The 230,686-nt window shown below is 70.8% G+C and carries 194 protein-coding genes and 16 pseudogenes (2 of these 210 cut by a window edge); 125 read left to right on the top strand and 85 right to left on the bottom strand.

The window, feature by feature from the left end; genetic code table 11:
- From sepH to OG272_RS36255, 3 genes are all read right to left on the bottom strand, one after another.
- Window positions 1–301 carry the start of a septation protein SepH gene (gene sepH / locus OG272_RS36245; protein WP_326576249.1) on the bottom strand. It extends 725 nt beyond the left edge of the window, so the window shows 301 of its 1,026 coding nt (coding positions 1–301); it begins with the start codon at window positions 299–301; the stop codon falls past the left edge of the window.
- A gap of 412 nt (window positions 302–713) precedes the next feature.
- Window positions 714–2,033, bottom strand: coding sequence for a D-arabinono-1,4-lactone oxidase (locus OG272_RS36250; protein WP_326576247.1), 1,320 nt, complete (start codon window positions 2,031–2,033; stop codon window positions 714–716).
- Window positions 1,993–3,234: an MFS transporter gene (locus tag OG272_RS36255; RefSeq protein ID WP_326576245.1), complete on the bottom strand. Its 1,242-nt coding sequence runs from the start codon at window positions 3,232–3,234 to the stop codon at window positions 1,993–1,995. Before OG272_RS36255 ends, OG272_RS36250 begins: the two co-directional genes overlap by 41 nt.
- A gap of 149 nt (window positions 3,235–3,383) precedes the next feature.
- Between OG272_RS36255 and OG272_RS36260 the strand changes: the two genes are divergently transcribed.
- Window positions 3,384–4,511 carry a ferrochelatase gene (locus OG272_RS36260; RefSeq protein WP_326576243.1) on the top strand — a complete coding sequence of 376 codons (1,128 nt, stop codon included), beginning with the start codon at window positions 3,384–3,386 and terminating at the stop codon, window positions 4,509–4,511.
- An 8-nt stretch (window positions 4,512–4,519) separates the two neighbouring features.
- Window positions 4,520–5,338 (top strand): inositol monophosphatase family protein, encoded by an 819-nt coding sequence (locus tag OG272_RS36265; protein ID WP_326576241.1) that lies wholly within the window; start codon window positions 4,520–4,522, stop codon window positions 5,336–5,338.
- 84 nt (window positions 5,339–5,422) lie between these two features.
- On the opposite strand, the gene OG272_RS36270 is transcribed toward OG272_RS36265, so the two are convergent.
- The gene (locus OG272_RS36270) at window positions 5,423–5,596 is read right to left on the bottom strand and encodes a hypothetical protein (protein ID WP_192829560.1); all 174 of its coding nucleotides are present in this window, start codon (window positions 5,594–5,596) and stop codon (window positions 5,423–5,425) included.
- Window positions 5,597–6,012: 416 nt separating this feature from the next.
- On the opposite strand from OG272_RS36270, the gene OG272_RS36275 reads away from it, so the two are divergent.
- From OG272_RS36275 to OG272_RS36290, 4 genes are all read left to right on the top strand, one after another.
- Window positions 6,013–6,666 carry a response regulator transcription factor gene (locus OG272_RS36275; protein WP_009340866.1) on the top strand — a complete coding sequence of 218 codons (654 nt, stop codon included), beginning with the start codon at window positions 6,013–6,015 and terminating at the stop codon, window positions 6,664–6,666.
- Window positions 6,667–6,672: 6 nt separating this feature from the next.
- Window positions 6,673–7,935 carry a HAMP domain-containing sensor histidine kinase gene (locus tag OG272_RS36280; protein ID WP_326576232.1) on the top strand — a complete coding sequence of 421 codons (1,263 nt, stop codon included), beginning with the start codon at window positions 6,673–6,675 and terminating at the stop codon, window positions 7,933–7,935.
- Between the two features lie 405 nt (window positions 7,936–8,340).
- A complete protein-coding gene (locus tag OG272_RS36285) occupies window positions 8,341–8,637 on the top strand; it encodes a DUF4193 domain-containing protein (protein ID WP_005481602.1) in 297 nt (98 codons plus the stop codon).
- A gap of 13 nt (window positions 8,638–8,650) precedes the next feature.
- Window positions 8,651–9,601 (top strand): hypothetical protein, encoded by a 951-nt coding sequence (locus OG272_RS36290; RefSeq protein WP_405895510.1) that lies wholly within the window; start codon window positions 8,651–8,653, stop codon window positions 9,599–9,601.
- Window positions 9,602–9,852: 251 nt separating this feature from the next.
- Here OG272_RS36290 and OG272_RS36295 read toward each other — a convergent pair whose 3' ends face one another.
- Window positions 9,853–10,314: a DUF3093 domain-containing protein gene (locus OG272_RS36295; RefSeq protein WP_326576140.1), complete on the bottom strand. Its 462-nt coding sequence runs from the start codon at window positions 10,312–10,314 to the stop codon at window positions 9,853–9,855.
- Window positions 10,315–10,427: 113 nt separating this feature from the next.
- Here OG272_RS36295 and OG272_RS36300 point away from each other — a divergent pair, with 113 nt between their 5' ends.
- The 7 genes from OG272_RS36300 (at window position 10,428) to OG272_RS36330 (ending at window position 17,210) form a co-directional block, all read left to right on the top strand.
- A complete protein-coding gene (locus tag OG272_RS36300; RefSeq protein ID WP_326576138.1) occupies window positions 10,428–11,012 on the top strand; it encodes a PaaI family thioesterase in 585 nt (194 codons plus the stop codon).
- The gene (gene dut, locus OG272_RS36305; protein WP_326576136.1) at window positions 11,009–11,539 is read left to right on the top strand and encodes a dUTP diphosphatase; all 531 of its coding nucleotides are present in this window, start codon (window positions 11,009–11,011) and stop codon (window positions 11,537–11,539) included. The genes OG272_RS36300 and dut overlap by 4 nt, the downstream gene beginning before the upstream one ends.
- Window position 11,540: 1 nt before the next feature.
- The gene (locus OG272_RS36310) at window positions 11,541–12,320 is read left to right on the top strand and encodes a DUF3710 domain-containing protein (RefSeq protein WP_326576134.1); all 780 of its coding nucleotides are present in this window, start codon (window positions 11,541–11,543) and stop codon (window positions 12,318–12,320) included.
- Between the two features lie 226 nt (window positions 12,321–12,546).
- Window positions 12,547–15,303: a sensor histidine kinase KdpD gene (locus tag OG272_RS36315; protein WP_327727511.1), complete on the top strand. Its 2,757-nt coding sequence runs from the start codon at window positions 12,547–12,549 to the stop codon at window positions 15,301–15,303.
- A complete protein-coding gene (locus OG272_RS36320; protein ID WP_327727510.1) occupies window positions 15,300–15,983 on the top strand; it encodes a response regulator in 684 nt (227 codons plus the stop codon). The genes OG272_RS36315 and OG272_RS36320 overlap by 4 nt, the downstream gene beginning before the upstream one ends.
- A 57-nt stretch (window positions 15,984–16,040) precedes the next feature.
- Window positions 16,041–16,439: an OB-fold nucleic acid binding domain-containing protein gene (locus OG272_RS36325; protein ID WP_326576128.1), complete on the top strand. Its 399-nt coding sequence runs from the start codon at window positions 16,041–16,043 to the stop codon at window positions 16,437–16,439.
- 3 nt (window positions 16,440–16,442) lie between these two features.
- Entirely contained in the window at window positions 16,443–17,210 is a 768-nt protein-coding gene (locus tag OG272_RS36330) for a DUF3159 domain-containing protein (RefSeq protein ID WP_326576126.1), read from the top strand.
- A gap of 65 nt (window positions 17,211–17,275) precedes the next feature.
- Here the strand turns inward: OG272_RS36330 and OG272_RS36335 are convergent, their stop codons facing one another.
- Both OG272_RS36335 and OG272_RS36340 read right to left on the bottom strand, forming a co-directional pair.
- Entirely contained in the window at window positions 17,276–17,953 is a 678-nt protein-coding gene (locus OG272_RS36335) for a TrkA family potassium uptake protein (protein WP_326576124.1), read from the bottom strand.
- Window positions 17,953–18,624: a TrkA family potassium uptake protein gene (locus OG272_RS36340; RefSeq protein WP_086796765.1), complete on the bottom strand. Its 672-nt coding sequence runs from the start codon at window positions 18,622–18,624 to the stop codon at window positions 17,953–17,955. The genes OG272_RS36335 and OG272_RS36340 overlap by 1 nt, the downstream gene beginning before the upstream one ends.
- 412 nt (window positions 18,625–19,036) lie before the next feature.
- Between OG272_RS36340 and OG272_RS36345 the strand changes: the two genes are divergently transcribed.
- Together OG272_RS36345 and OG272_RS36350 are read left to right on the top strand one after the other, a co-directional pair.
- Window positions 19,037–21,112: an APC family permease gene (locus tag OG272_RS36345; protein ID WP_326576120.1), complete on the top strand. Its 2,076-nt coding sequence runs from the start codon at window positions 19,037–19,039 to the stop codon at window positions 21,110–21,112.
- Between the two features lie 91 nt (window positions 21,113–21,203).
- Window positions 21,204–22,532 (top strand): class I SAM-dependent RNA methyltransferase, encoded by a 1,329-nt coding sequence (locus tag OG272_RS36350; RefSeq protein ID WP_327727509.1) that lies wholly within the window; start codon window positions 21,204–21,206, stop codon window positions 22,530–22,532.
- A 576-nt stretch (window positions 22,533–23,108) separates the two neighbouring features.
- Here the strand turns inward: OG272_RS36350 and OG272_RS36355 are convergent.
- On the bottom strand, window positions 23,109–24,338 hold the full coding sequence (locus OG272_RS36355) for an NAD(P)/FAD-dependent oxidoreductase (protein ID WP_327727508.1): 1,230 nt from the start codon (window positions 24,336–24,338) through the stop codon (window positions 23,109–23,111).
- 414 nt (window positions 24,339–24,752) lie between these two features.
- Between OG272_RS36355 and OG272_RS36360 the strand changes: the two genes are divergently transcribed.
- Together OG272_RS36360 and OG272_RS36365 are read left to right on the top strand one after the other, a co-directional pair.
- Window positions 24,753–25,310 (top strand): ABC transporter ATP-binding protein, encoded by a 558-nt coding sequence (locus OG272_RS36360; protein WP_327732103.1) that lies wholly within the window; start codon window positions 24,753–24,755, stop codon window positions 25,308–25,310.
- Window positions 25,307–26,098, top strand: coding sequence for a hypothetical protein (locus tag OG272_RS36365; protein WP_327727507.1), 792 nt, complete (start codon window positions 25,307–25,309; stop codon window positions 26,096–26,098). Before OG272_RS36360 ends, OG272_RS36365 begins: the two co-directional genes overlap by 4 nt.
- Window positions 26,099–26,404: 306 nt before the next feature.
- Here the strand turns inward: OG272_RS36365 and OG272_RS36370 are convergent, their stop codons facing one another.
- Both OG272_RS36370 and OG272_RS36375 read right to left on the bottom strand, forming a co-directional pair.
- Window positions 26,405–26,986 (bottom strand): hypothetical protein, encoded by a 582-nt coding sequence (locus OG272_RS36370; protein ID WP_327727506.1) that lies wholly within the window; start codon window positions 26,984–26,986, stop codon window positions 26,405–26,407.
- Between the two features lie 368 nt (window positions 26,987–27,354).
- The gene (locus OG272_RS36375) at window positions 27,355–29,580 is read right to left on the bottom strand and encodes a haloacid dehalogenase-like hydrolase (protein WP_328224169.1); all 2,226 of its coding nucleotides are present in this window, start codon (window positions 29,578–29,580) and stop codon (window positions 27,355–27,357) included.
- A gap of 708 nt (window positions 29,581–30,288) precedes the next feature.
- Here OG272_RS36375 and OG272_RS36380 point away from each other — a divergent pair.
- Window positions 30,289–30,879 carry an isochorismatase family protein gene (locus OG272_RS36380; RefSeq protein ID WP_327727504.1) on the top strand — a complete coding sequence of 197 codons (591 nt, stop codon included), beginning with the start codon at window positions 30,289–30,291 and terminating at the stop codon, window positions 30,877–30,879.
- 585 nt (window positions 30,880–31,464) lie between these two features.
- Here the strand turns inward: OG272_RS36380 and OG272_RS36385 are convergent.
- Both OG272_RS36385 and OG272_RS36390 read right to left on the bottom strand, forming a co-directional pair.
- Window positions 31,465–32,709: pseudogene (locus OG272_RS36385) on the bottom strand (IS110 family transposase).
- 719 nt (window positions 32,710–33,428) lie between these two features.
- Window positions 33,429–33,833: a DUF302 domain-containing protein gene (locus OG272_RS36390; RefSeq protein ID WP_326576104.1), complete on the bottom strand. Its 405-nt coding sequence runs from the start codon at window positions 33,831–33,833 to the stop codon at window positions 33,429–33,431.
- A 180-nt stretch (window positions 33,834–34,013) separates the two neighbouring features.
- On the opposite strand from OG272_RS36390, the gene OG272_RS36395 reads away from it, so the two are divergent.
- From OG272_RS36395 to OG272_RS36405, 3 genes are all read left to right on the top strand, one after another.
- A complete protein-coding gene (locus OG272_RS36395) occupies window positions 34,014–35,381 on the top strand; it encodes an MBL fold metallo-hydrolase (RefSeq protein ID WP_327727503.1) in 1,368 nt (455 codons plus the stop codon).
- Between the two features lie 71 nt (window positions 35,382–35,452).
- Window positions 35,453–35,842 (top strand): rhodanese-like domain-containing protein, encoded by a 390-nt coding sequence (locus tag OG272_RS36400; protein ID WP_327727502.1) that lies wholly within the window; start codon window positions 35,453–35,455, stop codon window positions 35,840–35,842.
- Window positions 35,839–36,585 carry a sulfite exporter TauE/SafE family protein gene (locus OG272_RS36405; protein WP_327727501.1) on the top strand — a complete coding sequence of 249 codons (747 nt, stop codon included), beginning with the start codon at window positions 35,839–35,841 and terminating at the stop codon, window positions 36,583–36,585. The genes OG272_RS36400 and OG272_RS36405 overlap by 4 nt, the downstream gene beginning before the upstream one ends.
- Window positions 36,586–36,606: 21 nt before the next feature.
- On the opposite strand, the gene OG272_RS36410 is transcribed toward OG272_RS36405, so the two are convergent.
- Window positions 36,607–36,894, bottom strand: coding sequence for a metal-sensitive transcriptional regulator (locus tag OG272_RS36410; protein ID WP_266522632.1), 288 nt, complete (start codon window positions 36,892–36,894; stop codon window positions 36,607–36,609).
- A gap of 84 nt (window positions 36,895–36,978) precedes the next feature.
- Between OG272_RS36410 and OG272_RS36415 the strand changes: the two genes are divergently transcribed.
- On the top strand, window positions 36,979–37,566 hold the full coding sequence (locus OG272_RS36415) for a rhodanese-like domain-containing protein (RefSeq protein WP_327727500.1): 588 nt from the start codon (window positions 36,979–36,981) through the stop codon (window positions 37,564–37,566).
- 48 nt (window positions 37,567–37,614) lie between these two features.
- On the opposite strand, the gene trxA is transcribed toward OG272_RS36415, so the two are convergent.
- The 3 genes from trxA to OG272_RS36430 are packed head-to-tail and all read right to left on the bottom strand — an operon-like array spanning window position 37,615 to window position 40,179.
- Entirely contained in the window at window positions 37,615–37,986 is a 372-nt protein-coding gene (trxA, locus tag OG272_RS36420; protein WP_405895511.1) for a thioredoxin, read from the bottom strand.
- Between the two features lie 49 nt (window positions 37,987–38,035).
- Window positions 38,036–39,730 carry an aminotransferase class V-fold PLP-dependent enzyme gene (locus OG272_RS36425; RefSeq protein WP_327727498.1) on the bottom strand — a complete coding sequence of 565 codons (1,695 nt, stop codon included), beginning with the start codon at window positions 39,728–39,730 and terminating at the stop codon, window positions 38,036–38,038.
- Complete coding sequence (locus OG272_RS36430; RefSeq protein WP_327727497.1) at window positions 39,727–40,179, bottom strand: OsmC family protein; 453 nt, start codon at window positions 40,177–40,179, stop codon at window positions 39,727–39,729. The genes OG272_RS36425 and OG272_RS36430 overlap by 4 nt, the downstream gene beginning before the upstream one ends.
- Window positions 40,180–40,456: 277 nt before the next feature.
- Here OG272_RS36430 and OG272_RS36435 point away from each other — a divergent pair, with 277 nt between their 5' ends.
- The 5 genes and pseudogenes from OG272_RS36435 (at window position 40,457) to OG272_RS36455 (ending at window position 43,131) form a co-directional block, all read left to right on the top strand.
- On the top strand, window positions 40,457–41,698 hold the full coding sequence (locus OG272_RS36435; protein ID WP_405895512.1) for an NAD(P)/FAD-dependent oxidoreductase: 1,242 nt from the start codon (window positions 40,457–40,459) through the stop codon (window positions 41,696–41,698).
- A 16-nt stretch (window positions 41,699–41,714) separates the two neighbouring features.
- On the top strand, window positions 41,715–42,032 hold the full coding sequence (locus OG272_RS36440; protein WP_327727495.1) for a TusE/DsrC/DsvC family sulfur relay protein: 318 nt from the start codon (window positions 41,715–41,717) through the stop codon (window positions 42,030–42,032).
- Between the two features lie 40 nt (window positions 42,033–42,072).
- Window positions 42,073–42,546 (top strand): DsrE/DsrF/DrsH-like family protein, encoded by a 474-nt coding sequence (locus tag OG272_RS36445; protein WP_327727494.1) that lies wholly within the window; start codon window positions 42,073–42,075, stop codon window positions 42,544–42,546.
- 97 nt (window positions 42,547–42,643) lie between these two features.
- A pseudogene (locus OG272_RS36450) lies at window positions 42,644–42,892 on the top strand (PIG-L deacetylase family protein); the annotation flags it as partial.
- Between the two features lie 98 nt (window positions 42,893–42,990).
- Entirely contained in the window at window positions 42,991–43,131 is a 141-nt protein-coding gene (locus OG272_RS36455) for a hypothetical protein (protein WP_327727492.1), read from the top strand.
- A 17-nt stretch (window positions 43,132–43,148) separates the two neighbouring features.
- Here the strand turns inward: OG272_RS36455 and OG272_RS36460 are convergent, their stop codons facing one another.
- Window positions 43,149–43,442: a hypothetical protein gene (locus OG272_RS36460; protein ID WP_327727491.1), complete on the bottom strand. Its 294-nt coding sequence runs from the start codon at window positions 43,440–43,442 to the stop codon at window positions 43,149–43,151.
- 217 nt (window positions 43,443–43,659) lie between these two features.
- Here OG272_RS36460 and OG272_RS36465 point away from each other — a divergent pair.
- A pseudogene (locus OG272_RS36465) lies at window positions 43,660–43,971 on the top strand (redoxin domain-containing protein); the annotation flags it as partial.
- Between the two features lie 35 nt (window positions 43,972–44,006).
- Here OG272_RS36465 and OG272_RS36470 read toward each other — a convergent pair.
- From OG272_RS36470 to OG272_RS36500, 7 genes and pseudogenes are all read right to left on the bottom strand, one after another.
- A pseudogene (locus OG272_RS36470) lies at window positions 44,007–44,274 on the bottom strand (metal-sensitive transcriptional regulator).
- Window positions 44,275–44,362: 88 nt separating this feature from the next.
- Window positions 44,363–45,334, bottom strand: coding sequence for a sulfite exporter TauE/SafE family protein (locus OG272_RS36475; RefSeq protein WP_405895513.1), 972 nt, complete (start codon window positions 45,332–45,334; stop codon window positions 44,363–44,365).
- Complete coding sequence (locus OG272_RS36480; RefSeq protein ID WP_327727489.1) at window positions 45,331–45,912, bottom strand: rhodanese-like domain-containing protein; 582 nt, start codon at window positions 45,910–45,912, stop codon at window positions 45,331–45,333. The genes OG272_RS36475 and OG272_RS36480 overlap by 4 nt, the downstream gene beginning before the upstream one ends.
- Window positions 45,913–46,002: 90 nt before the next feature.
- Window positions 46,003–47,460, bottom strand: coding sequence for a rhodanese-like domain-containing protein (locus tag OG272_RS36485; protein WP_405896114.1), 1,458 nt, complete (start codon window positions 47,458–47,460; stop codon window positions 46,003–46,005).
- Between the two features lie 122 nt (window positions 47,461–47,582).
- Window positions 47,583–48,851 carry an FAD-dependent oxidoreductase gene (locus OG272_RS36490; protein WP_405895514.1) on the bottom strand — a complete coding sequence of 423 codons (1,269 nt, stop codon included), beginning with the start codon at window positions 48,849–48,851 and terminating at the stop codon, window positions 47,583–47,585.
- 46 nt (window positions 48,852–48,897) lie between these two features.
- On the bottom strand, window positions 48,898–49,224 hold the full coding sequence (locus OG272_RS36495; RefSeq protein WP_326576088.1) for a rhodanese-like domain-containing protein: 327 nt from the start codon (window positions 49,222–49,224) through the stop codon (window positions 48,898–48,900).
- Between the two features lie 12 nt (window positions 49,225–49,236).
- Window positions 49,237–50,175, bottom strand: a complete 939-nt coding sequence (locus OG272_RS36500; RefSeq protein ID WP_405895515.1) for an ATP-binding protein — start codon at window positions 50,173–50,175, stop codon at window positions 49,237–49,239.
- 148 nt (window positions 50,176–50,323) lie between these two features.
- Between OG272_RS36500 and OG272_RS36505 the strand changes: the two genes are divergently transcribed.
- The 8 genes and pseudogenes from OG272_RS36505 to OG272_RS36540 form a co-directional block, all read left to right on the top strand.
- Entirely contained in the window at window positions 50,324–51,073 is a 750-nt protein-coding gene (locus tag OG272_RS36505) for an SDR family NAD(P)-dependent oxidoreductase (RefSeq protein ID WP_326576084.1), read from the top strand.
- A 304-nt stretch (window positions 51,074–51,377) separates the two neighbouring features.
- Window positions 51,378–52,217, top strand: a complete 840-nt coding sequence (locus tag OG272_RS36510; RefSeq protein WP_405895516.1) for a helix-turn-helix transcriptional regulator — start codon at window positions 51,378–51,380, stop codon at window positions 52,215–52,217.
- 262 nt (window positions 52,218–52,479) lie between these two features.
- A complete protein-coding gene (locus OG272_RS36515) occupies window positions 52,480–53,073 on the top strand; it encodes a TetR/AcrR family transcriptional regulator (RefSeq protein ID WP_405895517.1) in 594 nt (197 codons plus the stop codon).
- 105 nt (window positions 53,074–53,178) lie between these two features.
- Window positions 53,179–53,913 carry an NADPH-dependent F420 reductase gene (locus OG272_RS36520; protein WP_405895518.1) on the top strand — a complete coding sequence of 245 codons (735 nt, stop codon included), beginning with the start codon at window positions 53,179–53,181 and terminating at the stop codon, window positions 53,911–53,913.
- 275 nt (window positions 53,914–54,188) lie between these two features.
- Window positions 54,189–54,887: a nitroreductase gene (locus tag OG272_RS36525; RefSeq protein WP_405895519.1), complete on the top strand. Its 699-nt coding sequence runs from the start codon at window positions 54,189–54,191 to the stop codon at window positions 54,885–54,887.
- A gap of 122 nt (window positions 54,888–55,009) precedes the next feature.
- A complete protein-coding gene (locus tag OG272_RS36530) occupies window positions 55,010–55,177 on the top strand; it encodes a hypothetical protein (RefSeq protein ID WP_327727483.1) in 168 nt (55 codons plus the stop codon).
- A gap of 95 nt (window positions 55,178–55,272) precedes the next feature.
- Complete coding sequence (locus tag OG272_RS36535) at window positions 55,273–55,560, top strand: hypothetical protein (protein WP_327727482.1); 288 nt, start codon at window positions 55,273–55,275, stop codon at window positions 55,558–55,560.
- Window positions 55,561–55,651: 91 nt separating this feature from the next.
- Window positions 55,652–56,029: pseudogene (locus OG272_RS36540) on the top strand (aldo/keto reductase); the annotation flags it as partial.
- 463 nt (window positions 56,030–56,492) lie between these two features.
- Here OG272_RS36540 and OG272_RS36545 read toward each other — a convergent pair.
- On the bottom strand, window positions 56,493–57,059 hold the full coding sequence (locus OG272_RS36545; RefSeq protein ID WP_327727480.1) for a TetR family transcriptional regulator: 567 nt from the start codon (window positions 57,057–57,059) through the stop codon (window positions 56,493–56,495).
- Window positions 57,060–57,631: 572 nt separating this feature from the next.
- Here OG272_RS36545 and OG272_RS36550 point away from each other — a divergent pair.
- Window positions 57,632–58,117: a hypothetical protein gene (locus OG272_RS36550; protein ID WP_405895520.1), complete on the top strand. Its 486-nt coding sequence runs from the start codon at window positions 57,632–57,634 to the stop codon at window positions 58,115–58,117.
- Here the strand turns inward: OG272_RS36550 and OG272_RS36555 are convergent.
- Entirely contained in the window at window positions 58,110–59,315 is a 1,206-nt protein-coding gene (locus OG272_RS36555; protein ID WP_405895521.1) for an IS110 family transposase, read from the bottom strand. The genes OG272_RS36550 and OG272_RS36555 overlap by 8 nt on opposite strands.
- 431 nt (window positions 59,316–59,746) lie before the next feature.
- Between OG272_RS36555 and OG272_RS36560 the strand changes: the two genes are divergently transcribed.
- The 4 genes and pseudogenes from OG272_RS36560 to OG272_RS36575 all read left to right on the top strand — a co-directional run bounded on the left by OG272_RS36560 (window position 59,747) and on the right by OG272_RS36575 (window position 63,807).
- Entirely contained in the window at window positions 59,747–60,538 is a 792-nt protein-coding gene (locus OG272_RS36560) for an SDR family oxidoreductase (RefSeq protein ID WP_326576070.1), read from the top strand.
- Between the two features lie 256 nt (window positions 60,539–60,794).
- A pseudogene (locus OG272_RS36565) lies at window positions 60,795–61,855 on the top strand (alkene reductase).
- 350 nt (window positions 61,856–62,205) lie between these two features.
- Window positions 62,206–62,631 carry an ester cyclase gene (locus OG272_RS36570; RefSeq protein WP_326576067.1) on the top strand — a complete coding sequence of 142 codons (426 nt, stop codon included), beginning with the start codon at window positions 62,206–62,208 and terminating at the stop codon, window positions 62,629–62,631.
- A 114-nt stretch (window positions 62,632–62,745) separates the two neighbouring features.
- The gene (locus OG272_RS36575; RefSeq protein ID WP_405895522.1) at window positions 62,746–63,807 is read left to right on the top strand and encodes an IS630 family transposase; all 1,062 of its coding nucleotides are present in this window, start codon (window positions 62,746–62,748) and stop codon (window positions 63,805–63,807) included.
- 294 nt (window positions 63,808–64,101) lie between these two features.
- On the opposite strand, the gene OG272_RS36580 is transcribed toward OG272_RS36575, so the two are convergent.
- The 6 genes and pseudogenes from OG272_RS36580 to OG272_RS36605 form a co-directional block, all read right to left on the bottom strand.
- Complete coding sequence (locus OG272_RS36580) at window positions 64,102–64,815, bottom strand: AAA family ATPase (protein WP_326576062.1); 714 nt, start codon at window positions 64,813–64,815, stop codon at window positions 64,102–64,104.
- 291 nt (window positions 64,816–65,106) lie between these two features.
- Window positions 65,107–65,847, bottom strand: coding sequence for an alpha/beta fold hydrolase (locus OG272_RS36585; RefSeq protein WP_405895523.1), 741 nt, complete (start codon window positions 65,845–65,847; stop codon window positions 65,107–65,109).
- Window positions 65,848–66,117: 270 nt separating this feature from the next.
- Window positions 66,118–67,680 (bottom strand): long-chain-fatty-acid--CoA ligase, encoded by a 1,563-nt coding sequence (locus OG272_RS36590; protein ID WP_405895524.1) that lies wholly within the window; start codon window positions 67,678–67,680, stop codon window positions 66,118–66,120.
- A 49-nt stretch (window positions 67,681–67,729) separates the two neighbouring features.
- The gene (locus OG272_RS36595) at window positions 67,730–68,587 is read right to left on the bottom strand and encodes an SDR family NAD(P)-dependent oxidoreductase (protein ID WP_327727474.1); all 858 of its coding nucleotides are present in this window, start codon (window positions 68,585–68,587) and stop codon (window positions 67,730–67,732) included.
- On the bottom strand, window positions 68,580–69,428 hold the full coding sequence (locus tag OG272_RS36600; RefSeq protein ID WP_328224178.1) for an alpha/beta hydrolase: 849 nt from the start codon (window positions 69,426–69,428) through the stop codon (window positions 68,580–68,582). The genes OG272_RS36595 and OG272_RS36600 overlap by 8 nt, the downstream gene beginning before the upstream one ends.
- A gap of 167 nt (window positions 69,429–69,595) precedes the next feature.
- Window positions 69,596–69,778 (bottom strand): annotated as a pseudogene (locus OG272_RS36605) (gluconate kinase); the annotation flags it as partial.
- Between the two features lie 259 nt (window positions 69,779–70,037).
- Here OG272_RS36605 and OG272_RS36610 point away from each other — a divergent pair.
- The 5 genes from OG272_RS36610 (at window position 70,038) to OG272_RS36630 (ending at window position 74,628) form a co-directional block, all read left to right on the top strand.
- Complete coding sequence (locus tag OG272_RS36610) at window positions 70,038–70,856, top strand: universal stress protein (protein ID WP_326576047.1); 819 nt, start codon at window positions 70,038–70,040, stop codon at window positions 70,854–70,856.
- Window positions 70,857–71,015: 159 nt separating this feature from the next.
- Window positions 71,016–71,630 (top strand): hypothetical protein, encoded by a 615-nt coding sequence (locus OG272_RS36615; RefSeq protein ID WP_326576045.1) that lies wholly within the window; start codon window positions 71,016–71,018, stop codon window positions 71,628–71,630.
- A 45-nt stretch (window positions 71,631–71,675) separates the two neighbouring features.
- The gene (locus OG272_RS36620; protein WP_405895525.1) at window positions 71,676–73,088 is read left to right on the top strand and encodes a nicotinate phosphoribosyltransferase; all 1,413 of its coding nucleotides are present in this window, start codon (window positions 71,676–71,678) and stop codon (window positions 73,086–73,088) included.
- Entirely contained in the window at window positions 73,088–73,396 is a 309-nt protein-coding gene (locus tag OG272_RS36625; protein ID WP_326576041.1) for a DUF1876 domain-containing protein, read from the top strand. The genes OG272_RS36620 and OG272_RS36625 overlap by 1 nt, the downstream gene beginning before the upstream one ends.
- A gap of 302 nt (window positions 73,397–73,698) precedes the next feature.
- Entirely contained in the window at window positions 73,699–74,628 is a 930-nt protein-coding gene (locus OG272_RS36630; protein ID WP_326576039.1) for a pyridoxamine 5'-phosphate oxidase family protein, read from the top strand.
- Window positions 74,629–74,691: 63 nt separating this feature from the next.
- Here the strand turns inward: OG272_RS36630 and OG272_RS36635 are convergent, their stop codons facing one another.
- Together OG272_RS36635 and OG272_RS36640 are read right to left on the bottom strand one after the other, a co-directional pair.
- On the bottom strand, window positions 74,692–75,369 hold the full coding sequence (locus tag OG272_RS36635; RefSeq protein WP_327727472.1) for a CBS domain-containing protein: 678 nt from the start codon (window positions 75,367–75,369) through the stop codon (window positions 74,692–74,694).
- 22 nt (window positions 75,370–75,391) lie between these two features.
- Window positions 75,392–75,820: a cyclic nucleotide-binding domain-containing protein gene (locus OG272_RS36640; protein ID WP_327732099.1), complete on the bottom strand. Its 429-nt coding sequence runs from the start codon at window positions 75,818–75,820 to the stop codon at window positions 75,392–75,394.
- Between the two features lie 291 nt (window positions 75,821–76,111).
- On the opposite strand from OG272_RS36640, the gene OG272_RS36645 reads away from it, so the two are divergent.
- Both OG272_RS36645 and OG272_RS36650 read left to right on the top strand, forming a co-directional pair.
- On the top strand, window positions 76,112–76,987 hold the full coding sequence (locus OG272_RS36645) for a universal stress protein (RefSeq protein WP_405895526.1): 876 nt from the start codon (window positions 76,112–76,114) through the stop codon (window positions 76,985–76,987).
- A gap of 211 nt (window positions 76,988–77,198) precedes the next feature.
- Window positions 77,199–79,892, top strand: coding sequence for a GNAT family N-acetyltransferase (locus OG272_RS36650; RefSeq protein ID WP_328224180.1), 2,694 nt, complete (start codon window positions 77,199–77,201; stop codon window positions 79,890–79,892).
- A gap of 232 nt (window positions 79,893–80,124) precedes the next feature.
- On the opposite strand, the gene OG272_RS36655 is transcribed toward OG272_RS36650, so the two are convergent.
- Window positions 80,125–80,790: a DUF4389 domain-containing protein gene (locus tag OG272_RS36655; RefSeq protein ID WP_326576031.1), complete on the bottom strand. Its 666-nt coding sequence runs from the start codon at window positions 80,788–80,790 to the stop codon at window positions 80,125–80,127.
- Between the two features lie 373 nt (window positions 80,791–81,163).
- On the opposite strand from OG272_RS36655, the gene OG272_RS36660 reads away from it, so the two are divergent.
- Entirely contained in the window at window positions 81,164–82,234 is a 1,071-nt protein-coding gene (locus OG272_RS36660) for a zinc-dependent alcohol dehydrogenase family protein (RefSeq protein ID WP_405895527.1), read from the top strand.
- A gap of 128 nt (window positions 82,235–82,362) precedes the next feature.
- Here OG272_RS36660 and OG272_RS36665 read toward each other — a convergent pair whose 3' ends face one another.
- Genes OG272_RS36665 through OG272_RS36675 form a run of 3 tightly spaced genes read right to left on the bottom strand, consistent with a single transcriptional unit; the run spans window position 82,363 to window position 86,494 of the window.
- A complete protein-coding gene (locus OG272_RS36665; RefSeq protein ID WP_327727468.1) occupies window positions 82,363–83,019 on the bottom strand; it encodes a TrkA family potassium uptake protein in 657 nt (218 codons plus the stop codon).
- Window positions 83,016–83,675, bottom strand: coding sequence for a TrkA family potassium uptake protein (locus OG272_RS36670; RefSeq protein WP_326576026.1), 660 nt, complete (start codon window positions 83,673–83,675; stop codon window positions 83,016–83,018). Before OG272_RS36670 ends, OG272_RS36665 begins: the two co-directional genes overlap by 4 nt.
- On the bottom strand, window positions 83,672–86,494 hold the full coding sequence (locus OG272_RS36675; RefSeq protein ID WP_405895528.1) for a cation-translocating P-type ATPase: 2,823 nt from the start codon (window positions 86,492–86,494) through the stop codon (window positions 83,672–83,674). The genes OG272_RS36670 and OG272_RS36675 overlap by 4 nt, the downstream gene beginning before the upstream one ends.
- A gap of 536 nt (window positions 86,495–87,030) precedes the next feature.
- Here OG272_RS36675 and OG272_RS36680 point away from each other — a divergent pair.
- The 3 genes from OG272_RS36680 to OG272_RS36690 all read left to right on the top strand — a co-directional run bounded on the left by OG272_RS36680 (window position 87,031) and on the right by OG272_RS36690 (window position 91,546).
- Window positions 87,031–87,780 carry an SDR family oxidoreductase gene (locus tag OG272_RS36680; RefSeq protein WP_326585582.1) on the top strand — a complete coding sequence of 250 codons (750 nt, stop codon included), beginning with the start codon at window positions 87,031–87,033 and terminating at the stop codon, window positions 87,778–87,780.
- 195 nt (window positions 87,781–87,975) lie between these two features.
- Complete coding sequence (locus OG272_RS36685) at window positions 87,976–88,845, top strand: universal stress protein (protein ID WP_405895529.1); 870 nt, start codon at window positions 87,976–87,978, stop codon at window positions 88,843–88,845.
- A gap of 76 nt (window positions 88,846–88,921) precedes the next feature.
- Entirely contained in the window at window positions 88,922–91,546 is a 2,625-nt protein-coding gene (locus OG272_RS36690; protein ID WP_405895530.1) for a cation-translocating P-type ATPase, read from the top strand.
- Between the two features lie 721 nt (window positions 91,547–92,267).
- Here the strand turns inward: OG272_RS36690 and OG272_RS36695 are convergent.
- A complete protein-coding gene (locus OG272_RS36695) occupies window positions 92,268–93,590 on the bottom strand; it encodes a hypothetical protein (RefSeq protein ID WP_405895531.1) in 1,323 nt (440 codons plus the stop codon).
- Window positions 93,591–93,705: 115 nt separating this feature from the next.
- Here OG272_RS36695 and OG272_RS36700 point away from each other — a divergent pair, with 115 nt between their 5' ends.
- Both OG272_RS36700 and OG272_RS36705 read left to right on the top strand, forming a co-directional pair.
- Window positions 93,706–94,995: a molybdopterin-dependent oxidoreductase gene (locus OG272_RS36700; protein WP_326576015.1), complete on the top strand. Its 1,290-nt coding sequence runs from the start codon at window positions 93,706–93,708 to the stop codon at window positions 94,993–94,995.
- Entirely contained in the window at window positions 94,995–95,558 is a 564-nt protein-coding gene (locus OG272_RS36705) for a hypothetical protein (RefSeq protein WP_405895532.1), read from the top strand. Before OG272_RS36700 ends, OG272_RS36705 begins: the two co-directional genes overlap by 1 nt.
- A gap of 318 nt (window positions 95,559–95,876) precedes the next feature.
- On the opposite strand, the gene OG272_RS36710 is transcribed toward OG272_RS36705, so the two are convergent.
- Complete coding sequence (locus OG272_RS36710) at window positions 95,877–96,494, bottom strand: DUF2064 domain-containing protein (RefSeq protein WP_405895533.1); 618 nt, start codon at window positions 96,492–96,494, stop codon at window positions 95,877–95,879.
- Window positions 96,491–97,207, bottom strand: a complete 717-nt coding sequence (locus OG272_RS36715; RefSeq protein WP_327727459.1) for a glycosyltransferase family 2 protein — start codon at window positions 97,205–97,207, stop codon at window positions 96,491–96,493. Before OG272_RS36715 ends, OG272_RS36710 begins: the two co-directional genes overlap by 4 nt.
- Window positions 97,208–97,336: 129 nt before the next feature.
- Here OG272_RS36715 and OG272_RS36720 point away from each other — a divergent pair.
- Window positions 97,337–97,562 (top strand): annotated as a pseudogene (locus OG272_RS36720) (two-component sensor histidine kinase); the annotation flags it as partial.
- A 14-nt stretch (window positions 97,563–97,576) separates the two neighbouring features.
- Here OG272_RS36720 and OG272_RS36725 read toward each other — a convergent pair.
- Entirely contained in the window at window positions 97,577–98,578 is a 1,002-nt protein-coding gene (locus tag OG272_RS36725) for an NAD-dependent epimerase/dehydratase family protein (protein WP_327727458.1), read from the bottom strand.
- A 529-nt stretch (window positions 98,579–99,107) separates the two neighbouring features.
- Between OG272_RS36725 and OG272_RS36730 the strand changes: the two genes are divergently transcribed.
- Together OG272_RS36730 and OG272_RS36735 are read left to right on the top strand one after the other, a co-directional pair.
- The gene (locus OG272_RS36730) at window positions 99,108–100,544 is read left to right on the top strand and encodes a carboxylesterase family protein (RefSeq protein WP_327727457.1); all 1,437 of its coding nucleotides are present in this window, start codon (window positions 99,108–99,110) and stop codon (window positions 100,542–100,544) included.
- Window positions 100,545–100,671: 127 nt separating this feature from the next.
- Window positions 100,672–101,694, top strand: coding sequence for an alcohol dehydrogenase catalytic domain-containing protein (locus OG272_RS36735; protein WP_327727456.1), 1,023 nt, complete (start codon window positions 100,672–100,674; stop codon window positions 101,692–101,694).
- Window positions 101,695–101,716: 22 nt separating this feature from the next.
- Here the strand turns inward: OG272_RS36735 and OG272_RS36740 are convergent.
- A pseudogene (locus OG272_RS36740) lies at window positions 101,717–101,845 on the bottom strand (AraC family transcriptional regulator); the annotation flags it as partial.
- A 193-nt stretch (window positions 101,846–102,038) separates the two neighbouring features.
- Here OG272_RS36740 and OG272_RS36745 point away from each other — a divergent pair.
- The 3 genes and pseudogenes from OG272_RS36745 (at window position 102,039) to OG272_RS36755 (ending at window position 103,419) form a co-directional block, all read left to right on the top strand.
- Window positions 102,039–102,398, top strand: coding sequence for a cyclophilin-like fold protein (locus OG272_RS36745; protein ID WP_327727455.1), 360 nt, complete (start codon window positions 102,039–102,041; stop codon window positions 102,396–102,398).
- Window positions 102,399–102,470: 72 nt separating this feature from the next.
- A pseudogene (locus tag OG272_RS36750) lies at window positions 102,471–102,680 on the top strand (NAD(P)H-binding protein); the annotation flags it as partial.
- A gap of 178 nt (window positions 102,681–102,858) precedes the next feature.
- Window positions 102,859–103,419, top strand: coding sequence for a TetR/AcrR family transcriptional regulator (locus tag OG272_RS36755; RefSeq protein ID WP_327727454.1), 561 nt, complete (start codon window positions 102,859–102,861; stop codon window positions 103,417–103,419).
- A 295-nt stretch (window positions 103,420–103,714) separates the two neighbouring features.
- Here the strand turns inward: OG272_RS36755 and OG272_RS36760 are convergent, their stop codons facing one another.
- Window positions 103,715–104,563: an AraC family transcriptional regulator gene (locus OG272_RS36760; RefSeq protein WP_327727453.1), complete on the bottom strand. Its 849-nt coding sequence runs from the start codon at window positions 104,561–104,563 to the stop codon at window positions 103,715–103,717.
- A gap of 234 nt (window positions 104,564–104,797) precedes the next feature.
- Between OG272_RS36760 and OG272_RS36765 the strand changes: the two genes are divergently transcribed.
- The 11 genes and pseudogenes from OG272_RS36765 to OG272_RS36815 form a co-directional block, all read left to right on the top strand.
- Window positions 104,798–105,193, top strand: coding sequence for an MmcQ/YjbR family DNA-binding protein (locus tag OG272_RS36765; RefSeq protein WP_327727452.1), 396 nt, complete (start codon window positions 104,798–104,800; stop codon window positions 105,191–105,193).
- Window positions 105,190–105,558: an MmcQ/YjbR family DNA-binding protein gene (locus tag OG272_RS36770; protein WP_327727451.1), complete on the top strand. Its 369-nt coding sequence runs from the start codon at window positions 105,190–105,192 to the stop codon at window positions 105,556–105,558. The genes OG272_RS36765 and OG272_RS36770 overlap by 4 nt, the downstream gene beginning before the upstream one ends.
- Window positions 105,559–105,696: 138 nt before the next feature.
- Entirely contained in the window at window positions 105,697–106,458 is a 762-nt protein-coding gene (locus OG272_RS36775; RefSeq protein ID WP_327727450.1) for an SDR family oxidoreductase, read from the top strand.
- Between the two features lie 40 nt (window positions 106,459–106,498).
- A complete protein-coding gene (locus OG272_RS36780; protein WP_327727449.1) occupies window positions 106,499–107,191 on the top strand; it encodes a TetR/AcrR family transcriptional regulator in 693 nt (230 codons plus the stop codon).
- A 344-nt stretch (window positions 107,192–107,535) separates the two neighbouring features.
- Window positions 107,536–107,922: pseudogene (locus tag OG272_RS36785) on the top strand (FAD binding domain-containing protein); the annotation flags it as partial.
- 321 nt (window positions 107,923–108,243) lie between these two features.
- A complete protein-coding gene (locus OG272_RS36790; RefSeq protein ID WP_327727448.1) occupies window positions 108,244–108,804 on the top strand; it encodes a DM13 domain-containing protein in 561 nt (186 codons plus the stop codon).
- Window positions 108,805–108,820: 16 nt separating this feature from the next.
- Window positions 108,821–109,020, top strand: a pseudogene (locus OG272_RS36795) (flavodoxin family protein); the annotation flags it as partial.
- A gap of 162 nt (window positions 109,021–109,182) precedes the next feature.
- A complete protein-coding gene (locus OG272_RS36800) occupies window positions 109,183–109,698 on the top strand; it encodes a hypothetical protein (RefSeq protein WP_327727447.1) in 516 nt (171 codons plus the stop codon).
- A 117-nt stretch (window positions 109,699–109,815) separates the two neighbouring features.
- Window positions 109,816–111,249 (top strand): SPFH domain-containing protein, encoded by a 1,434-nt coding sequence (locus OG272_RS36805; RefSeq protein WP_326575998.1) that lies wholly within the window; start codon window positions 109,816–109,818, stop codon window positions 111,247–111,249.
- Between the two features lie 374 nt (window positions 111,250–111,623).
- The gene (locus OG272_RS36810; protein ID WP_326575996.1) at window positions 111,624–112,694 is read left to right on the top strand and encodes a helix-turn-helix domain-containing protein; all 1,071 of its coding nucleotides are present in this window, start codon (window positions 111,624–111,626) and stop codon (window positions 112,692–112,694) included.
- Window positions 112,695–112,896: 202 nt separating this feature from the next.
- Window positions 112,897–113,142, top strand: a pseudogene (locus tag OG272_RS36815) (STAS domain-containing protein); the annotation flags it as partial.
- Window positions 113,143–113,265: 123 nt separating this feature from the next.
- Here the strand turns inward: OG272_RS36815 and OG272_RS36820 are convergent.
- From OG272_RS36820 to OG272_RS36835, 4 genes and pseudogenes are all read right to left on the bottom strand, one after another.
- Entirely contained in the window at window positions 113,266–113,799 is a 534-nt protein-coding gene (locus OG272_RS36820; protein ID WP_326575994.1) for a TerD family protein, read from the bottom strand.
- Between the two features lie 204 nt (window positions 113,800–114,003).
- Window positions 114,004–114,732, bottom strand: a complete 729-nt coding sequence (locus OG272_RS36825; protein WP_327727445.1) for a spermidine synthase — start codon at window positions 114,730–114,732, stop codon at window positions 114,004–114,006.
- A 114-nt stretch (window positions 114,733–114,846) separates the two neighbouring features.
- The gene (locus OG272_RS36830; RefSeq protein WP_327727444.1) at window positions 114,847–116,532 is read right to left on the bottom strand and encodes a ribonuclease J; all 1,686 of its coding nucleotides are present in this window, start codon (window positions 116,530–116,532) and stop codon (window positions 114,847–114,849) included.
- Between the two features lie 235 nt (window positions 116,533–116,767).
- Window positions 116,768–117,049 (bottom strand): annotated as a pseudogene (locus OG272_RS36835) (transcriptional regulator); the annotation flags it as partial.
- Here OG272_RS36835 and OG272_RS36840 point away from each other — a divergent pair.
- The 5 genes and pseudogenes from OG272_RS36840 to OG272_RS36860 form a co-directional block, all read left to right on the top strand.
- Window positions 117,050–117,238, top strand: a pseudogene (locus OG272_RS36840) (SDR family oxidoreductase); the annotation flags it as partial. It abuts the pseudogene before it with no gap.
- A gap of 26 nt (window positions 117,239–117,264) precedes the next feature.
- Window positions 117,265–117,624 carry a cupin domain-containing protein gene (locus OG272_RS36845; protein ID WP_327727443.1) on the top strand — a complete coding sequence of 120 codons (360 nt, stop codon included), beginning with the start codon at window positions 117,265–117,267 and terminating at the stop codon, window positions 117,622–117,624.
- A 320-nt stretch (window positions 117,625–117,944) separates the two neighbouring features.
- Window positions 117,945–118,634, top strand: coding sequence for an NAD(P)-binding domain-containing protein (locus tag OG272_RS36850; protein WP_326575986.1), 690 nt, complete (start codon window positions 117,945–117,947; stop codon window positions 118,632–118,634).
- Window positions 118,635–119,015: 381 nt separating this feature from the next.
- Window positions 119,016–120,194, top strand: coding sequence for an MFS transporter (locus OG272_RS36855; protein ID WP_405895534.1), 1,179 nt, complete (start codon window positions 119,016–119,018; stop codon window positions 120,192–120,194).
- 146 nt (window positions 120,195–120,340) lie between these two features.
- A complete protein-coding gene (locus tag OG272_RS36860; protein ID WP_327727440.1) occupies window positions 120,341–120,937 on the top strand; it encodes a TetR/AcrR family transcriptional regulator in 597 nt (198 codons plus the stop codon).
- A 156-nt stretch (window positions 120,938–121,093) separates the two neighbouring features.
- On the opposite strand, the gene OG272_RS36865 is transcribed toward OG272_RS36860, so the two are convergent.
- A complete protein-coding gene (locus OG272_RS36865; RefSeq protein ID WP_405895535.1) occupies window positions 121,094–121,825 on the bottom strand; it encodes an SDR family NAD(P)-dependent oxidoreductase in 732 nt (243 codons plus the stop codon).
- A 145-nt stretch (window positions 121,826–121,970) separates the two neighbouring features.
- Between OG272_RS36865 and OG272_RS36870 the strand changes: the two genes are divergently transcribed.
- Window positions 121,971–122,741 carry a TSUP family transporter gene (locus tag OG272_RS36870; RefSeq protein ID WP_326575978.1) on the top strand — a complete coding sequence of 257 codons (771 nt, stop codon included), beginning with the start codon at window positions 121,971–121,973 and terminating at the stop codon, window positions 122,739–122,741.
- 129 nt (window positions 122,742–122,870) lie between these two features.
- Here OG272_RS36870 and OG272_RS36875 read toward each other — a convergent pair whose 3' ends face one another.
- From OG272_RS36875 to OG272_RS36895, 5 genes are all read right to left on the bottom strand, one after another.
- A complete protein-coding gene (locus OG272_RS36875) occupies window positions 122,871–123,338 on the bottom strand; it encodes a hypothetical protein (RefSeq protein ID WP_405895536.1) in 468 nt (155 codons plus the stop codon).
- The gene (locus OG272_RS36880; RefSeq protein WP_326575974.1) at window positions 123,322–123,822 is read right to left on the bottom strand and encodes an RNA polymerase sigma factor; all 501 of its coding nucleotides are present in this window, start codon (window positions 123,820–123,822) and stop codon (window positions 123,322–123,324) included. The genes OG272_RS36875 and OG272_RS36880 overlap by 17 nt, the downstream gene beginning before the upstream one ends.
- Window positions 123,823–123,974: 152 nt before the next feature.
- Window positions 123,975–124,595, bottom strand: coding sequence for a class F sortase (locus OG272_RS36885; RefSeq protein WP_405895537.1), 621 nt, complete (start codon window positions 124,593–124,595; stop codon window positions 123,975–123,977).
- The gene (locus tag OG272_RS36890) at window positions 124,592–124,975 is read right to left on the bottom strand and encodes a sortase-dependent protein (protein ID WP_327727437.1); all 384 of its coding nucleotides are present in this window, start codon (window positions 124,973–124,975) and stop codon (window positions 124,592–124,594) included. Before OG272_RS36890 ends, OG272_RS36885 begins: the two co-directional genes overlap by 4 nt.
- Window positions 124,976–125,610: 635 nt before the next feature.
- The gene (locus OG272_RS36895) at window positions 125,611–129,846 is read right to left on the bottom strand and encodes a molybdopterin-dependent oxidoreductase (protein ID WP_405895538.1); all 4,236 of its coding nucleotides are present in this window, start codon (window positions 129,844–129,846) and stop codon (window positions 125,611–125,613) included.
- A gap of 348 nt (window positions 129,847–130,194) precedes the next feature.
- Here OG272_RS36895 and OG272_RS36900 point away from each other — a divergent pair, with 348 nt between their 5' ends.
- From OG272_RS36900 to OG272_RS36915, 4 genes are all read left to right on the top strand, one after another.
- Window positions 130,195–130,584: a cell division protein SepF gene (locus tag OG272_RS36900; protein ID WP_326585580.1), complete on the top strand. Its 390-nt coding sequence runs from the start codon at window positions 130,195–130,197 to the stop codon at window positions 130,582–130,584.
- An 814-nt stretch (window positions 130,585–131,398) separates the two neighbouring features.
- A complete protein-coding gene (locus tag OG272_RS36905; RefSeq protein WP_327727435.1) occupies window positions 131,399–132,574 on the top strand; it encodes an ATP-binding protein in 1,176 nt (391 codons plus the stop codon).
- Entirely contained in the window at window positions 132,561–132,911 is a 351-nt protein-coding gene (locus OG272_RS36910; protein ID WP_327727434.1) for a nucleotide pyrophosphohydrolase, read from the top strand. Before OG272_RS36905 ends, OG272_RS36910 begins: the two co-directional genes overlap by 14 nt.
- 192 nt (window positions 132,912–133,103) lie before the next feature.
- Window positions 133,104–133,580 carry a DUF6099 family protein gene (locus tag OG272_RS36915; RefSeq protein WP_326575966.1) on the top strand — a complete coding sequence of 159 codons (477 nt, stop codon included), beginning with the start codon at window positions 133,104–133,106 and terminating at the stop codon, window positions 133,578–133,580.
- A gap of 176 nt (window positions 133,581–133,756) precedes the next feature.
- On the opposite strand, the gene OG272_RS36920 is transcribed toward OG272_RS36915, so the two are convergent.
- Window positions 133,757–133,924, bottom strand: coding sequence for a hypothetical protein (locus tag OG272_RS36920; protein ID WP_327727433.1), 168 nt, complete (start codon window positions 133,922–133,924; stop codon window positions 133,757–133,759).
- Between the two features lie 238 nt (window positions 133,925–134,162).
- Between OG272_RS36920 and OG272_RS36925 the strand changes: the two genes are divergently transcribed.
- The 13 genes from OG272_RS36925 (at window position 134,163) to uppS (ending at window position 154,156) form a co-directional block, all read left to right on the top strand.
- Entirely contained in the window at window positions 134,163–135,086 is a 924-nt protein-coding gene (locus OG272_RS36925) for an LLM class F420-dependent oxidoreductase (protein ID WP_326575962.1), read from the top strand.
- A gap of 243 nt (window positions 135,087–135,329) precedes the next feature.
- A complete protein-coding gene (locus OG272_RS36930) occupies window positions 135,330–136,703 on the top strand; it encodes an amidohydrolase (protein WP_326575960.1) in 1,374 nt (457 codons plus the stop codon).
- Window positions 136,693–137,751, top strand: a complete 1,059-nt coding sequence (locus OG272_RS36935) for a LacI family DNA-binding transcriptional regulator (RefSeq protein ID WP_326575958.1) — start codon at window positions 136,693–136,695, stop codon at window positions 137,749–137,751. The genes OG272_RS36930 and OG272_RS36935 overlap by 11 nt, the downstream gene beginning before the upstream one ends.
- A 121-nt stretch (window positions 137,752–137,872) precedes the next feature.
- Complete coding sequence (locus OG272_RS36940) at window positions 137,873–138,622, top strand: glutamine amidotransferase (protein ID WP_326575955.1); 750 nt, start codon at window positions 137,873–137,875, stop codon at window positions 138,620–138,622.
- Window positions 138,619–139,362: a purine-nucleoside phosphorylase gene (deoD, locus tag OG272_RS36945; RefSeq protein ID WP_327727432.1), complete on the top strand. Its 744-nt coding sequence runs from the start codon at window positions 138,619–138,621 to the stop codon at window positions 139,360–139,362. The genes OG272_RS36940 and deoD overlap by 4 nt, the downstream gene beginning before the upstream one ends.
- A 136-nt stretch (window positions 139,363–139,498) precedes the next feature.
- Window positions 139,499–140,596 carry a BMP family ABC transporter substrate-binding protein gene (locus tag OG272_RS36950; protein WP_326575950.1) on the top strand — a complete coding sequence of 366 codons (1,098 nt, stop codon included), beginning with the start codon at window positions 139,499–139,501 and terminating at the stop codon, window positions 140,594–140,596.
- A gap of 27 nt (window positions 140,597–140,623) precedes the next feature.
- Window positions 140,624–142,696: an ATP-binding cassette domain-containing protein gene (locus OG272_RS36955; RefSeq protein ID WP_405895539.1), complete on the top strand. Its 2,073-nt coding sequence runs from the start codon at window positions 140,624–140,626 to the stop codon at window positions 142,694–142,696.
- Window positions 142,693–143,859, top strand: a complete 1,167-nt coding sequence (locus tag OG272_RS36960; RefSeq protein WP_326575946.1) for an ABC transporter permease — start codon at window positions 142,693–142,695, stop codon at window positions 143,857–143,859. The genes OG272_RS36955 and OG272_RS36960 overlap by 4 nt, the downstream gene beginning before the upstream one ends.
- Window positions 143,856–144,791, top strand: a complete 936-nt coding sequence (locus OG272_RS36965) for an ABC transporter permease (RefSeq protein WP_326575944.1) — start codon at window positions 143,856–143,858, stop codon at window positions 144,789–144,791. Before OG272_RS36960 ends, OG272_RS36965 begins: the two co-directional genes overlap by 4 nt.
- 119 nt (window positions 144,792–144,910) lie before the next feature.
- Complete coding sequence (locus OG272_RS36970; RefSeq protein ID WP_405895540.1) at window positions 144,911–147,772, top strand: esterase-like activity of phytase family protein; 2,862 nt, start codon at window positions 144,911–144,913, stop codon at window positions 147,770–147,772.
- 166 nt (window positions 147,773–147,938) lie between these two features.
- On the top strand, window positions 147,939–149,420 hold the full coding sequence (locus tag OG272_RS36975; protein WP_327727429.1) for a 3' terminal RNA ribose 2'-O-methyltransferase Hen1: 1,482 nt from the start codon (window positions 147,939–147,941) through the stop codon (window positions 149,418–149,420).
- Window positions 149,417–151,993, top strand: coding sequence for a polynucleotide kinase-phosphatase (locus OG272_RS36980; protein ID WP_328224197.1), 2,577 nt, complete (start codon window positions 149,417–149,419; stop codon window positions 151,991–151,993). The genes OG272_RS36975 and OG272_RS36980 overlap by 4 nt, the downstream gene beginning before the upstream one ends.
- A 300-nt stretch (window positions 151,994–152,293) precedes the next feature.
- Complete coding sequence (uppS, locus tag OG272_RS36985) at window positions 152,294–154,156, top strand: polyprenyl diphosphate synthase (protein ID WP_328224198.1); 1,863 nt, start codon at window positions 152,294–152,296, stop codon at window positions 154,154–154,156.
- Window positions 154,157–154,329: 173 nt separating this feature from the next.
- On the opposite strand, the gene OG272_RS36990 is transcribed toward uppS, so the two are convergent.
- Window positions 154,330–155,229, bottom strand: coding sequence for a hypothetical protein (locus tag OG272_RS36990; protein WP_326575934.1), 900 nt, complete (start codon window positions 155,227–155,229; stop codon window positions 154,330–154,332).
- The gene (locus OG272_RS36995) at window positions 155,226–156,341 is read right to left on the bottom strand and encodes an SPFH domain-containing protein (protein ID WP_327727426.1); all 1,116 of its coding nucleotides are present in this window, start codon (window positions 156,339–156,341) and stop codon (window positions 155,226–155,228) included. Before OG272_RS36995 ends, OG272_RS36990 begins: the two co-directional genes overlap by 4 nt.
- Window positions 156,342–156,501: 160 nt before the next feature.
- Here OG272_RS36995 and OG272_RS37000 point away from each other — a divergent pair, with 160 nt between their 5' ends.
- Both OG272_RS37000 and argF read left to right on the top strand, forming a co-directional pair.
- Window positions 156,502–157,725, top strand: coding sequence for an arginine deiminase (locus OG272_RS37000; RefSeq protein ID WP_327727425.1), 1,224 nt, complete (start codon window positions 156,502–156,504; stop codon window positions 157,723–157,725).
- A gap of 90 nt (window positions 157,726–157,815) precedes the next feature.
- On the top strand, window positions 157,816–158,823 hold the full coding sequence (argF, locus tag OG272_RS37005) for an ornithine carbamoyltransferase (protein WP_328224199.1): 1,008 nt from the start codon (window positions 157,816–157,818) through the stop codon (window positions 158,821–158,823).
- 143 nt (window positions 158,824–158,966) lie between these two features.
- Here argF and OG272_RS37010 read toward each other — a convergent pair whose 3' ends face one another.
- Window positions 158,967–159,431 (bottom strand): ATP-binding protein, encoded by a 465-nt coding sequence (locus OG272_RS37010; RefSeq protein WP_327727423.1) that lies wholly within the window; start codon window positions 159,429–159,431, stop codon window positions 158,967–158,969.
- A gap of 322 nt (window positions 159,432–159,753) precedes the next feature.
- On the opposite strand from OG272_RS37010, the gene OG272_RS37015 reads away from it, so the two are divergent.
- Window positions 159,754–160,581 (top strand): enoyl-CoA hydratase family protein, encoded by an 828-nt coding sequence (locus OG272_RS37015; protein ID WP_405895541.1) that lies wholly within the window; start codon window positions 159,754–159,756, stop codon window positions 160,579–160,581.
- 95 nt (window positions 160,582–160,676) lie between these two features.
- Window positions 160,677–163,067 carry a bifunctional salicylyl-CoA 5-hydroxylase/oxidoreductase gene (locus OG272_RS37020; RefSeq protein WP_405895542.1) on the top strand — a complete coding sequence of 797 codons (2,391 nt, stop codon included), beginning with the start codon at window positions 160,677–160,679 and terminating at the stop codon, window positions 163,065–163,067.
- A gap of 32 nt (window positions 163,068–163,099) precedes the next feature.
- On the opposite strand, the gene OG272_RS37025 is transcribed toward OG272_RS37020, so the two are convergent.
- From OG272_RS37025 to OG272_RS37060, 8 genes and pseudogenes are all read right to left on the bottom strand, one after another.
- Window positions 163,100–164,335 (bottom strand): GTP-binding protein, encoded by a 1,236-nt coding sequence (locus tag OG272_RS37025; RefSeq protein ID WP_327727420.1) that lies wholly within the window; start codon window positions 164,333–164,335, stop codon window positions 163,100–163,102.
- Window positions 164,336–164,337: 2 nt separating this feature from the next.
- Window positions 164,338–165,239, bottom strand: a pseudogene (gene cysD / locus OG272_RS37030) (sulfate adenylyltransferase subunit CysD).
- A complete protein-coding gene (cysC, locus tag OG272_RS37035) occupies window positions 165,236–165,796 on the bottom strand; it encodes an adenylyl-sulfate kinase (protein ID WP_326575919.1) in 561 nt (186 codons plus the stop codon). Before cysC ends, cysD begins: the two are co-directional and overlap by 4 nt.
- Window positions 165,793–167,037 carry a glycosyltransferase family 4 protein gene (locus tag OG272_RS37040; RefSeq protein ID WP_327727418.1) on the bottom strand — a complete coding sequence of 415 codons (1,245 nt, stop codon included), beginning with the start codon at window positions 167,035–167,037 and terminating at the stop codon, window positions 165,793–165,795. The genes cysC and OG272_RS37040 overlap by 4 nt, the downstream gene beginning before the upstream one ends.
- Window positions 167,034–167,444, bottom strand: a complete 411-nt coding sequence (locus tag OG272_RS37045) for a hypothetical protein (RefSeq protein ID WP_326575915.1) — start codon at window positions 167,442–167,444, stop codon at window positions 167,034–167,036. The genes OG272_RS37040 and OG272_RS37045 overlap by 4 nt, the downstream gene beginning before the upstream one ends.
- Window positions 167,441–168,334, bottom strand: coding sequence for a sulfotransferase (locus tag OG272_RS37050; RefSeq protein WP_326575913.1), 894 nt, complete (start codon window positions 168,332–168,334; stop codon window positions 167,441–167,443). Before OG272_RS37050 ends, OG272_RS37045 begins: the two co-directional genes overlap by 4 nt.
- A 74-nt stretch (window positions 168,335–168,408) precedes the next feature.
- A complete protein-coding gene (locus tag OG272_RS37055) occupies window positions 168,409–169,257 on the bottom strand; it encodes a PaaX family transcriptional regulator C-terminal domain-containing protein (RefSeq protein WP_405895543.1) in 849 nt (282 codons plus the stop codon).
- 15 nt (window positions 169,258–169,272) lie between these two features.
- Window positions 169,273–170,907, bottom strand: coding sequence for an AMP-binding protein (locus OG272_RS37060; RefSeq protein ID WP_405895544.1), 1,635 nt, complete (start codon window positions 170,905–170,907; stop codon window positions 169,273–169,275).
- 145 nt (window positions 170,908–171,052) lie between these two features.
- Between OG272_RS37060 and OG272_RS37065 the strand changes: the two genes are divergently transcribed.
- Window positions 171,053–172,240 (top strand): acyl-CoA dehydrogenase family protein, encoded by a 1,188-nt coding sequence (locus tag OG272_RS37065; RefSeq protein WP_405895545.1) that lies wholly within the window; start codon window positions 171,053–171,055, stop codon window positions 172,238–172,240.
- Window positions 172,237–172,635 (top strand): RidA family protein, encoded by a 399-nt coding sequence (locus OG272_RS37070; protein ID WP_326575905.1) that lies wholly within the window; start codon window positions 172,237–172,239, stop codon window positions 172,633–172,635. Before OG272_RS37065 ends, OG272_RS37070 begins: the two co-directional genes overlap by 4 nt.
- A gap of 16 nt (window positions 172,636–172,651) precedes the next feature.
- On the opposite strand, the gene OG272_RS37075 is transcribed toward OG272_RS37070, so the two are convergent.
- A complete protein-coding gene (locus tag OG272_RS37075) occupies window positions 172,652–172,855 on the bottom strand; it encodes a DUF5999 family protein (protein WP_326575903.1) in 204 nt (67 codons plus the stop codon).
- Between the two features lie 278 nt (window positions 172,856–173,133).
- Here OG272_RS37075 and OG272_RS37080 point away from each other — a divergent pair, with 278 nt between their 5' ends.
- Window positions 173,134–173,595: a DUF6299 family protein gene (locus OG272_RS37080; RefSeq protein ID WP_405895546.1), complete on the top strand. Its 462-nt coding sequence runs from the start codon at window positions 173,134–173,136 to the stop codon at window positions 173,593–173,595.
- A 95-nt stretch (window positions 173,596–173,690) separates the two neighbouring features.
- Here OG272_RS37080 and OG272_RS37085 read toward each other — a convergent pair whose 3' ends face one another.
- The 6 genes from OG272_RS37085 to OG272_RS37110 form a co-directional block, all read right to left on the bottom strand.
- Window positions 173,691–174,503, bottom strand: a complete 813-nt coding sequence (locus tag OG272_RS37085) for a carbonic anhydrase (RefSeq protein WP_327727414.1) — start codon at window positions 174,501–174,503, stop codon at window positions 173,691–173,693.
- Between the two features lie 291 nt (window positions 174,504–174,794).
- Window positions 174,795–175,490, bottom strand: coding sequence for a class F sortase (locus OG272_RS37090; protein ID WP_327727413.1), 696 nt, complete (start codon window positions 175,488–175,490; stop codon window positions 174,795–174,797).
- Window positions 175,491–175,666: 176 nt separating this feature from the next.
- Window positions 175,667–176,137 (bottom strand): hypothetical protein, encoded by a 471-nt coding sequence (locus tag OG272_RS37095; RefSeq protein WP_326575895.1) that lies wholly within the window; start codon window positions 176,135–176,137, stop codon window positions 175,667–175,669.
- A gap of 165 nt (window positions 176,138–176,302) precedes the next feature.
- Window positions 176,303–177,283, bottom strand: a complete 981-nt coding sequence (meaB, locus tag OG272_RS37100) for a methylmalonyl Co-A mutase-associated GTPase MeaB (protein ID WP_327727412.1) — start codon at window positions 177,281–177,283, stop codon at window positions 176,303–176,305.
- Window positions 177,280–179,454: a methylmalonyl-CoA mutase gene (gene scpA / locus OG272_RS37105; RefSeq protein ID WP_327727411.1), complete on the bottom strand. Its 2,175-nt coding sequence runs from the start codon at window positions 179,452–179,454 to the stop codon at window positions 177,280–177,282. The genes meaB and scpA overlap by 4 nt, the downstream gene beginning before the upstream one ends.
- Window positions 179,454–181,262 (bottom strand): methylmalonyl-CoA mutase family protein, encoded by a 1,809-nt coding sequence (locus tag OG272_RS37110; RefSeq protein ID WP_327727410.1) that lies wholly within the window; start codon window positions 181,260–181,262, stop codon window positions 179,454–179,456. The genes scpA and OG272_RS37110 overlap by 1 nt, the downstream gene beginning before the upstream one ends.
- A gap of 204 nt (window positions 181,263–181,466) precedes the next feature.
- Here OG272_RS37110 and OG272_RS37115 point away from each other — a divergent pair, with 204 nt between their 5' ends.
- Both OG272_RS37115 and OG272_RS37120 read left to right on the top strand, forming a co-directional pair.
- Window positions 181,467–181,691: a heavy-metal-associated domain-containing protein gene (locus tag OG272_RS37115; protein WP_326575887.1), complete on the top strand. Its 225-nt coding sequence runs from the start codon at window positions 181,467–181,469 to the stop codon at window positions 181,689–181,691.
- 865 nt (window positions 181,692–182,556) lie between these two features.
- The gene (locus OG272_RS37120; protein WP_327727409.1) at window positions 182,557–183,795 is read left to right on the top strand and encodes a cation:proton antiporter; all 1,239 of its coding nucleotides are present in this window, start codon (window positions 182,557–182,559) and stop codon (window positions 183,793–183,795) included.
- A gap of 349 nt (window positions 183,796–184,144) precedes the next feature.
- Here the strand turns inward: OG272_RS37120 and OG272_RS37125 are convergent, their stop codons facing one another.
- Complete coding sequence (locus tag OG272_RS37125) at window positions 184,145–184,840, bottom strand: DUF4397 domain-containing protein (RefSeq protein WP_326575885.1); 696 nt, start codon at window positions 184,838–184,840, stop codon at window positions 184,145–184,147.
- Window positions 184,841–185,469: 629 nt separating this feature from the next.
- Between OG272_RS37125 and OG272_RS37130 the strand changes: the two genes are divergently transcribed.
- Window positions 185,470–185,601, top strand: coding sequence for a hypothetical protein (locus OG272_RS37130; RefSeq protein WP_405895547.1), 132 nt, complete (start codon window positions 185,470–185,472; stop codon window positions 185,599–185,601).
- A gap of 187 nt (window positions 185,602–185,788) precedes the next feature.
- Here the strand turns inward: OG272_RS37130 and OG272_RS37135 are convergent, their stop codons facing one another.
- From OG272_RS37135 to OG272_RS37145, 3 genes are all read right to left on the bottom strand, one after another.
- A complete protein-coding gene (locus OG272_RS37135) occupies window positions 185,789–187,318 on the bottom strand; it encodes a UDP-N-acetylglucosamine 1-carboxyvinyltransferase (RefSeq protein WP_326575881.1) in 1,530 nt (509 codons plus the stop codon).
- Between the two features lie 166 nt (window positions 187,319–187,484).
- Window positions 187,485–187,682, bottom strand: coding sequence for a DUF4236 domain-containing protein (locus tag OG272_RS37140; protein ID WP_326575879.1), 198 nt, complete (start codon window positions 187,680–187,682; stop codon window positions 187,485–187,487).
- A 270-nt stretch (window positions 187,683–187,952) separates the two neighbouring features.
- Window positions 187,953–188,675, bottom strand: a complete 723-nt coding sequence (locus OG272_RS37145) for a VOC family protein (protein ID WP_405895548.1) — start codon at window positions 188,673–188,675, stop codon at window positions 187,953–187,955.
- A 376-nt stretch (window positions 188,676–189,051) separates the two neighbouring features.
- Between OG272_RS37145 and acnA the strand changes: the two genes are divergently transcribed.
- Window positions 189,052–191,769: an aconitate hydratase AcnA gene (acnA, locus tag OG272_RS37150; RefSeq protein WP_326575875.1), complete on the top strand. Its 2,718-nt coding sequence runs from the start codon at window positions 189,052–189,054 to the stop codon at window positions 191,767–191,769.
- A 99-nt stretch (window positions 191,770–191,868) separates the two neighbouring features.
- Here the strand turns inward: acnA and OG272_RS37155 are convergent, their stop codons facing one another.
- Together OG272_RS37155 and OG272_RS37160 are read right to left on the bottom strand one after the other, a co-directional pair.
- A complete protein-coding gene (locus OG272_RS37155) occupies window positions 191,869–192,870 on the bottom strand; it encodes a LuxR C-terminal-related transcriptional regulator (protein ID WP_326575872.1) in 1,002 nt (333 codons plus the stop codon).
- A 56-nt stretch (window positions 192,871–192,926) separates the two neighbouring features.
- Window positions 192,927–196,637 (bottom strand): S8 family serine peptidase, encoded by a 3,711-nt coding sequence (locus tag OG272_RS37160; protein WP_405895549.1) that lies wholly within the window; start codon window positions 196,635–196,637, stop codon window positions 192,927–192,929.
- Window positions 196,638–196,896: 259 nt separating this feature from the next.
- On the opposite strand from OG272_RS37160, the gene OG272_RS37165 reads away from it, so the two are divergent.
- The 5 genes from OG272_RS37165 (at window position 196,897) to OG272_RS37185 (ending at window position 201,805) form a co-directional block, all read left to right on the top strand.
- Window positions 196,897–197,625 (top strand): response regulator transcription factor, encoded by a 729-nt coding sequence (locus OG272_RS37165; protein WP_405895550.1) that lies wholly within the window; start codon window positions 196,897–196,899, stop codon window positions 197,623–197,625.
- On the top strand, window positions 197,622–199,136 hold the full coding sequence (locus OG272_RS37170) for an ATP-binding protein (protein ID WP_327727404.1): 1,515 nt from the start codon (window positions 197,622–197,624) through the stop codon (window positions 199,134–199,136). The genes OG272_RS37165 and OG272_RS37170 overlap by 4 nt, the downstream gene beginning before the upstream one ends.
- Before the next feature lie 42 nt (window positions 199,137–199,178).
- Window positions 199,179–199,946 carry a hypothetical protein gene (locus OG272_RS37175; protein ID WP_405895551.1) on the top strand — a complete coding sequence of 256 codons (768 nt, stop codon included), beginning with the start codon at window positions 199,179–199,181 and terminating at the stop codon, window positions 199,944–199,946.
- 46 nt (window positions 199,947–199,992) lie between these two features.
- Window positions 199,993–200,448, top strand: a complete 456-nt coding sequence (locus OG272_RS37180; RefSeq protein ID WP_327727402.1) for a hypothetical protein — start codon at window positions 199,993–199,995, stop codon at window positions 200,446–200,448.
- A gap of 283 nt (window positions 200,449–200,731) precedes the next feature.
- The gene (locus OG272_RS37185; protein ID WP_327727401.1) at window positions 200,732–201,805 is read left to right on the top strand and encodes a lytic polysaccharide monooxygenase; all 1,074 of its coding nucleotides are present in this window, start codon (window positions 200,732–200,734) and stop codon (window positions 201,803–201,805) included.
- Window positions 201,806–202,105: 300 nt separating this feature from the next.
- Here OG272_RS37185 and OG272_RS37190 read toward each other — a convergent pair whose 3' ends face one another.
- Window positions 202,106–205,903, bottom strand: coding sequence for a GH92 family glycosyl hydrolase (locus tag OG272_RS37190; protein WP_405895552.1), 3,798 nt, complete (start codon window positions 205,901–205,903; stop codon window positions 202,106–202,108).
- 472 nt (window positions 205,904–206,375) lie between these two features.
- Here OG272_RS37190 and ngcE point away from each other — a divergent pair, with 472 nt between their 5' ends.
- The 9 genes from ngcE (at window position 206,376) to OG272_RS37235 (ending at window position 218,871) form a co-directional block, all read left to right on the top strand.
- Entirely contained in the window at window positions 206,376–207,848 is a 1,473-nt protein-coding gene (gene ngcE, locus OG272_RS37195; RefSeq protein WP_405895553.1) for an N-acetylglucosamine/diacetylchitobiose ABC transporter substrate-binding protein, read from the top strand.
- 137 nt (window positions 207,849–207,985) lie between these two features.
- On the top strand, window positions 207,986–208,915 hold the full coding sequence (locus tag OG272_RS37200) for a sugar ABC transporter permease (RefSeq protein ID WP_326575856.1): 930 nt from the start codon (window positions 207,986–207,988) through the stop codon (window positions 208,913–208,915).
- 19 nt (window positions 208,916–208,934) lie between these two features.
- On the top strand, window positions 208,935–209,867 hold the full coding sequence (locus OG272_RS37205) for a carbohydrate ABC transporter permease (protein ID WP_326575854.1): 933 nt from the start codon (window positions 208,935–208,937) through the stop codon (window positions 209,865–209,867).
- 202 nt (window positions 209,868–210,069) lie between these two features.
- Entirely contained in the window at window positions 210,070–211,269 is a 1,200-nt protein-coding gene (locus tag OG272_RS37210; RefSeq protein WP_405895554.1) for an ROK family protein, read from the top strand.
- Between the two features lie 124 nt (window positions 211,270–211,393).
- Window positions 211,394–212,494 carry a sugar ABC transporter substrate-binding protein gene (locus OG272_RS37215; RefSeq protein ID WP_405895555.1) on the top strand — a complete coding sequence of 367 codons (1,101 nt, stop codon included), beginning with the start codon at window positions 211,394–211,396 and terminating at the stop codon, window positions 212,492–212,494.
- Window positions 212,495–212,807: 313 nt separating this feature from the next.
- Window positions 212,808–213,599 (top strand): ATP-binding cassette domain-containing protein, encoded by a 792-nt coding sequence (locus tag OG272_RS37220; RefSeq protein ID WP_326575848.1) that lies wholly within the window; start codon window positions 212,808–212,810, stop codon window positions 213,597–213,599.
- The gene (locus OG272_RS37225) at window positions 213,596–214,936 is read left to right on the top strand and encodes an ABC transporter permease subunit (protein WP_326575846.1); all 1,341 of its coding nucleotides are present in this window, start codon (window positions 213,596–213,598) and stop codon (window positions 214,934–214,936) included. Before OG272_RS37220 ends, OG272_RS37225 begins: the two co-directional genes overlap by 4 nt.
- A gap of 311 nt (window positions 214,937–215,247) precedes the next feature.
- Window positions 215,248–217,167, top strand: a complete 1,920-nt coding sequence (dxs, locus tag OG272_RS37230; RefSeq protein WP_326575844.1) for a 1-deoxy-D-xylulose-5-phosphate synthase — start codon at window positions 215,248–215,250, stop codon at window positions 217,165–217,167.
- 180 nt (window positions 217,168–217,347) lie between these two features.
- Complete coding sequence (locus tag OG272_RS37235; protein WP_326575842.1) at window positions 217,348–218,871, top strand: amino acid permease; 1,524 nt, start codon at window positions 217,348–217,350, stop codon at window positions 218,869–218,871.
- Between the two features lie 156 nt (window positions 218,872–219,027).
- On the opposite strand, the gene OG272_RS37240 is transcribed toward OG272_RS37235, so the two are convergent.
- Window positions 219,028–219,402 (bottom strand): NTP pyrophosphohydrolase, encoded by a 375-nt coding sequence (locus tag OG272_RS37240; protein ID WP_326575840.1) that lies wholly within the window; start codon window positions 219,400–219,402, stop codon window positions 219,028–219,030.
- 158 nt (window positions 219,403–219,560) lie between these two features.
- On the opposite strand from OG272_RS37240, the gene OG272_RS37245 reads away from it, so the two are divergent.
- The 3 genes from OG272_RS37245 (at window position 219,561) to OG272_RS37255 (ending at window position 221,623) form a co-directional block, all read left to right on the top strand.
- A complete protein-coding gene (locus OG272_RS37245) occupies window positions 219,561–220,679 on the top strand; it encodes a hypothetical protein (protein ID WP_328224208.1) in 1,119 nt (372 codons plus the stop codon).
- Window positions 220,680–220,901: 222 nt separating this feature from the next.
- Entirely contained in the window at window positions 220,902–221,459 is a 558-nt protein-coding gene (locus tag OG272_RS37250; protein ID WP_327727398.1) for a hyaluronoglucosaminidase, read from the top strand.
- Between the two features lie 11 nt (window positions 221,460–221,470).
- Window positions 221,471–221,623 (top strand): hypothetical protein, encoded by a 153-nt coding sequence (locus OG272_RS37255; protein WP_327727397.1) that lies wholly within the window; start codon window positions 221,471–221,473, stop codon window positions 221,621–221,623.
- A gap of 46 nt (window positions 221,624–221,669) precedes the next feature.
- Here the strand turns inward: OG272_RS37255 and OG272_RS37260 are convergent, their stop codons facing one another.
- Together OG272_RS37260 and OG272_RS37265 are read right to left on the bottom strand one after the other, a co-directional pair.
- On the bottom strand, window positions 221,670–223,796 hold the full coding sequence (locus tag OG272_RS37260) for a 3-hydroxyacyl-CoA dehydrogenase NAD-binding domain-containing protein (RefSeq protein ID WP_327727396.1): 2,127 nt from the start codon (window positions 223,794–223,796) through the stop codon (window positions 221,670–221,672).
- On the bottom strand, window positions 223,793–225,019 hold the full coding sequence (locus OG272_RS37265; RefSeq protein WP_326575830.1) for an acetyl-CoA C-acyltransferase: 1,227 nt from the start codon (window positions 225,017–225,019) through the stop codon (window positions 223,793–223,795). The genes OG272_RS37260 and OG272_RS37265 overlap by 4 nt, the downstream gene beginning before the upstream one ends.
- Before the next feature lie 530 nt (window positions 225,020–225,549).
- Between OG272_RS37265 and OG272_RS37270 the strand changes: the two genes are divergently transcribed.
- From OG272_RS37270 to OG272_RS37280, 3 genes are read left to right on the top strand one after another with little or no spacing between them, the layout of a single operon-like run.
- Complete coding sequence (locus OG272_RS37270; RefSeq protein ID WP_405895556.1) at window positions 225,550–226,866, top strand: ABC transporter substrate-binding protein; 1,317 nt, start codon at window positions 225,550–225,552, stop codon at window positions 226,864–226,866.
- Window positions 226,866–227,837 (top strand): carbohydrate ABC transporter permease, encoded by a 972-nt coding sequence (locus OG272_RS37275; RefSeq protein ID WP_405895557.1) that lies wholly within the window; start codon window positions 226,866–226,868, stop codon window positions 227,835–227,837. The genes OG272_RS37270 and OG272_RS37275 overlap by 1 nt, the downstream gene beginning before the upstream one ends.
- Window positions 227,834–228,691, top strand: coding sequence for a carbohydrate ABC transporter permease (locus tag OG272_RS37280; protein WP_326575824.1), 858 nt, complete (start codon window positions 227,834–227,836; stop codon window positions 228,689–228,691). The genes OG272_RS37275 and OG272_RS37280 overlap by 4 nt, the downstream gene beginning before the upstream one ends.
- 30 nt (window positions 228,692–228,721) lie before the next feature.
- Here OG272_RS37280 and OG272_RS37285 read toward each other — a convergent pair whose 3' ends face one another.
- Window positions 228,722–230,023: a ribonuclease D gene (locus tag OG272_RS37285; RefSeq protein WP_327727395.1), complete on the bottom strand. Its 1,302-nt coding sequence runs from the start codon at window positions 230,021–230,023 to the stop codon at window positions 228,722–228,724.
- A 176-nt stretch (window positions 230,024–230,199) separates the two neighbouring features.
- Window positions 230,200–230,686 carry the 3' portion of a response regulator transcription factor gene (locus OG272_RS37290; protein WP_033529424.1) on the bottom strand. It continues 173 nt past the right edge of the window, so only the last 487 of its 660 coding nucleotides appear in the window; its start codon lies beyond the right edge, outside the window; the stop codon is at window positions 230,200–230,202.

Genomic DNA, 230,686 nt, shown 5'->3' on the forward strand with positions numbered 1-230,686 from the left:
CGGCCATGAAGGCACGCTCGGCCAGTACGGGGCCCTCGAACCGGCGTACCCGGTCGACGGGGATGCCGGCGAGCTGCGCGACCTCCTCGGCCGTGGCACCCGCGCGTATCCGCGCCTGGATGTCACGGGGGCGGAGATGGCTCTCCACCTCGATCTCGATCTGACCGAGGCGGGGTCGGTCGCCGCGCACGGCGGCACGCAGCCGTTCGTCGATCGGTAGCGTGTACTCCGTGGAATCGGCAGCCTTCAGCACCAGCCGTGTGCCGTCATTGGAGACGGCCACGACACGCAGTTCGGGCATGGGGACCTCCCGGGTGGTGCCTGCCGACGTCACGTGCGTCGCTGCTTCCGCTAGTCGAGTGTGGCCTGCCCGGGTGCAGCCTGCCACAACCTTGCCGAGTTGCCCGGCGTGTCGGGCGTGAGCCCGAGGTCGCCGTTATGGCACGGTTACCTGTTCGCAACGCTAAGTGACGAACCTCATCACCCTGTGCAACGATCCCCCTCCCGGCGGTCCTCGAAGGCCCCGGACACCCTGGCGGGAGTCCGGACCCAGGGCTCGCAACAGTACTCCATTCGGGCCACTTGCGTGGATCGGCACGCCGCTCAACTTCTCATGGGAGACGTCGATCCGCCGCCGGAACAGACCTTTTCGTGACCTCGGGAGGGACGTGCTTCACGCGATCACCAGAACCGCCCGGGCGGCTAGGGCTGCCCTAGGCCCCGAGCACCCGGCGCAAGTAGTCGTTCTGGAACCGCCGTTCGGGGTCGAGCCGGTCACGCAGGGCGGTGAACTCCCCGAAGCGGGGGTAGACCTTGGCGAAGTAGTCCGTGTCCCGCGTGTGCACCTTGCCCCAGTGCGGCCGCCCCTCGTGCGCGGTGAAGATCCGCTCGGCGGCGGTGAAGTACGCCTGATAGGGCGTGCCCTTGAACATGTGCACGGCGATGTACGCGCTCTCGCGGCCGGAGGCGGTGGAGAGCGTGATGTCGTCGGCCGGCGCGGTGCGCACCTCGACGGGGAAGCTGACGCGCAGGTTCGAACGGTCGACCATCGCCTTGAGTTCACGCAGCGTGTCCGCCAGGGCCTCGCGCGGAACGGCGAACTCCATCTCCACGAAGCGCACTCGGCGCGGAGACGTGAAGACCTTGTAGGGGATGTCGGTGTAGGTCCGCGCGGACAGGGCGCGGCTGGAGATCTGCGCGATCGTCGGGATGGTGGCGGGGACCGCCTGGCCGACCCAGTTGGCCACCTGGAACACGCCGTTGGAGAGGAACTCGTCCTCGAACCAGCTGTTCAGCTGCGGTACGGGCTTCTCGGGACCCGCGCTGCGGTTGTTGCGCTTGGTGTTGGTGTTGCCGGTGTGCGGGAACCAGTAGAACTCGAAGTGCTCGTTCTCGGCGTGCAGTTCGTCGAACTCGGCCACCACCCTCTCGAACGACATCGGTTCCTCGCGCGCCGTGAGCAGGAAGATCGGCTCCACGGCGAAGGTGATCGCGGTGACGATGCCGAGGGCGCCGATGCCGACGCGGGCCGCCGCGAAGACGTCGGGGTTCTCGGTCGCGGAACAGGTGAGGATCGAGCCGTCGGCGGTGACCAGTTCGAGACCCCGGATCTGGGCGGCGATCGAGGCCGAGTCGCGGCCGGTGCCGTGGGTGCCGGTGCTCGTCGCGCCGGAGACCGTCTGCTCCATGATGTCGCCCATGTTCGTGAGCGACAGCCCCTCACGCGCGAGAGCCATGTTGAGCCTCTTGAGCGGGGTGCCGGCGGCGACCGTGACCGTCATGGCCTCACGGTCGATCTTGCGTATGCCCGTCAACAGTTGAGGGCGGATCAACACGCCGTCGGTCGCGGCGGCGGCCGTGAAGGAGTGGCCCGTGCCGACCGCCTTCACCCGGAGGTCGTCCTCGGCGGCCTGCCGTACGGCAGCGGCGAGTTCCTCCACGGTGGCAGGGGTGACCTCCCGTACGGGCCGGGCGGTGACGTTCCCCGCCCAGTTACGCCACGTGCCGCTCTTCCCGATCACTGTGGTGCTCATGGGGCCCTCCCCGCCTTGGAGCCGGCCTGCGCAGCCGGCGGTACCCGAGAAAACCGACCGCGACCGCGACGGCTCCGGACGCTGCCGGAACCACGTACCCCGCCTCCGCCCCGGCAGCGTCGATCACCCAGCCGGACACGGAGGAGCCGAGCGCCACCCCGACCGCGAGCCCGGTGCCCACCCAGGTCATGCCCTCGGTCAGTTGCGTGCGTGGTACGTGCTCTTCGATCAAGGACATCGTCGTGATCATCGTGGGTGCGATGGACAGGCCCGCGACGAAGAGCGCCACGGCCAGAAACGGCAAGTTTCCGACCAGTAGGAGGGGGATCATACTCACGGCCATGCCGCACACGCCCAGCAGCCATCGACGTTCCGGCGCCCCGGCGAAGCGCAACAACCCGAAGACGATGCCCGCCGCGCACGAACCGGCCGCGTAGAGGGCCAGGACGACGCTCGCGGCGGCCTTGTGGCCCCGCTCCTCGGCGAAGGCCACGGTGACCACGTCGACGGCCCCGAAGATCGCCCCGGTCGCCACGAAGGTGGCCACCAGGACCTGCAGTCCGGCCGAGCGCAGCGCCGAACGGCCCTTGTCGTGCCGTTCGCGCGGATGCGGCGCCGGTTCGGTGGCGCGCTGGGCTGTCAGCCAGAAGACGCCGACGGCGAGGAAGCAGGCGGCGAGCAGCGGCCCGGCCTCCGGGAACCACGCCGTGGACAGCCCGATGGAGATGATCGGCCCGAAGATGAAGCAGACCTCGTCGACGACCGACTCGAAGGAGTACGCGGTGTGCAGCTGTGGGGTGTCCCGGTACAGGGCCGCCCAGCGCGCCCGGGTCATCGCCCCGAGGCTCGGTACGCAGCCGATGCCCGCCGAGCAGACGTACAGCACCCGGTCCGGCCAGCCGTAGTGCGCGGCGAACAACAGCCCCGCCGACGCGGCCAGGGCGACGAGGGTCGCCGGGCGCAGTACCCGTCGCTGCCCGTACTGGTCCACCAGGCGCGAGATCTGCGGGCCGAGCACGGCGGCGGAGAGCGCGATGGTCGCCGAGAGCGCGCCGGCCAGGCCGTACCGGCCGGTGAGCTGGGAGATCATCGTGACCACGCCGATGCCCATCATGGACAGCGGCATCCGGCCGAGGAAGCCCGCGGCGGTGAAGCCCTTGGTGCCGGGGGCGGCGAACAGGGCGGTGTAGGGGCTGGGCACGGGGTCTCCGGTCGGCCGGTAAACGGAGGAACGAGTTCCTCGTAAGGTGCGAACTCAGTCGATACAGCTTACGGCTGAGGTCACCCTTAGTCATCCTGGGGCGTGGGCCGGGATCCCGGCTGTCGGCGCCGGGTGGCAGGATCGGAGGCATGCCACACGCGCACGACGCCACCCCCTACGACGCCCTGCTCCTGCTCTCGTTCGGCGGCCCGGAGGGCCCGGACGACGTGGTCCCGTTCCTGGAGAACGTGACGCGGGGGCGCGGCATCCCCAAGGAACGCCTCAAGGAAGTCGGGCAGCACTACTTCCTGTTCGGCGGGGTCAGCCCCATCAACGACCAGAACCGCGCCCTGCTCGACGCCCTCCGCAAGGACTTCGCCGAGCACGGCCTGGACCTGCCGGTCTACTGGGGCAACCGCAACTGGGCGCCCTACCTGACCGACACCCTGCGCGAGATGGTCGCCGACGGCCGCCGCCGCATCCTGGTCCTCGCCACCAGCGCGTACGCCTCGTACTCGGGCTGCCGCCAGTACCGCGAGAACCTCGCCGCCTCGCTCGCCGCCCTGGAGGCCGAGGGCCTGGAGCCGCCGAGGGTCGACAAGATCCGGCACTACTTCAACCATCCGGGCTTCCTGGAGCCCATGATCGACGGCGTCCTGGAGTCCCTGGCCGACCTCCCCGAGGACGTCCGCGACGGCGCGCACCTCGCCTTCTGCACGCACTCCATCCCGATCGCCTCGGCGGACACCTCCGGCCCGGCCGAGGACCACGGGGACGGCGGCGCGTACGTCGCGGAGCACCTGGACGTCGCGAAGCTCATCGCCGACGCCGTGCGCGAGCGGACCGGTGTCGAGCACCCCTGGCAGCTCGTCTACCAGTCCCGCTCCGGTGCCCCGCACATCCCGTGGCTGGAGCCGGACATCTGCGACCACCTGGAGGAGCGGCACGCGGCCGGGGTCCCGGCCGTCGTGATGGCGCCCATCGGTTTCGTCTCGGACCACATGGAGGTCCTGTACGACCTCGACACCGAGGCCATGGCCAAGGGCGAGGAGCTGGGGCTGCCGGTCCGCCGCTCGGCCACCGTGGGCGCCGACCCCCGCTTCGCCGCCGCGATCCGCGACCTCGTCCTGGAGCGCGCCGCGACCGAGCTGGGCCGGGACGTCACCCCCTGCGCCCTCGGCGCGCTCGGCGCGAGCCACCACCTGTGCCCGGTCGGCTGCTGCCCGGCCCGCGCACCGCAGCCCGCCGCCGCGGGCGCCGACAGCCCGTACGCGTGAGGAGCACCGTGACCGACCAGTCAGAGCGTCCGGACGGCCTGAGGGCCGAACTGCTGGAGATCGCCCTGGACGCCGCCCACCGGGCGGGGGCCTTCCTGCGTGACGGACGGCCCGAGGATCTCGGTGTGGCCGCCACCAAGTCCAGCGCGGTCGACGTCGTCACCGAGATGGACATCGCCTCCGAGAAGCTGATCACCGGCCTGCTGGCCGAGCGCAGGCCGCACGACGGCGTGCTCGGCGAGGAGGGTGCCAGCGTCGAGGGCACCAGCGGCGTCCAGTGGGTGATCGACCCCATCGACGGCACCGTCAACTACCTGTACGGACTTCCGAGTTGGGCCGTGTCCATCGCGGCACGGGTGGACGGCGAGACCGTCGTCGGCGTGGTCCACGCCCCGGTGCGCGGCGAGACCTTCCGCGCCGTCCTCGGCGAGGGCGCGTACCTCAACGACCGCCCCGCGCGCGTGCGGCCCGCCCCCGCCCTGGAGCTGGCCCTCGTCGGCACCGGCTTCGGCTACCGCGCCGAGCGCCGGGCCAGGCAGGCCGACGTGCTGCGCGAGCTGATCCCCCACGTCCGGGACATCCGGCGCGGTGGCTCGGCCGCGATCGACCTGTGCGACGTGGCCGTGGGCCGCCTGGACGCGTACTACGAGCGCGGCCTGAACGCCTGGGACTACGCGGCGGGCGACCTCATCGCCCGGGAGGCGGGCGCCCTGACCGGTGGCCGCCCCTCAGAGCCCCTCTCACCCGACCTGACCATCGCGGCCCCACCCGTCCTCTTCGAGGCCCTCCAGAGCCGCCTGGACGAGCTGGGTGCCTGGCACGACTGACGGTCCTGGCGGACGGCGACGAACGCAACGGGACCCCGGCCTGGATCTGCCGGGGTCCCGTTGTCGTGCGGTACGGGCTGTCGATCAGACGCTGTACGCGCCGACCTCCACACCGTGATCGGCGGCGAGGCGGCGCAGGTCGTCGAGTTCGCCCTGCTCCACCTCGACGAGGAAGTCGTCGCCCTCGTCGCGAGCCCTGGTCAGGTCGGACTCGGTCGCCCTTATGCGCTGCAGAAGTCCTGCGGTGAATGCGTCCATGCTGCGCCCCCTCGTCCTGGGTCGTGGGTCGTTGGCACGGGGGTGTGCCGTTCGGAAGGGGCGATCACGTCTCCTGTGGATGCCCAGCGCTGCCCTGGCCGGGCGGCGACGGTGCCGGACACCCACGCCCGCTCTGCGGAGAAGCGGAGCGCCGCATACCGCATGGTGGTGCGGCACAAGCAGAGCGTGATCGCGGGGTGTAAAGCCGTCCTCCCCCCGGTCTCTCGGACGGAAACCTCAACCGGACGAAAAAGTCCCGCATTCCCGGCCGACCGCCTTCGGCCTTCCTGTCCAGGGGTCGTCTTACAGCCGACTTACGGCCGAAAAAGGCAGGATGGAGGTCACACACCCACGAACACCCTGCCCGTGCGCGCCTGTGACGCGCTACGCGGGTGGACACAGGAAGGACAAGCGACGTGCGCGTACTCGTCGTCGAGGACGAGCAACTGCTCGCCGATGCGGTGGCCACCGGACTGCGCCGGGAGGCCATGGCCGTCGACGTCGTGTACGACGGTGCGGCGGCCCTGGAACGCATCGGCGTCAACGACTACGACGTGGTCGTCCTCGACCGCGACCTCCCCCTCGTCCACGGCGACGACGTCTGCCGCAAGCTCGTCGAGCTGGGCCTGCCCACGCGCGTGCTGATGCTCACCGCGTCCGGCGACGTCAGTGACCGCGTCGAGGGCCTGGAGATCGGCGCCGACGACTATCTGCCCAAGCCGTTCGCCTTCAGCGAGCTCATCGCGCGCGTACGGGCCCTCGGCCGGCGTACCAGCGTGCCGCTGCCGCCCGTTCTGGAACGCGCCGGCATCAAGCTCGACCCCAACCGCCGTGAGGTCTTCCGCGACGGCAAGGAGGTCCAGCTCGCGCCCAAGGAGTTCGCGGTCCTGGAGGTGCTGATGCGCAGCGAGGGCGCCGTCGTCTCGGCGGAGCAGCTCCTGGAGAAGGCCTGGGACGAGAACACCGACCCGTTCACCAACGTCGTGCGCGTGACGGTCATGACGCTGCGCCGCAAGCTCGGCGAACCCCCGGTCATCGTCACCGTGCCCGGCTCCGGCTACCGGATCTGATCCGCCGTGGCCACGACCCCCGCGCCGCCCCAGACGCCCCCGAAACCCACCTGGGACCCCCGGCGGGCGCAGAACCCGTTCCCGTGGCTGCGCCCGACCATCCGGATACGGCTCACGCTGCTGTACGGCGGCATGTTCCTGATCGCCGGGATCCTGTTGCTGTCGATCATCTACTTGTTGGCCGCCCAGGCCGTGAGCACCGGAAACACACCGGTGTTCAAGATCGAGGGCGGTACGAACATCAGCGTCTCCAGCAACAAGTGCCCCGCAGTGGACGCCGACACGGCCCCGACCAATCTGCAGCTGCCCGACTTCAACGCGGCGATCGCGGCCTGCATCGACGACCAGCGGCAGGTCGCCCTGGACACCCTGCTCAGCCGCTCCCTGCTGGCCCTGCTCGGGCTCGCCGTGATCGCGTTCGCCTTCGGCTACGCGATGGCGGGCCGGGTGCTCGCGCCGCTCGGCCGGATCACCCGTACCGCGCGCGCGGTGGCCGGCTCGGACCTGTCCCGCCGTATCGAGCTGGACGGTCCGGACGACGAGCTGAAGGAGCTGGCGGACACCTTCGACGAGATGCTGGAGCGGCTCCAGCGGGCCTTCTCGGCGCAGCAACGGTTCGTCGGGAACGCCTCGCACGAGCTGAGAACACCGCTCGCGATCAACCGCACGCTCCTCGAAGTGCACCTCTCCGATCCGAACGCGCCGGCCGAGCTGCAACAACTGGGCAAGACGCTGCTGGCCACCAACGAGCGCAGCGAGCAGCTCGTCGAGGGGCTGTTGCTGCTCGCCCGCAGCGACAACCAGATCGTCGAGCGCAAGCCCGTGGACCTCGCCGAGGTCGCCTCCCAGGCCATCGACCAGGTGCGCTCCGAGGCGGACGCCAGGAACGTGGAGATCCGCGGGGAGCGGGCCCCCGCGGTCGTCCAGGGCAACGGCGTCCTGCTGGAGCGGATCGCCCTGAACCTCGTCCAGAACGCCGTCCGGTACAACGTGCAGGGTGGGGGTGGTTGGGTGGAGGTCACGACGGAGCTCCAGCACGGGCAGGCGGTGCTGGTGGTCACGAACACCGGGCCCGTGGTCCCGGCGTACGAGATCGACAACCTTTTCGAGCCGTTCCGGCGGCTGCGTACGGAGCGCACGGGCAGCGACAAGGGCGTGGGCCTCGGCCTGTCGATCGTCCGGTCCGTGGCCCGCGCGCACGGCGGCCACATCGCCGCCCGACCACGTGAGGGAGGCGGACTCGTGATGCGGGTGACCCTGCCCGTCTGAGAAAATGACCCCCGGTTCCGGGACGTGTTCGCTTTGCGCGGAATTTCCTGGGCACCAGATCGAAACGGTCGTGCACGACCAATGTGTGATCGATCACATGGGCGAATTTCCAGCCATCTACCGAGCGTGATCATGTGTCCGTCGGAAAGCCGGGAAAATCCGGGTTTTCGGGGGTTGAGATCACGGGAAGTACATGCTGAGGCGCCTTTGTATGCAGCCTCTGGACCGTGTACGGTCCCGTTCGCCATCCAAGCCGATCACTCTTGAGGGGTCCGGTTGGGTGTCGATTGAGTAACAGACCTTGATGTGAGGCAAAATCTCCGCCTCAGGTCGGGCACAAGTCCGGCCTCTCACGCGTTACGTGCGCTGGAGACACCGCAGACACCCAGAGGGGGAGAGCGCGACATGGCAACGGATTACGACACCCCACGCAAGACCGACGACGACGTCGACTCGGACAGCCTGGAAGAGCTCAAGGCTCGCCGGAACGACAAGTCGACGTCCGCCGTGGACGTAGATGAGTTCGAGGCTGCAGAAGGCCTGGAACTGCCCGGGGCCGACCTCTCGAACGAGGAGCTGGCCGTCCGGGTACTGCCCAAGCAGCAGGACGAGTTCACTTGCATGAGCTGCTTCCTGGTGCACCACCGCAGCCAGCTGGCCCGCGAGAAGAACGGTCAGCCGATCTGCCGCGACTGCGACTGAGGCAGGGTCGGCCGTGACTGGCTCGACCCCTCCTTGGAAGCGCCGCTCCCGCAAGGAGGCGGACCGGGAGCCGCACGACGGCTCCGACGGCGTGCGTGACGACGAGCGGGGCTCCTCCGGCAAGGGAGCGGCCTCGCTCGAACGTGCGTCCGTCACGGCGTCGGGGGAGGCCACGGATGAGCAGGGACGCCTGCCCGTACCGGTGGAGACTCCGGCGCCGGTCGCCCGACGACGTACGGCCGTCGTCCGGGACGGACTGAAACAGGGCCTCAAGGTCGGGGCCCTCAAGAGCGGTGACCGGGCCAGAGCGGGGCTCGCGTACATCACCGAGCGGATCATCGAGATCGCCCCGCGGATCCCCGTGCGCGACCTCGCGACCCTGCGCGCCCAGTTCCCTGGACTGGGGCCCGAGCAGATCGCCGACAAGCTCGTCGCGGGGGCCGCCAACGCGACCTCCACGGTGGGCGCGGGCGTCGGGGCCGCCGCGATGCTGCCGGCGCCGCCCGCCATGCCCGCGGAACTGGCCGCCGAGATCACCGGGGTCGCCGCGGTCGAGCTGAAGCTCATCGCCGAGCTCCACGAGGTGTACGGGGCGCGGCCACCGGGAAATCTGCGACAGCGCAGCACCGCCTATCTGGACTCCTGGTCAGGTGAGCGCGGGATCGACGTGACCAAGCCGTCGACGATCAATTCGGCGCTCGGCGGGCAGCTGAAGAGGCAGTTGCGGCAGCAGATCATGAAACGCATGGTGCGGAATCTGCCGAACCTGATGCCGTTCCTGGTCGGGGCCGCGGTCGGGGCGGTCATGAACCGCCGGGACACCAAGCACCTCGCGGAGCGGATCCGTAAGGACCTGCGGCGTCATCAGGTGCCGTGGGAGGCGCTGCCGGAACTGCCGCCGCTGGAGAAGCCGGTGGATCCCCTGACGGTGGGGGAGTTGCCGAAGGAACTCGGCGGAGGCTGAGCGGGAGGTGCCGGGCGCACCTGGTTCCCGGGCAGGCGCGCCCGAGTTCGGCACCGCTCGGAATGCGCCGTCCTGGCTGATCGCCGATGCGGCGCGAGGAAAATTCTCGGCCGTAAGAGTTCGGCGGGAAAACAGCGTCGCCATCGCCGCGGAAAATCAGCGTCGCCGCCGAGCCGTTCCGCCGTCGTCGCGACGAACGGAACCTTCTCGGGCGGCCGGGCCGTCTCGCCGTCGGTGAGCGTCGCGTCGCGTCACGCCACCGTCTTCGCCGCTTCCACTGCCGCCACCAGGCGCTCCGGCTCCCTCGTCGACAGGTACACGTACGGGGTCGGGTCGGCCGGGTCGACGATCGGGATGCGCAGAGCCGTGGGGACGTAGGCGCGCAGGAGCATGAAGGCGTGCGGATTGGCCTTGTGGGTGCGCCAGGCCTGGGCCTCCTCGCGGTCCAGGATCTCCGGCTCGCCCAGGGCGCTCACCGGGATCTTCGCCTCGCCCGCGATCAGCGAGTCGCCGACGACGCGGATGCGGACCGAGCCGTAGGAGCTGGTGACGACCGCCGCGACCGCGGTGCCGCCGGCGAGGCCGCCCAGCAGGGGGAGCGTGCCGAACGGCAGCAGGATGAGGGCCATCGAGACGCCGACCAGGAAGCAGACGAGCCACCAGGTGCGGGGAGCGGTGAGGCGTTCTTCGTACGGCGAGGCGGAGAGCTGCATGGCGACAAGCTTGGCATGGGGACCCTCCGGCCCCGGAAATAGGGGCGTCCGAGGGGAAACCCTGCCCGTAGGGACGATGGCCGGACGCTGACGGACGGGTAAGGTCTGCGGCTGTGAGAGGTACTTCCGCGGCCCTGCGGCCCCCGGCGGACGCCACGGCGCCCGTACGGCATCCCGAGGCACCCGCTCCGGGTGAGTTGCTCGGCGCGCACTACGGGCAGTGTTTCGGCTGTGGTGACGAGCAGCCCCACGGGCTCCACCTGGAGGCGAGGGCCGGTGAGGGCGTCACCCTCACCGCCGAGTTCACCGTGCGGCCCGCGCACCAGGGGGCCCCGGGCCTCGCCCACGGCGGGGTCCTGGCCAGTGCTCTCGACGAGACCCTCGGCTCCCTCAACTGGCTGCTGCGCACCATCGCGGTGACCGGACGGCTTGAGACCGACTTTCTGCGCCCCGTCCCCGTCGGCACCGTGCTGCACCTGCGGGCCGAGGTGACGGCGGTGGCCGGGCGGAAGATCTTCGCGACCGCCGAGGGACGTATCGGTGACCCCGACGGCCCCTTGGCCGTCCGCGCCGACGCGCTCTTCGTCGAGGTCAAGGTCGACCACTTCATCGACCACGGCCGCGAGGCGGAGATCCAGGCGGCCATGAACGACCCGGACCAGGTCCGGCGGGCCCGTGCCTTCGAGGTGAACCCGTGAGCGGCGGCCGTACCCCTCTCGACGTCCTGATCCGGCGCGTCGACCCCGACGTGCCGCTGCCGGACTACGCGCAGCCCGGCGACGCGGGCGCCGATCTGCGCACCACGGAGAGCCGGGAACTGAAGCCCGGCGAACGGGCCGTACTTCCCACGGGAGTGTCCATCGCGCTCCCCGAGGGGTACGCGGCCTTCGTGCACCCACGGTCCGGTCTCGCCGCCCGCTGCGGCGTCGCCCTGGTGAATGCCCCGGGGACGGTTGATGCCGGGTACCGTGGGGAGATCAAGGTGATCGTGGTGAATCTCGACCCGCATGAAGCCGTGCGGTTCGAGCGCTTCGACCGGATTGCCCAACTGGTCGTCCAGCAGGTCGAGAAGGTGCGCTTCCGGGAGGTGGCGGAGCTTCCCGACTCGGCGCGGGCCGAGGGGGGCTTCGGGTCCACCGGCGGTCATGCCGCCGTGGGCGGACCATGGGTGGCAACGGGTGGGAATCGATACGCTTCGGCCGTATCCGACCGGGAAGGACAGTGACGTGTTCGGACGTCGCAAGAAGAAGGGTTCCGCTGAGGACGCGGCGGACGCGGCGAGCGAGGCCGAGCAGGTCGACGGCGTTGCCGGGGAAGCCGACGCCGAGGCGGACGAGGCCGAGCGGGAGCGCGTGCGGCTCGAGCCCGAGCCCCGGCCCGACGGGCCGTGGGACAGCTCCGAGGTGCGCGAGCCCGGCGAGGGCCGGGTGGACCTCGGCGGCATCTTCGTGCCCGGAGTCGACGGCATGGAGCTGCGGGTCGAGGTGGCCGGCGACGCGATCGTCGCGGCGACCGTCGTGCTCCGCGACAGCGCGGTCCAGCTGCAGGCCTTCGCCGCACCCAAGCGCGAGGGCATCTGGGGCGAGGTCCGTGAGGAGATCGCCTCCGGCATCACCCAGCAGGGCGGTGTCATCGACGAGGTCGAGGGTCCGCTGGGCTGGGAGCTCCGCGCGCAGGTGCCGGTGCAGCTGCCGGACGGCACGGGTGGCTTCCAGGTGGTCCGGTTCGTCGGCGTGGACGGGCCCCGCTGGTTCCTGCGCGGGGTGATCTCCGGCCGGGGCGCGGTGGAGCCGCAGACCGCCGGGCTGCTGGAGCAGATCTTCCGGGACACGGTCGTCGTCCGCGGCGAGGGCCCCATGGCTCCGCGCGACCCGATCGTCCTGAAGCTGCCGAACGACGCGCAGATGGTCCCCGAGGGGGTCCAGCAGGAGGACCAGGCCGGTTCCCGCTTCTCCGGCGGCATGGGGCAGCTCCAGCGCGGACCGGAGATCACCGAGGTCCGCTGACGCTCCCGGGGGCTGGTCGTGCAGCTCCCGCGCCCCTGACAGGGTCGCATGTACATGGGCCGTACCCCTCGGGGTGCGGCCCTTCGTCATGTTCGCTCTTTGCCCACAGGGCGCGTCAGGGTTGCGTCAAAGAGCGGCTCCGGCCCGTCTTCCGTCCCCTTCGCCGTGATGGTTGGCCGTAGGGTCGACGCTGCGTAGGCGGCGGTCACGGGAAGACAATGGGGCCATGGGACGCGGAAAGCTTCGGATCTACCTCGGTGCGGCACCGGGCGTCGGCAAGACGTACGCGATGCTGTCCGAAGCGCACCGCCGGGTCGAACGCGGCACCGACTGCGTGGTGGCCGTCGTGGAGCACCACGGCCGGCCGCGCACCGAGGTGATGCTGCACGGTCTGGAGCAGGTCCCGCGCCGGGAACTGGCCTACCGGGACGCGGTCTTCACCGAGACGGACGTGGACGCCGTCCTCGCCCGTCGGCCCCGGGTGGCCCTCGTGGACGAGCTGGCCCACACCAATGTGCCCGGCTCCCGCAACGACAAGCGCTGGCAGGACGTCGAGGAACTGCTCGCGGCCGGCATCGACGTGATCTCGACCGTCAACATCCAGCACCTGGAGTCGCTCGGTGACGTCGTCGAGTCGATAACGGGCGTACGGCAGCGGGAGACCGTCCCCGACGAGGTGGTGCGGCGGGCGGATCAGATAGAGCTGGTCGACATGTCGCCGCAGGCGCTGCGCCGGCGGATGGCGCACGGCAACGTCTACCAGCCGGACAAGGTCGACGCGGCGCTGTCGAACTACTTCCGGCCCGGCAACCTGACCGCACTGCGGGAGCTGGCACTGCTGTGGGTGGCGGACCGGGTCGACGAGTACCTCAACGCGTACCGCAGCGAGCACCAGGTCTCCAGGATCTGGGGCTCGCGGGAGCGGATCGTGGTCGGGCTGACCGGCGGGCCCGAGGGCCGGACCCTGATCCGGCGGGCCGCCCGGCTCGCCGAGAAGGGCGCGGGCGGCGAGGTCATGGCCGTCTACATCGCCCGCAGCGACGGGCTGACCTCCGCCTCGCCCAAGGAACTCGCCGTCCAGCGCACCCTCGTCGAGGATCTGGGCGGCACCTTCCACCACGTCGTCGGCGACGACGTCCCCGCCGCGCTGCTGGCCTTCGCCCGCGGGGTCAACGCCACCCAGATCGTGCTCGGCGTCTCGCGGCGCAAGAGCTGGCAGTACGTGTTCGGGCCGGGCGTCGGCGCGACCGTCGCCCGGGACTCCGGTCCCGACCTGGACGTCCACCTGATCACCCACGCCGAGGCGGGCAAGGGGCGTGGGCTGCCCGTCGCCCGGGGCGCGCGGCTGGGGCGGGCCCGGATGATCTGGGGCTGGCTGGTCGGGACGGCCGGGCCGGTGCTGCTGGCGCTGCTGCTGGCCGGCTTCGAGAGGGACCTGGGTCTCGCCAACGACATGCTGCTGTTCCTGTCGGTGACGGTGGCCGCGGCCCTGCTGGGCGGTCTGCTGCCCGCCCTGGCCGCCGCCGTGCTGGGCTCGCTGCTGCTCAACTGGTTCTTCACCCCGCCGGTGCACACCCTGACGGTCGACGACCCGACGAACATCGTCGCCATCGCGGTCTTCATAGGGGTCGCGGTGTCGGTGGCGTCCGTGGTGGACCTCGCGGCCCGGCGCACCCAACAGGCGGCCCGGCTGCGCGCCGAGTCGGAGATCCTCTCCTTCCTCGCGGGCAGCGTGCTGCGCGGGGAGACCAGCCTGGAGGCACTCCTCGAACGGGTCCGCGAGACCTTCGGGATGGAGTCGGTGGCCCTGCTGGAGCGCGAGAGCGATGTGGACCCGTGGACCTGCGCGGGCAGCGTGGGCCCCCGGCAGGTGGACCGTCCGGAGGCCGCGGACGTGGACATGCCGGTCGGCGACCACATGGCGCTCGCCCTCTCCGGGCGCGTCCTGCCCGCCGAGGACCGTCGGGTGCTGGCCGCGTTCGCCGCCCAGGCCGCCGTCGTACTGGACCGCAGGCGGCTGAAGCAGGAGGCCGACCGGGCCAAGGAGCTGGCCGAGGGCAACCGCATCCGCACCGCGCTGCTCGCCGCCGTCAGCCACGACCTGCGCACCCCGCTGGCGGGCATCAAGGCCGCCGTGTCGTCGCTGCGCTCCGACGACGTGGCCTGGTCGGAGGAGGACGAGGCCGAACTGCTCGAAGGGATCGAGGAGGGCGCCGACCGGCTCGACCACCTCGTGGGCAACCTCCTCGACATGTCCCGCCTGCAGACCGGCACGGTCACCACGCTGATCCGCGAGATCGACCTCGACGAGGTGGTGCCGATGGCCCTCGGCGGCGTCCCCGAGGGCAGCGTCGGACTGGAGATCCCCGAGAGCCTGCCCATGGTCGCCGTCGACCCCGGACTGCTGGAGCGCGCGGTCGCCAACATCGTCGAGAACGCCGTCAAGTACAGCCCGCCCGGCACGACCGGCCCGCCCGTCCTGGTCTCCGCCAGCGCCCTCGGCGGCCGTGTCGAGGTCCGGGTCACCGACCGGGGCCCCGGAGTCCCCGACGACGCCAGGGAGCGCATCTTCGAGCCCTTCCAGCGACACGGCGACGCCCCGCGCGGGGCCGGTGTGGGGCTGGGGCTCGCGGTCGCCCGAGGCTTCGCCGAGGCCATGGGCGGCACACTCGACGCCGAGGACACCCCCGGCGGAGGCCTCACCATGGTGCTCACGGTGCGCGCCGCACCGAACGGCTCAGGGCCCGCCACGGCTCCGTCGGCGGGCACGGGTCCCTCGGCGGGCACGGGTCCCACGGCGGGCGTCGTCGCGTCGGCGGGCACGGCTCCCTCGGCGGGCACGGGTCCTTCGGCGGGCACGGGCCCCTCGGCGGGTGAGGCTGCGTCGGCAGACACACACCCGTCGGCAGGCGGCGCCGCCGGGGCGGGGGGCGTGGTCCCGTCGGTCGGCACGGCCACATCGGCAGAGAGGCGAACGACATGACCCGGGTGCTCGTGGTCGACGACGAGCCGCAGATCGTGCGGGCGCTCGTGATCAACCTGAAGGCCCGCGCGTACGAGGTCGACGCGGCCCACGACGGCGCGACCGCCCTCGAACTCGCCGCCACCCGCCACCCCGACGTCGTCGTCCTCGACCTGGGGCTGCCCGACATGGACGGCGTCGAGGTGATCAGGGGCCTGCGCGGCTGGACCCGGGTCCCGATCCTCGTCCTGTCGGCCCGGCACTCCTCCGACGAGAAGGTCGAGGCCCTCGACGCGGGCGCCGACGACTACGTCACCAAGCCCTTCGGCATGGACGAGCTGCTCGCCCGGCTGCGCGCCGCCGTCCGGCGGGCCGAGCCCCTCGGGAGCGACGAGGGCGACGTGATCGTGGAGACCGACGACTTCACCGTGGACCTGGCCGCGAAGAAGGTGAACCGGGACGGCCGGGACGTCCGGCTGACCCCCACGGAGTGGCACCTCCTGGAGGTCCTCGTGCGCAACACCGGGCGCCTGGTCAGCCAGAAGCAGCTGCTCCAGGAGGTCTGGGGGCCGTCGTACGGGACGGAGACCAACTACCTCCGGGTCTACATGGCCCAGCTGCGCCGCAAGCTGGAGGGCGATCCGTCGCGGCCGAGGCACTTCGTCACCGAGGCGGGGATGGGGTACCGCTTCGAGAAGTGAGCGGAGCCCGACGTACGGGGGTGCAGGACTGTCGGCGACCCCCGGTACGCTTTTGTCATGAGTGCTGCCCCTCGTTCCGAGAAGCCGGCCGGCCGGTTCCGGCGCATGCTCGACCGGCTCTCCTCGTCCCAGCAGGACCTGGAGTCGGAGGAGCTGCGCGAGGACGCGGACACCGCCGGCTGCACGCGCATATGTGACTGCCACGACCGACAGATAGTGACGGTTACTGGTACCTTGCGCACGGTCACGCTGCGCCCCCGGGCCGGTGTCCCGGCCCTGGAGGCCGAGCTGTTCGACGGTTCGGCCGCCCTGGACGTGGTGTGGCTGGGCAGACGCTCCATCATCGGGATAGAGCCGGGGCGCAAGCTGATCGCATCCGGCCGGGTCTCCATGAGCCGGGGCCGTAGGGTGCTGTTCAATCCGAAGTACGAACTCAGACCGCTCGGACGGGAGTAGCCGGTGACGTCGCTCGACAAGCCGACGGAAGACGCCCAGCGCGGCGTCCAGGACGCCGAAGGCGGACAGGACGGCTCGCAGGACTCCAGGGCGGTGACGGAGGCCGCGCTGTTCGAGGCGTTCGGTGGCGTGCGCGGCATGGTCGAGACCGTGCTCCCGGGCCTGCTCTTCGTCTCCATCTTCACGATCAACAAGGACCTGCACTCGGCGGCCCTCGCGGCCCTCGGTGTCTCCGTCCTGCTGGTCGTGGTGCGCCTCGTCATGAAGGACACCGTCAAGCACGCCTTCAGCGGTGTCTTCGGGGTCGCCTTCGGTGTGGTCTTCGCGATGATGACCGGCAACGCCAAGGACTTCTATCTGCCGGGCATGCTGTACACGCTGGGCCTCGGGCTCGCGTACATCTTCACGACGCTGGCCGGCGTGCCGCTGATCGGTCTGATGCTCGGGCCGGTCTTCAAGGAGAACCTGTCCTGGCGGACCCGGAACCCCGGCCGCAAGAAGGCGTACTCCAAGGCGAGTTACGCCTGGGGCGCGATTCTGCTCGCCAAATGCGCGATCCTCTTCCCGCTCTACTGGTGGGCCGACACCACACAGCTGGGCTGGGTGCTCATCGCCCTGAAGATCCCGCCGTTCCTGCTGGCCGTATGGCTGACCTGGATCTTCCTCGCGAAGGCCCCCGCTCCGATCGACGTGTTCGCGGAGATGGAGGCGGAGGAGCGCGCGGAGGAGGAGCGGAAGGCCGCGGTGCGCGGTGCCGACCAGGCACCCTGAGCCGGTGACGAAGGAAGGGGCGCCCGGAAACCTCCGGGCGCCCCTTCCTCGTATCGGTCGTCGCGTCAGCTCGTCGCTTCCTCGCGGCGGACCGACAGGAGATCCTCCAGCTGTTCCTCGCGGGCCTGGGCGGCCACGAAGAGGAGCTCGTCGCCCGCCTCCAGGGAGTCGTCCGGGGTGGGGGTGAGGACCCGGGTGCCCCGGATGATGGTGACCAGGGAGGTGTCCTCCGGCCACTCGACCTCGCCGACCTGAGTGCCGGCCAGGGCCGACTCGGGCGGCAGGGTCAGCTCGACCAGGTTCGCGTCACCGTGGCTGAAGCGGAGCAGCCGGACCAGGTCGCCGACGCTGACGGCCTCCTCGACCAGGGCCGACATCAGACGAGGGGTCGACACGGCCACGTCCACGCCCCAGGACTCGTTGAAGAGCCACTCGTTCTTGGGGTTGTTGACGCGGGCGACGACGCGCGGGACGCCGTACTCCGTCTTCGCCAGCAGGGAGACGACCAGGTTGACCTTGTCGTCGCCGGTCGCGGCGATGACGACGTTGCAGCGCTGGAGCGCCGCCTCGTCCAGGGACGTGATCTCGCAGGCGTCGGCCAGCAGCCACTCCGCCTGCGGGACGCGCTCGACCGAGATGGCGGTCGGTGCCTTGTCGATGAGAAGGATCTCGTGGCCGTTCTCCAGCAGTTCGCCCGCGATCGAGCGGCCGACCGCTCCGGCTCCGGCAATGGCGACCCTCATCAGTGACCGCCCTCCTCGTCGGGGCCTTCGGCGAAGGACGCCTCGACCTTCTCCACGTCGTCCGTCCGCATCATCACGTGCACGAGGTCGCCCTCCTGCAGGACGGTCTGCGAGGTCGGCAGGATCGCCTCGCCCAGGCGGGTGAGGAAGGCGACGCGGACGCCGGTCTCCTCCTGCATCTTGCTGATCTTGTGGCCCACCCAGGCCGACGAGGCGTGCACCTCGGCGAGTTGGACGCCGCCGGTGGGGTCACGCCACAGCGGCTCGGCACCGGAGGGCAGCAGCCGGCGGAGCATCTGGTCGGCGGTCCAGCGGACCGTGGCGACCGTCGGGATGCCCAGCCGCTGGTAGACCTCGGCGCGGCGGGGGTCGTAGATCCGTGCCGCCACGTTCTCGATGCCGAACATCTCGCGGGCGACGCGGGCGGCGATGATGTTCGAGTTGTCGCCGCTGGAGACGGCGGCGAACGCGCCCGCCTCCTCGATCCCCGCCTCGCGCAGGGTGTCGCGGTCGAAGCCGATGCCGGTGACGCGACGGCCGCCGAATCCCGAGCCCAGACGACGGAAGGCCGTGGGGTCCCGGTCGATCACGGCGACCGTGTGCCCCTGTTGCTCCAGGGTCTGGGCGAGGGTGGAACCCACTCGCCCGCAGCCCATGATGACGATGTGCACGACCGTCCTTCCGGTGTCAATAGCTACTGTTCAGCCGAAACGTCGAAAACAGGGTCTCAGACCGTCGCCCAAGCTACACACGCACGGTCCACCGGGGGCACCCCCGTGCACCTTCCGGTCACATCGTGGGACCTCGTCGGCTGATCCTGCGGAAACTGATCTTCGTCAGGACGCCGAGTCCGACGAGGGAGGCGAGAGCGCCGATCAGTTCCGCGGTCGCGGCCTGCATGGAGCCTCCAGAGAGTGAGGTGGACGGGATTCGTCATATAGACGTGAGGACGCCGCCCATCAGACCGGAGGATGCGTGACGTGACGCACTTCGCAGTCGCCGCGGGACTGATTTCACCCCGGGGCCCGCCGGGATTTCACCCGGATGTGCCCAGAAGCAGTCGGGGCGCTTACGATCCTCTGCGTGTCCAAACTGACCGACGTGCCCAAACGGATCCTGATCGGGCGCGCCCTGCGCAGCGACCGGCTGGGCGAAACGCTCCTGCCGAAGCGCATCGCACTCCCCGTCTTCGCCTCCGACCCGCTCTCGTCCGTGGCGTACGCACCCGGAGAGGTGCTGCTGGTCCTCTCCATCACGGGCGTGTCGGCCTACCACTTCAGTCCCTGGATCGCCGTCGCGGTCGTCGTGCTGATGTTCACGGTGGTGGCCTCCTACCGCCAGAACGTGCACGCGTACCCGAGCGGCGGCGGCGACTACGAGGTGGCGAACACCAACCTCGGCCCCAGGGCCGGTCTCACCGTCGCCAGCGCGCTCCTCGTCGACTACGTCCTCACCGTCGCCGTGTCCATCTCCTCCGGTGTGGAGAACCTCGGCTCGGCCGTCCCCTTCTTCGTCGAGCACAAGGTGCTGTGCGCGATCGGCATCATCGTGCTGCTCACGCTGATGAACCTGCGCGGGGTGAAGGAGTCCGGGAAGCTCTTCGCGATCCCGACGTACGTCTTCGTCGTCGGCGTCTTCGTGATGATCGCCTGGGGCGCGTTCCGCGGGCTGGTCCTCGACGAGAGCATGAACGCACCCACCTCGGGCCTGGAGATCAAGGCCGAGCACGAGGGCCTCGCCGGCTTCGCGCTCGTCTTCCTGCTGCTGCGGGCCTTCTCCTCCGGCTGCGCCGCCCTCACCGGCGTCGAGGCCATCTCCAACGGTGTCCCGGCCTTCCGCAAGCCCAAGTCGAAGAACGCGGCCACCACGCTCGCCGCGATGGGCCTGCTCGCCGTCACCATGTTCTGCGGCATCATCGGCCTGGCGATGGCCACCAACGTACGGATGGCCGAGAACCCGGCGGACGACCTGCTGCGCGACGGCACCCCGGTCGGCGACTCCTACGTCCAGAACCCGGTGATCTCCCAGGTCGCCGCTGCCGTCTTCGGTGACGGCACCTTCTTCTTCGTCGTGCTGGCCGCCGCCACCGCCCTCGTGCTGTTCCTGGCCGCCAACACCGCCTACAACGGCTTCCCGTTGCTCGGCTCGATCCTCGCCCAGGACCGCTACCTCCCGCGCCAGCTGCACACCCGGGGCGACCGCCTCGCCTTCTCCAACGGCATCGTGCTCCTCGCGGGCGCCGCCGTGCTCCTGGTGTGGATCTACGGCGCCGACTCCACGCGTCTGATCCAGCTGTACATCGTCGGGGTCTTCGTCTCCTTCACGCTCAGCCAGACGGGCATGGTCCGGCACTGGAACCGCCATCTGCGCACCGAGAAGGACCAGGCCAAGCGGCGCCACATGGTCCGCTCCCGTGCGATCAACACCTTCGGCGCCTTCTTCACCGGGCTCGTCCTGATCGTCGTCCTCGTCACCAAGTTCACGCACGGCGCCTGGGTCGCCCTGCTCGGCATGGTGATCTTCTACGCGACGATGACGGCCATCCGGAAGCACTACGACCGGGTCGCCGCGGAGATCGCCGCGCCGGACGGCCCGAGCGACGACGTCGTACGGCCGTCCAGGGTCCACTCGGTGGTGCTGATCTCCAGGATCCACCGCCCCACCCTGCGGGCCCTCGCCTACGCCAAGCTGATGCGTTCCCACACCCTGGAGGCGCTCAGTGTCAACGTCGACGCGGCCGAGACCAGGGCGCTCCAGGAGGAGTGGACCCGGCGCGGCATCGACGTACCGCTGAAGGTCCTCGACTCGCCGTACCGCGAGGTCACCCGGCCGGTCATCGAGTACGTCAAGGGGCTGCGCAAGGAGTCCCCGCGCGACGCGGTGTCGGTGATCATCCCCGAGTACGTGGTCGGCCACTGGTACGAGCACCTGCTGCACAACCAGAGCGCACTCCGGCTCAAGGGCCGACTGCTCTTCACGCCGGGCGTCATGGTGACCTCGGTGCCCTACCAGCTGGAATCCTCCGAGGTCGCGAAGCGACGGGCGCGCAAGCGGCAGGAGTGGAGCGCGCCGGGGTCGGTACGGCGTGGTCCGGCGCACGAGCGACCGAAGGAGTCGTCGAAGACGTCGTCGAAGGAATCCTCGGACAGCAAGGGCTGACGCTCGTGGTCAATGGCCGGACGGCACCCACGTAGACTGGTGGGCTGTTGTCCGGCTGTTCCGCTTTCCTCTCTTCTGGAGTCACCCCACCATGCAGGCAGAACCGAAGAAATCGCTGGTGGGAGAGGAGTACGAGGTCGAGGTCGGCCCCGTCGCCCACGGCGGCCACTGCATCGCGCGCACGTCCGAGGGCCAGGTCCTCTTCGTACGGCACGCGCTGCCCGGCGAGCGGGTCGTGGCGCGGGTGACCGACGGTGAGGAGGGGGCGCGCTTCCTGCGGGCGGACGCGGTCTCGATCCTGTCGGCCTCCAAGGACCGCGTCGAGGCCCCCTGCCCCTACGCCGGTCCCGGCCGCTGCGGCGGCTGCGACTGGCAGCACGCCAAGCCGGGCGCCCAGCGACGTTTCAAGGGCGAGGTCATCGCCGAGCAGCTGGAGCGGCTCGCGGGCCTCACCCCCGAGGAGGCGGGCTGGGACGGCACGGTGATGCCGGCCGAGGGCGACAAGCTGCCGGCGGGCGAGGTCCCGGCGTGGCGTACGCGGGTGCAGTACGCGGTGGACGACTCCGGACGGGCCGGGCTGCGCAAGCACCGCTCGCACGAGGTCGAGCCGATCGACCACTGCATGATCGCGGCGCCCGGGGTGAGCGAACTGGGCATCGAGAAGCGCGACTGGACCGGGATGGCGTCGATCGACGCGATCGCGGCGACGGGTTCGCAGGACCGTCAGGTGATCCTGGAGCCCCGGCCGGGCGCGCGTCTGCCGATCGTGGAGCTGGACAAGCCGGTGTCGGTCATGCGCGTCGAGGAGAAGGACGGCGGCGTCCACCGCGTCCATGGCCGCCCCTTCGTGCGTGAGCGCGCGGACGACCGTACGTACCGTGTCGGCAGCGGCGGCTTCTGGCAGGTCCACCCCAAGGCCGCCGACACCCTCGTCAAGGCCGTCATGCAGGGCCTGCTGCCCCGCAAGGGCGACATGGCGCTCGACCTCTACTGCGGGGTGGGGCTGTTCGCGGGCGCCCTCGCCGACCGCGTCGGCGACAAGGGTGCCGTCCTCGGCATCGAGTCCGGCAAGCGCGCCGTCGAGGACGCCCGCCACAACCTCGCCGACTTCGACCGCGTCCGGATCGAACAGGGCAAGGTCGACGCGGTGCTTCCGCGTACGGGGATCACGGAGGTCGACCTGATCGTCCTGGACCCGCCCCGCGCCGGCGCCGGCCGCAAGACCGTCCAGCACATGTCGTCCCTGGGCGCCCGCCGCATCGCCTACGTGGCCTGCGACCCGGCCGCTCTGGCGCGCGATCTCGGGTACTTCAAGGACGGCGGGTACCGGGTGCGGATGCTGCGGGCGTTCGATCTGTTTCCGATGACGCATCATGTGGAGTGCGTGGCGATTCTCGAGCCCGCTGCAAAGGGGCTCTGACCTGCAGTTTTCTTGGGTTGCTCAGGCGCGTCCGGGTGCGCTCGACGTGTTTCCCGAAATATACGATGTGGAACGTGTCCTGGTGCCGGGGAGCGAGTTTGACCTGCGGCTTCGTGGGCGTCTCGCGAGGTGATGGACGCGTTCTCCTCGGTCCATGGGGGTGTCTGGGTAACCGTCCTGACGCTCATTTGACGCTGTTTCCGACGGAACGTCAGGTGGGTGAGGCTGCGCCAGCGGGTGCGTGGGAAGGGTCGTGCATCAGAGCGTCATCAACGGTACGAGGTGCCGAGTTCGCGTGAGCCCCCCGCCTACGTCTCCGAGGAGCATCCGCACTCTTTCCCGCGTCGGGGCAGCCGACCGTCTCCTCGCCGGGACGGCCCCCACCCGCTGTAGGCCATGGGCGCGATCCACCGGCCGCCTCCATGGCGGCGGCCCGTCGCCGTCAGCTGACGAGAAGGAGGCCGGCGGGTCCTGGTCGGCGGCCCAGGAGGACAGGGACTGTGTCGCCGTAGGCGCGGAGCCATCCACGCGCCCTGCGGGGGCACGCCGCTGAAGGACCGAGCTTCCGAGGCCCCGTCAGCTCGAAGCGTGCCCTCTGTGGAGTGTGTCGGTCGTGCGGTCGCCAACGCGGGGGGAGGGAAGGGGGACTCGCACCACCTCGCGCCGTAACGCGTGCGCGATGGCGCGCGCTTCGATGCCGGCTTGACGAAGGACTCCCGTGAGTGGATTGGTGTATCCGGTGAAGTACAGGCGCGCGGCTTCGGGATGGGTCTGTGCCCCTACGGCGAGGGGTTGCCCGTCCTCGTTGAGTACGCCCAGGGACCCGACCAGGTCGTGCAGGTTGGGCCGGTACCCGGTGGCGATGATGACCGTGTCGGGTCGCAGTCGGGTGCCGTCGGCCAGTAACACGTCGGGGCCGTCGAAACCCTGGACGGCCGCGACCGGCTCCACCCGACCGGACTGGACGGCGTCGACGAAGCCGTGGTCGAGTACCGGGTTGACCCCTTCGCGGGCATTGCGGGTGTAGAGGCCGGTACGGGGCTGGGGCAGGCCCCGTGAGGTCAGGTCGGGCACCGCGAGGCGTTGCGTGAGCAGGGAGGTGCGGTCGCGCCACGCGAGCGGGAGGACCTCCGTCAGCCGGCCGGCCGCATGCCATCGGGCGCTGGAGCGGGGCAGGATGTTGGGTGGGGTACGGACTGCGATCCGTACCCGTTCGGCTCCTGCCCCGGCCAGGACACTCGCGATTTCGGTACCGCTGTTGCCGGCGCCGACCACCAGGACGTCCCGCCCGCGGTAGGGAGCGGGAGAGCGGTAGCGGGCCGAGTGCAGCAGCGTGCCGGTGAAGGTTGAACGCCCGGGCCAGTGGGGGACCTTCGGGGTATGGCAGCGGCCGGTGGCCACCACGACCGCACCGGTGGGCACCGGGCCGTCGGGGGTGTGGACCAGCCACTGTGCTGCTGAACCGGGCTCGGCCCGTTCGATGCGCTCCACCGGGGTGGTCACCCGGACGTCGAGTCGGTGATGGGCGACGTAACGCTCCAGGTATCGCACGTAGTCGTCCCGGCTCACCCACGGGCCTGCTTGGCGCGGCACCGACAGGCCGGGGAGGCTCGAGGTGCCGGGAGTAGTGTGCAGGCGTAGATGGTCGTAGCGCTGCGCCCAGCTCGCTCCCACCCGGTCCGATCGTTCCAGGATCACGGTCGGCACCCCGGAGCGGCGCAGCAGCGCGGCGGCCGCCAGGCCGTGGGGGCCCGCTCCGATCACGATCGTGGGAGCGCTGAGGTCTCGTTGTGGTGTCGGGGGCATCGCCTCCTACAACGGCAGACCGCGGCTCGGGTCACGCTCGACGGGGAGGCGCAAAGCCTGTGGAGTGGTGATGTCGGCTGCACAACGGAACAGCGGGTGGCTGCCGTTACACCGGAGGTACGGACTCGTTGGACACCGGTCAGCAGCGCGCCCCCTCGCGCGGCGGATCGGTCCGCCGAGGGCCGGACCGTCCGGAACATGCGGGCCGGGCGCGGCTGAGGGGTCATGAGCCTGGCAGGCCAGGGGACATGGGCCTGCGCGGCCTTGGCCTCTGCGGCGGGCTCCGGGTCGGCTCGCTCCTCCTGTCCGATCTTTCGAGGGGTTCATGTGCAGGCAGTGACGACGCGCCACCGGTCACATCGGCCGCGGCTGCGGATCAGCGGAGTCTGCAAGGCGTACGGAGGCAGGCAGGTCCTGCGCGATGTGGATCTCGACGTGTCTGCCGGGATGCTGGTGGGGGTCGTCGGCGAGAACGGCACGGGCAAGAGCACTCTGCTGCAGATCGCCGTGGGACACCTTGCGCCCGACCGCGGAACGGTGACAAGGACCGGGGCGGTCGGGTACTGCCCACAACAGGCTGTACTGAACGATGCGTTCACCGTCGGACAGCATCTGCGGTTGTTCCAGATGGCCTACCGGCTGCCGACGCTGGCGCGCGCCGGCGAGCTGATGGAGCTGCTGGCGCTGACCGGTTGCCGGCGTCGGCAGGTCGGCGAACTCAGTGGCGGAACGCGGCAGAAGCTGAACCTCCTGATCGCTCTCATGCACGAACCGCAGTTGCTGGTCCTGGACGAGCCCTACCAGGGTTTCGACTGGGACACTCATCAGCGGTTCTGGGCCCTGGCCGCCGATCTGCGTGATCAGGGCCGGTCGATCATCGTGGTTTCGCACCTGCTGCACGACCTGCACCACTTCGACGCGATCGCTCATCTGCGCCAGGGGCGTCTGCACTACGAGGAGACCGACCGTTGAGGCTCTCCTGGACGGCATTTACCGAACTGCTGCGCTGCACTCTTCGGGGCCACCTGCGCAACCGGCTGGCCCTGGTTCTGGCGGTTGCGTTCATCCCCATCTGGATTTTCGTGGCGCGCTTGTGCACCTCCGACCAAGTGGTGCGTATCCGGCTGGACGCCATCAGCGGCCACGTCTCCGCTCCGGCCAGCCAGGTGGGCCAGGTGGCCAGCGCGCTGGGCGCCATCACCATGGTCGCCGGCTTCATCGCCTTCACCGAGACCTTCCAATCGCGGGAGGTGGACCGCCGTCTGCTGCTGGCCGGGTACCCCCGGCTGCCGATGCTGCTGGCCAAACTCGCTGCCGTCGCCCTCACCACCGCCCTGCTGGCCCTCTACACCACGATCCTGCTGTGGATCTCCCTGCCCGTACGCCACACAGCACCCCTGGCGCTGGCCCTTGTGGGTGCCGGCCTCGCCTACGGCGGCATCGGCCTTCTGCTCGGTTCTCTGGTCCGCGGCGAGCTGGAGGGCTTCTTCCTCATCATCATGCTCAGCCTGGTCGACACCGGACTGCAGAACCCCGTGTTCAACACACTCATGGATGTGGCAGGCGTGGCCGCGCTTCCTCTGTACGGCGTGAACCAGCTGGCGCTGAGCTCAGCCCTCACCCCGCACATCCCCTGGTCCCACGGCCTGCTCTCCCTCACCTGGTCCGCAGCGACCGGCGCCCTTGCGCTGCTCGTCCTCCACACGCACCGCCCTTCCCGCTCCCCGTGGTTCCGCAGGACGAGAGCCCATGCAGGGTGATCACGGTGCGGATGGTCCTGCGGGACTCTGCTTGGCCCGAGGACTGTCCAATCAGCGGTGTGAGCAGGGTTGCCGGTGGCGGCGTCGGTGTCGCTTGGGCGGACTTGGGCCAGCAGGGAGTCGCAGAAGGAGCCCAGGGAGCGGTGCCTCGACGTCGACCAGCACGGTGCCGTAGGTGCAGTCCTTGCGGATCCCTCTGCCCCCGCAGCTCGGCGCCGAGGGGCACCAGGTGCAGGGGCACTCCCTCCCCGCGGCATTGACGCCCCGCCCCGGGCGGTGTGAGCCCGGGGCGGGGCGTCGGGCTGGTCAGCCAGGAGCCTTGTGGATCTTCCAGTCGGCGACGGTGGAGTTGCTGCGGTTGTAGTAGCCGTTGGTGCACACGTCGTACTTGCCGCCCGAGGCGGTGCTGTTGTGGTTGGTCTCCAGGAAGCCTCCGTTGTCGTCGTAGGTGTTGAACAGGTGGACGGTGTCGCCGACGCGGACGCTCTGGTCGAGAGGGCTGGAGGTCTGGGCGAAGATCCGCCAGCGGCCGGTGCCTTCCGCCCGGTCCCTGTCCTGGGAGGTGGAGACGTCGTACTTGCCGCCGGCGTTCTTCTGGTCGGTGGTGGCGTGGTTGTTGGTGTCGAGGAAGCCGCCGTCGCCGCCGTAGAGGTTGCGCAGGTAGATCAGGTCACCGGTGACGACCGCGGCGCCGGCGGCCTTCCCGGCGGCGGAGAGCACCTCCCAGGTGCCCGTGCCCGTGCCACGGTTGGGGGTGTCCGTGGTGGACACCTCGTACTTGGCCCCGCTGTTGCTGGCGTGGCCGTTGGTGTCGAGGTAGCCGCCCTGCCAGTTGTTGTAGCCGTTCTGCAGATGGATCCGGTCGCCGTACTTGAGCTCGTTCGACACGCGTGTCCCTTCACCTGCTGGAGATCCTGTCCCGCCTGGGCCACCGGGGCACCCATCCCCGCTGACCGTGCCGGGCGTTCAAGCCCTCGGCACCGCCCCAGGACAGCGCGGGCCGCCGCGCGGCGGTAGGCGACGGGGAGGCAGACCCGTCATTCCACGTTGACGCGTTTATCCAGCGGGCCAGTGTCACCGCACGGGACTGCCACGCGGGGCAAAAGCGGCGGAAACGGTTCCTCTGTAACCTGGAGGCCAGGCAGAACGGCGGAAAAGGGGTACCTGTCCCTCCCTGATGGCCACCCTCAGGAGTGGACTGTCGGAGAGCCGTGTTGACGCTCTCCCTGGTGTCGGTCCAGGCCCCGTTTGCCGACTCAGGCGTAGTGGGTGAGGGCGAGGAGGACGAAGATGTCGGTGAGGACGGGGATGGTGTAGCGCAGGGGGCGGGGGGCTGCCTGGTCGGAGACGGAGGTGTAGCCGCCGTCAGGGTTTTGCCGGCTGAGCAGGTGGTGCAGGCCCGCCTGAACGGTGGGGTGGGTGCGGTGGGTGGGGGCAAGCGCGGTGAGGGTGTAGGCGGTGCTCATCGGGTCGCTGGCCTCGCCGGGGGTCCGGCCCCAGCCGCCGTCCGGGTTGGGGGTGACGAGCAGGCGCTGGTGGATGGAGTCGATGGCCGGCGCAAGGCGCCCACGATGGCCTGCGGGATTGTGCTGGTGGGCGAGGGTGAGGGCGTTCAGGGCGCGGAGCATGGCGTTGGCTTCGCTCAGGCTCCAGCTGCGTTCGAACGTGCCGTCGGGTTTCTGCGTGTCGAGGAGGTAGCGGGTTGCGCGTTCCAGCAGGTGGGCGTGGGCGAAGTGGTAGGGCTGCAGGGCGGTGATGGTGTTGGCGGTCATGGTCGGCTCGGAGGGCTGGCCAGGCCGGTAGGTGGGTACCCCGCCGTCCTCACCCAGGTGCCTGGTCAGGTTCTGCCGGGCGGCGTGAAGAGGGGCCCGGTATCGCTCGGGATCGAGGGTGTGCAGGAAGGCCAGGACGTGGGCGGTGCTGTCGGTGTCGGTCTGGACGACGTCCTGGGCGTAGGCGAAGCCGCCATTGCCGGCCTGCTGGGCTGTCAGGTAGTCGCCCATCGCGTACAGCACGTGCCGGTCGGCGCCGGCGCGGACCAGGGCGAGGCCGGCGGTGGCGGTGGAGAAGGTCTCCTCGCTGGTGATGAAGGGCATGCCGCCGTCGTCGCGGACGGCTCTGGCCAGCGCGGTGATGCCGTCGTCGATGACCCGGTGGCCGGGCGCCATCCGCTGCAGCGACAGCAGCGCGAACAGGTGCGCGAACACGTTTCCTTCGATGATCCCGCGGGCCTGGCCGCGTTCGGTCATCTTCAGCAGACGGGTGGTGAGTTCCGGGGCGACGGGGTCGGGTACGTGCAGGTGGTGGAGGGCGATCTGCCGCAGGCGGGTCCAGGTGGCCTCGTTGTGGTGCTCGAACGCGTGGGAGGGGGCGTCGACGTGGAAGGGTTCGGGTCCCACGACGGCGAGGATCGCCTCCAGGGCGAGCTTCTTTCGGTCGGAGGAGTGCTGGGCGGCGCCGGCAAAGGTCTCCTCGATCAGCCGATGCCGGTCCGCCGGCGCGATGCCGTGCAGGGTGGCGTCGATGACCGACGTGTCGAAGGCGTCGGCGGCCGTGCGGCTGCGCGACAGGTAGGTGTGCAGCCGGCTCTGCACCCCGGGCAGGGTCTTCGCCCGACGCAGCAGGGTCAGCATCAGGGCCGACTCGGTGACCCGGCTGCGGCATTCGCCCGTGACGGCTCCCTGTCCGCCCACCTGGTCCAGCAGCCGCTCGGTCAGCCGCCGGACCACACTGGCCACCGACGTCGCCGGCACTGTGGGGCGAGTCGACGGCAGATCGCGGGCCGGGCGCGGCGGGGGCACGGGCAGGGCGGCTTGGTCGCGCAGGTGAGTGAGCAGGCTGGTGCGGTCACACACGGGCCAGGAGCGGTGGCGGGCCAGCAGCCTGAGCGCGGGCGTCGGCTCGAAGACCACTGGTCGGCCGACCTGGCTCAGCGACGATACGTCCCCCAGCGAGTTGCCCACCGCCAGTGAAGCCGGCCAGTCGATGCGCTCCTCGCCCACCAGATCCTGAGCGGCCGCGTCCTTCCCGCCGCAGACCGTGGCGGCCACGCGTCCGGTGTACAGCCCGTCAGCCGTCTCGAACCGGGTGCCGCGGAAGAGGGGCACGCCCAGCTCACCGGCAAGATGGGCCACCATCTCCTGCGGGCCGCCCGAGATCAGCACCGGCACACAGCCGGTCTCCTTCAACGCCGTGATCAGCGGCCTGGTGAAGTCGAACAGCCGCTCGCGTTGCCGCTGCCACAGATCGGCCATCGCCGTCGACACCGCCCCGCACGGCACATCGGTCAGCATCGCGGCGAACAACTCATGCAACCGCGCCGCCGCCTGCACATCCTCCGCATCCGAATCCGTCTGCGCACGGCGCAGCCGCGCCAGCCGGTCCCGGGGAACGAGCCCGGCCTCGGCCAGCATTCCCGGCAGTGGGCCGGCCAGCGTGCCGGCGATCAAAGTCCCGTCCACATCCAGCACCGCGATACGCATGCCCCGAGCCTCGCGGGTCCGCCACCGCATCAACGCCGATTCCCCGGCCTGTCACCCGATGGAAGACAGCGCCGTCCGCGCTGCCCCAGAGCAGCGGCCGCTCCCAAATCGGACACCTGCCCGCACGCGTACTCCACCACCTGGGCGGTAAGCGGCGGCGAGTGGCCATGAACGGATCCTCTGGCTACGGCCACGAGGCCGCCGCCGCTTCTAGTTCGCACGACGGAGACCAGACCTGCTTCGACCGCTGCTTTCACGAGGGGCGAGGACCACTCCTGAGCGGTGATCTCGGTGCCTTCGACCGCATCCACGTAGCCGAGAGTGGCATGGACACCGACCGTACCAATGCGCAAGGCCAGGTAGTCGTTGACCGTAACGCCCAGTAAATACCGGCCAGCCAGCTCACCCCATAGGGTTCGGGTTCGGCTACCCAGGCCCCCAGCGAGCGAGCGAGCTCTGCGATTGCGGTCCAGCCGCAGTCGACTCTGCGGGCTGTCCGGCTGACGACCGCTTGGTTCCAAGGCTGGCCGATCGACCCGATGCACCGGACGGCGGACAACCGCATGGGCTGTGCCAGGTCCTCGGCCCGCAGCTGGACCCTTTCATCAAGTGGCCCCTATCGGGTGAGTGCTGGCGAGTGCTGCGTCAGCACACCGACGGAGGGAGCGACCATACGGGCAATGGGTTCTTCCGAGGGAAAGGGTCTCCGTGCGCCGTGCATTGATCATTGTTGATGTGCAGAAGGACTTCTGCGAGGGCGGCAGCATTCCGGTGAAGGGCGGCGCGGGCAGGGCCGTGGCCATCGCCGACCTGGTGCGGCGCGCCGATGGAAGGTACGCGCACGTCGTCGCCACCCGTGACCACCACATCGACCCGGGGGCCCACTTCTCCGAGCACCCGGACTTCCAGAGCTCTTTTCCCGAGCACTGCGTCGTCGGCAGCGAGGGAGGCGAGTTCCATCCGGACTTCGCGCCCGCCGTCACCTCTGGCGGCGTGGACGAGCTGTTCTACAAGGGGGCGTACTCCGCCTCGAAGAGCGGTTTCGAGGGCTCGGCCCAGGACGGCACGTCGCTGGCCGACTGGCTGCGTGCCCGCCACATCAGTGACCTTGATGTCGTCGGCATTGCTACCGACCACTGTGTGAAGGCCACCGCGCTCGACGGGGTGCGAGCGGGCTTCGCCGTCCGGGTCCTGCTCGACTACACCGCCGGCGTTGCCGCCGACACCACCAGCACCGCGATCAATGAGCTACGCCAAGCCGGTGTGGTGCTGAGCGGCAAGCCAGTCGTCCTCGCCTGAGAACCACGGCCGCCTTCGCCGCGGGGCCTGCCCGCAACAGGCGCACCGGTCCGCATAACGGTCCTGGCGTGGCTGCTGGTAGGCCCGTTGATCAACATCACCCCGGCGCGGGCGCCGCCGGCCAAGCCGAACAGAGCTGCCTGCATGGCTGGGCACCGCAGGCCCTCTTCGGTGGCAAGGGCGAGTTGGAGGGGAAGGGCGCGGCGCCCGGACGCTTCCGGGGCCGGTGCTGAGCCGTCCCGTGTCCAGGTCGGCCGGGCCATTCGGGAGAACTGCCGTGAACGAGTTGGGGCAGCCTGGCCTGTCTCCGCAGAAGGGGGGATGGGCTGTTGGCCATGACGCTCGTTTGACGCTCCGGGCGCCTGCAGGCGGTACGGCGGGCCGCGAAATGGGCTCTGACCTGCACCTTTCCGGACTCTGCTGAAGCCGACATCTTTCCGATGACCTCGCACGTGGAGTGTGTGGCGATTCTCGAACCGGCTTCAAAGGCGCTCTGACGCGTAAATAGAACCTGTTCAGGGTGGGTGTGGGCAGGGCTGGGTGCCCGGTGGTCGCGATCGGCCGCCGGGTGTCCGGCCCTGTCGGTCAGGCTGTGTTCTCCCTCGGGTTGAGGGTGACGGTGTAGCCGAGCTGGTTGAGCTGGTTGATGGCCCGGCGGGTGGCGCGTTCGGGGTCGCGTTGGGTGAAGTAGGTGCCGCCGAGTTCGTGGTAGGGGACGTTGTCGGTGAGCATGTGCCAGATCGCGGTGATGATCGAGTGCTCGACGGCGACCAGGGCCCTGAGCGGGCCGCGGCGGGCGGACAGCCGTTTGTAGCGGGCCTGCAGGTAGGTGTCCTTGGTTCTCACCGCGCCGAACGCCGCGAGGCCGAGGTCGCCTTTGAGATACGGATTGCCGGCCGCACCTTGGTCGTCTTGGTGCGGCCGGCGGACTCGTGGTGGCCGGGGCAGACCCCGGCCCAGGAGGCGAGGTGACGGGCCGAGGCGAGCCGGCTCATGTCCCCGCTGGTCTCAGCGATGATCACTTCGGCGACCGCCCGGTTGATCCCGGGGATGGTGTCGAGCAGGTCCAGGGCGCCTCGAAAGGGGGCCATCGCCTCCTCGATCCGCTTGTCCAGTTGCCCGATCATGGCGGTGAGCTGGTCGTACTGATCCAGATGCAGGCGGGCCAGGAACGCGTGATGCTCACGGAAGCGCCCGGTCAGGGCCTCGGTCAGTTCGGGGATCTTGTTGCGGAGCCTGCGCTTGGCCGGCTCCGCGAGGAGTTGCGGATCATGTTCCCCGGCGATGAGGGCTTCGAGCATGGCCCGGCCGGAGACACCCATGATGTCGGAGGCGACCGCGGAGAGTTTGATGCCGGTGTCCTCCAGCAGCTTCTCCAGTCGCTGGACCACCCGGCCGCGTTCACGGGTGGCGGTGGTCCGGGCCCGGGTCAGGTCCCGTAGTTCACGGACCGGCTCGGGCGGCACGAAGGAGGGCCTCACCCGGGCCGTGGGCGCCGAGCTGGGCCAGCCAGGCCGCGTCCGAGACGTCCGTCTTGCGTCCGGGCAGGTTCTTCACCTGCCGCGCGTTGACCAGGATCACGTTCAAGTCCTCGGCCAGCAGGTAGTAGAAGGGCTTCCAGTAGTCCGAGGTCGCCTCGATGACCACCAGCGTCACCCGCGCGGCAAGCAGGTGATCCCGCAGGGCCAGGACCGCATTCGTCGTCGACCCCCGTGTCGTGGTCTCGCTCGTGAAGGATCCCCGCCGCTTGGGACTCGGGGTGCGGGCACACGCCTTGGCGTCCTTCTTGCTGATGTCGAGGCCGGCGCAGCGTTCGTGCAGCACGTCCACGGCCTTGCTCCCTCCCTCGCCGGACAGCCGGGTGCGCCGTTCCGGGAGGACCAGGGCGAATCAGGATTCTGACGCACGTGCTGCGCAGCAACACTCCACGGTTCCCGTGGGCGGTCCCCAGCACCACGCTGACCTGCGAGCTCACCGGCATCACAGAGGCATCGGTTTCGGCCGGAACGAACCAACTCAGCGTCCCGTACCCCATCAGCCCACGTCAGGGCAGACAGAAGCACCCCCGGCGCGCGCCACGGCATTTACCACGCCCCCGGCGCGCACCCAAGGTGCGCTGAGTCGCTGACCTGCTGTTTTCCTAGTTGCTCGGGCGGGGCTTGGGTGTGCTCAACCTGTTTTCCGAAGTGCGCAAGATGAACATGGCGCGCACTCATCGGCGTCGCTGACCTGTTGTTTTGCTGAGGTTCGCTTGTGCAGAACGGTCTGAGCTGCAACTCAAGGGCTGGCGCGGGTCTCACGGGTGATGAGGCGATGCGGATCCAGAGTTCTGACGCTCGGATGACGCTCGAATATCAGAAGTCTCAACCTCGCGGACCTCTCCGGCCCGGGTCGCGTGGACCGGGGCCGTCGGCACGGGGCGAGGACTCCGGTTCCGGGGGCCTGCCGCACCTTGCCGGCGACGGGGCGTGCTGCTACCTCGTCGCACGCATGTTGGAACCGGGAGCGCGGCCCGACCGGGCCACAAAGGATGGCGCCGTGGTCCGCCGTCAGCTGTCCGCGTCGGCTGCGGTGAGGGAGGCGAGGGCGGCGTCGAGGCGTCGGGTGGCCTCCTCTGCGACCGGGCGCAGGGCATCCAGTTCGGTCAGTGCGACCATCGTGTTCGGGTTGAGGGCCTGTACGGCGGTGCGGTCTCCGTCTCGGCGGACGACGACGTTGCAGGGCAGCAGCAGGCCGATGGTGCGGTCGGTCTCCAGGGCGCGGTGGGCGAGGGGCGGATTGCAGGCGCCGAGGATGACGTAGTCCTCCATGTCGTGGTCGAGCTTGGCCTTGAGGGTGGCGGTGACGTCGATCTCGGTGAGGACGCCGAAGCCCTGCTCGGCGAGGGCCTTGCGGACGCGGCTGACTGTGGTGGCGAAGTCGGTGTCGAGGTGCACGGTGCGGTCGTAGCGCATGGCAGTGGTCCTGCTTTCGTGTCGGCTCGCGTGGCGTGGACCGGGTGTCCGGCCGTGTGCGAGGTACTCGTGAGGTGTTTCCCGGGGCTTTCCCTGCGCTCGAAAATACCCCCCGGGGTACTCGTGTTACGGTCGTAAGCATACCCCCTGGGGTAATTCTTCATTGGAAGGGAGTACCTCGTGTTCTTCGTCGACACGATCGAGGTGGCCGGGCTCGGCAACCGCAGTTACCTGGCGGGTGGCGAGCGGACGGCGGTGGCGGTCGACCCGCCCCGTGACGTGGATCAGGTGATCGCGGTGGCCGCCCGGCGCGGGGTGCGGATCTCGCACGTCGTCGAGACGCACGTCCACAACGACTACGTCACCGGCGGCCCGGAGCTGGCCCGGATCACGGGTGCGGCTTATCTCGTCCCTGCCGGGGCCAGGGTCTCCTTCGAGCGTGTACCAGTGCACGACGGCGACCGCGCGGAGATCGACTCGGACGCGGGCCTGACCCTGCGCGCCGTGGCGACCCCCGGTCACACCCCGCACCACACCTCCTATGCACTGGAGGAGAACGGCACGGCGGTCGCGGTGTTCACCGGCGGCTCGCTGCTGATCGGCACGGTGGGCCGTCCGGACCTGGTCGAACCGCGGCTGACGGAGCAGCTGGCCCGCGCCCAGCACGCCTCCGCGCACCGCCTGGCCACCGAGCTGCCCGACGACACGGCCGTGCTGCCCACGCACGGATTCGGCAGCTTCTGTTCGTCCTCCCAGGCGGAGGGCAGCGACACGACCATCGGCAAGGAGAAGGCGTCCAACGAAGCCCTCACCAGGGACATCGACACTTTCGTCGCCGACCTGCTGGCCGGCCTCGACGACATCCCCTCCTACTACACGCACATGGGCCCTGCCAATGCGGCCGGACCCGCGCCCGTCGATCTGACGCCGCCCGCCGTCGCCGACGCCGAGGAGATCGCAGCCCGGCTGGCGGCGGGGGAGTGGGTGGTGGACCTGCGCAACCGCATCGCGTTCGCCGCGGGGCATGTGTCCGGCTCGTTCAACTTCGAGGCCGAAGGCCGGCTCGCCACCTATCTCGCCTGGCTGATCCCGTGGGGCAAGCCGGTCACGCTGCTCGCCGAGTCACCCGAGCAACTCGCCACCGCCCAGCGCGAGCTGGTCCGCGTGGGCATCGACCGCCCCGCTGCCGCGGCCACCGGCGAACCCGGCGACTGGGTCCGGGAGGGGGAGGCCAAGGCTTCCTTCCCGCGCGCCACGTTCGCCGATCTCGCCGGCCGGCACCCGGCGGAGGGTGTCGTCGTCCTCGACGTCCGGCGCGGCTCGGAGCGGGCGGCGGGATACATCGAGGGCTCGGTCCACATCCCGGTCCACGCGCTGCACCGCCGCCTCGGGGAGGTTCCTGACGGTGAGGTGTGGGTGCACTGCGCGGGCGGCATGCGGGCTGCCGTCGCCGCCTCGCTGCTGGATGCCGCCGGTCGTGCCGTTGCCGCGGTGGACGACTCCTTCGACGCGGCCGAGAAGGCGGGACTCACCGTCCGGACCTCCTGACGGCATCGGACGCGCCGCAGACACCCCACCGATCTTCACCGACGACATGGAAACAGGAGCGGGACACCGACATGAGCAATCTCCGACGAGACCGGGGCGGTCCGGGTCGCGTGACCGTGCAGGAGGCGGCCGCGCGCACCGGCCACGGCGGCGCCGTCGACAGCGGCGGTGACGCCGTGCTGCTGGATGTGCGCGAGCCGTACGAGTGGCAGGCGGGGCATGCGCCGCGCGCCGCGCATCTGCCGTTGTCCGCGCCGGCCGCCGGGGCGGGGCTGCCCGCCGAGGCGCAGGCGCGGCCTCTGGTCGTGATCTGCCGCTCGGGCAACCGGTCCCGGCGGGCCGCGGAACTGCTGGTCGCCCGGGGCGCGCGGGCCGTGGACGTGATCGGGGGGATGGGGGACCGGGCGGGGGCGGGTCTGCCGGTGGTGGACGCACGCGGTGGGAACGGCACCGTCGCGTGAGCGCGGTCATACTCGCCCTGGCCGCCGGCGCGGTGATCGGCCTGGCGCTCGGCGCGCTCGGGGGCGGTGGCAGTGTGCTGGCCGTTCCCGCCCTGATCTACCTGCTCGGCTTCAGTCCGGTCGGGGCGACGACCGCGAGTCTGGTCATCGTCACGCTCACCTCGGTCACCGCGCTGGTCGCGCACGCCCGTGACGGCAGCGTCCGCTGGTGTACGGGACTGCTGTTCTCGGCAGCCGGGATCGGCCCGGCGATGCTGGGCGGTGCGCTCTCCACCCGTATCCCGGCGGCCGTACTGACGGCGGCCTTCGCCGTGGTCGCGGGAGTCGCCGCCCTGCGTATCCTGCGGTCCCGGCCGGCTGGGGACGGTGCCGTGACGGTGCGGCCGGGTCGGGTGGCGGTCGCCGGTGGCGGGCTCGGCGCGGTCACCGGTGTGCTCGGTGTCGGCGGTGGCTTCCTCGCCGTACCGGCGCTGGTGAGCGTGCTGGGCCTGCGGATGCGGAACGCGGTGGGTACCAGCCTGCTGGTCATCACCGTCAACTCGCTGGCCGCGCTGGCGACGCGCGCCGGCACGGTCGAGAGGCTGGACTGGGCGGTCGTCGGGCCGTTCGTCGGGGCCGCGATCCTCGGTGCGTGGGACGGGAAGCGGCTGGCCGCGAAGATCTCGGGACACTCGCTGCAGCGGATCTTCGCGCTGGTGCTGCTGGCGGTGGCGGCCTTCATGCTGATCGACGCGGCGCTGTGACGGCCGCCGTGGCGAGAGTTCTCATGCCAGTGACAGGAACAGCTTCTCCAGGCGGGTGCGCATCTGCTGGGCGTCCTCGCCGTTCTTGCGGCCGGATTCGATGTCGGTCATGCACTGCTGCATGCCGGTCGCGATGATCGCGAAACCGGCCCGGTCGAGCGCGCGGGAGGCCGCGGCGAGCTGCGTGACGACGTCCTCGCAGTCACGCCCCTCCTCGATCATCCGGATCACACCGGAGATCTGACCCTGCGCACGGCGCAGCCGGTTCAGCACGGACTTCAGGTCCGCACCCTCAAGCTCCAGTTCCACGACCACTCCTCAAAAAAATATACCCCTAGGGGTACTGTACGTCCCGGTTCGGGACGGCGTCGACCATTAAGGATCACATCTGTCATGACCAACACCTCCGCCCCCGTCACCCTCGCCACCGAGCAGGCCCGCACCCGGCTGCACGAACTCACCGTCATCGACGTGCGCACGCCCGCCGAGTACGCCTCCGGCCACCTGCCCGGCGCCCTGAACATTCCGCTCGACCACGTCCGCCGCGCCCTGCCGGAGATACGGCACGCCGCCGGACGCGGTGACGTCCTGGTGGTGTGCGCCTCCGGAGCCCGTTCCGAGAACGCCTGCAAGCTGCTGGCCGAGCAGGGCATCACCACGGCCACGCTCGCGGGCGGCACCGGCGCCTGGGCCGCCGAGGGGCACGACCTGCACACACCGGCCGCCTGCGACACGCGGGCCGGCTGGAGCATGGAACGCCAGGTCCGCTTCACCGCCGGCAGCCTGGTCCTGCTCGGCCTCCTGCTCGGCCTGCTCGTGCACCCGGCCCTCCAGCTCCTCTCGGCCGGCGTCGCGGGCGGCCTGGTCTTCTCCGCCCTCACGAACACCTGCGGCATGGCGGTCGTGCTCGGCAAGCTGCCGCACAACCGCCCGCGCGCGGTCGATCTCGACGCCACGCTGGCCGCTCTGCGCAGCCGCTGAACCCGCGTTCCGGGGCGCCCGTGGAGACTCCATGGGTGGCCCCGGACGTCAGTTCGCTCCCGTCGAGCCCGCGGCGGCCTTCCGGCGCACGTCCTCCATGTCGACGGCCCGGATCCTGCCGATGAGGTCTTCCAGGGACTGCGGCGGCAGCGCGCCCGGTTGTGAGTACAGGACGGTCCGGTCGCGGACGGCCATGAGTGTGGGGATGGAGGAGATCTGGAAGGCGCCCGCCAGTTCGGGCTGTGCCTCGGTGTCGACCTTGCCGAAGACGATGTCCGGGTGGCGCGCGGCCGCCTTCTCGTAGACGGGGCCGAACATCCGGCACGGTCCGCACCAGGCCGCCCAGAAGTCGATCAGCACGATCTCCGAACCGGTGACGGTTTCCTCGAAGTTGTCCTTGGTCAATTCCACGGTGGGCATGGCTTCCGGTCTCCTCTCACATACCCGGCGGGGTATTCGGGTACACGGTTCAACCGGTGCCGGTCCGGATTTGTTCCAGGCATACGGGTGGCAGCGGGAACCAGCGCATGCGCTCGAAGTCGGTCGGCAGCCCGGTGGGGCCGTCGTCGAGACGGCCGGAACGAGCGGCGAACGCCTCGCGGGCGCGGTCGAGTTGACCTGCCAGGGCCTCCTCGCCCAGCCGACGATGACGGGGTGCCGGGGCGCTGAGTCGACCGTCCGCCGCGTAGTGCACGTCGGCCAGGCGCAGCGGCGGATCGCCGGCACCGGCCTGGTGGCGCCACTGCCCGGTGTGCGGGTCGAAGCGGTAGTCGGGCAAGAGCCGGTGGCCGTGCGTGGCGATCAGGTCGACGGTGTCGATGAGGTAGTCGCGGACGGTGTCGCTGATGAAGTAGTTGAAGTTGATGCGGGTCCAACCAGGTTTGATGCCGTCGCAGCCGTGGACGACCTCGTCGAGCAAGGCGTGGGAGGTGGCCGTGTCGATGGCGAGCAGGCGGTGGCCGTAGGGGCCCGCGCAGGAGCAGCCGCCGCGGGCCTGGACGCCGAACAGGTCGTTGAGCAGGGCGACGACGAAGTTGTGGTGCAGGTTGGCATGGTCGCCGTGGCGGATGCGGAACGAGATGATGGACAGGCGGCGGGCGTGGTGGTTACCGAGGATCTCGATCCGCGGGTTGGTGTCCCAGCGCGCGAGGGCGTGCCGCCAGTGGCGCTCCTCGGCTGCCTGGATGGAGTCGGTGCCGACGGCCTGCTTGAGGGCGAAGACCAGTCCCGCGCGGATGGATTCCACGATGGCCGGGGTGCCGCCCTCCTCGCGGGCGACCGGGTCGTCCAGGTAACGGTGGCGGAGCGGGTCGACGAAAGCGACGGTTCCGCCGCCGGGCGCGGTGGGCACCTTGTTGCGGACCAGTTCACTGCGGACGACGAGGACACCCGGGGTCTGCGGGCCGCCGACGAACTTGTGCGGGGACAGGAACAGCGCGTCCTTGTGGTCCCTGGCGCCCGGAGCGCTCTCCGCCATCCGGAGCGGAATGTACGGTGCCGCGGCCGCGTAGTCCCAGAACGACAGGGCGCCGTACGCGTGCAGCAGTCCAGTGATGCGGTCGGTGTCGGTGAGGATGCCGGTGACGTTGGAGGCGGCGGAGAAGCTGCCGATGCGCAGCGGCCGGTCGGCGTACCGCCGCAAGGCTGTTTCGAGCCCGGCGAGATCGATGTGGCCGTCAGGGTCGTCGTCGATGACCACGACGTCGGCGATCGACTCACGCCAGGGCAGTTCGTTGGAGTGGTGCTCGTACGGCCCGACGAAGACCACCGGGCGCTCGGCCTCGGGCGGCTTCTCCGGGCGGCGCAGCTCCAGGATGCCGACCAGCTTGTTGACTGCCGCGGTGGAGCCCGAACCACAGAAGATCACGAGGTCGTCGTCGGTGCCGCCGACCGCGTCGCGGATGATCCGGCGGGCGTCCTCGCGCAGTCGGGTCGTCTGCAAACCGGTGCTGGAGCTCTCCGTGTGCGTGTTGCCGTAGCGGGGCAGCACCTGCTCGCGGACGAAGTCCTCGATGAAGTCCAGCGAGCGGCCGGAGGCGGTGTAGTCCGCGTAGACGATCCGCTTCGGGCCGTACGGGCCGTCCAGCACCTCGTCGTCCCCGATGAGCCCGCCCCGGATGCGCTCCAGCAGGGCCGACGCGGTCGGCGCCGGAGACGTGCTCATGGCTCCAGCTCGATCTCGATCTCGGGCGGCTGATGGAGGGTGTTGTGCACCGTGCAGTGCGAGGCCACGGCAAGCAGGGCCGCCCGGCGCTGCTCGGGCAGCCCCGGCGGCGGGATGACCACGACGCGCAGGGAGGCGACCCGGGCGGGGCGGTCGGTGGCCATGGTGAATTCCGTACGGACGCGCAGTCCTGTCCGGCTGAGGCCGTGCCGGTGGAGATAGCGGCCCGCGTAGAAGGCGACGCAAGTGGCCAGGGACGCGGCGAACAGCTCGGTGGGGGTGGGCGCGGTGTCCGTACCGCCGGCCTCGATGGGCTGGTCGACCTGGAGACGGTGCCCGCGGATGTCCACGGTGTAGGCATCCCGCTCGACGTGGGCGACCTGGAAACTGTGCACGTCCATGGACTGCGGCCGGTTCGTGCTCAGGGTGTGTGGTGTGCTGCCGGTCATGGCGGGGCCCTTCTCGCCGGTGTCGACTGCTGACGGATTCCAGTCGACCGCGCACCGTGCGACGAATCGAGAGGCCGACGGGGTGCGCCGGGGGCCGTTCGGCCCTCGTGGGAGCTGGCGTAGCGATATACCCTGCCAGGTATTTTACCAGGGGGTTCGCGGCGGGCGAGGGGGCCGCAGGGGTCGATGGAGTGGGTCGAAGACATATCCGGGTGGGTACTCGAATAGGGACCTGCGGCCCATGCCCCGCCCTCATCTCCCGCACGACAGTGGGGACATGGGCAAACACATCGTGATTCTCGGCGGTGGAACCGCCGGCACCATGACGGCCAACCGCCTGCGCCGCACGTACGACGAGGGCGAGTACCGGATCACGGTCGTCGATCAGGACGACGACCACCTCTACCAGCCGGGGTTGCTGTTCGTGCCGTTCGGGCTGGCCCAGCCGCACCACCTCGTCCGGTCCCGTCCGCGGCAGCTGAACGCCGACATCGACTACAAGATGGCGCGGATCGAGCGGGTCGACCTGGATGCGCGGACGGTGCATCTCGGCGGCGGCATCCGGCTGGGCTACGACGTCCTTGTCGTCGCCACCGGCGCGACGCTGCTGCCGGAGGAGACCGAGGGGCTGACCGGTCCCGGCTGGGGCGAGAGCGTCTTCACCTTCTACGACCTGCCCGGCGCCGTCGGCGTGCACCATGCCCTTGAGCGCTTCGACGGCGGCCGTGTCGCGATCGACGTGGCGGACCTGCCGGTCAAGTGCCCCGTGGCGCCACTTGAGTTCGCCTTCCTCGCCGACTGGTACTTCCAGCGGTGCGGTATCCGCGACAAGGTCCAACTGACCTACGCCACCCCGCTGGACGGTGCCTTCACCAAGCCGGTCGCGGCCAACGCGCTGGCCGGACTGCTGGCGGACAAGGGTATCGACCTGGTCACCGAGTTCACGCTCGGAGAGGTCGACGGCGAAGGCGGCCGACTGGTGTCGTACGACGAACGCGAGGTGCCCTTCGACCTTGCCGTGGTCGTGCCGCTGCACGGAGGCGCCGAGTACGTCGGGCGCTCCCCGGGCCTCGGTGACGAGCTGGGCTTCGTCCCCGTCGACCCCCACACCCTTCAACACCCGGATTTCTCCGAGGTGTTCGCGATCGGTGACGCGGCGGGCCTGCCCGCTTCCAAGGCCGGTTCGGTGGCCCACTTCGAGGGCGAGGTGCTGGTGCACAACATCGGCCGCTTCCTCGCCGGGCAGCCGCTGGACGCCTCTTTCGACGGGCATGCCAACTGTTTCGTCGAGACGGGCTTCCACAAGGCGCTGCTCATCGACTTCAACTACGAGACCGAGCCGCTGCCCGGCCACTTCCCGGGCCCCGTCGGCCTGCCGCTGCTGAAGGAGTCGCACGCCAGCCACCTCGGCAAGCTCGCCTTCGAGTGGCTGTACTGGCACAGCCTGCTGCCGGGCCGGGAGATGCCCGGTATCGGCTCGGCGATGCCCGAGCGTGGCAAGCGACACGTCCACACCTGAACGAAGGAGAGCAGCCATGCCCACAGTCACCTACGGCGAGAGCGCCGTCCCCGTCGACGACGAGGGCTTCTTCACCGACCCCGCGCAGTGGACCGAGCCGATGGCCGAGCAGATCGCCCGCGAGAGCGGCATCGAGGAGCTGACCGACCGGCACTGGACGGTCATCCGCTTCATGCGCGAGCAGTACGCCGCCAAGGGCACCGGCCCTACGGTCCGCGTCCTCGGCAAGACGTCCGGGGTGAGCGTCAAGGAGCTGTACCAGCTCTTCCCCAAGGGTCCCGCCAAGACCGCGGCGAAGATCGCCGGCATTCCCAAGCCGCGCGGCTGCATCTGATATCTCCGCCATCGTCCCTGCCATCGAGGAGCGTGCCGTCATGGCCGACACCGCAACGATCAAAAAGGTCTCGATCATCGTCTCCAAGGGATCCCTGGAAGGGATCTACCCGGCCCTGATCATGGCCAACGGCGCCCGCGCCGAAGGCATCGAGGCCGACCTGTTCTTCACCTTCTTCGGCCTCGACGCCATCACGAAGAAGCGCTGGGAGCACATCAAGCTGGCCACCGTCGGCAACCCCGGCCTGCACCTGCCAACCCTGCTGGGCGGCATGCCCGGTGTACCCGACCTGGTCACCCGGTACATGGAACGCAAGATGGACAAGCTCGACATCCCGCCGATCCCCGAGTTCATCGAGATGATCGCCGACACTGGCGCGGGCATTTACGCCTGCAAGGCGTCCGTGGACCTCTTCGACCTCGACAAGGACGATCTGGTCGAGCAGGTCCAGGACATCATCACGGTCGGCGAGTTCTACGAACACGCGGCCGGTGGCCAGATCATCTACACCTGAGATGGCCGGTACCGTACCCGGCCTACCGGGCGGAGTGCGGCCCCTGCTCGCGGTGGTCGCCCATCCCGACCACGAGTCGTTCGGGCTGGGCGGACTGATGGCCCTGCTGTCCGATGTCGGCGTGCCCACGGCGGTGCTCTGCTTCACCCATGGTGAGGCGTTCACCCTGCACGGCAGGCCCGGCGACCTGTGTACCGTCCGTGCGGGCGAACTCGCCTGTGCCGCACGGGAACTGGGCGTCGCGCGGGTGGAACCGGCCGGTCACCCGGACGGCGGTCTCACTGACGTCCCGCGGCATCGGCCGGCCTCGGAGACGGCCCGTCTGATCGGCGAGCGGCGCTCCAGCCACCTCCTCGTGTTCGACCCAGAGGGTGTCACCGGACACCGGGACCACCAACTGGCCACCGGGTTCGGCACGTCCTTGACCGGGCGTGATCCGGCCGAGTGCCGAGTGCCGAGTCGGTGCCGCGGGAGCGGCAGTACCGTGCCATCGCCTGTCATGCCAGCCAGTCGTCCGACAACCCGGTGCTCTGGCGCCGTCTGGAACTCCTCGGCGACCGCGAGTACCTGCGGGTCCTGGAGTGACGTGTCCGACGCCGGAGTCAGAAGGAAGGGCCGCTCTTCCGTGGCGGCCCGAGGGCCGCGGTGCCGCGCTCGGCCAGGCCGGCGTGCACGAGGAGCAGACGAGCCAGGTCGCGGGCCTCGTCGGCGGTCAGCGCCGCCCACACTCCCGGCTCGCCGCCCTGGTCCTGGCCCACGTCCAGGGTGACCCGGGTGATGGGACGGTCCGCGGGAGCGAGCCGCAGACACCGCACAGCGATCCTGCGCCCGCAGGTCGTCACAAGACATGTGTCCTCGGTCGTCTGGGCAGGTCCGTCATGTCCTGCTGTCGCCATCGGTTTCACGCTCCTTCGCCGGGTCCGGTCACCGTCCCCGGGCGCCTCTGTGACTCGTATACCCCGAGGGGTATAGGGAGCAGCGTGATGCGAGGCGGAATTGTTCCTCCCCTGCCCCCGTCCCCGCGCTGGGTGCACCCCTGCGATGCGGGGAGGGTCTCGTCGGACAACAGGCGCAAGGGCCGATGGGGGTGAACGTCAGGCCGTGCGGTCCTTCATGGTCCAGGGGCGTGAAAATACCCTGGGGAGTATCCGAACCCGTGATCGTCCGGGAGGGATCCTCCGAGACCGTCTCCGACCGGCCGACCCCGCCGAGTACACCAGTCTGCCTCTCATCGGCGACAGGGCGCCGGACTTCGAGGCCGAATCGACCCACGGCCCCGTCCGGCTCACCGACTACTCCGGCCGGTGGCTGGTGCTCTTCAGCCACCCGGCGGACTTCACGCCGGTGTGCACCGCCGGGTTCGTTGCCTTCACCGAACTCGCCGACGAGTTCGCCGCCCGCAACACCGCCCTGCTCGGCAATTCCGTGGACGTATCCCCTGAGGTATGGCGTCCGGGTGGTCAGGCGAGGGTCAGGAACAGCTTCTCCAGTTCGGCCTCGCTCAGCGCAGGGTTGTGTCCCCGTTGCCGTTCGGTCAGGCACTGGCGAATGCCGCCCGCCAATATTGAAGCCGGCCCGGTCCAGGGCGTGGGAGACCGCGGCCGGCTGGGTGACGACGTCCTTGCGGTCCCGCTCCGCCTCGATCATGGTGATGACCGCGGCCAGCTGTCCCTGGGCCTGCCGGAGCCGGTTGAGCACCTCGGCCCACGAGTCCGTTTCCTCGTTCACGAGGTTCACGACATCTCTCACGGTTTCTGTCTCGTCCGTCACCGGACACCTCCAGGGGTCGGGTTCGTCGGAGGTTCGGGAGGCGCCGCTACACGTCGTGCGGCGATGGCGCGGTGCCGCTGCTATGGACGGTGTGCTCACCTGTGGGGTGGTGGACCGCCGGTGCGTTTTCCTCGATGGACGGGGCCGATACGTCGTTCGTCAGGCTCCGTGTTCGCTCGGCGTTGCGCAGCATGTACCAGCTGAACGCGACGCCTGATGCCGCGGCCACGGAGGCCCAGGTCCACGGACTGGTCAGCAGGGTGTGGCGTAGATCGGAACTGATCTGCTGGCTCAGGACGAAGACACCCATGACGGCGACGAACCAGCCGAAGGACTTGCGCAGCGCGTCCTGTGGGATGCGCCCGGCGAGGAGACCGCCGATCACGCTGCCGACGACGGCGGTTGCCGTCACGAGGGCGGCGAACCCCCAGTCGATGTGCATGCCGGCGAGGTAACCGGCCAGCCCGGCGAAGGACTTCATGGAGATGACCAGCAGCGAGGTGCCGACGGCGACGGTCATCGGCAGCCCGCCGAGCAGTGCGAGCGCGGGGACGACCAGGAAGCCGCCGCCCGCGCCGACCAGGCCGGTGACCAGTCCCACCACGATGCCGTCCAGCAGGACGTGGAGGACGGGGAGTTCGTGGTGGACCTTCTTGGGCGCCCCGCGAAGGCCGCGGATCATGGCGACGGCGGTGGCGATCATCATGAGGGCGAATGCGAGCAGCAGGACGGTGCCGGGGATGAACGCGGCCAGTCGTCCGCCCGCGTAGGCGCCGGTCATTCCGGCCAGGCCGAACAGCAGACCGGTGCGCCAGCGGACGCGTCCGGCGCGGGCGTGCGAGACCACTCCGGCGGCGCTGGTGACGCCGACGACGAACAGCGAGGTGGCGATGGCCTCCTTGGTCTCCATTCCGGCCAGGTAGACGAGGATGGGCACGGTCAGGATGGAGCCGCCGCCGCCCAGGATGCCGAGGCTGACGCCGATGAGCAGGGACGCGGCGACGATGACGGCGATCACGACGAATCCCGCAGGGCGGCGACGACGGTGTCGAGGTCGGTGCGCGGGCCGCGGTTGTGGGGCAGCTTCGCCAGCAGCATGCCCATGGCGCAGGTGTTGGTGAGTGCGGCGACGGTCAGTCCGGCGCCGACGGCGGTGCCGATCAGGTGCAGTCCGGGCAGGAACAGGCCCGCGGTGCCGGTGATCAGCACGATGGTCCCGGCGACCAGGCGCACCTGTCGCTCCAGGTCCCAGCGTTCGGGGCCCCGGGTGAGCGGGCCCCCGGTGGTCTCCCACGCCATGACGCCGCCGTCGAGGACGCGCAGGTTGGGCAGTCCGGCTTCGGCGAGGGCCTGTTCGGCCTGGGCGGCGCGGGCGCCGGAGCGGCAGATGAGTATGACGTCCTCGTCGAGGTGGTGCAGCAGTTCGGCGCGGTGCTCGCGCAGGGTGTCGAGGGGCACGTTGTAGGAGCCGGGGATGTGGGCGGTGCGGAACTCGCCGGGCGTACGTACGTCCAGCAGGCGCGGGCCCTCCCCGTCCTGCGTCAGGTCGCGCAGGGTCGCGGGATCGAGTCGTGGTTTGTGGGCGTGGACGGCCATCGGGGGTCCTTGCTGTCTGTGAAGTGTTCTTCCTGTGAGGGGGAGCGGGCGGCGGCCGACGGTTTCGGCCGCCGCGCGGTGTGTGGTGGATCAGACGTCGGCCGACCGGGGTCCGCCCGGGGTGGGGGTGCATCCCGCTCGAGCGAAGCCGAGCGTGGGGGAGAAGCCGAGCGTGGGGGAGGGCAGGGCGAGCCAGGCGCCGTAGCCGCCGAGCAGGTCGGAGACGTCGGTGCGGCCCTGGTGGCGCAGCAGGCTGACGGCGATCGAGGAGCGGTGGCCGCCCGCGCAGTGGGCGACCAGGGGACGGCTGGCGGGGATCTCGTCGATACGGCGGGTGAGTTCGGCCAGCGGGATGTGCAGCGAGCCCTCGATGAAGCCCTCTTCGCGCTCGCCCGTGTTGCGTACGTCCAGGACCAGCGGGGGTTCGTCCCCGTCGAGCAGGCGACGCAGTTCGTCGGCGGTCAGGCGGCTGGCCTGTTCCATCTCGTCGGCCAGCGTGGGGAAGGCGCCCTCGGGCTCGCGCAGGTAGCCGCCCACCTTGTCGAAGCCGATGCGGGCCAGCCGGGTGACGACCTCCTCCTCTCGGTCCTGCGGAGCGATGACGACGACCTCCTGCTCGGGGGCGACGACCATGCCGGCCTGCTCGGCGAAGCGGCCGTCCGCGGGCACGTTGACCGAGCCGCGCAGATACCCGGGCGCGAAGTCCTGCGGCGAGCGGGCGTCGATGACGACCGCCCCCGCCGCGCGCCGCCGCATGAACTCCTCGACGGACAGCGGCCGGGGCGCGGCGGCCGCGTCGAACAGACCGTGCTCCTTGCGGTTGAGGATGGCGTCGTAGACGAAGTAGGCGGGCGCGGACGGCTGGCCCTCGGTGACCAGCTCGACGAACCTCTCCTCGCTCATGGGCCGACACGCGTAGTTGGTGGCGCGCTGCTCGCCGATGGTGGACTGGCGCTGGGTGGAGAGGTTCTTGCCGCAGGCCGATCCGGCGCCGTGGGCGGGGAAGACCCGCACGGCATCCGGGAGGTCCATCAGCTTGTGCTGGACGGTGTCGTAGAGCATCCTGCCGAGTTCGTCGGCGGTCACACCGATCGAGGCGAGCAGGTCGGGCCGGCCGACGTCGCCGATGAACAGCGCGTCACCTGTCAGGACGCCGTAGGGGACGGCGTCGCCGGCGTGCTCGTACACCAGGACGCTGATCGACTCCGGGGTGTGGCCGGGAGTTTCGAGGATCTGGAGTGTGACGTCGCCGAGGGTAATGCGTTCGCCGTCGGTCAGCTTGTGGATGGGGTATTCGGCCTCGGCACGCTGCCCGTAGCCGATCCAGGCGCCGGTGCGGTCGGCCAGCTCCAGGTGGCCGGCGAGGAAGTCGGCGTGGAAATGGGTGTTGACGACCGCCTCGACGGTGAAGCCGTGCTCGGCGGCGTCGGCGAGGTATTCGGAGACGTCGCGGCGGGGGTCGATGACGACGGCCCGGCCGGTGGTCTCGTCGGCGATCATGTAGGACGCCTGGGAGAGGCAGTCGAGGTAGTACTGGGCGAAGAACATCTTCGGGTGACCTCCGTACCGGAAGGGGTGCATACCCCAGGGGGTATACAGACGGGTCTGGTCCGCCCTTGTCGAAGGGGGGTGGTGGCCGGCCCGGGTCGGGGGATGCCCGGGCCGACCGGTCAGAGGCGGCCGGTGAGCATGCCGTGCCAGTACACCGGCGGCAGCCCGTACCGCTTGAACAGCCACATCGTGCGCCGCTCCTTGAAGGGGTCGAGCAGCGGGAAGCTGGGGGTGGGATTCAGGTCGTAGTCGAACTCGGCGAGCAGTATCCGGTCGCGGGCGGTCACCAGAGGGCAGGACGTGTAGCCGTCGTACCGGTGCGACGGGGATCGGCCGTTCATGACGTCGAGCAGGTTGGAGGCCACGACCGGGGCCTGCTTGCGCACGGCTGCGCCGGTCTTGGAGGTGGGCAGGTTCGCCACGTCGCCGAGGGCGAAGACGTTGTCGTGGTGCGGGTGTTGGAGCGTGTGCTTGTCCGCGGCGACGAAGCCCTGCGGGCTCGCGGGATCGGCGAGCGGACTCGCCTTGATCCAGTCGGGTGCGCTCTGCGGCGGTACGACGTGCAGGAGGTCGTAGCCGATGGTCTCCTTCGTGCCGTTCGCGTGGTTGGTGACTGTCACCGTGCGGTCGTCGCCGTCGACGACGGTCGCCTCGGAGCGCAGCCGCACCTCGATGCCGTACCGGGCGGCCACCTTCTCCAGGACCTGTGACCAGGCGGGCACCTTGAACATCGCCGGGTCCGGGATGACCAGGATGACGCGGATGTCGTCAAGAACCTTCTGCTTGCGCCAGTGGTCGGCGGCCAGGTAGGCGATCTTCTGCGGGGCGCCGCCGCACTTCAGGGGTGTCGCCGGGTGGGTGAAGACCGCGGTGCCCGAGCGCATCTGCCGGATCAGTTCCCAGGTGCGGGGGGCGTACTCGGGGGCGTAGTTGCTGCTCACCCGGTCGTGGCCGACCGCCTCGGCCAGGCCCGGCACGCCGTCCCAGTCGAGTTGGAGTCCGGGCGCCATGACCAGGTACTCGTAGGTGAGTGCGTCGCCGCCGGACAGGGTCACCGTGCGGGCTTCGGGGTCGACGGCCAGAGCGCGCCGGCGGATCCAGCGCACGCCGTCGGGTATGACGGACGCTTCGGGGCGGCGGGTCGTGCGCAGGAGCGCCTGGCCGCCGCCGACCAGGGTCCACAGCGGCTGGTACCAGTGGGTGTCGGACGGTTCGATCAACGTGATGTCGCTGACGCCGGCGCGGCGCAGGCGGGCCGCGACGCTGATGCCGGCGCTGCCGCCGCCGACGACGGCGACGCGGTGGCGGCCGGAGATCGGGGTGATGGGGGTCCCCCCGGGCGCGAGCGAAGCCGAGCGTTTGGGGGAGGGTGAGGGGGTGGTGGCCAAGGCGGTGCTCCTTCCCGGCTGGCCGGTGTACGGGTGTCGGACGGGGTCAGGCGGCGTGCTCGTGCGAACCGGCCGCGACCGGACGCCCGGCGCGGGCCCAGGCGGAGGTGCCGCCGGCCACGGAGTAGGCGTCGATGCCGTAGGAGTTCATCCAGTCGGAGGCACTCCTGCTGCGGTTGCCGCTGGCGCAGATCACGTACACCGGCCGGTTGGTGGGCAGTTCACCGCACCGCGCGGGCACGGTGCGCAGCGCCATCAGCCGCGCGCCCGGCACGTGTCCGGCGGCGTACTCGTCCGCTTCCCGGACGTCGACCACGAGCGCGCCGTCGGCCCAGGCCACCGCGAACGCTTCCTGTGTCACTTCACGAGCCACTTGGTTGCCTCCTCAATTACCCCCGGGGGTATCTCTCTGCCGAGAGTACGGCGGGCCGGGGGGAGCGTCAAATACCCCTAGGGGTATTTGCCCGGGAGGCAAGTCACGGCTCGACGCCAGGGCCGGGAACGAGCCGTGACCCGTGGGGCGCGACCTGGGCAGCCGGAGGGTCAAGCGCGTCCCGCCGCCTGGTCCGGAGTCCGCGGTGACCGTGCCGCCGTGGGCCGTGACCAGCTCCTTGACCACGGCCAGACCGATGCCGTTGCCGCCCGCGGAACGAGCGCGGGCCCCACGCCACGGACGGTCGAAGACATGCGGCAGCTCTACGGCGGGGATGCCCGGACCGGTGTCCGCCACCTCGACGAGCGCCTCGAAGGGCGTGGCGGAGGTGGTGACCGTGACGGTGTCGCCGGGACGGCAGTGGCGGGCGGCGTTGCTCAGCAGGTTGCCGAGGGTCTGGTGCAGCCGGTCGGCGTCCGTGCGGACCAGCAGGGCGGCGGGGCCGGGTACGGTGCGTACGGTCAGCCCCGCCGTGCGCAGCTCGGCTGCGCGCTCGGCCACGGCGGCGACGGCCAGGGCGGTCAGATCCACCTCGGCCAGGTGCAGGGACAGCCGGGCCGACTCGGCCTCCGCCGGTTCCCCGAGGTCGTCGACGATGCGGCCCAGCCGCAGGGCCTGGTCGTGCAGCGAGGCCAGGCGCTCGGCCGACGGGTCGGCGTAGCCGTCGCGCAGTTCCTCGAGCCCCGCCTGCAACGAGGTCAGGGGCGTACGCAGTTCGTGGGCGACGTCCGCGGCGAGCCGGTGGCGGGCCTGCTCGCCATGGCCGACGTCGTCGGCCATGGCGTCGAAGGCGCGGGCGAGGTCGCCCAGTTCACCGGGTGCGTCGATCCGGGCCCGTGCGCTGCGGTCCCCGGCGGCCAGCGCACGGGCGGTCGACGCGACCCGGACCACGGGAGCTGACCGGTTGTGGCGTCTGCTACGGCTCAGCCAGAGACCGCCGGTCCATGGATGAACCGTCCTCTCCCGCCCCTGCGCGGGCGCCCCTACGGTCGAGGCCGCGGGCGCTCACCGGCCCGCCGTACCGAAGGAGCAGGACCCCATGAAGATGACCGGCAACACGATCCTGATCACCGGCGGCACCTCGGGCATCGGCCTCGGTCTGGCCCTGCGGCTGCAGGAGGCCGGCAACAAGGTGATCGTCGCCGGCCGGCGCAAGGAACTCCTCGACGAGATCACGGCCGAGCACCCGGGCATCGACGCGCTCGTCCTCGATGTCGCGGACCCCGATTCGATCGCCCGGGCCCGTGAGACCGTGGCGGCGAGCCACCCGGGGCTGAACGTCCTGGTCAACAACGCTGGCATCATGCTTCAGGAGAACCTCCTCGACCCGGCCGGACTCCGGGTCGCCGAGGATCACGTCGCGACCAATCTGCTCGGCACGATCCGGATGACGTACGCCTTCCTGCCGCTGCTGGTGGGCAAGGACGACGCGGTCGTCATGAACGTCACCTCCGCGCTGGCGTTCGTGCCGTACCCGATCACCCCGACCTACAGTGCGACGAAGGCAGCGCTGCACTCGTTCTCCGAGAGCCTGCGCATCCAGCTCGCCGGTGCCGACGCCGGCGTCCAGGTGATCGAGATGGCCCCGCCTGGCGTGCGCACGACCCTGATGGGCCAGCAGGACAGCGAACAGTCCATGCCGTTGGACGACTTCCTCACCGAGGCCCTCGACCTGCTGCGCGAGAAGCCCGACGCGAAGGAGATCGTCGTCGAGCGCGCCAGGTTCATCCGCGACGCGCAGGCCACCGGCTCCTACGACGACGTCCTCGCCATGATCAGCAGCAGCTGACCGACCTGTAGTGACCGACGCGGAACGGTAGGGAAGCGTCTTCGGCTTCGCCCCGGTCGTCGCACTGGAGGCGGTCGGCTCCGTCCCGGGTGCCGACACGGGTACGCGAGCGCCCGGCCGACACGGCGGACATCGTCGTGTCGGCCGGGCCGGGCGACGAGGCCCGGGGCCCGGGGCCCGTCCAAAACGTCGGGCGCCCTCGGCGTCGGCCGTGCGCGCGGCTTCGCAGGAGTGAGAGAGGAGAGCTCAGCCATGGATCGGCGGTCTCTGGATAGCCGGGCGGGATGCGGCGAGGATGGACGGCATGGACAAGAAGGAGCTGGCGGAATTCCTGCGACATCGGCGTGAGGCGCTGCTGCCCCGCGACGTCGGGCTGGTCGAGGGGCCACGCCGGCGTACGCAGGGGCTGCGCCGCGAGGAGGTCGCTCAGCTCGCCGGCATGTCCACCGACTACTACGCCCGGCTGGAACAGCAGCGTGCTCCGCAGCCCTCCGTCCAGATCACCGCCGCTCTCGCCCGGGCACTGCGGCTGACCCTGGACGAACGCGACCATCTCTTCGTCCTCATCGGCCACAACGCCCCGGCCCGCTTCCACCGCTCCGAACATGTCAGCCCGACGCTGCTGCGGGTCCTGGACCGCCTGGACGACTCCCCGGCCCTGGTGCAGACCGACCTGCTCGACACCCTCGCGATGAACCCCGTGGCCGTCGCACTGCTCGGCGACCAGACCCGCCACACCGGTCTGGCCCGCAGCGGCTACTACCGCTGGTTCATGGACCCGGCCGAGCGCCTGATGGTTCCCGAGGAGACCCGCGAACGCCACGGCCGCGCCCAGGCGGCACGCCTGCGGGCCGCGCTGACAGCCGGCAGCGACACCCCCCGAGCCGCCCGGATCCTCGCCGAACTCCAGCAGCACAGCCCCGAGTTCGTCCGCATGTGGGAACTTCAGGAGGTCGCACAGAGCTACGACGACTGCGAGATCATCCTCCATCCCGAACTCGGCCGCATCGAGGTCGACGCCCAGGTCCTGTACACCGAGAACCGCGCCCAGACCCTGGTGGTGCTGACCGCCCGCCCCGGCACGGAGAGCCACAGCAAACTCGAACTGCTCTCCGTTATAGGGCACCAGCAGCTCACGCCCTGACGTCCTGGGTCGGGGACTGGGGACTGGGGACTGGGCCGGGGTCGGCGCGGGAGTGGCCGGACAAGGGCACTCTGGGATGGTGCAGCCCGCACGGCTTTTGCCCTGCGCTCTACGGCCGAATATGTCGGCCCCCTGCGATGTCCGGGCTCCGCGCTCAGGCCGCCCATTTGACCGGACGCTGCCTCCGTTTTACTCTCGAATACGTACGGAGGCAGCATCCGTTTTGATGCGGCCGCAGGATCGCGGCAGGCAGGAGGGTGCAATGAGCGCCGGTGAGCAGCGGGGACGCAAGCCCCGCGCGGACGTCCAGCGCAACCGCGCTGCCCTCCTGGAGACCGCGCAGCGTCACTTTCTGCAGCACGGGGTCGGCACCTCCCTCGAGGCGGTGGCCAAGGAGGCGGGCGTCGGGCCCGGCACCCTGTACCGGCACTTCCCCACCCGGGAGGCGCTGCTGGCGGCTGTGCTGCAGACGCGCTCCGAGGAACTGGTCGCCCGCCAGGCGGACATCGAGCAACTCGGCGACCCCGCCGAGGCGCTGGACCAGTGGCTGCGGGCGATGGAGGAGTACTTCAGCGCCTTCAGCGGTCTGCCCGACCCGCTCATGGCCGCGGCTCGGGCGCAGGAGCCGGACAACCCGCTCACGATTCCCTGCGACATCCTCATCACCGCCACCGATCAGTACGTGCGAGCCGCCCAGCTCGCGGGGCGCGTGCGCGCGTCGGTGCGGGGCCACGACCTGTTCCTCGCGGCCTGTTCCGTTGCCTGGATCAAGGGCACCGGTACCGAGGAGGAGCCGCTCGACCGGCTCCGCACGCTCATCGCGAGCGGCTACCGCCAGCGGGACACCCAGGCGTAATCCGCCAGGCACCCCGCCCCGCCCCCGCAACGCGAGGCGGGACCACCACACGGCCATCACATCGTGCTGCCCTCAGGGGCGGCGCAACCTCTCAAGGGATAAATCATGAAAATTACCGTCATAGGATCCGGTGCCATCGGCGGGAACCTCGCCGCCAAGCTCAGTACGGCCGGTCACGACGTCCAGGTGGCCGACGCCCGCGGCCCCGAGGCCGTCCGGGCGGAGGTGCTGGAGTCCGGGGCCCGCGCGGCGGAGCTCGCCGACGCCGTCCAGGGCCGGGACGTCATCGTCCTGGCCATCCCCTTCGGGGTGGCGGGGAAGCTGGCCGGCCTGTTCGCCTCGGTCCCCGCCGAGACGGTGGTCATCGACACCGCGAACTACTACCCGCACCTCTACGGGCACATCGAAGCCGTGGACAACGGCGAGGTCGACAGCGTGTGGAACGCGGAGCAGCTGGGGCGCCCCGTGGTCAAGGCGTGGAACGCCGCCCTGGCAGAGACCCAGCGGACCCGGGGCGTCCCGGCCGGAACGCCCGGCCGCCTCGCCATCCCCGTCGCCGGCGACTCCGCGGAGGCGCGGCGCGTGGCCATGCGGCTCGTGGACGACACCGGCTTCGATCCCTACGACGCCGGCACGCTGGCCGACTCGTGGCGCCAGCAGCCGAACAGCCCCGCCTACTGCACCGAACTGACCCTCGACGAACTGCCGGCGGCCCTGGCCGCGGCCGACCGCGTCAAGGACGCCGGCATCCGCGACAGCCTCCCAGAACGCTTCGCCGCCCTCCCGGCCACGGCCACCCTGGAGGACGTCGTAGAGATGAACCGCGCCGCCCACCGCTGAGTCACCCACCGCGGCTCTCGTGCACGCAACGGCACGAGGGCGGCAGCGCCGGCACGCCACGAACACACAGGACGAACACGAAGAGCGCGCAGTCCCCCGCGCTGCGACCCGCAGTCTCGGCACGCCGCTGCCTGCGAGCATCCGCATGCCTGCCGGTACCCGCAAGGGTGCGTCCGCACCCGGCCCTGACGTCGGCTGCCTCGTCGCACGGCCTGCCGTACCGCGCTGTGCCGCGGCCGCCGTGGCGGGACTGCGCGCCGTGGAGAGGAACCGCCTTGCCCGGCACCGCATCATCCTTCACCGACATCGCACGCTCCCGACGCTCCCCCCGGCGGTTCCTGCCCACCGCCCTGTCCCCTTCGGACATCCGCGGCGTGCTGGAAGACGCACAGACGGCCCCGTCGAACAGCAACACCCAGCCGTGGACGGTGCACGTCGTCTCGGGTGCGGCGCGGGACGCCCTGGCCAAAGAGCTGCTCCGGGCCGAGGAGGAGGGGCGGACCTCCCCGGATTTCACCGACGGCTACGGCGAGGGCCTCTACCTCGAGCGGTCGCAGGCCCTGGGCGCGAGTGTCTACCGGGCCCGGGGCGTCGAGCGCTCGGACCGGGACGGCAGGAGGGCGGCGGTCCGCGAGAACCTGGAGTTCTACGGCGCTCCCCATGCCGCGTTCCTGTTCATGCCGGCGCTAGGCGACGGGGTGCGGACGGCCGGCGACATCGGCATGTACGCGCAGAACTTCCTGCTCTCGCTGGCGGCCCGGGGGCTGGCCGGCATCCCGCAGACCGTACTCGGCGTCTACGCCGACACCGTCCGCGAGTTCCTGGGTGTCCCCGCGGAGCTCAAGCTGCTGTTCGGCATCTCCTTCGGCATGGCCGACCCGGCGGCGCCGGTGAACACGCTCCGCACGGAGCGGGTTCCGCTGCAGCGGAGCGTGGTCCTGCATGACACCTCAGGAGTCCTCGACCGGCCGTAGTTCCTCCGCCCGCAGGAACCGTCCGGCGCCTGGGCCCGGGCCGTCACACCATCGAGGACGCCCGGGCCCAGCGCCAGGCTCTGCGGGACGCCGCCGAGCGCGCCGGACGCGACCCGGACGAGGTGAAGATGCTCGCCGGCTTCATGCCGACCATCGTCCCCTCCCGCCAGGCCGCCCTTCAGCGGCGCCGCTTCCTGGACGAGGTCGTCGACCTGGACCAACGCGTCCGCTACCTCGGCGCCATGATCGGTCTCCCGCTCGGCCCCGCCCAGAGCTCGACGAGCCCCTGACCGCGGACCAGCTCGCCGACGCCATACCCAGCCCGCACGACCCGCGCTCCGCCCGCGCCCTCGAAGTGGCCCGGGAAGGCTGGACCCTGCGCGACGTGCTCGCCCACGGCGTCATCGACTACCACCCGGTGGTCGCCGGCACCGCCGCCGACGTGGCCGACCACATGCAGCAGTGGTTCGAGGCAGGGGCCTGCGACGGTTTCTCGATCGCCATCGACAGCTACCACGACGGCTTCGACTCCTTCGTCGACAAGGTCGTCCCGATCCTGCGGGAACGCGGCCTGTTCCACGACGACTACGAAGGCCCCACCCTGCGCGAGAACCTCGGCGCCCACGAGCAGTACGGCCTCGACCCGCGCCTCACGAAGCCGGCCCGGTCATGACCACCACCACGCAGCCCATCGCCGTCCAGCCGTCCAGCCGTCCGGCACCGCGACCTGTGGCGCCAACTACCCTTGCGGCTGCCCGTTCGCGGAGGGGCGCCCCGAGCACGTACCCAGGTCGATCGACGAGAGCCTGCGCCGGCTCGGCACCGACCACGTCGACCTCTACCAGCTGCACCGCGTCGACCCCACGGTCCCGGTCGAGGAGACCTGGGACGCCCTGGCGGAGACCGTCGCCGCGGGCAAGGCCCGTCACATCGGCCTGTCCGAGGCCACGTGGAACAGATCGAGCGGGCTCAGGCCGTGTATCCGGTGACCTCCGTGCCGTCCGAACTCTCCCTGTGGACGAGGGAGTGGACGGTCGACGTACTGCCGTACTGCCGTACTGCCGTACTGCCGGGAACAGGGCATCGCCTTCCTGCCGAACTCACCGCTCGGCAAGGGCTTCCTCACCGGCCGGTTCGCCACCTTCGTACGTCGTGCCCATCCCTCGGCACCAAGACTCCGAAGTACCTGACCGACAACGCCGTCGTGGCCGACATCCGCCTGAGCGCTGCCGAGCCGGCCGCTCTGCCCGTGCCGCAGGGCGACCGCTACTGACCGACGGCGAGGAGCGACTGCCGGACTGCGTCCCGAGGGATGTGGTCGGCTGACGCTCGTTTGACGCTCCAGGCGCCTGACGCATGGGAAGCAGAGGCAAAAAACCGCCACTGACCTGCTGCTTTCCTGGACCGTGCTCAGCAACTCCCTGTCCCAGGTGCGGACGCCCGGCGCGTCACATGATCGGCACGGTCCGCCCGTACTTTCGCGAATTGGGCCACTGGGGCTCCCGCATGGCGGATCCACCCGGGGGCAGGTGGCCTCCGGTGACCAACACCGCTTGACCACGTGGCCTTGGCGCCAGCCGCACAGCCCGTGTCCAGGGTTCCGGGTCAAGGCCTGTGTGGTGCGGTCAGGGCTTTGTGGGTCGACTCCATGATCTTCTCCGACAGTTCGGTGCCCGCGGTGGCCCGGGCGAGCAGGATCGCTCCGACCAGGGTGGCCACCATGGGAAGGCCGTCGTCGGCGTCGGTGGACAGCCACGCGGCGAATGCCTCGACTCCGGCCGCGTACGTTTCCCGCACCTCCCCGGCTACGGGCTCGCGAGCCATGTCCCCTGCGAATCCCGCGGTGGGACAACCGGTGCCGGGCTGGTCACGGTGCTCGGCCGACAGGTAGAAGTCGACGAGGGCGCCGCGCGCGGTGTCGTGATCGCCCTGGGCCGTATCGAACGACGCCAGGAGCAGGTCAAGGTCCCCGAAAGCGGCTTGGGCCGCCTCGGCCACCAGGGCCTCCTTGGAGGAGAACTGCTTGTAGAAGCCGCCAGTGGTCAGCCCGATGGACTTCATCAGGTCGGCGACGCTGATGCCGTTCACGCCGCGCTCCCGGAAGAGCTGGGAGGCCGCGGCGACCGCGCGCCTACGGTTCTCGAGCGCTTGTGCTTGCGAAACGCGACTCATCACTCACCCGCCCACGTTAGATAGTAAACTGCATCTATCGTATGCGAAGTGCGGGCGGGCGGCCGCAGCGCCCTCTTTCGGCACGGCCCTTTCTTGCTGTCGCGAGGCGAGGGGCTCGTGGGCCCGCACCGGAAGCGGCTTGCGGCCGTGTCACGTATCCGTTCCGGAGTGCGGCGGTTGCGAGAAGGCGCCGATGCGAATCTCGTGGAGCGCGTGCCTGGCGGTCGACGGAGTCTGTTCGGCCTCTGGGTGACAGGTGGCCCCATCCCTGGGCGCCTGATCGTATTCGCTGGCGAGCCGGGGCTGCCGAGGGGCTGTCGAGGCGAAGACCGCGCCGCTCGCCCCCAGGGCCGGAGATGATCCGGCGCTCCGGTTGGAGGCGGTCGGTCGCGTTGTGCTCGGCACGTGTGCGCCATGCGCGTCTCCGTGGAGGTGTCGTTCGCCGTACCCGCGCGTTCGTCGTGAGGGCGGTTCGCGAAACCGTCCACGGTGACCCTGCGCCCGGGGGGGCCTATGGGTTTCGTCAAGGAAATCGGGCTGCGTTGAGGATCGATGCCGGGCAGCATGGCGGGGTGTCTGATCTGTTGTGGGATGACGTCGAGTACTTCTTCGACCTTGATGAGATGGGGTCGCTGCCGGACGTGCGTGTCCCTGACGCCTCGGTGGAGGACTGGCAGGCGGTCCTCGACCTGATCAGGGCGAGTGGCTGGAAGTGCCAGTACTCCGAGGGCGAGGTTGTGATGCCGATGCCCCGGGCGGAAGCAGTGTTGTCCCGCCCGGCTGATGCCGAGTGCCCGGACCTGCGAGTTTGGCCGACAGCCGATGTGCTGGCGATCTTCCGCTTCCATGCGGCGGAGGAGATCGACTTCGACGTTGATCTGCGGGAGCTGCAGGGCCAGGAGCGACTCGATGTGTTCTGCGGCTTTCTGCGGGCGATCGGGCGACGGCTGGCCAAGCCGGTGCTGATGGATCCGGAGGGCGACTGCGGGCATCCGGTGCTCGGGTTCGATGTGGAAGCCGATCGGGTCGTTCTCTTGGCTGAACCGCCGGTCAGTTGACCACGGCCGCTGGCTGCGGTTCGTAGAAGGTGCCGTCGCGGAGCATCGCAAAGAGCACGTCGGCCCGACGGCGGGCGAGGCAGAGCAAGGCCTGGGTGTGGTGCTTGCCCTGGGCGATTTTCTTGTCGTAGTAGGCCCTCGATGCCGGGTCCGCGAGGGCGGCGAACGCGGACAGGAAGAAGGCCCGCTTCAGCTGTTTGTTGCCGCGTCGGGAAGGCTGTTCACCGCGGATGGACGATCCCGAACTCCTGGTCGCAGGAGCCAGGCCCGCGTAGGAGGCCAGGTGGGCGGCGGTGGGGAAGTTGGTGCCGTCACCGACGTCGATGAGGATGCGGGCTCCGGTCCTGACGCCGATGCCGGGCATCGAAATCAGGACCTTCGAAAGAGGGTGAGCCTCCAACAGCTCCTCGATCCTGGTGGCGAGGAGCTTGCGCTGGTCAAGGACAGTTTTCAGCTGTCCGGAGAGGCTGGGGACTATGAGTGCGGCTGCGTCGGTGCCGGGGACGACGACCGTCTGCTCGTCCAGCGCGGTGAAGACGTCGTCGACCAGACGCTCGGCCATCCGCGGGGCCTTGGCCCGTATCAGGCCGACCAGCCTGCGGCGTCCGGCCTTCCTCAACTGGGCCGGAGAGCCGAACCGTTCGAGCATCAGCAGCACGGCCGGGTGCTGGACGCGTGGGCCCAGGACCCGTTCCAGACTGGGGTGGATCTGGGTGAGCAGACCGCGGAGCCGGTTGGAAATGCGGGTGGCTTCGCCGGCCAGGTCGTCGTCGAAGCCGACGATCATCTCCAGCTCTGCGATGGTCTCGTCTTCGACGTCGATGGCGCGCAGGGTGTGCGGCATCGCGCGGGCGGCGTCCGCGATGATGAACGCGTCGCGAGCGTCGGTCTTCGCCTCGCCGGGGTAGAGGTCAGCGATCCGCCGCATCGTCAGGCCGGGCAGATAGGCGACCTTGCAGCCCGCGTCGCGGGCCACGGCGAGCGGCAGAGCTCCGATCGAGGCGGGCTGGTCGACGACCACGAGCACGGTGCCGTGCTTGGCCTGCAGCTTGGCGAAGACCTCGCGCAGTTTCGGTTCGCTGTTGGGCAGCCGCTTGTCGAACGCCTTCTTCCCGACTGGGGTCAGGGCGGTGGCGTGGTGTTCGCCTTTGCCGACGTCCAGGCCGAGGAAGACGCCGATTTCACTGATGTCGATCACGTGCACTCTCCGGTCGTACCCGTCCCGGCCTCACCTGCGGCACCAGCTGCCGGCATCCACATTACGAAGAGCCTCCCAAGTCCCAGAAGAACCGGTGGTCATGCCCCTAATCAGCGGTCTGCCAGTGCCTCCGGGCACCGGTGACACCACCCCCCAGATCATGATCAACAGGGGGGAGCAGTCATGCCGGGCCCAGAGGCCAGGAACCCCATTGCGGGGCCGAGGAAGACGGTAATGGGGGGGGGCTCCGTCCGAAGCTGATCGGCCGCCGGCCCTGTGACCCGCGTGCATGTCGAGCAGTCTCCGGCCGTGGGCGGTGACTGCCGGCGTCGGGGCCGTTGACTGGATCGCTTTAGATATCTATCGTAATCTAAAGCGAGGCCAACGCTTTGGCCCCCTGCTTCTTCGCCAGACCAGAAATGAGATCCCCCATGACCACGCAGAACAAGAGCGCCGTTGTCACCGGTGCGTCCGCCGGCCTGGGCAGCGCCTACGCGCAGCGGCTTGCCGACCGGGGCTACGACCTGATCCTGGTGGCCCGGAACGCCGCGCGGCTGGAAACGCTGGCGTCGGACATCCGCAGCCGCACGGGCCGCGCAGTGGATGTCGTCACCGCCGATCTCACCGACGCGGCGCAGATCTCCGTGGTCGAGGAGCGTCTGCGGACCGACGAGAGCATCGAGGTGCTGATCAACAATGCCGGCGGGGGGCTGTTCACCCCGCTGGCAACCTCCGACGCCGCGGCCTCCGAGGCGCTGATCAACCTCAACGTGACCTCGCTGACCAGGCTGACCACCGCGGTCCTGCCGGGCCTGACGGCCCGCGGGCGCGGCACCGTCGTGAACATCTCCTCTGCCCTGGCTCTCAACATCCTGCCCGTCAGCGCCGTCTACAGCGGCACCAAGAGCTACGTGCTGACGTTCACCCAGGCCCTGCAGCAGGAACTCGCCGAGAGCCCCGTCGTGGTGCAGGCCGTGCTGCCGGGCGCTGTCCGCACGGAGTTCTGGGACGGCTCCGGCGCCGACCTCGGGGCGTTCCCCGACGAGTGGATCATGAGCGCGGACGACGCCGTCGACGCGGCGCTCGCCGGCCTCGACGCCGGGGAGCCCGTCACCATCCCGTCCCTGCCCCAGATCAGCGACTGGGAGTCGTTCGAGAAGGCGCGTCAGACGCTCGTCCCGAACCTGTCGCAGCGCGTCCCGGCCGATCGCTACCGCGGCTGACCGCCGCTCCGACTCCGGTGCGGGAGTCCCTTTGTGGCAACCACGACCGCTGGCGCACACGACGACCGATGCGTCCTCCGGCGTGGGGGAGGACCGACACGCTCGACCTCCTCCCCTCGCCCGTACAAGCAGCCAGGTCCCGGCACTGCAACTGGCGGCGGTCATGCGCGCGACAGCCCGGTCACCGCGTACGCGGAACTCGCGGCAGCCCGCCACCCCGCAGCCCCCACTCACCCTTTATTTTGAGGAAACATCCATGTCGAACGCCCTGTGGAACCCGATCGTCGCCGGGGAGATCTCCCTGCCGCACCGGCTGGCGATGGCGCCCCTGACGCGGGACCGGTCCACACCGGAAGGCATACCCACCGAGCTGAACGCCGAGTACTACGCCCAGCGTGCCTCGCACGCCCTCATCATCACCGAGGGCACCCAGCCCAACGCCGACGGCCAGGGCTACCTGCTCACCCCCGGCATCTACTCCGAGGAACACGTCGCCGGGTGGCGCAAGGTCACCGACGCCGTGCACGAGGCCGACGGACGCATCGTCATCCAGCTCATGCACGCCGGACGGATGTCCCACCCCGACAACACCCCCACCACCGGCAGCCGGTCGCCCCCTCCCCGGTCCAGCCGGCGGGCACCATGTTCACCCCGTCCGGCCCTCAGGAGATGCCGGTACCGCGTGAGCTGTCCACCGAGGAGGTCGCCGCGACGGTCGAGGACTACCGGCGCGCCGCGGCGGCCGCCATCGCGGCCGGCGCCGACGGCGTCGAGATCCACGGCGCCAACGGCTACCTCGTGCATCAGTTCCTCGCCACCAACACCAACCGGCGCACCGACCGTTACGGCGGCTCCCTCGACAACCGCATCCGCTTCGCCGTCGAGGTCGCCACCGCCGTGGCCGAGGAGATCGGCGCCGGCCGCACCGGCTTCCGGATCTCTCCCGGCAACCCGTTCAACGACATCGCGGAGAGCGACACCCACGAGCTGTACCCGGCACTCGTGCGCGCCCTCGCCCCGCTCGACCTCGCCTACCTGCACATCGTCCACGGCGGCGACGACGAACCCCTGCACACCCTGCGCAAGTTGTGGCCGACCACCTTGGTTCTCAACCGGGCCGGCACCGACATCGCCACCCGCGCCAAGGACGTCGAAGACGGCATCGCCGACATCGTCACCGTCGGCACGATGGCACTCGCCAACCCCGACCTGGTCGAGCGCGTACGCACCGGCGCCCCCCTCAACACCCCCGACCCCGCCACCTTCTACGGCGGCGGCGAGGCCGGCTACACCGACTACCCCACCCTCACCGCCTGACAAACCCCGGCCATACCGGTCCCGGCGGGCCGGTATGCCCAGACGGCCCCATGGAGGTACCACCTGTCTGAGCACACTGCCGCTGAACATTCGCGGACTTTATGCCCGGACTGGTGATTCCCGAGTCCGAGCCGGATGCGACCCGCACCCGGGTGGAGGGCGTCCATCTCACCGCCCGGGAGCCGGAAGGCGTCACCTATCGGCGAAGTGCCGCCTGATCCGACTACCGATCATCACCGCCGAGCGCCCCTGGGCCCGGAGCCGATGGTGACCCGGGGCACCTCATGATTCGACCCGATTCCGCTGTCCATCACCAGGGCGGAGCCGCTCCGTCCACATTGGAGAAGCACATGTCTTCCTCGAACGAGACCCAGACGTCCACCACCGACTTGCATCGACTTGCCGATGAATACGTCAGGCGCGTCAACCTGCGTGACCTCGACACCCTGTTCGCCCTGTACGCGCCGGACTTCCGCAACCACGCCGCCGACGGCACCACCACCGGCGTCGAGGAGGCCCGCGCGGTGCTGGCGTCGTTCCTCGTCGCGGTCCCCGACTTCGCGGCCACGCCGGTCCGTGTCGTCGCCGAGGACGATTGGTTCGCGATCACCTTCGTCCTCACCGGCACGAACACCGGGCCCTTCAACGGCACACCCGCCACCGGCCGATCGATCAAGGTGCTGGAGGTTCGCATGTTCAAGGTGGCCGACGGGAAGCTCACCGACCACTGGGGCCTCATCGACCTGGCGACACTCTTCGCCCAGCTGCAGTCCTGAGAAAGGCATTTGTTTTAGGGATATCGAGCTGTATGCCTAGGTGTTCTGAGTCGGGAATTCTGTTCAGATGTATAGGCTTGCTCCATGGCACGGACGGGGCGGGCGTAGGCCGAGTTGACACTGTCGGACGAAGAACGGGCCGCACTCGAGGAGTGGGTGCGGCGACGTTCCACGCCGCAGGCATGGGCGTTGCGGTGTCGGATCATCCTGGCCTGCGCCGAGGGCGCCTCGAACAAGGACGTGGCTGCTCAGCTCGGTTCCACACCCCATGCGGTGGGCCGCTGGCGGGCCCGGTTCGTGCAGTACCGGATCGCCGGTCTGGGTGACATGCCGCGTCCGGGCGGCCCAAGGACCGTGACGGACGAGCAGGTTGCCGCGGTAGTCACCAAGACGCTGGAATCCACTCCGAAGAGCGCAACGCACTGGTCGACGCGGTCGATGGCGAAGGAGACGGGCCTCTCGCAGTCGTCGGTTTCACGGATCTGGCGGGCCTTCGGCCTGCAGCCGCACCGGTCGGAGACCTTCAAACTGTCGACCGATCCGTACTTCGTCGACAAGGTCCACGATGTCGTCGGCCTTTACCTGGACCCGCCCGAGCGGGCCCTGGTGTTCTGCGCCGACGAGAAGTCGCAGATCCAGGCCCTGGACCGATCCCAGCCCGTGCTGCCAATGATGCCCGGGGTTCCCGAGCGGGTGACCCACGACCACGTCCGCGCCGGCACCACCACCCTGTTCGCCGCCCTCGAGGTCGCCACCGGCAAAGTGATCGGCTCCCTGCACCGCAGACATCGGGCTGAGGAGTTCAAGAAGTTCCTCACCAAGCTCGACAAAGAGGTGCCCGCCGACCTGGATGTCCACCTCATCTGCGACAACTACGCCACCCACAAGACCCCCGCCATCAAGAAGTGGCTGCTGGCCCACCCCCGCTTCCACCTGCACTTCACACCGACCGGCTCGTCCTGGCTGAACCTCGTCGAGCGATGGTTCGCCGAACTGACCAACAAGCAGATACGGCGCGGCGTTCACAGGTCCGTCCAAGCCCTGGAGAAGGACATCCGCAACTGGATCGCCGCCTGGAACACCGACCCGAAGCCCTACGTCTGGACGAAGACCGCAGACGAGATCCTCGAACGCCTCGCCAGTTATCTGAACAGAATTCCCGACTTGGAACACTAGCTCCGTCTGGAGTGGCGGCGGCCCCGGCTGCTGCAGGTCCGCCGGAGACGCGGCCTTGGGTGTCGCTCCCGGTGCTGCCACTGGAAGCGGAGCGGGTGGAGGCGTGGGCCCGGGCCCTGATGCGGATGGACCCGGAGGGATGCGAGGCGGTGCTGGTGCCGGCGACCGGGAGGGTGCCTCGGTGGCGGGCGGGGCGCCGGGGCGGACGGCATCGCCGTACAGGCGCTCGAGCCTGGGGGCGTCGTACCCGATCACAACACCCCGCAGCGACGGACCACACCTATTGACCATTCCTCACGGTTCGACGATGTGCCGCAGATAGGCCTGCGGGTCGGCGAGATAGCGGCGCCAGTGATCCACGACGCCGAGCTCCCGCCAGGCGACCCTCCGCATACCGTGCTCACCGACCTCGATGATGTCCGCGCCCGGCAGTGCGGTCAGCAAGGGTGAGTGCGTGGCACAGATGACCTGGCCGCCCTCCTTGGCCAACCGGTCGATGTGCCCGATCAGTTCGAGGCACGAGGAGAAGGAGAGCGCTGCCTCCGGCTCGTCGAGAACATAGAGCCCGGCGTGTAGGAACTTCCCGCGGAACGCCGCGAGAAAGCCCTCACCATGGCTGACCGAGTCCGGCGAGAACCCCTCCCTGTCCAGGGCGTCCAGCGCGGTCTCGGCCCGCAGGAAGAAGCCCTTGCGGGCCGCCCAGCTGGTGGCCATACGGCGCCCGCGCCCCGAGGCGGCGTCGAATTTCATACGCTCGCCGAGGGTCGACCTGCCGCGCGGGGAGGCGTAGCGCCAGTCGTGGGAGCCGCCGTAGGAGTCCAGTCCGAACCCCTCCGCCAGCGCCTCGACCAGGGTCGACTTCCCCGAGCCGTTCTCACCGACCAGAAAGGTCACCGGTGCGGTGAACCGCAGCCCTTCGTTGAGCAGTTGTCGGACGCAGGGCACCGACCAAGGCCAGGTTTCCTCGTCGTACGAGGGGAGATGGGCATACGCGCGTTCGACAATCACGCAACCAGTGTCACCTGGACTCGGAAAGCGTACGTGCACCGTGTAGCCGGCGTCAGTACCTCGCGCTCGTTGTCGCCCGGGCTCCGATCGGTCACGCAGCCGTTCCCATGCGTTGCGAGGAGGTGCTCTCAGCGCCCAGCTGAACTCTGCACGCTCGCGGCGCCGGACCGAACGTAATCCCTTGATTTCTCACGGTCGGTTCGCACGGTCAGTAGGTGCCTCTGATCCCGTGTCAGCGCTCTGCCGCCCGAGTCGCGTGCCGACGTTTCGGTCGGCGTGCAGTTGGCGAGGTCAGTTGGCGAGGAAGTTGGACACCTCGGTGGTGAAGGCCTTGACGTGCTGGAAGAGGAAGGCGTGGCCGGCGTCGCTGTAGAGGACCAGGGTGGCCGAGTCGAGGTGCTGGACGGCGACGTAGGAGGCCAGGGCGGGGGCCATCACGTCGTGGACGCCGTTGGCGTAGAGGACGGGCTGCTTGATGGTCTCCAGGTTCGCCCGTACCTGCTCGAACGGAACCGCCATGTACTTGCCGATGGCCTCGCGTTGGCGCGTCGCCGCTGTCTCGGACACCGCGGGGCCCCCGGCGGCCAGGCGTGTCGAGACCTTGGTGAGGTGTTCGACCCCGGCGGCGCGGCCCGCGTCGGTCTCGGGGTAGAACAGGTAGAGCATGTCGTCCGCGTCGGCGTCGGGCTTGGCCATGATGCCCTGCACCTTCTCGGGCAAGGGCTGCGCCCCGGGCACCCGGCCGGGACTGCTGCCCGCCACGACCAGTCTGCGGACGAGGTCGGGCCGCCGCAGCGTCACGTGCTGGGCCACGAAACCGCCCATGGACCAGCCGAGCAGATCGGCCTGCGCCAGGCCGAGGGCCTCGATGAATTCGATGGCGCCGTCGGCGAATCCTTCGACGGAGTCGCGTGGTTCGCCGGGCGTGTAGCCGATCCCGATGTTGTCGAACAGGATCACGTCGTGGTCGGCGGCCAGGAGGTCCAGGAACTCCGGGTCCCACCAGTCGATGGTCCCGCGGAAGCCGCTCACCAAGCCGACGGTGACGATGTCGGCGATGCCGTCTTCGATGTCCTTGGCGCGGGTGGCGGTGGCGGTGGAGGCGTTGGCCCGGTTGAGGACCAGCCCGGTCGGCCACGGCTCGCGGAGGGTGTGCAGGACGTCGTCGTCGCCGTGGGCGAGGTGCGGGTAGGCACGGAGCCCGTCCTCGGAGCCGTGGACCGGCGACCGACGCGACTGGGTGGCAGCCGCGAGCGCGGGCCGTGCGCAGGGAATCCGTGGCGCCGGAGACGGCCCTGCTTTCTAGGACAGTTCGCGCTTGAGGATCTTCCCGGTGGCGGTCATGGGCAGGGCGTCGACGAACTCGACGATGCGCGGGTACTTGTAGCCCGCGAATTGCTCTTTTCCCCAGGCTGTCAGCTCGGCCTCAGTCGTCCTGTCGCCGGCCTTCCTGACGACGACGGCCTTGATCTCTTCCCCGTGACTCCGGTGCGGAACTCCGATGACGGCGACCAAGGAGACCGCGGGGTGCTCCATGAGCACCTCCTCGAGCTCGCGCGGGTAGACGTTGAACCCGCCGCGAATGATCATGTCCTTGGACCGGTCGACGATGAAGTAGAAGCCGTCGGCGTCCTTGCGAGCCAGATCTCCGGTGCGGAACCATCCCTGGTCGATGGCCTCCGAGGTGGCCTCGGGGCGCTCGTAGTAGCCCTTCATGATGTTGTAGCCCTTGATCGCGATCTCCCCGACCGCGCCGGGGTCGTCTGCCACGTCCGACCAGTCATCGTTGATGAGCTTCATCCGGACCCCGGCGATGGGCAGGCCGATCGATCCGACGCGGGGCTCCTCGCCGTACCTGGCGAACGACGCGATCGCCGCCGTCTCCGAGAGCCCGTAGCCCTCGAGGATCGTCACACCGAAACGTTCCTTGAACTCTTGATGGATCTTCGCGGGCAGCGCGGAACCACCCGACACGGCGATGCGCAGGTTGGCGGCCAGCCGGGCGACGTCGACGCTGTCGTCGAGTGCCTCGAGCAGGCCCCAGTACATGGTCGGTACGCCGCCGAAGAACGTCACGGCATGGTCGAGCATGAGATCCAGCGCCTCTCGGGCGGAGAACCTCGCCTGCAGGACGAGTGTGCTGCCGAACCCGATGGCGCCGTTCTGGATGACCATCTGGCCGAAGGCGTGGAAGAGCGGAAGGACGCACAGGTAGACGTCGGGCGTCGCAGGGTCCGACGCGAAGAGCTGGACACCGGCTCGGGCGATGTCGTACACGTTCCGGTGTCTGAGTTCCGCGCCCTTGGGCTGCCCGGTGGTACCGGACGTGTAGAGGATGACCGCGGTGTCGTCGTCGGCCCGCTCGACCGTCTCGGACGTCTCCGGCTGCCCGGCGACAGCGGCGGCATGGACCTGGTCCGGGGTGACGCCGTCCACCAACGTACCGCTGCCGATGAGGAAGAAGTGAGCGGCCCGACCGGCGGCCTGAAAGGCCGACCATGCCTCGCGCCCGATCGGGAGCTCCGGACTGCCTTCGACGGCGAAGTACGCCGTCGCTTCGCAGTCGTTGAGGTGGTAGGCGATCTCCCGCGCCTTGAGGAGCACGTTCAACGGCACGACGACCGCGCCGGCCTTGAGGATCCCGAAGTAGATCGTCGTGAACTGCGGGCTGTTCGTGCAGGACAGGGCGACCTTCTCGCCAGGGCGAACGCCGCGCTCGATCAGCAGGTTCGCCACCCGGTTCGACGCCGCGTCGAGTTCCGCGTAGGAGATCCGATCGCCACCGAAGACGATCGCCGTACGCGCGGGGTGTCCCGACGCGGTGCGGGTCAGCAGTCCGGACACGTTCCGGGTCGAACGCGTCATCAATGGCTCCTGGTCCGTGCGTAGTCGGGGCTCCGTGCCGGTCCTGACATCAGGTGGTCAGGAAGTCCTCGCCCGCACGCGCGTCGAGGTGTCCGAGGATGTTCTGGACGGTGCGATCCCGCGCCAGGCCGGAGTCCATCCCGGGTGCGATGATGCCGCGGACCTTCGAGACCACCGTCCATCTGCGCGGACGAAACACCCGCACGTCCCGGCGACACAGGCCCTCGACGATGGCTGCCGCCGCTTGCTCGGGGCTGATGCGCTTGCGCAGGAACCTCGGTTGGGTGCCGAGCAGCGCCTGGGCCACTGGATCCTCGTCGAGGCCCTGCCGGGTCATGTCCGTGTTGATCACCGCGAAGTACGCGGTCGTGACGCTGACACCATGAGCGGCGAGTTCGACCCGCAGTCCACGGCCAAGCTGCTCGACCGCTGCCTTGCTCATCGCGTACGGGATGGCGCCGGCCCCGTTGACGAAGGCGAACACCGACGAGATCAGTACGAGCCGACCACGGTTCTCGATGAGGCCCGGAAGGGCGGCACGGACCGTGTTGAGCGCACCACCGACGTTCACGTCGAAGAGTCGGTCGACCACCGAAGCCGATGACGCCCGGAGGGTCACGCCCCGCCCGAGTACACCCGCGTTCGCGATCACGATGTCCAGGCGGCCGGCGTCCCTGACGACGGTCTCGACCGCTCGGGTCATGTCGCCGAGGTCGGTCACATCGCCGACCAGGTGGGTGACCCGCTCGTCGATCGCCTCGCCCGCGGCCGGGCGGTGCAGATCGATCACGAAGACCCGGGCACCCGCGGCGGTCAGGGACCGCGCGGTCGCCGCGCCCAGGCCCCGGCCGCCGCCCGTCACGAGGGCGACCTTCCCGGCGATCGACCGGTCGGATCTCTCAGTCATCGAGGAACTCCAGAGCCTCAGGGACGAACTCCCGGTGGTGCTGGAACACGCCGCCGTGCCCGGAGTTCGGGTAGATCTTCAATCGGGCGTTCGGGATCCGGCGGGCCATGTCGGCCGAGTTGCTGCTCGCGACCATGAGGTCGTTGTCACCGTTGGCGACGAAGACCGGCTGGGTGATCACCGAGAGGTCGTCGGGTGCGTGCAGTCCGGCCGCGCGGATGGCCTTCAGCTGCGCGCGTCGAGCCTGCAGGGAGATCTTCTCGTCGCGATTCTGAGTACGTTCCTTGAGCCGGGCGAGGTAGTCCTTCGCGGCCCGCCTGCCCTCGGCGTCGCGCGGGAAGAACAGGAACGTCCTGGCGTCCTTCAGGGTGAGCGCGGACTTGACGTACGCACGGACCGCGACCTTGTTGATCTCCTTGATGCCGCCGCCTCCGCGGGGACCGGTCCCGGCCAGGATGATCCGGCGCACGAGCTCGGGTGCCTGCAGGGCGACCATCTGTGCGACTCCGCCGCCGAGCGAGAATCCGAGCAGGTCGACCTTCTCGAGTCCCCTCGCACGGATGAAGGCCACGGCGTCGCGGCCCATGTCCGCGACGTCGGGCGGCACGGATCCTCCCGACGCGCCGACCCCGCGGTTGTCGAACGCGATCACCCGGCGGCGGGCGGCGATGCCGTCGATGATCCTCGGGTCCCAGTCGTCGAGGACGGCCATCAGGTGGTGCAGGAACACCACCGGAACACCACCGGTCGGACCGAGTTCGCGGTAGGCGAACGGCACCCCGCCGACGTCGATCGTGCGCGTGGGCGTGTGGATCCACTTCATGCTCTTTGTCGTCTTCATCTGACCTCACCGGATACGGCGCGAGGACCGCGGCTCTGTAGTATTACGGTCGTTCGTCTTACGATTGTAATGTATACACGCCGGAATGGGTGGCGACAAGGGCTCTGCACCCCGGACAGTCCAGGACGCGCGGGCCGTCGTCGAGGCAGGAGAAGTCCTCCGCAGTGCGAGGCCGGCGCGTCGCGGGTCGCCTGCTCGTCCGCCTCCCGGCCGCGGGGCGCGTCCGCGTGGTGGGCGGCGAGCAGCCGGGCGACGCCGCGCAGGGCGTCGTCGATGTCCGCGCCCGCCCGTACGAGTCGGGAGAGGCGGCGCTCGTCGGGCATGCGGCGCATGACGACGACGGGCTCGGTCGCGTCCGTGGCGGTGGCCCGTCGAGTCCGACGGTTCCGACGGTTCGCGCTCCTTCCATGGCGACTGTCTCCATCTCGTAAGAAGCTGGAAGGGCGGTGAGCGTTTGCCGACGCTCGGACCACTGCCGACCCCGTCCGTCGGCGCGCCGGGCACGGCGCTTCTCCGTCGAGGAGTACCGCAGATCTCTCCGGGCGCAGGTGGCCCGCGAAACGGCGGCGCACGCACGGGCGTGAGGTCCGGCAGGAGGAGGCGTGAGCGGTGGAGGTTCCCCTGGTGGTCGGCATCGACGGGTCGGAGGCGAGCCTTGAGGCGGTGGACTGGGCCGCCGACGAGGCACTCCGGCACGAGCTGCCGCTCCATCTCCTGCACGCGGCCGCGGCGGAGCAGGCGGCGCCCGACCCGGTCGCCGTCGCCTCGGAGCGAGCGAGGAAGAGTGCCCCCGCGGTACGGCTGTCGAGCGAGGTCCTGTCCGAGGACGCGGCGTCCGCCCTGGTGGTCAGCGGGCGCAACGCCTTCGCGCTGGTACTCGGCTCCAGAGGGCTCGGGGACCTCGCCGGGCTGCTGCTGGGTTCGGTCAGCCTGGCTGTGGCCGCCCATGCCGACTGCCCGGTCATCGTGGTGCGCGGCGGGGCGGAGCACCGGAACGGCCGGTTCGGGAGGGTTGTCGTCGGCGTCGAGGACGGGGAGGGCAGTGGCACCGCCGTGCGGTTCGCGTTCCGCGAGGCCCACGCACGGCGCTGTCGGCTCGTGGCGGTGCACGCCTGGAGTGTCCCGGTCGGAAACCCCGGGCCGCCGGGCCTGTCCGGATACGCCCTCCGCGCCCTCGACCGCGCGCCTGCGCAGGTGCTGGCCGACGCACTGGGCGATTCCGCGCGGCGGTACAGGGACGTTCCGGTGAGCAGCGAGGTGGTCGAGGGCCCGGCCCGGCAGGCGCTCCTGGACGCGGCGTCCGACGCCGATCTGCTCGTCGTCGGCGCCCGCAGGCGACACGGGCACGTCGGCTTGCAGCTGGGCCTGGTCAACCACGCCGTGCTGCATCACGCCCCGTGCCCTGTCGCGGTCGTTCCGCAGATCTGACCGGCGTACGGGTCTGACCGGCGTACGTGCCGGGTGGGCCGAGTGGTCGGTCACCGGGGACCTTCGGCCCCGTGACCGGGAGGTGTCGTCGTTGGAAGGTGGTGGGCGAGGCAGAGGTGGTGGGGGGACGCACCAGCAGCGACAGCTGGAGGCCAGAGCATGAGTGCACAGGACTCGCCGCACGCATCCGACCCCCGCCGGCCGGACCACGAGCACCTGCCCAGGGGCGCGAACCCGCTGCGGCGTACGACCGACCGGATCGAAGCCTGGTGGTCCGGATTCCTGCTGCTCGTGCTCGTCCTCGGACTGCCGATGGCTTCGGTGAGCGCGGGGCTGGCGGCGTACGGGTCCGCGACGCGTGCCGTCCAGGCCCAGACCGCGGAGCGGCACCAGGTCACCGCCCGGCTGACCCCGGACCCCGACGCGGCACGGGTCAGCGCCGCGGACGAGAAGCAGAAGGTGCGGCTCAGCTGGACGGGCGAAGACGGCGAGCGGCGGACGGGAACAGCCTATGTGTCGCAGGACGAGGCCGAGCGCTCCACCCTGCGGATCTGGGTCGACCGGGAAGGAACCGTCAAGGCTCCGCCGATGTCCGCGGGCGACGCGCAGGCCACCGGCTGGGTGATGGGCGGCATGACGGCGGTCGGTGTGTACGTCGTCCTCGTCGCCGCGCGAAAGAGCATGCGTCTGGCGCTGGACCGCAGTCGGTACGCACGGTGGGACACCGAGTGGGACTTGGTGGAGCCCCAGTGGTCCGCACGGTTCGGAAGGTGAACGAGCTCGTGGCGCCCTGCCGGTGTCCAGGAGGAGGTGACGCGGATGTCCTCGGCGACGACCACTGATCTGTACGAGGTCACGATGGCGATGTCGTACCTGCGGGAGGGGATGAGCGGCCCGGCGACGTTCAGCCTGTTCGTCCGCGACCTGCCGCCGGGCCGGGGTTTTCTGGTGGCCGCGGGCCTGGAGTCGTCACTGGACTTCCTGTCCGGCTTCCGGGTCGGAGCCGAGGACGTCGACGCCTTCGCCTCGGCACTGCACCGGCCGCCACGCGACCTGGCCCCGCTGCTCGGAACGGAGTTCACCGGACAGGTGAGGGCGGTCCCGGAGGGGCGGATCGTGCTCGCCGGAGAGCCGCTGCTGGAGGTGACTGCTCCGCTTCCGCAGGCGCAGCTGGTCGAGACCTATCTGCTCAACCAGGTCAGCCACCAGACGACGATCGCCTCGAAGGCCGCACGGTGCGTTCTGGCAGCGGCAGGACATCCGGTGGTGGACTTCTCCCTGCGGCGTACCCACGGCCCCCAGGCGGGTTACCAGGCCGCCCGGCTGAGCGGGATGGTCGGCTTCGCCGGAACGAGCAACGTCGCCGCGGCCACCGCCGAGGGGCTGCCCGCCGTCGGCACGATGGCCCACTCCTACATCGAGGCGTTCGGGACGGAGGAGGCGGCCTTCCGCGCCTTCGCCCGCGCGCACCCCGGGCCGTTGACGCTCCTGGTCGACACCTACGACACCGAGGCAGGGGTCCGGGTCGCGGCGCGGGTGCTGCGAGACCTCGACCAGGCGGCCCGTGGGCCCGGCTCGGCCGTACGGCTGGACAGCGGCGACCTCGGAGCCCTGGCGTCACGGGCCCGCGCCCTCCTCGACGCGGCCGGACTGCCGGACGTACGGATCGTCGCCAGCGGCGGCCTCGACGAGTACTCCGTGGACGATCTGGTCCGCTCCGGAGCCCCCATCGACGTCTACGCCGTCGGCACCCGCGTCGGAGTCTCGGCCGACGCCCCGTACCTCGACTCCGCGTACAAGATGGTCGAGTACGACGGCCGGCCGGTGATGAAGCTCTCCTCGGCCAAAGTGACCGCCCCCGGGGCGAAGCAGGTGTTCCGCCGCCCCGGATACGCCGACGTGATCGGGCTCCGCGATGAGCCGCCCCCCGACGGGGGCCTGCCGTTGCTGGAGCCGGTGATGCGGAACGGGAAGCGCACCGCCGGGCGCCCCGATCCGGCGGAGCGGGACGAGAGATACGCCGCGGACCTGGCCGGGCTCCCTCCTGCGGCCCGCCGGATCCGGGCCCCCGTCGCGCCACGGGCGGCGACGTCCGCACGGCTGACCGCTCTCGCCGCCGAGGTCCGGCGCCGTATCGAGGGCGAGCTCCTGGCCGCGGCCGCGGACCCGCGAAGCCACGAGCGGAGTGCGTCCGGATCACAGAGGTCCGCACCGGGACGAGGAGGAAAGTGATGGCACATACCGTGGAATGGAAGGTTCGCCTCCACCTCTTCGAGGATGAGGGAACGACCAAGGCACGTGCGGTGCTGAACACCGGCACCACGGAGCTCACCGGGCACGGGGCCGCCCACCGTAACCCCGCGGACACGGAGGTTCCGGAGATCGGTGACGAACTGGCGGCGGGCAGGGCCATGCACGACCTCGGCCGGCAGCTGGTGGGTGCCGCGCAGCGTGACATCGAGGGCATGGGCGCCGGTGCGACCGAGGGGTGGGCTCCCCCGGAGACCGGCTGGCCGATGCCGGAGCAGCAACAAGGATGATGACGTGGATCACCGACTGGAGGTCCCGGCCGAGGACCTGCGCAGCAGATCGGCCTCGGACACCACGCCGATGGGGTGGTCCAGATCGCCGCATGTCGCCTCTCCGTTCCGGGTGGAGACAGCCGGTGGGCGGTGTTGGCCGGGTGCCGAGCGGGTCTGGAGCCATGCACGCGCAGGGCGTCGCGGATGGTGGCGGACCGGCCGCGCGGCCACGGGGATCGGCGGAGCCCTCATCCCGTGCGGTGGCACGCCGTGCGTGGGACGTTGGGAACAGCAGGCATTCTGAGGAAACGGCGGCGATCATGCGAGCTCAACTCGGCGATCAACTCGTGGTCGAGAGCCCTGCCACCGGCGTCACCAGGCGCGACGGCGAGGTTGTCGGACTCCACCACGAGGATGGAACGCCTCCCTACGACGTGCGCTGGTCCGACACGGACGAGGTGACGCTCGTCTTCCCCGGGCCCGACGCGCACATCCGTCACATCGAGCACAGGCCCGGGAGCGCTCACGAGCCTTCCCGGCCCCCCACGGACCGGACGGGCGGGCAGCGTCGCGCAGGGCCCGGCGGGACCCCGCCGGGCCGGCCGCCCAATCCCGGTGACATCGGCCGCCGCGTCGCCACCGAACGCACCCGCCGAGGCCTGAGTCGGGAGGAGACGGCCCGCCGCGCCAGAATGGCACCGGAGTACCTGGCCTATCTCGAGGAACAGCCGGCCGACCCGACCACGGCCAGTCTCATCAACCTGGCCGACGCGCTGGGCACCAGCCTCGCCGCCCTGCGCGGGGGTGGCGTCGATCTGCCGCCCGGCCAGGGCGAGGCGCTGCTGCATCCCCGACTGCGGGACCTCGACCCCGACGAATGCCGGTCCCTGCTGTCCACGCACGGCGTGGGACGCGTCGCGGTCACGACATCGGACGGTCCGGCGGTGGTCCCGGTGAACTACGAGGTCGTCGACGACGCGATCGCGTTCCGGACCGCGCCGGGCTCGGTCCCGGCGGCGGCCGTGGGATCGGAGGTCGCCTTCGAGGTCGACCATGTGGACGAGGCCATGAGCCAGGGCTGGAGCGTGCTCGTCGTCGGACCCGCGCGGGCTGTCACCGATCCCGACGCGGTGCGCGAGTTGACCGATCACGCCCACACCACGCCCTGGGCAGGGGGCGAACGCGAGATGTGGGTGTCGATCCGGCCCACGCGCGTCACCGGACGGCGCATCACTCCGGCCGAGCAGTGAGGGAGGGAGGAGCCGGCCGAGCAGTGAGGGAGGAGCGCCGTCCGGGCCCGCATCGCCGCACCCTCACCCCGTGTCCTGCGGGCCGCCCGGAGCGGGGGACTCGCCGGTGAGCCGGGGATCGACGTCCACGACTCCCTCGATGGCGCGCACGAGGCGCACGGCGACCGAGATGAGCGAGGTGTCGCGGATGTGTCCACGGAGGGTGACGACGCCCTCGTGGACGTTCACGTGGATGGCGTGGCTGAAGGCCGGGAAGAGGTAGGACACCACGGTGCGTCGCACCTCCTCCTCGATGTCCTCGTCCGGCCGCAGGAAGACCTTCAGCAGATCGGCACGGCTGACCATGCCCTGGAGCATGCCCAGGTCGTCGACCACCGGCAGCCGCTTGACGTGCCGGACGGCCATGATCCTGGCCGCCTGGGCCAGAGTGGCGTCGGGGTGGACGGTGACCGCGGGAGTGCTCATGAGCTCCGCCGCCGACAAGGCCCCGGCCTTGGCGATGTCGGACAGGCGCCCGCGTTGTTCGTAGAGGCTCGGATCGCCCTCGCGGAACTCCTCCTTGGGCAGCAGGTCGGCCTCCGAGACGACGCCGATGACGCGCCCTTCACCTTCCAGGACCGGCATGGCGCTGACCCGCCACTGCTCCATGGTCCGCACGATCTCCTTGAAGGGCGCGTCGCGTCCGACGGCCACGACCGTCTGGGTCATCACATCGCTCACGATGTGCGGGGTCTCAGGCACTGCGGCCCCTCCTCTCGCCTCGTCAGGGCATTTCGCCCGCGCCGTGGGGCGCGTACAGGTCGAGCAGCCGTTCCCGGGAGGACCTGAGCCGGCGTGCGAGCACGCCGACGACGTAGGTGCACAGCTCGTGATCCAGCACAGGGTCCTTCGCGCACATCGCACGAACGGTCGCCGCGTCGAACTCGTAGGCGCGCACCGGGCTGGCGGCCTCGGCTCCCAGGTGCCAGTGATGGGGAGGAACCAGCCAGGACCAGCCCAGCAGTTTCCCGGCGCCGAGGGTCTCGATGATCGCCGCGCGTCGGCCGGGCACATGCAGGTCCAGGGCGACCGTGCCCGTGTGAATGATCCAGAAGCGGTCGGCCTGGCCGCCTTCGTCGAAGATGCGATCGCCCATCCCGAACGACACCTCCCGAGCGACCGACATGAGCAGCTCGCGATGTTCCTCGGTCATGGCGCCGAAAACGCCGGTTCTCACCACCACAGCGGCCGTCCCTTCTTCGTGATCTCGAAGCGGATCGGGCTCCTGTCCGGTCACCGACGTCTCAGCACGCGGCCCATGCGCCCGGTCATGGCGGCGCGGTGGTGGCCGTATGACTCCACGATCGCCGCAAACCGACGGGGCGCAACCCGGGCCGAGGCCCGCCGGACGTCGATCCGCGTGTCGCGGTGGGCCCGGCGCGGTGCGACGGTGTTCACAGGAGGCTCTCGCAGTGGCCGGCCGGGCAGAGAGGCGGTGGGGATCATGACGCTCCCCTTGGTCGTGGGTGTCGACGGTTCGGAGTCCAGCCTGCGGGCTGTGGACTGGGCGGCGGACGAGGCGACGCGCCACGGGCTACCGCTACGGGTTGTCTACGCCTCCTTGTGGGAGCGCTACGAAGGAAGCCGCCCTTCCTTCACCACCGACCGCCCGTCCGAAGAGATCATGGCGGAGCACATCGCCGCGTCCTGCGCGGAACGCGCCCAGCTCCGCAGCCCGGAGCTGAAGGTGTCGGGCGAGGTGCTGCCCGACGACGCCGTGTCCGCGCTGCTGCACGCGGGCCAGGAATCCTCCGCCCTGGTCACGGGCTCCCGCGGCCGCGGCGAGATCGCCGGGCTGCTGCTGGGGTCGGTGAGTCTCGCGGTGGCCGCCAGAGCGGTCTGCCCGGTCATCGTGGTCCGCGGCGGGGAACAGAACGGGCAGGGCTCCTTCGGCCGCGTCGTGGTCGGCGTGGGCGGCCCCGCCGAGGGCTCGGCCGCCGTACGGTTCGCCGTCCGCGAGGCCGAGGCGCGCGGTTGCGCGTTGCATGCCGTACGGGCCTGGCGCCGTCCCGCTCATGAGCACGTGGACCACCCTCTGGTCGCGGACGACGCCGCCCGTGCGAACGAGGAACGGGCCTCCACCTTCCTCACCGACGCCCTCCGCGACGCCGTACGGCAACAGCCCCGGGTCGACGTGCACCGCCAATCGGTGGAGGGCCCCGCCCACAAGGTCCTTCTGGAGGCGTCGGCCGACGCCGACCTGATGGTCGTCGGTGCGCTCAGGCGGCACGGCCATCCCGGTCTGCAACTCGGCAGGGTCGCCCACACGCTGCTGCATCACGCGGACTGCCCGGTGGCGGTCGTCCCGCAGCGCGCCTGAACTCCGGCCGAGGGCCGCGCTCCTCCTGCCCGACCGGGCCGTCACCGTCGCACCGGGAGAGACGCGCACGCTGCTTCCGCGGGAGGACTGATCCACGGGAATCGAGGGCGGGGGGCCGTTGGGCCCACACGGCGCACCCCGACCGGCCCCTGGGACCGGGCCATGGGCCGCTGGATGCTCGAAGTGCCGAGGAGTTTCGAGGAGGCCCGCGATGACGGACGACGACCGCAGCCGACCCATGGTTCACGCCCTGCTCGCGGACGGCACCACCGTGTGCATCCGGGCCGTGACGCCGAGGGACCGTGCACAGCTCCAGGGGTTGTACGAGGAGATGTCCCCGGAGCATCTCCGGATGCGGTTCTTCGCCGCGAGCCGGCGCTCCGCCGCGATGGCGGCCGACCGGGCCTGTGCGCCGCCGCGCCCCGGATACCGGGCGCTCCTGGCCGAGACGCACGGCCAGGTGATCGGCCTGGCCGAGTACGAGACCGGCGAGGACAAGGCATCGGCCGAGATCTCCGTCGCCGTGGCCGAGGGACTGCACCACCGGGGCGTCGGCACCCTCCTCGTGGAACATCTGGTCTCGGCTGCCCGCGCGGACGGCGTCAGCACGTTCACCGCTGACGCGCTCAGCGAGAACCGCCAAGTGCTCCGGCTCTTCGCCGATCTGGGACTGCGTACGGCCCGTCACTTCGAGGGCCCTGAGGTGCGCTGCACCATCGAGCTCGCGGAGGATGAGACGTACCTGTCCACGGTGGAGACACGTGGTCGGGCCGCGGATGTGGCCAGCCTGGTGCCGCTGCTGCGGCCGGACGCCATCGCGGTGGTCGGTGCCGGGCGCAGGCCCGGGTCGGTGGGACGGGCTCTCCTGCACCATCTGCACGCGGGTGGTTACACCCGGCACCTGTACGCAGTGAACCCCGCCGCGAGCTCGATCCTCGGCGTCCCTTCCCACCCGTCGGTCGGTGCCCTGCCCAGGATCCCCGACCTCGCGGTGCTCGCCGTGCCCGCCGCCGTGGTCCCGGCGGTCGCCGAGGAGTGCGGGAAGGCGGGCGTACGCGCCCTGCTCGTCGTCACCGCCGGGCTGGACGCGGACCAGGCCCGGGCCCTGCTGGCCGCCTGCCGTTCGCACGGCATGCGGCTGGTGGGCCCCAACTGCCTCGGCATCTCCAACACCGACCCGGAGCTGAAGCTCGACGCGACCTTCGCCGCCGGCCATCCGCGCCCGGGCACGGCCGGTGTCGCCGTACAGTCCGGCGGGGTCGGCATCGCGCTGCTCGACGGCCTGTCCCGGCTGGGCATCGGCGTCTCGTCCTTCGCCTCCCTCGGCGACAAGTACGACGTCAGCGGCAACGACATGCTCCAGTGGTGGGAGAGCGACGGCACCACCGACCTCGCCCTGCTGCACCTGGAGTCGTTCGGCAACCCGCGCGCCTTCTCCCGCACCGCCCGGCGCGTCACCCGCCGCCTGCCCGTGCTCACCGTGGACGCGGGCCGCACCGAGGCGGGCCGGCGCGCCGCCGCCTCCCACACCGCGGCCGCCGCCACCCGCACCATGACCCGCGGGGCCCTGTTCACGCAGGCCGGTATCACCGCCACCCGGTCGATCGGTGAGCTCCTGGAGACCGCCGCCCTGATGCACTCCCAGCCGCTGCCCGCGGGACCGCGCGTGGCGATCGTCACCAACGCGGGCGGAGCCGGTGTCCTCGCCGCCGACGCGTGTGCCGAGGCCGGACTGTCCCTGCCCCCGCCGACCCCGGCACTGATCGACGACCTGCTCGCCGTCCTCCCGGACGGCGCGGCGGCCGGCAACCCCGTCGACGCCACCGCCGCCGTCACGGAGGAGCAGCTCAAGGACTGCGTGGACCGGATCATGCGGTACCCGGGCATCGATGCCGTACTGCTGGCCCTTGTTCCCACCGCGGTGGCCGAGGCGACCGGTGACGACCTGATCCGGGCCCTCACCGACGCTCCCGGTCACCGGGCACGTCCGGTGGCCGCCGTACGTCTCGAACAGGATCTGCCCGTCAGGCTGTTGCCCGCCGCGGACGGCGGCACCATCCCCTCGTACGCCGAACCCGGGGCAGCGGCAAGGGCTTTGGCGCACGCGGCCCGCCGTTCGGCGTGGCTGAGCCGCCCGGCGGGGACGATCCCGACACTGGTCCAGGTCGATTCGGCCCGCGCGCACGCGGTCGCCGAGGCGTACCTGACCGCGCACGCGGACGGCGGCTGGCTCGACCCGCGCACCTGCGCCGAACTGCTCGCCTGCTACGGCATCCCGCAACTGCCCTGGGCCTGGGCCGAGACCGAGGACGACGCAGTCCTGGCGGCCGAGCGGCTGCGCGGTGCCGACGGCCGGGTGGTCCTGAAGGCACACTGGCCGGGCCTGCTCCACAAGAGTGAACAGCGCGCCGTTCATCTCGATCTCCAGGGAGATGCCCAGGTGCGTGCCGCCTTCCGCGACTTCGAGACCCGGTTCGCCGGACTCATGACCGGAGTGGTGGTCCAGCCGCTCGCCGCGCGCGGCACCGAACTGTTCGCGGGCGTGATGCAGGACCAGGTCTTCGGCCCGCTCGTCCTCTTCGGGCTCGGCGGCACCGCGACCGAGGTCTTGGCCGACCACGCTGCCCGGCTCGCCCCGCTCACCGACCACGACGTGCACGACCTGATCACGGCCCCGCGCTGCGCCCCGCTGCTGTTCGGCACGCACGGCGGCGGACCGGTCGACCTCGAAGGGCTCGAACAACTGCTCCTGCGCCTGTCCCGCATGGCGAGCGACCTGCCGCAGCTCGCCGAAGCCGACTTCAACCCCGTCCTCGCGACACCCGGCGAGGTCACCGTGCTGGACGCACGCGTGCGCCTGCTGCCGCGCATGCCACAGGACCCCTACCTGCGCCGACTGCGCTGAGGAGGAAGGCGAAGGCAGGTGAAGCACAACACGTGCGGTCACGCTCGACGGCCCTGTGGAGCGCACGAGCGTGCGGCCGGACGGCCCGGCCCGGCACGGTGTGGCGCGCAGGGAGGGACTGACGGTCGAGGCGATGCCCGCCCGGTCCGTCACGTTCGGCGGTTGCCTGGAGGAGGGGGCCAAGGGTTCATCGCCCGGAAGATCGTCTGGGAACGCGGCCACAGCGGGGCGATCAGGCCCGCTCTTCCGGAGTGGTCGTCTCCGAGCCGCCCAGGTCCAGGCGGAACGGCGGGTACTTGTCCGTCATCAGAGTGGCGTACGCGGCGACCCGCAGGACCCAGCGGTTGAGGCCGACGATCAGGTCGAACAGGTCCTTCGGATACTTCTCGGTGAAGGCCAGGATCACGGCCGCGATGAGCGTCAGCACCCCGATCAGGCCGCCGGACGACCAGCCGAGGTGGGAGCCACCGGTGAAGAAGGCGATGACGAGGTAGTGCGGGATGGCCAGGAGCCACCACTTCACCAGCACCAGGCCGCGGGAGAGCCGCTCCGGGTAGGCGATGTCCAGCCGTGCCGGGTAATCCGGTTCCTCGCCCAGGCTGAACGGCGGGTACCGGTCGGTGCCCAGGGTGTCGTACGAGTAGTAGGCGACCCGCCAACTCCAGCGCATCACTCCCAGGTTGAAGTCGAACAGGGCGCGGGGGTAGCGCTCGGTGAACAGGATGGCGAAGAACGCGATCACGGTCACCACGGTGAAGGCGATCCAGAGGAAACACAGCACCACGTAGTGGGGAATGGCGAGGATCCACTTCACGAGCCACAGCCATCGGGACAGTGGCGTGTCGATACGCGCGTTCACCTGGACCGGGCTGTCCGGAAATCCCACCGGGGTCGTCATGATGATCAGCTCCTTCGCCCCGGCGTCTGAGTCGCCGGGTGGGCTCATGACCAGCCTGGCCGCTTCCGCGTCACCCCGCGAGGGCAGGGTGGGCCCGTCCGGGGACCTGTCGGCCCGTACAGCCGCCGGTTCGGGGCACGCTCGGCCCGGAGCGCCCCGCCCGGTCCGGCAACGGGGACCGGGCTGCCCATGCGGACGGCGGCCGTCACGGGCAGGCTGGAGGAATGAGGTCACTCCGTTCGAGGGCGGCCACCCAGGGGCGTCCCACCGTCCTCGGCACCGACGTCCCCAGGGACAGCGGGTGGCCGCGCGCAGGAGCCCGGTCGCTGCTGGTCCCCCCACCGGCACCCGCAAGGCCCAGGAAGGGATCGTCATGAAAGCACTCGTATTCCACGGTTCCGGCAAGTCCGCCTGGGAGGAGGTCGCGGACCCGGGGCTGCAGGAGGCCACCGACGCGATCGTCCGCGTCGACGCCGTGACCATCTGTGGGACCGACCTGCACATCCTCAAGGGCGATGTGCCGGAGGTACGCCCCGGCACGGTGCTCGGGCACGAAGCCGTCGGCGAGATCGTCGAGGTGGGCGGCGACGTGCGCGGTGTCCGGCCCGGCGACCGTGTCCTGGTCTCGTGCATCACGGCGTGCGGCCGCTGCCGCTTCTGCCGGGAGAGCGCGTACGGGCAGTGCCGGGGCGGCGGAGGCTGGATCCTCGGCCACCTGATCAACGGCACCCAGGCCGAGTACGTCCGTGTGCCGTACGCGGATCTGTCCGTGTACCCGCTCCCCGGTTCGGTGGACAGCAAGGACGCCGTCCTGCTGGCCGACATCTTCCCCACCGCCTACGAGGTCGGTGTGCTGAACGGGCACGTGCGGCCCGGAGACACCGTCGTGGTGGTCGGAGCGGGGCCCATCGGCCTCGCCGCGATCGCCACCGCGCAGCTGTACACGCCCGAGAAGATCATCGCCGTGGATCTCGCCCCGTCCCGGCTGGACGCCGCCAAGCGTCTGGGCGCCGATGCCGTGGCCGCCGCGGGTGAGGAGGCCGAGCAGTTGGTCGCCGACCTCACCGAAGGGCTCGGCGCCGACGTGGTCATCGAAGCGGTCGGGGTGGCGGAGAGTTTCGAGACGTGCACGCGCATGGTGCGGCCCGGCGGGCATGTGGCCAATATCGGCGTACACGGCAAGCCCGCGACACTGCACCTCGAAGATCTGTGGATCAGGAACGTGACGATCACGACGGGCCTGGTCGACACCCGTTCCACTCCCACGCTGCTGCGCATGATGGCCGCCGGCCGGCTGTCCGCGGCGTCCATGGTCACCCACACGTTCCCGCTGGACCGGATGGAGGAGGCGTACGACGTCTTCTCGCGGGCCGGCGACACCGGTGCGCTCAAGGTCGTTCTCGGCGAGCCGCAGCACGATGTGCTGACGGTCCGAGCGTCCTGACAGGTCCGAGCGTCCTGACAGGAGGGCGGCCGGCGGCTGCGGCCGCGGGCGTGTGCTCTTCCCGCCCGTCTTCCGCCTCGCGCGGGCCTTTCCTGAAAACCGGTGCTCCGTCCCGGGCCCCTCGGCCTTCATTGGAACGCGGCGTGGATCTCCTGCTCGGTGGCGGTGTGGGAGACCAGCAGGAGTTCGTCGCCGGCTCGGAGTGTGAACGTCGGTGTGGGGACGGTCGGTTGCCCGTCGCGGACGATGGTGGCGATGACGGTGCCGTCGGGCAGCGGTACGTCGGCGAGGGCGTGGCCCGCGGTGCGGGACTGCGGGGTGATCGCGGTTTCGATGACATCGACGCCCGCCTTGCTCAGCCGCAGGAGGGCGACCGTGTCGGTGGCGCCGGTGGCCTCCTCGATGAGGGAGATCAGCGGGGTGGCGGCGGGGACGGCGACGTCGACGCCCCAGCGCTCGTCGAACAACCAGGCGTTCTCGGCGTCGTTGACGCGGGCGGCGACGCGGTCCACGGCGAACTGCCGTTTGGCGAGCAGACTGATGACGAGGTTGTCCTCGTCGTCGCCGGTGGTGGCGATGACGAGGTCGGCGGTGAGGGCTCCCGCGTGTTCCAGGAGGGCGGGTTCGCAGGCGTCGCCGGCGACCAGGCGGAGGGGGAGGCGGCCCTCCAGCTCGGCGACGCGGTCGTCATCGGCGTCGATCAGCGTCACCTCGTTGTGGGCGGCGGCGAGCACCTGGGCGACCTGGGTGCCGAGCCGTCCGGCCCCTGCGATGAGCACGTTCATGTCCCCAGTTCCTTGTCCAGGAAGCCGCGCAGCCTGCCCAGCGCGGTGGCGGCGACGGCGAAGGTGACCAGATCACCCGGGCGCCCGGTGGTGCTGTGGGCGGGGACGAGGGAGTGGCCGCCACGGGTGACCTCGACGACGCGGATCTCGCCGTCGACATCGAACTCGGCCAGTCGCCGCCCGGTCAGATAGGCCGGCAGCTCGGAGCGGTAGAGCAGGGTCTCGCCGTTGCCGAAGCTGATCTCGGGGGAGAGGTGGCGGTGCAGCAGCATCCGGTGGATCCGGTGGACCGTCCAGCGGACGCTGCCGATGGTGGGGATGCCGAGCTCACGGTAGATGTCGGCGCGTCGGGGGTCGTGGATGCGGGCGAGGACGTTCGGCACCCGGTAGGTCTCCTTCGCCGTCCGCGCGCTGACGATGTTGCTGTTGTCCCCGGAGGTGACGGCCACGAAGGCGTCGGCGTGCTCGATACCGGCCGCCTCCAGTACGGCCCGGCTGTAGCCGTTTCCTTCGTGGAAGTGGATGCGGGAGGTGTCGGGCAGCCGCCGGGCCGCCTTGGGGCGCCGGTCGACGACGTGCACGTCGTGCCCCTCGGCGGCGAGCTGGACGGCGAGTGCGGAACCCACTCGTCCGCAACCCACGATGATCACTCTCATCGGTTCACCCCTTTCCGGGCCTCGGCCCGGTGGTGACGAAGCCATCCCTTGCGGGCCTCGTCCGCCAGCAGCGGCAGCACTCCGAGTCCGGCCAGGAGCGCCCAGTCCCCGGCGGCCAGCGGCGCGGTGTTGAAGACCGCCTGCAGCACGGGGAGGTAGCTGATCGCGGCCATGAAGGCGATGCCGAGGAATCCGGCGGCCAGCAGCGCGGGGTTGGACAGCAGCCCGGCCTTCAGGACGCTCTGTCGGTCCGTGCGCATCGCGAGAGAGATGAAGAACTGGCTGAGTACGATCCCGGCCTGGACCATGGTGACCGCCTCCCGGTAGACGGGATCGTCCTCGGTGAAGTCGCCGAAGGGGATACCCGCGGAGTTGATGTGCCAGAAGAACACGGCGGACACGCCGAGAGCCTGGATGCCGCCCAGGAACAGAATCCGGCCCACCACCGCGGCCGAGAACAGCGGCTCGCGGCGGGAGCGCGGCGGGCGGTCCATCACGTCGGCTTCCGGCGGCTCCGCGCCCAGCGCCAGGGCGGGCAGCACGTCGGATCCCAGGTCGATGGCCAGGATCTGTACCGCGCTGATGGGCACCAGCGGGAACCCGGCGAACGTGGCGGCCAGGATCGGGCCGAGCTCACCGATATTGCTGGAGAACACGTAGACGAGGAACTTGCGGATGTTCTGGTAGACCGAGCGGCCCAGTCGCACCGCCGTGGCGATGGAGGCGAAGGAGTCGTCCAGCAGCACCATCGACGCGGCCTCCCGGGCGACGTCGGTGCCCGAGGCCCCCATCGCGACGCCGATGTCCGCGTGTTTGAGCGCCGGGGCGTCGTTGGCGCCGTCCCCGGTGACCGCCACCACCTCGCCGCGCCGCTGGAAGGCGGTGACCACACGCATCTTGTGTTCCGGGCTGACCCGGCACAGCAGCAGCTCCGACGACTCGGCCGACAGAGCGTCCAGCGCGTCGCCGTCCAGGGTGTCGAGCCGGGCGCCGGTCACCACGAGGGGAGTGGGCCCGAGCACGATGCCCACCCGGCGGGCGACCGCCTCGGCGGTCAGCGGATGGTCGCCGGTGACCATGACGATGCGGATACCGGCCCGACGGCAGGCCCTGACCGCGTCGGTGACCTCGGGCCGCGGCGGGTCGAGCATGCCGACCAGGCCGAGCAACGTCAGTCCGGACTCCGCCTCCGCCTGCGTGGGACGGGGCCCGGACACCTCTCGCCACGCCACGGCCAGCACCCGCAGCCCCTGGGACGCGAGCTCGTCGCTCGCGGCGACGACGGCCGCGCGCGTCTCCTCGGTCAGCGGCCGGCGCTCGCCCTCCCACGCGATCGCCGTGCAGCGGGCCAACAGCTCCGAGGGCGCTCCCTTGGCATACGCGTGGTGGCCCGCACCGCCGCGGTGCACCGTCGTCATCAGCTTGCGCTCCGAGTCGAAGGGGAACTCGGTGACGCGCGGGGTCGCCACTTCCGCCGCGTCCAGGTCGACACCGGCCTTGGCGGCGGCGACGAGCAGCGCTCCCTCGGTGGTGTCGCCGAGCACCCGCCAGCGCCTGAGGTCCGTCGGCGGGACGAGCCGGGCATTGCAGCACAGCCCCGCCACGCGCAGCAGCTCACGCACCGCGGCCGGCTCGTGCACCTCGCCGACGGGTGCGTACCCCACCCCCGTCACGGGGTGCAGGAGACCGTCGGCCCACACCTCGGCGACCGTCATCTCCGCCTGGGTGAGCGTGCCGGTCTTGTCGGTGCAGATCACGGTCGTCGAGCCCAGCGCCTCCACCGCGAGCAGCTGCTTGACCAGCGCGTGCCGCCGCGCCATGCGCCGCACGCCGATCGCCAGCGACACCGAGAGCGTCGCGGGCAGCCCCTCCGGAACGAGCGCGACCATGACTCCGAGGGCGAACACGAACAGCGGGACCAGCGGCTCCCCGGTGGGGAGTCGAACAGCGAACATCAGGGCGCCGATCGCCAGTGCCGCCCCAGCCACGCGCCGGGCCATCGAGGCCACCTGAAGCTGCAGCGGGGTCTTCTGTCGCGGCGCCGCCGCGGCCAGGCGGTAGATCTTCCCGAACTCCGTTTCCGCGCCGGTGGCGAAGACCACGGCCCTGCCCGACCCGGCGACGACGTCCGTGCCCATGAACAGGCAGTTGCGGGCCTCCAGCAGCGGTCCGGCCGACACCGGTTCGGCCGTGCGGCCGACGGCGTTGCTCTCCCCGGTCAACGGAGCGTTGTTCACGGACAGTTCATGCGCCTCCACGACGCGGCAGTCGGCCGACACCGCGTCCCCGGCCCCCATCACCACCACGTCCCCGGGCACCAGCTCGCGGACCGGCAGCTCCAGCCGCACACCGTCGCGCAGCGCCCGGCACGTGTGCGGCACCATCGCCTGCAGGGACTCGGCCGTGCGCTCCGCCGAGTACTCCTGGGCGAAACCGATGCCGGCGTTCAGCACCACCACGCCGAGAATGGCGAAGGCGAGCTGCAGGGTACCCACGTCACGGGGCTCCTCCAGCGTGTACGCGACGAAGGTGATCCCCGAGGCGACGATCAGCACCATCGCGAACAGGTCCGTGAACTGGGACCCCAGCTGCCGCCACACACGCGTGCGACCCGAGCGCGGCAGCTCGTTGGCCCCATACCGGTCCAGCCTCGTCCGCGCCTCCGTCGCCGACAGTCCCCGTGCCGAGGTGTCCAAGGAGGTGAAGACGTCGTCGGAGGGCAGCCCCTGAACGGTCGACGCCGCTTCCGGACCGGGCCCGGCGTCGGCCGGCCGGTCACCCCGGCCGCCGGGCGCCGTGGCCTTCGCGCCGACGCTCATCGTCTCCGCCCGCAGGACGCCACCCACCGGTCCGGAGGCCCGGCCAGTGGCCCCCGTGCGGCTGGGGCGAACGTCTTGGCCGAGGCTTGCATCGCGAGCTCCTGGGCACTGGGAAGCGTTTCGGCGTGGCCCCTTGCGGGACGACGACCACCATCCTTGGACCTGCCTGCCGCACACCACCAGGGCCGTCCGGGCCCGGAACGCGGGCCGTTCGTCGCGTCACCGCCGACCCCGCCACGGGCGTCGGCTGCCCGTCCGAACTCGCGATGGCCGATCCCCGGGGTTGTTCCCGCACCGCGGTCGAGCCCTGCCACCAGCCTGATGCCTGGCGCCACCCGCCGCCACGTCAGCGTGTTCGTCGTCCCGAGGCCGAGCCCGAGGCCGAGCCCGAGCCCGAGCCCGAGCCCGAGGCCGAGGCCGAGCCGCGTCCGCGGACCATCGACGCATCGACCCCGCCCGGGCGCTTGAGGCGGGCCGCCCGGCGACCGATGCCTGCTCTGGGACTTGTCGTCGAAGCCTGATCGCAGGAGGTCATGATGGAACGGCTCACGGAGCGGGTGGCGATCGTCACCGGCGGTGCACGGGGAATCGGAGCCGCGACCGCGCGGCTGCTCGCGGCCGAGGGCGCCGCCGTGGTGGTCGCCGACGTCCTGGACGCCGAGGGCGCGGCGCTGGCCACGGAACTCGGCGGCCGGACCCGGTACACGCACCTCGACGTCACCAGCGAGGAAGGCTGGAAGGCGGTGGTGTCGGAAACGGAACGTGAGCTGGGACCGGTCTCGGTGCTGGTCAACAACGCCGGGATCGTCGAGTGGGCCACCATCGAGGAACAGACCCTGGAGTCGTTCCGCCGGGTCGTCGACGTCAACCTGCAGGGCGCCTGGCTGGGCATCCGCACCGCTGTGCCGTCGCTGCGCCGGGCCGGCGGCGGCGTGATCGTGAACATGTCCTCCAGCGCGGGGCTGACCGGCTACGCCGGCGTCGGCTCGTACGTGGCCAGCAAATGGGGACTGCGCGGTCTGACGAAGACCGCGGCGCTGGAACTCGGTGCCGACCGGATCCGGGTCTGCTCCGTCCACCCCGGTGTCGTACACACCGCGATGACGGCCGACATCGAAGAGTCGTTCGCCTCCGGACAGCCCATCCCGCGCTTCGGGGAGCCGGAGGAGGTCGCCCGCATGGTCGTGTTCATCGTCGCCGAGGCCACCTACTCGACGGGCACCGAGTTCGTTCTCGACGGTGGCGCGACCAGCGGAACTCCGGCTGTCCTGCCGTCGGCCCACTGACGTGCACGCCGGGCTCCGTCGATCCGTTTTCCCCGGGCGGGCGAGCCCGCCCGGGGAAACAATGGAACGGGACAGGCCGCCGCATGCAGGACCTTCGGCCCCTGGACGGAGGCTTGTCGGCCCTGGCTCCCGTCCGGCCGGGATGCCAGCGTGAACCGTGCGCGCCGTCCAGGCACCGCTGCGGCAGGAGAAGTCATGAAGGACACCGCTGTACGCAATGAGGTGATCGTCGGGATCGACCCGCGCGGGCAGGCCGTTCCGGCGCTCGCCTGGGCGGTCGACGAGGCTGTCCGCAGGCGGTCGCCCCTCCGGCTCGTGCTGGCGGTGCCGCCGCCGCCCGGCGAGCAGCACATCGACACATCCTGGCGTCGGACGATGCTCAAAGCCCAGGGCGAAGACGCCCTCGCCGAGGCGGTCGCCACGGTGCGGGCGCTGGACGCGGACGTGCCCGTGGAGACGGAACTGCTCGACGGTACGCCGTCCGTGGTGCTCTGCCAGAAGGCGCGGTCGGCCCGGTTGGTCGTCGTCGGTTCCCGTCGGCTCAGCCGACCGGAGGAACTCCTCAGCGCGGGCTCGGTGGCCGTACCGGTCAGTGCCCGGGCGGACTGCCCGGTGGTCGTGGTCAGGGAGCCGGAGCACGCGGGGGAGCGGCATCCCCATCTCGTCGTGGGCGTCGACGGAAGCGAATCGTCCAAGGCCGCCGTGGAGTTCGCCGTGGAAGAGGCGGCGCTGCACGGCGCTGCCCTGCGCGCCGTGTGGGTGTGGCGGCGGCCCGTCGTGTCCTTCGGAGACGAAACGGCGGGGCTCGACGAACGGCGCCGGATCCTGTCCGAGACCGTGGCGGGGTGGGCGGAGAAGTACCCGGATGTGCGGATCACCTGTGACGTGGTGCGCGGCCACCCGGTGGAGGAACTGGCTCTCGCTTCGGCCGACGCCCTGCTGGTCGTCGTCGGCAGGCAGGGGCGCGGAGGCTACTCCGGCATGAGACTGGGATCGGTGGTCCACGGCCTGCTGCACCGGGCGGAGTGCCCGGTGATCACCGTGCCCGAGTCCCGGCACGGCTGAGCCGAGGGTGGACCGGCCGGAGAACCGGAACCGGACGGGACAGCTCGAGTCGTCCCGCCGGCCAGGCACCGCGCCGGTGCCGGGCGACGTCGACACCGGCCTCAGCCATGAGGAGGCGGTGCGTCGTCTGACTCGACACGGTCCCAACGCGGTGGCCGCCGAACGAGTCGTCCCCCTGTACGCACGCGTGGCGGCGCAGCTCCGCGACCCACTGATCATGGTGCTGCTCGCCGCCGTCGCCCTGACCCTGGCCATCGGCGACCACGCCGACTCCGCCGTGATCGCACTCGTCATCGTGGTGAACACGACCGTGGGTGTGGTGCAGGAGATCAGAGCCGATCAGGCGGTCGCCGCGCTGTCGGCGATGTCGGCACCGAGCGCACGCGTACGGCGGGACGGAGCCGAGGCGGAGGTGCCGTCCGCGGCGGTGGTGCCGGGCGATGTCCTGCTGCTCGGCGAGGGCGACATCGTGCCCGCCGACGCCCGGCTCACGTACGCGTCGTCGCTTCTGATCGACGAGTCCATGCTGACCGGCGAGTCCGTACCCGTCGACAAGGCCGTGCCGCCCGGGCAGCCGGACGGCACCGGGCCGTCCGAAGCCGCGGCACTGCGCGCCGGCACGATCGTGGTCCGCGGCAGAGGCGTGGCGCTGGTGACGGCCACGGGAAAGGACAGCGCGCTCGGAAGGATCGCCGCACTGCTGGACACGCGCCCCCAGACCACCCCGCTGCAACACCGGCTGGCCGCGCTGGGACGGGTCCTCGCGCTGGTCACGCTCGCCCTGTGCCTGCTGGTCTTCGCCCTGGGCCTGGTACGGGGCACCGCTGCGGGAACGATGGCCGTGACCGCGATCAGCCTCGCCGTGGCCGCCGTGCCCGAGTCGCTGCCCGCCGTCGTGACCCTGGCCCTGGCCCTCGGCGCACGCCGCATGGCCGCCCGGCACGCGCTGGTACGCCGCCTGCCGGCCGTGGAGACGCTGGGATCCGTGAGCGTCCTGGCCACCGACAAGACCGGCACGCTCACCGAAGGCCGCATGGTGGTCGAGCAGGTGTGGACACCTCAGGGCGGGGCGGATCTCACCGGCTCGGGTTACGAACCACTCGGCGAGGTGCGCATCGGGGGGCGCGCCGCCGAGGGCCGTGAGCTCGGGGCCGTACGGGAGCTGCTCACCGCCGCCGCCCTGTGCAACGACGCCGAACTGAGGCCGCCGTCCCCGGAACCGTCCGACGGTGCTCAGAGCCGTTGGGCGGCGCTCGGCGACCCGATGGAGGCGGCGCTCCTCACGGCCGCGACGAAGGCGGGCTGCGAGGACCGCCACGCACTGCACCGGCGGTACCCGAGGACGGACGAGGAGCCTTTCGACAGCCTCCGCAAACGGATGACCACGCTGCACCGTGCCCCGGACGGCCGCGTGCTGGTGTCCTTGAAGGGTGCCCCGGAGGCGGTGCTCGACCGTGCCGTACTCGACGAGCCGGAGCCGTTGCTCGCGACCGCCCGGCACAACGCCGCACAGCTGGCCGCTCAGGGTTTCCGCGTCCTCGCCGTGGCGTCGGGCCTGCGCGACGACATGCCCGGCCGGGCACGGGACGCCGAGACGGGCCTGCGGCTGCTCGGTCTGGCAGCGCTCAGCGACCCGCCCAAGGAGGCCGCCGCCAGGACGCTCGCCGACTGCAGAGCCGCCGGCATCACCGCCGTCCTGATCACGGGTGACCATCCCGCGACCGCGGAGGCGATCGCCGACCGGGTGGGACTGCTCGATTCCGGTACGGCGCGCGGCAGGGTGGTGACCGGCCCGGCACTGGCAGCCGGTGAGGTGCCGGATCCCACGGAAGTACGGATCTTCGCGCGTACGGACCCGAAGCAGAAACTCGACATCGTCGAGGCGTGGCGGGCCCACGGCCACGTCACGGCGATGACCGGCGACGGCGTCAACGACGGCCCCGCGCTGCGGCACGCGGACATCGGAGTCGCGATGGGGCGCCGGGGGACCGAAGTGGCCCGTCAGGCCGCCGATCTGGTGCTGACGGACGACGAGTTGTCGACCGTGGTGGCCGCGGTCGAAGAGGGGCGCCGCGTCTACGACAACATCCGCCGCTTCCTCCTGTACGGGCTGGCCGGCGGCACCGCGGAGATCCTGGTGATGCTGCTCGGCCCCCTGCTCGGCCTGCCCCTTCCCCTGCGCGCCGGACAGATCCTGTGGATCAACCTGCTGACCCACGGTCTGACCGGGGTCGCGATGGGCGCCGAGCCCGTGTCACCCGGAGCCATGCGCAGACCGCCGCGGCCGCCTCACGAACATGTGCTGGGTGACGGACTGTGGCAGCGGATGCTGTTCCTCGGAGTGGTGGTGACAGCGGGGTCCCTCACGGCAGGGCTGGTGGCGCGCTCCCTGGACCTGCCCTGGCAGAGCGTGCTGTTCCTGTCCCTGCTCGTGGCGCAGCTCGGCGTCGTGCTCGGGCTGCGGGACCGCCTGCTGACCCGGGCGAACCTGTTACTGCCGGCCGCGGTGGCCGCCTCGGCCGGGCTCGCGGCCGCCGCCCTGTATGTGCCCTTCCTTCGGTCGGTACTGAGCACGGTCGCGCTGGGCTGGACGGAGATCGCCTTGGCGGCCGCTGCCGGCGGGCTCGGCTTCCTCGCCGCGCGAAGGGGAGGGCGGGCGCGGAAGGACGGTGGCCGTCGATGTGAGGGCGACGTGCGGTGAGGTGCTCCGACGGGCGGTGAGAAGGCGAGCCGCCGACCGGACCCACGCGGTCGGCGGGTCAGCGGGCCGGACTCGACGGCGGGCTACGCGCCTGACCCGCGTCTGTCCCGCGCCGGTCCTGCGTCTGTCCCGCGCCCTGTCCCGCGTCTGTCCCGCCGCAGGACGTGCGCGTCCTGCGGCGCACGGCGAACGCGTCGGTGTTCCGGCTGCCCGTGGCGTGGGCCCGGCGAGCCGGTTACGGGGCGCCGGGTACTGCGCGCCCTCACGAAAGCCGGGCTCTGATCGCGTGCCGCGCTCAAGCGGGGCGAGCCTGCGGCGCACCGTACCGGACCGGACCGCCGTACCGGACCGCCGTACCGGACCGCCGTACCGGACCGGACCGGCGCACCGGACCGGACCGGCGGGACGTCGTCTTCATGCCCGCTCTCCGCGGTCCCGTCCCGGGAGGCACGCGTGTGGGCCCGCGAGACGGGCCGGCCCTGGCGCCGTCCATGGTCTTCCTGGTTCTCGGCGCTGCTGGGCCCGGGGCTTGGGTCCCGCGCCCGTCCGGGAAGGCCGGCCAACTTCCGCCGGCTGCGCCGAAGGCGAGGCATACGCCGAGGCCCTCCGCGCCGACCGATCGCAACGCCGGACCGATCGCAACGCCGGACCGATCGTGCCGCCGGACCGATCGAAGGACGCGTCCTGCCCGACCCGCACCGAACGGGTGGGCGCGAACCGCTCACCAGCCCGTCAGCAGCAGATGGTTGAGGAGCAGGCCCAGGGCCGCCTGGGCCGTCAGCCAGACGCGGGGGCGGTCGAGGAAGGCGCCTGCCGCGAGCAGCCACATCGCGAACGGCAGCCAGATCCGTTCCGTCTCCGCCTTGCTCATCCCGGACAGGTCGGCGGTGAGCAGCATGAGCAGCGCCGCGCACAGCAGCAGTCCCATGCGGCGCTCGGTGGCGGGGGACGTGTGCCACCGGGCGAGGCGGGTGCCCGTGCGGCGAAGGCCGGCCACCGTGGCGGGGCCCACGACGAGGACCGTGCAGGCGAGGTTGGCCCACACCCAGTAGCCGTACGGGCGGAAGCCGCCGGCGCCCTGGTGGTAACGCTCGACCAGCAGGTGGTACGCCTCCCACCAGTTGAAGCCCGCCGTGGTGAACGCCAGCGGGACGACGGCGAGTCCGGCGACCACGTAGGGGAGGATCGGCAGCCGCCGGGAGCCGAGCAGCAGGACGACGGCGGCCATCACGGCGAAGAGGGTGAGACCGTACGAGAGGTAGCCGGTGAGGCCGAAGAGGAGCCCGGCGGCGAAGCCGGTCGTCCGTGGTCGGTGGTCCGTCACCGCGAGGGCGAGGAACGCCACGGCCCAGGCGGCGACCGCCGCGAAGTACCCGTCCGCCGACGTGCCCGCCCACACCGCCGCCGGCGCCAGGACGAGGAACGGGGCGGCGCGGCGCGCGAGGGCCTCGCTGGTGAGCGTTCGTACGGCTACGAGGACCGCGGTCGCGGTGGTCGCTCCGACGGTGATGACGAAGGCGCCCGCCCAGGCTCCGCCGCCCAGCCCGATCCGGTCGAGGAGGACGAAGGTGAGGGTGGCGCCCGGCGGGTGGCCGGCGACGTGCGGGGGCCAGTGGTCGGGGGAGCCGAGCAGGATGTGGCGGGTGAAGTCCCGCAGGGTGTGCGGGATGTCGTCAAAGCGGTCGATGACCTGGAGGTACTCGTACCTGGTCGTCAGCCGGCGGGCGATCCCCCGGTGCCAGCCGTCGACGAGGGCGAGGGAGAAGGTCCAGGCCGTTGCGGTGGCCCACGCGGCCCACACTAGGGGCCGCCAGGGCAGCCGGGCGGCCAGCGTGGGGCCGTACGCCACGACGGCGACGGCGAGGGCGAGCGCGGCGGGAGTTCCGGGGCCGGTGTGGGGCAGCCAGTTGGCGTACAGGGGTGGCCGGCCGACGTGCAGGACGTCCTCGGCGCGCTTGATGGCGATGCCGACCAACGCGGCCGTCACGACGAGCAGCGCGGCGGCGACGACGGCGTACAGGTCGCGGCGGAGATCGCGGTTCACGCTCGGAGACGTTAGGCCGGAGGGGGTCCGGTGGGCCCCCGACAGGCGCGGACGTCAGCCTTTCGTCATGAGTCGCGCACCCTCCCACCGGGTGCTTCGGGCCTAGCGTCGGGGCATGGCACGGTCTCCTTCCTCACCCGGCTCACCCGGCTCACCCGCTTCCCCCGCCTTCTGGCGCAGCCCGCTGCGCGGCCCCTGGTTCACCTCCGTCCTCGGTGTGGTGCTGCTCGCCGGGATCACGGCGCTGTTCGTGACGGGGCTGCTGTCGTACGCCGCCTACAACCCGGGCCTGTCGCCGGTGAACGACAAGACCCCGGACAAGGGGGTCCTCGGCTTCTACCTGTTCCCGTGGCCGACGGGCCCGCACTGGCTGTACCGGTTCACGCAGGGCGTTCATGTCACGCTCGGGATCGCGCTGGTCCCCGTCCTGCTGGCCAAGCTGTGGTCGGTGGTGCCGAGGCTGTTCCAGCTGCCCCCCGCGCGGTCGCTGGCCCATGCCCTGGAGCGGATCTCGCTGCTCCTGCTGGTCGGCGGCGTGCTGTTCGAGTTCGTGACCGGCGTGCTCAACATCCAGCTCGACTACGTCTTCCCCGGCTCCTTCTACCCGCTGCACTTCTACGGGGCGTGGGTGTTCTTCGCCGCGTTCGTGGTCCACGTGGTGCTGAGGGCGCCGACAGCCGTACGCAACCTGCGGCAGCTGCGGGGGAGCGAGGGGGAAGGGGCTTCGCCGCCGGTGTCCTCGGAGGAGCCCTCGCTGGTGTCCCCGGACCCGGCCGAGCCCACCGTGTCGCGGCGGGGTGCCGTGTGGCTGGTCGGGGGCGGCTCGCTGCTGCTGTTCGGGACGACCGTGGGGCAGAACTTCGACGGCCCGCTGCGGCGGACGGCCCTCCTCGCCCCGCACGGCGGTGCCGAGCCGGGCAGCGGGCCGAACGGCTTCCAGATCAACAAGACGGCCACGTCGCGGGGGATCAGCGCGGCGGAGACGAGCGAGGAGGTGTGGCGACTGGTCGTCACCGGGCCCTCGGGGACCGTCCGGCTGAGCCGCGCCGAGCTGCTGGAGCTGCCCCTGCACAGTGCGGCGCTGCCCATCGCCTGCGTGGAGGGCTGGTCCACCTCCGACCAGTGGTGGCGGGGTGTACGTCTGCGGGACCTCGCCGCCCTCGTCGGACATGAGCCCGAGGCGGCTCCCGATGTCCTGGTGGAGTCCCTCCAGCGACGCGGCGCCTTCCGCCGGGCGGCCCTGCGCGCGAACCAGGTCCGCGATGCGCGCTCCCTGCTCGCCCTGGACGTCAACGGCGAGCGACTGTCCCCCGACCACGGCTACCCGGCGCGGATCATCGTGCCCGCCGCGCCCGGTGTGCTCAACACCAAGTGGGTGGCCCGGATGACGTTCGGAGGCCTCTGATGGGGAAGTTCCGGCTGCCGATGGGCAGCCCGTTCCAACTGCTGCTCCTGGCATGCTCGTTCGCGCTCGCCGGTTACGCGGGGGTGCGGCTGCTCGCGGACGACTGGTTCGAGGTCGCGCTGTGGTTCGTGGGCGCGGCGGTGGTGCACGATCTCGTGCTGTTGCCGCTGTACGCGGCGGCGGACCGTGCGCTCGTCCGGACGGTGGCATCGGCCGGTCACGGGACGGTTGCATCGGCCGGTCACCGGGTGGGGGCACCGGCCGGTCACCGGGTGGGGGCACCGGCCGGTCACCGGGTGGGGGCACCGCCCGCGCCCGCACGGCAGCGGGGGAGGGCCGCGTATGTGCGCGTGCCCGCCGCCTTGTCCGGGCTGCTGCTGGTGGTGTGGTTCCCGCTGATCAGCGGGCGGGTGGCGGACCGTTACGAGTCCGCCACCGCGCTGTCGGCGAGTGGCTTCCTCGCCCGCTGGCTGCTGATCACGGCCCTGCTGTTCGGCGGCTCGGCGCTGCTCCTGGTGGTGCGGCTGCGCCGGGCGACGAAGGAGCGCCCGCCCGTCGCCTGATGATCGGCGGCGCGCCGTCCGAGCGGACCGGCGTGCCGCAACAGCGCCGGGGCGCCGAGCCGGGCCCCGGAGGACGCGCCCTCGGCTCCGCTGTCGGCCTCGGCACCGCTCACGAGGCGGACCTCGGCACGCTCGTGCCCACCACCGGGACCGTCTCGGCGGTCAACAGGCCGCCGGGGCACAGCAGTGAGGCCAGCCGGCGCAGGAGAGCGGACGGGGCACCGCCGATGCCGATGCCGCTGCCGTGTCGCCGTCGCCGTCGCCGTCGAGGAGCAGGAAGGTGTCCCAGCGGCTCTCGCCGGGCAGGGGGCGCCTCGCTCACCGGGCGCCGACTGCCCGCAGCCGGGCCAGTTTCGCCGCGAACCGGGTGTGCGGCGCGATCGCGGCGACGGCTTCGGCGTCGGCGGCCGTGTCGACGTCCCTGAGGAGCGGCAGGTCGCGGACCCGTAGACCGGCGGCGACCAGCCGGGCGCGCTGCACCGCGCCGGTGAGGGGCGTCGACATGGGGACCCTGCGCAGCAGTGCCGGGTCCGGCTCGGCCAGCCCCAGGGCCCAGAAGCCGCCGTCCTCGGCCGGACCGAAGTACGCGTCGCATCCGGCGAAGTCCACGGTCAGCAGGTCCGGGGTGACCTGGGGGGTGTCCATGCCGATGAGCAGGGCCGGGCCGTCGCAGCCGGCGAAGGCCGCGGCGAGCCGTTCGTCCAGTCCGCCCGCGCACTGCGGTACGACGTCGAAGCCGGGCGGCAGCCAGGGGCCGGGCTCCCCGGCGAGCACCAGGACGCGGCGGCGCGCGGGCGTCGCGGCCACCGCGCGCAGGGTGTCCACGAGCGCGGCCTCGGCGAGCGCCGCCGCCTCCGCGGGGCCGAAGGGCGGTGTGAGCCGGGTCTTCACCCGCCCCGGCCTGGGCTCTTTGGCGATGACGAGGAGAGCGGTCATCGGCGTACTCCGCCCGTCGTCGTGGGTGTGGCCGGTTCGTGCAGGACGCGGCTCATGTCCCGTACCGCCTGCCAGGTGCCCCGCCACGTGCCGGTCACCTTGGAGGCGCCGGTGCGCGGCAGATACGGCACGTCGTGCTCGGTGACGCGCCAGCCCGCGTCGGCGGCGCGCACCACCATCTGCAGCGGATAGCCGCTGCGCCGGTCGGTGAGGCCGAGGGCGAGGAGCGACTCACGACGCGCGGCACGCAGCGGGCCCAGGTCGTGCAGGCGGAGCCCGGTGCGGCGCCGCAGCATCCGGGCGACCGCCAGGTTGCCCGCACGGGCGTGCGCAGGCCAGGCGCCCAGGCTCTGCGGGCGGCGTCTGCCGAGCACCAGGTCGGCCCGGCCTTCTCGTACCTCCTGCGCGAAGGGGGCGAGGAGCGACGGGTCGAGGGAGGCGTCGCAGTCGCAGAAGCAGACGATGTCGGCCGTGGCGGCGGTCAGGCCCGCGTGGCAGGCCGCGCCGAAGCCCCGGCGCGGCTCATGGACCACGCTCGCGCCCAACGCGCGGGCCAGGTCCGCCGAACCGTCGGTCGAGCCGTTGTCCACGACGAGGGCACGCCAGCCGGGTGGGATCCGGGCCAGCACCCAGGGCAGGGCTTCGGCCTCGTCCAGGCAGGGGAGCACGACGTCGACGTTCGGATGTGTGGGAGAGGTCGTCACGGCTTTCACCCTACGAGGACGAACTTCGCATACCGGACTTCGCGTCCTTACGAAACGAGGACGTCGGGGTCCCTCACGCGGTCCGGACGTCCGGACCGCCGGGTGCGGTGCGAGGCCGACGGCATGCGACAGCGAGCGAGTGCGCACCACGCGGGCGCCGTCGCCCTCGCCCTCACCCGTTCCCGGATCTCGCTGTACGACCTGGTCGACGACGCCATGGCGGGCGCCGACCCGCTCGCCCGTGAACACGGGGACGGGCCGGCCGGCGACCGCATCGAGCCGGTGCCGGTCGAGGCGGACCGGCAAGGAGACGAGCCGAGTCCTCGGCGACCTCCTGGTCAACGCCGTCCGCCGGGGTGCGGCGGCGTCCCCGAGGTCCTACGAGCCCCGCATCCCGGCCCGCGCGAACTCCCGCATCCCCTCCGCGAAGCCGACCTCCGGCTTCCACCCCAGCTCGGCCCGCAGCCGGGCCGAGTCGGCGGTGATGTGCCGGACGTCTCCCAGCCGGTACTCGCCGGTGACGACCGGATCGGGCCCGCCGTACGCGGCGGCCAGCGCCCGTGCCATCTCCCCGACCGTGTGCGGCTCACCGCTGCCGGTGTTGTACGCGGTCAGCACACCCTCCGCCGAACCCGCCTCCAGCGCCGCCACATTGGCCACCGCCACATCCCGTACGTGGACGAAGTCCCGCCGCTGCCGCCCGTCCTCGAACACCCGGGGAGCCTCCCCGCGGGCGAGCGCCGACCGGAAGAAGGAGGCCACCCCGGCGTAGGGGGTGTCCTGCGGCATCCGGGGCCCGTACACGTTGTGGTAGCGCAGCGACACCGCCGTCCCGCCCGTCGCCCGCGTCCACGCCGCCGCCAGATGCTCCTGGGCGAGCTTCGTCGTCGCGTACACGTTGCGCGGGTCGACCGGAGCGTCCTCGCCCACCAGCCCCGGCGACAGCTCCGCGCCGCACGTCGGGCACAGCGGCTCGAAGTGCCCGGCCGCGAGATCGGCCACGTCCCTCGGCCCCGGCCGCACCACCCCGTGCCTCCCGCACTCGTACCGCCCCTCCCCGTACACCACCATCGAGCCCGCCAGCACCAGCCGCCGCACACCCGCCTCCGCCATCGCGGCGAGCAGCACGGCCGTACCCAGGTCATTGCGGGAGACGTACTCCGGCGCGTCGGCGAAACCCGTGCCGAGGCCGACCATCGCCGCCTGATGACACACGGCGTCCACGCCGTCCAGCGCACGGACGACGGCTTCGCGGTCCCGCACGTCCGCGCCCGCGTCCGAGGCCACGTCGAACACGACAGGCTCATGCCCGTGCTCCGCCAACACGTCGACGACATGGGACCCGATGAACCCGGCACCGCCGGTGACCAGTACGCGCATACGGCTCACGCTAGGACCGCGCACCGGCCGCCTCCCCGGGCCACGCCCGGCACGTCACGCTTCCGTAAGACGCCGGCCCGGAAGCCGAGCCGCTGTGCCACTGGCGGAGTGTCGGTATTCGAGGGTTGCAGTATTCGCCCGCAGGGCGAGCACTCCCACACCCGGCCCGGTGCGGGCCCTCGTCCTCTGCCACCGCGCCGTACGGGCCCCTCACGGCAGCGGAATCCCGCACGACAGAAGGCTCGCCCGGCGCTACGAGGTGCACGACGCCGGTACGGCACCGATTCTCTGCATCACCCCGAGGTGGTCGGGCTGGCCCCGTTCGCCGACGATCCGGCCGTCGGCCATGTAGGAGAAGTTCATGGCCTGCACCGAGATCTTGTTGCCGAAGTGTCACCTGATGACCACCGGGTGACCGCCAGCTGCCGGGCGCTTTGTCGGATCCCAGGAAACGATGGGAGACATCACCGCGAGCAACCAGCCGCCGAAGCCCCGCGCGAACAGCCGAACCGCGCTGGAAGGACGTGCCATGACCGCCACCCCTCCCAAGGCCCCAACTGCACCAGGAGTGCGGTCCTGGTGGGGAATCCCGTACGCCACCGCCGAGCGATACCGCCGACCCATGGTCGCGGACTTCGATCCGGACCGCCCCTATGACCGCAAGGGCATCGTTTCCGTCCAGCCCGACAGCGGCGACTGGCTCGAAGCGGACAGCGGGATGGGCGAGGACTGCCTGAACCTGAACGTGTGGGCTCCCGAGCAGCCGGCCGGGGAGGCGCTGCCGGTGGCCGTGTACGTCCACGGCGGCGGATTCGAGTACGGCGCGAACACGCAGATCACCTCGAACGCCGCCGGTCTCGCCGCGTCGGGACGCGTGGTGGGCGTGTCGGTCAACTACCGGCTCGGCGCGCTGGGTGCGCTCTCGCTCTCGCAGTACGGCGGGCGGCTCGCCGAGGCCAGCAACCTGTTCCTTCAGGACATCATCGCCGCGCTCACCTGGATCAGGCAGAACATCGCCCACTTCGGCGGCGACCCCGACAACGTCACGGTCTACGGCCACAGCGGCGGCGCCTATGCCACCTTCGGGCTGCTCGGCGCCTCCTCCGCCAACGGCCTGTACCGGCGCCTGGCCGGGTTCTCCGGCGGGCCCGCTCGTATCGTCCCGGTCTGGTGGGCGGAGGAGCTCGCGCACCGGTTCGTCACCGAACTCGGCGTCGCGGACAACCCCGACAAGCTGATCGACCTCGACGCGACTGCCCTGATGGCCGCCCTGCGCAAGGTCTGTCCGGCGGACCTCGGAGTCCGCGGCGGGGTGGACAACCAGGCCACCGGCGTCGTCCTGGACACCGGACAGCCCGGCGCGGTGGTACACGCCCACCCCATGGATGTCCTCGCCTCGGGCTCCCACCGTGACGTTGACGTGCTGCTGAGCATGGCCAGTGACGACATGGGCTGGTGGGTGGCGAACGACCTCGACCGCTTCGACCCGCACACGCTCGACCGCGTCACCGACGAGGTCGCGAGGTGGCGCATTCCCCGCTCCCACGCGAAGAAGATCGTCGATGCCTACGACCAGGGCGGCTGCACCCCTGCCGAGGTCCGCGCCGCGCTCATGGCGGACTACCTCTTCGCGCTCCCCGCGGGCCGCGGCGCCCTGGCGCACGCCGCCGCGGGCGGCGATGCCCATCTCCTGATGATCGGGCCGGCCGAGGGCGCGCCCGCCGTGCACGGCACCGAGATGTACGCCCTGGTCGGCCAGGAAAAGCCGGGCCGCAGCCCCGAGCAGGCCGAGCGTGACACGCGGATCCGCGACATCGTGCTCGACTTCGCCACCGGCGAGCAGGCCCGTCTGTGGCCCGCCGTCATGGACCGGCTCACTTCGGGAAGCGTCGGCAACCTGCCCTTCCAGGCGGGCGCCCACTACCAGGCGGCCCTCGACCTGTGGGAGAACATCGACCGCCCCTGACGGTCACCGGGCGATACCGAGATACGCAACGGTGCAGGGTCACCACCGACTGATCACCCGGGTACCTGTGCCTGGAGTCCCGGCTCCGCCTTCGCATTCCCTGGGAAAGAAGAGCTAGGAGTTCGGCATGAGCCAATCGACAGCAGCCGGCGGCGCCGCACAGGCGACGATGCGGGCCGTCGTCGTCACCCGGCCCGGCGGCCTCGACGCACTGGAGATCAAGGACGTGCCGGTGCCCGTACGCAAGCCCGGCTGGGTGCGGATCAGGGTGAAGGCGTTCGGTGTCAACGAGTCCGAGGTCACCACCCGCAAGGGTGAGTCGGACGCGGAGGTCACCTACCCGCGGGTGCCCGGCATCGAGGGCGTCGGCGTGGTCGATGAGGCCGACGAGGACAGCGGGCTGCGGGCGGGCCGGCAGGTGGCCACGATGATGGGCGGCATGGGCCGCTCGTACGACGGCGCGTACGCCCAGTACGTGACCGTCCCCGCAGCACAGGTCATCCCGTTCGAGACCGGCCTGCCGTGGGAGGTCGTCGGTGCGCTGCCGGAGATGTTCCAGACCGCCTACGGATCGCTGACCACCGGCCTGGACCTCAAGGCCGGGCAGACGCTGCTGATCCGCGGCGGCACTTCCACGGTCGGGCTGAGCGCGGCCACGATCGCGAAGGACCTCGGAGTCACCGTGCTGTCCACCACCCGCAGCCCGGACCGGGCCGGGGAACTGCGGGCCGCGGGCGCCGACCATGCCCTCGTCGACAGCGGCACGATCGCCGACCAGGTGAGCGAGTTGATGCCGGAGGGTGTCGACGCCGTACTGGAGCTGGTGGGCTGCTCGGTCCTCGCCGACACCCTCCGCACCGTCCGCCGCCACGGCACCGTCTGCTTCACCGGAGCCCTGGCGGGCCAGTGGACGATCCCCGACTTCACCCCGTTCATGATCCCCAACGGGGTGCGGCTGACTTCCTACGGCGGTCAGGCCGCCGACCTCCCGGCCGACGTCTTCGCCCACCAGCTCCAGGCCATCGCCGCAGGGCGCCTCAACGTCCCGGTCGCGAAGGTCTACCACGGCCTGGAACAGGTCCGTGACGCCCAGGCCGACGTCGAGTCCGGCACCACGCCGGGCAAGCACGTCGTCGTCCTGGACGGCTGAGACACAGGCAACTGAGAAACGTGGTGCGGACCGAACAGCCGAGCAACTCGGCGTGGTCCGCGGCTTGGTGCAGCTCGCGAAAGTGCAGCTCCACGGCGTCCAGGAAGCGCCCGTACCTGTCGGCACGGCCCGTGCCGGCCGGGGCCGTGCCAGGCAATCGACCGACCAGCCCCAAGCCCCCAATGGTAAGTGGATCGACTTGCCATCGGGGTGATGTGGAAGTTACTTTCACGGGTCCGTGCCGAACTGAAGCGCGTACCCCGATGAACATGGCGTACGTGTAGGCCGCCGACGATCCCTCCACCAACACCCACTCCACCAACACCCCAGAGGGCAGGACCCATATGAGAATCCGACTGACCGCCGGAGAAACCGTCCTCAACGCAACCCTCGACGACAACGCGACGGCACGCGACTTCGCCTCACTGCTTCCGCTGACGCTGCAGATGAACGACCTGCTCGAGCGCGAGAAGTACGGTCACCTGCCCCGGTCTCTCGCCGGGGGAGGCAAGCCGCAGTTCGGCTACGAGATCGGCAGCATCATCTACTGGTCACCCGGTCCCGGCATCGCCATCTTCTATGACCACGACGGCCAGTCCGTCCCCGACCCCGGCATCGTCATCCTCGGCGAAATCGACTCGGGGGCCGATGCCTTCAAGAAGTACGACGGCACGGTCGACGTCACCATCGAGGCCATCGACTGAGACCCAGCCGGAAACCACCGAGATCGTCAACCAGCGAGAAGAGGGGCCCCTGTCCCGGGCCTCGCGATCGGGGTGACCGGCGGCGTCGGCTCCCGCCTCGCCGCACGACTCATCGAACAGGGCGACCAGGTCGTGGGCCTCCACCGCCATACCGAGCAGGCGCACACCCTGGAATCCGACGGAACAGAGCCGGTTCTCGGCGACCTGACGTCGCTCAGCGTGGACACTCCAGCCGCCCGTCTGAAAGGTGCCGACGCAGCCGTCTTCACCGCGGGCGCGAGCGGAGCCGGCCCGCGACAGGCGCACGCTGTCGACGGGCAGGGCGTGGATTTCACCGGCAACCGCCGCAGCGAAGGCAGGAGTCCACCTGTTCCTCCTCGCTTCCGCCTTCCCGTGCGCGGCTCGCCCTTCCGGACACGTGTCCATTGGTGGTGGGCGGAACATCAGGAGCGAGAGGTCTATGAGCACGCCAGCACGCCGTCGGGATGCGGCGCAGAACCGGACCCGCATCCTGGAGGCCGCCCGCGCAGCCGTTGCCGAGTCCAACGACGTCCCCCTCAACGAGATCGCCAAGCGCGCCGGTATAGGACAGGGAACGCTCTACCGGCACTTTCCCAACCGCGAAGCGCTCCTCGCCGAGGTGTACCGGCGCGATGTCGAAGAACTCGTGGTCGCCGCCTCCGCTCTGCTGGCGGGACACGAGCCTGTGGCAGCCTTGCGTCACTGGCTCGACCGAGTGATCGACTACGCCGACATCAAGCGCGGCGTCCTGGCAGCGCTTGAGGCGGCGGCGTGGCAGGACCTTGCCGCCCACAGCCACAACCCCATCGAGGGCGCCCTCGGTCACCTGCTGGACGCCGGTAAAGCGGCAGGTTCCATCCGCGCGGACCTGGACGCCCACGGGGTCCTCCTGCTCATCGCATACCTCGGCCGGCTGGACCGGGATGAGTGGGAATCAAGGGCACGGCCTTTGATGAACGTCATCCTCGACGGTCTTTCCCGACAAGACGCGGACCGGTGAGGGCAGAGGACTGGCCAGAATCGTCTGGCAGTTCACCAAGCGGAAATGACCGGGCACTGCTGACTGTTCATGGATGTGCCGAGGCCCGGCGGGCATCCGTGGCCTGGAACGTTCAGGTGTCGGCCGGGGCGGGTTTCCTCGGCCGGCTGGGGATGGCGCCTTCCGGGCAAGGCGCCTGGTCATGAGGTGATCGGCGGCGAGTGGCACATCGTGCGCTCCCATGGGGCGTTCACGCACACCGCGAAGGGAGCCATCGCCTCCTGACGGGCACGGGGCCTACGCCGCCGGGATTCCGTCACGCGTCGGTCCTCGCCGCGCGGGCCGCGAAGGCGGCCGGGGTGAGACCGGTGCGGTCGCGGAAGAAGCGGCCGAAGTTCGCGGGATCGGTGAAGCCGAGGTGGACAGCCACAGCCCGGGCGTCCCACCGGGCACCTCCCAGCAGGCGCCGGGCTTCCAGGAGGCGCCGCTCGTCGATGAGTTCACGCACCCCCTTGCCGGTGGCGTCCCGGGCGGCACGGCTCAGGGTGCGGACCGAACAGCCGAGCAACTCGGCGTAATCCGCGGCTTGATGCAGCTCGCGAAAGTGCAGCTCCAGGGCGTCCAGGAAGCGCCCGTACCTGTCGGCACGGCCACGGCCGGCGCGGGCCGTGGCCGCGGCCGTTGCCGTGCCGACGGGGGCGATGCCCGGGGAGTCGGCCAGGCGCAGCAGCAGCGATTCGAGCAGGCTGCGCCGCAGGGCGTGGTGGATGTCGAGGGGGCGGCGCCCCAGGGCGCGGTGTTCGTCCAGGAGCTGGAGCGCCGTCTGCCGGAGCCAGGCGGCGTCGTCGGGGTCCGGGCTGAGCACGGCAGGCGCCTCGTGCGCGGTGAGCGGGGCCAGGAGACGGGCGAGGTCGGGCCGCAGCACGTCCGGTTCGAACAGGATGAACGGGCCGCGGGCCGCGCCGGGCGGATGCCAGCACTGCGCGTGCCCGGGACGTACCCACAGCCACTGGCCGGGGGCGACCGTCCGCGTGACGTGGTCGACGTCGTGCCGCAACTCACCCTCGGTGACCAGGATCAGGTAGTGGAAGGTGGCACGGCCCGGACGGGGCGGGTTCCACGGCCAGTCGTCGTGCTGGGCGAAGAAGTCCTCGACGGTACTCACCTCAAGGCCGTACGGAGTCCCGACCGGGGGCTGGAAACCGTACAGCGGAACCGCAGCTGGTCCGGCCTGCCTGCTCGGCCCGGAGTGTCGCTTGTCGACCATCACGTGTCCGCAGTCTACCGCCCTTCCAGTCGGCTTCGACGGAAGGATGGAACGTGCCACGGCGCCCGCGCGGCGCGCCCTCCGCCTCCTTCGACGCCACAGTCCGCCACCACCTGAGAAGGCTCACCACCCATGAACGGATCGGCCCTGCACAAGACCGCCGCCGACTGCGCGGAGGAACTCCCCGGAGCCCAGCTGGAGCACCCCTTCGGCCCCGACTGGGAGGTCTTCAAGGTGCGCGGCAAGGTGTTCATGCTGATGACCGAAGTCCCGGGGCGTCCCGTCGTGATCCTCAAGGCGGACCCCGGCGAGGCCCACGCCCTGCGGCAGCAGTACAGCCACATCACCCCCGGCTACCACATGAACAAGAAGCACTGGATCACCCTGGAGAGCGGGGAAGGCGTCGACAAGAAGCTGGTCGAGGAACTCGTCACCGACTCCTACCGGCTCGTCGTCGCTCACCTGCCCAGGGCCGAGCGGCCCGTCGACCCGCACACCTACGGCACCGGCACGCGGGCTGCCCGGTGAGCGCGGCCGGCGACCGGCTCCAGGACACCGCCCGCCAGGCGGCCCTGGCCCTCCCCGACGTCAGCCACGGATACCCCTTCACTCCGGGACTCGACGTGTACAAGGTCGCGGGCAAGGTGTTCCTGATCGTCACCGACGACCCGGACGATCAGATCATCACGGTCAAGTGCGAACCCGAACCCGCCCGCGCTCACGTACGCGGCCACGCCTCGATCACACCGGGCCGCTATCTCGACAAACGCCACTGGATCTCACTGGGACCAGGCCCCGGCATCACCGAGCGGCTGATCACCGACGCGGTCGAGGATTCCTACGACCTGGTCGCCGAGCGACTGCCGCGACGCGACCGCCCCGGTGCCCGATGAGCGCCGCGAGCTTCCCCTCTCCGGCCTGGCCGAACCGCCGATGGTAAGTGGATCAACTTGCCTCAAGGGTGGCGCGGAGGTTACCTTCGCGTGGTGAGTCCATCGACTTACCTTACGACTCGGCAAGGAACAATGAAGATGAATCGTCTTGCGGGCAAGCGCGCCCTCATCACCGGCGGCACGAGTGGGATCGGTCTGGAGACCGCGCGGCGTTTTATCGCGGAGGGGGCCGACGTGCTGGTCACAGGGGTCACCCCGGCCAGCATCGACAAGGCGCGGCAGATCCTCGGGGACAAGGTGCCGGTGGTGCAGGCCGATGCGCGCGATCTCGATGCACAGCGCGGCCTGGCGGAGTGGGTGCGTGAGCACTTCGGACAACTGGACGTGGCGTTCCTGAACGCCGGCGTCTCGGACTGGCGGCCGTTCGAGGATCACACGGAGGACAGCTACGACCGGCTCTTCGACATCAACGTCAAGAGCGTCTTCTTCCTCACGCAGGCCCTGGTGCCCGTGCTGGCCAACCCGTCCTCGGTCATCCTCAACGCGTCCAACAGTGCGCACGGCGGTTACGGTCACTCAAACGCCTACGCCGCGACAAAGGCGGCTGTCGCCTCCCTGATGCGGTCGTGGAACGCGGACCTGCTCAGGTCGCACGGCATCCGGTTCAACGCGGTCAGCCCCGGCCCCGTGGACACCCCGCTGTACTCCGGCTCCAAGCTCGGAATCGAGGATCCCGACCAGCGGAAGGCGGTTCTGGAGGTGATCAGCTCCGGCATCCCCCTGGGTCGCATGGGCATGCCCGAGGAGGTCGCGGAAGCCGTCGTGTATCTGGCTTCCGATGCCTCCGCCTTCGCTGTGGGCCAGGACCTTATCCTGGACGGCGGCCAGACCGTCCTCTGACAGCGAGGATGCGGCTGGGAGACGGGCGAGGGGCGTGGGTATGTCGGTGGCGGACCGTGACCGAGCGGAAACCGGTGGCGATACGTGCCAGGCCGGGTATCACGCGCAGATCAAAGCGGAGAACCGCGCGCGCATCATCCGCGCCGCCCGCGACCTCTTCCTCGCCCGGGGATACGACAAGACCTCCCTGGCCCAGATCGCCAGGGAGGCCCGCGTCTCCACCGGCACCCTCTTCAAGCGGTACCCCTCCAAGGCCGCGCTGTTCGCGGCCGTCACCTCCGAACAGTGGCAGCTGGACGTGCAGTACGCCGCACCGCCCCCGCCCGGCGATCCCCGGTACGGTCTGGACCACATCGGCCGCGACTACGCCTGTCTGGTCTCGCGGCCCGGCACGGCGGCGCTGTGCCGCCTCATCATCACCGAACTTCCGCAGATGCCGGAACTCGCCGACATCGTCGGCACCGGCTTCGCCATCGACCGCGGACCCTTCTTCGACCGGCTCCGCGACTACCTGGACGCCGAAGCACAGGCCGGCACACTCGACTTCCGCTCGGCCGACGGACAGACACAGCCGACATCCGCCGTGGCCGAACAGTTCCTCGGCATGATCTGCGGCCAGCTCCTGTGGCCTCAACTCGTACGGACCGACTTCGTCCCGCCCGACCCCACCGACACCACGATCGTGGACGAAGCCGTCGCCCTCATGCTCACCCGCTATCGCACCGAATCCTGAATCCTGAACCCCGGACCACCAGTTCACGCTGCAGCACCCCGATACGTCGCCCTACCGGGACAGGCGCAGGTACGGATGACTCGACCGACAACCAATACCGGCGAGCGCGACCGGTCCTCCCCGTAACCAACAGCGGCCGACGGCTCAGCCGGGACCGTGACCTCCCGGTACTGCCGGCGTGCGCCCCCGGCGTCGCGCTCGGTGGCGAGACCACCGACAAGTGATCGACGAAATCCGCCAGCACGTGCGAACCCGGGAAGACGCCGGCCCCGCTGTCACGGTGTTGGCCTTCTGCGGCGGCGACCACCGCGGCTGCACCGGTTACTCAGCGCCACCAGCAGACAGCGCGTAGCCGGCTCGCGGCGGACCCCCTCATCCGCACCTGCTACCCGGTGCTGGCGCAGGCGATCCTGCACGGGGCGTCCGCCCAGCTGCGGAACATGGTGACCGTGGGAGGCAACCTGCTGCAGCGCACCCGCTGCATGTACTTCTACGACGAGAGCGCCGCGTGCAACAAACGCGCACCCGGCAGCGGTTGTGACGCCATCGGCGGGTTCTCCCGCGGCGGCGCGGTCCTGGGCGCGAGCGAGCACTGCATCGCCACGCATCCCTCGGGCATGGCGGTGGCGCCGGTGATGCTCGGCGCGGTCGTCGCGGCGGAGAGCGTGCGCGGCGTGCGGCGTATCCCGGTCGCCGAGTTCCACCGGCTGCCCGGCAACACGCCCCATATTCGTCGAGGTCGGGCATCGGCGGCGTCGAACAGCGCTTGGACCTCGTCGTAGGTCAGAGGCCGACGCCGGGAATCGCCCTCGTATACGCAAGGGAGCCACGGCCGTTCACGCGTCAGGGTCTCTGATCAGCAGAAACATCCGCGGCGAGGAGCTACGAACTGTTGCAGCCCATGCGATTCATCGTGTATCGCTCCTTCGCCCAGGCGCGCACGCTGTGCCGAGACGTAAGGATTTCGTCATCGGCCAACCCGGCCGCAGCGATCGCCCGTTCCGTTGAATGGGGATGACGACACGGACTCACGGAGCGAGAAGAGGGACGGCATGGGGCGCGTGCGGAGGGGACCGCTGACCATCGGGCTGCTGGTGGCGATGGTCGTGGGCGTGGGGGCAGGGCTGTACTGGTTCCAGCCGTGGAAGCTCTGGCAGGACGAGACGGTGACGGAATCCCTGCCCGGCGCCGTCGTGGAGGCCTCCCGGACCCCGGAAGCCGGCCCAGGAACATCGTCCGCCCCGTCGGAGCCGACCGGAGCCGTGACACTGGCCACCGGTGAGCTGATCAGCCACGAGCACACGACGACGGGCACGGTGAAACTCGTACGGCTCACCGACGGCACCCACGTGATCCGGCTGGAGCGGCTCGACACCAGCAACGGCCCGGACCTGCGCGTATGGCTGACCGACGCCCCGGTGAAGGAGGGCCGGGCCGGCTGGCACGTCTTCGACGACGGCGCGTACGCCAGCCTCGGCAAGCTCAAAGGCAACAAGGGAAGCCAGAACTACCCCCTGCCCGATGACGTCGACCCGACCCGGTACACCAGCGTCACCATCTGGTGCGACCGCTTCGACGTCTCCTTCGGCGCCGCCGAACTCGCCGAAGCCTGACCGTTCTCCCCGCCGGCACGGCTTCGCCCCCGACGCCCGGCCGCCGCCGTACGAGAAGGCGGTGGCCGCCGACACCCTGGTGCTCACCGGGCCCCTCTGGCCGGGCGACGACAGCTCGGTGACGAAGCAGGTGATCGAGCGGCTGTACGGCTGCTCGCGGCTGCTCGACTCCAGGGGCAGTACGCCTCTCACGGACACGTGGGCGGATGCCTCGTCCCGTCGGGCCGGGTCCTCGCCACGCTCCGGCCAGGGGGGTGCGGAGCACGGCATCAAGGGAGCGTAAAGATTGCCGGAACCAGGCAGTGTTTTGGGCGGGTCCACGTGTGAGTATTGCGGTCACCAGCGCGGTGACAGTGGGGGAGGGGCGGTGGAAGGCTGATGACCTGGTTTCTGGTTCTCGGCATCGGAGGAGTCGTACTCCTCGTCCTGTCCCTCGTCCTCGACGGTGTCCTTGAGGGCCTCTTCGAGGGCGTCGACGCGCTCGACGGTCTCTTCGACGGCTGGCTGTCGCTTCCGGTCATCGCCGGGTTCGTGTCCATGCTCGGCTTCTCCGGCGCGATCGTCATGGGCACCACCGGGCTCGGCGCGTTCGGCGCCACCGCGGTCGGAGTGCCCGCCGGAGCCGCCACGGGCTGGCTCGCCTACCGCTTCAGCCGCGCGCTGTTGAACGACCGGTCCGGCGCCGCCCCGCGCGACGACGACCTGATCGGCGCCGCGGGCTCGGTGGTGACGGCCATTCCGGCCGACGGCTACGGCGAGGTGCTGGTCCACCGGGCCGGGCAACCGGTGAAGCTCGCGGCGAAGAGCCCGAGCCCGGTGCCGCGAGGCGCCGAGATCTGGGTGGAGGAGGCGTTGTCGCAGACAGCGGTCTTCGTCCGCCCGGTCGAACGCTGACCCGCCGCGCAGGTCCGCACATCGGGCGCCGTCGCAGCGGTGGCGCCCATTCATCCACCATCCACGTGCACCCGTATCGATCTGCCGTCCCCTGGGAGGGCTGAGGGGGAAAACATCATGAGTCCAGTGGTCATAGCCGTTGCGGGAGTCGTCGTACTCCTCGTGTTGCTCGGCCTCGTCGTGGTCACCCGTTACAAGGTGGCGGGGCCCAGCGAGGCGTTCATCGTCACCGGCCGGCGCGGCAAGCAGGCCACCGACCCGGAGACCGGCCGGGTGTTCACCGACAACAGCGGCCAGAAGGTCGTGGTCGGCGGCGGGGTGTTCGTCGTGCCCTTCGTGCAACAGCGTTTCACCCTGGACCTGTCGTCCCGGCACATTCCGATCGCGGTACGCGGCGCGGTCACCCTGCGCGGAGTCAAGGCGAACCTCGAAGGCGTCGCCATCGTCAAGGTCGGCGGCACCGAGGACTCGATCCGCGCCGCCGCGCAGCGGTTCCTGATGCAGCAGGACGGCATCGTCGGCTTCACCCAGGAAGTGCTGTCGGGCGCGCTGCGGGCCATCGTCGGCCGGATGTCGGTGGAGGACATCATCCGCGACCGTGCCGCGTTCGCCGGTCAGGTCGCCGAGGAGGCCGAGGCGAGCCTGTCCGGGCAGGGCCTGGTGCTGGACGCCTTCCAGATCCAGGACATCACCACCGAGGGCTCCTACCTGGAGGACCTCGGCCGCCCCGAGGCCGCCCGCGCCAAGCAGGAGGCCGACATCGCCGAGGCCGTCGCCCGTCGCGCGGCCGAGCAGGCCCGGCTGAAGGCCGAAGAGGAAATAGCCATCGCCCAGCGGACCTTCGCGCTGAAGCAGGCCGAGATCAAGGCCGAGACCGACGAGGCCGCAGCCCGTGCCGCCGCGGCCGGCCCGCTCGCGGAAGCGGCCCGGCAGCAGGAGGTGCTCGCCGAGCAGGAGAAGGTCGCCACCCGGCAGGCCGCGCTGACCGACCGTGAGCTGGACACCAAGGTCCGCAAGCCCGCCGACGCCGCCCGCTACCAGGCCGAGCAGGAGGCCGAGGCCCGCCGCATCGCGCTGGTCAAGGAGGCCGAGGCGACCGCCGAACGGGCCAGGCTGACCGGTGAGGGCGAGAAGGCACAGCGCGCCGCGCTCGCCGACGCCGTCCGTCTCGAAGGTGAGGCGGAGGCCGCCGCCATCGGCGCCAAGGGTGCCGCCGAGGCCGACGCGATGCAGAAGAAGGCCGACGCCTTCGCCCAGTACGGCGACGCAGCCGTCCTGCAGATGCTGGTGGAGGTACTGCCGCAGGTCGTCGCCAAGGCATCCGAACCGCTCAGCGCGATCGACAAGATGACGGTGATCTCCACCGACGGCGCCAGCCAACTCTCGCGCACGGTCGCCGACAACGTCGCCCAAGGCCTCGAACTCCTCGGTTCAACCACCGGAGTCGACATCGCCGAGCTGCTGAAGGGCATGACCGGCCGGGTCGGTGGTGCGCAGCCCACGACGACGGCGCCCACCCAGGCCAACGGGAAGGTCGAGATCACCGGCTGACGCCGGCCATCGGCCGGAGGAGCGAGCCCGGGCGGTCCTGGAACCGCCCGGGTGGCCCTGGAACCGCCCCGGTTGGCGCGAGAAGGCCCTACAGATGTCGGGCATCGCACTTGAGGCAAGGGTGCGGACTTGTGCGCATGCCGGTTGCTTCAGGAATCCGCCCGCGCCGCGGCCGCGGACCGTGGCGCGGGAGGCCGGCTTCCTCGGCCGGCCGGACAGCCAAAGGCGGTTCGGGACGCGCGGGGAGGGACCGGGCGTGCTGACGTCGGCGCCAGTACGGCACCGACCAGGGAGGAGATCGCCCCGTACGCGTCCCTTCCCGCGGTCATGCGCTAGAAAGACGTCGACAACGCATCAACTTCGGGGAGACCCACATGGCGGGCCGGGACGCGTCCGAGGAACACGACGAGTACCTGAAGGGGTACGCCCGCATCCTCGCGAACGCCTCGGCGACCGGGCGCCGACTGACCCGAAGCGAACTGGATTCGCGCCGCGCGCTGGGCGAGCGGGCCGCGGAGGCGGGCCTGGGCCTGCGCGTCATGGTCGGCGCCCACATGGCAGCCACCCGGTCGCACTGGCCGACCGGGAACGACGTTTCCGTGGACGACGTGCTGGGCGCCGCGGCACAGGCCGTCGACGCGTTCGCCGAGGGCTATGAGCGGGCGCAGCGGATCGCCGTACGCCAGGAAGAAGCCGCTCGCCGCGAGTTCATCGACGACCTGCTGTACGGCCGCAGCGACCTGGGCCGACTGGCCCAGCGCGCGGAACGCTACGGGCTGCGGCTCTCGTACGAGCACGCGGTCGCCGTGGCCCGCGGCCCGGTCGCGTACGAAGAGGGGGACGCGGTTCTCCGGGAAGTGGAGCGTGCGCTGATCGGCCGGTTCGGCGACCGCAGCATCCTGCTCACCACCAAGGACGGCCGACTGGTGTGCATCGCCCCGGGCGACCAGAGCGAGGTACTCGCCCACTTCGCCAAGCGGGCGTTCGCGGCCACCGGTGGAGGCCAGGTGGGAATCGGCCGCCCGCAATCCGGGGCGACCGGCGTCGTCCAGTCTTACGAGGAGGCGCTCAACGCCCTCGACCTGGGCGAACGCCTCGAACTCGACGAACCTGTGCTGCACGCGGCCGACCTCCTGGTCTACCCCGTCCTCACCCGCGACCGGCAGGCCATGGCCGACCTGGTGGAGAACGCCCTCGGTCCGCTGCGCGGAGCCCGCGGCGGCGCCCAGCCGCTCCTCGACACCCTCACCCTCTATTTCGACTCCGGCTGTGTGTCCGCGGAGGCGGCGCGGCGACTCTCGCTGAGCGTGCGCGCCTTCACCTACCGCCTGGAACGCATCCACAAGCTCACCGGCGCGGACCCCTCCGACCCCGTCCACCGCTACACCCTGCAGACCGCGGTGATCGGCGCCCGGCTGCTGGACTGGCCGACGAAGCCCAACTGAAGCCATGACGGAAGCCATATGCGCAGGGAAGTCCGGTCGGCGTCGAAGGGGCACGCGTGCCCGCAACCTGAAGCAGGCTCAGGGCGTTCAGAGGCGGCCTCGTGGCCGGGCCCACGCTCGGTTCCGATCGGCCAGGGGGTCCGGGCCGGTACGCCGGTCCGGGGGAGGCGCTCGCGCAGTGCTGTCGCTCTCGGTCACCTCGTCGGGCGAGCTGTTCTTCGCCTCGTCCAACGATCTTGTCGGCCGGTTCGACTACACCACCGACCCCGACCATGTCGTCATCGACCTGTCCGCCGCCCACATCTGGGACGCGTCCTCCGTCGCCGCCCTGGACGCCATCGAGACCAAGTACGCCCAGCGCGGCGAGCGGGTGGAGATCACCGGCCTGAACGCCCCCAGCGCCCACCTTCACGGCAGGCTCAGTGGCGAACTGTCAGCCGGTCACTGACGGACTCACCGGCATGCCGCTCCTGCATCGGTGCCGCGCCCGGCCGAGGCGCCGCCCCGTGACCAGTCGGCGGCACGTGCGGCGCCTCGCCGTTTCCCTCACTGTCTGTTGGGGCGCCGTCAGTCAGGGCTGTGGGGCGCTGCCCATCTCCGCGGTGAAGAGCAGGGGGTCGCTGTCGAAGCCTCGGACCGTCCCGTGGAATTCCCAGGTTCCGGAAGCATCCCGGGTGAACTCCGCGACCGTCGCCGCGGTGGATCCGGAGACCTGCGCGAGGTCGTCCTTGAGGAGCTCCTTGTACCCCTCGACAACCAGTACTCCGGCGTTCGATATGTCGCCGAAGGTCTTGGGGCCGCTGTCCTGGTGGATCGCCACGCCCACGACCACCCGCGCGAAGGAGGGAGCGAGGCGATCGAACTCCAGGGTCATCACTTCGACGTAGCCGAAGCCCTGACCGGTCTGGCTGTGCCGGCTCATGTTGATGGTGCCGTCCGGCGAGCGGCTGTCGAAATGGACGACGTACACGGGCCGCCCGTAGGGGGCATCCGTCGAGTAGGTCGTGGCGATGATATCGAGGTGGTGCGGTGGCTGCTCCCAGGAACTCGGGTCCCACTTGAGCCGTACTTCGGCCTTCACCACTCCCTGCCTGTCGCCGCTCACCGGATTGCCGCCTCTCTCCTGCCAAGCCCCCGCGGGCTGGTCCCCGCAAGGTCAAGTATGGCTCTCGGACCACCCGTTGACGCCTTGTACGACCGGCCCCTTCGACGCCCGTACGGCGACGATCCCCGCCCAAAGGGTTCCTCTACGGGGCGAGCCGTGTGCTGCCTTACGTGAGCGGCGGACGCATCGCCTGCCGAGCTCCGCCTACGGCGTGTGCGGTGCCTTGCCGGCCAGGTAGACGGTGTTGGTCGAGGTGCCGCCTTGCAGGGGATTGTCGAAGTCGACGACATGGGCCGCCGCTTGTGCGAAGACTTCGGTGAGTGCGGAGGTGAACTGCTCGTCCGGCGGGTCGTTGGACCACAGGGCGAACACCCCGCCGGGGTGGAGGTGAGCGGCGAGGGCGCGGAGCCCGGCGGGCTGGTAGAGCGCCGCGTGGCGCGGGTGGAGCACATGGCGCGGTGAATGGTCGACGTCCAGCAGGATGGCGTGGAAGCGGCGGCCCGGCTCCTCGGGGTCCAGACCGCGGGGGTCGGCGGCCAGCGCGAAGAAGTCGCCGTGGACCAGGCGGCAGCGGTCGTCCGACGTGAGCCGGGCTCCGAGGGGCACCAGGTGCCGCCGGTGCCAGTCGATGACTTCGGCGAGCGCGTCGATCACGGTCAGCGAGCGCACCCGGGGGTCGTCCAGGGCCGCCCGGGCGGTGTAGCCGAGTCCGAGTCCGCCGACGACTACGTCCAGTCCGGTGTCCGGCAGTGTCGCCAGGGCGAGTTCGGCGAGCGCGATCTCGCCGGTCGTGAAGAGGCTGGACATCAGGTACTCGTCGCCGAGCTTCACCTCGTACACGTCGTCTCCTGAGACCGGGTCGCGGCGTCGGCGCAGACTGATCTCGCCGATCGGTGTCGGTCGCCAGTCGATCTCCTCCAGGCGCGGGCTCATCCGTTCACCTTTCTCACGTTCGTGGATGCACGGGGGCACGGGGGCTGTTGCCGACGTGGCGACGCATGCTCCCCCCTCCCGGTGGGGGAGGGGGGAGTCGGGGTGGCGGCCCGCTCAGGCGTCGATGATGACGGGGATGATCAGCGGCCTGCGGCGGTGGGTGCGGAAGGCCCAGTTGGCCACGGCGCGGGCGATGAGCTGTTCGAGCTGGTGGGCGTCGCCGACGCCTTCCTCGGCGGCGGTGGCCAGCGTCTTCTCGATGACGGGGATGACCGGCTCGAAGGTGGTGTCGTCGTGGACGAAGCCGCGAGCCAGGAAGTCGGGGGCCTCGGCCAGCCCGCCGGTGTCGGCGTCGACGATGGCCACGACCGTGATGACGCCCTCCTGGGCGAGGGTGACCCGGTCCTTGAGGGACGCTTCGGTGGCGCCGCCGACTTCCATGCCGTCCACGTAGACGTTGCCCGCGGGCACCTTGCCGGTGATGGAGGCGCGGCCGTCGACGAGGTCGACGACGACACCGTCCTCGGCGATGACGACCCGGTCGGGGTCGACGCCGGTGCGGATGGCGAGGTCGGCGTTGGCCCGCAGGTGACGGAACTCGCCGTGCACCGGCATGACGTTGCGGGGGCGGACGATGTTGTAGCAGTAGACGAGCTCGCCGGCGCTGGCGTGGCCGGAGACGTGCACCTTCGCGTTGCCCTTGTGGACGACGTTGGCGCCCCACCGGGTCAGGCCGTTGATCACCCGGTAGATGGCGTTCTCGTTGCCGGGGATGAGGGAACTGGCGAGCAGGACGGTGTCGCCCTTGCCGATGCGGATCTGGTGGTCGCGGTTGGCCATCCGGGACAGGGCGGCCATCGGTTCGCCCTGGGATCCGGTGCACACCAGGGTGATCTGGTGGGCGGGGAGCTTCTCCAGCTCCTTGGTGTTGACGATCAGGTTGGGCGGGACCTTGAGGTAGCCCAGGTCGCGGGCGATGCCCATGTTGCGGACCATGGAGCGGCCCACGAAGGCCACCTTGCGGCCGTGCTGGTGGGCGGCGTCCAGGACCTGCTGGATGCGGTGCACGTGGCTGGCGAAGCTGGAGACGATGACCCGCCGCGGTGCGGTGCGCATCACCTGTTCGATCGCGGGGTTCAGTTCGCGTTCGGAGGTGGTGAAGCCGGGGACCTCGGCATTGGTGGAGTCGGTGAGGAACAGGTCCACGCCCTCCTCGCCGAGGCGGGCGAAGGCGCGCAGGTCGGTGATGCGGTCGTCCAGGGGGAACTGGTCCATCTTGAAGTCACCGGTGTGCAGCACCATCCCGGCCGGGGTGCGCAGGGCCACCGCCAGGCTGTCCGGGATGGAGTGGTTGACGGCCACGAACTCGCAGTCGAAGGGGCCGAAGCGGCGCCGGTCGCCCTCGCGCACGCGCACCGTGCGGGGCCTGATCCCGTGTTCCTTGAGCTTGGCCTCGATGAAGGCGAGGGTGAGCTTGGAGCCCACGAGGGGGATGTCCGCCCGCTCCCGCAGCAGATAGGGCACACCGCCGATGTGGTCTTCGTGGCCGTGGGTGAGGACGACGGCGACGATGTCGTCGAGGCGGTCCCGGATGGAGGTGAAGTCGGGCAGGATCACGTCCACGCCGGGCTGGTTCTCTTCCGGGAACAGCACACCGCAGTCCACGATCAGCAGCTTGCCGGCATGCTCGAAGACGGTCATGTTCCGGCCGATTTCGCCCAGGCCGCCCAGGGCGGTGACCCTCAGGCCTCCGTCCGGCAGCGGAGGGGCGGCTTTGAGTTCTGGGTGCGGATGGCTCATACCCTCACGTTATCGAAGAGTGCGCCGTGCTGATCCACTGCCCGCCGAGTGGACGCGAGCGCGGTGCCCTGCCGGGCGCCTCCGGCAGGGCCGGGGGAGGGACGGGGAGCGGTGAGGACGGGAGCCCCCGCCGCCGCTGGGCCGCACCCCGGGTGCGCCGGAGACCGTCCGGGGTGCCGAGCCGAGGGAGGCCACGAAGACCACCGCCCGCTCCTGCGGCGGCGGTCCGTAGCCGTCAGGTGACGGGGGACGAGGCCGGCAGTCTCTGGTCGGTGGCCCAGGAGGTGAGGATGGGGAGCCGTTCGTGGGTGGGGGACCCGGGGGCGGCGGTCCAGACGGTGAGGTGCTGGTCGGGGTCGGGGTCGGTGTTGGCGGTGAGGGTGTCCCAGTCCAGGACGAGCTCGCCGACGACCGGATGGTTGAGGGTCTTCGTGCCCACGGTGCGGGCGGCGACGTGGTGATCGCCCCACCAGCGGGCGAACTGCTTGTCCCGCAGGGACAGTTCACCGACCAGCTCACCCCGATGGTCAGCGACATGATCGCCAAGGGGGAGCTCGACCGCGCCGAGGCCGAGGCCAACCAGCCCATCAACCGGCTCGGCGCCGCCGAGGAAATCGCCCAGGCGGTCCTGGGGCTGTGCAGCCCCGGAGCGATTTTCGTCGTCGGCGTGGCCCTCCCCGTCGACGGCGGTCACGTCGCCCGCTAGGAACCCCCCACGAGCCGAGAGACACCATGGAATTCATCAAGCAGCAGCCCAGCAGCAAGGCCCCGGCGGACTGGTTCACCGGCGACATGCGGTGGGACGTCATCGTGGCCGGCCAGGAGCCCTCCCGGATACGCGCCAACCTGGTCCGCTTCTCACCGAGCGCGCGTACCCACTGGCACGCCCACGCCCTGGGCCAGACCCTGCACATCGTGTCCGGCACCGCCCTGATCGGAACCCGGGACGGCACTCTCTTCGAGGCCCATCCCGGCGAGACGGTCGCCTGCCCGCCGAACGAGGAACACTGGCACGGCGCCGCACCCGACCGGTCCGTGGAGCACATCGCCCTGTGGGAGGGCACAGGCGACGGCACCCCCGAGACCGCCTGAGCCGAGCCGGTCACCGACCAGCAGTACAACGGCCCCCGCACCCGCGACCGGTAGCCACGGCCCATCGATCACGCGCCCCGGGCTCACTCAGGACGTCAGGACGTCAGGGCGTCAGGAAGTCCCCTCTGCAACCCCGGGGCGCAGCGGCTTTGTCCTGCCCCGCACCGCGCGAAGGTGCCCGGTCGGGACCACGTGTGCTGAACGACCACGCCGAGCAGCACGGACCGACGCCCCTTGCAATACCGAACGACTCGGTTTAGTTTTATGGCGGGTCGGATGCACTTCCCGTTGGCCGGCCCGCTTCGAAAGGACCGTTCCTCATGCGTTACGCCGTCCTCGGTACCGGCATCGTCGGCCGGACCGTCGCCGCCAAGCTCACCTCCCTCGGCCACGAGGTCGTCATCGGCACCCGACGCCCGGAGGCCACCCTCGCCCGCACCGAGCCGGACTTCCTGGGCAACCCGCCCTTCGTCACCTGGCATGCCGACCACCCGGCCGTGCCGCTGCGGACCTTCGCCGAGGCCGCCGCCTTCGGTGAGACGGTCGTCAACACGACCGCCGGCGCCGCCGCGCTCGATGCCCTCGCCTCGGCGGGCAGCGCCAACCTGGCGGGCAAGGTCCTCATCGACATCGCCAACCCGCTCGACTTCTCCGCCGGGATGCCGCCCTCGCTGAACCCCGTCAGCACCGACAGTCTCGGCGAACAGATCCAGCGCGCCTTCCCCGAGACGAAGGTCGTCAAGACCCTCAACACCATGCCGTGCCGCATCATGATCGAGCCCGGCCGCGTGGCGGGCGCCCACGACGTCTTCGTCTCCGGCGAGGACACAGACGCCAAGAAGCACGTCACCGAACTGCTGCTCTCCTTCGGCTGGCCCGAGGGCGCCATCGTCGACCTCGGCGGTATCGACACCGCCCGAGGTACCGAGATGCTGTTCCCCCTCGGCTGGAGCCTGATGGGCGCCCTCGGCCACGGCGACTTCAACTACCGCGTCCAGGGCGCCCGCTAGCCCTCCCACCGGAGCTTGCCGCTCGACCAGGACGACGCGGGGCGGCTGGAGTGCGCCGGTCCGATAGGGTGCCAGGGGCGGTCGTCGACCGAACGGCTGCCCCCCGGAACGTATGAGGAGAACCTGGCCGCCGCCGACACGGAACTCGCCGTCGGCCACCTTCCGCAGATTCGGACGGCCGTCAGCGAACTTGGCATCCAGGGCGCTGACACCCCTGACGCAGGTCGAGAAGTGGCTACCGAGGAGTGCTTCCAGGCGCGAAGCTGACAATGCCCCGTTCCGCCACAGCGGCACCGACGACCGGATACCCGTATGACCACTCCCGAGAAGCCCCCAGCCCCTGCCCGAGCCGCCCCCGTGACGCTGTCGGCGTCGAACGGGATGAGTCGTGGACTGACCCTGCTGTTCGCCGTCGCCGGCGGGGCCGCGGTCGCCAACCTGTACTGGGCCCAGCCCCTTCTAGGCTTCATCGGACGTGACCTTGACGCCTCCTCCACGACGGCGGGCTGGCTCGTCACCGCGACCCAGATCGGTTACGCCGCCGGCGTGTTGCTGGTCGTACCACTCGGCGATGTCCTCGACCGGCGCCGGCTCGTCCCCGTGATGATGCTGTGCGCGGCCGCGATGCTCGTCGCCTGCGCGCTCGCGCCTTCGATCGGCGTTCTCCTGGCCGCCGTCACCCTGCTCGGCCTCACGACCGTGTCCGGCCAGATCCTCACTCCGCTGGCCGGAGACCTCGCCGGCGACGCCGAGCGCGGCCGGGTGGTGGGCACCGTCGTCTCCGGCCTGCTCGTCGGCATCCTCACCTCCCGGACCATCAGCGGCCTCGTCGCCGATGCGGCCGGCTGGCGGGCGATCTACCTCATCGCGGCCGCGGCCGCCCTCGTGCTCGCCTTCCTGCTCCGCCGCGCGATCCCCCCGCTCGCACCGAGGGCACACCTGCCCTACCCGCGGCTCATCCTCTCGGTGGGGGAGGCGGTCCGGCAGGAACGGACCGTGCGTTGGACCCTGGTGCTCGGCGCCACCGCGTTCGCCGTCTTCACCCTGTTCTGGACCGCGCTGACCTTCCTGCTGAGCAGCCCGCCGTACTCCTACCCCGTCTCCGTCATCGGCCTTTTCAGCCTGGCCGGCCTCGTCAGCGCCCTCGCCGCCCAGCGGGTCGGCCACCTTCACGACCGGGGCTGGTCCCTGCCCGCCACCGGATGGGGCTGGGCCGGCGTCGTGGTGTCGTTCGTGGTGGCTGCGCTCGGTGGGCACTCCGTCGTGCTCATCCTGGTCGCCATCGTTCTGTTGGACATCGCTGTCCAAGGCGTGAACATCCTCAACCAGATGAGGCTGTTCACCGTCTCCCCCGAGGCGCGCAGTCGGCTCAACACGGCTTTTGTCACCTGTAACTTCATCGGCGGCGCCATCGGCTCCGCCGCGGCGTCCCTGCTGTGGTCCACGGGTGGTTGGACCGCCGTCTGTCTGACCGGCGCCGGCCTGAGCTGTTTCGCCCTCGCCGTGTGGGCCGTCGGCCGCCGGGGAGCGCTCGTACCTCACCGCAGGCCTGGCGGATGAAGCCGTCGCCCTTCCCGGCCGCCAACTGCTCCGCACTCCACACCGGCCCCGCCGCGCCGCGCTCGTACCCGGTGCGGTGCCTCGCCGACCTCGCCAGTGCGTACGCGATTCGCGAACCGAGCGGGTCAGTTCGCTATTCTCTGACCATGCGCACGACGAAGACTGGTAAACCGGCGGGGCGGACCCGCTCGGCCGAAAAGCACGAGGCGATCCTGACCGCCGCCCTGGAACTGCTGGCCTCCCAGGGATACGTCCGGATGACCCTCGATCAGGTGGCGACCGCGGCCGACGTCAGCAAGTCCACCATCCACCTGCGGTGGAAGACCAAGGCGGACCTGCTCACCGCCGCGCTCGCCACGATGCGCATGGCCGACGCCCCGCCGCCCTCCGGCGACATCCGCACCGACCTGCTCGCCATCCTCCGGGACTTCGACGCCAACATGGAGCGCGTCAACGGCATGGCGCTGATCGGCACCTGCCTGGCCGAAGAGGCCCACACCCCCGAACTGATCAATCTGCTGCGCGAGCGCACCATCGGGCCCCGCCGGGCCCTCTTGCGCCAGGCACTCCAACAGGCCCGGGACCGGGGAGAGATCCGGGAAGACGCCGACCTGGGAACGGCCGCGGCCGCGCTGCACGGCTCATACTTCTCCGACCACCTGGCCGGACGCGGCGGCCGCCCCGAATGGGCGGAGCAAGTCGTCGACTTCACCCTGGCCGCCCTGCGCACGTCCGGCTCATGACCTCGCCGTCGCGGGACGACGGGACGACGGGTGCGCGTCTGGGCGCCGCACGCCCCTCGCCGGACCTGTGGTTGCCGCCGGATCGGTTGCGTGCACGGAGAGCCGCTCGGCAGTCGTGACGCCACGCCACGCCGCGCCACGCGGCGCCGGTGGCGGTCACCGCTCCGCGGTGCCCCGGGGTTCGATGCGGAAGTCGAAGGCGAGGGTTCCGGGATCGAGCGCCGTCGCTCTGCCGTCGACGGTCAGAACCGCGCCGTTGACGTAGGAGGCGGCCGGAGACAGCAACCAACCGATCGCCGCCGCGACTTCGTGCGGCTCACCCGGGCGTCCCAGGGGCAGTGGGCGGGTCGCCTCGTCGTAGGCGGCCTCCGCGCCGCCGTCGCCCAACCCCGCTTCCGCGGCGAAGCGCGCCATCCGCCGGTCGGCCATCTCGCTGCGCACCCAGCTCGGGCACACGATGTTGGTGCGCAGACCCTGGCGTCCGTAGTCGACGGCCAGCGAGCGACAGAGCTGGAGCAGGGCGGCCTTGGAGGTCGCGTACGCGGCATTGCCCGCGCCGTTGCGCAGGGCGGAGACCGACGCGACGGCGACCACCGGCCCGTGCGACCGCAGGAGGTGGGGGAGCGCCGCACGCAGAAGAAGCAGGGGGCCGGTGACGTTCGTGCGCATCACGTCCTCCCAGTCCTCCAGCGCCAGGTCCCCGACGGTGCCGCCGCGGCCGATGCCCGCGTTCAGGACGAGCCCGTCCAGCCGGCCGAAGGACGTCAGGGCCGCGTCGACCAGGCTCACGGCGGCGTCGGGGTCACCGACGTCGGACGGATGGGAGAGGGCCCCGGTCTCCTCCGCGAGGCGGCGCAACGGCTCGGGTGGACCTTCTTGCTCATGCAAGTAACATGCACCAAGCTAGTGAGGTCCTTACGGCCCGCCTGTGACGTGGACTCTTGGCATGTCCGCACGGTCCTGGAACCCGTCTACGCGATCTTGTGAGTGTTGTCCCTCCGGCGGGCTCGCCGGGCGCCCTGGAAGGACCGGTGTGGATCCAGAGATAGTCGCCGCCCTGCTGGTTGCCGCGACCGCGGCCGGATGGGTGGACGCGGTGGTGGGGGGTGGCGGGCTGATCCTGATCCCCACGCTGCTGGTGGCGTTTCCCACGATGGCGCCCGCCACGGTGCTGGGCACCAACAAGCTGACGGCCATCACGGGCACCGGCGTGGCCGCCGTCACCTATGCGCGGCGTACGAAACTGGACCGGTCCGTGGCGCTGTCCGCAGCCGGACTCGCGATCCCCTCGGCCGGGTTCGGGGCTCTGTCCGCCTCCAGCCTGCCGGCCGACTGGTTCCGGCCGTTGATCATGGCCTTGCTCATCGGGGTGGCGGCGTTCGTGACGCTGCGCCCGAGCTTCGGATCCGTGATCGAGACCGCCGACGCCGTCAGCCGACGGCGGAGGATGACGGCCGTCGCCCTGGCAGGCTGCGGCGTCGGCTTCTACGACGGCGTCTTCGGACCCGGTACCGGAACCTTCCTCATCATGAGTTTCACCGCCCTGCTGTCCATGGAGTTCCTGGAGAGTTCGGCGCTGGCGAAGATCGTGAACGTCGGGACGAACCTCGGCGCGCTCACGGTCTTCGCCGTGCAGGGCCACATCCTGTGGACCCTGGGCGCGGGGATGGCCGTCTGCAACATCGTGGGCGCCACCCTCGGAGCCAGGACCGCGCTGAAGCGGGGCTCCGGCTTCATCCGCGGCGTCCTCCTCGTGGTCGTCACCGTGCTGGTGATCAAACTCGCCTTCGACCAGTTCGGATGAGGCCATGAGACCTGAGGTCGCTGCGCGAGACGTCGCGATCTCGGTGGATCGGTCTCCACCACCGAGTTCACCACCGCTGTCGTCGAGGCCGTCGGGTCGCCGGCGAACAGCACTGGTCCTTTCGGCGGCTCAGCCCGCGTCGGGCGTGCCGCGCGGGACCGAGGGTTCGGCGGCCTGGGTCGGGGTCGCCGACGGCGCGGTGGTCTCGGCACCGGTCCTGGAGGGTGGGGTCGACGGGACGGGGCTCGGGGGTTGTTCGGTGGGCTGGGCGGTGGCGGTGGCGGTGGCGGTGTCGGGGGTGCGGGATGTCGGTGGGGTGGGGGAGGGGCTGGTCGCCGGGGGCGGGGCCAGGGGGGCCGAGGGGACGGCCGGGGCTTCGTTCCCGGCGAGGTGCAGGGGGAGGGCGATGAGGGCGACGGCCGCGCAGGTCGCGGCGGCGCCGACGGCGGCCCGCACGAGGCGGCGGCGGGCGGCGGTGCGGCGGATCGTCTCGTAGCGGCCGGGGGGTGGGCCGAGGCGGTCGGCGGGGGGACGCAGGATGACGGTGAGCGGATCGTCGGGCTCGAAGTCCGGGCCCTCGTCAGGCCGTGTGATCAAGGCTTCTCCTCAGATGGGCGCGGAGCAGTTCGCGGGCCGCGTGGAGGTCGGCCTTGACGGTTCCTTCCTTGCGTCCGGTCAGCGCGGACACCTCCCGGATCGGCATGTCAGCGTAGTAGTGCAACAGGATCGGCACGCGCAGCCGTTCCGGCAGCGACTGTACGAGCAGCCTGACCGAGGGGTCGGACTGTTCGGCGTGGTCGGACCGTGGCCGCACCGCGGCTTCGGCGGTGACCCGGTGCATCGCCCTGCGTTCGCGTTCGAGCTTGCGCCAGTGGTCCCGGACGAGGTTGGCCGCGGTGACGTAGAGGAAGCCGTGCGGCTCCGCCACGGACGTCCAGCGGGCCCACAGCCGGGTGAACGCCTCCGAGGCGATCTCGTGTGCCGTCTCGTCGTCGTCGACCAGCCGACGGCACCAGCCGGCGAGGCGCGGGTAGAGGGCGGCGAACAGCTCGGACGCGGCCTTCTCACGGGACCGTTTCAACGCTCTCCATGGTCGTGATGATGCGACAAGTGGCAGTGGGGGACGAGTGGTTGGCGGAACGAGCGGCGAGCTCCGGCTCACCGGGCCGTGGCTCGCGGCGCCGTCGCCCACCGGGCCGTCGCTCACCGGGCCGTCGCTCACCGGGCCGTCGCTCACCGATCGGTGGCGCTCAGCGTGGCGAAGACGATCACGTTGTCGCGGTACTCGTCGCCCGTGCGGGGCCCGCCGCAGGTGATGAGGCGCAGCGCGGGGCGATCCACGTCTCCGTAGACCTCGTCGGCGGGGAATTCGGCCTTGGCGACCGTCCGTACGGAATCGACGGTGAACTCCGGTGTCGTGCCGTTCTCCAGGCGCGCCTCGATCCGCTCGCCCCGCCGCAGCCGGGCGAGATGGCGGAAGACGCCGTCCCCGTAGGTGCCGACCGTGACATGGCCCAGGATCACCGACGGGCCGGTCTGCCCCGGGGTCGGCGAGTGCCGGTACCAGCCCGCCCGGTCGTGCGCCGTGACCGGCGGCACCTCCACGGTGCCGTCCGGGGCCAACCCCAGCCGGATGACCGGGGTGTCGACCTCGATGGCCGGTATCAGCAGTCTGACGGGGACCGAACGGCCGAGGGGCCGCGCGACGCCGGTGGCGGACGGCGAGGACGGGGGCGGGGACGCGTCGCCCGCGGGGGGCGCGGTCGTGACGTCGTCGGTGCGTCGGCCGTCGCAGCTCACGAGCAGCGAGGCCGTCGCCGCGGCGGCGAAGGCGCGCCTGGAGAGCGGGGTCACGCCTCGTTCGCCCGCCGGCGCCGTACGAGAACGACGGCCGCGCCGCCGCCGAGGAGCACCGCGGTGGCGCCCGTGCCGACGAGTACGCCGGTGCTGCCGGACCCCTCCGACGTCGGCGTCGCACCGGTGTCGGGCGCGCCGCTGGGAACGACGGAGACCTGGCTCGGCGTCGGGTCCGCGTCGCCGTCCTCCGGAGCCCTGGTGGGCTCCCCCTCGGACGGATGCTCGGTGGCCGCGGGGGTGGACGGGACCGGGGTCGCCGTCGTGGAGGCCTCCTGCGGTGCGGCGGACGGGCTCGTGTCGTCGGCGAACGCGGGCAGCGCGGTCGCCAGCACGGCGGTGAAGGCGAGTGCCGTGGCACTGAGGACGGTTCGGCGCATGAGTCGCTCTCTCTCGTCGGGTTCGGCGGGCCGTCGTCCCCGTCGGGTCGGACGGGGACGACGGCTTCGTGGGCCGCCCGGCCGGTTGCCCGGGACGCGGCGGCATCACGTATCGAGCGGAGAGACGAGACAGCGGCGGGACGCGTTGTAAAGAGATCGCAAAGTCGTCGTTCGGAGGCTCGGGCCTCGATCCGCTCGGCCGGTGCCGGGAAGACGGCGCCGCTCTTCACACGGGAGATCGGGGCCAAGCCGCCCACCCGGGTCGTGCTGGTCACCCGGCACGCCCGCCCGGCGGTGCTGCGCCGGGCGCAGCACCGCCGGCGTACGCGGCTTCGTGCCCAGGACCACCCCGGCCGCCCGGCCGACGGAGATCATCCGCGATGGCGCCGGCGGACGCCGTTACGTCGGCCCGGACATCGCCGCGTCCGCCCTCACCGAGGACGACTGCCCGCTCGGCGACCGCGAACCGCAGGCCCTGCGCGCCGCCCGCACCGACGCCTCGGTCGCCGAGATCGCCACCGAGGTCCACCTGGCACCGGGCACGGTCCCGCAACCGCCTCTCCGCGCGATGTCCAAGCTGAGCGCCCCCACGCGTCACGCGACGGCACACCCAGGGCCCCGGCCGGTGTGGCGGCTCAGTACACGTCCCGCACGTACCGCTTCTCCGTCGACAGCTGCTTCACATACGCGGCGGCCTCGCCCTCCGTCATCCCGCCGTGCGTGACCACGACGTCCCGCAGCGCCTGGTCGACGTCCTTCGCCATGCGGGAGGCGTCACCGCAGACGTAGAAGCGGGCGCCGTCCTGGAGCCAGTGCCACAGCTCGGGGCCGTGCTCGCGCATCCGGTCCTGGACGTAGACCTTGGCGCGCTGGTCACGGGAGAAGGCGGTGTCCAACCGGCTGAGCACGCCCGACTCCTGAAGATCCGTCAGCTCGTCCTCGTAGTAGAAGTCCGTCGCCCGGTGCTGCTCGCCGAAGAACAGCCAGTTGGGCGCCCGGTGGCCGAGGGCCCGCCGTTCCTGGAGGAAGCCGATGAAGGGGGCGACGCCGGTGCCGGGGCCGACCATGACCATGGGGGTCACCGGGTCGGTCGGCGGCCGGAAGTGCGGCGAGCGCTGGACGAAGACCGGCACTTCCAGATCGGCCTCGCCGTCCGCGAGGAAGGGCGAGCAGACCCCGCCGCGCGGGCGTCCGCGCAGGTTCTCGTACCGGACGACGGACACCGTCAGCGAGACGTGGTGCGGGTCGACGAGCGGGCTCGACGAGATGGAGTAAAGCCGGGGCTGGAGCCGCTTGAAGACGCCGGTCCACTCCTGCGCGGAGGCCCGCACGGCGAACTCGGTGACCACGTCGACGGCCTGCCGCCCCCATGACCACTGGGCCAGCCCGTCCTTGTTGTCCGGGCGCATCAGCTTCTTCAACTCACGGTTGTCCCGCGTCCGTTCGGAGACGAAGCGCAGCAGGTCCGAGGTGATCCGGGTGACGTCGAGATGCCGGTGCAGGGCCTCGGCGAAGGGCACCTCGCCAACACCGTTGACCTGCACGGGAGTCGAGCCGTCCAGGCCGGTCACCGCCAGCCATTCCGCCACCAGGCCGAGGGAGTTGACCGGTCGTACACCGAGCGCGTCGCCCGCCTCGTACGACAGCCCCGTCCCGCTGGTGTCGAAGGTGAACCGCCGCACCTCCTTGCCCGCCCCGGGCAGGCTGAGCAGCCGGTTGCCGACCAGTCGGGCGGCGGCGGGCGCGGGCTTGGCGGGACGGGCGACGGGCGCCGGGGCGGCGGTGGGACCGGCCTGCGGCTTCGTTTCCGGAGCCGTGGCCGCCGTGGCCGTGGCCGTGTCCGTTTCCGTCCCTGTGCCGAGTGCCGTGATGACCTGGCCGAGCCAGGCGTCCGCCGACGGCTCGTAGTCCGGCTCGCAGTCCGTACGCGGGGCCAGGCGCACCGCGCCCAGCTCGTCGAGCCGGGCGTCCAGTCGGCGGCCGTGCCCGCAGAAGTCGTCGTACGAGGAGTCCCCGAAGGCCAGTACGGCGTAACGCACGCCGTCCAGGCGGGGGGCCTCCTGGTGCGAGAGCGCGTCCCAGAAGCCGGAGCCGTTGTCGGGCGCGTCGCCGTCGCCGAAGGTGCTGGTGATCAGCAACAGGTCGGCCCCGCTCGGCAGTTGGTCGGGGATCGCCTCGTCCATGCCGACGAGCGTCGCCCGGTGACCGGCGGCCCCCAGATGCTCGGCCGCCGCCACCGCGAACTCCTCGGCGGTGCCCGTCTGCGAGGCCCACAGCACGACGATCTCGCGCCCGGCGGGCTCGACGACGGCGGGCGCCGTGCTCGGGGCCGCCGTCCGCGAGTACATCCCGGCGAGCACCCCGTTCACCCACACCGCGTGCTCGGGAACGAACGGCGCGTCGGCCGGCAGTACGGGCACTCCCTGCACACCGGAGCCGAGTCCGGCGAGGAAGCCGGTGAGGTACTGGCGCTCCTGGGCGGAGAGGACGGGCGGGGGAGAGGGTTCGAGACCGAACGGGTTGGCGCCGGGAGTGACCGCCGTCGGCACGGTCACCGTCGCCGGCACACGCGTCGCGGTGGGCTGGGTCTCCTCCGGCCCGGTCACCCGTACCGGCGCCGCCACCTTCGCCAGAGACACCGCGCACACCTTCAACTCCGGCTGGAACGACAGCGGATCCACCGCGTCGCTCGTCACCGCGTTGATGCTCAGGTACTCGCCGAACAGGTCGTTCCAGTGGAAGGGCGCGAACACGCACCCGGGCATCACCCGGTCCGACACCACCGCCGGGAGCACGGCACGCCCCCGCCGCGACGCGACCTCCACGGAGTCCCCGTCCTGGACGCCGAGTTCACGCGCGTCCCGCGGATGCACCTCCACGAACGGCCCGGGGTTCAGTTTGTTGAGCTTGGCGACCCGCCCCGTCTTCGTGAGCGTGTGCCACTGGTGCTGCAACCGTCCGGTGTTGAGCACGAACGGGTAGTCGTCGTCGGGCATCTCGGCGGCCGGCATGTGCGGCCGCGCGTGGAACACGGCCCGCCCACTGGCGGTGGGAAAGACGAGCCCCGTATCCGAGCCCGAGCCGGAGCTTGAACCCGAGCCCGAGCCCGAGCCCGAGCTTGAACTCGAACCCGACCCCGCACTCGCATCCGCATCCGAGCCCGAGCCCGAGCCTGCCTTCACGTACCGGATCGGATTCCGCGCCGGCCCGTCCTCCGAAGCCGCCGGCCACTGCACCGACTCCGCACGCAGCCGCTCGTACGTCACGCCCCGCAGGTCCCACCCGGTCTTCGGGTTCCACGCCTGCTTGATCTCCTCGAAGACCTGCTCGGCGCTGTCGTACGAGAACCCCTTCTCGAACCCCATCCCGCGCGCCACGGCCGCGATGATCCGCCAGTCGGCCATCGCCTCGCCCGGCGGGTCGACGGCGGGGGCGGCGAGCGTCAGGGTGCGCTCGCTGTTGATGAGGACGCCCTCGGACTCGGTCCACAGGGCGCCGGGCAGGACGACATCGGCGTACGCGTTGGTCTCGGTGTCGGCGAACACGTCCTGGGTGACGACGAACTCGGCGGCTTCCAGTCCCTCGATCACGGTCTTCCGGTTGGCGACCGAGGCGACCGGGTTGGTGCAGATGATCCAGCAGGCCTTGATCTCCCCGTCGGCCATCTTCTGGAACATCTCGACGGTGCCCTTGCCGACCCCGTCCTTGCGCAGCGACTCCGGCGCCAGCCCCCACAGCTCCTCGACGAACGCCCGCTCCTCGTCCACGAGCACGGACCGCTGACCGGGCAGGCCCGGCCCCATGTAGCCCATCTCGCGCCCGCCCATGGCGTTGGGCTGGCCGGTGAGGGAGAACGGGCCGCTGCCCGGGCGGCAGATCGCGCCGGTCGCCAGATGCAGGTTGACGAGCGCGTTGGTGTTCCAGGTGCCGTGCGTGGACTGGTTGAGCCCCATGGTCCAGCAGCTCGTCCACTCGCCGGCCTCGCCGATGAGCCGCGCGGCCTCGCGGATGTCGTCCGCCGGGATGCCGGTGCTCGCGGCGACGGCCTCCGGCGTGTACTCGGCGAGGAAGTCGGGCATCGCCTCCCAGCCCTCGGTGTGGGCGGCGATGAAGTCGGGGTCGGTGTGCCCGTTCGCGTGCAGCTGCTGGAGAAGGCCGTTGAGCAGGGCCAGATCCGTACCCGGACGTATCTGCAGGAACAGATCGGCCTTCTCGGCCGTCGCCGTACGCCGGGGATCGACGACGATCAGCTTCGCGCCCGCCTTGACCCGGTCCATCATGCGCAGGAACAGGATGGGGTGGCAGTCCGCCATGTTCGAGCCGATGACGAGGAAGACGTCCGCCTTGTCGAGGTCCTCGTACGAGCCGGGCGGTCCGTCGGCGCCCAGCGACAGCTTGTAGCCCGTGCCGGCGCTCGCCATGCACAGCCGGGAGTTCGACTCGATCTGGTTGGTGCGGATGAAGCCCTTGGCCAGCTTGTTCGCGAGGTACTGCGCTTCGAGGCTCATCTGGCCGGAGACGTAGAAGGCGAACGCGTCGGGTCCGTGCTCGTCGATGATCGCGCGCAGCCGCCGGGCCGTCTCGGCGATCGCGTCGGAGACGGGCGCGGGGACGGGCTCGTCGCCCCGGTCGTCCCGGACGAGGGCCGTGGTGAGGCGGCCGGGCGCGGCCAGCATGTCGGCCGTGGTCGCGCCCTTGGTGCAGAGGCGGCCGAAGTTCGCCGGGTGGGACTTGTCGCCGGACGCCTTCAGGACCGTACGCCGGCCGTCGGGACCCATCCCGACGTCCAGGAGCATGCCGCAGCCGACACCGCAGTACGAGCACACGGTCCGCACCCGGGTCGTGGTGCTCGGCGGGCCCTGTGCGGCCACGGGCGGCCCCTCTCTGTCGGCGTCCGGGGTGTCCGGTCGGTCGTCCGGTCGGTCCACCGGTCGCTGTCTGGTACGGCGGCCGGTCGGCTTCCGCTCAGCCTCCGAGTCGCTGCCCGGCCGACTCGATCGTACGAATTGCCCGTTACGCCTATGTCACATGACCTGATCATGAGGCGTTACGCCCGCCACACACGCCCGTGCGAGGGGCTGTGAGGGCGGGTTCCGGCCGTTGGGCCGGACAGCGAGGTGTCGCGGTCCGTGTCGCTGTTGGGCCGAACGGGTGACCATGCGTAAGAATTGGCCGATGCAGTCATTCAGTGCGAGCCAGGGGGAAGGCCGGTGAACAGGGTGAACAGCCACGATGTCACCGACGAACAGTGGGAGGGGCTCGCCCAGGTAGTGCCGCTGCGGGGCCGGGACGCCTGGCCGTCGGCGGTCGGCCACCGGACCATACCGGAAGCCGAGACCGAGGCTAGGCGCCGCTTCGTGGTGCTGCGCGTCAACGTCTTCGCGGACGCCCGTGACGTGGCGGAGACGCTGATGGCGGGCGTTCCGGTGCTGCTGGACCTGTCGGGCGCGGAGTCCGACACCGCCAAGCGGGTGCTCGATTTCAGCACGGGGGTGGTTTTCGGCCTCGCCAGCGGAATGCACCGGGTCGACCGGAACGTGTTCCTTCTCACGCCGCGGGGAACCGAGGTGCGGGGGCTGATGGAAGGTGCCGGGATCCCCGGGGTGTGACGCCCGGGGCGGGGCGCCCGGGGCGGGGCGCCTCCGTCCGCTGCGGGGCGCACCTGCCCGCGGGGCCAGTTTCTTCTGCCGCGGGGGCGTTTCCGGTCGCCGTTGTGCGTTGTCGGTCGCCCGGTCGCCCGGTCGCCCGGTCGCCCGTCGCCGTCCCGTTCCCGCTCGGCCCGGGGGCGTTCGACCGCCGGGTGGCACGTGCGACCTGGGGCGCCTGCGCGCGACCGACCGGGCCCGACTCCTGGCTCGCCCTGGCGCGGTCCTGACCGGCAGGGCGCGTTCCGTGGCCGTTCCGGTGCTTCCGGTGGGGTCCTGGTCGGGGTTCCGGCGCGGCCCTGACCGGCCCCACGCACTCCTGACCGGCCCCGGGCGCTCCCGGTGGTTCCGGCGCTTCCGGTGCGGTCGTGACGCGGTTTCGGCGCGCTTGCGACTGGCTCCGCGTGCTCCCGGCGTTTCCGGTGGGGTCCTGCTCTTGGTTCTGGTGCGCTCCTGACCGGCCCCGGGCGCTCCCGGTGGTTCCGGCGCTCCCGGCGCGGTCCTGACTCGGTTCCGGTGCGCTTGCGACCGGCCCGGCGCGCTCCCGACGGGCCCCGCGCGCTCCCGACCGGCCCCCGCGCTCCCGGCCGTTCCGGCGCTCCCGTGCGGCCCGACCCCGTGCCGGCGCGCTCCCGACAGGCCCGGCGCGCTCCTGCCCGGTTGGGGCGCCCTCGCTCGGTGCGGGGCGCCCGGGAGCAGGCCGGGGCGCTCCCTCGATCGTAGGAAGATCCACTGGGCGGAACGGTTTGCCCGAGGAATGGGCCCCTACTGTCCGCATATGACCGTGTCATCCCTGTCGCCGATGCTGCCCGGCGCGGACGCCGGGGCGCGTCCGGAGCGGCCGAACGTCACCGAACTCAGGCTCTCCGCCTTCGCCGGGCACCGGGGCGCCTTCCTCCCGCTGGGGCCGCTCACCCTCCTCTCGGGACGCAGCGGCAGCGGCAAGACCACCGCGCTGCGGGCCTACGAGGCGCTGGCCGGACTCGGCGGTGGCGCCCACCTCGACGAGGCCTTCCCCGACCCTCAGGGCTGCGTCCCCGAACGGGCACGCCCCGACGCCCAGCGGCGGCGCGGCTTCCGCATCGGCTGCACGGCCGACGGCCCCGAAGGGCCCGTGCACCTCGATGTCGCGGTACAGGCCGAGCCGGAACTCCGCATCGTGGGCGAGCGGTTGACGGCCGGCGGGCTGACCCTGCTGCAGACGGCGCTCGTCGACCCGAGCCGCCCCGTCGTCCAGGCCGCCTGGCACACGGCCGGCACCTCCCCGGTCACCCGCGGGCCCCTGCCCGACGACCGCCTCGGCACCGCGCTGCTCCCGCTCCGCGTGGCCGGCAAGACGGACGGTCAGCGCCAGGTCCTCGCCGCCGCCGAGCAGATGGTGGTCGCACTCCGCTCGGTCTACGCCTGCGACCCGCGCCCCGGCCGTATGCGCGCCGCGGTCCCGCTCGGCACCGGACGGCTGCTCCGGGGCTGCGACAACCTCGCCGACGTGCTGTGGCGTACGCGGACGGAGTGCGGCCGACGGCACGCGCTGCTCGTCGGTGCCGTGCGCGACGGCTGTGCGGGGCCGGTCCTCGATCTGCTGGCCGAGCCGTTGCGGGACGGCGCGGTACGGGCGGTGCTGGACCGGGGCGACGGGGTACGGACGGCCCTGGGCCTGCTGGGGGACGGGGAGTTGAGGTACCTCGCGCTGGCCCTGGTGCTGTTCACCGGTCCCGGGGTCCTGGAGGTGGACCCGGTCGCGGAGGTGCCGGCGGCGCTCCAGACCCTCACGGTCCTCGCCGACGGCTTCGACAGGGCCCTCGACCCGAGGCAGGCCCTGGAGTTGGTGCGGCTGGCGGCCCGCATGTGCGAGCGCGGGCACATCCGGCTGGTCGGCGCGGTCAGCGACGCCTCCTGGGCCGCCGGGGTGCCGGGGGTGACGGTGGTAGACCTGAACCGTGAAAGATCCTGAACCCGGGCGCGGGCTCGACGTGGCGACCCTGCAGCGGCGGCTCGCCGAGTTCGCCGCCGCCCGCGACTGGCAGCAGTACCACACGCCCAAGAACCTGGTCTCCGCGCTGAGCGTCGAGGCGTCCGAACTCGTCGAGATCTTCCAGTGGTTGACGCCGGAGCAGTCCGCGCGCGTGATGTCGGACCCGGAGACCGCCCACCGCGTCACGGACGAGGTCGCCGACGTGCTCGCCTATCTGCTCCAGCTCTGCGAGGTGCTGGGGATCGACCCACTGTCAGCCCTGGATGCGAAGATCGACCGCAACGAACGGAGATTTCCGGCGCCGGAGGAGCCTTGACGACGCTCGACACTGAGCACGCCCCTCCGATTGTCACTCTTCGTAGTTGAGAAGTTGTCCACAGCCGACTTGTTATCCACAGATTTCAGGCTTCCTCTGGCTTTCTGTCTCAGCGGCCCTCACTGTGGGTAATGAACAGGCAGGAGTTCGGGCGGACGTGTGAGAGCGCGTCGGGGAAGTCGGGGGCAGCGCATGGATGCGGTGCGGCTCATCTTGGCGAGCAGGCGTGCTCTGGCGGGCAGCGTCGAGGGACCTCAGATCATGGCGGAGGCGTGGCAGTCCTATGCCCTGGCCCAGGCGATCGGCAGCCGCCTCGCGGTCTCGGGACCTCCCGAACTGCGCGGTGAGGCGCTGGGGTTGACCGAGCTGGCCGGCAGCGGCTGCGGCATACTCGGCGCCCCGCCACTCGGTGTGGGTGATTTACGGGCCGCCCAGCTCACCGAGTTGGGCGACGCCCACGATTCGCTGCTGCGGCTCGGGGGCCTGCTGGGGGAGGTCGGTATCGCGCTGGTGGGTATGGCGAGCGGAGCCGACGACGAGGCGACCTACTGGCAGTGCATGGAAGCGATCGACGCGGCGGACGAGGCCCGCGACCGCGTCCTGGAAATGCTGCGGCGCCTGGCGGTGAGAGACCAGGTCCTGGCGGAGAGGGATGCGGCGGCGGGGTGAGTTGGTCGCGCACTTCCCCGCACCCCTGAAACCCGGGCGGGACCCTGCTTGTCAGGGGCGCGGGGAACTGCGCGACCAGCCCCCACCCACCCGCAGCCGAACAACCCACCGGGGGACATGGCGAACGCCCGGCCGGTAGAGCGGACCGGGCGTCGAACTTCGCGGCTCCGGGAAGGTCAGGCTGTGCCGCTCTCCTCCGCGGCAGCGGTACGCGGCACCGACAGATCCGCGTCGAGCTGGGACAGGTCCGCGTTCAGGGCAGCCATCAGCTCCTCCATCTGCTGGAGCAGACCCTTCGGCTGCGCAGGCACGGCGGCCTGCTCCGGCACGGCTTCCTGGGACATGTGACGGCCTCCTCGGCCCTCGCCCCCCGAGGGGGCACGTGTGCGGGCGCCCCGGCAGCGGCCGCCGGCGACGGGTGCCGGGCGGTCCGGCTCCTCCCGAGCAACGATCACCGTTCCCGCCGGTCACTGGCCCGAGCCCGCCCCGTGCGCGGATCGACGGATTTTCACCCGGCCGTGGGCCCATGTCACCCGTGGGACCGGTGCCGTTGACCGGGAGGCGAGCGGGCAGGATGGAGTCATGGATCTTCGCATCTTCACCGAGCCCCAGCAGGGGGCGACCTACGACACCCTCCTCAGCGTCGCCAAGGCCACCGAGGACCTCGGCTTCGACGCCTTCTTCCGCTCCGACCACTACCTCCGCATGGGCTCGACGGACGGACTGCCCGGCCCCACCGACGCCTGGATCACCCTGGCCGGACTCGCCCGCGAGACCAAGCGCATCCGGCTCGGCACCCTGATGACCGCCGGCACCTTCCGGCTGCCCGGCGTGCTCGCCATCCAGGTCGCGCAGATCGACCAGATGTCCGGCGGCCGTGTCGAACTCGGCCTGGGTGCGGGCTGGTTCGAGGAGGAGCACAAGGCGTACGGGATCCCGTTCCCCAAGGAGAAGTTCGGCCGTCTGGAGGAGCAGCTGGCCATCGTCACCGGCCTGTGGGCCACCGAGGTCGGCAAGACGTTCTCGTACGAGGGCACCCACTACCAGCTGACCGACTCGCCCGCGCTGCCCAAGCCCGCGCAGGCGAAGGTGCCGGTCCTCGTGGGCGGTCACGGCGCGACCCGTACCCCGCGGCTCGCCGCGCGGTACGCCGACGAGTTCAACATGCCGTTCGCCTCGATCGAGGACAGCGAGCGTCAGTTCGGCCGGGTCCGCAAGGCCGCCGAGGAGGCCGGCCGCAAGGCAGACGACCTCGTGTACTCGAACGCCCTGGTCGCCTGCGTCGGCAAGGACGACGCCGAGGTCGCCCGCCGCGCCGCCGCGATCGGCCGTGAGGTCGACGAGCTCAAGGCCAACGGCCTCGCCGGCTCCCCGGCCGAGGTCGTCGACAAGATCGCCCGCTACCAGGGCATCGGCTCCCAGCGCGTCTACCTCCAGATCCTCGACCTCGACGACCTGGACCACCTGGAACTGATCTCCACCCAGGTGCAGTCCCAGCTGTCGTAGCGAGGGCGCACGTCGCGGCGGACCCGCCCCCCCCCGCGCCCTTCGAGGGGCGCGGGGGTGCGCGGGCGGCCGCGAGTGACCACGGACGAACCGCTTGCCGACGGCGGCGGCCATGGTCCTGTGGCGCCGCCCGCCTCGTGGGCCGTCACCGCCGGCCCGCCCTGGTATCGCTCCGCAATCGCTCCGCAAGATCCAAAGCGTCCCTTGTTGTGCAAAACGTTTTGGAAATCTACGTTGTGCCGCATGAGCGACAGAACGTCCCCCTCCGCATCCCGCCACCGCCTCCTGGTGCGCGGCTGTGACGTGCTGCGTGTCCCGGTCGTGGGCGAGTGCGACGTGCTGCCCGCGCGGGACATCGTGGTGGAGGACGGCGTCATCGCGGACGTGCGGCCGACGCGGGCGGACGGGCCGGAGGAGCGCGGCGCGGAGGTGGTGGACGGGCGGGGGCTGCTGGCCCTGCCCGGACTGGTCAACGCGCACACGCACAGCCCCATGGTGCTGATGCGGGGAGCCGCCGAGGACGTGACGGTCGAGGGCTGGTTCAACGACCGGGTGTGGCCGATGGAGTCCAACCTGACCGCCGAGGACGTGCGGGTCGGGGCGCGGCTGGCCTGCGCGGAGATGATCCGGTCGGGGGTCACCACCTTCGCGGACCACTACTTCTTCCCCGAGTCGATCGCCGAGGCGGTCGCCGAGACGGGGCTGCGGGCGGACATCGCGCCCACCTACTTCAGCAGCGGTGGCGAGCGGGCACTGGACGCCGGCGTCGCCTTCGCCGAGGAGTGGCACGGCCGGGCCGGCGGCCGGGTGACCGTCTCGCTCGGGCCGCACGCGCCGTACACCGTGGACGACGACGACCTGCGGACCCTGGCCGACCACGCCCGACGGCTCGGCGTGCGGATGCACATCCACGCCGCCGAGCACCTGGAGCAGACGGAGTCGAGCCTTCAGCGGCGCGGGATCACCCCGATCCGGGTGCTGCACGACACCGGGGTCCTGGACGCGGGCGCCCTCGTCGCGCACGGCTGCGGGATCGTCGAGCAGGACCTGCCGCTGCTGGGCGAGTACGCCGGCACGGCCGCCGTGGCCTGCTGTCCCAAGGTGTACCTCAAGCACGCCCTGACCCCGCTGACCCCGGTCCGCGGGCTGCTCGCCGCCGGGGTCACCGTGGCCGTCGGCACGGACGGGGCGGCCGGGCACAACACGCTGGACGTGTGGGAGGCGCTGCGGCTGGTCGCGCTCACCCAGAAGCAGGCGGTGCGGGACGCGACCTGGATGACCGTCTCGGACACGCTGCGGCTGGCCGTGCGGGGCGGGGCACGGGCCCTGGGGCTCCAGGACCGGATCGGGGCGCTGGAGCCGGGCATGCGCGCCGACATCGTCCTGACCGACCTGTCCGGGCCGCACTGCCGTCCGCTGCACGACCCGCGCGCCGCACTCGTCTACAGCGCCCGCGCCAGTGACGTACGCACGGTCGTCGTCGACGGGCGGGTCCTGATGCGCGACGGCCGGCTGCTCACCGTGGACGAGCCCGCCCTGCTCGCCGAGGCCGACGCACGGGTCGCGCGGATCCTCGACATCTCCCACGGAAGAGCGGTGCAGCACTATGACCCGTGACCTGCACGAAGCCGGCGTCACCCACGACAGACCGGCGGTCCGCCGGGCCGCCTCCATCAAGGACGTGGCCGCGGCGGCCGGGGTCAGCCCGACCACCGTCTCCCATGTGCTGAGCGGCAACCGGCCCGTCAACGAGGACACCGCCGCCCGCGTGCGGAGCGTCGTCAACCGGCTGGGATACGTCCCCGCGTCGCTGGCCCGCAGCCTCCAGGCCGGGTCCACCTCCGTGATCGGGCTGCTGATCCCGGACATCAGCAACACCTTCTTCGCCGAGCTGGCCAAGGGCGCCGAGGACGCCGCCCACGACCTCGGCTACGGGCTGATCCTGTGCAACACCGAGTTCGACGCCGACCGCGAGGACCGCTATCTCGGCATGATCCGCAGCCGGTTCATCGACGGCATGGTGTACGCCTCCGGGTCCCCGCCCTCCCGGCGGCGGCTGGAGGCGCTCATGGGCAAGTTCCCGATCGCCCTCGCCGACGAGGAGGTCGAGGGGCTCGGCGGCGCGCTCATCGCCAGCGCCGACCACGAGGCGGGCGGCCGGCTGGTCGGCGAGCATCTGCGGGCGCTCGGCCACCGCAGGGCCCTGATGCTCACCGGCCCCCGCGACCTGAGGAGCGGCGCGGCCCGCGCGCACGGCTTCCGCCAGGCCTTCCACGGCGATGTCGCCGAGCGGGTGGGCGACTTCAAGGAGGAGTCCGGGTACCGGCTGATCGCCGAACTGCTCGACGAGGGCGGCTTCGAGGACCGTACGGCCGTGTTCGCGGCCAACGACCTGATGGCGTTCGGCGCGCTCGCCGCGCTCCGGGAGGCCGGGCTCTCGGTGCCGGACGACGTCTCCGTCGTCGGTTTCGACGACATCCGGGCCTCCTCGCTGATCAACCCGCCCCTGACCACCGTCCACCAGCCCGCCTACGACGTCGGCCGTACCGCCACCGCGCAACTCCTCCAGTACGTCTCCCGGGGCGAGGTCCCGCCCGCGTCCCGGCACACCCTGCCCGTCGAACTGAAGGTACGCGGGAGCACGGCCCCGCCCGCCTCCCGCTGACCCGCACCTCCCCCCTCCGTCACGGACGCCGCGCCACGCGGCCATGTCCCCGTGCCCCGAAATACCCCCCCGCACACCCGCGAACGCTCCGAAGCGGCCCCGAAGGAAAGGCGGTTCGTCCATGCCCAGAGTCCTCGTCATCGGCGAGTCCTGGTTCACGTACACGGTCCATCAGAAGGGCTTCGACGCGTTCCACACCGCCGAGTACACCGAGGGCGGCGGCGTCTTCCTCGACGCGCTGCGCTCGCGCGGCCACGAGGTGACGTATGTGCCCGCGCACGAGATATCCACCCGGGTCCCGGACACCGCCGCCGGCTTCGACGCGTACGACGTCGTGGTCATCAGCGACGTCGGGGCCAACAGCTTCCAGCTGCCGCCGGCGACGTTCAACCGCTCCGAGCCCGCCCCCGACCGTTCGGAGCTGGTGCGGGACTTCGTCGAGCGCGGCGGCGGGATGCTGATGATCGGCGGCTACCTCACCTTCAGCGGCATCGACGCCCGCGCCCGCTGGGGGCGTACGCCCCTGGCCGCCGCCCTGCCGGTGACCCTGCTCGACCGCGACGACCGGGTGGAGCTGCCGGCCGGCGCCGTACCCGAAGTGGTCGGCGGGCACACGGTGGTGGCAGGCCTCGACCGGACCTGGCCCGCGCTGCTCGGCCTCAACGAGGTCGTCGTACGACCGGACGCGGCCCTGCTCGCCGAGTGCGCCGGGCATCCGCTGCTGGCCGTCGGCGGCCACGGCACGGGCCGGTCGGCGGCCTTCACCTCCGACGTGGCACCGCACTGGGCGCCGCCGCCCTTCCTGGAGTGGGACGGCTACCCGGAGCTGTGGGACCGCTTGGTGCGCTGGCTCGCGGGGGAGGAGCTGTGACGCGGGAACAGGGCACACCCCACATCTCCGCCGCTCCCGGCGACTTCGCCCCGCTCGTGTTCATGCCGGGCGACCCGCGTCGGGCCCGGCGGATCGCCGAGACGTTCCTCGACGACGCCCGGCTCGTCACCGACGTGCGAGGCATCCTCGGTTACACCGGCAGCCATCGGGGCGTACCGATGTCCGTCCTCGCCTCCGGCATGGGCATCCCGTCGGTGTCGATCTACGCGACGGAACTGTTCCGGCACTACGGGGTCCGCCGGATCGTCCGGGTCGGCACGGCGGGCGCGCTCCCCGCCTCGGTCGCCCTACGGGACGTCGTCATCGCCTCGGCCGCGCACACCGACTCCAGCGTCAGCCGCCTGCTCGTGGACGGCGTGACGCTCTCCCTCGCCCCCTCCTACCGGTCGCTGCGCGTGGCCGTGGACGCGGCGGACGCCGTCCAACGGGAGGCGCCGGACGAGGCGGCCGTGCACATCGGCCCGGTGTTCTCCAGCGATCACTTCTACCTCGACCGGCCCGCGGTCCTCGACGCCCTCGAACGCCGGGGGACCCTCGCGGTCGAGATGGAGGCGGCCGGGCTGTACGCCGTGGCCGCGGCGGAGGGCGGCGAGGCCCTCGCCGTACTGACCGTGTCGGACCACGTGCGCACCGGAGAGGCCCTGTCCGCCCGTGACCGGGAGACCTGTTTCGACCGGGCCGTCCGCGTCGCCGCGGCCGCGCTGCTGGCCGACGGGTGAAGACCACGGAATTTCCCCCGGAAGAAATCAAACAGAAACCCGTCGGCATAGCCAAAACGTTTTGCACTTCCTACTGTCGACGCATCCCCTTCCCCACACCAAGAGATACAAAGAGCAGAAAATGATCAGGAGGTCGATGACGATGAGAAGTTACGGACCGGGAGCCGCCGTCGTGGTGGCGGGAATGCTCGTACTGGCCGGGTGCGGGGGGTCGGGCCCGGACGACTCCGGGGCGTCCTCCTCCGGAAAGACCCGCATCAAATTGGTGGTCAATGGAGGGCTGGGCGACAAGTCGTTCTTCGACTCCGCCCACGAGGGCCTGAAGCGGGCGGAGAGCGAGCTCGGCTACGAGCTGAAGGTGGTCGAGCTGGGTTCGGACCGTACCAAGTGGGAGCCGGGCTTCGAGGACGCGGCGGCGGCCGACGACTACGACATCCTCGCGGCCGGCACCTTCGACGTCACCGACTACATCGGTGAACTCGCCCCGCAGTACCCGGACAAGAAGTTCTGGGTGTTCGACTCGACCGTCGACTACAGCGGCAAGAACGGCTGTTCCAACAAGTGTGAGAACGTCTATTCGGTCACCTTCAAGCAGAACGAGGGTGGATATCTGGCCGGGTTCCTCGCCGAGAAGCTGGTCGCCGAGAAAGCGCTCAAGGGTGCGGAATCCCTGAACAAGGTCGGTGTCATCGGGGGCGTGAAGATCCCCGTCATCGAGGACTTCATCGTCGGATTCAAGGCCGGATTCAAGGCGGCCGGCGGCAAGAACTCCGACGTCCTCGTGCAGTACGTCGGCGGCGACAAGCCCTTCGGCGACCCGGCCAAGGGCAAGGAGATCTCCACCGCGTTGTACGGGCAGGGCGCCGCCCTGGTGTGGCCGGTCGCCGGGCTCTCCGGACTCGGCACCTTCGAGTCGGCCGCGAGCGCCGGCCGCTACACCTTCGGCGTCGACTCCGACCAGTACCGGACCCTCACCGACACCGCCCAGAAGAACACCGTCGTCACCTCGATCCTCAAGAACGTGGGCAACGCGCTCTACAAGGCCGCGGAGGACGACAAGCGGGACAGCGTGAAGTACGGCGCCGTCGAGAGCGTCGGCCTCGACGAGGACGCGGTCGGCTACGTCGACGACGACCACTTCGAGGAGCTGGTGCCCCAAGGCATCCGTACCGAGCTCCAGGAGGCCGCCGACAAGGTGAAGTCCGGTTCCGTCACGGTCCCCAGCGCCTTCTGATCCCCCTGATCCCCGAACGGCCTTGAGATGAACGAGTCATGGGACCCGGCCGGGCCCGTCGTCGCCACCCGCGCGGTCACCAAGACGTACGCCAACGGCGTGCGCGCGGTCCGCGGCGTCGACCTCGACGTACCGGCCGGTGAGATCCGCGCGGTCGTCGGCGAGAACGGTGCCGGCAAGTCCACGCTGATGAAGCTGTTCTACGGCCTGGAGCAGCCCACGTCCGGCGAGATCCTGATCGGCGGCCGGCCCCGCGTGCTGCGCGGCCCGGCCTCCGCGATCGCGCTGGGCGTGGGCATGGTCCACCAGAACCTGATGCTGGTGCCGTCCTTCACGGTCGCCCAGAACGTCGTCCTCGGCGTCGAGCCCGGCCGCCGGGGTCTGGTCGACGCCAAGGCGGCCGTCGAGGCCACCGCCCGCCTCGCCGAGGAGGCCGGACTCGCCGTCGACCCGCTGGCCCGCATCGACGAGGTGTCGGTCGGCATGCGTCAGCGCGCCGAGATCCTCAAGGCCCTCCACCGCCGCGCCGGGGTGCTGATCCTGGACGAGCCGACCGCCGTCCTCACCCCGCAGGAGACGGAGGACCTGTTCGCCGCCGTACGACGCCTGCGCGACGGCGGGATGACCGTCCTGTTCATCTCCCACAAGCTGCGCGAGGTACGGGAGATCAGCGACAGGGTGAGCGTGATGCGCGCCGGCGCGCTCGTCGGGACCGTCACCACCGCCGACACCACCGAGCGTTCCCTGGCCGCGATGATGGTCGGCCGCGAGATGTCCCTCGACGTGGCCCGGGCCCCCGCGCGGCGCGCCGCGACCACGCTGCGGGTGCGCGGACTGGACTACGACACCCCGACCGGCCGGTCCCTGCGCGGACTCGACTTCGACGTCGCGGCCGGCGAGATCGTCGGCGTGGCCGGCATCGAGGGCAACGGGCAGACCGAACTCGCCGAGATCCTGGCCGGGTTGCGGCGGCCGAGCGCGGGCACCGTACACGTCGGCGACACCGACACCGCCGGGCTGGACGTCGCCGGCCACCGCCGGGCCGGCATCGGCTACGTCCCGGAGGACCGCCTCCACGACGGGGCAGCCCTGGACGAGTCCATCGCCGACAACCTCGTCGTCGACCGGCACGACCGCCCGCCCCTCGCCCGCCGGGGCGTCCTGCGCCCGGCAGCCGTACGCGCCCACGCCGAGCGGCTCATCGAGGACTACGCGATCCGCACCCCCGACGCGTCCGTCCCCGTCCGGGCGCTGTCCGGCGGCAACCTGCAGAAGGTCGTCGTCGCCCGCGAACTCTCCGCCGGACCAAGGCTGTTGATCGCCTCCCAGGTCACGCGCGGGGTGGACATCGGCGCCATGCGCTTCATGTACGAGCGTCTCGTCGCCGCCCGGGACGAGGGCGCCGCCGTCCTGCTCATCTCCGCCGACCTCACCGAACTCCTCGCCCTCTCCGACCGGTTGCTCGTCCTCAAGGACGGCTGCCTCGTCGGCCGCTTCGACGACACGGGCGGCCTCACGGAGAAACAGGTCGGCCTGTACATGCTCGGGGTCGAGCAGCACGACCGTGGCCGACTGGCAGCGGGGCTGAAGGGCGCGGCGCCTGCGACTGGTGCGCCTGGTGCCGGTGGCGCGACAGGAGCGGCCCCGACGGCCGACACCGCCCCCATGGCCGACACCGCCCCCACACCGGGCCCGACTCCCACGCCCGGTCCGGCCCCTGCGTCCGGTTCGGAGTCGGCGTCTGGGCGGGATGTCGGTGCCGGTCCTGCGGCCGGTTCGGAGTCGGCGTCTGGGCGGGATGTCGGTGTCGGTCCTGCGTCCGGTCCGGAGTCGGCGTCTGGCCGGGATGTTGATGCCGGTCCTGCGTCCGGTCCGGAGTCGGCGTCTGGCCGGGATGTTGATGCCGGTCCTGCGGCCGATTCGGAGTCCGCGCCCGGCCCGCACGTCGACACCGGCCCTACGGCCGGGCCGGCCCCCGCGCCCGGTCCGCAGGACGCGCCCGATCCGGCCCCAGCCCCCGGCCCGCCCGCCGACGCCGGCCCCACCACCGATCCGGACGACGACGATTCCGGCGACTCCGGGAAGGCGACCGCCGAATGACCACCAGCCCTCCGACCACCCTCATCGAGAGCGAGGACCGCCGGGAGTACAAGGCCACCCGGCGCCGCGGCCTCGCCGTCGACCTCGGCATGACCCTGGCGACCATCCTGGCCGCGCTCGCCATCGGCTTCCTCGTCATCCTCGCCACCGGCAAGGACCCGGTACGGGCGTACGAGGCCCTGCTCACCGGCCCGTTGGAGCGCTCCTTCCGCGTCGGCCGCTGGCTGGAGGACGCCACCACGCTCACGCTGCTCGGCCTGTCGGTGGCCATCCCCTTCCGGGCCCGGCAGATCAGCCTGGGCGCCGAGAGCCAGCTGTACGCGGGCGCGCTGGCGGCGGCCACGGTCGCGGTCTTCCTGCCGCTGCCGCCGGTGGCCGCCGTGATCGTCCCGCTGGTCGCCGCGGCGACGGCCGGGGCCGGCATGGGCTTCGTACCGGGATCGATGAAGGCCCGGCTCGGCGCCAACGAGATCGTGGCGACGCTGATGCTCAACGCCATCGTCGTCCGCGTCTTCGACTACCTGGTCAACGGCCCCCTGAAGGAGCCGGGCAGCAGCGCCGTCCACTCGGAGCGCATCCAGCCGGACTCCGCGCTCACCCCGCTCACCGAATGGCTCGGCATCCCCTTCGGCCGCGCGAACGTCGGCTTCCCGCTGATGCTGCTCACCGCCGTCGCGCTGTGGCTGCTCATCACCCGCACCCCGCTCGGCTATCGCATCAGGATGACCGGCTCGAACGCGCACTTCGCCGAGTACGGCGGTATCCGGGTGCCGCGCGCCATCGAGTGGAGCTTCGTCATCGGCGGGGCGGTCGCGGGGCTGGCCGGAGCGCACCTCGTGCAGGGCGTGTACGGACGCCTGGAACCCGGGCTCGCCGGGAGCCTCGCCTTCGAGGGGATCGTGGTGGCGCTGCTCGCCCGGAACAACCCGCTGGTCGTCGTGGTCGCCGGCCTCTTCTACTCCTACCTGCGCGCCGGGGGAGACATCATGGAACAGCAGACGGACGTGGGCACGGAGATCGTGGTCGTGATCCAGGCGGTCATCGTGCTGCTGGTCACCGCCCAGGCTCTCCCCGACCTCCTCAAGCGGCGCCTCGCCCGCAGGCAGGCCGACACCTCGCGCAAGCAGTCCGGCACCCCGCGCGCGAAGGCGGGTGCACGATGAACGCCGTCCTCGACGTCATCCTCAGCAGCGCCTTCCTCGCGGCCGTCCTGCGCGTCGCGACCCCCTACCTGCTCGCGGCCATGGGCGGCCTCGTCGCCGAACGCGCCGGCATCAGCAACATCGCCCTGGAGGGCCAGATGCTGAGCGCCGCCTGCACGGGCGCGCTGGTCGCCGGCTACAGCGGATCGGTCGCCGCCGGCGCCCTGGCCGGGGTCGCCGTGGCCGTCCTGCTCGGCCTGCTGCTCGCCGCGCTCCGGCTGGAGCTGGGCGCCGACGCGATCATCGCCGGCATCGGCCTCAACCTGCTCGCCTCCGGCGGCACCGCCTACGCCGTCTTCACCCTCCTCGGCGACAAGGGCGGCACCTCCGGTCTCAAGAGCGGCACCCTGCCGACGATCACCCTGCCCGGCATCGAGAGCATCCCGGTGGTCGGCGAGGTCCTGAGCGGCCAGAACATCGTCACCTGGCTGGCCTTCCTCGCCGCCCCCTTCGTCGCCTGGCTCTTCTACCGCACCCGCTTCGGCTTCCACCTCCGCGCGGTCGGCGAGATGCCGGACGCCGCCGCCTCGGTCGGCATCGCGGTACGGCGCGTCCAGTACGCCGGGCTCGCCCTCAGCGGTGCCCTCGCCGGCCTGGCCGGGGTCTTCCTCAGCATGGGCTACGTCTCCTTCTTCGTCCGGGACATGACCGCCGGCCGGGGCTACATCGCCCTCGCCGCGGTGTTCCTCGGCGGACTGCGCCCCTGGGGCGTCTTCCTCGCCGCCCTCGGCTTCGGCGCCGCCGAGGCCCTGGCCGTACAGCTCGGCACCCTCGACGTACCACCCCAGCTGGTGTCGACCATCCCGTACGCCATGACGCTCCTCGCCCTCGCGCTGTACGCGTGGCGCAGGAAGCGGCGGGGCGTGGGGGAGGTGGCTCCGGCCTCCCTCTGAGCCCACCCCTCGACGAGGTCCGACGGCCCGCGCGCGCACGGTGGTCGGACCGCCCGTTCCTCCGGCCTGCCCGGAAACCCACCCTCACCCTCACCCTCTCCCGGAAGGGACACCCACCCATGCCCCGACACCGACGGCGAGTCCGCCGCGGCCACCTGGCGCTCGCCGGCCTCACCGCCTCCGCCCTCCTCGGAGGCCTCGCCTTCGCCGGCGGCTTCGCGGCGGACGCGGCCCCCGCGGCGGACAGCGCCCAGAAGAAGACGCAGCACGGCATCACCCTCCTCGACACGCTCACCGTCCCCGCCGGCACCACCGAACTCGGCATGCCCTTCGGCGGGCTGTCCGGCATCGACTACGACCCGAAGACCCACACCTACGCGGCCCTCAGCGACGACCGCTCGGAGAACGGCAAGGCCCGCTTCTACTCGCTCCAACTGCCGCTCAAGGGCGAGGAGTTCGCTGAAGACAAGCCCACCCTCGACACCCTGACCGTCCTCGACGACACGACCGGCGAACCCTTCGCCGCCAAGGCCGTCGACCCGGAGGCGATCCGCTGGAACCCGGACGGCGAGGGACTGCTGTGGACCAGCGAGGGCGCCTCGGCCTCCGGACAGCCGGCGTTCGTCCGTGAGACGTCCGCGTCCGGCGCGTACGTACGCCAACTCCCGCTGCCGAAGGCGTACGCCCCGGTCCGCTCGGAGTCGGGCACGCTCACCGCCGGGGTCCGCAACAACCAGGCCCTGGAGGGGCTGACCCTCTCCCCGGACGGCCGCAAGGTCGTCACGATCACCGAGAACGCGCTCGTCCAGGACGGCCCGGCGGCCGGACTGACCGCCAAGAGCCCCTCCCGGCTGCTGGTGGCGGACCGCCGTACCGGCGAGGCGGAGGCCGAGCACGTCTACGAGGTCGACCCGATCTCCGCCGCGCCCACCGCCCCGCTGCCCGCCCCCGTCGGCACGTACGCGGCGGACCGAGGAGTCTCCGAGATCCTCGCGATCAACAAGACCGACTACCTCACCGTCGAGCGGTCCTTCGCCTCCGGCGTCGGCTTCGCGATCCGCCTGTACTGGACCACCACGCGCGGCGCGACCGACATCAGCGGCAAGCAGGCCCTGACCGGCTCCGAGAAGCCCATGCCGAAGACACTGCTCTACGACTTCACCCTCTCCGGCACGGACGCCGACAACGTCGAGGGCATCACCTGGGGCCCGACCCTGCCCGACGGCTCCCGCACACTCGTCCTCGTCGCCGACGACAACTTCGGCTTCAACGGCAGCGTCACCAAGTTCCACCTGCTGTCCGTCCGCCCCGGGCTGCTGACCGGCGGTTTCCCCACCGCGCCGAAGCAACCGTCCACGGTCGACGTCCAACTGCTCTCCTTCAACGACTTCCACGGCAACCTGGAGCCGCCCACCGGGCGTGACGCCAACCTCGGCTCCAAACTGGACGCGAAGTCCACGCCGGTCGGCGGCGCCGAGTACCTGGCGGCCCGGCTCAAGCAGCTCCGCGAGGGCACCGACGCCTCGCTGACCGTCGCCGCGGGTGACGTCATAGGCGCCAGCCCGTTCCTCTCCGGCCTCTTCCACGACGAACCGACCGTGGAGTCCATGGAGAAGCTGCACCTGGACGTCACGAGCGTCGGCAACCACGAGTTCGACGAGGGCACCGAGGAACTGCTGCGCATCCAGCACGGCGGCTGCCACCCCGAGGACGGCTGCTACCTCGACGGCGAGCCGTACGACGGCTCCGCGTTCCCGTGGCTCGCGGCCAACGTCCTCGACCGCACCACCGGCAAGCCGCTCCTCGCGCCCACCTGGGTGAAGAAGGTCGAAGGCGTCGAAGTCGGCTTCATCGGCATGACCCTGGAGGGCACCCCCCAGGTCACCGGCCAGTCCGGCATCAAGTCCGTGCGTTTCACCGACGAGGTCGAGACCGCGGACGCCGCCGCCCGCAAGCTCCGCCGCCAGGGCGTCGAGGCGATCGTCGTCCTGCTGCACGAGGGCGGCGTCCAGGCCGGCTCGTACGGGCAGTGCGACGGCATCTCCGGGCCGATCGTCGACATCGCGAAGCACCTGGACCCGGCGATCGACGCCGTCGTCACCGGCCACACCCACCAGCCGTACATCTGCTCCCTGCCCGACCCGGCCGGCAACCCCCGCACGGTCACCTCGGCCTCGTCCTTCGGCCGCGTCGTCACCGAGACGCGACTCCCGGTGGACCGTCGTACCGGTGACGTCGTACGCGACCAGGTCGCCGCGATGAACCACCTGGTGACCCGCACGGGCGCGAAGGACGCCGACCAGACGGCCGTCATCGACAAGTGGAAGGCCCTCTCCGCCCCCCTCGCCAACCGTGTCGTCGGCAGCGTCACCGCCGACATCACCCGCTCCGAGACCCGCGACGCCGAGTCGGACCTCGCGAACCTGGTCGCCGACGCCCAGCTCGCGGCCACCTCGGCACCCGAACGGGGCGGCGCCCAGATCGCGTTGATGAACCCCGGCGGCGTACGGGCGGACCTCGTCCACGCCTCCTCGACGGGCGGCGAGGCACCGGGCGAGATCACCTACGCCGAGGCCTTCGCCGTACAGCCCTTCGCCGGGTCCCTGGTCTCGGTCGACCTCACCGGAGCACAGATCGAGAAGATCCTGGAGGAACAGTTCAACGACTCCGGCACCCGCGCACCGACCCTGATGCTGGGCGTCTCCAAGGGCCTGACCTACTCCTTCTCCCGCAGCGCTCCGGTCGGCGACCGTATCGACCCGTCATCGATCAAGCTCGACGGCGAGACCCTGAAGCCGGACACCACCTACCGCGTGACCGCCAACACCTTCCTCGCCGCGGGCGGCGACGGCTTCACCACCTTCGCCGAGGGCGGGAACACGGTCGGAGGCGGTGACGACATCACCGCGCTGACGGACTACCTCACGGCCCGGAGCCCGGTGGGGCCGCCGGGGACGGACCGGGTGACCGAACTGCCCTGACGCGGCACCGGGCGCCGCCGTGGCCGACGAACCTGCCGTCGGCCACGGCGGCGTACCGAAAATGCCGGGGTGCCTCCCGGGCCCGGGCTGTACGTTGGGGACGCGCGCCGAAGAGGACGATGCGCAGATCTCCGCAGCTCAGACACCCACCACGAGGCACCCCACCGTGTTCCTGACGATCAGTACCACCGGTACGCCCGAGCGCCCCGCGACCGATCTCGGCTTCCTGCTGCACAAGCATCCCGACAAATCGCAGGCGTTCTCCACCTCCTACGGCAAGGCGCACGTCCTCTACCCCGAGGCGGACGCCGGGCGGTGCACGGCCGCGCTGCTGCTGGAGGTCGACGCGGTGGCGCTGGTCCGGAGCGGCAAGGGCAAGGGCCGTGGCGGCGCACCGGACGCGGCGCTCGCGCAGTACGTCAACGACCGCCCGTACGCGGCCTCCTCGCTGCTCGCCGTCGCGCTGAACGACGTCTTCTCCAGCGCGGTGCGCGGGCACTGCAAGGCCCGGCCCGAACTCCCGGAGCAGGTGCGCCCGCTGCGCGTCGAGATACCGGCGCTGCCCGCACGCGGCGGCCCCGACCTCGTCGTCAAGCTGTTCGAGCCGCTCGGCTGGACGGTCACCGCCGAGGCGGTGGCGCTGGACACCGAGTTCCCGGAATGGGGCGCCTCCCGCTACGTACACCTCGTGCTGGAGTCGGAGTCGCTGACCCTGGCCGAGGCGCTGCGCCACCTGTACGTCCTGCTTCCGGTCCTCGACGACACCAAGCACTACTGGGTGTCGTCCGACGAGGTCGACAAGCTGCTGCGCGCGGGCGAGGGCTGGCTCCCGGCCCACCCGGAGCACAAGCTGATCACCAGCCGGTACCTCTCCCGCCGCTGGTCGCTGACCCGGCAGGCCATGGAGCGCCTGGAACTCGTACGGCTGGCCGAGGCCGACGACAGCGAGGTCGAGGCGATCGACAACGCCGTCGAGGAGGCCGCGGACGGCGAGGCCGGGGGCGAGGAGAAGGCGACGCCGCTCGCCGTGCGGCGCCGGGACGCGATCATCACCGCGCTCCACGAGTCCGGCGCCGCGCGGGTCCTCGACCTCGGCTGCGGACAGGGCCAGTTGGTGCAGGCGCTGCTCAAGGACGTCCGGTTCACCGAGATCGTCGGTACGGACGTGTCGATGCGCGCGCTCACCATCGCCTCCCGCCGCCTCAAGCTCGACCGGATGGGCGAGCGCCAGGCCTCCCGCGTCCAGCTCTTCCAGAGTTCCCTCGCCTACACCGACAACCGGCTCAAGGGCTACGACGCCGCCGTGCTCTCCGAGGTCATCGAGCACCTCGACCTGCCCCGGCTGCCCGCCCTGGAGTACGCCGTGTTCGGCTCGGCCCGCCCCCGGACCGTCGTCGTGACCACCCCGAACGTCGAGTACAACGTCCGCTGGGAGACCCTCCCCGCCGGCCACGTCCGCCACGGCGACCACCGCTTCGAGTGGACCCGGGAGGAGTTCCGCTCCTGGGCGACCACGGTGTCCGAACGGCACGGCTACGACGTCGCCTTCGTGCCCGTCGGACCCGACGACCCGGAGGTGGGGCCGCCGACGCAGATGGCCGTGTTCAAGCAGCGCAACACCAGCGAGAAGGAGGCGACGGCAGCATGAGCGAGAACACCCGGCAGAACACGCAGCAGAACACCCGGCAGACCACCGGGGGGCGCACCCTGCCCGTCACCGACCTCTCCCTCGTGGTGCTGATCGGCGCGTCCGGCTCCGGCAAGTCGACGTTCGCCCGCAGGCACTTCAAGTCCACCGAGATCATCTCGTCCGACTTCTGCCGGGGCCTGGTCTCCGACGACGAGAACGACCAGAGCGCGACGAAGGACGCCTTCGACGTCCTGCACTACATCGCGGGCAAGCGCCTCGCGGCAGGCCGCCGGACGGTCGTCGACGCGACCAGCGTGCAGCAGGAGTCGCGCAAGCAGCTGATCGAACTGGCGCGCCGGCACGACGTGCTGCCCATCGCCATCGTGCTCGACGTACCGGAGGAGGTGTGCGCCGAGCGCAACGCGGCCCGCACCGACCGCGCCGACATGCCGCGCCGCGTCATCCAGCGCCACACCCGCGAACTCCGCCGCTCCCTGCGGCATTTGGAGCGCGAGGGCTTCCGCAAGGTGCACATCCTGCGCGGTGTGGAGGACGTCGAGAACGCCACGATCGTCACCGAGAAGCGCTTCAACGACCTCACCCACCTCACCGGCCCGTTCGACATCGTCGGCGACATCCACGGCTGCGCGAGCGAACTGGAGTCCCTGCTCGGCAAGTTGGGCTACGTCGACGGCGTGCACCCGGAGGGCCGTACGGCCGTCTTCGTCGGTGACCTCGTCGACCGGGGCCCGGACAGCCCGGGCGTGCTGCGCCGCGTGATGTCCATGGTCGGCTCGGGCAGCGCGCTCTGCGTACCCGGCAACCACGAGAACAAGTACGGCCGTTACCTCAAGGGCCGCAACGTCCAGCACACGCACGGACTCGCCGAGACCATCGAGCAGATGGAGGGCGAGAGCGAGGAGTTCAAGAAGGAGGTACGGGAGTTCATCGACGGGCTCGTCAGCCACTACGTCCTCGACGGCGGCCGGCTGGTCGTCTGTCACGCGGGTCTGCCGGAGAAGTACCACGGCCGTACGTCGGGCCGGGTGCGCAGCCACGCGCTCTACGGGGACACCACCGGCGAGACCGACGAGTTCGGGCTGCCGGTGCGCTACCCGTGGGCGGAGGACTACCGGGGCCGCGCGGCGGTCGTCTACGGCCACACCCCGGTGCCCACCGCCACCTGGCTGAACAACACCATCTGCCTCGACACGGGCGCCGTCTTCGGCGGCAAGCTCACCGCGCTGCGCTGGCCGGAGCGCGAACTGGTCGAGGTACCGGCGGAGCGGGTCTGGTACGAACCGGCCAGGCCGCTGGCCACGGAGGCACCCGGCGGGCACGAGGGCCGGCCGCTGGCGCTGGCGGACGTGCACGGCCGTCGGGTCGTCGAGACCCGGCACGCGGGCCGGGTCTCGGTCCGCGAGGAGAACGCGGCCGCCGCCCTGGAGGTCATGAGCCGCTTCGCGGTCGACCCGCGCCTGTTGCCGTACCTGCCGCCCACCATGGCTCCCACGGCCACCTCGCACATGGATGGCTACCTGGAGCACCCGGCGGAGGCGTTCGCGCAGTACAAGGAGGACGGGGTCGCGCGGGTCGTGTGCGAGGAGAAGCACATGGGTTCGCGGGCCGTCGCCCTGATCTGCCGTGACGCGGCCGCGGCCCGCGAGCGGTTCGGAGTGGACGGCCCCACCGGGTCCCTCTACACCCGCACGGGCCGCCCGTTCTTCGACGACGAGGCGCGCACCGAGCTGGTACTCAACCGGGTCCGCGAGGCCATGACGGCGGCCGGGCTGTGGGACGAACTGGACACCGACTGGGTGCTGCTGGACGCCGAGCTGATGCCGTGGTCGCTGAAGGCGTCCGGACTGCTGCGCACCCAGTACGCGGCCGTCGGCGCCGCCTCCGGCGCGGTGTTCCCGGGTGCGCTCGCCGCCCTGGAGGCCGCGGCGGCCCGTGGTGTGGACGTGGGCGAGCTGCTGGGCAAGCAGCGTGAGCGGGCCGCCGACGCGGCCGCGTTCACCGACGCGTACCGGCGCTACTGCTGGCCGACGCAGGGCCTGGACGGCGTGCGGCTCGCCCCCTTCCAGATCCTCGCCGTCCAGGGCCGCAGCCTCGCCGCGCTCCCTCACGACGAGCAGCTGGCCCTCATCGACCGGCTGGTCGAGTTCGACGTCAGTGGGCTGCTGCAGACCACCCGGCGCCTCTTCGTCGACACCGCCGACGAGGCCTCGGTGCGGGCCGGGATCGACTGGTGGCTGGAGATGACCGGCCGGGGCGGCGAGGGCATGGTCGTCAAGCCGGTCGGAGCGGTCGTACGAAGCGACAAGGGACGGCTGGTCCAGCCGGGCATCAAGTGCCGGGGCCGGGAGTACCTGCGGATCATCTACGGTCCGGACTACACCCGCCCCGAGAACCTCGCCCGGCTGCGCGGCAGGTTCCTCAACCACAAGCGGTCCCTCGCCATCCGCGAGTACGCCCTGGGCCTGGAGGCCCTGGACCGGCTCGCCGAGGGGGAGCCGCTGTGGCGGGTGCACGAGGCGGTGTTCGGGGTGCTGGCCCTGGAGTCGGAGCCGGTGGACCCCCGGCTGTGAGGCCCTCGTCCGTCACGGATGACCGCGTGTCCGTGACGGATTCCGTGACGGATTCCTGCACGAATTCCTGCATGGATTCCTGCACGGATTCCGTCACGGATGACGACCCGTCCGTGACGGGCGGACCCGCGCCCGTGAGGTGACAATGCGGCTGATAATGTCGCAGGCAGGCGTGGCCGCGTTCCGCGTTCGAGAGGTTCCGGCGGTGCTCGGGGAGACAGCGATCGCAGCCAATCGCAGGCGATCGCTGTCACCCGAGTCGGTCCCATCGGTCCCGTTCGAAGGTATGTGGGGTTCCCCATGCGTCGCACCACCACGCGGTCCGTCACGCGGTCCGGGCGAGAGCGATCGGCACTCGACGCCGCGTACGACGAGTGCCGCCGCCTGGTCCGCACGACCCGGCCCACCGAGTACGCCCTGATGCAGCTCATGCCCCCGCCGGTGCGCCCCGCCTGCTGGGCCCTGTACGCCGCCCTCGCCTCCGCCGACGATCTGCTCGACTCCACCGAGGGCACCCCGAAGGAGCGCGCCCGGCGGCTTCAGGAGTGGCGGGCCGCGCTGGAGGCCGACCTGGGCAGCGGCACCAGCGACGACCCGGTCAGGCTCGCGCTGACCGATTCGGTGTGGCACTGGGGGCTCGACCTCGGTGACCTGCTCGGCGCCCTGGACGCGGTGCAGCGGGACGAGGACCGCGAGGGCGTCGCGACCTGGCAGGAGTGGCGGGAGCGTGCCCACGCCCAGAACGTCAGTTGGCCCGAGCAGCTGATGCGGATGCTGGTCCGCAGCGGACTGCCCGTACCCGTACGGCTGCGCGACCTTCCGGGCTTCACCCGTTTCGTGGACGGCCTGTTCCTCACCGACATGCTCCGCGACCTCCCCGAGGACCTCGACGGCGGACACGTGTGGTTCCCCGCCGAGGTCCTCGACCGCTTCCACGTCACCCCGGCCGAACTGATCTCACGCGAGTGGACCCCCGCCGTCCGGCAGCTGGTCTCCCACCTCGCCGGCCAGGCCCGGGAATGGCTGGAGAGCGCCCGTCGGGCGCTGCGCGACACGCTGCCGCTGGGCCCCGCCATCGTGCTCGACACCGCCGTCGAACTGTTCGGCGCGGAGCTGGACGCGATTCTCCGGGCCGGATCGGCCGTCCTGCACCGCCCGGTACGCGTCCCCCGGCACACCGAGTGGCGGATCCTCGGCCCCGCCCGGGCACGGGCCGCCGTGGTGTGGCGGCTGACGCTGCCGCCCGGCAGGGACGCGGCCATCGATACGGCGAGGACGGCGGGGGCCCGCGCGAACGGGACTTCGTCCACCGACGACCGGGCCGACGCCACCGCGGCGGACCTGCTCGCGGGCCCCGAGCGGCACACCACACGGATCGCCGAACCGCCGCTGCCGCCGCGCCCGCACCGCGACGGCGCCCGCCCGCCCGCCATAGCCGGGGCCCATCTCCCGCAGCATGTGGCGATCGTCATGGACGGCAACGGCCGCTGGGCCACCGGGCTCGGACTGCCCCGCGACGAGGGCCACCGCGCCGGGGCGGTCGCGTTGCGCGACGTCGTCCAGGGCGCACTGGAGATCGGCCTCGCCCATCTGACCGTCTACGCCTTCTCCACCGAGAACTGGAAGCGGTCGCCCGACGAGGTCTCCAAACTCTTCGCGATCATGCGCGCGGAACTCCTCGACGGCGAACTGCTGGACCACGACGTACGCCTGCGCTGGGTGGGTTCCCCCGACGGACTCCCGGACGACGTGGTGGAGGTCCTGCGCGCCCAGGAGCACGCCACCCGCAACCGCACCGGCCTCACCCTCAACGTCTGCGTCAACTACGGCGGCCGGGCCGAACTCGCCCAGGCGGGCGCGGCGTTGGCCCGTGCCGCGCTGGCCGGCGAGGTCGACCCTGCCAGGGTCTCCGAGCAGCTCTTCGCCGCGCATCTGCCCCACCACGCCATGCCCGACGTCGACCTCCTCTGGCGCACCAGCGGCGAGATCCGCACCTCCAACTTCCTCCCCTGGCACGCCCACTACGCCGAACTCCACTTCACCGACCAGCCCTGGCCCGACGTGGACCGCCGAGACCTGTGGGAGGCGGTGGTCGCCTACACCCACCGCAAGCGCCGCAAGGGCGCGGCGTCGGTACCCACGTCTGCCGACGGGGCCGAGTGACGGAGCCGCTTCAGAGCTCGGGGGTGCTGCTTCGTGGGCGGGTGCGGGTGGTGTGCGGTTGCTCGCGCAGTTCCCCGCGCCCCTGAACGGCATGGGCCGCGCCCGGAGCTTTCAAGGGGCGCGGGGGACTGCGCGACCAGCCCCCACGCACCCGCAGCCGAAAAACGCACGCGTCAGCCGACCAACCGCAACCGAACCCCCGCCACCCCCACCCGCACCGTCTGCCCCCACGTCAGCTCCAGCGCGTCCCCCTCCATCCCGTCCCCGAAGACGATGAGCCGATCCGACTCGACCGTGAGCGAAAGCCGCCCGCCCTCCGCGAGCGCCCCCGCCACCATCGACGTTCCCGTGGCCGGCGACGGCCACGCCTCCCGCACGAACCACAGCAGCCGGGCCTCGTCCGGACCGGGGAGGCTCAGGGCGCTCTCCCGTTCCTGCCACACGGACCGGATCCATCCGCTGGCCCCGGTCCCGGTCCCGACGAGCACCCCGGACGAGGCCTGGGGCTCGACGGCACCCCTGTCGCCGTCGAGCCCCAGGCGGTACCGGGCGGTCTGGTGTCCCGCCGCGCCGAGGTAGATCTCGTTGAGCGCCACCAGCCGCTGCGTGTCGTCCGCGACGGCCTCGACCATGGTCAACTCATCGGCCCCGCAGTCACGTTGGAGCGATGCGGACAGCAACTTCCCCGCCTGGTCGGGCCGGTGGCGCACCAGTACCCCCGGGTTGCGCCGGGGGTCGGGGTTGATCCCCACCACCGGCTGCCCCGCGAGGTACTTCGCGACATTGGCCACCAGCCCGTCCTGCCCGACGACGACCACGACGTCCTCGGGGGCGAACAGGAACCGGTCCAGGTCGGCCCGTTCGACCCGCGCCTGACGCCAGGTCAGCGGTACCGAGGACGTGACCTCGGCCAGCGCCCCGCGCTCCCGCCGGTGCCGCTCGGCCACGTCCTCGATGTCCCGCCCCCGGGACCGCAGGAAGAAGGCGGCCTGCCCGTGCGTACCGTGCCGGGCCACCAACTCCTCGTACTCGGTGGTGCGATGGACCAGCACCACCCGCGGCGCGAGACTCACGCGGAGTCTCCCGCGGTGCCCGCCCCGCCCAGCCGGGAGAGCAGCCCGGTCAGCACGTCCGGCGACACGGTGACGCTCTCGATCCGCGGCAGGTTCTCCGCGAGCCGCGTCGCGGTCAGCGCGTGCAGCGTCGCCGTGTCCACCTCGGCGTGCACCCGCAGCCACGCCGCCTGCGCCTCGGCCCGTGCCGCACCCACGTCCCGCGCGGCCCGCGCCTCCGCCCCGGCCAGCTTGACCTGCCGCGCCGCCTCGGCGTCGGCGAGCTTCACGCTCCGTGCCGCCTCCGCCTCCGCGAGCCGCACCGTCCGCTCGGCCTCCGCCTCGGTCAGCCGTCCCGTCCGGGCGGCCTCCGCACCCGCCTTCACCGCGTCCGCCGCGGCCCTCTCCTCCGCCTCCCGCCGTGCGTTCGTGCCCCGCTGCTCGACCAACTGCTCCTCACGCCGGGCCAGTTCGATCTGGCTGGCCAGTTCGTTCTCCGCGATGGCCCGCTCCCGCTCGACGGCCACGGCACGACGCTCGTACGTCGCCTTGTCCGCTTCCTGCTGGATCTGCTCCCGGGCCGGCGTGCGCAGCGCCCGCTCCACCTCGGGTTCGGGCCGCAGCGCCACCACGCGTACGGCCACGATCTCGATCCCGGTGGCCGGCAGCCGGGGTTCGGCCGCCAGTCCGCCGGCCACCCGCTCCCGGACCGCCGCGACCCCGTCGACCAGGGCCGACGCCAGCGTCGTACGGGCCAGGACGTCCAGCGCGTGCTGCTGGGCCGTCTCCGTCAACAGCGTCGACAACTGCTCCAGGGGAGCACCGCGCCAGACACCGGTGTCGGGGTCGATGGAGAAGTCGAGGCGGGCGGCGGCGGTCGCCGGGTCGCTCACCCGGTACGTCACCGTCGCCTGCACCGCCACGTCCTGGAAGTCGGACGTACGGGCGTGGAAGGTCATCGCCAGCTCCCGGTCGTCCACCGGGATCTCGGAGAGCGAGGCGCTCAGCGACCGGTACCAGAAGCTCAGCCCCGGACCGTCGTGCACCAGCCGCCCGGAGCGGTGGTGACGGACGTGCGCGGTGGGCACGCCGCGCAGATGCCGCCAGCCGAGCCGCCTGGTGATGTCGGCCATGGATGATCCCCCTCGTGACGACTGAACGACACCGATTAATGTCACTTAGACGATAATGGAGTGCCCCACTTATCGTCAAGGGGACGAGTAAAGGGGGTCCAAGGATTCCGATTCGGCCGACCGGAGGGTGAACACGCGCCCGAATGGTCAGGATGAGGGCATGGGATTCCATGTCGACTCCGAGGCCGGGCGCCTGCGCCGCGTCATCCTGCACCGGCCGGATCTTGAGCTCAAAAGGCTCACCCCCGGCAACAAGGACGCGCTGCTCTTCGACGACGTGCTGTGGGTGCGCCGGGCGCGCGCCGAGCACGACGGATTCGCCGACGTGCTGCGTGACCGAGGCGTCGCCGTCCACCTCTTCGGCGACCTGCTCACCGACGTCATGCGCATTCCGCAGGCCCGGGAACTCGTCCTCGACCGGGTCTTCGACGAGAAGGAGTACGGCCCGCTCGCCACCGACCACCTCAGAGCCGCCTTCGAGTCGCTGCCCCTGGCCGAGCTGGTCGAGGCCCTGATCGGCGGCATGACCAAGCGCGAGTTCCTCGACGCCCACATGGAGCCGGCCTCCGTCCGCTTCCACGTCATGGAACTCGACGACTTCCTCCTCGACCCCCTCCCCAACCACCTCTTCACCCGCGACACCTCCGCCTGGATCTACGACGGGGTCTCCATCAACGCCATGCGCTGGCCCGCCCGCCAGCGCGAGACCGTCCACTTCGAGGCGATCTACCGGCACCACCCCCTCTTCCGCGCCGAGACGTTCCACGTCTGGTCGGAGGGCCAGGCCGACTACCCGTCCACCATCGAGGGCGGCGACGTCCTGGTCATCGGCAACGGGGCCGTCCTCATCGGCATGAGCGAGCGCACCACCCCGCAGGCCGTCGAGATGCTCGCCCACAAGCTCTTCGCCGCCGGCTCCGCGCAGACCATCGTGGCCCTCGACATGCCGAAGCGCCGGGCCTTCATGCACCTCGACACCGTCATGACCATGGTCGACGGCGACACCTTCACCCAGTACGCCGGACTCGGCATGCTCCGCTCGTACACCATCGAACCCGGTGTCGGCGAGAAGGAGCTCAAGGTCACCGACCACCCGCCGGAGCACATGCACCGCGCGATCGCCGCCGCGCTGGGCCTCGACGCCATCCGGGTGCTGACCGCCACGCAGGACGTCCACGCCGCCGCGCGCGAGCAGTGGGACGACGGCTGCAACGTCCTCGCCGTCGAGCCCGGCGTCGTCGTCGCCTACGAACGCAACGCCACCACCAACACGCATCTGCGCAAGCAGGGCATCGAGGTGATCGAGATCCCGGGGAGCGAACTGGGGCGGGGGAGGGGCGGGCCGCGCTGTATGAGCTGCCCGGTGGAGAGGGCGGCCGTGTGACGGCGGTCCCCGTATAGAAATGTGGAACATCGTATAGACTTCCAGTCTTCCTTACGCTGTCCCTGCCCCCGTCGACCCAGGAGCGCCCCCATGGCGACTGTTCCCCACGCCCTCGCCGGGCGCCACTTCCTCAAGGAGCTGGACTTCACCGCGGAGGAGTTCCGCGGGCTGATCGAGCTGGCCGTGGAGCTGAAGGCGGCCAAGAAGGCCGGGACGGAGACCCCGTACCTGCGGGGCAGGAACATCGCGCTCATCTTCGAGAAGACCTCGACGCGCACCCGCTGCGCGTTCGAGGTCGCCGCGGCCGACCAGGGAGCCCGGACGACGTACCTGGACCCGTCCGGCTCGCAGATGGGCCACAAGGAGTCCGTACGGGACACCGCGCGGGTGCTCGGCCGGATGTTCGATGCGATCGAGTACCGCGGCGACAGCCAGGCGAACGTCGAGGAGCTCGCCGCGTACGCCGGAGTGCCGGTCTACAACGGGCTCACCGACGACTGGCACCCCACCCAGATGCTGGCCGACGTGATGACCATGACCGAGCACAGCGACAAGCCGCTCGACGGGATCGTCTTCGCGTACCTCGGTGACGCCCGCTTCAACATGGGCAACTCGTACCTGGTCACCGGGGCCCTGCTCGGCATGGACGTCCGGATCGTCGCCCCGCGGGCCTACTGGCCGGCCGAGGAGATCGTCGACCACGCGCGCAAGCTCGCGGAGATCAGCGGGGCGCGGATCACGCTCACCGAGCACGTCCACGAGGGTGTGAAGGGCGCCGATTTCGTCGCGACCGATGTGTGGGTCTCGATGGGGGAGCCCAAGGAGGTCTGGGACGAGCGGATCGGGGCGCTGTCGCCGTACGCCGTGACCATGGACGTGCTGCGGGCCACCGGCAACGCGGACGTCAAGTTCCTGCACTGCCTGCCTGCCTTCCACGACCTCGGCACGAAGGTGGGGCGCGAGATCCACGAGCTGCACGGGCTGGACTCGCTGGAGGTCACGGACGAGGTGTTCGAGTCCTCGCACTCCGTCGTCTTCGACGAGGCCGAGAATCGCCTGCACACGATCAAGGCGGTCCTGGTGGCGACGCTGGCCTGACGGGCGCGTGAGAGCGCGGGGGCTGCGCTTGTCGGGCGGGTGCGGGTGCGGGTGCGGGTCGGGCGGGCGCGGGGCGTTCGTGGGCGCCCGCGCCCCGCGGCGGAGCCGCGTATCGACACTGCCCCGCGCCCCTTCGGGGCGGCTTACGCGTGGCGGCGCTGGGGCGGCACCGTCGGCAACCGGAACCACACCGCCTTGCCGGAGTCCGTGGGGCGGTGGCCGCAGGCGGAGCTCAGGGCGCGGATGAGGAGCAGGCCGCGGCCGTGCTCCTGCCAGGGGTCGGGGTCGAGGTGGCCCGGGGTGGTGAGGTCACCCGGAGGCGCCGGGTCCGGGTCGTGGACCTCCACCTTGCAGCCGGTCGGCACCAGCTCGACGACCAGCTCTATGGGCCCGTCCCCGGCCGCGTGCTCGACCGCGTTCGCGACCAGTTCCGCCGTGAGCAGCTCCGCCGTGTCGCAGTCCGCCCCGTGCTCCAGCTCGGTCAGCGCCGTACGCACCAGCGCGCGGGCCACGGGCACGGCCGCGGCGGTGTGCGGCAGCGCGATGCGCCAGGAGGCGGGGGCGGAGGGTTCTTGCAAGGCGGCGGATCCGATCATGGAGCAGGTCATGGCTCGTCCTGCTTTCAACGTGACGAATGGTACGGCGCGGACCGGCGATGCCGCTCGGCGGGCGCCGCGGGGGACCTTCGGCCCCGTTGCCAGCCGGTCTACCCACGGCAACGCTCCGCCGCGCCCGACCGAGCCCGTCGTTACCGGCTTGTCGAACGTCCGTGACCGAGTCACGGGGTCCGGACGGCCCCGGCGGAGCGGCGACCACGACTGCCGACTCGCCTATCGCGCACTCGTGACGACAGTCAGATAACGGTGATAGCTTCGATGGGGTAGGGAAGTAGCCGCAGCGCCGCGGTAGCCCCCGAGGAGGCCGCCCGTCATGAGTCCCTTCACCGGCTCCGCCGCCCGCACCTCCGACTGGCGGCATCTGCGGTGCGAGATCGCCGACGGTGTCGCCACCGTCACCCTCGCCCGCCCCGAGAAGCTCAACGCCCTCACCTTCGGCGCCTACGCCGACCTGCGCGACCTGCTCGCCGAACTCTCCCGGGAGAGATCAGTACGGGCCCTGGTGCTGGCCGGCGACGGCCGCGGCTTCTGCTCCGGCGGCGACGTCGACGAGATCATCGGCGCCACCCTCGCCATGGACACCGCCCAGCTGCTCGACTTCAACCGGATGACCGGGCAGGTCGTCCGGGCCGTACGCGAGTGCCCCTTCCCGGTGATCGCCGCCGTGCACGGCGTGGCGGCGGGCGCCGGCGCGGTCCTCGCCCTGGCCGCCGATTTCCGGGTGGCCGACCCCACGGTCCGCTTCTCCTTCCTCTTCACCCGCGTCGGCCTCTCCGGCGGCGACATGGGCGCCGCCTACCTCCTGCCCCGCGTCGTCGGCCTCGGCCACGCCACCCGCCTCCTGATGCTCGGCGAACCCGTCCGCGCCCCCGAGGCCGAACGCATCGGCCTCATCAGCCAGCTCACCGACGAGGGCGGCGCCGACGAGGCCGCCGGGGTGCTGGCCCGCCGCCTGGCCGAGGGCCCGGCGCTGGCGTACGCCCAGACGAAGGCCCTGCTGACCGCGGAACTGGACATGCCGCTGGCGGCAGCCGTGGAGCTGGACGCGGCCACCCAGGCCCTGCTGATGAACGGCGAGGACTACGCCGAGTTCCACGCGGCGTTCACGGAGAAGCGCCCCCCGAAATGGCAGGGCCGATGACGCCGACCTCACCTGTACCGACCTCGCCTGTAGCGACCTCGCCTGTCATTCCGACCCCAGGGGCAGCCGACCCAGGGGCGCGGGGCAGTGTCGATATGCGGCTCCGCCGCGGGGCGCGACCAGCCACAGCCAACCCGCAGCCGCCAACGCAGCCCAGCCACCCCCACCGCATCGCGATCATCGGCGGCGGCCCCGGCGGCCTCTACGCCGCCGCCCTCCTCAAACGCCTCGACCCGTCCCGCGAGATAACCGTCTGGGAACGCAACGCCCCCGACGACACCTTCGGCTTCGGCGTCGTCCTCTCCGACGAAACCCTGGGCGGCATAGAACACGCCGACCCGGTCGTCCACGAGGCGCTGCAAGCGCACTTCACCCGCTGGGACGACATCGACATCGTCCACCGCAACACCCGCCACACCTCCGGAGGACACGGCTTCGCCGCCCTCGGCCGCCGCCGCCTCCTCCAGATCCTGCACGACCGCTGCCGCGCCCTCGGCGTGGAACTCCGCTTCGGCACGGAGGCCCCGTACCCCGCCTGGCTCTGCGAGGCGTACGACCTGGTCATAGCGGCGGACGGCGTGCACAGCGCGACCCGCGAGGCGTACGCGGAGGTGTTCCGGCCGGCTGTCGAGACCCACCGCTGCCGCTACATCTGGCTCGCCGCCGACTTCGCCTTCGAGGCCTTCCGGTTCGAGATCGCCGAGACCGAGCACGGCGTGATGCAGCTGCACGGCTACCCCTACGCCCGCCCGTCACCCGACCACCGCCCCTCAACGAGGCCCTCCGGGCCGCAGGACCAATTCGGTGCGTCCACCGTCATCGTGGAGATGCGCGAGGAGGTGTGGCGGGCCGCCGGGCTGGACCGGACGGACGAGCGGGAGTCCGTCGAGCGCTGCGCGAAACTCTTCGCGGACGCGCTCGGCGGACGGCCCCTGCGCTCCAACAACTCCACCTGGACGACCTTCCGCACGATCGTCAACGAGCGCTGGTCGCACGGCAATCTGGTACTGCTCGGCGATGCCGCGCACACCGCGCACTTCTCCATCGGCTCGGGTACGAAGCTGGCCGTCGAGGACGCGCTGGCGCTGGCGGCCTGTCTGGAGGAACAGCCGGACCTGGTAAGGGCGTTGACGGCGTACGAGGAGGAACGGCGCCCCGTCGTCGCCTCGACGCAGCGCGCGGCGCGGGCCAGCCTGGAGTGGTTCGAGAACATCGGGCTCCATCTCGCCCAGCCGTCCCGGCAGTTCGCCTTCAACCTGCTCACCCGCAGCCGCCGCGTCACCCACGACAACCTCCGCCTCCGCGACGCCCACTTCACCGGCGCGGTGGAGCGGGAGTTCGGCTGCCCACCGGGAACGCCCCCGATGTTCACCCCGTTCCGGCTGCGCGGCCTGACGCTGCGCAACCGTGTCGTCGTGTCCCCGATGGACATGTACTCGGCGACCGACGGTGTCCCCGGCGACTTCCACCTCGTCCATCTGGGCTCCCGCGCTCTCGGCGGCGCCGGGCTCGTGATGACGGAGATGGTGTGCGTGAGCCCCGAGGGGCGCATCACCCCGGGCTGCGCCGGGCTCTGGAACTCCCGGCAGGCCGACGCCTGGCGCCGCACGGTGACGTTCGTGCACGAGCGGGCGCCGGGCACGGCCATCGGCGTCCAGCTGGGCCACTCCGGTCGCAAGGGCTCGACCAAGCTGATGTGGGAGGGCATCGACGAGCCGCTGGACGCGGCCAACTGGCCCCTGACGGCGGCCTCCCCGATTCCCTACAAGCCGGGCGGCCAGACCCCGCGCGAAGTCTCGCGCGCCCAACTCACCGACATACGCGAGCAGTTCACCTCAGCCGCGACCCGGGCCGCCCGCTGCGGCTTCGACCTGCTCGAACTCCACTGCGCCCACGGCTACTTGCTCTCCGGCTTCCTCTCACCGCTGACGAACCGCCGAACCGACCGTTACGGCGGTTCCCTCGACCACCGGCTCCGCTTCCCCCTCGAAGTCTTTGACGCCGTACGGTCTGTGTGGCCGGAGGAGCGGCCGATGACTGTCCGTATCTCGGCGACCGACTGGGCCGACGGCGGCACGACCGCCGAGGACGCCGTCGAGATCGCCCGCGCCTTCGCCGCGCACGGCGCCGACGCGATCGACGTCTCGACGGGGCAGGTAGTCGCCGACGAACACCCCGAGTACGGGCGCTCGTACCAGACGCCGTACGCGGACCGGATCCGGCACGAGGCGGGGGTGCCGGTCATCGCCGTCGGTGCCATCTCCTCCTGGGACGACGTCAACTCCCTGATCCTGGCGGGCCGCACAGACCTCTGCGCCCTCGGCCGCCCCCACCTGTACGACCCCCACTGGACCCTCCACGCGGCCGCCGAACAGGGCTACGAGGGACCGGGCGTGGTCTGGCCCGCCCCCTACCGAGCCGGCAGCCGCCGCCCCAACACGGGCCGCACGGACGCCCCCAAACCCCGCCTGACGTTGGGGGGTTGAGGGCGCCGACGGCACCAGGGCGCACCCACGCGTCACGCCAGGTCGGCCATCCCCGCCGTCAGTGTCGCCCCATCGGCCGGGTCGACCAGGATGAACGACCCCGTCCGCCGTGCGACCGCGTAGTCGTCCAGCGCCAGCGGCTCCGCCGTACGCAGCACGATCCGGCCCAGGTCGTTCGTGGTCAGCTCGCGGTGGCCGCCGAGCTCCTTGACGACGGCCTTGACGGTTCGGGTGGTGTGCCGGAGCAGCACGCGGTCGCCCACCCGGAGCGGCCGTTCCGCGAGGTGGCAGACGGCCGCCCGGACGTCCTGCGTCAGCGTCGGGCCGTCCGCCACGCCCGCCGTGATCATGTCGCCTCGGGAGATGTCCCGCTGGTCCGCGAGCCGCACGCTGATCGACTGCGGCGCGTACGCGACCTCCGCCGGCTCGCCCAGGACGTCGATCCCCGTGATCTCGGACGTCCCACCGGACGGATGGACGGTCACCCGGTCACCCACCCGCAACGCCCCCGACACCAACTGCCCCGCGTAGTGACGGACTTCGTCGTGCCGGATCACGTACTGCACGGGGAAGCGCGCCGGAGCGTCCGCCGCCTCCGCCCCCACCGGTACGGTCTCCAGGAATGCGAGGAGTGCCGGACCGCCGTACCAGTCCATGTGCCCGGACCGCTCGACGACGTTGTCACCGGCCAGCGCCGAGACGGGGATCGAGGTGAAGGCGGGCAGCCCCAGATCGTCGGCGTGCCGCGTGAACTCCTCGACGATCCGCCGGAACTCGCGTTCCTCGTACCCGACGAGGTCCATCTTGTTCACGGCCAGCACCACGTGCGGCACCCGCAGCAGCGCGGCGATCGCGGCGTGCCGGCGGGTCTGCTCGACCACACCGTTGCGGGCGTCGACGAGGATGATCGCCAGCTCGGCGGTGGAGGCACCCGTCACCATGTTGCGGGTGTACTGCACATGGCCGGGGGTGTCGGCGAGGATGAACCGGCGGCGCGGGGTCGCGAAGTAGCGGTACGCCACGTCGATGGTGATGCCCTGCTCCCGCTCGGCCCGCAGCCCGTCGGTGAGCAGCGCGAGATCCGGCGCCTCCTGCCCACGGCCGGCGGACACCCGCTCCACCGCCTCCATCTGGTCCGCCAGAACCGACTTGGAGTCGTGCAGCAGCCGCCCGACGAGCGTGGACTTGCCGTCGTCGACCGACCCGGCGGTCGCGAAGCGCAGTGTGTCGATGGTGGCCGAGGGCTTCTCGGCCAGGGGGGTGCTCATGCTTAGAAATACCCCTCGCGCTTCCGGTCTTCCATCGCGGCCTCGGACATCTTGTCGTCCGCGCGCGTCGCGCCCCGCTCGGTCAGCCGGGAGGCCGCGATCTCGGCGATGACCTGGTCCAACGTCACCGCGTCCGAGTCCACCGCGCCCGTGCAGGACATGTCCCCGACCGTTCGGTACCGCACCTGCCGCTTCTCGACGGTCTCGCCGTCCTTGGGGCCCCCCACTCGCCGGCGGTCAGCCACATCCCGGCCCGCTGGAACACCTCGCGGTGGTGGGCGAAGTAGATCTGCGGCAGTTCGATGCCCTCGCGGGCGATGTACTGCCAGACGTCCAGCTCGGTCCAGTTGGAGAGCGGGAAGACGCGGACGTGCTCGCCGGGCGCGTGGCGGCCGTTGTACAGGTTCCACAGCTCGGGGCGCTGGCGGCGCGGGTCCCACTGGGAGAACTCGTCGCGCAGGGAGAACACCCGCTCCTTGGCGCGCGCCTTCTCCTCGTCCCGCCGCCCACCGCCGAAGACGGCGTCGAACTTCTCCGCCTGGATCTTCTCGGTGAGCGGCACGGTCTGCAGGGGGTTGCGGGTGCCGTCGGGGCGTTCGCGCAGTGCTCCGCGGTCGATGTAGTCCTGCACGGAGGCCACGTGCAGGCGCAGTCCGTGTTCGGCGACCGTGCGGTCGCGGTACTCCAGGACCTCGGGGAAGTTGTGGCCGGTGTCCACGTGCAGCAGCGTGAAGGGGATGGCGGCCGGGGCGAAGGCCTTCAGTGCCAGGTGCAGCATGACGATGGAGTCCTTGCCGCCGGAGAACAGGATCACCGGCCGCTCGAACTCGCCCGCCACCTCACGGAAGATGTGGACCGCCTCGGACTCCAGCGCGTCCAGATGGGACAGGGTGTGGACGGTCATACGAGGCCTCGATCCGCCAGCAGCGCGTACACGGACGCGGCCGATTCGTCGGGCGTCTGGTGTTGCGTCGGGAGCACGAGCGCGGGGTCGGCCGGCGGCTCGTACGGGTCGTCGACACCGGTCAGGCCCTTGAGCCGGCCGGCGGCCTGACGGGCGTACAAGCCCTTCACATCGCGCTCGCTGCACACCTCGACGGGGGTGGCGACATGCACCTCCAGGTACGGGGTGCCGCTCACGTCGTGGCGCTTGCGGACCGCCTCGCGGCTGTCGGCGTACGGCGCGATGACCGGGACGACGGCCAGCACGCCGTTGCGGGCGAGGACCTCGGCGACCAGACCGATGCGCTGGACGTTGGTGTTGCGGTCCTCGCGGGAGAAGCCGAGGCCGGCGGAGAGGAAGCGGCGGATCTCGTCACCGTCGAGGACCTCCACCCGGTGCCCCTCGGACCGCAGCCGGCCGGCCAGGACACGGGCGATCGTGGTCTTGCCCGCGCTCGGCAGTCCGGTGAGCCAGACCGTGGCTCCCCGGGCCTTGGACACCCTGGACGAGGTGGTCATGCGTGGGTTCCTTTCGCGGCGCCGGCGGCGAGGCCGTGCCGTTGCTCGTGGAGGGAGGAGAAGAGGGACTCCCAGCGGTGATGGACGGAGTCCGGGCCGTACGAGGCGGCCGTGAGAACCGCGGCGACGCCCATGTCGGCGCGCAGCACCTCGTCGGCCATCAGCCTGGCCATGGCGTCGGCGAGCGCGTCGGGGTCCTCGGGTGCGACGAGCAGCCCGTCCACGCCGTGCGTGAGCACGTCGGCGGGGCCGGTCGGGCAGTCGAAGCTCACCACGGGAAGGGCGTGGCTCATCGCCTCGATCATCACCATCGGCAGTCCCTCGAAGCGTGAACTGAGCACGTAGAAGGAGGCCTTGGCGAGTTCGTCGTCCAAGCGGTCGGTGTGTCCCATGAGGAACACGTGATTGTAGAGATGGTGTTCTTCGATCAGGTGGCGAAGTTCCGACTTCTTCTCGCCGCTGCCGTAAATTCTCAGTTGCCAGTCGGGGTACGTCTCGACGAGCTTCGCCCAGGCCGGGATCAGCAGGTCGAAGCCCTTCTGCGGGAAGAGCCGGCCGGCCGCCACCGCGATCTTCGACCTCGGGTCGGCCGGGACCTGGTCGAGGGAGTGCACGGCGTTGGGGATGCGGACGACCCGGGTCCCGGGCAGGAGTTCGGCGTACTCGTCGCGGTCGCGCTCGGTGAGCACGGCGACGGCGGCGAAGCGCGGGTACGTCTCCTGGATGCGCCGCTGCACGTCCCGTTTGTGGGTGCCGAGGTTCATGTGCTCCTGGGCGATCCGGACCACGCCGCTCGTGGCGTGCTCGGCGGCCAGGAAGTTGAGCGCGGGCCGGGTGGTGACGAGGATCCCGTCGGTCAACGACCGTAGGTACGCGATGATGTGGTTCTCGACGTACCGGTTGAAGTAGCGGTAGCCGAACTCGCCCTTCGGGATGTGCCGGGCGGGAGCCTCCAGCAGTTCGCCGCGCCTGCGGTCGCGCCAGCGGGCGACCAGGCCGGACGGCGGGGTGTAGGCGCCCTCGCGCAGGTCGACGACGGTGGAGACCTTCACCCGGGGGTCGAGCGGGAACTGGAGGGTGTCGCGGCGGCGCAGCGCGCTGACGATCTCCACGGTCCAGCCCGCCGCCACGAGGGAGTTGGCCTGGTTCATCACCGTTCGGATGGTGCCGCCCCGGCCGTACGCGTGCAGCAGCAGATACCGGACGTGGGGGCGCTGGGGGAGCGGGCGGCGGTCGGTCATGCGGAGCCTCCCGTGCGGCACTCCAGAGACAGGTTGTCCTTGATCGTGAAGTACGGGCGCACCCGGAGTTCTCCGATGCGCTGCTCCGGATACACGAAGATCTTCTTCTTGCCGTGCACGTCGTCGAGGTGCCTTCCGGCGCGCAGTTCGACCTCGCCGTCGGTGAGGTGGAGGTCCCACTCCTCGACGGGCGCGTGGCCGGAGGCGGCGAGGTCGCGGACGGGCAGCTCGCTCGCGAAGCGGTCGCCCTTGACGGCGGCGTCGTAGCGCAGCCTGGGGTCGGCGTGGGAGCGGCGGGTCAGGACCAGCTGCCAGGTGCCGACCGCCGGGACCCCGTGGATGCGTCCGACGACTCTGATGAGCCCGTCGCGCGGCCAGACCTCGGTTATCTCGGCGTGCGGCTTCACTTGCCGTAGCCCCAGGCCCGGCACATCGGCTGGAGGAGCTCCGGGATGTCGTCCTCGGCGGGGAGCGCGCGCCCGGACTGCACCTGACCGGTCCTGATCTTGTCCCGCCAGTCGCCGAGACCCTTCACGACCTGGGCGTCGTCCTTCCTGCCGTAGTCGAGCATGGCCGGCTCGAAGTCGAGGTCGAGGAAGTCGCAGAGCCGCCGCATCTCCTTCTCGGGATCGGCGGTGATGTCCTCGTACCGCACGGTGTGACCCGTGAGTCCCTCGCGGGCCCGGTCGACGGCCTTCATGTAGCGCAGCGCGTCGGCGGCGGCCTCGTCGTAGCCGCGCTTGTCGGGGTCGCCCTCGTGCCACGACTGGGCGATGGAGACCGGGTGACGCAGCAGGAAGACGAAGCGGGCGTCGGGCCAGCAGTCCCGGATGCGCTCGTACACGAAGGCGTTGCTCGGGGTCTTCTCGACCAAGAAGTCCTTGCCCGACCTGACCAGTTCGCGGTGCATGACCCGGTCCCACAGCAGATGCTCCAGATCGCCGCGCTCCAGGTCGAGGGCGCTCATCGCCTTCTGCGACAGCTTGCTGCCGTAGCCGACCTCCAGCCGGCGTATGTGCAGCTCGTGCGGGGAGTGCAGCCGCGAGTGCGCGTTCAGGAGCATCCGCAGCAGGGTGGAGCCCGAGCGCACGGGAGACATGATGAAGACCGGCTGCCTGAGCAACCGGTCCGTGGCCAGGTCATCGGGAGCCGGACATCGGTACACCGCCGTGGGCCTCTTCGCGGCCGGCTTCGGCGCCGTGGCCCTGGGTACGGCGGGCGCGACCGGGGCGGCTTTGCGCACTTGCAGACCGGTGGTGGCGGTGAGTGCACGGTTCAGGTTGCGCAGGAGACTCATGCGTCAGGATGGTAAGTAAGGATTCTTAGAAGATTGGAGGAGAACCCTGAGCGTTCCCTTAGCGAAAAAAATTGTTACAGATCTTTAAGTTCGTTTGAAGTTTCCTGCGAGTCCACCCCCGCGAACTCCGCCCCCGCGTCCCGCAGTCGCGCGTGCAGCGCCCGGAACACGGCCGCCGAACGCTCGCCCGGCCAGTCCGCCGGCAGCAGCTCCGCGGGCAGCCCGGGGTCGACGTACGGCAGATGGCGCCAGGAGTCCAGAGCCAGCAGATAGTCGCGGTACGCCTCCTGCGAAGGAGTGCCCTCGCGGTGCTCCCAGTCGTGCAGCACCGGCGCGTGCCGGTCGAGGAACGCCTCGTGCTGCTTGGCGATCCCGGCCAGGTCCCACCACCGCGCCACCGCCTCGGCCGTCGCCGCGAACCCCAGGTGCTCGCCCCGGAACAGGTCCACGTACGGGTCGAGCCGCAGCCGGGTCAGGGTGTGCCGGGTCTCCTCGTACAGCCGGGCCGGTGCGATCCACACGCCCGGAGCGGCCGTGCCGAAACCGAGTCCGGCCAGCCGGGAGCGCAGCACATGCCGCTTCTGCCGCTCCGACTCCGGCACCGAGAACACGGCGAGCACCCAGCCCTCGTCCCGCTCGGGCGCCGTCGCGTAGATCCGCCGGTCACCGTCCTCCAGCAACTGCCGCGCGTCCCGCGACAGCGCGTACCCGGCCGCCCCCGCCGGCGTACGGGCCGGCAGCAGCAGGCCGCGCCGTTTCAGCCGGGACACCGAGGAACGGACGGAGGGCGCGTCGACACCGACCGCGGCGAGCAGCCGGATCAGCTCGGAGACGGGCACGGGACCCGGCACCGAACGGCCGTACGCGCCGTAGAAGGTGACGATGAGCGAACGTGGTGCGTGCTGTTCGGACACGTTGATCATTTTAGGTCTTCGGCATCACTGCTGGTCACCTAGGGTGCGCAGTCGGAACCGCTGGAGTTTGCCGGTCGCCGTGCGTGGCAGCGCGTCCAGGAACACGATCTCGCGCGGACACTTGTACGGCGCCAGCTCCGACTTGAGGAACGCCCGCAGCCCGTCGCCGTCCCGGCCGGCGCCCGCTCCGACGACCACATAGGCGACGACGACCTGGCCACGCGCCTCGTCCGGCCGCCCCACCACCGCCGTCTCCACCACGTCCGGATGGCGCAGCAGGGCCTCCTCCACCTCGGGGCCCGCGATGTTGTAGCCGGCTGAGATGATCATGTCGTCGGCGCGCGCGACATAGCGGAAGTACCCGTCCGGCTCGCGGACGTACGTGTCCCCTGTGACGTTCCAGCCGCCCCGTACGTACTCCCGCTGCCGCTCGTCCGCCAGATAGCGGCACCCCACCGGACCGCGCACGGCGAGCAGCCCCTGCTCCCCGTCGGGCACCGGCACCCCGTCCGCGTCCTGCACCCGCGCCCGCCATCCCGGTACGGGCACCCCCGTCGTCCCGGGCCGTATGCCGTCGTCGGCCGCGGAGATGAAGATGTGCAGCAGCTCGGTCGCGCCGATGCCGTTGATGATCCGCAGCCCGGTCCGCTCGTGCCAGGCCCGCCAGGTGGCCTCGGGCAGGTTCTCGCCCGCCGACACACACCGGCGCAGCGACGAGATGTCGTACCCGTTCGACCCGTTCGACCCGTCCGACGCGTTGAGCTCGCCCAGCATCGCCCGGTAGGCGGTCGGCGCGGTGAACAGCACCGACACCCCGTGCTCGGCGACCGCCGGCAGCAGCTGCTTCGGGCCCGCCTGTTCGAGCAGCAGGGCGCTGGCGCCGGCCCGCATGGGGAAGACCACGAGACCGCCGAGGCCGAAGGTGAAGCCGAGCGGGGGAGACCCGGCGAACACGTCGTCCGCCCGGGGCCGCAGCACATGCTTCGAGAAGGTGTCCGCGATCGCCAGCAGATCCCGGTGGAAGTGCACGCACCCCTTGGGCCGTCCGGTCGTACCGGACGTGAAGGCGATCAGCGCCACGTCGTCGGCCGCCGTCTCCACCGCCGTGTACGGCCCCCGCGCCCCGTTCGCCGTCGGCAGGCCGAGGAGGTCCTCGGGACCGTCCCCGCCGAAGGTGGTGATCCGCAGCCCCGGGACGTCCGCCTTCGCGAGGTCGTCCACATGCCGTAGGTCGCACAGGGCGTGCGACACCCGCGCCAGCTCGCAGATCGCCGTCAGTTCCTGCGGCCGCTGCTGCGCCAGCACCGTCACCGCGACCGCCCCCGCCTTGAGCACCGCCAGCCAGCACGCGGCCAGCCAGGGTGTGGTGGGCCCCCGCAGCAGGACCCGGTTGCCGGGGACCACGCCGAGGGTGGACGTGAGGGTGTGGGCGATCCGGTCGACACGGGCACGGAGTTCGCCGTACGTCCACATCTCCCCGGCGGGCGTACGGAAGACGGGCCGGCCGGGACCGCCGCCGTCGAGCAGCTCGGCGGCGGCGTTGAGCCGGTCCGGATAGCGCAGCTCGGGGAGGTCGAAGGACAGCTCGGGCCACTGGTCCGGCGGCGGGAGACCGTCACGGACGAAGGTGTCGACGTGGGCGGTGACCCTGGATTTCATGACGTTCGCCCCCTGCTGTGGTCCCTGCCGAAGTGGGCTCGCATGTGTGGTGGGCTGTCGCACAGCGAGCGTATCGCCTTGGTGACGGCAGTCAACAGTTCGCGATAGCCTCGGCAGTGGCCCCCTGGGGGAGAAGGGACGGGCAATGACCGCATTCTCGCTCGAACCGGCGCAACTCGCCCGGCGTGCCGAACTGCGCGCGCTGGCCGCCGAACGCCTGCGCCCCGTGGCCGACAAGGGCGAGCCCGGCCACGTCAACCGCCCCCTGGTCGCCGAGCTGGGCCGACTGGGCCTGCTCTCCCGGCTGTTCACCTCGGGCGCGCTCGACCTCTGTCTGATGCGCGAGTCACTGGCGTACGTCTGCACGGAGGCCGAGACGGCGCTGGCCCTCCAGGGCCTGGGCGCCCACCCGGTGCACGCCCACGGCACCGAGGCCCAGCGCGCCCGCTGGCTCCCCCGGGTGAGCGACGGCGACGCGGTCGCGGCCTTCGCGCTCAGCGAGCCCGGCGCCGGCTCGGACGCGGCGGCCCTGTCCCTGCGGGCGGAACCCGACGGCCCCGGCCGCTGGCGGCTCACCGGGGAGAAGTGCTGGATCTCCAACGCTCCCGAGGCCGACTTCTACACCGTCTTCGCCCGTACCACCCCCGACGCGGGTGCCCGCGGGGTGACCGCCTTCCTGGTCCCGGCCGACCGCCCCGGCCTCACCGGCACCCCGCTCGACATGCTCTCCCCGCACCCGATCGGCGCCCTCGACTTCGACGCGGTCCCCGTCACGGCCGACGACGTCCTCGGCGCACCCGACCGAGGCTTCCGCGTCGCCATGGCCACCCTCAACCTCTTCCGCCCCAGCGTCGGCGCCTTCGCGGTCGGCATGGCCGAGGCCGCGCTGGACGCCACCCTCGCCCACACCGCCCGACGGGACGCGTTCGGCGGCACGTTGCGGGACCTTCAGGCCGTCTCCCACCAGGTCGCCGAGATGGCGATGCGCACCGAGGCGGCCCGGCTCATGGTCTACGCGGCGGCCGCGGCGTACGACTCCGGTGACCCGGACGTACCCCGGCGGGCCGCGATGGCGAAGCTGCTGGCCACGGAGACCGCGCAGTACGTCGTCGACACGGCCGTACAACTGCACGGGGCACGGGCACTGCGGCGCGGCCATCTGCTCGAACACCTCTACCGGGAGGTACGGGCGCCACGCATCTACGAAGGGGCGAGTGAGGTGCAACGCACGGTCATCGCCAAGGAGTTGTACGCGAGGGAGGCGTCGGCGCGGGAGGCGGGGACACGGGAGGCGGGGGCGCGGGGGTCCGCGGGAGAAGGACGGCCGGTATGAGCATCGAGCGGATGAACCCGGCCGGGCTGTCGCCGCCCACCGGCTTCTCGCACGCCGTGGTCGCCACCGGGAGCCGGGTGGTGTTCCTGGCGGGCCAGACCGCGCTCGACGCGGACGGCAAGGTGGTGGGGGAGACGCTGGAGGAGCAGTTCGAGCGGGCGCTCGGCAATCTGCTGACCGCGCTGGAGGCCGCCGGCGGCACACCGGCCGACCTCGCCCGAGTCACCGTCTACGCCACAGATGTCGCCGACTACCGCGTCCGCGCGCCCCGACTCGGCCGCGTGTGGCGGCGGTTGGCGGGGCGGGACTATCCCGCGATGGCGGTCGTCGGCGTGGTACGGCTCTGGGACGAGCGGGCCCTGGTGGAACTCGACGGCTTCGCGGTCCTGCCGTAGCCGAACGGAGGTCGTGTCAGGCGGCGGCGGCCAGCGCACCGAAGACCGGGCGGTGCGGGGCGATCACGCTGCCGTCGGGCAGCAGTTCACCGGTGTCGTCGAAGACGATCGCCCCGTTGCAGAGCAGGTTCCAGCCCTGCTCGGGGTGGAAGGCGACGATGTGCGCGGCGTCGCGGTCCGTGCTGTCGATCGAGGGGCACAGGGGCCGGTGTGAACACATGGCGCACCTCCACGTCGTCGTGAGTGCCGGCGGCGGTTCACCGCCTCGCACTCCAGACCATGCCCGCGTCCGGAACGCATCGCCACACCCTCGCGCGAGACGTGACAGCACCCGGACGTGCCGTGACAGGACGCGGACATACCCCGGACGCGCGGGGGTGCGTCCGATAGTTCCGGTAGTGAGGACGGCGGAGCCGACGCGCCGACGGAGGGGTGATGATCACCGGCGCGCCCCGGCCCGGCCGGTACCTCTGGAACCTCGTCCAAGGAGGTATCCCCATGTCCCTGTCCCTGTCCCTGTCCCAGGGCTTTTCGCAGGTCCCCCGGGTCCTCGGCGCCGCCGCCGGTGCCGCGCTGCTGCTGTTCTGCGCCGCCCCGTCCGCCGGTGCCACGACCGAGCCGTTCGAGACGGTGACCATCGACCCCACCGGCCACGTCGCCCAGGACGGCGCCCTCACCCTGTCCGGCACGTACCGCTGCCTCGGCGGCAACGGCCCCGTCCTCGTCTCGTCCTCGCTGCAGCAGGGCGACAGCGGGGTCCGCAAGGGCGTCGGCGGGACATCGGCTGTCTGCGACGGCGCCGACCACACCTGGACCAACACGGACAAGGCCGATCCGGGCCGCTTCCAGCCCGGCCGGGCCCGGGTGGAGGCCACCCTCACGGAGCTGTCGGGCGGCGGTCTGCCCCTGCCCAGGTTCCACGCGGTGCGGCAGCAGGACATCACCCTCGTAGAGGGCTGAGCCGTCGGCCCGGGCGCCGCCCGGCCGCGACAGCGCGAAGGCGGCCCCGGTGGTGGGTGGTTCACCGGAGCCGCCTTCCCCTTGGCGGGGCCTAGTTACTTGAGCAGGTGCACTCGCTGGGTCGTCAGGTCGTAGCGGGCGCCGACGATCGCCACCTCGCCGGCCTTCAGCTTGGCGGCGATGTCGGAGTCGGCCGCGACCTTGGAGCGGACGAGCCGGACGTTCGCGTCGATCGTCGCGGCGACCCGGGCGTCGCCGGTCACGCTGTGGTCGATGGCCGGAGCGATCTCGTCGACGATGTACTGGATGCCGCTCGGCAGCCTGTCGCCGGTCTGGTCCGCCGCGACCGCCGCCTTCACGGCGCCGCAGGACTGGTGGCCGAGCACCACGACCAGCGGGATGTCCAGTTCGAGGACGCCGTACTTGACGCTGCCGAGCACCGACTGGTCCAGCACCTCGCCCGCGCTGCGCACGGTCATCAGGTCGCCGAGGCCCTGGTCGAAGACCAGCTCCGGGGGGACGCGGGAGTCGATGCAGCCGAGGATGAGGGCGAAGGGCTCCTGACCGGTCGTCAGGGCCTTGCGCACGACGGCGTCCTCGTCGGGGTGCTGCTCGTGGAAGGTCCGCCAGCGGCGGTTGCCCTTCGACAGTTCCTTCAGCGCCTCTTCCGCCGTGCCGGGCCGCGTGCGGGTGGGGGCGGAGGGCTTGGGGGTGGAGCGGGAGACGGGCTCGGCGTCGGCGGGGAAGGCGCCGACGGCGAGGCCGCCGCCGAGTACGGCGGTGCCGGCCAGTGCGGCGCGCAGGAGTGAGCGTCGGCCGCGAGGCTTCGCGTGGGATATCGGGGCGTCCGCGCCGGCGGCGGTCGCCTCGGCGGCGTCGCCTCTGTGGGGTGCTGCGTCAGAGTTCACGGGCAGGAACGTACGTCCGGCCAAACGCTCAAAGATTCAAGTTGCGGAATCATGGACGAGCGTTGATCAATCATGGCCGACCCTTGAATCGTTCTTGGTCACTTCAGGGAAGGCATTTGGGCAGTCGGTCTCTTGTTGTTCGCTTCACGGGCCGCCGGGCGAGCCGTCGGTGAGCGGGGTACCGGGGAGATGGCGCAGTCGGCCGAGCCGGTGGCGGAGGCGACGGGGTCCTGAGCGGGACGGAAGCGGGGCCGGACGGCGCGGCACGCGCGGCGACCGGGCCCCGCGCCCTCACGTCCGGTGCGCGAACACCACCAGGTTCTCCGTGTAGTCCATGGCCTTGCGGTCGTAGGCGCCCGCGCAGGTGATCAGCCGGACCTCGGGCCGGGCGGCATCGGCGTACACCCGCTCGTCGGGGAAGTCGTCCTTCTCGAACGTCTCCGCGCCGTCGACCACGAAGGACACCCTGCTCCGGTCGGAGCGTACGACGTGGAAGACGTCCCCCTTCTCCAGTTCGCTGAGCCCCGCGAAGACGGCCGGAGAGGTCACCGTGTCGACGTGCCCGGCGATGATCGCGGTGCCCGTCTCCCCGGGGGCGGCGCCCTCGGCGTGCCAGCCGACGAGGTTGACGTCGTCGGCGGGCGGGGCTTCGAGCTGCCCGGAGCGGCCGACGGAGAGGGGAACGAAGGGGGCGCTCACCCGGATCTTGGGGATGAGCAGGCGGATCGGCCTGGCTCGGGACGTCCGCTGTCGCTGTCCCGCCGCCCGTTCGGCGGGGGAGAACTCCTCGGAGGGCGCGGCGGGGGCGGCCTGCGGGGCGTGCCGGGCGTTCGACGGACGGGAGGCGTCGGACGAGGAGTCCGCGCCGCCGAACAGACTCACCGCCAGGATCAGCAGGGCCACGGCGCACAGCACGGTCAGATTCACGTGGGTGCCACGGCGGGTCGGCACCGGATCGGTGCCGGGGGGAGAAGCGGGGGCTGCCATCGGACACCACCTCACCAGGTACGGCAGCTGAACGGACGGACGGGCGGACGGGCGGACGGACGGACGGGCGGAGGGCGGGCGGGGGACACGCCGGAACGCCGGCCGGGCCGCCACACGACACACGGTGTGTGGCGGCCGCGGCCGCTATCGCGCCAGGTATCGCGCCCGGCATGGGCTCAGGCCACGCTTCCGGCGGTCTTCCTGCGACGCAGGGCGTACATGCCCGTACCGGCCACCGCGAGGACGGCCATCCCGCCCGCGGTCACCGTCGGCGAGGCGAGCGCGCCGCCACCGGTGTGCATCCCGCCGCGCGGCTGGTCGTGGTCGCCCTTCCAGGAGCCCTTGTCGTGCTCGCCCTTCCAGGACTCCTTCGTGGACTCCTCCTTGTCGTAACCCCCGGCCTCGGGCTTGGCGGCCTGCCCGGAGTCCCACTCCCCCTCGTTGTTCAGCGAGGTCAGCGCACCGCCACCCGTGTGAACCCCGCCGTGCGGTCCGTCGTGGCTGCTGTCCTTGTCGTGCTCCTTGCTGTAGCCATGGTCCCCGTGGTCCCACTTGCCACCGTCACCGTCGGCGTAGGCGCCGGGGGCGGTGATGGCGAGGACGGCGGTGGCCGCCGCGGTAGCGAGAAGCATGCGAGCAGAACGCATCTGATGGTCCTTCCGCCGCAGCCGGGCAGCTGGTGCTTCGTCAGCTGACTTGACCCGGCTCCGACGTGATCCACCGTCAGCCGGATCGCACGCGCTCACCACTCAGGGCGCTCAGCCGGGTGAACCGGGACCCCCCGACCGGCCGCCGAGCGGCCCAGAAGGGCCCTAAGCGGGATCCCCGAACGCCTTGAGGATGCGTTCGGCGGCCAGCGTGGCCGTCAGTTCGCCGTCCCTGACCTGTTGTTCGAGGCCGGGTGCGAGGGACCGTACGCCGGGGTGGGTGCGCAGCCGGCCGAGGAGTTCGTCGCGGACCATGGACCAGGTCCAGTCGACCTGCTGGTCCCGGCGCTTGGCGGCGAGACGGCCGGTGGAGTCGAGGAGGGCGCGGTGCTGTTCCAGGCGCTCCCAGACCGTGTCCAGACCGGTCGACTCGCGAGCGCTGCAGCTCAGCACCGGCGGCGTCCAGACCGTGTCCTTGCCGTGCATCAGCCGCAGGGCTCCCGCCAGCTCCCGGGCCGCCGTGCGGGCGTCGCGCTCGTGCGGGCCGTCCGCCTTGTTGACGGCGAGCACGTCGGCCAGCTCCAGGACGCCCTTCTTGATGCCCTGCAGCTGGTCGCCGGTGCGGGCGAGGGTCAGGAGGAGGAAGGAGTCGACCATGTCGGCGACGGCCGTCTCGGACTGGCCGACGCCGACGGTCTCCACCAGCACCACGTCGTAGCCGGCCGCCTCCATCACCACGATCGACTCGCGGGTGGCCTTGGCGACCCCGCCGAGCGTGCCGGCCGTCGGGGAGGGCCGCACGAAGGCCGCGGGGTCGACGGCCAGGCGCTCCATGCGGGTCTTGTCGCCGAGGATCGAGCCCCCCGTACGGCTCGACGACGGGTCGACCGCCAGCACCGCCACCCGGTGACCGAGCGAGGTCAGCCTCGTGCCGAAGGCGTCGATGAACGTCGACTTGCCCACGCCCGGCACCCCGCTGACCCCGATCCGCCGGGCCCGGCCGCTGTGCGGCAGCAGCGCGGTCAGCAACTCCTGGGCGAGCACCCGGTGCCCGGGCCGGGTGGACTCGACGAGGGTGATGGCGCGGGCGATGATCGCCCGCTTCCCGTCGAGGACGCCCTCGGCGTAGGCGCCGACATCGATCACAGGGCGTGCCCGAGGTCGTCCGACAGCCGCTTCACCAGGTCGTACGCCGCGTCCGGGATCACCGTCCCGGGCGGGAAGACGGCCGCCGCGCCCATCGACAGGAGCGTGGGCACGTCCTGGGGCGGGATCACCCCGCCGACCACGATCATGATGTCCGCGCGCCCCTCCTCGGCCAGCCGCTCCTTCAGCGCCGGGACGAGGGTGAGGTGTCCGGCGGCCAGCGAGGACACCCCGACGATGTGCACGTCCGCCTCGACGGCCTGGCGGGCCACCTCGGCCGGGGTCTGGAACAGCGGGCCGACGTCGACGTCGAAACCGAGGTCGGCGAAGGCGGTCGCGATCACCTTCTGGCCCCGGTCGTGGCCGTCCTGGCCCATCTTGGCGACCAGGATGCGCGGCCGGCGGCCCTCGGCCTCCTGGAAGTCGTCGACCAGGCCACGGGTGCGGTCCACCGCCGGGGACTCGCCTGCTTCGTTGCGGTACACGCCGGAGATCGTACGGATCTGGCTCGCGTGCCGGCCGTACACCTTCTCCAGGGCGTCGGAGATCTCCCCGACCGTGGCCTTGGCGCGGGCCGCGTTCACCGCGAGCTCCAGCAGGTTGCCCTCGCCGCCGGCGGCCCGGGTCAGCGCGTCCAGCGAGTCCTGGCACGCCCGCTCGTCGCGTTCCGCGCGCAGCCGGCGCAGCTTCTCGATCTGCTGGGCGCGGACGGAGGAGTTGTCGACCTTGAGGACGTCGATCTGCTCGTCGGTCTCCACGCGGTACTTGTTGACGCCGATGACCGGCTGCCGCCCGGAGTCGATCCGGGCCTGGGTGCGGGCCGCCGCCTCCTCCACACGCAGCTTGGGGATGCCCGCGTCGATGGCCTGGGCCATGCCGCCCGCCTGCTCGACCTCCTGGATGTGCTGCCAGGCGCGGCGGGCGAGGTCGTACGTCAGCTTCTCGACGTAGGCGCTGCCGCCCCACGGGTCGATGACCCGGGTCGTGCCGGACTCCTGCTGGATGAGCAGCTGGGTGTTGCGGGCGATGCGCGCGGAGAAGTCGGTGGGCAGGGCGAGGGCCTCGTCCAGGGCGTTGGTGTGCAGCGACTGGGTGTGGCCCTGGGTGGCCGCCATCGCCTCCACACACGTGCGCGTGACGTTGTTGAAGACGTCCTGCGCGGTGAGCGACCAGCCCGAGGTCTGCGAATGGGTGCGCAGGGAAAGGGACTTGCTGTTCTTCGGGTCGAACTGCTTGACCAGCTTCGCCCACAGCAGGCGGGCCGCGCGCAGCTTGGCGATCTCCATGAAGAAGTTCATGCCGATCGCCCAGAAGAACGACAGCCGGGGCGCGAACGCGTCCACGTCCAGGCCCGCCTCGCGGCCCGCGCGGAGGTACTCCACACCGTCCGCGAGCGTGTACGCCAGCTCCAGGTCGGCCGTCGCGCCCGCCTCCTGGATGTGGTAGCCGGAGATGGAGATGGAGTTGTAGCGGGGCATCCGCTGCGAGGTGAAGGCGAAGATGTCGGAGATGATCCGCATCGACGGCTTCGGCGGATAGATGTAGGTGTTGCGGACCATGAACTCCTTGAGGATGTCGTTCTGGATGGTCCCCGCCAGCTTCTCGGCCGGTACGCCCTGCTCCTCTGCCGCCACGATGTAGAGCGCGAGCACCGGGAGCACGGCGCCGTTCATCGTCATCGACACGCTCATCCGGTCCAGCGGGATGCCGTCGAAGAGCTGCCGCATGTCGAGGATCGAGTCGATCGCCACACCCGCCATGCCGACGTCGCCCGTCACCCGCGGGTGGTCGCTGTCGTAGCCCCGGTGGGTGGGCAGGTCGAAGGCGACGGACAGGCCCTTCTGACCGGCCGCCAGGTTGCGCCGGTAGAAGGCGTTCGACTCCTCGGCGGTGGAGAAGCCCGCGTACTGGCGGATCGTCCAGGGCTGGTTGACGTACATCGTCGGGTACGGGCCGCGCAGATACGGCGCCATGCCCGGGTAGGTGCCCAGGAAATCCAGGCCCTCCAGGTCCTGCCCGGTGTACAGCGGCTTGACCGGGATGCCCTCCGGGGTCTGCCACAGCGGGTCGTCACCGCCGGCCGCCTTCTCGACCGCCGTACGCCAGTCGTCGGCGCCGCCGTCGAGGGCCGGGGAACCCAGCTCGATCCCGGAGAAGTCGGGGATTCCCATCAGGACACTCCCATGCGGTCGAGGGCGGCGGACAGGACGGCCACGGCGTCGCAGCCCGCGAAGACGTACGCGTCGACGTCGGTGTACTGCCCGGGGCGGCCGGCGAGGAACACCCGCGCGGCGCCGGCGGCCTTCAGCCGTGCGGCCACGGTCGCGGCCTGCTCCTCGTAGAGGGCGTCGCTGGAGCACACGCACACCTCGGTGGCACCGCTCTCCTCGAACGTGCCGCCGGTGACGGGCTCGATGCCGCCCGCCTGGAAGAGGTTGGCGGCGAAGGTCGTACGGGCGGTGTGGGCGGCGGCGGGGCCGAGGGAGGCCAGGTAGACGCGGGGCCGGGAGCCCGTCGCGGCGAGGTGGGCGTCCGAGCGGGCGCGCAGCGCCTCGTACGCCTCGTCGCGGCTGACGCGGGGGAGACCGCCGGACGGCGGCTCGGGCGCGGGCGCGCGGACGACCGGCTTCTCCGCCAGGTGGGGGAACTCGCTGACGCCGGTGACGGGTTCGCGCCGCTTGGCGAGCCTGGCGCTGCGGGCCGCCCAGGTCTCGGCGAGGCGGTCCCGTACGGCGCCGGAGCGCAGGGCGGCCGCCTGGCCACCCGCGTGCTCGATCTCCTGGAAGAACTCCCAGCCCGCGTGGGCGAGTTCGTCCGTGAGCCGTTCCACGTACCAGGAGCCGCCCGCCGGGTCGATCACCCGGGACAGGTGGGACTCCTCGATGAGGATCGTGGAGGTGTTGCGCGCGATGCGCCGGGCGAACGCGTCCGGCAGTCCGAGCGTGTGGTCGAAGGGCAGCACGGTGACGGAGTCGGCGCCGCCCGTCCCGGCGGCCAGCGTGGCGATGGTCGCGCGCAGCATGTTCACCCACGGGTCGCGGCGCGTCATCATCACCGGCGAGGTCACCGCGTGTTGAGTCTGCGCCCCGGCCGCGGGCACCCCGCACACCTCGGCCACCCGCGCCCACAGCCGGCGCGCGGCCCGCAGCTTGGCGATCGTCAGGAACTGGTCGGCGGTCGCCGCGTACCGGAACTCCAGCTGCGCACAGGCCTGTTCGACGCTCAGCCCGGCCCCGGTCAGCTCCCGCAGATACGCGACACCGGTCGCGAGCGAGGCACCCAGCTCCTGCGCGGCCGAGCCGCCCGCCTCGTGGTACGGCAGGGCGTCCACGGTCAGGGCCCGCAGCCCCGGGTACTCCTCCGCGCACAGTCGGGCCAGGCCGGCCACGGGCGCGAAGTCGTACGTCTGTCCGGTACGGGCCTCGTGGCCGAGCGGATCCGCGCCCAGGTTGCCGCGCGCCGCCTCCTTGGCGACACCGCGGTCGGTGTACAGCCGCAGCAACTCCCGTGCCGCGGGCCCGACCTCGGCGCCCGCGTCCAGGACGACCGGCGCGAGATCGAGGTAGACGCCGTCGAGCACCCGGCCGAGCGACGACACCGGGAGGCCGGTCTCGCCGAGCACCAGCCACAGGGAGGTGACGCCGTTCTCCAGATCCGCGAGCACGGCGTCCCCGTCCGCCGCCGTGTGGCGCTGGCGTACGTCCCAGCCGCCGACGGTGTTGCCCGCGGCCCGGCCTCCTCGTACGAAGGGCGCGAAGCCGGGGAGACCCGGAGGGGGCGCGGTGTCGTGCGCGGTGTACAGAGGGCGGGTGCGCAGCCCGTCCTCCAGCGCGGTGGACAGGGCTTGTTCGGCCTGAGCGCCCTCGACGTCCTGGCCCGACTTGCGCAGCACGCCCGCAACGAGGCGCTGCCACTGCTCGTGGGTTGCGTCAGGGAACTCGGCGGCCAGCTCAAGCCCGTCGTCAGGCAGGACCGTCATGCTCGGATGCTAGGCCAGATGCACAAAGGAGCAGCAGGGGGCACGGCTGTGACCTTGCCCTCTCCGGGACGATCTCGAAGTGCGGGCGGCCCGCGTACCGGGCCGGGCTGAACGCGCCGGGGCCGTCCGCCGTACCTCGTGCCACGCGGCCCGTGAGCCCCATGAGGCGATGTCACCGGGCCGACCGAGGACAGGAGCGACCCCATGGCCGAGAAGTACTTCACCGTGTCCGGCATGAGCTGCGGCCACTGCGCCGCGAGCGTCACCGAGGAGGTCGTCGCGGTTCCCGGCGTCACCGAGGTCGATGTCGACGTACGGGCCGGGCTGGTGACCGTGCGCGGGGAGACGGTCGACGACGGGGCCGTCCGCGCGGCGATCGTGGAGGCGGGCTACGAGGTCGCGGAGGTCGTACGGCAGGCCGCGGCCTGAGCCGGAGAGCGGGAAGGGAACGCGCGGGAACGTTGCCGGAACACGGCAATGCATCGGTCCCCCCACTCGTGTGAGGATCCCGTCAAGCCGGAGACCGGCGGCGGGGTGAGAGAGCGGCACGCATGGCCTGGTTCTTCGGACTCGGCATCACGGGGGTCGTGCCGCTCGCCCTGTCGCCGGTCTTCGACTGCCCGGGGCTCGAACCCCTCGGCTTCCACCGCGGGCGTTGACCTCGCGGACTCCTGAAGGGCGTCTCGCGGCGCGGTGTCACGGCGGGGGAGCGGTCGGTGCGGGGCGGTGGCAGCGGGAAGGCCGAGACCGGAGAGTGACGGGATGAGCCCGAAGTGAAGGGACATGGGTAGCGCTTTACCTATTGGGTGAATTCACCTTTTCGGATTGCGCTAGGATCCTTTACCAAGCGCTGACGCTCCGGTGAGCGCTACTTTGCTCATTTGTTCGAGTGATGGTCGGTGGTGCAGCCGACGGCGTGTGTGTGGGGGGCGTGACATGGGTCGAGTAATCCGCGTGCGCGTCGTCAACGCCGCTCGCGACGCCGTACCCGATACCGGCCGCGCCGCGGGCCCGAGCGACCGCCCCGCGCGCTGACGCCCTCGCCGCCGTAGCAGAGGTCCGCCGACCGCCCGATGCCCTCGGGCGGTCGACGGCCCGTCACGTAGGCGACCGAGCCCCGCGGGAAACCCGCGCGCCGGTACGACGCCGACGGCCCCGCCCGACAGGTGTGCCGGGCCCCGCCGCCCGCGTGCGCCGGTCGTAGCCGCACGCGACACGCGTACCCATACGCGCACCCGAACTCGCACCAGGCACAGACGCCGTCACCGCACTCGTCAACGGAGGACAGACGCCCGTGCATCACACCACCGCCATGCTCATCGAGCTCGGGGCGATCATTCTCGCCCTGGGTCTGCTGGGCCGCCTCGCCGGACGGGTGGGCTTCTCACCCATACCCCTCTATCTGCTCGCCGGGCTCGCCTTCGGCCACGGCGGCATCCTTCCCCTGCAGGCCAGCGAGGAGTTCATCGCCACCGGCGCCGAGATCGGCGTCATCCTCCTGCTGCTCCTGCTCGGCCTGGAGTACAGCGCCTCCGAACTCGTCACCAACCTCAAGACCCAGTACCCCTCCGGCGCGGTCGACTTCGTTCTCAACGCCGCCCCCGGCGCCGCGATGGCACTGCTGCTCGGCTGGGGCCCGGTCGCCGCCGTCGCCCTCGCCGGCGTCACCTGGATCTCCTCCTCCGGCGTCATCGCCAAGGTCCTCGGCGACCTTCGCCGCCTCGGCAACCGTGAGACCCCGGTCGTGCTGGGCGTCCTGGTCCTCGAAGACCTCTCCATGGCCGTCTACCTGCCGATCCTCACCGCCCTGCTCGCCGGGGTGAGCCTGGCGGGCGGCGCCCTCACCCTCCTGATCGCCCTGGGCACGGTGGGCGCCGTCCTCTACGTCGCCCTGCGCCACGGCCGGCTGATCAGCCGTGCCGTCTCCTCCGACAACGCCGAGATGCTCCTCCTGGTCGTCCTCGGCCTCACCCTCGTCGTCGCCGGGGTCGCCCAGCACCTGCAGGTCTCGGCCGCCGTGGGCGCGTTCCTCGTCGGCATCGCGCTGTCCGGTGAGGTCGCCGAGGGTGCCAGCAGCATCCTCACCCCGCTGCGGGACCTGTTCGCCGCGGTCTTCTTCGTCTTCTTCGGCCTGCACACCGACCCCGCCGACATCCCGCCCGTCCTCCTGCCGGCCCTCGCGCTGGCCGCCGTCACCTCCCTGACGAAGATCGCCACCGGTTACTGGGCGGCCCGGCGGGCCGGGATCTCCGCCAAGGGCCGCTGGCGGGCGGGCGGAACGCTGGTCGCCCGGGGCGAGTTCTCCATCGTGATCGCCGGCCTCGCCGTCGGCGTCGAGCCCCGCGTCGGCCCCCTGGCCACGGCGTACGTCCTCATCCTGGTCGTCCTCGGCCCCCTCACCGCCCGCTGGACCGAACCCCTCGCCACCCGACTCACCCGCCGCCGCGCATCGGCCGCACCCCAGGAGGCGCCGGCGGGACAGCCCGACCCGAACCCCGAGCCCACCACCGAGGCCGCGCACGCGAACGTCTGAGGAACCGTGCACGCGAACGCCTGAGAAGGCTGTGCGCGGGCGCGTCCGGCTCGGACGCGACGCGGCGTACGGGCACGCCGCGAGCGACCCCGGACCCTCCACGCGGCGCCACGGCCATCAGAACTGTCGGCGGCCTCGGTGCCAGGACAGACCGCCCCCACCGGCCATCCGTCACCACGCATACGGCGTCCACGCGGTCGACGCCTCAGTCGCCCAACACGCCGTGGCCACCGGCCTGTACGCCCTTCCGCGCACCGACGTGTGGCCGGTGGCCCATCCGCGCACAGCCCCGGCGGCATACGACGTGCGACGTGTTCCGCAAACAGCGTCCTCGCCGCCGGGCCAGGTGCTATCCGGAAGCGCTCAGCTTCTGCACCGTGAGGGCGAGGTTCTTGGCGTCGGCGCTGCCCCAGGCGTAGACCACGGTGATGCCGCCCGGGTCGAGGTCGAGTTTGGCGGGGCCGATGGCGACGGTGGTGGTGCCGGCCAGTACGACATCGGCATTGACCGACCCGGCGGGCACGTCCGCCTGCTTCTGCTGCGGGTTCTTGACGTTCTTGAAGACCGGAGTGCCGTCGGCCCGCACGTCGACCGCGGGCGCGGCCGCCACGTGCCGCACGATCAGCCTCGACTTGCCCTCCGGCACCTTGGAGGTGTCGTTGAGGAAGGCGTTCAGCGCCGGCTGGCCATTGGTGTTCAGGTTGGCCGTCAGGCTGGCGTTGGTGCCGCTGGACACCTCGACCGTCTGCTGCACCACGGGAGTGGCGGAGTAGGAGGCCCCGGCCTTGAAGATCTTGATGTCGTAGGAGTCGGCGGGCAGGGAGAGTGGAGAACTCAGAGAGCCAGGGGTGAAGTCGGACAGCAGCTTCTTGCCGTTGGCGTAGACGTCCACGTTCGCCTCGGGGATGCCGTGGAAGACCGTGACGGTGGCGTTGTTCTGCGCCGTGTTCTGCGCCGCTCCGGCCGACGTGGCGGGGACAGCCGTCAGTCCCAGCAGCCCGGCCGCACCGAGCGCGAGGGCCGCCCTTGTGAGTCGCGTGTTCATGGCCTTGTCCCTTCTGTAGCGCACTGCTGCGCCGGGCCCTGCTTCGGGCATCGGCGGAGCGGCACGCGCGGACATGTGCTTCTGCGGTCTCCGGGGGCCTGGGAGAGCGGGGCTTCTGACAAGGTTCCGGAGCTGCGATTTCCAAGAAGGGAAAGCCGCGATGAACCGTCCCTGGTTTTCCCGATGAACCGTCCACGCTTCGGACCCGGTCCGATCGGCTGGCTGTGGACCCGGTCCGATCGGCCCCGCGACGACCTCTGGCGGCCGCGTCGGCCCTGTGGGAGGCCGCCCTGCTCACGCCGTATGAAGGACCCTAACCACCATCGGACAGCTCCGAAGTGATCGCAAACGCCCTGGCCCGTGCCTGCTCTGACCTCGATCGGGAAAGAGCACCACCATCCGGAGCCTGCTGCTGATCCGCCGGCTCGCGGACGCGCCGTCCGGCCTAGTGGTACAGCTCAACGGCCCCTACGGCCTGGCCTCGGGGGAGGCGCACGAGGTGCCGCACCCGGATGCCCCCGACTCCACCATCGAGATCCAGGTCGGTGGTGACGGCGGTGCGGCGCCGAGCGTGCACCGCTTCACGGTCCCCGACGAACCGGCTCTCTACCTGGAAGTGGCCGAGGGCGATGGGCCGCCACCGGGCCGCGGTCCAGATGGCCGGCACTCTCGCCCGGGAGCCGTTCCGTATCCCGTCCGTGGAACTCACCAAGGACGGGGTGAGGGGCGACCAGGACGCCGTACGCATCGGGACGATGTAGCGCTTCAAGGGCCTGGAGTTCCAGCGGGTGTTCCTCGCGGGCGTCAGCGACGGCCGGCTTCCGCACCATCGCATCGAGCAGTACCGGCTCACCGGCAAGGGATGTCCCACGAGTGCCGCCGCACCTCCTCCCGGCTTGCTTTCCAGCACGTCAAGCAGGGTGCGGCGGGTGCCCCGGTGAAGAATGGTCAGATGTCCCGGAAGATCTCGATCTGCGCCCCGACCGTGTTCAGCCGCTCCGCGAGGTCCTCGTAACCGCGGTTGATGACATAGACGTTGCGCAGGACGGACGTGCCCTCGGCGGCCATCATCGCGAGGAGGACGACGACGGCCGGGCGCAGCGCGGGCGGGCACATCATCTCGGCGGCGCGCCAGCGGGTGGGGCCCTCGACCAGGACGCGGTGGGGGTCCAGCAACTGGAGGCGGCCGCCGAGGCGGTTGAGGTCCGTCAGGTAGATCGCGCGGTTGTCGTAGACCCAGTCGTGGATGAGGGTCTGGCCCTGCGCGGCGGCGGCGATGGCCGCGAAGAACGGGACGTTGTCGATGTTCAGGCCGGGGAACGGCATGGGGTGGATCTTGTCGATCGGCGCCTGCAGCTTCGAGGGCCGGACGGTGAGGTCCACCAGACGCGTACGGCCGTTGTCGGCGAAGTACTCCGCCGAGCGGTCGTGGTCGAGGCCCATCTCCTCCAGGACCGCCAGCTCGATCTCCAGGAACTCGATCGGCACCCGGCGCACGGTCAGTTCGGACTCGGTGACGACCGCCGCGGCGAGCAGGCTCATCGCCTCGACCGGGTCCTCGGAGGGCGAGTAGTCGACGTCCACGTCGATGCGCGGCACCCCGTGCACGGTGAGCGTGGTGGTGCCGATGCCCTCCACCCGTACGCCGAGCGCCTCCAGGAAGAAGCAGAGGTCCTGGACCATGTAGTTGGACGAGGCGTTGCGGATGACGGTCACGCCGTCGTGCCGGGCGGCGGCGAGCAGCGCGTTCTCGGTCACCGTGTCGCCGCGCTCGGTCAGCACGATCGGCCGACCGGGGGTGACGGACCGGTCCACCACGGCGTGGTAGAGCCCCTCGGTGGCCGTGACGTCGAGGCCGAACCGGCGCAGCGCGATCATGTGCGGCTCGATCGTCCGCGTCCCGAGGTCGCAACCGCCCGCGTACGGCAGCTTGAAGTGGTCCATGCGGTGCAGCAGCGGGCCGAGGAACATGATGATCGAGCGGGTGCGGCGGGCCGCCTCCGCGTCGATCGCGTCGAGGTCCAGTTCGGCCGGCGGCACGATCTCCAGGTCGACACCGCCGTTGATCCACCGGGTGCGTACGCCGATGGAGCCGAGCACCTCCAGAAGGCGGTACACCTCCTCGATCCGGGCCACCCTGCGCAGCACTGTGCGCCCCTTGTTCAACAAGGAGGCGCACAGCAGCGCGACACACGCGTTCTTGCTGGTCTTCACGTCGATCGAGCCGGACAGTCGACGCCCGCCGACCACCCGCAGATGCATCGGACCCGCGTATCCCAGCGAGACGATCTCACTGTCCAGGGCTTCACCGATTCGGGCGATCATCTCAAGGCTGATGTTTTGATTACCGCGCTCGATACGATTCACCGCGCTCTGACTCGTGCCGAGCGCCTCCGCCAACTGCGACTGCGTCCAGCCACGGTGCTGCCTTGCGTCACGGATGAGCTTGCCGATGCGTTCGAGGTAGTCGTCTGCCATGAGGTCGAGGTTATCTCAGATATGAGATGGCGCCTCTTGGGGGGTCTGTTGGAGGTGCTGCGGAGGGCCGTTCAGGTGAGGGAGTGAGGGAGTGAGGGAGTGAGGGACGGAGTGGCGCCCGTGCGGCGTGACGAGGCGTCAGCCGTACGGCGGGCCATCGGTGGGCTCAGTGGCGCTTCGCGTTGCGCGTACGGCGCCAGCCGAAGGGGCCGGGCAGATCCATCGAGGTCGTGCGGCGTCCCGTGCTGCTGTGCGTGTGGCGCGGGCCGTTGCGGCCGCCGGTGGTGATGGACCAGGAGCGCTTGTTGATGTTCAGTCGCACACCCGGCAGGATGCGGAAGCTCTTGCGGAACGTGAGCGGCATGTGTGCCTCCTTTCCGATGGACACCGGGTACCCCCCTCGGCGGTTCGCATCCCTGTCGCTTGTCGACAACTGCGAGTTCCGAGAGGGGTATTGGCCGGGGATCGGGAAGGGGAGGCTCGTGAACCGCCGCGGTGCGTGGGGGGCGCGCGCGGAGGTGCGAGGGCGCCCCGTGGCGCCTGACCGGCTCGTGGCACCCTGACCGGTCCCGTCGCGCCCTGACTGGCGTCGCGTGGCGCCCTGACCGGTCCCGTCGCGCCCTGGCCGGTCGCGTCAGCGAGGCGGCAGTACGCAGAACTCGTGGCCGTCGGGGTCGGCCATCACCACCCAGTCGACCTCGCCCTGGCCGATGTCGACGCGTGTCGCCCCGAGGGAGACGAGGCGGTCGACCTCTGCCTGCTGGTCGCCGTCGGCGGGTGGGACGAGGTCGAAGTGCAGCCGGTACTTGCCGGCCTTCGGGGCCAGCGGCGGGCCGCCCCAGGTGATCTTCGGGCCGCCGTGCGGTGAGCGGATCGCGGTCTCCTCGTCCTGGTCCCAGACCAGCGGCCAGTCCAGCGCGCGGCTCCAGAAGTAGCCGACCTCCTGCGAACCGTCGCTCGCGAGCGCTCCGACGAATCCGCAGTCGGCGAGGAAGCCGTTGCCCGGCTCGATGACACAGAACTCGTTGCCCTCGGGGTCGGCGAGGACCACATGCTCCTCTTCCGGGAGCTGGCCGATGTCGATGTGCCGGCCGCCGAATTCCAGCACCCTCGCCACGACCTGCTGCTGGTCGTCGAGGGACTTGCTGGTCAGGTCGAAGTGCATCTGGTTCGGGACGGTCTTCTTCTCCTGGCTCGGCAGGAAGCGGAGCCGGAACCCGGTGTCGTCGTTCGGCGCGAGCGCGATGCCGTCGTAGGGATCGTCGGTCGTCTCCCAGCCCAGGACGCCGGCCCAGAAGCGCGCGAGGCCGACGGGGTCGTTCGCGTCGAAGCAGAGCGCGTGGAGGTGGGACGTCATGCCTGGGGATCTCCGATCCGCTGACTCACGGCCGCGGACGGGCTCGGCCGGCCGAGGACGGGGCTCGTCCCCGCTGCCCATGAGGACGACAATGCTAAGAAGCCCGGCAACCGCCGTGCAACGCGATAAACGGCCCGGAGCCGTGCCCGCTCGCCCGGAGATTGGCGCACGCCACATCGGGCCGGGCATGACCAGCCCGCGCCCATGTACTACTGTTATCTCGACATCGAGATATCTGCCGAGGCGCACTGCGGCCGCACGTCCCGGCCTGTCTGGCGGTAAGGGCTACCTAACTTAGCCTTACCTTAGCGGGTCGGCCAAGGGGGCGTGGCGGCAGGATGCGGTGGTACGCGCACATGGAATGAAGGAGACTGTCGTGTCGGCGAACAGCTTCGACGCCCGCAGCACGCTGCAGGTGGGCGACGAGTCGTACGAGATCTTCCGGCTGGACAAGGTGGAGGGCTCGGCTCGCCTGCCCTACAGCCTCAAGGTCCTGCTGGAGAACCTGCTCCGCACGGAGGACGGCGCGAACATCACCGCCGACCACATCCGTGCCCTCGGCGGCTGGGACTCGCAGGCCCAGCCCAGCCAGGAGATCCAGTTCACCCCGGCCCGCGTGATCATGCAGGACTTCACCGGTGTGCCCTGTGTGGTGGACCTCGCCACCATGCGTGAGGCCGTGAAGGCGCTCGGCGGCGACCCGGCGAAGGTCAACCCGCTCTCCCCGGCCGAGATGGTCATCGACCACTCCGTCATCGCCGACAAGTTCGGCACCAACGAGGCCTTCGCGCAGAACGTCGAGCTGGAGTACGGCCGCAACAAGGAGCGCTACCAGTTCCTGCGCTGGGGCCAGACCGCGTTCGACGACTTCAAGGTCGTCCCGCCCGGCACCGGCATCGTCCACCAGGTGAACATCGAGCATCTGGCCCGCACCGTCATGGTCCGTAACGGCCAGGCGTACCCCGACACCCTCGTCGGCACCGACTCGCACACCACCATGGTCAACGGCCTCGGTGTGCTCGGCTGGGGCGTCGGCGGCATCGAGGCCGAGGCCGCGATGCTCGGCCAGCCGGTCTCCATGCTCATCCCGCGCGTCGTCGGCTTCAAGCTCACCGGTGAGCTGACGCCGGGCACCACCGCCACCGACCTCGTGCTGACCATCACCGAGATGCTTCGCAAGCACGGTGTCGTCGGCAAGTTCGTCGAGTTCTACGGCGAGGGCGTGGCCGCCACCTCGCTCGCCAACCGCGCCACCATCGGCAACATGTCGCCGGAGTTCGGCTCGACCGCCGCGATCTTCCCGATCGACGGCGAGACCATCAAGTACCTGAAGCTCACGGGCCGCAGCGAGCAGCAGCTCGCGCTCGTCGAGGCGTACGCCAAGGAGCAGGGCCTCTGGCTCGACCCGGCCGCCGAGCCCGACTTCTCCGAGAAGCTGGAGCTCGACCTCTCCACGGTCGTCCCCTCCATCGCCGGCCCGAAGCGCCCGCAGGACCGCATCGTCCTCGCGAACGCCGCCGAGCAGTTCAAGGTCGACGTGCGCAACTACGTCGACTCCGTGGACGAGGCGGGCCAGGAGTCCTTCCCGGCCTCCGACTCCCCGGCCGTCGCCCCGAACGGCGCCCCGTCCAACCCGGTCACCGTGACCGCCCCCGACGGCTCGACGTACGAGATCGACCACGGCGCGGTGACGGTCGCGGCCATCACCTCCTGCACCAACACCTCCAACCCGTACGTCATGGTCGCCGCCGCGCTCGTCGCGAAGAAGGCCGTGGAGAAGGGCCTGACCCGCAAGCCGTGGGTCAAGACCACCCTCGCCCCGGGCTCCAAGGTCGTCACCGACTACTTCGACAAGGCGGGCCTGACCCCCTACCTCGACAAGGTCGGCTTCAACCTCGTCGGCTACGGCTGCACCACCTGCATCGGCAACTCCGGCCCGCTGCCGGAGGAGGTCTCCAAGGCCGTCAACGACCACGACCTCGCGGTCACCTCGGTCCTCTCCGGCAACCGGAACTTCGAGGGCCGGATCAACCCCGACGTCAAGATGAACTACCTGGCCTCCCCGCCGCTGGTCGTCGCGTACGCCCTCGCGGGCTCCATGAAGGTGGACATCACGCGCGACGCCCTCGGCACGGACCAGGAGGGCAAGCCGGTCTACCTGGAGGACATCTGGCCCTCCGAGGCCGAGGTCAACGACGTCGTGGCGAACGCCATCGGCGAGGACATGTTCTCCAAGTCCTACTCCGACGTCTTCGCGGGCGACGCCCAGTGGCAGGCCCTGTCGATCCCCGAGGGCAACACCTTCGAGTGGGACCCGCAGTCGACGTACGTCCGCAAGCCCCCGTACTTCGAGGGCATGACGATGGAGACCACCCCGGTCTCGGACATCGCCGGCGCCCGCGTCCTCGCCAAGCTGGGCGACTCGGTCACCACCGACCACATCTCCCCGGCCGGCGCGATCAAGGCCGACACCCCCGGAGGCAAGTACCTCACGGAGCACGGTGTCGAGCGTCGTGACTTCAACAGCTACGGCTCGCGCCGCGGCAACCACGAGGTCATGATCCGCGGCACGTTCGCCAACATCCGCCTGCGCAACCAGATCGCGCCGGGCACCGAGGGCGGCTACACCCGCGACTTCACCCAGGACGGCGGTCCGGTGTCGTTCATCTACGACGCCTCGCGCAACTACATCGAGCAGGGCATCCCGCTGGTCATCCTGGCCGGCAAGGAGTACGGCTCCGGCTCGTCCCGTGACTGGGCGGCCAAGGGCACGGCCCTCCTCGGCGTGAAGGCCGTCATCGCCGAGTCGTACGAGCGCATCCACCGCTCGAACCTCATCGGCATGGGCGTCCTCCCGCTCCAGTTCCCGGAGGGCGCCTCGGCCTCCTCCCTCGGCCTCACCGGCGAGGAGACCTTCTCCTTCACCGGCGTCGAGGAGCTGAACAACGGCACCACGCCGCGCACTGTCAAGGTCACCACCGACAGCGGCGTCGAGTTCGACGCGGTCGTCCGCATCGACACCCCCGGTGAGGCCGACTACTACCGCAACGGCGGCATCATGCAGTACGTGCTGCGCAGCCTGATCCGCAAGTAAGCGGCCAGGCAGGGCAGTTGAGGGCCGCATCCCCGGTGACGGGGGTGCGGCCCTTCGCCGTCCTCGACGGCCGATCCGAGGGGGCTCCCGCAGACCGCGCTACAACCAGCCGCGCTGCGCCGCCCGCATCCCCAGCTGGAAGCGGCTCGCCGCCCCCAGCCGCTCCTGGAGGTCACTCACCCGGCGGCGCAGGGTCCGCAGACTCACGCCCAGGTGGCGGGCCACCGCCTCGTCCTTCATCCCGGCCGCCAGCAGCCGTGTCAACGCCCGCTCGCCCTCGGAGAGTTCGGCGTCCTCGGCGGGTCGGCCGAGCGGAGCCGCCTGCTGCCAGGCCAGGTCGAAAAGCTTCTGCAGGGCCTCGGTCACCGCCGAGTGCCGTACGACGGCGGCGCAGTAGCCGCCCGCCGGGGAGGCGGTCAGCGGGAGCATCGCCCGACGTCCGTCGACCACCAGCAACTTGACCGGCACCGACGGCAACACCCGGGCCTGTTCGCCGAGTTCCACCATCTTCCAGGCGTGGGACAGGACGTCCGGGTCCTCCAGGGCGGTCGCGGCGTAGACCGTGCGATACACGATCCCGCGGCTGAGCAGATCGGCCTGGAGGTCCAGCTGTGGGGTACGGGGGGCTAGATAGGGAGGCGTGTCGAAGACACACACCTCGTGCTCGGCGTGGGCGTACAGCTCTTCCAGGCGTGCCGCGTTGGCGCCCTCCCCGGAGACCACCTCGACCAGCCGGGACGGCTCCTCGCGCAGCAGCCCCGCCTCGTACGCGGTCGCCATCTCCTCGGCGGTGGCGGCGAGCAGTTCGGACTCCGTCTCGCGCCGCCGGATCAGCGCGCGGATCGCCACCCGTGGGTCGACCGCGCGTAACCCGCCCATGGAGTCGGGCGGTTGGAGAAACCCGAGTGCGAGCAGCCGGTCGCAGGACTCGCGCACCCGTGCCGGGGAGGCACCGGTCAGCAGCGCCCAGCCGGCCGCTTCGGCATCGGGCTGATGGAGGATCGCCTGGTACACCAGCTCGTCGAAGGCGGAGACCCCCACCGCGGACCAGGGGCTCGCGGCAGGGGTCGGTCTTGCCGTGTCGTGTGCCGTGTTCACCATGTCCCGGCACGGTAGAGGATCTTTGTTAAGGCTGAGGACCGGGTGGCGGGTGTCGCCTACTTCAGGCCGAACGCCCGCAGCACGGTCTGGTCGATCCCGTTGCCGTCGCGGTCGGTGGCCCGCACCCGCAGTGACACCGACTCGGCGCCCTTCGCCGGCTTGAACCGTGCCGTGCCGTTCTTGACCTTCACTTCCTTCCACGACGTGCCGTCGTCGTAGGAGACCCAGGCCTTCAGACTGCTCGCCTTCACGCTCCCCAGCTGGTTCGCGACCGGCAGCCCGACCTCCAGCTCCCGGCCGCTCCTGGCCCGGTTGAGGAGGTCGAGGCCCTTCGGGGCGATACCGACCGTGAGTATCGGCAGGGCCGTCTCGCTGTCGGTGTGCGCCGAGGCGAAGGTCCACTCGGTGTGCGTGCTCGTGGAGTACGTGGCCCAGGCGGCCCGGCGCTGCACGTCCAGTACGAAGCGGTACGAGGCCTTGTCCGCCGCCACGTCGAAGGTGCCGTACCCGCCGAACGTCGAGTCACCGACCAGCTGCCCGTCCGCGTAGAGCTTGCCCTTCGCGGTGTTGTCGGTGCCGTCGATGTAGCCGTAGTGACCCGGTGTGGAGTCGCTCAACTCCGCCACGGAGAGGGTGAGTTTGTCGCCGGTGCGTTCGGAGAGACCGTACTCCTCGCTGGTTCCGGGGCGGACGACCTGGCGCAGCCAGCTCTCGGTGGGCTCCGTGCCCGGCTTGCTGAAGGTCCTCAGCGGGCTCCACTGCCCCCTGAACGTATTCCAGTTCGGATAGACGACGTGCCAGGTACGGGTGTCGGGGTCGACGTAGTAGTACTCGTCGCGTTCCGTGCCCAGCTGCATGTACATGCTGTTCTCGATGCCGAAGAGCTGCCAGGGGCGGTAGGTGTACAGCGCGTCCGCGCCGATCTCGCCGGCCGTGGCTCCGTGGTAACGGGCCTTCCGCTTCACGGTGTTGGAACGGTCCAAGCGGTACGTCTGGTCGGCGGAGATGGCTCCGCTCTGCGCGGCGAGCAGGTTGTAGGCATACGGACTGACCGGCGTGCCGCCCAGCTTCAGCGTGACCTTCTTGCCGGTCTTCAGCAGGCCGGTGAGCTTGGCGCCCTCCTCGTCGGTGGCGATCATCAGCGGGACGGTGGTCGCGCGGTCCACGGCCTCGATCCAGAAACCGGGGGTCTTGCGGTACGCGATGAGGTAACCCGCGCCGGCCTTGGTCGCGTTGTCCAGAGCGCTCTGTGCCCGCTCCGTGGCGCCGAGCGCGACCACCGCCACCTTGCCCTTGACGTCGAGCCCCGCGAAGTCGGCCTCGGTACCGCCGCCCGCGTCCACGGCCTGGACCTTGTGGTCACCGCTGATCTTCAGCGGGAAGTCCTCGTACGTCTGGGAGTAGTAGAGCGAGGACAGCTCGGACTTCTCCGGGCTGGTGACGCTCGCCGTCAACTCCTTCGCGTACAGGCGGAACTTGGCGGAGAACTCCAGGGTTCCCTCGGTGACCTGCTCGGCCGGCGTCACATAGACGTGGTCGGTCCAGAATCCCTGGCTGTAGGTGAGCCCCCAGGCGTTGCCCGGCCCCTCGCGGTGCACGTTGGTGCTGAAGCCCTGGAACTCCGAGTCCTCCTTCGTCTTCGGCTTGATCTCCACCGCCTTGCGGGCGTCCAGGACGACCTCGGTGTCCCCGTCCACCTTGATCTCGGGGTTGACGACCACCGAGGTGCCGACGGCCACCCCGCCCGCGTCGCGGTCCGGGATCCAGGTCGAGACGGAGTAGGTGCCGGCCGGAACCTGCCAGGTCCAGCCGGTGCCGATGAAGCCGTACTGGTCGGGGTAGGCGCCGTTCAGCTCCATGAGCGTGTAGAGCGACCCCCCGGTGGGCGGCTTGCCGTCGCGACCCAGGAGCGAGACCTTGAGGTCGTACGTCCTCGGAGCCTTCTCGAAGCCGACACCCGTGGTGACCTGGATGCCGTCGGCGATTGCCGTGATGTGGCCCGTGTACCGGCCCTGCTCCTCCTGCGCGGGGTCGACGCCGACCGGGACCGTGGCGGTGCCCCGCGCGGGCACGGTCAGCGTGCCGCTGCCCACCGTGACGTCGGCGAGCGACGAAGAGATCTTCAACTCCACCGCTTTGTCCGTGGTGTTGGTGTACGTGATGTCCTTGGTGGCGATCTCGGTGTCGCCGTCCTCGAACTTGCCGAAGCTCAGCGTCGGGGTCGCGAAGACGTTCTGTCCGACGGCCCGCACGGCGTCGACCCGCCCGTCGCCCTGCTCGAACACGGAGTTGTCGGCGTTCGTCTTCGCCGTGGTGGCCAGGGCTTCCTTGATCTGCCGGCCGGTCCAGTCCGGATGCGCCTGCGCGACCAGCGCGGCGGCGCCCGCGACATGCGGGGTCGCCATCGACGTACCGTTCGCCGTCGTGTAGTTGTCGTCGACCGGCGTACCCATGGTGGTGCCGGCGGCACGCGCGGCGGTGATGCCCACGCCCGGCGCGGTGATCTCCGGCTTGACCGCGAAGTCACCGGGGCGTGGGCCTCGGCCGGAGAACGACGCCAGCCGGTCCGACTTGTCGACCGCGCCCACGGTGAGCGCCGAGTCGGCGATGCCCGGGGTGCCCACGGTCTGCTCGCCCGGGCCCGCGTTGCCCGACGCGATGACGAAGAGGCTGCCGGTGGAGGCGGACAGCTCGTCGACGGTCTCGCTGAGCACGTCGGAGGGGCCGGTCGCCGTACCGCCCAGCGACATGGAGACGATTTTCGCGCCGGAGCGAGCCGCCCACTCCATACCCGCGATGATCCAGGAGGACTGGCCCCGGCCCGCGTTGTTCAGCACCTTGCCGACCACCAGCTCCGCGCCCGGTGCCACGCCCTTGTGACGGCCCTCCGAGGCCGCGCCGGACCCCACGATCGTGGACGCAACATGGGTGCCGTGTCCGTGACCGTCCTGTACCTCCTGGTCCGGGACGAAGCTCCGGGACTCGGCGACCCTGCCCGCGAGATCCGGGTGCCCGCTGTCCACACCGGTGTCCAGGACCGCGACCTTGACGCCCTTGCCGTCGTAGCCCGACTGCCACACCTCGGGTGCGCCGATCTGCGGGACGCTCGTCTCCAGGGACACCTTCACCTTGGCGTCCAGCCAGATCTTGTCGATGCCCTCGCCGAGTCGCCGCGCGGCCTTCGTGGCGGGCTCGGTGCCGAGTGCCGGGGCGATGTCCGACCAGAACGCGGTCGACTTCTCGGCACTCAGCGCAGCGCCGTCGATCCCGGGCAACGCGAGCGTGCGGCGGGCGCCGTCGGGGGTCGCACCGCCCTTCGCGTACGTCGCGATCACGGGGGTGGTGCCGGTCCTGGCATCGGTGTAACCCTGCTTCACCAGCCGGGTGACGTTGAAGAGGGCCGGATCGAGGCGGCCCGCCTGGAGCAGCGGGATCGCGTCCGCCGGCAGGACACTGACCTCGCCGTCACGTTCGCTCGACAGGAACGTGGCGGCCTCGCGGCCCGCACCGCGCCGTACGTCGACGGCGTACCTGCCGTCCGGGCCGGCCGTGAGCGAGACGGTGTCGCCGGTGATGAGGGTGACGGTCTGCGTGGTGGATGTGCTCGCGGTGTCGGTCTTCTTGGTGCTGGTGCTGGTGCTGGTGCTGGTGCTGGTGCTGGTGGCGGTGGCGGTGCTGGTGGCGGTGCCGGCCGCCGCGGGCGTGATCGCCGCCGCGAGCAGACCGGCCGCTCCTGCCACGGCCCCGAGGGTGTGGAGTCTTCGCATGGGTGTGCGTCCTCCCCTGAACGCTGACGAACGCTTCCGGCCTGGTGGGCGGAAGCCAGTGATCAGAGTGGGCTGCGCGCCGAGAGAGGCTCAAGGGGTTCCTGTGGCCGGTCCGTGCCAACGCCCTCTTCGGACAAGGCAGTTGGCGGCATCCGTACGTCCCCGTGCGGAGCGCCGTCCATGCCCGCCGACCAGGTCACACGGCTCCGGCTCAGCCGGAACACAGGGTTCCCCCAGACAACCGCGACAGGATCAGGACATGGCTGGCACCCCCGCGACCCGAAACGGCCGAGTCCGTGTCCTCATCGTCGACGACGAACCCGGGCTCACCGAACTGCTGTCCGTGGCCGTCACGGAGGCGGGCCGGCGCGCCTACCCCGCGGCCGACGGGTACAGCGCGTTACGGGTCGCGCGCGGCTGCGCCCCGCACGCCGTCGTGCTCGACGGGATGCTGCCCGACCTCGACGGCCTCCGGGTGCTCCGGCGGCTGCGCTACGAGAACCCGAGGCTGTCCGTCCTCATACTCACGGCCCGGGACGGGCTCGAGCACCGTATCGACGGACTCTCGGCGGGCGCGGACGACTACGTGACCAAGCCGTTCTCCCTGGCGGAGGTCGTCCTGCGGCTGCGCGGACCGCTGTGCCGCTCCGGCGTCGAGGAGAGCAGGTCGTCGGACGACGGCGCTCTCGTGCTGGGCGAGCTCGCCCTCAGCGAGGAGACGCGAGAGGTGCACCGCGACGGTACGCCGATCCAGCCGACCGCCAAGGAGTTCGAACTGCTCGGCCTGCTGCTCGGCCACCCGCGCCAGGTGCTGAGCAGGGCCCAGATCCCGGACCACCTGTGGAGCAGCTCCTTCGACGGCGGCGGCAACCTGGTGGAGGTCTACACCTCCGGCCTCCGCCGCAAGATCGACAAGGGCAGGGCGCCGATGATCCACACGGTGCGCGGACTCGGATACGCGATCAGGGCGGGGGAGGACACGAGATGAACGCTCTGCTCAGGAGCGGGTCCCTGCGCACGCGGCTGCTCCTCTTCGTCTCCGCCACGCTGGTCGCGGTGTGCGCCGCGATGACGCTGGCCACGGTCTTCGCGCAGCGCGCCTCGCTGCTGGGCGCCCTCGACCAACGGGTCACCGACGCCGCCGAGCGCAGCCTGGGCGGGGCGGGCGTCGGGCCGCGCAACCACACCGACCTGGGGTTCCTCGGAGAGCAGGGCCAGGCCGTCGGCACCCTCGCCGCGCGGCTGGACGGCGACGGGAACGTCACCTCCGCCGAGGTCATCGACGTGAGCGGCGACCCGGAGGCCCTCAGCGCCGACCAGCGGGCCGCCCTCGACGGCATCGCGGCCGACGGCTCCACGCACACGCGGACCGTGCCCGGCCTCGGCACCTACCGGATCACCGCCCTCAGCGAGGACGGGCTGCACGTCCTGACGGGCCTGCCCATGGACGACGTCCAGGACATGATCGGCGGTCTCGTGGTGGTCGAGGCGGCGGTCGCGGGCGCCGGCCTCACCATGGCGGCCTGCGTCTGCGCGGTCGTCATCCGGCGTCAACTGCGCCCCCTCGGCCGGGTCGCCGCGACCGCCGTCGAGGTGGCCCGCTCCCCGCTGGACCGGGGCGAGGTCACCGGCCTGCCCCGGGTGCCCGACCGTGACACGGACCCGGACAGTGAGGCCGGCCAGGTCGGCGCCGCCCTCAACCGCATGATCGACCACGTCGAGGCCTCCCTCGCCCAGCGGCAGCGCAGCGAGGAACGCATGCGCCGCTTCCTCGCCGACGCCAGCCATGAACTCCGTACGCCGCTGGCCTCCATCGCCGGGTACGCGGAGCTGATGAACCGGGGGCCCGACCGGATCGAGCCGACGGTGGCGTGGCGGCGCGTGTCGGCCGAGTCGGCCCGGATGACGGGCCTGGTCGAGGATCTGCTGCTCCTGGCCCGGCTGGACGACGGCCGGCCCTTGGAGTCGGCCGAGGTGGACCTCGCGGCCCTGGTCGCGGAGGCGGTGTGGGACGCGCGGGCGGCGGGCGAGGGCCACCACTGGCAACTGGCGCTGTTGCCGGACGCTCCGGCCCTGGTCACCGGCGACGAGGCACGCCTCCACCAGATGGTGGCCAACTTGTTGGTCAACGCCCGTGTGCACACGCCTGTCGGCACGACGGTCACGGCGTCCGTCGAGACCACCGCCGACCGATGTGTGATCCGCGTACGCGACGACGGCCCCGGCATTCCGCCGGCCTTTCTCCCCTCCGTCTTCGAACGCTTCACCCGCGCCGACGCCTCCCGCGCCCGAGCCAACCCCCACGAGGGCGGCTCCGGCCTCGGCCTCGCCATCGCCGCCGCGATCGTCTCCGCCCACGGCGGCCGTCTCGACGTCGCCAGCGAGCCGGGCCACACCGAGTTCACCATCGAACTCCCCCCGACCGGCACGACCGAACTCCCGACCATCGACACGGTCTCGGCACCTTCGGTGCCGTCGGTGCCTTCGATTTCGGTGTGATCGCCGGGGGAGGGCTGCGGGATACCGGGCTAGCCTGGCGGGATGATGGGGGAAGAGGATTTCGGTCCGCTGTTGAAGCGGCTGCTGGACCGCAGGAGCCTGGATTCGGCGGCCCTGTCCCGACTGGCTTCCGTTCCCGAGCCCGAACTGCTGTCCGTCTTCCACGGCGAGAGACCGAGCCCGTCTCTCCTCCGTCGGCTCGCGCCCGCGCTCGGTCTCCACTCGGCGGACGTCTTCGCGATCGCGGGCGCCGACATCCCCGACGACCTCGCCCCTCTGGACGCGACGGCCGGACGGCGCGTTCCCCACCTCACCCGGGACGCCGTCGTCCTGCCACCGGAGCAGAGGGAGGCATTGCGCCGACTCGCGGCGTCCCTGCCGCAGGTAGAACGCACGCGGCCTGTCCCCGAACCACGGCCGCACCAGCAGTACCCTCCGGGCCCCGGCGCCCTCCTCATGCGCATGATCCGGAACCGAAACCTCGGCTGGACAGCCACCGCCCACATTTTCCTGGTGGTCACAGGCCGCTACTGGTCCGCCGCCACCTACGGAGGGGTCGGCCGCGGCCGCACGCCCCTGACCCCCGACCTCGTGGCCGACTTCGCCGCCCTGCTCGACGTCGCTGCCGCCGACCTCACGGCGCTGACCGGCGTCCCCCTGCCCGCCACCCCCACGCCCCCGAACCCGGCCGTCACCGGCGTCGCCGAACTCATCTGGGCCGTACGCCGCCTCACCGCGAGCCAGCTCCAACAGGTCGGCGACACCGCGGAAGCCATGCGGAGGCAACTGCCCGACAGGAACCCCGCCTGACGGCCGGCCACCCCACGGCCGCCCTCACCCCCTCATGGAGGATCCGATGCGCCGTGCCCCACTGCCGTACGTCGACGAGCACACGACCGTCGTGGCGGCGGCCCCCGACGCCGTCTGGCAGGCCCTCGGTGAAGCCCTGGACGCGGCCTTCTCGAGCCCCCGGGCGAGCCGTTACGCGGGACTCGTGGGCTGCGCCGACCGCACGGTGTCCGGGCCGCGGCCGCCGGCCGAGGGCTCGACGTTCCCCGGCTTCCGCGCGGTGACCGCGATCGCGGCCGAGGAGCTGACCCTCCACGGCCGACACCACTTCTCGACGTACGCGTTCACCTTCCGCCTCGAACCCGCGGGCCCCGGCCGCGTCCGGCTACGGGCCGAGAGCCGTGCCGCCTTCCCCGGCCCGTTCGGCACCCTGTACCGGCTGCTCGTCGTCGGTACAGGCAGCCACGCGGTCCTCACCCGCCGCCTGCTCATGTCGGTACGGCGTCGCGCCGAGCGGCCCTGACCGACCGTGCGCGAGGAGGGCGACGTAGGGCCGTGCCGGCACCGTCCACCACGGTCACGGGTCGCGGCTCACGTGTGTCGGTGCGCGTCAGCCGTTTACAAGCGAACCACTCCGCGCTAGCTTCCGAAGCAGGTGGGGGTGGGAGCGCTCCCATATGGTGCGGCGGACCGGAACCCGCTGCCCCGGGCCCGTTCCCGCCCCGCACCACTCATCCGCACGCACGACGCATAGGCACGCGCACGTTCCCCCCACCTCCAAGCCGTACACGCAAGGAGCGTCTGTCATGCACGTGACAACTCTACGATTAAGGCTGCCCCGGCGCCACAGGGCACTCCTGCTCATCCTGCTCGCCCTCGTCACCACGATCCCGGCACTCGGCCTCGTCGTCACGGCCGGCAGTGGCAAGGCGGAGGCGCACGGCACTCCGATGAAGCCCGGCAGTCGCACCTTCCTGTGCTGGCAGGACGGGCTGACCGACACCGGCGAGATCAAACCGATCAACCCCGCCTGTCGTTCCGCACAGCAGGTCAGCGGCACGACCCCGTTCTACAACTGGTTCTCGGTGCTCCGCTCGGACGGTGCCGGCCGCACCCGCGGCTTCGTCCCGGACGGCCAACTGTGCAGCGGTGGCAACACCAACTTCACCGGGTTCAACACCCCCAGCGCCGACTGGCCGTTGACCCATCTGACCTCCGGCGCGACCGTCGACTTCTCGTACAACGCGTGGGCGGCGCACCCGGGTTGGTTCTACGTCTACATCACCAAGGACGGCTTCGACCCGACGAAGACGCTCACCTGGAACGACATGGAGGAACAGCCGTTCCTGAGCGTCGACCACCCGCCGCTGAACGGCAGCCCCGGCACGGTCGAGGCCAACTACTCCTGGCGGGGCCAGCTGCCCGCGAACAAGTCGGGCCGCCACCTCATCTACATGGTCTGGCAGCGCTCCGACAGCCAGGAGACCTTCTACTCCTGCTCCGACATCGTCTTCGACGGCGGCAACGGAGAGGTGACCGGCATCAAGGAGCCCGGCAACCCCACCGACCCGGTACCGGGCGAGTGCGCCGCGACCCGCCGTACGACGGGCAACTGGACCGGCGGCTACCAGTCCGAGGTCGTCGTCACCAACACCGGCGACGTGCCGATGCTGGGCTGGATGGTCAACTGGACACTGCCCGCCGGTCAGAAGGTCGACAGCCTCTGGAGCGGAAGCGCGACCTACACCGGACAGGACGTGATGGTGCACAACGCGAACTGGAACGGGTCGCTGGATCCCGGCGAAACCGCCACGTTCGGGTATGTGGTGCAGGGGTCGGGAGGTGATCCCGCGACGACGCTGCCCTGTCGGGTGGGCTGAGTCGACCCGATCCGCGGAACCGGCCCTGTGCGGGGGCGGGCGGCGCGCTCGGGGCGGACCGGGTGGACGGGCGGTGCGTGCCCACCCGGTCCGCGAGCCGCGACCCGGTACGGGGGAGACCGGGCGCGGAGGGAGTGCGACTGTGGGGACCCATCGACGGGACAACGTTGTCGAGTGGTCTGGACAAGACCCTATCGTTTCAACGGGCAACCAAGTCAAGCCGGTTGGGGTCGGGTAGGTCACAGCGCCCGTCGACGCGGGCGGCACCCCGCGCCTCGTATCCGGGCCCGCGTCCTGGCGTCAGGACAGCAGCTCCACCTCCGCGAGCGTCGCCGTGCCGTCGAGGACCAGCCGGTAGTGGTCGTACGCCTTCGGGACGCGGATCGAGAAGGCCCGGGTCTGGCGGTCCCAGGCGAAGGACTCGCCGGAGCGTTCGTCGAGGGTCTTCCAGGTGGTGCCGTCGGCGGAGGCCTGGAGGGTCCACGCGGTCGGGGCCGCGGTGCGGTCGGCCGAGGTCAGCGTGTACTGAACCGCCTTGGTCCGGGCGGGAGTCGGCAGCGGAGCCGTCTCCACGGACGCCTTCGTCGACGACGTGTCGTCGAAGAGTTCGCCGTCACCCTCGATGGCGTCCGAGCGAGGTGCGGGCACCTTGTCGTTCTTCGTGATCGACACCGGGGCCGCGCTCTCGCCGGTGCCCCAGCGGGACGGCTTCGGGCCCATGGCGAACGTCAGCACGCCGCCCTTGGCAATGAGGGAGTGCGGCAGTGAAGTCGACGTCCAGGTCCTGCCGTTGACCTTCAGGCCCTGCACGTACACGTTGCGCGCGCTGTTCCCGGGGGCCTCGACGACCAGATCCCTGCCGTTCTCCAGGTGGACGGTGGCCCTGGTGAACAGCGGGGAGCCGACGGCGTATTCGCCGCTGCCCATCACCAGCGGGTAGAAGCCGAGCGCGGAGAAGAGGTACCAGGCGGACTGCTCGCCGTTGTCCTCGTCGCCGTGGTAGCCCTGCCCGATGCCGCTGCCGACGTAGAGGCGGGCGAGGACCTCGCGGACCTTCTCCTGGGCCTTCCAGGGCTGTCCGGCGGCGTCGTACAGGTAGATCGCGTGGTGGGCGACCTGGTTGGAGTGGCCGTACATGCCCATGCGTACGTCACGGGCCTCGGTCATCTCGTGGATGACTCCGCCGTAGGAGCCGACGAAGGCGGGGGAGGCCGTCTCCGGGGTGGAGAAGTAGGTGTCCAGCTTCCGCGCCAGTCCGCCGCGGCCGCCGTACAGGTTGGCCAGGCCCTTGCTGTCCTGCGGTGCGGTGAAGGCGTAGCCCCAGCCGTTGGTCTCGGTGTAGTCGTGGCCCCAGACGCGCGGGTCGTACGTCGAGGAGTCCAGCCGCCAGGCCCCGTTGCCGTCGCGGCCCTGGAAGAACCCGGCCTGCTTGTCGAACAACTTCACATAGTCCTGGGCCCTGTTGAGGAAGTAGGCGGCCTCCTCCTCGTAGCGCTTCTCGCCCGTCCTGCGGTACAGGGCCTGGCCCATTCGGGCGATGCCGTAGTCGTTGAGGTAGCCCTCCAGCGCCCAGGACAGGCCTTCGTGGGTGTCGGTGCTGGTGTAGCCGAGGAACGGCGAGGTGGCCATGCCCTTGCGGCCGACACCCGCCGACGGAGGCACGACGGTGGCGTTCTTCAGGGCCGCCTCGTACGCCGACTTCGCGTCGAAGCCGACTCCCTTCACATACGCGTCCGCGAACGCCACGTCCGACGAGGTTCCGGTCATCAGGTCCGCGTACCCGGGGGAGGACCAGCGGGAGGTCCAGCCGCCGTCCTTGTACTGCTGCACGAAACCGTCGACCATCCCCCCTGCCTGACGAGGCGTCAGAAGCGAGTACGCGGGCCAGGTGGTCCGATAGGTGTCCCAGAAGCCGTTGTTGACGTACACCTTGCCGTCGACGATCTTCGCGCCCGTGTGCGTCGGGGTGTCCGGGCCGGTCATGGGGGAGAAGGGCGAGGCGTACCGGTAGGTCGATCCGACCTTCTCGAAGCCGGAGTTGGGGTACAGGTACAGCCGGTAGAGGTTGGAGTACAGCGTCGTGAGCTGGTCGGGGGAGGCCCCTTCGACCTCCACCTTCCCCAGGACGCGGTCCCACTGGGCCCGCGCCCGGTCCTTCACCGTCTCGAAGTCCGTGCCCTCCGGGATCTCCTGGCGCAGGTTGTCCTTCGCCTGGTCGAGGCTGATGAGGGAGGTGGCCAGCCGGAGCGTCACCGCGCGGTCCGTGCCCGCGTCGAAGCGGAGGTGGCCCTTCACACCCGTCGAGCCGCCGTCCGTGACCGGAGCGTCGAAGACCCCGTACACGAAGAGGCGGGTCGCGCCCGTCGACAGGCCGGACTTCACATCGGAGAAGCCCGTCACCACCCCGGCGTCCTTGTCCAAAGTCAGCCCGGCCTGGTCCGTCACATTGTCGAAGAGGACGCTCGTGTCGTCGCCGGGGTAGGTGAAGCGCAGCACCGCCGCGTGGTCCGTGGGCGCCATCTCGGCCCTGACGCCGTTCTCGAAGCGCACCCCGTAGTAGTACGGCCGTGCCGTCTCGTTCTCGTGCCGGAAGGCCAACGCCCGTGCCGTACGGCTCAGTTCGGGCGTACCGGCGGCGGCCGACGGCATCACCTGGAAGGTCTGCCGGTCGCCCATCCACGGGCTCGGCTCATGGCTCGCGCTGAACGCCTGGATGGTCGGCAGGTTGTCGGCGTTGTTGGCCCGCGCGTAGTCGTACAGCCAACTCAGCGAGCCCGCGTTGGTCACCGGCGTCCAGAAGTTGAAGCCATGGGGCACCGCCGTCGCCGGGAAATTGTTGCCGCGGGAGAAACCGCCGCTGGAATGGGTTCCCCTGGTGGTCACCGCGTAGTCGGAGAGATGGGCTTTCGGCCGCTCGGGCGCGCGTACGCGCAGCGTCACGTCGTCGAGCCAGCCGCGGAACCTCGCCGGGCCCTTCGGGGAGTCGTATGCCACCACGATCCGGTCCACGGTCCGCCCGGCCGCGACCGAGCCGATCCGCGAGACCACGTCGTTCCACTGGTTGACGTACAGCACCTTCGCCGCGCCCTGTCCGCGCGGCGACAGCGGGAATCCGTGGCTGTCCACCGCCCGCAGGTCGCTGAGCGAGGTGCCGTCGGTGAAGACCAGGTCGACCGCGACGTTCGTCGCGTCATAGTCGAGATCGCCGTCCGCCATCGACGGGAAGATCCGGTAGGCCAGCTCGGTGTCCCGCTCGACGGCCACGTTCACGTCGAAGATCTTGTTGTACGAGTACGCCCGGCCGTCCGCCGTGTGTCTGCCCGCGTACCGCAGGGCCCGCTTGCCGGTGAAGCCCGCGCCGGCCTTCGCGGTCGCGGAGCCGCTCGGGCCCCGGTCGACCAGCGACAGCATCTCCTTCGGCGCGGGCGCCTGTCCGCCGCCCGTCGAGAACTGCACGTCGGCGAGCTGGGTGATCATGGAGGCGCCGTTGTTCCTGGTGATGTCGAGCCGGAAGTGCCGGTACTCGGCCACCGCGTCGCCGGGAAGGTCGTACGACTTCGTCTGGAACCGCTCCCCGAAACTTTCGCCGGTACGGCTGTCGAGGGTCCTCCACTCCTTGCCGTCGGTGGAGCCCTGGAGGGTCCAGTCCCTCGGGTCGCGGGTCTCGAAGTCGTTCGCCGAGGTCAGCGCGTAGGTCACCACCTTGGCCGGCCGGTCGAGGTCGAACTCCGCCCATCCGGTGGGCTGGAAGGTGAGCCACTTGGTCCCGGACTCGCCGTCGACGAGGTTCTCCTTCACCTCCCCGCCGCCGGTGTTCTCGCCGCTGGCCCGGACGTCGGTGACGTGGTCGGTGATGCCGCCCGGGATACCGGTGGTGTAGCCGCCGTCGACCCCGGAGGTCCGGGGGGACCCGTCCGCTGCCGTGTCGACCGTGCTGAGCCAGTCCGGGGCCGGATCGTCCGGTTCGAACGAGGAGCTGAACTGCCGCTGACCGGCCGCCGGTCGGTCGGGTAACGCGACGGCCGCGCCCTGCGAGGCCACCACCAGAGCGAACGCGGCGGCGCCGAGCGCCGCCGTGGAACCCCGTCTGTGCCGCATCGGTGAGCACCCTCCCTACGTCCAGCAGACTGTTCTCGATCAAGGAATGATCAGAAAAGGACAACGTTGTCGACCGGGTGACGCAGGGACCAGTAGTGGTTCAAGTGACGGGTGATGTCAAGGGTGTTGAGTGCGCCATCCGGATCGAATGGCGGGGATTTTCCGGTCAGGTGGCGCAAGGGCGCTCATATTTCCGAGAGGTCTCAACTCGGAAAAGACCGATGGCGAACCTTGCATTCGATCTTGCCCCCCTGGCGGGAAGTGGACTATACCTGTCGGCGTCCGCATAGTGGTCGCACAGCTGCGGGCAGGCACTACCTGGGGGGAATTACCGGTGGTCGCGGACGTGTCCGCGCGCCGACCGCCGTGTTGCCCCTGTTGAATCCTCACGCACGACCCCAGCTTGAACCGACCGCGGTGCCGGGAGGATCCGGTTCACCGCCTGAGTCCTGGAGAAGGCGAGGACTTGAGCATGGGATCCACTACCGCTGAGAACGACAACGGCCCCGAGACCGCCGGCACCACCCACCCCGAAGGCGTCGGCCGCCGCGATCTGATCAAGCGTTCCGCCGCGCTCGGCCTGATCACCGTCCCGACGATGAGCTTCCTGTCCGCGTGTGCCAGCGGGGGCGGAGGCGACGACACCTCCAAGGAAAGCCAGGGCGAGACCTCCGAGTCGAACCCCTTCGGCGTCAAGAAGGGCAGCAAGCTCGACGTCGTCATCTTCAAGGGCGGCTACGGCGACGCCTACGCCAAGGCCTGGGAGGCCGCCTTCCAGAAGAAGTGGGGGGTCACCTCCACCCACACCGGCACCCAGGAGATCACCGGCAAGCTGCAGCCGCGCTTCAACGCGGGGAACCCGCCGGACATCGTCGACGACTCCGGCGCCCAGCAGATCCCGATCGACGTCCTCTACAAGAACGACCAGCTCCTCGACCTCGCCGAGATCCTGGACGCCCCCTCGATCGACGACCCGAGCAAGAAGGTCCGCGACACGCTGATCGCCGGCACGCTCGACGCGGGCATGCAGGAGAACAAGGTCGTCGCCCTGAACTACATCTACACGGTGTGGGGCCTGTGGTACTCCGGCAAGCTCTTCAAGGAGAACGGCTGGGAGGAGCCCAAAACCTGGGCCGACTTCCTCACCATCTGCAAGGAGGCCAAGGCCAAGGGCATCGGCGGCCTCGCCCACCAGGGCAAGTACCCGTACTACATCAACGTCGCCATCATGGACCTGATCGCCAAGACGGGCGGGCTGGAGGCCATGAAGGCGATCGACAACCTCGACCCGAAGGCGTTCGTCGGCTCCGACGCCGCGAAGGCCGGGGTCGAGGCGATCTACGAGGTCGTCGAGAAGGGCTATCTGATGCCCGGGACGAACGGCCTGACCCACACCGAGTCCCAGGCCCGCTGGAACCAGTACAAGGCCGTGTTCATCACCTCGGGATCCTGGCTGGAGAACGAGCAGCTGAAGCAGACGCCGGACGACTTCGACATGACGTTCATGCCGATGCCCGTGCTGCCGGACAGCGTGATGCCCTTCGAGGCGATCCGGGCCGGCTCCGGGGAGCCGTTCATCATCCCGGCCAAGGCGAAGAACCTGCCGGCCGCCAAGGAGTTCATGCGGATGATGCTCTCCAAGGAGTGGTCGACGCTGTTCGCCAAGGAGGCGAACTCCCTGACGATCGTGAAGGACGGCGTCGACACCGGGGTCTCGCTGCGGCCGGGTACGCAGTCGACGGTGGAAGTCTCCAAGGCCGCCGGTGACGACACGTTCCGCTACCTGTACACCGAGTGGTACAGCGAGATGGACACGGCCATCCAGAACGCCTCGAACGAACTGATGGCGAAGCGGATTCAGCCGGCCGAGTGGTTGAAGCGGGCGCAGGCCGCGGTGGACAAGCAGGCGAAGGACCCGGATTCCAAGAAGAACCGTCGGGATTAGCGGGGCGTTGGAGCGCCGTGGGAGCTGCGCACTGTGGTGAGCTGCGGGTTCGTCGTGGTTTGTCGCGCAGTTCCCCGCGCCCCTGAAAGACAGGGGTGCGCCTTTCGTCTCATGGAATCCGAGGCAGGGAAACGCCAATGCGTAAAGGGCAGAACCGGTTCGTCGCGGGGTTTCTCCTCGTCCCCGTGGCGCTTTATCTGATCTTCGTGATCTGGCCGTACATCCAGACGTTCGGCTATTCGCTGACGGACTGGAAGGGGCAGTCGCAGACGTTCTCCTTCATCGGCCTGGACAACTACACGGCGTTGTTCCAGGACGACATCTTCCTCCAGGCGATCTGGCACAACATCCTGTTCCTGGTGTTCATCCCGGTGATCACCATCCTGCTCGCCCTGTTCTTCGCGTTCATGCTGAACGCGGGCGGGCGCGGCCGGGCCGGCGGGGTCTCGGGGGTCGCCGGGTCGGGCTTCTACAAGATCGTGTACTTCTTCCCGCAGGTGCTGTCGCTGGCGATCCTCGCGGTGCTGTTCGGGGCCGTGTATCGCAGTGACAGCGGAGGCATGCTCAACGGCCTGCTGCTGAAACTGGGACTGGTCGACGAGAGCAGCCCCGTCGAGTGGCTGAACGAGCCGAACTTCGTGCTCTGGGGTCTCATCCTGGTCGTCGTCTGGCACGGCGTCGGCTTCTACCTGGTGCTGTTCTCCGCCGCCATGCAGGCCATCCCGAGGGACATCTACGAGGCCGCGCTGATCGACGGCGCCGGCCGCGCCCACACCTTCTTCCGCATCACCCTGCCGCTGCTGTGGGACTCCGTGCAGACCGCCTGGGTCTATCTCGGCATCGCGGCGATGGACATGTTCATCCTGGTCTCGACCATGACCGCGGGCGAGTACGGGGGCGGCCCCGACCACCACAGCGAGGTCATGGCGACCGTGATGATGCGGAACTTCCTGCTGTACGGCAGGAGTGGCTACGCCTGTGCGATGGGCGTCGTGATGCTGCTCCTCACCCTGATCGTGTCGGTGGTCATGCTGCGCGCCACCCGTCGCGAGCGCGTCGAGTTCTGAGCGGGAGAGACGACAGAAGATGAGTGCACCCCTCAAGACCGCCTCGCGCGGCGACTCGGTCCCCACCGGCCCGACCGTGGGCAGGCGGGGGACCGACCCCGGCGACGAGCGCGGCGAAGGCGTCGTCCTGAACGTCTTCTCGCACGGCTTCCTCGCCCTGTGGGCGCTGCTGATCGTGCTGCCGCTGCTGTGGCTGGTGCTCAGCTCCTTCAAGACCGACGCCCAGATCGGCGGCTCGGCCTTCGGCTGGCCCGAGAACTGGTCCTTCGACGTCTTCTCCCGTGCATGGGACAAGGGCATCGGCGACTACTTCGTCAACACGGTCATCGTGTTGATCTTCTCCGTGCCGCTGACCATGCTGTTCGGCTCGATGGCCGCGTACGTCCTGGCCCGCTACCCGTTCCGGGGCAACCGGCTGCTGTACTACTTCTTCGTCGCCGGCGCGATGTTCCCCGTGTTCCTGGCCCTGGTGCCGCTGTTCTTCATGGTCAAACGGCTGGACATGCTGAACACCTACCAGGGCCTGATCCTGGTGTACGTCGCCTACTCGCTGCCGTTCACCGTGTTCTTCATGCACGCGTTCTTCCGGACGCTGCCCACCGCGGTCTTCGAGGCGGCCATCCTCGACGGGGCCTCGCACACCCGGACCTTCTTCCAGGTCATGCTGCCGATGGCCAAGCCCGGGCTGATCAGCGTGGGGATCTTCAACACTCTGGGTCAGTGGAACCAGTTCATCCTGCCCACGGTCCTCATGCAGCCGCAGAGCGGCGACGATCCCGAGCGGTACGTCCTCACCCAGGGCCTCATCCAGCTCCAGCAGCAGCAGGGCTACGCCTCCGACCTGCCCGTCCTCTTCGCCGGTGTCACCATCGCGATGATCCCCATGCTCGTGGTCTATCTCTCCTTCCAGCGCCAGGTCCAGGCGGGCCTCACCTCGGCGACCCTCAAGTAGCCCGTTCCGGGACCTCAAGTAGCCGCAGAGTGACATTTAGTGGTCATTCGGCGGTCCCAGTTTCCCTCAAGGACTTGACTGCGGTAACCCGTTCAGCGGAGCTTGGAGTTCACAACTTGTAAGTGACCCGGGTTTCGCGGCTGTGACCTGGGTCACGGGCGGCGTGCGGGCCGCCCGTCCTGGGACGGGAGTGGATGAGTCGATGGAGACTCCGGGATCGCAGTCGTCGCTGCACCGAGCAAATCTCGAGCGCGTCGTGCGGGCGGTGCGTCTCGCCGGGTCGCTCACGCAGGCGGAGATCGCCAGGACGACCGGCCTGTCCGCGGCCACGGTTTCCAACATCGTGCGTGAGCTGAGGGACGGGGGAACCGTCGAGGTCACGCCCACGTCGGCGGGTGGTCGGCGGGCGCGCGCGGTCTCGCTCAGCGGGGACGCCGGGATCGTGATCGGCGTGGACTTCGGGCACACCCATTTGCGCGTCGCGATAGGGAACCTCGCCCATCAGGTGCTCGCCGAGGAGGCCGAGCCGCTGGATGTGGACGCCTCCTCGACCCAGGGCTTCGACCGGGCGGAGCAGCTGGTCACCCGTTTGATCGAGGCCACCGGTGTGGATCGTACGAAGATCGCGGGCGTGGGTCTCGGTGTGCCCGGCCCGATCGACGTGGAGTCCGGGACGCTCGGCTCCACGGCCATCCTGCCCGGCTGGACCGGCACCAAGCCCGCCGCCGAGATGCGTGACCGCCTCGGCGTCGCCGTGCACGTGGACAACGACGCCAACCTCGGAGCCCTCGGCGAACTGGTCTGGGGCAGCGGCCGCGGGGTGCGGGACCTGGCCTACATCAAGGTGTCCAGCGGTGTCGGTGCCGGACTGGTGATCGATGGCAAGATCTACAGAGGCCCGGGTGGCACAGCGGGAGAAATCGGGCATATTACTCTTGATGAATCCGGCCCGGTCTGCCGTTGCGGCAACCGCGGCTGCCTGGAGACCTTCGCCGCCGCGCGCTATGTGCTGCCGCTCCTCCAGTCCAGCCACGGCACCGACCTGACCATGGAAGGGGTCGTACGGTTGGCGAGGGACGGGGATCCGGGCTGTCGTCGGGTGATCGCCGATGTCGGCCGACACATCGGAAGTGGAGTGGCCAATCTCTGCAACTTGTTGAACCCGAGCCGCGTGGTTCTCGGTGGCGATCTCGCCGAGGCCGGAGAGCTGGTTCTCGGGCCCATAAGGGAGTCGGTCGGCCGGTACGCGATCCCGAGTGCCGCACGTCAACTCTCAGTGTTGCCAGGGGCACTTGGCGGCCGTGCCGAGGTCCTCGGGGCCCTGGCCCTGGCCCTCAGCGAGATGGGTGATTCGACCCTTTTGGACGGGACCCTGACCGCGGCAACTCCTGTCTTCACTTAGAGAACGAAACACGCCGTTGCCAACCCGTTAAGGATTTACTTCTTGACGTCGCACGTGTGGCCGAGTTGACTTCCAGCCACCTCGGCCGCAGTGCTGCGGCCCGTGTCAGGGAGGCACAACCCAAATGAACGCAACGATGCGTAGAGTCGTGATCGGCGCCACCGCGGTTTCGCTGGCGCTCTCCGTGGCCGCCTGTGGGAAGGCCGGCGACGACGACTCGGACAGCGGAAGCGACAGCGGTTCGGGCAACAAGTCGATCGGTCTGCTCCTGCCCGACAACGTCACCGCGCGCTACGAGAAGTTCGACCGGCCGTACTTCGAGGACAAGGTCAAGGAGCTGTGCTCCGACTGCACGGTCGACTACGCGAACGCCGCCGCCGACCCGACCAAGCAGGCCCAGCAGATGAGCACCATGGTGACCAAGGGCGTGAAGGTCATCGTGGTCTCCGCCCAGGACTCCGCCGCCATCAAGTCCTCCATCCAGTCCGCGGTGGACAAGGGCGTCAAGGTCGTCGCCTACGACCGTCTCGCCCAGGGCCCGGTCTCGGCCTACGTCTCCTTCGACAACGTCAAGGTCGGTGAGCTCCAGGGCCAGGCCCTCCTCGACGCGCTCGGCGACAAGGCGACCGCCAAGTCCAAGGTCGTCATGATCAACGGCGACGACGCCGACCCGAACGCCGGCCAGTTCAAGGAGGGCGCGCACAAGGCCCTCGACGGCAAGGTCGACATCGCCTACGAGCAGTCCGGCCTGTGGAAGGACACCGTCGCCGCCCAGAAGATGTCCGCGGCGATCACCCAGCTGGGCGCCAAGAACATCGCGGGCGTCTACGCCGCCAACGACGGCATGGCCGGCGGCATCGCCAACACCCTCAAGGGTGCGAAGATCAGCGGCATCCCCCTGACGGGTCAGGACGCCGAGCTCGCGGCCATCCAGCGGCTCGTCGCCGGCACGCAGTCCTCCACGGTCTACAAGGCCTACAAGCCCGAGGCCGACACCGCCGCCGAGCTCGCGGTCAACCTGCTGGAGGGCAAGGACATCAAGTCCCTGGCCGACACCGAGGTGACCAGCGGATCCGGCGACAAGGTCCCGGCGAAGCTGCTGACCCCGGTCTCCGTCACCAAGGAGAACATCAACGACACGGTGGTCAAGGACGGCCTGTACACGGTCGCCGACATCTGCACCCCCGAGTACGCCAAGGCCTGCGAGTCCGCCGGTCTGAAGTAACCACTTCGGCCCGCTGAGCCTGTCCGGCGCCCGCCCCACCTCATACCCCGCTTCCGGGGCGGGCGCCGGACGGAACCGCTGCCCGGGCGCTCCGCTGGGAGTGCCGCGATGGGGCCGTCGGTTGTCGGTCGACTGCCGCACCGTCGTGGCTTGTCGCGCAGTTCCCCGCGCCCCCTCGGGGCGCTGCCGGGCGCTGCGGATCTTCGTATGTTCACCTTGTAAGCCTTGTGTGACGGCCCCTCATCGACGGGGTCCGCACATCCTCCGCGCCTATTCAAAGCGCGGCATCCCCGCCGGTCAGGCGGCGAAGGAGATGGTTCACGTGTCCGCTACGCCCGTGCTGGCGTTGCGCGGAGTCTCCAAGCGATTCGGTGCGGTGCAGGCACTCACCGACGTCGAGCTGGAGGTCCACGCCGGAGAAGTGGTCGCCCTGGTGGGCGACAACGGCGCAGGTAAGTCCACCCTGGTCAAGACGATCGCGGGTGTCCACCCCATCGATGAGGGCGTCATCGAGTGGCAGGGTGACCCGGTCAGGATCAACAAGCCGCACGACGCCCAGGGACTCGGCGTCGCGACGGTCTACCAGGACCTCGCGCTCTGCGACAACCTCGATGTCGTGGGCAACCTCTACCTCGGGCGCGAGCTGCTGCACCGGGGCGTCATCGACGAGGTGTCGATGGAGAAGAACTCGCGCGAACTGCTGTCCACGCTCTCGATCCGGATCCCGAGCGTCCGCATCCCGATCGCGAGCCTCTCCGGCGGTCAGCGTCAGGTCGTCGCCATCGCCCGCGCCCTCATCGGCGACCCCAAGCTCGTCATCCTGGACGAGCCCACCGCCGCCCTCGGTGTCGAACAGACCGCGCAGGTCCTCGACCTGGTCGAGCGGCTACGCGAGCGCAACCTCGCCGTCATCCTCATCAGCCACAACATGGCCGATGTCAAGGCGGTCGCGGACACCGTCGCGGTCCTGCGCCTGGGCAAGAACAACGGTTCCTTCTCCGTGAAGGACACCAGCCACGAAGAGATCATCGCCGCGATCACGGGTGCCACGGACAACGCCGTGACCCGTCGCGCGGGGCGGCGCACCACGGAGGCGGCAAAGTGAGTGACACGTCCAAGACCGTGAAGAGCGATTCCGCCAAGACCGGCAAGGGGGTCGCGGAGGGCCAGACCACGGTCGCTCCCGCCGACGACCCCACGGCCGCGCCGGTCACCGTCGTCGACCCGCGTCTGCTGGTCCGCGAAGAGGGCCTCAAGGGCTACCTCACCGAGTTCAAGCGCAAGGTGAAGGGCGGCGAGCTGGGCTCGCTGCCGGTCGTCATCGGCCTGATCGTCATCTGGACGATCTTCCAGCTGCAGAACGACCGCTTCCTGAGCGCCGACAACCTCTCCAACATCAGCTACTTCCTCTCGGCCACCGGCATGCTCGCCATCGGCCTGGTGTTCGTACTGCTGCTCGGCGAGATCGATCTGTCCGTGGGCTCGGTCAGTGGTCTGGCCTCCACCCTGTTCGCCGTGTTCGCGGTGAACCACGGCATGAACGCCTGGTTGTCGCTGGTCCTGGCGGTGCTCACCGGCCTCGCCATCGGCGCGCTGCACGGCTGGTTCTTCGCCAAGATCGGCGTACCCGCGTTCGTCGTCACCCTGGCCGGCTTCCTCGGCTGGAACGGCCTGATGCTGTGGCTGCTGGGTGACAGCGGCACGATCAACATCCCGTCCGACACGGGTCCGGTCCACCTGCTCGGCCAGAGCTCCTTCTTCATGGACCAGGCCATCATCGGCGCGTACATCCTGGCCGGCCTCGCCGTGGGGCTCTCGCTCGTCGGCAACTTCAGCGAGCAGCGCCGTCGTCGGTCCGCGGGTGTGCCGTTCCGGCCGACCAGCGAGATCCTGCTGCGCGTCGGCGCGCTCGCCCTCGCGTCCTTCGCCGCCGCCGCGGTGCTCAACGACGCGTCCGGTGTCTCCAACGCGCTGGTGATCTTCCTCGGGGCGCTGGTGATCGTGGACTTCGTGCTGCGTCGTACGACCTACGGCCGCAAGGTCTTCGCGGTCGGCGGCGGCATCGAGGCGGCCCGCCGTGCCGGTATCAACGTGCCGGTGATCCGGATCACCGTGTTCGCCATCTCCGGTGGCTTCGCGGCGGTCGGCGGCATGTTCTTCGCCGGCCAGACCGCGAGTGCGACGCTGTCCGCCGGTGGCGGCAACACCCTGATGCTCGCCATCGCCGCCGCCGTCATCGGTGGCACCAGCCTCTTCGGTGGGCGGGGGTCGGTGTGGTCGGCGCTGCTGGGCATGCTCGTGATCCAGTCGATCCAGACCGGTCTCGACCTGCTGAACATGAACACGTCGATCCAGTACATGATCACGGGTGCGGTGCTGCTGGGCGCGGTCGTCATCGACTCCGTCAGCCGCAGGAGCCAGAAGGCGGCGGGTCGCGCGTAGCGGACTCGCGGAGGGGGCCGTTGGGGGGCCGTCCGCCGCCGGCCACGGGTTGTCCGTGGCTGGTCGCGCGGGTCCCCGCGCCCCTGACGGGGCGCCAGGCGCCCCTCGTGGAACACGTGCCCGGCACCATTCCTGGTGCCGGGCACTTCTCGTTGTTGTCGGACGTTTCGTACGGGTACGTCTGCGCAGGATGGTTTACGGCCGTTTGCGTGACGTAGGAGTCGACCGCCCGGCGGTTGGCCGGGTGCGCGGAAGATTAGACTTCGACGAGCCCGGTAACGCTCGAACAGCACTATCGCAAGGAGGCACGGGTGCCGCTGCTGACCCGCATCAGGGGACCGCGCGATCTGGACCGGCTCAGCCTGGAGGAGTTGGACCAGCTGGCGGAGGAGATCCGGACCTTCCTCGTCGAGGCGGTGTCGAAGACCGGCGGTCACCTCGGCCCGAACCTCGGCGTGGTCGAGCTCACCCTCGCCCTGCATCGTGTCTTCGACTCGCCCAAGGACAAGGTGCTGTGGGACACGGGCCACCAGTCCTACGTCCACAAGCTGCTCACCGGCCGTCAGGACTTCTCCCGACTGAAGATGAAGGGCGGCCTCTCCGGCTACCCCTCGCAGGCCGAGTCCGAGCACGACGTCATCGAGAACAGCCACGCCTCCACGGTGCTGGGCTGGGCCGACGGGCTGGCGAAGGCCAACCAGGTGCTGAAACGCGACGACCACGTGGTCGCGGTCATCGGCGACGGCGCGCTCACCGGCGGCATGGCCTGGGAGGCGCTCAACAACATCGCCGACGCCAAGGACCGGCCGCTGGTCATCGTCGTCAACGACAACGAGCGCTCGTACGCGCCGACCATCGGCGGGCTCGCCAACCACCTGGCCACCCTGCGCACCACTGACGGCTACGAGCGGTTCCTGGCCCGCGGCAAGGACCTGCTGGAGCGCACCCCGGTCGTCGGCAGGCCGCTCTACGAGACGCTGCACGGCGCGAAGAAGGGGCTGAAGGACTTCATCGCCCCGCAGGGCATGTTCGAGGACCTGGGCCTGAAGTACGTCGGTCCGATCGACGGGCACGACATCGAGGCCCTGGAGTCCGCGCTGTCCCGCGCCAAGCGCTTCGGCGGGCCGGTCATCGTGCACTGCCTCACCGAGAAGGGCCGCGGCTACCAGCCCGCCCTCCAGGACGAGGCGGACCGGTTCCACGCCGTCGGCAAGATCCACCCGGACACGGGTCTGCCGATCGCCTCGTCCGGCGCCGACTGGACCTCGGTCTTCGGCGAGGAGATGGTGAAGCTCGGCAAGGAGCGCGAGGACATCGTCGCCATCACGGCGGCCATGCTCCAGCCGGTCGGGCTCGACAGGTTCGCCAAGGCCTTCCCCGACCGCGTGTACGACGTCGGCATCGCCGAGCAGCACGCCGCCGTGTCGGCGGCGGGCCTCGCCACGGGCGGTGTGCACCCGGTCTTCGCGGTCTACGCCACGTTCCTCAACCGTGCCTTCGACCAGGTCCTGATGGATGTTGCCCTCCACAAGTGCGGTGTGACGTTCGTACTGGACCGGGCCGGCGTCACCGGCACCGACGGCGCCTCGCACAACGGCATGTGGGACATGTCGATCCTCCAGGTCGTGCCGGGGCTGCGGCTCGCCGCGCCGCGTGACGCCGACCAGGTCCGCGCCCAGCTGCGCGAGGCCGTCGAGGTGACGGACGCGCCGACCGTGGTGCGCTTCTCCAAGGGCGCCGTCGGCCCCGCCGTACCGGCCCTGCGCCGCGTCGGCGGCATGGACGTGCTGCGCGAGCCGGGCACCGACACCCCGGACGTGCTCCTCGTCTCGGTCGGCGCCCTCGCGCCGATGTGCCTGGAGATCGCCGGACTGCTCGACCAGCAGGGCATCACCACGACCGTCGTCGACCCTCGCTGGGTCAAGCCGGTCGACGAGCACATGGCGCCGCTCGCCGACAAGCACCGCGTGGTGGTCACCGTCGAGGACAACTCCCGCGTCGGCGGCGTCGGCTCGGCCGTCGCCCAGGCGCTGCGCGACGCCGGAGTGGACATCCCGCTGCGCGACTTCGGCATCCCGCCGCGCTTCCTCGACCACGCCTCCCGTGCCGAGGTCATGGCGGAGATCGGGCTCACCGCGCCCGACATCGCCCGCCAGGTCACCGGGCTGGTCTCCAAGCTCGACGGCCGGTACGGCGATGCCGCCGCAGAGGTGGAACCCGCGCGCGACTGACCTGTCCGGCCGGGCTGTTCGGGCCGGTTTCACCATCCTTTACGGTGGTGAGACCGGCCCATTCGCGTGAAACCGCCCGCGCCGGGGCAAACGCTCCCCAGTCTCGGCTTCGCTCGACCGGGGGACCCCCATCGCCCCCTCTCGATCATGTCGAGGACGACCAGCGTGGGAGGTACGCCCGTGAGCAGCACACTCTTCCGAACGAAGAAGGTCGAGCAGTCCATCCTCGATACCGAGGAACCAGAGCACGCGCTCAAGAAATCCTTGTCCGCGCTCGATCTGACGGTCTTCGGCGTCGGTGTCATCATCGGTACCGGCATCTTCGTCCTCACCGGCACGGTGGCCAAGAACAACGCCGGTCCCGCCGTGGCCCTCGCCTTCGTCGTGGCCGGCGTCGTCTGCGCGCTCGCCGCCCTCTGCTACGCGGAGTTCGCGTCCACGGTCCCGGTCGCCGGATCCGCGTACACCTTCTCGTACGCCTCCCTGGGAGAACTGCCCGCCTGGATCATCGGCTGGGACCTGGTCCTGGAGTTCGCGCTGGGGACGGCGGTGGTCGCCGTCGGCTGGTCCGGCTATATCCATTCGCTGCTGGCCAACGCGGGCTGGGAGCTGCCGGCGGCGCTCGGCACGAGAGACGGGGCCGACAGCTTCGGGTTCGACATCCTCGCCGCCGCGCTCGTCCTGGTGCTCACCGCCATCCTCGTGGTCGGCACGAAGCTCTCCGCGCGGGTCACCTCCCTCGTCGTCGCCATCAAGGTGACGGTCGTCCTCACCGTGATCATCGCGGGTGCCTTCTTCGTCAAGGGCGACAACTACGATCCGTTCGTCCCCAAGGCACAGGCGGTGGAGGCGGGTGAAAGCCTCCAGTCGCCGCTGATCCAGCTGATGTTCGGCTGGGCGCCGTCCAACTTCGGCGTGATGGGCATCTTCACGGCCGCCTCCGTCGTCTTCTTCGCGTTCATCGGCTTCGACGTCGTCGCGACGGCCGCCGAGGAGACGAGGCATCCGCAGCGGGACATGCCCCGGGGCATCATCGGCTCCCTCGTCATCTGCACCACGCTGTATGTGGCGGTGTCGATCGTCGTCACCGGCATGCAGCACTACACCGATCTGTCGGTGACCGCCCCGCTCGCCGACGCCTTCAAGGCCACCGGGCATCCGTGGTTCGCGGGCTTCATCAGCTTCGGCGCCGCCGTCGGCCTGACCACCGTGTGCATGATCCTGCTGCTCGGTCAGACCCGGGTGTTCTTCGCGATGAGCCGCGACGGGCTGATGCCGCGGTTCTTCTCCCGCGTCCACCCCCGGTTCAAGACCCCGCACCGGCCGACCATCCTGCTCGGTGTGGTCATCGCGATCCTCGCGGGCTTCACCCCGCTGAGCGAGCTGGCCGAGCTGGTGAACATCGGCACGCTGTTCGCCTTCGTGGTCGTCGCGATCGGCGTCATCATCCTCCGCAGGTCCCGCCCCGACCTGCACCGGGCGTTCCGCACCCCCTGGGTGCCGTTCATCCCGATCCTCTCGGTGTGCGCCTCGCTGTGGCTGATGCTCAACCTGCCCACCGAGACCTGGCTCCGCTTCGCCGGCTGGATGCTCCTCGGCTTCGTCGTCTACTTCGTCTACGGCCGCTCGCACAGCCGACTCGGACGCCAGGAGCAGGCCGCCGTGGGTGACGCCACCAAGCCGCCGGGCCACGACGCCCCGTAGCCCGTCTCCGGCAAGCGGCTGGACTCTCCGGCCCCGTACGCCCGCCTCCGGTGGGACCGCGGGGCCGGACCGCGTGCCGCACGGGAGGGGCACGCCCCCGACGGCCCCGACGGCCCGACGCCCCCGACGGCCCGACGGGACCGGCGGACGAACCGTTCAGGACTCCCCGCGCACAGCCCGCGGACCGGTCACCTCGGCACCCAACTCGCCCACCCTGCGCCGTAGTTCGCGGTCGGCGGTGACGACGAGGCAGGGGCGGTCGCGGGCCTCCTCGGCGACCAGTTCCACGATGCGGTCGTCGCCACTGCGGGGAGCCGCTTCGACCCGTACACCGGGCACCGGCTCCACGCCCCGGGCGGCGCCCTCGACGACCATCACGAGTTCCACGGGCTCGTCCCGGCCGGGGACCCCGTCCCGGGCGAGCCGGTCGCGCAGGCGCTCCGCCGCGCCCCGCCGGTCGCGCCACCAGCCGTCGGGGACGGAACCGATGACGTTGGCCGCGTCGACGATCACGAGCAGGGGGTCGTCCATGGGGACAGGGTCGCACGCCAGATGGCCACGCCCTTCAGGTGGAACGTTGATTCTATGATGGGGGCCGCCCGGCCTTCCGCGTTCCCGTGCGAGAGGGCGGCCGGGGAGCCGCGCCGAGCGTCTTCGAGCCGAGCGTCTTCGAAAGGGCAGGTCACGTCATGCGGTCCAGATCCGGGCGCGCCGCTGCCCAGGCGGCGGCCGACACCTCGGCGAACGGCGGGGGCGGACGGCACAAGGCCGAGGCCACCCTGGCCGGTTCCTGGCTCGTCCTCGGCAAGGACGGCAGGCTCACCGCGTACGCCCGCGCGCGGACGGGGCTGCTGCGCTGGACGCAGACCCTGCCGGGCGGCCCCGAGTGGACCGGTCCCGACCTCTTCCCCGTGGCCGGTCTGACCGACCTCCACGTCGTACAGGGCGCGGACACCTACGTGCACTTCCTCGGCCGCCGCGAGATTCCGAAGGCCGACGGTCCGTCCGCCGTGGACGTCGTGCACGCCATCCAGTACCAGACCGGCCGACCGGTCACCGAATGGCGTTCGCTGGGCAATCCGCACAAGGACGCGGCGAAGGCGGCGCGCTTCGGGATACCGACCGGGGGCGTGAGCGCCAACGGCAACGTCCATGTCTTCGCGCGCAACGCGGGCGGCGGCGTCATGCTGCGCCGGGAGCTGGCGGGCGGCAAGTGGAGCCCGTGGACCGACCTCAAGGGCAGCCTGGTGCAGGACCCGGTGACCGTGGTCGCGTACGCCTCCGGGCGGGTCGAGGCGGTGGTCGGCGGCCAGGACCTCGTCATGCGCTGGACGCAGGAGAAGCCCGACGGGAACTTCAGCCGGACGCCCACGATCCCGCTCGCGGTGGTCCGCGGCAGCGTGGTGGGACTGGAGACCGGGCCCGACCGGGCCACGTACTACTGGACCGACCCGGCGACCGGCGGCGTCGTCGCCCACCGCCCGGGCGGCGGGGTGATCCCGCTGGGCGGGGCACCGGCCGAGGACCCGGTGGCCGTGCTGCGGGTGCCGCTCGACGGATACGACTGCACGGTGCTGGCCCATCGCGACACCGAGGGGCAGGTCGTGCTGGCCGCGTGCGGTACGGAGAACGAGCAGGCCGGGGTGTGGTGGTCGGGCACCGGTGAACGTTGCGTCGGCGCGCCCGCGTTGGCGCGGGACGCGTACGGGCGGGTGGTGCTCGGGGCGATCGGTGGGGACGGTGCGCTGCGGATCGCTCGGCAGAACGACGAGGACGGGTTGGCGTTGGCGCCGTCGGTTGGTGTCTGACGACGCCCAGGAGTCCGTCGCGTCCGGCGGGATGGCGCGTGCGGGTCGCACGTGGCCGCTCGCGCGGCTCCCTCGTCCGAACCCGCCGCCGGCCGAAGCCGTTTCACGGTCGTGGACGGTGACGCGGGGATGTACGCCGAGTCCGACCGTGCCCTGCTGACGGGGAGCCTCACGCTCAAGTCCCGCAGTGCCGAAGGAGGTTGAGCGCCCGAACTCCGCTGTGTGGATCCCCTGAAGCGTGATCACACGATCAACCACAAGGCCACGTCCGGGAAGAAGACCGTGGCGCTGAACGTCACGTCGGACAACACGGAGACCTCGGCCATGTACCTGACCGGCGTGGAGACCGAGCACGGCACGCCGAAGATCGCCCACGTGGGGTACGCCGACGGCTCGGACCCCGGTTCGTCGGCCCTGTCGATCGACCTCATGACGGCGGGAACGGCCGCGCAGGGCATCTTCGTCACCGCGACCGACGCCCCGACCAAGGGGGCCCTGCTGGTCCTGCGGAGCAACCCCGGCCCGGACGACTTCGTCGTCAAGGGCAACGGTACGGCCGGCGTGGGCATGGGCCGAGGGAACAACCCGCAGTCGCAGCTCCATGTGATCCAGCGGACCGGCTCGGCCTCGGCCGTCCTCGCCGAGGGCGCGGTACGGCTCGCGAACGTCGCCGCGGAGCCGAGCGGGGCACCCGCCGCAGTGGGCGGCGGCTCCCTCTACGCCCAGGAAGGCAAGCTGTACTGGAAGCCCGTGGGTGGCAAGCCCACCCTGCTGGCGTAGCGAGGACGAACGTGCAACTGACCCCCGACCAACTCATCCCAGAGTTCCACGACGCCGTCATGGAGCTGTACTTCGCCCGCAAGCGCATCGCGCTGCCGGAGGCGGAGAACGCCGAACTGAAGGCGCGGCTCGCCGCGGCCGAAGGGGACGCGGCGGACGCATGAGAAGAGGGCCCCCGCCGAAGCGGGGGCCCTCGACCGTGTCCGGTGGTTACGCGGGGACCGAAGCCACCCCGGTCTCCAGGAACTTCTTGCCGTTGACGCGCTCGCTGACGCCCTCGCGGTCCAGGTACGGCGTGATGCCGCCCAGGTGGAAGGGCCAGCCGGCGCCGGTGATCAGGCAGAGGTCGATGTCCTGCGCCTCGGCGACGACACCCTCGTCGAGCATGAGCCCGATCTCCTGGGCGACGGCGTCGAGGACCCGGGCCCGCACCTGCTCCTCGGACAGGACGACATCGCCCTGCTCGAGGAGCGCGGCGACCTCGGGGTCCAGCTCCGGCTTGCCGGAGTCGTAGACGTAGAAGCCGCGCTTGCCGGCCTTGACGACGGCGGCGAGGTTCGGGGAGACGGTGAAGCGGTCCGGGAAGGCCCGGTTAAGGGTCTCCGAGACGTGCAGGCCGATGGCCGGGCCGACCAGCTCCAGCAGGACCAGCGGCGACATCGGCAGACCCAGCGGCTCGACCGCCTTCTCGGCGACCTCGACCGGCGTGCCCTCGTCGATGACGTTCTGGATCTCGCCCATGAAGCGGGTCAGGATGCGGTTCACGACGAACGCCGGGGCGTCCTTCACCAGGACCGCGGTCTTCTTCAGCTTCTTGGCGACGGCGAAGGCCGTGGCGAGGGAGGCGTCGTCCGTGGTCTCGCCCCGGACGATCTCCAGGAGCGGCAGGATCGCGACCGGGTTGAAGAAGTGGAAGCCGACGACCCGCTCGGGGTTCTTCAGCTTCGACGCCATCTCGGTCACCGACAGCGAGGAGGTGTTGGTGGCGAGGATCGCGTGCGCCGGGGCGACCGCCTCGACCTCCGCGAACACCTGCTGCTTGACACCGATCTCCTCGAACACGGCCTCGATGACGAAGTCCGCGTCGGAGAAGCCCTCGGCCTTGTCCAGCACACCGGTGACCAGGGCCTTGAGGCGGTTGGCCTTGTCCTGGTTGATCCGGCCCTTGAGCAGCAGCTTGTCGATCTCGGCGTGGACGTAGCCCACACCCTTGTCGACGCGCTCCTGGTCGATGTCGGTCAGCACGACCGGCACCTCGAGGCGGCGCAGGAACAGCAGCGCGAGCTGGGAGGCCATCAGACCGGCGCCGACGACACCGACCTTGGTGACCGGGCGGGCCAGCGACTTGTCCGGGGCGCCGGCGGGGCGCTTGCCGCGCTTCTGCACCAGGTTGAAGGCGTAGATACCGGAGCGCAGCTCGCCACCCATGATCAGGTCGGCGAGGGCGACGTCCTCGGCGTCGAAGCCCTGCTGGAGGTCGCCGTTCTTCGCGGCCTCGATGATGTCCAGCGCGCGGTACGCGGCCGGGGCCGCCCCGTGCACCTTGCCGTCCGCGATGAACCGGCCCTTGGCGACGGCCTGGTCCCAGGCCTCACCGCGGTCGATGACGGGACGCTCGACCGTGACGTCGCCCTTGAGGACGTTCGCCGTCCAGATCAGCGACTGTTCCAGGAAGTCGGCGCCCTCGAAGATCGCGTCCGCGATGCCGAGGTCGAAGACCTGCTGGCCCTTGAGCTGCTTGTTCTGGTTGAGGCTGTTCTCGATGATCACCGAGACGGCCTTGTCGGCACCGATCAGGTTCGGCAGCAGCGCGCAGCCGCCCCAGCCCGGGACCAGCCCGAGGAAGACCTCGGGGAGGGAGAAGGCCGGGATGGCCTTGGAGACGGTCCGGTACGCGCAGTGCAGACCGACCTCGACGCCACCGCCCATCGCGGCACCGTTGTAGTACGCGAAGGTCGGGACGGCGAGCGCGGACAGCCGCTTGAAGACCTCGTGGCCGCCCTTGCCGATGGCGAGTGCGTCGTCGTGGTTCTTCAGCAGCTCGACGCCCTTGAGGTCGGCGCCGACGGCGAAGATGAACGGCTTGCCGGTGACACCGACACCGACGATCTCACCGGCCGAGGCCTCCTTCTCGACCTGGTCGAGGGCGGTGTTCAGGTTCGCCAGCGACGCGGGGCCGAAGGTGGTCGGCTTGGTGTGGTCGAAGCCGTTGTCGAGCGTGATGAGCGCGAAGCGCCCGGCGCCGGACGGCAGGTCGAGGTGGCGTACGTGCGCGGACGTCACGACCTCGTCGGGGAACAGCTCGGCCGCGCCCTTGAGGAGTTCGGTGGTGCTCACTTGTCGCCTCCGGCGTCCTTGTGGTGCGGGTTCTCCCAGATGACCGTGGCGCCCATGCCGAAGCCGACGCACATGGTGGTGAGGCCGTAACGGACCTCCGGCTGCTCCTCGAACTGACGGGCCAGCTGCGTCATGAGACGCACACCCGAGGAGGCCAGCGGGTGACCGAAGGCGATGGCGCCGCCGTACTGGTTGACGCGCGCGTCGTCGTCGGCGATGCCGTAGTGCTCCAGGAAGGCCAGGACCTGCACGGCGAAGGCCTCGTTGATCTCGAACAGGCCGATGTCGTCGATGGACAGCCCCGCCTGGGCGAGCGCCTTCTCCGTCGCCGGGATCGGGCCGTAGCCCATGACCTCCGGCTCGACACCCGCGAAGGAGTACGAGACGAGACGCATCTTGACCGGGAGGTCGTTCTCGCGGGCGAAGTCCTCGGAGGCGATGAGCGAGGCGGTCGCGCCGTCGTTCAGACCGGCCGCGTTACCGGCGGTGACCCGCCCGTGCACGCGGAACGGGGTCTTGAGGCCCGACAGGTTCTCCAGGGTCGTCCCCGGCCGCATCGGCTCGTCGGCGGTGACCAGGCCCCAGCCCGTCTCGCCGGCCTCGGCGTTGGTGCGGCGCACCGAGATCGGCACCAGGTCGGCCTGGATCTTGCCGTTGGCGTACGCCTTGGCGGCCTTCTCCTGCGAGCGCACGGCGTACTCGTCGGCGCGCTGCTTGGTGATCGTCGGGTACCGGTCGTGCAGGTTCTCGGCGGTCATGCCCATGAACAGGGCGGACTCGTCGACCAGCTTCTCGCTGACGAACCGCGGGTTCGGGTCCACGCCCTCGCCCATCGGGTGGCGGCCCATGTGCTCGACACCACCGGCGATGGCGATGTCGTACGCGCCGAAGGCGACGGAACCGGCGACCGAGGTGACGGCGGTCAGGGCGCCGGCACACATGCGGTCGATGGAGTAACCGGGCACCGACTGCGGCAGACCGGCGAGGATGCCCGCCGTACGGCCGATGGTGAGCCCCTGGTCACCGATCTGCGTGGTCGCGGCGATGGCGACCTCGTCGATCTTCGCGGGCTCCAGACCGGGGTTGCGGCGCAGCAGCTCCCGGATCGCCTTCACGACGAGGTCGTCGGCGCGGGTCTCGTGGTAGATGCCCTTCGGGCCCGCCTTGCCGAACGGGGTGCGGACGCCGTCGACGAAGACGACGTCCTTGACGGTACGAGGCACGATGGCTCTCCTCCAGAGGTGCGGGACGGCACTGCTGCGATACGCAACCGCTGAGCGGGCGCTCAGCCCCCATGCTACTTACGAGTAACAGTGCTGCACACCCCTGGGCGGGGGAGCGGCGAAGGTCACACGGGTTCCCCATGTTACCGCCGGTTACATCGGCGTGCCTCAAGGGTGCGAGGAACTGCGCGACCAGCCCGAACGAACCCGCGGGGGCGTGCGGCGCTCACGGAGCGGGCGCGGTGGATCCCCAGGGAACCAGCACGGGCGTGGCCGCCGGATGCGACACTCCGGCCTCCCCTGTCCGGCGATCACGTCGAACGGCGTCCGCGCCGGCCCCGCCGTCGGCGGATCGGTGTGGCCTCCTGTGTGCGCGCTCCCTAAACCGGTCCAGTCGATTCCTCGACAGTATCGCGAAATATTTCGACAGCCTTGGCGAAATAGCGACTTTACCGGTTCAGTGTCGACTGTCAGAGTGCCGAACCAGCCAACCCACTCGTGCTCGTCCGTACCGAACGGAGCTGGTGCACATGAACCACCGAAGGACGCTCACCGGAACACTGGTCGCCGCAGCACTTCTCGCCTCGGGCTGCACGGGCGGTGGAGGCAGTTCGAAGGGCGCCGACGCCAAGGCTCCTGATGACCCGTCACAGGTCTCCGGAACCATCAAGGTCCTCACCCACCGCACCGACATCGTGCAGGACGGCACGATGAAGAAGTACGCGGACGCCTTCAACAAGACCTATCCGAAGGTCAAAGTGGAGTTCGAGGCCCTCACGGACTACGAGGCCGAGGTCAAGATCCGTATGAACACGGAGAACTACGGCGACGTCCTGATGATCCCGGCCGTCATCAAGAAGAACGACTACCCCAAGTTCTTCGCCTCGCTCGGCACCGAGAAGGAGCTGAGCGAGAAGTACCGCTTCACCGACTTCACCGCCGTCGACGGCAAGGTCTACGGGCAGACCACGAACGGCGGCACCCCCGGCTTCGTCTACAACAAGAAGGTCTGGGCCGAGGCCGGCGTCACCGACTGGCCCACCACACCGGACGAGTTCCTCACCGCCCTGAAGGCCATCAGGGCGAAGACGGACGCGGTGCCGTACTACACCAACTTCGCCGCGCAGTGGCCGCTCACGTCCTGGACCTACGTCGCCGGCTCGGTCAGCTGCGACACCGGGGCCACCACACGGCTCGCCGAGGGCGACCCCTGGGCGGAGGGCGAGGACCTGCGCGTCGGCGACACCCTGCTCCACGACATCGTGCGGCAGGACCTGATCGAGAAGGACCCGACGACCACCAACTGGGAGGGCTCCAAGCCCCGGCTGGCGAAGGGCGAGATCGCCACCGCCTGGCTCGGCTCCTGGGCGGTCCTGCAGTTCCGCCAGGCCGCCGAGAAGGCGGGCACGAACCCCGACGACATCGGCTTCATGCCGTTCCCCGCCCAGGTCGACGGCACGTTCTGCGCGGTCCTCAGCCCCGACTACAGCCAGGCCGTGAACATCAACTCCGACCACAAGGAGGCGGCCCGCGCCTGGATCGACTGGTTCTCCACCGAGTCCGGCTACGCGGACGACAACCTGCTGCCCTCGATCCTCAAGGACGCCCCTCTCCCCGAGGCCCTGAAGCCGTACGAGGAGGCCGGGGTGAAGCTCATCGAGCTGGACGACGCCAAGGGCGGCCTCGTCAAGGAGATCGACAGCGCCTCCGAGGTCGGCCTCTACGGCCCCGCGTACCGCCAGGACCTGGTCGACCTCGCCCGCGGCGCCAAGGACGGCAGACTGGACGACTTCCTCGCCGACCTCAGCGAGCGCTGGACCGAGGCCCGGAAGACCGTGGGGTCCTGATGCCCCACACGCGTACGACCGCCCCCTCGCACGCGACGGAGAAGGCGGCGCGGCCCTCCACGGCCGCGCCCCCGCCTCCCACGCCACGGCGCGCACCCCGCAAGGTGCGCCTCTGGCGGAAGCTCACCCCCTGGCTCTTCCTGGCCGCCCCGCTGGCCCTGCTGATCGCCTTCACCTACGCCCCGGTCGCCAACATGCTGGCGTACAGCTTCACCGACTGGGACGGCGTCAGCCCCGAACTGAAGTACACCGGTGCCGACAACTACATCGAGATCTTCACCCGCCCCGAGCTGTTCCAGGTCTTCTTCGTCAGCGGCTACTACCTCGCCGCGTCAGCCGTGCAGATAGCCGCCGCCCTCTACTTCGCGACGATCCTCAGCTTCAACGTCCGCTTCCGGAACCTCTTCAAGGGCCTCCTCTTCTTCCCGTACCTGATCAACGGCGTCGCGATCGGCTTCGTCTTCCTGTACTTCTTCCAGGACGGCGGCACCCTCGACTCGGTCCTCGCCCTCTTCGGCCACGAGTCCGACCGCGCCTGGCTCGGCACGTCGACGTCCGCGAACGTCTCTCTCGCGGGCGTCTCCGTCTGGCGCTACATGGGCCTGAACTTCGTGCTCTTCCTCGGCGCCATCCAGTCGATCCCGGGGGAGCTGTACGAGGCGGCCGAACTGGACGGGGCCAACCGCTGGCACCAGTTCCGGTACATCATCGCGCCCGGCATCCGCCCGGTCCTGAGCCTGAGCGTGATCCTCTCGATCTCCGGCTCCCTCTCGGTCTTCGAGATCCCGTACATCATGACCGGCGGCGCCACCGGCACCGAGACCTTCGTGATCCAGACCGTCAAGCTCGCCTTCCAGTTCAACAAGACGGGCCTCGCGTCCGCCGCCGCGGTCGTCCTGCTGCTGATCATCCTGGCGGTGACGTGGCTGCAACGCCGACTGGTCCCCGACGACAGGGTGGACCTCGTATGACGACACTGACGACTCCAACCCCGGTGACGCGCAGGCGAGTTGCCCGCACCCTCACCTACCTGTCCCTGGTCGGCGCGTCGATCGTGGTCCTCCTGCCCCTCCTGGTGGTCCTGCTGACCTCGCTCAAGACCGAGCGGCAGATGGCGGACGACAGCGGCGCACTCACGCTGCCGGACAGCTTCCTGAACTTCGAGAACTACGCGACGGCCTTCCGTGACGGCGAGATGCTCGTCGCCTTCGGCAACACGGCCTTCATCCTCTTCTTCGCCGTCTCCGGAACGGTCCTCATCGGCTCGATGGCGGCCTACGCGATCGACCGCTTCACCTTCCGCTTCCGGAAGCTGGTCGTCGCGCTCTTCCTCGTCGCCACCCTCGTCCCCGGCGTCACCACCCAGGTCGCGACCTTCCAGATCGTCGACAGCTTCGGCATGTTCGACACCCTCTGGGCCCCGATCGCCCTCTACATGGGCACCGACATCGTCTCGATCTACATCTTCCTGCAGTTCGTGCGATCGATCCCGATCTCCCTCGACGAGTCCGCCCGCCTGGACGGAGCCAACGCCTTCACGATCTACCGGAAGATCATTTTCCCGCTCCTCAAACCCGCGATCGCCACCGTCGTCATCGTCAAAGGGATCACCGTCTACAACGACTTCTACATCCCCTTCCTCTACATGCCCTCCGACGACCTCGGCGTGATCTCGACCTCCCTCTTCCGCTTCAAGGGGCCCTTCGGCGCCCACTGGGAAACGATCTCGGCAGGAGCGGTCCTGGTGATCCTGCCGACCCTGATCGTCTTCCTGGCCCTGCAGAGGTTCATCTACAACGGCTTCACGAGAGGGGCTACGAAGTAACCCGCCGACGCGCGGACGCCCCTGCGGCGCTCAGGCCTCCCTGGCCTTCGCGGTGGCGGACATCGCCCCCACCAACACCGGCGTCACCAACTCGACCTGCCAGGCCCGTGCCCCGTACCCCGCGAGCGCCGCACTGACCGACTCCGCGTCCCACGACTTCGGCGGTTCCCAGCAGAGCCGCCGAACCGTGTCCGGAGTGATCAGATTCTCCTGCGGCATCGTGAGCTGCTCGGCCAGCGCGGACACCCCGGCCCGAGCGGCGGACAGCCGGGCCGCGGCGGCGGGGTCCTTGTCGGCCCAGGCCTTCGGCGGCGGCGGCCCGGTCACCGGCTGCCCGTGCGCCGGCAGCGAGGAGTCGGGCAAGGCCCTGGCCCGGTCCACCGCGGCCTGCCACTGCTCCAGCTGGCGCCGTCCCATCCGGTGCCCGAACCCGTTCAGTGCGGCCAGCGCCTGCGCGTTCACCGGCAGTGCGAGCGCGGCCTCCACGATCGCCGCGTCGCTCAGCACCTTGCCCGGCGAGACGTCCCGCCGCTGCGCGATCCGGTCCCGCGCCTCCCACATCTCCCGTACGACCGCCATCTGCCGCCGACGCCGCACCTTGTGCATCCCGGAGGTACGCCGCCAGGGATCCTTGCGCGGCTCGGCGGGCGGAGCGGACGCGATCGCGTCGAACTCCTGCCGCGCCCACTCCAGCTTCCCCTGCCGGTCCAGCTCCTTCTCCAGGGCGTCCCGCAGGTCCACGAGGAGCTCCACGTCGAGCGCGGCGTACCGGAGCCACGGCTCGGGCAGCGGGCGGGTGGACCAGTCGACCGCGGAGTGGCCCTTCTCGAGGACGTAGCCGAGGACGCCCTCGACCATCGCGCCGAGGCCGACCCGCGGGAACCCGGCGAGCCGGCCGGCCAGCTCGGTGTCGAAGATCCGGGTCGGGACCATGTCTATCTCGCGCAGACAGGGCAGGTCCTGGGTGGCCGCGTGGAGCACCCACTCCACGCCGGAGAGCGCCTCGCCGAGGCCGGAGAGGTCGGGGCAGGCGACCGGATCGATCAGCGCGGTGCCCGCGCCCTCACGGCGCAGCTGCACCAGATAGGCCCGCTGGCCGTAGCGATATCCGGACGCGCGTTCGGCGTCGACGGCGACGGGGCCGGAGCCCGCGGCGAAGGCGGCGATCACCGCGGCGAGCGAGGACTCGTCGGCGATCACGGCCGGAATGCCGTCGCGCGGCTCCAGCAAAGGGACGGGCGCCCCCGCTTCAGAAGATCCGCCGTCGTCCGGAGGGGCGCCTCCGGTGGTTCGCAGGGTCCTGTCTGCTGCGGTCTCTTGGGCGTCGGTCACCTGTCAAGGGTATCTGTGTATGGACAAGGCCCGCCGACGGAACGTTCCGCCGACGGGCCATGCAGGGTCGTAAACCAGTCATGTGTCACACGTGTCAGTGAATGTTTCCGTCGAATCAGGATGGGTCGGACATCGATGAACGATCCCGGCTTCTTCCGGTCTCGGTTCCCCCCGTGTCAGTGGATGATCCCGGTGCGCAGGGCCACCGCCACCATCCCGGCGCGGTCGCCGGTGCCGAGCTTGCGTGCGATTCGGGCCAAGTGGCTCTTGACCGTGAGCGCGGACAGGCCCATGGAGACGCCGATCGCCTTGTTCGACTGTCCCTCCGCGACCAGGCGCAGCACCTCGACCTCGCGGCCCGACAGCTCCCGGTAGCCGCCCGGGTGGCTCGGGGCGCCCGGGGGACGGCGGTGCATACGGGCGGCGGAGCCGATGGGGGCGGCACCCGGGCGGGTGGGCAGTCCGATGTTGGTACGGGTGCCGGTGACGACGTATCCCTTCACACCGCCCGCGAGGGCGTTGCGTACGGCGCCGATGTCGTCGGCGGCGGAGAGGGCGAGGCCGTTGGGCCACCCCGCCGCGCGGGTCTCGGAGAGGAGGGTCAGGCCGGAACCGTCCGGCAGGTGGACGTCTGCGACGCAGATGTCACGCGGGTTGCCGACG

Origin of the sequence: Streptomyces sp. NBC_00104 (assembly GCF_045160825.1) — a bacterium.
Classification (GTDB): Bacteria; Actinomycetota; Actinomycetes; order Streptomycetales; family Streptomycetaceae; genus Streptomyces.

Excerpts from the sequence above, each read along its gene's own strand:
- OG272_RS36725 (WP_327727458.1), bottom strand. The coding sequence starts at position 98,578 with ATGCGCGTACTGGTCACCGGCGGTGCCGGGTTCATCGGGTCCCATGTC.
- OG272_RS37245 (WP_328224208.1), top strand. The coding sequence starts at position 219,561 with ATGCGGTCCAGATCCGGGCGCGCCGCTGCCCAGGCGGCGGCCGACACC.
- OG272_RS36755 (WP_327727454.1), top strand. The coding sequence starts at position 102,859 with ATGAGCACGCCAGCACGCCGTCGGGATGCGGCGCAGAACCGGACCCGC.
- OG272_RS36435 (WP_405895512.1), top strand. The coding sequence starts at position 40,457 with ATGGGCAAACACATCGTGATTCTCGGCGGTGGAACCGCCGGCACCATG.
- OG272_RS36710 (WP_405895533.1), bottom strand. The coding sequence starts at position 96,494 with ATGACCGCTCTCCTCGTCATCGCCAAAGAGCCCAGGCCGGGGCGGGTG.
- OG272_RS36650 (WP_328224180.1), top strand. The coding sequence starts at position 77,199 with ATGACGGACGACGACCGCAGCCGACCCATGGTTCACGCCCTGCTCGCG.
- OG272_RS37280 (WP_326575824.1), top strand. The coding sequence starts at position 227,834 with ATGACGACACTGACGACTCCAACCCCGGTGACGCGCAGGCGAGTTGCC.
- OG272_RS36700 (WP_326576015.1), top strand. The coding sequence starts at position 93,706 with ATGGCACGGTCTCCTTCCTCACCCGGCTCACCCGGCTCACCCGCTTCC.
- OG272_RS37185 (WP_327727401.1), top strand. The coding sequence starts at position 200,732 with ATGCACGTGACAACTCTACGATTAAGGCTGCCCCGGCGCCACAGGGCA.
- OG272_RS37145 (WP_405895548.1), bottom strand. The coding sequence starts at position 188,675 with ATGACGTCCCACCTCCACGCGCTCTGCTTCGACGCGAACGACCCCGTC.
- OG272_RS36830 (WP_327727444.1), bottom strand. The coding sequence starts at position 116,532 with ATGAGCCATCCGCACCCAGAACTCAAAGCCGCCCCTCCGCTGCCGGAC.
- OG272_RS37110 (WP_327727410.1), bottom strand. The coding sequence starts at position 181,262 with ATGACGGTCCTGCCTGACGACGGGCTTGAGCTGGCCGCCGAGTTCCCT.
- argF (WP_328224199.1), top strand. The coding sequence starts at position 157,816 with ATGGCGACTGTTCCCCACGCCCTCGCCGGGCGCCACTTCCTCAAGGAG.
- OG272_RS37000 (WP_327727425.1), top strand. The coding sequence starts at position 156,502 with ATGGGATTCCATGTCGACTCCGAGGCCGGGCGCCTGCGCCGCGTCATC.
- OG272_RS37060 (WP_405895544.1), bottom strand. The coding sequence starts at position 170,907 with ATGAAATCCAGGGTCACCGCCCACGTCGACACCTTCGTCCGTGACGGT.
- OG272_RS36355 (WP_327727508.1), bottom strand. The coding sequence starts at position 24,338 with ATGCCCCCGACACCACAACGAGACCTCAGCGCTCCCACGATCGTGATC.
- OG272_RS36685 (WP_405895529.1), top strand. The coding sequence starts at position 87,976 with ATGAAGGACACCGCTGTACGCAATGAGGTGATCGTCGGGATCGACCCG.
- OG272_RS36825 (WP_327727445.1), bottom strand. The coding sequence starts at position 114,732 with ATGAGCCCGCGCCTGGAGGAGATCGACTGGCGACCGACACCGATCGGC.
- OG272_RS36595 (WP_327727474.1), bottom strand. The coding sequence starts at position 68,587 with ATGACTGAGAGATCCGACCGGTCGATCGCCGGGAAGGTCGCCCTCGTG.
- OG272_RS36350 (WP_327727509.1), top strand. The coding sequence starts at position 21,204 with ATGCAGGCAGAACCGAAGAAATCGCTGGTGGGAGAGGAGTACGAGGTC.
- OG272_RS36960 (WP_326575946.1), top strand. The coding sequence starts at position 142,693 with ATGACCACCAGCCCTCCGACCACCCTCATCGAGAGCGAGGACCGCCGG.
- OG272_RS36955 (WP_405895539.1), top strand. The coding sequence starts at position 140,624 with ATGAACGAGTCATGGGACCCGGCCGGGCCCGTCGTCGCCACCCGCGCG.
- OG272_RS36790 (WP_327727448.1), top strand. The coding sequence starts at position 108,244 with ATGGGGCGCGTGCGGAGGGGACCGCTGACCATCGGGCTGCTGGTGGCG.
- OG272_RS36980 (WP_328224197.1), top strand. The coding sequence starts at position 149,417 with ATGAGCGAGAACACCCGGCAGAACACGCAGCAGAACACCCGGCAGACC.
- OG272_RS37240 (WP_326575840.1), bottom strand. The coding sequence starts at position 219,402 with ATGGACGACCCCCTGCTCGTGATCGTCGACGCGGCCAACGTCATCGGT.
- OG272_RS37095 (WP_326575895.1), bottom strand. The coding sequence starts at position 176,137 with ATGCGTTCTGCTCGCATGCTTCTCGCTACCGCGGCGGCCACCGCCGTC.
- OG272_RS36845 (WP_327727443.1), top strand. The coding sequence starts at position 117,265 with ATGGAATTCATCAAGCAGCAGCCCAGCAGCAAGGCCCCGGCGGACTGG.
- OG272_RS36705 (WP_405895532.1), top strand. The coding sequence starts at position 94,995 with ATGGGGAAGTTCCGGCTGCCGATGGGCAGCCCGTTCCAACTGCTGCTC.
- cysC (WP_326575919.1), bottom strand. The coding sequence starts at position 165,796 with ATGACCACCTCGTCCAGGGTGTCCAAGGCCCGGGGAGCCACGGTCTGG.
- OG272_RS36950 (WP_326575950.1), top strand. The coding sequence starts at position 139,499 with ATGACGATGAGAAGTTACGGACCGGGAGCCGCCGTCGTGGTGGCGGGA.
- OG272_RS36660 (WP_405895527.1), top strand. The coding sequence starts at position 81,164 with ATGAAAGCACTCGTATTCCACGGTTCCGGCAAGTCCGCCTGGGAGGAG.
- OG272_RS37070 (WP_326575905.1), top strand. The coding sequence starts at position 172,237 with ATGAGCATCGAGCGGATGAACCCGGCCGGGCTGTCGCCGCCCACCGGC.
- OG272_RS36505 (WP_326576084.1), top strand. The coding sequence starts at position 50,324 with ATGAAGATGACCGGCAACACGATCCTGATCACCGGCGGCACCTCGGGC.
- OG272_RS36260 (WP_326576243.1), top strand. The coding sequence starts at position 3,384 with ATGCCACACGCGCACGACGCCACCCCCTACGACGCCCTGCTCCTGCTC.
- OG272_RS37115 (WP_326575887.1), top strand. The coding sequence starts at position 181,467 with ATGGCCGAGAAGTACTTCACCGTGTCCGGCATGAGCTGCGGCCACTGC.
- OG272_RS36905 (WP_327727435.1), top strand. The coding sequence starts at position 131,399 with ATGACCGTGTCATCCCTGTCGCCGATGCTGCCCGGCGCGGACGCCGGG.
- OG272_RS36645 (WP_405895526.1), top strand. The coding sequence starts at position 76,112 with ATGACGCTCCCCTTGGTCGTGGGTGTCGACGGTTCGGAGTCCAGCCTG.
- uppS (WP_328224198.1), top strand. The coding sequence starts at position 152,294 with ATGCGTCGCACCACCACGCGGTCCGTCACGCGGTCCGGGCGAGAGCGA.
- OG272_RS37055 (WP_405895543.1), bottom strand. The coding sequence starts at position 169,257 with ATGATCAACGTGTCCGAACAGCACGCACCACGTTCGCTCATCGTCACC.
- OG272_RS36335 (WP_326576124.1), bottom strand. The coding sequence starts at position 17,953 with ATGAGGGTCGCCATTGCCGGAGCCGGAGCGGTCGGCCGCTCGATCGCG.
- OG272_RS36890 (WP_327727437.1), bottom strand. The coding sequence starts at position 124,975 with ATGCGCCGAACCGTCCTCAGTGCCACGGCACTCGCCTTCACCGCCGTG.
- OG272_RS36440 (WP_327727495.1), top strand. The coding sequence starts at position 41,715 with ATGCCCACAGTCACCTACGGCGAGAGCGCCGTCCCCGTCGACGACGAG.
- OG272_RS36400 (WP_327727502.1), top strand. The coding sequence starts at position 35,453 with ATGAGCAATCTCCGACGAGACCGGGGCGGTCCGGGTCGCGTGACCGTG.
- OG272_RS36480 (WP_327727489.1), bottom strand. The coding sequence starts at position 45,912 with ATGGCCGTCCACGCCCACAAACCACGACTCGATCCCGCGACCCTGCGC.
- OG272_RS37190 (WP_405895552.1), bottom strand. The coding sequence starts at position 205,903 with ATGCGGCACAGACGGGGTTCCACGGCGGCGCTCGGCGCCGCCGCGTTC.
- OG272_RS36730 (WP_327727457.1), top strand. The coding sequence starts at position 99,108 with ATGACCGCCACCCCTCCCAAGGCCCCAACTGCACCAGGAGTGCGGTCC.
- ngcE (WP_405895553.1), top strand. The coding sequence starts at position 206,376 with ATGGGATCCACTACCGCTGAGAACGACAACGGCCCCGAGACCGCCGGC.
- OG272_RS36930 (WP_326575960.1), top strand. The coding sequence starts at position 135,330 with ATGAGCGACAGAACGTCCCCCTCCGCATCCCGCCACCGCCTCCTGGTG.
- OG272_RS36630 (WP_326576039.1), top strand. The coding sequence starts at position 73,699 with ATGCGAGCTCAACTCGGCGATCAACTCGTGGTCGAGAGCCCTGCCACC.
- OG272_RS36810 (WP_326575996.1), top strand. The coding sequence starts at position 111,624 with ATGGCGGGCCGGGACGCGTCCGAGGAACACGACGAGTACCTGAAGGGG.
- OG272_RS36775 (WP_327727450.1), top strand. The coding sequence starts at position 105,697 with ATGAATCGTCTTGCGGGCAAGCGCGCCCTCATCACCGGCGGCACGAGT.
- trxA (WP_405895511.1), bottom strand. The coding sequence starts at position 37,986 with ATGCCCACCGTGGAATTGACCAAGGACAACTTCGAGGAAACCGTCACC.
- OG272_RS36560 (WP_326576070.1), top strand. The coding sequence starts at position 59,747 with ATGACCACGCAGAACAAGAGCGCCGTTGTCACCGGTGCGTCCGCCGGC.
- OG272_RS37220 (WP_326575848.1), top strand. The coding sequence starts at position 212,808 with ATGGTTCACGTGTCCGCTACGCCCGTGCTGGCGTTGCGCGGAGTCTCC.
- OG272_RS36285 (WP_005481602.1), top strand. The coding sequence starts at position 8,341 with ATGGCAACGGATTACGACACCCCACGCAAGACCGACGACGACGTCGAC.
- OG272_RS36670 (WP_326576026.1), bottom strand. The coding sequence starts at position 83,675 with ATGAGAGTGATCATCGTGGGTTGCGGACGAGTGGGTTCCGCACTCGCC.
- OG272_RS37135 (WP_326575881.1), bottom strand. The coding sequence starts at position 187,318 with ATGGCAGACGACTACCTCGAACGCATCGGCAAGCTCATCCGTGACGCA.
- OG272_RS36805 (WP_326575998.1), top strand. The coding sequence starts at position 109,816 with ATGAGTCCAGTGGTCATAGCCGTTGCGGGAGTCGTCGTACTCCTCGTG.
- OG272_RS37015 (WP_405895541.1), top strand. The coding sequence starts at position 159,754 with ATGAGTCCCTTCACCGGCTCCGCCGCCCGCACCTCCGACTGGCGGCAT.
- OG272_RS36800 (WP_327727447.1), top strand. The coding sequence starts at position 109,183 with ATGACCTGGTTTCTGGTTCTCGGCATCGGAGGAGTCGTACTCCTCGTC.
- OG272_RS36680 (WP_326585582.1), top strand. The coding sequence starts at position 87,031 with ATGGAACGGCTCACGGAGCGGGTGGCGATCGTCACCGGCGGTGCACGG.
- OG272_RS36970 (WP_405895540.1), top strand. The coding sequence starts at position 144,911 with ATGCCCCGACACCGACGGCGAGTCCGCCGCGGCCACCTGGCGCTCGCC.
- OG272_RS36375 (WP_328224169.1), bottom strand. The coding sequence starts at position 29,580 with ATGCGTATCGCGGTGCTGGATGTGGACGGGACTTTGATCGCCGGCACG.
- OG272_RS36315 (WP_327727511.1), top strand. The coding sequence starts at position 12,547 with ATGGGACGCGGAAAGCTTCGGATCTACCTCGGTGCGGCACCGGGCGTC.
- OG272_RS36515 (WP_405895517.1), top strand. The coding sequence starts at position 52,480 with ATGAGCGCCGGTGAGCAGCGGGGACGCAAGCCCCGCGCGGACGTCCAG.
- OG272_RS36295 (WP_326576140.1), bottom strand. The coding sequence starts at position 10,314 with ATGCAGCTCTCCGCCTCGCCGTACGAAGAACGCCTCACCGCTCCCCGC.
- OG272_RS36445 (WP_327727494.1), top strand. The coding sequence starts at position 42,073 with ATGGCCGACACCGCAACGATCAAAAAGGTCTCGATCATCGTCTCCAAG.
- OG272_RS37025 (WP_327727420.1), bottom strand. The coding sequence starts at position 164,335 with ATGAGCACCCCCCTGGCCGAGAAGCCCTCGGCCACCATCGACACACTG.
- OG272_RS36615 (WP_326576045.1), top strand. The coding sequence starts at position 71,016 with ATGAGTGCACAGGACTCGCCGCACGCATCCGACCCCCGCCGGCCGGAC.
- OG272_RS37010 (WP_327727423.1), bottom strand. The coding sequence starts at position 159,431 with ATGACCTGCTCCATGATCGGATCCGCCGCCTTGCAAGAACCCTCCGCC.
- OG272_RS37040 (WP_327727418.1), bottom strand. The coding sequence starts at position 167,037 with ATGACCGACCGCCGCCCGCTCCCCCAGCGCCCCCACGTCCGGTATCTG.
- OG272_RS36675 (WP_405895528.1), bottom strand. The coding sequence starts at position 86,494 with ATGAGCGTCGGCGCGAAGGCCACGGCGCCCGGCGGCCGGGGTGACCGG.
- OG272_RS37170 (WP_327727404.1), top strand. The coding sequence starts at position 197,622 with ATGAACGCTCTGCTCAGGAGCGGGTCCCTGCGCACGCGGCTGCTCCTC.
- OG272_RS37165 (WP_405895550.1), top strand. The coding sequence starts at position 196,897 with ATGGCTGGCACCCCCGCGACCCGAAACGGCCGAGTCCGTGTCCTCATC.
- OG272_RS36915 (WP_326575966.1), top strand. The coding sequence starts at position 133,104 with ATGGATGCGGTGCGGCTCATCTTGGCGAGCAGGCGTGCTCTGGCGGGC.
- OG272_RS36415 (WP_327727500.1), top strand. The coding sequence starts at position 36,979 with ATGACCAACACCTCCGCCCCCGTCACCCTCGCCACCGAGCAGGCCCGC.
- OG272_RS36600 (WP_328224178.1), bottom strand. The coding sequence starts at position 69,428 with ATGAAGACGACAAAGAGCATGAAGTGGATCCACACGCCCACGCGCACG.
- OG272_RS37020 (WP_405895542.1), top strand. The coding sequence starts at position 160,677 with ATGCGGCTCCGCCGCGGGGCGCGACCAGCCACAGCCAACCCGCAGCCG.
- OG272_RS36620 (WP_405895525.1), top strand. The coding sequence starts at position 71,676 with ATGTCCTCGGCGACGACCACTGATCTGTACGAGGTCACGATGGCGATG.
- OG272_RS37200 (WP_326575856.1), top strand. The coding sequence starts at position 207,986 with ATGCGTAAAGGGCAGAACCGGTTCGTCGCGGGGTTTCTCCTCGTCCCC.
- scpA (WP_327727411.1), bottom strand. The coding sequence starts at position 179,454 with ATGGGAATCCCCGACTTCTCCGGGATCGAGCTGGGTTCCCCGGCCCTC.
- OG272_RS37090 (WP_327727413.1), bottom strand. The coding sequence starts at position 175,490 with ATGGCAGCCCCCGCTTCTCCCCCCGGCACCGATCCGGTGCCGACCCGC.
- OG272_RS36590 (WP_405895524.1), bottom strand. The coding sequence starts at position 67,680 with ATGACGCGTTCGACCCGGAACGTGTCCGGACTGCTGACCCGCACCGCG.
- OG272_RS36995 (WP_327727426.1), bottom strand. The coding sequence starts at position 156,341 with ATGGCCGACATCACCAGGCGGCTCGGCTGGCGGCATCTGCGCGGCGTG.
- OG272_RS36850 (WP_326575986.1), top strand. The coding sequence starts at position 117,945 with ATGCGTTACGCCGTCCTCGGTACCGGCATCGTCGGCCGGACCGTCGCC.
- OG272_RS36745 (WP_327727455.1), top strand. The coding sequence starts at position 102,039 with ATGAGAATCCGACTGACCGCCGGAGAAACCGTCCTCAACGCAACCCTC.
- OG272_RS37205 (WP_326575854.1), top strand. The coding sequence starts at position 208,935 with ATGAGTGCACCCCTCAAGACCGCCTCGCGCGGCGACTCGGTCCCCACC.
- OG272_RS36940 (WP_326575955.1), top strand. The coding sequence starts at position 137,873 with ATGCCCAGAGTCCTCGTCATCGGCGAGTCCTGGTTCACGTACACGGTC.
- OG272_RS37065 (WP_405895545.1), top strand. The coding sequence starts at position 171,053 with ATGACCGCATTCTCGCTCGAACCGGCGCAACTCGCCCGGCGTGCCGAA.
- OG272_RS37160 (WP_405895549.1), bottom strand. The coding sequence starts at position 196,637 with ATGCGAAGACTCCACACCCTCGGGGCCGTGGCAGGAGCGGCCGGTCTG.
- OG272_RS36855 (WP_405895534.1), top strand. The coding sequence starts at position 119,016 with ATGAGTCGTGGACTGACCCTGCTGTTCGCCGTCGCCGGCGGGGCCGCG.
- OG272_RS36485 (WP_405896114.1), bottom strand. The coding sequence starts at position 47,460 with ATGTTCTTCGCCCAGTACTACCTCGACTGCCTCTCCCAGGCGTCCTAC.
- OG272_RS36270 (WP_192829560.1), bottom strand. The coding sequence starts at position 5,596 with ATGGACGCATTCACCGCAGGACTTCTGCAGCGCATAAGGGCGACCGAG.
- OG272_RS36460 (WP_327727491.1), bottom strand. The coding sequence starts at position 43,442 with ATGGCGACAGCAGGACATGACGGACCTGCCCAGACGACCGAGGACACA.
- OG272_RS36965 (WP_326575944.1), top strand. The coding sequence starts at position 143,856 with ATGAACGCCGTCCTCGACGTCATCCTCAGCAGCGCCTTCCTCGCGGCC.
- OG272_RS36520 (WP_405895518.1), top strand. The coding sequence starts at position 53,179 with ATGAAAATTACCGTCATAGGATCCGGTGCCATCGGCGGGAACCTCGCC.
- OG272_RS37155 (WP_326575872.1), bottom strand. The coding sequence starts at position 192,870 with ATGGTGAACACGGCACACGACACGGCAAGACCGACCCCTGCCGCGAGC.
- OG272_RS36625 (WP_326576041.1), top strand. The coding sequence starts at position 73,088 with ATGGCACATACCGTGGAATGGAAGGTTCGCCTCCACCTCTTCGAGGAT.
- OG272_RS37175 (WP_405895551.1), top strand. The coding sequence starts at position 199,179 with ATGATGGGGGAAGAGGATTTCGGTCCGCTGTTGAAGCGGCTGCTGGAC.
- OG272_RS36780 (WP_327727449.1), top strand. The coding sequence starts at position 106,499 with ATGTCGGTGGCGGACCGTGACCGAGCGGAAACCGGTGGCGATACGTGC.
- OG272_RS36430 (WP_327727497.1), bottom strand. The coding sequence starts at position 40,179 with ATGACCGGCAGCACACCACACACCCTGAGCACGAACCGGCCGCAGTCC.
- OG272_RS37075 (WP_326575903.1), bottom strand. The coding sequence starts at position 172,855 with ATGTGTTCACACCGGCCCCTGTGCCCCTCGATCGACAGCACGGACCGC.
- OG272_RS37130 (WP_405895547.1), top strand. The coding sequence starts at position 185,470 with ATGGGCCGCCACCGGGCCGCGGTCCAGATGGCCGGCACTCTCGCCCGG.
- OG272_RS36640 (WP_327732099.1), bottom strand. The coding sequence starts at position 75,820 with ATGACCGAGGAACATCGCGAGCTGCTCATGTCGGTCGCTCGGGAGGTG.
- OG272_RS36665 (WP_327727468.1), bottom strand. The coding sequence starts at position 83,019 with ATGAACGTGCTCATCGCAGGGGCCGGACGGCTCGGCACCCAGGTCGCC.
- OG272_RS36735 (WP_327727456.1), top strand. The coding sequence starts at position 100,672 with ATGAGCCAATCGACAGCAGCCGGCGGCGCCGCACAGGCGACGATGCGG.
- OG272_RS36935 (WP_326575958.1), top strand. The coding sequence starts at position 136,693 with ATGACCCGTGACCTGCACGAAGCCGGCGTCACCCACGACAGACCGGCG.
- OG272_RS37180 (WP_327727402.1), top strand. The coding sequence starts at position 199,993 with ATGCGCCGTGCCCCACTGCCGTACGTCGACGAGCACACGACCGTCGTG.
- OG272_RS36655 (WP_326576031.1), bottom strand. The coding sequence starts at position 80,790 with ATGACGACCCCGGTGGGATTTCCGGACAGCCCGGTCCAGGTGAACGCG.
- OG272_RS36765 (WP_327727452.1), top strand. The coding sequence starts at position 104,798 with ATGAACGGATCGGCCCTGCACAAGACCGCCGCCGACTGCGCGGAGGAA.
- OG272_RS37270 (WP_405895556.1), top strand. The coding sequence starts at position 225,550 with ATGAACCACCGAAGGACGCTCACCGGAACACTGGTCGCCGCAGCACTT.
- OG272_RS36570 (WP_326576067.1), top strand. The coding sequence starts at position 62,206 with ATGTCTTCCTCGAACGAGACCCAGACGTCCACCACCGACTTGCATCGA.
- OG272_RS36390 (WP_326576104.1), bottom strand. The coding sequence starts at position 33,833 with ATGCGCTACGACCGCACCGTGCACCTCGACACCGACTTCGCCACCACA.
- OG272_RS36510 (WP_405895516.1), top strand. The coding sequence starts at position 51,378 with ATGGACAAGAAGGAGCTGGCGGAATTCCTGCGACATCGGCGTGAGGCG.
- OG272_RS36925 (WP_326575962.1), top strand. The coding sequence starts at position 134,163 with ATGGATCTTCGCATCTTCACCGAGCCCCAGCAGGGGGCGACCTACGAC.
- OG272_RS37210 (WP_405895554.1), top strand. The coding sequence starts at position 210,070 with ATGGAGACTCCGGGATCGCAGTCGTCGCTGCACCGAGCAAATCTCGAG.
- OG272_RS37050 (WP_326575913.1), bottom strand. The coding sequence starts at position 168,334 with ATGAGTCTCCTGCGCAACCTGAACCGTGCACTCACCGCCACCACCGGT.
- OG272_RS37080 (WP_405895546.1), top strand. The coding sequence starts at position 173,134 with ATGTCCCTGTCCCTGTCCCTGTCCCAGGGCTTTTCGCAGGTCCCCCGG.
- OG272_RS36425 (WP_327727498.1), bottom strand. The coding sequence starts at position 39,730 with ATGAGCACGTCTCCGGCGCCGACCGCGTCGGCCCTGCTGGAGCGCATC.
- OG272_RS37215 (WP_405895555.1), top strand. The coding sequence starts at position 211,394 with ATGAACGCAACGATGCGTAGAGTCGTGATCGGCGCCACCGCGGTTTCG.
- OG272_RS37275 (WP_405895557.1), top strand. The coding sequence starts at position 226,866 with ATGCCCCACACGCGTACGACCGCCCCCTCGCACGCGACGGAGAAGGCG.
- OG272_RS36920 (WP_327727433.1), bottom strand. The coding sequence starts at position 133,924 with ATGTCCCAGGAAGCCGTGCCGGAGCAGGCCGCCGTGCCTGCGCAGCCG.
- OG272_RS36545 (WP_327727480.1), bottom strand. The coding sequence starts at position 57,059 with ATGAGTCGCGTTTCGCAAGCACAAGCGCTCGAGAACCGTAGGCGCGCG.
- OG272_RS37125 (WP_326575885.1), bottom strand. The coding sequence starts at position 184,840 with ATGAACACGCGACTCACAAGGGCGGCCCTCGCGCTCGGTGCGGCCGGG.
- OG272_RS36250 (WP_326576247.1), bottom strand. The coding sequence starts at position 2,033 with ATGAGCACCACAGTGATCGGGAAGAGCGGCACGTGGCGTAACTGGGCG.
- OG272_RS36860 (WP_327727440.1), top strand. The coding sequence starts at position 120,341 with ATGCGCACGACGAAGACTGGTAAACCGGCGGGGCGGACCCGCTCGGCC.
- OG272_RS36320 (WP_327727510.1), top strand. The coding sequence starts at position 15,300 with ATGACCCGGGTGCTCGTGGTCGACGACGAGCCGCAGATCGTGCGGGCG.
- OG272_RS37140 (WP_326575879.1), bottom strand. The coding sequence starts at position 187,682 with ATGCCGCTCACGTTCCGCAAGAGCTTCCGCATCCTGCCGGGTGTGCGA.
- OG272_RS36325 (WP_326576128.1), top strand. The coding sequence starts at position 16,041 with ATGAGTGCTGCCCCTCGTTCCGAGAAGCCGGCCGGCCGGTTCCGGCGC.